Consider the following 230,158-nt stretch of genomic DNA (forward strand, 5'->3'; position numbering starts at 1 on the left):
GCAGCACCAGAGCGATACCTCCGGCACCTCCTCGACTGACGTCGCCATCGACGCCCGCAAAAGGACCCACCATCGTGCAGCCGAACCTCAACGTCGGAGCGGGTCCTTCGACCTTCCTGCCCTAGCATTCAGAAATGGTTCACGCGCGGTTGCGGTTCGCCCTCGAACAATTAGGCAGTGGAGACTGGCAACTCTTTGAGCGCTTTTGCTCGGAGTTCCTTATCCCGGACTTCCCAGCGCTGAGGACCACAGCGACGCCCTCGGGGGATAAGGGCCGCGACGGCGAGCTCTTCGCGCTCTCCGGGGTAGCCCGCACCGGCTTCCAATACTCGGTCACGGCATCATGGAAGTCGAAGATCCGAGACACGGTAAAAACGGCCGAGTCCAACGGACTCGGTTACTCGCGACTCATCTACTGCACGAGCCAGGCGATCGGCGCCCAGGCGGACGATCTCGTGGCCGAGCTGTGGGACGACCATGGCATTGTCCTCGATATCCGGGACCGCGAGTGGTTCTGTGAACGCGAGACTTCTGCGCCCGAACGCGCAGTGGCCGCGGAGGAGCTCTGCGCTCAGATCGTCGACCCCATCGTTTCATCGCGCGGAATCGCGACGGCGACCGGGGCCGCCTTGTCCTCGGAGGATGCACGCGTCGCAATGGTGCAGCTCGCCCTGAACGAATCGGACCGCTTCGGCGACAAGAACCTTACGAAGACATCGTTTGACGCGTTGGTCCAGTCTGTGCTGGTAGGTACCAGCCAGGACGACACGCTCGACGAAGCGAAGATCGTCGCTCGCATGTGCGAACTGGTGCCGCACGGAGCATCGAACCAGGTTGCTGAACTCACGCGCTCTTCACTGACCCGGCTGTCTCGGAAACACGGTCCGGTGAAGCACAGAACCTCGGAGGGAAAGTACCACCTCGCGTTCGAAGCGTCAGAGCGCTGGAAGGACGCCGCCGCATCGTACTTGCTCGATCAGGAGGCGTTGGAGGCGGATCTTGCCGCGGCGGCCTATGGGTTCGACGCGGCGCTCGACGGCGACTTTGATCAGCTGAAGGCGGAGGCGCGAAAGCTACGTGTCGCACTCGAGCGCATCATGCTTGTGAGCGGTGAGCGATTCGCTGCCGCCGTGGATGGGGCGCAAGCCAGTTTCTTGTCCGCCGACGAGATATCCGAACAGTTCTCAGGCATGGACATCGACTTTCGGTTGCACCCGAAGCAGGCCGCAGCAGCGGTGCTAGAGGTGATCGCCTCACCCTCCGAGCAAACGCACCGCCACCTCGTGCGCGTTCTCGACGCGTACACGTTAATGGCCTTTCTCCACCAGACACCTGACGTACAGAAAGCGCTCGCCCGTGTCTTCGACAACGCGAAAGTGTGGCTCGACACCTCCGCGTTGCTGCCTCTCGTCGCGGAGAGGCTCATCGATGATCCCACGGAGCGATCCCAGACCAACCTCCTCGCCGCAGCGGTGGCCTCGGGTGTTTCTCTGTTCGTCACCGATGGCGTGATCGAAGAGCTGAGGTTCCACGTCGAGCGATGCATCGCGTACATCAACCGCAACGGGCGCTGGAACGGCGGACTGCCCTTCCTTTACAGCGCGTACATGCTGTCGGGGCGGGACGAGAGCGAGTTCTCGAACTGGGCGACTGATATTCGTGGTCCGGTACATCCTGAGCACGACATCGAGGAGTTTCTGGAAGAAGAGTTCGGCATCCGCCGCTATGACTTGCGAGATGTCGCTGACAAAGCTGACGTCGCACTGAGAGGAGCTACAGACGAGCTCTTTCGACGCAAGCACACTCGATACGACCGCGGGCAATCCAGCAACGTAGTCGACCGCCTCGCCGCACATGACGTCGAGAACGCGGTGGGAGTCATTGAGCTGCGACGTGGGACCCGGCCGGCGCTCGGACATGAGATCTGGTGGCTCACGCTCGACAAGACGGCGTTCAAGTTGAGCACATGGCTCAAGGACGCACTGGGAAGAGATGCGCCGGACACTCCCGCCCTCAGCCCCGACTATTTGTCTCAGTTGCTGCGGCTGGGGCCACTACGCAGGAACGTGGGCGCTGAAGCTGAACACTTGCCCCTTGTAGTGGACGTGACACGGCTTGAGTCCGTCCCGCTTGAGCTGATCGAAGTAGCGAGGAAGACCCGCGAATCTATGCAGGGCATGGATGAACGCAGAATTCGGCGCGAGGTTCGTGACGCGGTTTTTAAGGCCAAGACGGCCATGAAGGCGCGCCATGATTATGCCGAAGATGCGCACTCCAAGGTCCTGGATGGGATCACGGGGAGCGGCAAGCATCGCTAGCCGAATCGATGAGCTTGCTTTCTCGCAAGCCCAGCCCCGAGGCGCGCCGCTTGTCGGCCGTGACGACAGCCCATCTATCGAAATGCGCTCTGTCATGATCTGGCCGCGGTGAGGCGATTCGTGTCCTACGCCCGTACGTACACCTACTCGCGGCGTCAGCGTCACCTCGCTGGTTTCGATGTCCGACCCTCCCATTACCGTGAGAGATCATCGACATCTGGGGGTCGCCGTTATGGGTCAGGTACCAATTGCAGTTTCGCGGCTCGGCGAGGGCGACTCGCGCGAAGCACAGAACGCTCGCGCAGTGAAGTGGCTTCTGGCCCAGAGCGGAGGAACGGTAGTCGTTGTGACACCGCGGCGCGACGTCGAGAGCGCAAGCATCAAGCGCCTGATTGCGCAGCCGGGAGCGCACCATCACGCATGGCGCGGATTTCACGGTGGGCAGTTCGACGGGCAACGAGTGCTCTACGCCTGGCCTGACCGCCAGCGTCTCAACGATCTTTGGAATGCCGACGCCGACGCAATCGTCATCATCGAGTGGGGAGTCGACGAGACGGCCGAGTGGATTGAGGACGTGAATCCGATTCAGTTGCTACCGGGCGCGACGATAGACCCGGCGCCACGCAAGACGGCGACGCCGGAACCGCTGGCGAATGGTGTCGACGGGATCCTCGAGTACGTCGCCGGGATGGCTGCCGGCTACTCCTCGGGCCTGAAGTGGAACGAAGAAGACATGCTCAAGGCAGACATGATGAACCGCCCCGATCGCTGGGCGTCCATCACCGTCGACCAACTGCGAGCGAAGTGCCGGGCCCTGGGCATGCGCGGAGCTGACGTCGACACGATCGCAGGCTTCCTGCAGCGCCGAAAGGAAGGCCGACGGTTCAACGTCCGCTCGTCCTATCGCACGTTCCAGTTCAAGTGAACGAGCGCGCGACCGTCATTGTCGCGCGGCGGAGCAACCGAACGGCCGGGCGATTGCACGGATGCCCCGCCTATCGGGCAATGCCCGGATGGGGATCACCACCGGTCGCTGCTCCCGCTACAGCCCCTGCCAGTCCGGCTTGTTGGCGAAGGTGTACCGGTAGTAGTCGGCGAAGCGCAGCTGCGCGGCGGCGGCCTCGTCGACGACGACCGTGACGTGCGGATGCAGCTGGATGGCCGAACCGGGCAGCGACGCGGTGACCGGCCCCTCGACGGCTCCGGCGACCGCAGCCGCCTTGCCGGATCCGAACGCGAGCAGCACGAGGTGGCGCGCGCGCAGGATGGTGCCGAGCCCCTGCGTGATGCAGTGGCGGGGCACGTCGTCGACCGAATCGAAGAACCGCGCGTTGTCTTCGCGCGTCTGCTCGGTGAGCGTCTTCACGCGGGTGAGCGAGCCGAAGGACGACCCGGGCTCGTTGAAGCCGATGTGCCCGTCAGTGCCCACGCCGAGGATCTGCAGGTCGACGCCGCCGGCGGCCTCGATCGCCCGCTCGTAGTCGTCTCCCGCGTGCTCGATGCCGTCGAGTGAGCCGTCGGGCACGCGCACGAGCGCCGGATCGAGGCCGAGCGGCTCGACGACCTCGCGGTGGATCACCGAGCGATAGCTCTCGGGATGGTCGGCCGCGATGCCGACGTACTCGTCGAGGGCGAAGCCGCGCACGCGCGACACGTCGATGCCGGCCAGCCGCGGGCGCAGCGCCTCGTACACCGGCAGCGGGGTCGACCCGGTCGCAAGGCCGAGCACGGCGTCGGGACGCGCGCGCACGAGTCGGACGATCTCGTCGGCGACGAGGCCGCCCGCCGTCGCGGCATCCGGCACGATGACGATCTCAGCCACGGGCGAGCACCTCCTGGGGGTCGCGGGCCACGCCGACCAGCGCCGCACCGACGGCCGCGGCGGGCGATCCCGCCGGCAGCAGCTGCACGCGCTCGTCCAGGCGCAGCGAGCGCATGAACGCGGATGCCTCGGCGCTGGCGGCCAGCTCTGCCGCCACGTCGCCGGTGAGGCGGTCGCCGAGATTCGTGAGTCCGCCGCCGAGCACCACCCGGTCGACGTCGGCGGTCAGAACGAGCACGCGCACCGCCGCGGCGACGCCGTGCGCCACGCCCGCGCGCAGCTCCATCGCGAGCGGATCGCCGATGTCGGCGGCGTCGTACACGTCGGCCACCGGGTGCAGCCCGGGGCGTCCCCAGCGCTGCGCGACGGCGCCGCCGCCGGCGAACGCCTCGATGCAGCCGTGCTGGCCGCACCGGCAGAGGGGGCCCGCCGGATCGACGCCCAGGTGACCGATCTCGCCGGCGGTTCCGCGGTCACCACGCCAGACGGCGCCCGCGACGACGATGCCGGCTGCGATGCCCGTTCCGAGGTTCAGGTAGGCCATCGAGCCGGTCGCCGCCGCGTGCAGCGCGTAGGCGCCGAGCGCGGCCGCCTTCACATCGTTCTCGACGCGCACCGGCACACCGAGCAGCGGCGTGACCGCCGCCGCGAGATCGACCTCGTCGACGCCCAGGTTCACGGCGTGCACGACCCGCCCCGTGGCATCCACCTGACCGGGGATGCCGATGCCGACCGATGCGACGTCCTCCTGGGCGATGCCGGCCTCGCCGCGCACGGCGTCGACCGCGTCGACGACGGTCTGCACGACGGCATCCGCGCCCCACCCCGTCGATCGCCTCACACGGGCGATGACGTCTCCTGCGGCGTCCACCGCGACCGCGTCGGTCTTGGTGCCTCCGACGTCCAGCCCGATCCTCATCGGCCGTCCTCCCCGCGGGAGGCGGCGGCGTTCTGCGCGCGCATCAGCCCTTGACCGCCCCGGCCACGAGGCCTCCGGTCATGCGGCCCTGGACGATGAGGAAGAAGATGATCACCGGCAGGGCGATCAGGGTCGAGCCGGCCATGACCGCTCCCCAGTTCACGGCGCCGCCGACCGACGACGACTGGAAGGCGTTCAGCCACGGCATGAGGGTGAGGTTGTACCCGTTCATGAGCAGAAGCGCCATGGTGAACTCGTTCCACGCCTGGATGAAGGCGAAGATGCCCGTGGCGACCAGGCCGGGTGCCAGCAGCGGGAAGGTGACGCGCCAGAACGCCTGCGACTTGGTGCAGCCGTCGATCATCGCCGCTTCCTCGAGATCGGCGGGAACGCCCGCGACGAACCCACGCAGGGTCCAGATCGTGAACGGGATGACCGTGGCGGTGTAGACGATCCCGAGGCCCAGCAGGGTGTTGATGAGGCGCCAGTCGTCCAGCATCCCGTAGATCGTGAACATCATCGCCTCGCCCGGGATCATCTGCACGACGAGCACCGCCACGATGAAGGCACGGCGGCCCTTGAAGCGGAATCGCGCGACGGCGACAGAGGCGAGGAAGGCGAACAGCAGCGTCGCCACGAGCACTCCGGCCGTGACTGTCACCGTCGTCCCGAGGGCGTGGGGGAAGTCCGTCTGGCCGGGGGCCGCTTCGCGCGTCCACGCGGTGATGTAGTTCGAGAACGTCAGGTCCAGCGGCAGAAAGCTCGGCGTGCGGCTGACGATGTCGCTGTTGGGGGTGAACGACATGTTCACCATCCAGTACACCGGGAAGACGCTCATCGCGAAGACGATCGCCGCGGCGATGTTCAGCAGCGTGCGGACGGCCACCTTTCGCGGCGACGGCCGGCGGGCGCTGATGCTGCCCTTGCGCGGCGTGTTGGGGCGACCGCCCTCGCCGAGGACCTCCTCGACGCCGAGCGTGCCGAGTTCGGTGGCTGCGTTGACCTGGGTGCTCACAGCTCCTCCTCCTTGAGTGTGGTGCGGACGTATCCCCACGAGAGGATCAGCAGCAGGACGACCATGGTGACTCCGATGGCCGCGGTGGCGCCGAACTCTCCGACGCCCTGGCGGAACAGATACGTGCCGAGCACGTTCGTCTCGGATGCCAGGCCACCGCGGCTCTGCAGCGCATAGACCTGGGTGAAGATGCGCAGATTCCAGATGATCTGCAGCACCAGGACGACGGTCAGCACACTGCGCAGGTAGGGCATGACCACGAGCCGGAAGCGCTGGATGCCCGTGGCGCCGTCGAGCGACGCCGCCTCGAGCACCTCACCGGGCACCTGGCCGAGCGCCGCGTAGGTGGTGAAGGCGACGAAGGGCACCGACTGCCACACGATGATGATGGTGAGCACGAAGTAGAACGACCACGGGTTCAAAAGCCACGAGTGGTTGGTCCAGTCGCTGGTGCCGGTGATCGTGTTGAGCGCCCAGTTGACGACCCCGTACTCGGTGTCGAAGATCCAGCCCCACACGACGGTGGCCGTCAGCGGCGGCATGGCCCAGGCCAGCAAGAGCCCCACCGACACGACGATCCGCCACGCGCGGCCGAGCCGCGTCATGAGCACCGCCACCAGCATGCCGAACGACATGTTCAGCACCGTGAGCACGACCATCAGGCCGAGGCTGCGCATCAGCACCGCCGGGAAGTCCGACTGGGTGAACAGGTCGATGTAGTTCTCGAAGCCGATGAACTCGGGCCAGGTGCCCTGAACCTTGTTCTTCACCGTGTAGTCGGTGAAGGACTGGATCACCATCAGCACGGCCGGATAGCCGACCATGACGCCGAGGATGATCAGCGACGGGGCCAGCAGGCCCGCTGCGCCGCGGGCCTCGCGCCGCGCGCGGCGCTGCTCGCGGGTCGGGCCGGTCGGGACGGCGGTCTCGACGGGGGTCGCGGTGACGGTCATGTCAACTCCTCTCGGAGGAAGGCGGGCGCGCGCACGCGCACCGCGGGGTGGGAGTTCGGTGACGACGGACCGGTCGCCGGGTCAGGCGCAGGTGATCTCTGTCCTGAGTCTGGCCGAGGGATCGGTCCCGGGCGAGGGGTTCCGGGGCGAGCCGGAACCCCTCGCGGGGGGGGTGTCAGCTGTTGAGGATCGCTTCGATCTGCTCGTCCAGCTGGGTGGCGATCTGCTCGACGTCGCCGCCCTCGGCGATCTTCACGAGCGCGTCGGGGATGATCTGAGCCGCCTCGACCTCTGCCCAGTTCGGGCTGGTCGGGGTGAACTTCGAGTTCGCCAGCGCCTCGGCCTGGGCCTTGGCGACCGGGGTGTCGGGCAGGTACTGCGCGGCCGACACGATGCCGGGGGTCAGACCCTGCTCGGCGAGCAGCTTCTGGTAGCCCTCCGACAGCATGATCGTCAGCGCGGCCTTGGCCTTCTCGGGGGCCTCGCTCTTGGTGGCGACGGCCACGTTCGAGCCGCCCGCGAAGATCGGAGCCGTCTCACCGGCGCTCAGGCCCGGCAGCGCGAACGCACCGAGGTCCTTGGCGTAGGTGTCGGGGCAGCCTTCGGACACCTCTTCGCCCGCGTCCGCGTCGCCCCACGGCCATGCGCCCGTCAGGTTGCCCGCGGCCCACGCAGGGCTCGAGATGAAGCCGGCCTCGCCGGCGCAGAACGCGATGTTGGCCTGCAGTTCGTTGCCGTCGGCGGGAGCGATCGTGGCGTTCTCGTAGACGTCCTGCAGCTGCTCGAGGCCCGCGAGGCTCTCGGGGCTGGAGAACTGCGCGTCCCACGTGTCGCCGTCCTGAACGGCGATCTCGCCGCCGTGCGCCCAGACGTAGGGAAGCGCGTTGTACCAGTCCTTGCCCGGGGCGTAGATGCCCGAGACGGTGTCGGTGGTCATCGCGATGCCCTCGGCGACGTAGTCGTCGAGCGTGGCGGGCAGCTCGTCGACCATCATCGGGCTGTAGAACACGACACGGCCGCCGGCGTAGTACGGCGCGGCGTACAGCGATCCGTCGTACGTGCCGGCCTCGACGAGCCCGCCGAGCAGGTCGTCGCCACCGAGCTCGCCCTCGATGTCGCTGATGTCGAGGAACAGTCCGGCGTCGGCGAAGCCGAGCGCCTGGGTGTTGCCGACCTCGACGACGTCGGGCGAGTCGTTCGACGAGAGCGCCGCGGTGTACGTGTCGGACACGTCCGCCCAGGTCTTCTCCTCGATCGTGAGGGTCCAGCCCTCGTTCTCGTCCTCGAACGTTTCCTTCAGGTAGTCGCGCGCGGTCTGCGGGGTGTCGGCGCCGACCAGCCACACCGTCAGGTCGCCGGTCTCCGGCTCGACGGGGGCCGCGCTGCCGCCACCGGCGCATCCTGCAAGCGCCACTGCGGACGCACCGAGCAGAGCGACTGCTCCGAGCTTCTTGTTCATGGTGCCTTCCTTGTTGTTTCTCTTGGTGTTCCGATGGGCCGGGTGACCCATCCAGGGGGGGTTTGGCGGGTGCGCTACGACACCCCGAGTTGTCCGGACAGGACCATGACGGCCGCGCCGCGCAGGACGATGTCCTGGCCTTGCTCCGTCATCCGCACGCGCACGCCGTCGTGGAACTGTGCGAGCGTGCGTGTGCGCAGGGTCTCGACGGTCTGCTCCGCGAGCGGGCCGTCGAGAAGTTCGGTAGGGCCGGAGAGCACGATCTCCGACAGGTCGAGCACGCCCACGACCGGAGCGAGGGCGATGCCGAGGCGCTCCCCCGCATCGCGCAGGATGCTGTCGCGGTCGGCGGCGGGTGCGTGCGCGAGGCGTTCGGTCAGCGCCGGCACGGCGAGCCACGCCTCGAGGCATCCGATCTTGCCGCACGCGCAGAGCGGGCCGCCGTCGGTGCCGACGCTGACGTGGCCGATCTCACCTGCGGCGAAGCGCCCGCCGCGCAGCGGCTGGCCTGCGGCGAGCAGGCCGGAGCCGACACCGCGGCCGACCTTGACCAGCAGCACGTCGTCTCCCGAACCGCCGAAGGTGTACTCGGCGAGGACGGCGGCGTTCGCGTCGTTCGCGACGAGGACCGGCAGGTCGAGCGCGGCCTGCAGGGCCGTCTCGAGGTCGAAGCCCGCCCAGCCGAAATTGGGGGCGGTGAGGATCACACCGTGGTCGTCGACGACGCCGGGGGTGCCCACGCCGATGCCGAGGACGGGCGCGTGGGCATCGGCGACGAGGGCACGGGCGAGTTCGACGACGGTTGCGACCACCTGGTCGGCCTCGGGCAGCGCGACCTCGCGCCGGGCCACGATGTCGCCGTCGAGGGTGAGCACCGCGCCGATGAAGGCGTCACTTCCCGACAGGTCGATGCCGACGATGCGGTGGCCGTCGCGGTCGAGGTCCACGAGGATCGCGGGCTTGCCCGGTCGTGCCGACTCGCGCAGTCCCTTCTCGATGACGAAGCCGTCGGCGATGAGGTCGGCGACGAGGTCCGAGATCGTGACGCGCGTCAGACCCGTCTCGCGCGAGAGGTCGGCACGGCTCATCGCGCCCCGGTGGAACAGGGTCTGCAGCACGAGCGAGCGGTTGTGCGCACGGGCATGCTCGGGAAGCACCTTGACGCCGGGGCGACGGCTGCGGCCGTTCGCGCCGGGACGACCGTCGGGGGTGTGCGGCGGCTCGAGAGTGGAAGAGCCCCGCTGCGCTTCCTGTGCAGGCATGTTTGTTAGTAGACCTTACGAACAAACATCACGCAAGTCGTCGGAGGTAATTTGAACGGGGTGTTTACAAAACCGTTACATTCACCAACGGTTCACGTCGGCACCGCACCCGCGCGCATATGCGCACGCGAGCACACCCGTCCTTTACCATGGAACGACGAGGACCGATTGCCAGGGGGTGTGGCGGCGTGACCGATCTTGCGACCAAGCCGAGTGTCGACGACGACGTCGTCGACGACGCCGCCTCGGCGACTCCCCCCACGCAGAGCACGGGAGCTTCCCCCTCCGACACCGGGCCCGGTGAGCCCGCCTACCAGTGGGCACCGGCGGAACCTGCGCGGCGCAAGCGGCGCACCGGCCTGTGGATCGGGCTCGGCGCCGGCGCCGCCGCGACCGCGCTGGTCGCATCCTCGCTCGTCCTCATCGCCCCCGGCACCAGCGTCGCCGGCGTGGGCGTCGGCTTGCTCACGCAGGGCGCGGCCGTCGAGGCCATCGAGTCCCGGCTGGCCGACACGACGATCATCCTCGTCGGTGCAGGCGGAGACGCCGAGGTCACCGGAGCCGATCTCGGAGCATCCGTCGACTCCGCGGCGCTGGCCGACGAGGCGTTCGCGACGCATCCGATGTGGAACGTGACCCAGTGGTTCCCGCCGTCGGTCGCCGTCGACGTCGCCGTCGATTCCGAGACCGCGGCGGCCGCACTGCGCGACGCCGCACCGGCGATGTACGTCGACCCGGTCGATGCGACCATCGCCTTCGACGACGCCACCGAGTCGTACGTCGTCACCGACGGCGTCGACGGCCAGGGCATCGACGTCGAGGCCGTACGCACGGCACTGCAGTCCGCGTTCATCGCGGGCGAGAGCACCGTGACACTCGACCCGGTCACCGCCGCAGTCGCGCCGGAGACCCAGACCTACGTCGCCGACGCGACCGCCGAGCGGCTCAACCGCGCCCTCGACACGGTCGGCTTCTACGTCGGGTCGGAGCGGGTCGTTCCCGTCGACCGCGCGGTCGCGGCATCCTGGATCACGCTCGGAGACGGACCCCGCGGCACCTTCTCGATCGACGTCGACAGCGCGGCGATCCAGTCGGTCGTCGACGGCCTGCCCGACGCCGTCAACCGCGACGCGGTCAACGCCTCGGTGATCACCGACAGCGACGGCGGGGTGCTGCAGACCCTCACCGCCGGAATCGAGGGCCGCGAGCTCGGTGACACCAGCGGCATCGCCGACGCGTTCGCCGCACAGCTCGCGTCGGCCGACGCCGTCTACGAGCTGCCGGTGACCAGCACCGAGTTCACGACGAGCGCGACCGCCCGACGCCTCGAGGTCGATCTCGGTGAGCAGCGCGTGTACTTCTTCGAGAACGGCAAGCTCGTCAGCTCCTCCCTCGTCGCATCGGGGCTTCCCGACACCCCCACCGCGACGGGGTCCTTCCGCATCTTCGCCAAGGTGCCGATGCAGGACATGGGATGCTTCCCCGGTGCGCCGTACTGCGCGAAGGACATCCCGTGGGTCTCGTACTTCCACGGTGACATCGCCTTCCACGGCGCGGACTACCTCGACAGCTTCGGGGCCCCGCGCAGCCACGGCTGCGTGAACCTTCCCGTCAGCGTCGCCAAGCAGATCTACGACTGGGCGCCGATCGGCACCGAGGTGTGGGTCCACAACTGACGCCCCCGGTTCGCCGGTAGCCTGTGGGCGTGCCGCGCTTCGACCTGAGCCTCTCCGACCTGCAGTCCTACCGCCCCGACGTCGCCGAGCCCGACGACTTCGATGCGTTCTGGGCCGCGACGATCGCCGAGGCGAGGGCCGTCGGCGGGGGCATGACCGTCGAAGCGGTCGACACCCCGCTGCGGACCGTCGACGTGTTCGACGTCACCTTCCCCGGGTTCGCCGGCGATCCGGTGCGGGGGTGGCTGTCCGTCCCCCACGCAGCGGATGCCCCACGACCGGCCGTCGTCGAATACGTCGGCTATGGCGGCGGCCGCGGCCTGCCCCACGAACGACTGTCGTGGGTGTCGGCCGGCTACGTGCATCTGCTGATGGACACGCGCGGACAGGGGTCGCGCTGGGGTGCCGGCGGTCAAACGCCCGATCCGCACGGCGCGGGACCCGCCTCACCCGGCTTCATGACGCGCGGCATCGACGATCCCGCGGACTACTACTATCGCCGCGTCTTCACCGACGCGGTGCGCGCGGTCGACGCCGTGCGCGCACTCCCCCAGGTCGACGCCGCGCGCGTCGCCGTCGCGGGAGGCAGCCAGGGCGGCGGGATCGCACTCGCGGCCGGCGCCTTGTGCGACGACCTCGTCGCGGTGATGCCCGATGTGCCGTTCCTGTGCCACTTCGAACGCGCCGTCGGGTTGACCGATCGCGATCCGTACCAGGAGCTCGTCACCTATCTGTCGGTCCACCGCGCCGCGCCCGAGCGCGTCTTCGAGACGCTGTCGTACTTCGACGGCGTCAACATGGCCAAGCGCGCCACGGCACCCGGCCTGTTCTCGGTCGCGCTCATGGACTTCACCTGTCCGCCCTCGACGGTGTACGCGGCGTACAACCACTACGCAGCCGAGCGCGACATCCGCGTGTACTCGTTCAACGACCACGAAGGCGGCGCGGCGCATCAGTGGCCCGAGCAGGCCGCCTTCCTCGGCGCCCGGGTCTGAGGCATCCGTCGTGGCGCGTCAGCGCTGCGCGCTGCCCACGAGCACCCGCAGCGCGTGGCCGGTGCCGAGTCCGGGCAGCAGTGCCGCCCCGTCGACGCCCGATCCTCGCGCGGTCGCGATCTCCGCATCCGGCCGGAGGTCGCGCATCCGCTCCTCGAACCGTGCACGGACGACGACCGAACCGAACACACCACCGATCGCGCCGACGTGCGGCGGATCCGCGTCGTCCGGCTCGGCGACGGCATCGAGCGCCGTGACCACCGAGTGCGCGAGTTCGTCGGCCGCCCGCCGGCAGATGCCCGCGGCGACCGGATCGTCTGCGGCGAGGTCGGCCACCGATCGCGCGAAGGCGGCGACCGCGTGCACCCGCCCCGGATCGGACTGCAGGTGGATGTACGCCCCGGTGGGGTCCGGCCAGCGGTCGCGTAGGCGGTCGAGCAACGGCGTGGCCGGGCCGCGACCGTCGTAGGCCCGCATCGCGGCATCCAGTCCCTCGCGGCCGATCCAATATCCGCTGCCCGCATCGCCCATGATGTGACCCCAGCCGTCGACGCGCGCGGTGCGCCGTGTGCCGACCCCCAGGGTCACGACACCCGTCCCGGAGGCCACCACGGCACCCCTGCGGTCGCCGAGGGTCCCCAGGAACGAGGTGACCGAATCGTGCGCGAGCACGACCCGCTCCACGCCCGCCGGCCCGACGAGATCGAGCAGCGCCGCGGCGTCGGCCGCGGCGTCGGTCAGTCCGGAAACGCCGGCGGCGACCACCGACACCGGCTGCCCGGACTCGAGCGCGATCTCGCCGACGACGGTCGCGAGCTGCGGGACGAGCGGGGCGTCGGTGCGCACGCCAGGGAGCACCGCCTCGTGCACGCCGCCGTCAGGGCGCGTGCGACGCACCTTGATGCCGGTCTGGCCGGCGTCGATCGCCAGCACGGCCGGGTCGTGCTCCATCAGCGAACTCGGCCCGGCGTCTCAGCCGAGGTCGTCGATGATGGCATTGAACGTCGGCGACGGGCGCATGACGGATGCCACCAGCTCGTCATCGGGACGGTAGTAGCCGCCGATCTCGACCGGCGACCCCTGAACGGCGTTGAGCTCGGCCACGATGGCCTCCTCGTTCGACGCCAGCGTCTCGGCGATCGGCGCGAACACGGCCGCGAGCTCGGCGTCGTCGGTCTGCGCCGCCAGCGCCTGCATCCAGTACAGGGCGAGGTAGAAGTGGCTGCCGCGGTTGTCGATCGTGCCGAGGGCGCGCCCCGGGGACTTGTCGTTCTCGAGGAACATGCCCGTCGCGGCATCCAGCGTGTCGGCGAGGATCTTCGCCCGCGCGTTGCCGGTCACCTCGCCCAGGTGCTCGAGAGACGCCGCAAGGGCGAAGAACTCGCCGAGCGAGTCCCAGCGCAGGTAGTTCTCCTCGAGCAGCTGCTGGACATGCTTGGGGGCCGAGCCGCCGGCACCCGTCTCGAACAGGCCTCCACCGGCGAGCAGCGGCACGATCGAGAGCATCTTCGCCGACGTGCCGACCTCGAGGATCGGGAACAGGTCGGTGAGGTAGTCGCGCAGCACGTTCCCGGTGACCGAGATGGTGTCCTTGCCGTGACGCATACGGGCGAGGGTGTAGCGAGTCGCCTCTTCGGGCGCCAGGATCGTGATCTGCACGTCGCTCGTGTCGAGCGTCGCGAGGGCCTGGTGCACCTTGGCGATGAGCTGCGCGTCGTGCGAGCGGTTGAGGTCGAGCCAGAACACCGCGGGGGCGCCGGTCGCGCGCGCACGCCCCACGGCGAGACGCACCCAGTCGATCACCGGGATGTGCTTGGTCTGAGTCGCACGCCAGATGTCGCCGGCGCCGACGTGGTGCTCGATGAGCACCTCGCCCGACGAGTCGAGGATCTGCACCACGCCGGGGGCCTCGATCTCGAAGGTCTTGTCGTGGCTGCCGTACTCCTCGGCGGCCTGCGCCATGAGCCCGACGTTCGGCACGGTGCCGATCGTGGCCGGGTCGAGCGGGCCGTTGGCGATGACGTCGTCGATCACGGCCTGGTACACGCCGGCGTACGACGAGTCGGGGATGACGGCGAGCGTCTCGTCCTCGCCGCCGTCGACTCCCCACAGCTTTCCGCCGTTGCGGATGAGGGCCGGCATCGAGGCATCCACGATGACGTCCGACGGGACATGCAGGTTGGTGATGCCCTTGTCGGAGTTGACGTACGACAGGCGGGGACCGCGCTCGAGGTCGGCGGTGATCGCCTGCGCGATCACGTCGCCGCCCTCGACCGAGCCGAGACCCGCCAGGATCGAGCCGAGGCCGTTGTTCGGGGTGAGTCCGGCCGCTTCCAGAGCGGTGCCGTAGCGCTCGAAGACATCGGCGAAGTAGGTCTTGACGACGTGGCCGAAGATGATCGGGTCACTGACCTTCATCATCGTCGCCTTGAGGTGCACCGAATACAGCACGTCGTCGCTCTTCGCGGTCTCGAGCGTCTCGGCGAGGAACGCGTCGAGGGCGGATGCCGACAGGAAGGTGGCGTCGACGATCTCACGCGGCAGCACCTTGAGGTCCTTCTTGAGGATCGTCTCGGTGCCGTCCTCAGCGAGGTGGCGGATGGTCAGCACATCGTCGTGAGCGGCGATCCACGACTTCTCGTTGGAGCGGAAGTCGTCGTGCCCCATCGTGGCGACGCGCGTCTTCGAGCCGGCAGCGAACGGCTTGTTGCGGTGCGGGTGCGACCGCGCGTAGTTCTTCACGGACTGCGGCGCGCGACGGTCGCTGTTGCCCTCGCGCAGGACGGGGTTCACCGCCGATCCCTTGATGCGGTCGTAGCGCGCGCGCACGTCCTTCTCTTCGATCGAGGCCGGCTCGTCCGGATAGTCGGGGATGTCGTACCCCTGCGCCTGCAGTTCGGCGATGGCCGCCTTCAGCTGCGGGATCGACGCCGAGATGTTCGGCAGCTTGATGATGTTCGCCTCGGGCGTGGTCGCGAGGCCTCCGAGTTCGGCGAGCGCGTCGCCGACCTGCGCCTCGGGCGGGAGCTTCTGCGGGAACGCCGCCAGGATGCGGCCCGACAGCGAGATGTCGCGGGTCTCCACCTCCACTCCGGCCCGGCCGACGACGGCCTGGATGATGGGCAGGAACGAGGCGGTCGCCAGAGCGGGAGCCTCGTCGGTGTAGGTGTAGATGATGGTCGAGTCGGTCACCGTTCCTCTTTCCTCGCGTCGACGTCACAGCCTAGCGCACCGGAGCGAAAGTATCTCGACATCAAGATATCTCCGGATGACCTCGTGGACACGCGGCGCGCATTTGCGGCTAGCCTGTGCGTATGGCTGAGCTGCGACTGGTCGAACTCTCCGCCTCCACGATCGTGGCGGTGAACAACATGTCGCTCAAGCCCGGCCAGGAGCAGTTCCTGGCGCCGGTGAGCTACGGTGTCGCCGCGACGGTCGTGAACCCGCAGACGACATGGCAGCGGGTGGTGATGGACGGCGACGAGGTGGTCGGCTTCGTCAGCGCGAACTTCGATCCCGACGAGCCCGAGGAGCACTTCCGCTCGGTGCTGTGGCGCATCAACGTCGACGCCGACGACCAGGGCCGCGGTGTCGGCCGCTTTGCCGTGCAGAAGCTCGTCGAAGAGGCGCGCGAGCGCGGCATGGAACACGTCTACGTCATCTACGAGGCGGGTGAGGGCGGCCCCGAGGCGTTCTTCAGCCGGGTGGGCTTCACCCCGGTCGACGAGACCGAGTACGGCGAGGTAGTCGCCGAGATCCGCCTGTAGTCCCGGCATCCCGCCCCCCGCCGTCGGCGCGCGAGAATCACCGTGCCGGGTGGGAATCAGCGGCGTGACGCCGATTCCCACCCGGGATGACGATTCTCAGCGACGGCGCCCACCGGATGCCGCGGGTCACACCAGCGAGTCGCGCCAGGCGGCGTGCAGTTGGGCGAACTTGCCCGTACCGCCGATGAGCACCTCCGGTGCGTCGTCCTCGATGATCTGACCGTGCTCCATCACCAGCACGCGGTCGGCGATCGCGACGGTCGACAGTCGATGCGCGATGATGAGCGCCGTGCGGTCGGCCAGCAGCGTCTGCAGCGCGTCCTGGATCTGCCGCTCGCTGGGGATGTCGAGCGACGCAGTGGCCTCGTCGAGGATCAGCACCGCCGGGTCGGCGAGGAACGCCCGCGCGAACGAGATCAGCTGCCGCTGCCCGGCCGACACGCGGCCGCCGCGCTTGTTGACGTCGGTCGCGTAACCGTCGGGCAGCGCCGAGATGAACGCGTGGGCGCCGACGGCGCGCGCCGCATCCTGGATCTCGTCCAGCGTCGCGTCCGGTTTGCCCAGGGCGATGTTGTCGGCGACCGTTCCGCTGAACAGGTACGCCTCCTGCGTGACCATGACGATCGCGCGGCGCAGGTCCTTGGGGTGCATCCGCCGCAGGTCGACGCCGTCGAGCGTGACACTCCCCTGCGTCGGGTCGTAGAACCGCGACACGAGCTTGGCGAGCGTCGACTTGCCGGCACCCGTCGTCCCCACCAGGGCGATGGTCTGTCCCGTGGGGATGTCGAGCGAGAAGTCGGGAAGGATGACGCGGTCGCGGTCGTATCCGAACCGCACGTCGTCGAAGCGCACGTGGCCGCGCGCCGTCCACAGGTCGACGGGATCGACGGGATCGGGCACGGTCGGCTCCTCCTCGAGCACTCCCGACACCTTCTCGAGCGCGGCTGTCGCCGACTGGTACGAGTTCAGGAAGAACGCGACCTCCTGCAGCGGCGAGAAGAAGTTGCGCACGTACAGCACGGCCGACAGCAGGAAGCCGATCTCCATCGCACCGTCCACGACGCGGATGCCGCCCCACGCGATCACCATCGCGAGCGTGAAGGATGCCACGGCCATCAGGCCCGGCTCGAACGTGCCGAACAGGCGGATCGAGCGCATGTTGACGTCGCGGTAGTCGCTGGCGAGGCCGCCGAACTCGTCGTCGTTGCGGGGCTCCTTGCGGAAGGCCTTGACCGCGCGGATGCCGGTCATGGTCTCGACGAACTTCACGATCACCTTCGCGCTGATGACGCGCGATTCGCGGTAGACCAGCTGCGAGCGGGTGTAGAACCAGCGCATCAGCAGGAACAGCGGGATGCCCATCACCGTGAGGATCACGCCCGACTGCCAATCCACGAGGAACAGCGCGACGAGCGTGAAGGCGCCGTACAGGATGCCCGACACCAGCTCGTTGAGCCCACCGTCGAGCAGCTCGCGGATCGAGTCGAGGTCGCTCGTCTGACGCGAGATGATGCGGCCCGACGTGTACGACTCGTGGAACTCGAGGCTCAGCTTCTGCGTGTGCAGGAAGATGCGCTTGCGCAGGTCGAGCATGATCGCCTGCGTGAGGCGCGCCGCCACGACGACGTACCACCCGATGAGCGCGGCGCCCCCGATCGCAGAGACGAGGTAGACGGCCACGACCAGGATCGTCGGCATCCAGTCGGCGTCGTCCAACACCGCCGGCAGCGCGTTGTTGATGCCGAGGCCGATGAGCCACGGCCCCGCCACGCGCAGCGCCGTCGAGATCACCAGCACGGCGCCGGCGAGGACGAGCTGCCAGCGCACCGGCTGCACGAGCGAGCCGAGCAGGCGCAGCGAGCGGCGCCGGATCGCCCGGCTCTCTTCGCGCGTGTAGTCCGAGCGGTCCTCACCGCTCGTACCGGTCACGGTCGTGCTCACAGGATCACCTCCGCCGACTCCTGACCTCGTCGGATGCCGCGCATCCGCTCCTCTTCGATCTCGAGGCTCGAGATCACATGACGGTAGTGGGCGCTGGTGCGCAGCAGGTCGGAGTGCACGCCGACGGCGGTGACGCGGCCCGCTTCGAGCAGCGCGACGCGGTCGGCGAGGGTCACCGTCGACGGACGGTGTGCGACGACGAGCGCTGTGGTCTCGTGCAGCACGTCGCGCAGCGCGTCCTCGACGAGCGCCTCGGTGTCGACGTCGAGCGCCGACAGCGGGTCGTCGAGCACGAGCACGGCCGGGCGCGCGGCGACCGCGCGCGCGAGCGCGAGCCGCTGGCGCTGGCCGCCCGACAGCGACAGGCCCTCTTCGCCGATCACGGTGTCCAGGCCTGCGGGCAGCTCGTACACGAACCCCGCCTGTGCGACCTGGAGCGCCTCGCGCAGCACGGCCTCGGCCTCGGCCGAACCGGGCACGAGGTCTTCGCGACCGAGCAGCACGTTCTCGCGCACGGTCTGCGAGAACAGCGTCGCGTCCTCGAAGGCCATGCCGATATGGCGGCGCAGTTCGACGAGCGTGAGGTCGCGCACGTCGACCCCGTCGAGGGTGACCCGGCCGCCCGTGACGTCGTAGAGGCGCGTCGGCAGCGTCGTCAGCGTCGTCTTGCCCGACCCGGTGAGACCGACCAGCGCCATGGTCTCGCCCGGTCGCAGGCGCAGGTCGACGCCGTCGAGCAGGTCGCGCTCACCGGCCGCGGCATCCTGATACCGGAAGTGCACGCCCTCGAACGCCAGTTCGCCTCGCGGTCGCTCGAGCGTCGACGGATGCTCGGGGTCGACGATGGCGTTGTGCTCGTCGAACACCTCGAAGATGCGGTCGGTGGCCGTGCGGGCATCGAGCGTGAACGAGAAGAGGAAGCCGATCGACTCCATCGGCCAGCGCAGCACGGTGCCCATCGCGAAGAACGCGATGAGCTCGGCGGTCTGCAGCTGCCCGAGCTGCACCAGGTAGATGCCGGCTCCCAGGCACAGCGCGAACGCGATGTCGGGCAGCAGCACGAGCCAGAACCAGATCCAGCCGACCGCGCGCGCCTTGCTCAGCTCGGTCTCGCGCAGCGTCTCGGCTTGCCGTGTGAACTTGCGCAGCGCATGCGTGCCGCGGCCGAAGGCCTTGAGGACGCGGATGCCGTGCACACTCTCCTCGACCGAGGTGGCGAGGTCGCCGGCCTGGTCCTGAGACTGGCGCGCGAGCACGCCGTACGTCTTCTCGAAGCGGTAGCCCGCGTACCAGAGGGGGGCCGACGTCACCAGGAAGATCGTGCCCAGCAGCCAGTGCCACCGGAACAGCAGCACGGTTCCGACCAGGATCGTGAGCACGTTCACGACGAGCAGCACGAGGCCGAAGGCCATCCAGCGCCGCAGCATGCTGATGTCCTGCATCATGCGGCTGAGCAGCTGACCCGACTGCCACCGATCGTGGAAGGCGACGGGCAGCCGCTGCAGGCGCGCATAGAACGTCTGGCGGATCTCGTACTCCACACCCGTCGCGGGTCCGAGCACGAACCAGCGCCGCAACCACACCATCAGGGCTTCGGCCAGGCCGAGGCCGAGGATCGCGGCAGCACCCCACGCGAGCTGCACCGGATCGCCCGAGGTGATGGGCCCGGCGACGACGGCTTCGAGCACGAGCGGGATCATGAGCGCGAGCAGGCTCGCCAGCAGGGCGCTGGCGGCGCCGAGGGTCAGGCGCGGCAGCACCGGGCGTGCGAACGTCAGCAGGCGCGCCAGCGCACGCGGGGTGGAGAGGGTGGACCGGGGCGGGTCGACGGTGGTGGTCATGATCCTTGTGGGGACGGTGGAGCGGGTGGTCCGTGTGGGACCGGAGTGCGCAGAGCGCGGGCGGAGGCGGACTCTCCTGACGAGGGCAACGCTGCGAAGGGCTGCGATATGCCGGAAGACGGATGCGCGACGCGCAGGCGTCGCGTCGGGCGGCGACTACCCCCGGAAGCGAATGCGCCCGAAGCCTGCCGGACCGCCGATGGCGGGGGTGGGGAGGACGACGGTCTTCGCGGTGACGGCGACCTGGTACATGGCATCCTCCTCAGGGCTGGGCGGGGTGTCGCGAACGCGACAGCCGTTCAGGATATCGCCCGTGTTTCGTCGAGCGCAACAACGAATTTCCGCGGCATCGGTGACAGCCAGTGCCGAAGCTGCGGCGCCGGAAACCTGTCCCGGCGCCCGAAACCTGTGGCGCCGTTTCAGGAAACAGGCGCCACAGGGCCGCGTCAGGCGGCGGCCTCGCGCGCGAGCAGGCTCTGCTTCACATCGAGTCCCCACGCGAAGCCGCCCAGGGTGCCGTCGGCGCGCAGCACCCGGTGGCACGGCACGAACAGGGCCGGCGCGTTGCGCGCGCACACGGACGCCGCGGCCCGCACCGCGCGCGGCTGCCCCAGGCGCGCGGCGAGCTCGGTGTACGTGAGCGGGCTGCCGGCGGGGATCTCGCGCAGCGCGTGCCAGCCGTCCTGCTGCATCGCCGTGCCGCGCTGCACGACGGGGACGGCGTCGACGGCGTGCACATCGCCGCCGTAGTAGGCGGCGACGGCGGATGCGGCATCCGTCTCGCCCTCGACGACATCGGCGGGCCGGTCGCCGGCGCGCAGGCGCCGCAGGATCGCCTCGCGGTCGGCCGTCCAGCCCGACGCCAGCACGCGGCCCGCGTCGTCGGCGAGGATCGTGAAGGCGCCGTCCGGGGTGTCGACGGTCTGGATTGTCGCGGTGGTCATGTCGTCTCCTCAGTCGGTCGGGATGCCGCGCGCCACAGGTGCGCGGTGAGGTAGCTGCGCCACGGGGCGACGCGCTCGGCCCACGCCGCGAGCGGGCGCGGCTCGGCGGGGATGCCGAGCGCCGCCGCGCCGGTGCGGACGGCGACGTCGCCGGGCAGGACCACGTCCGGATCGCCGAGCACGCGCATCCGCACGTAGTCGGCCGTCCAGGGGCCGATGCCCGGCATCGCGAGCAGGGCGGCGCGCTGCTCGTCGCCGTCATCGCCGGGAGTCAGGGTGAGCGCGCCGTCGGCGAGCGCCGCGGCGGCACCGGTGACCGCGCGGATGCGCGCGCCGGGACCGCGGAGCACGTCGGCCCCGCCCTCGGCGATGGCGGTCATCGTCGGAAAGAGCAGGGCACCGTCGGCGGTGCGCTCCCCCAACGCCTCGGTGAGAGACGTGAGCGCCGTGCGGGCGGCGGCGACCGTGATCTGCTGGCCGACCATGGCCCGGATGAGCATCTCGTGCGGGTCGGCGGCACCGGGCACCCGGATGCCGGGCACGGCGGCGACGCTGCCCGCGAGCTGCGGATGCCGTGCCAGCGCCTCGTCGACGGCGGCGGGATCGGCGTCGAGATCGAACAGGCGCCGCGCCCGGGTGACCAGCGGCGCGAGGTCGCTCAGGCGCGACAGCCGGGCACGAAGACGTACGCGGCCGGCGGCGTCCCGGCGCAGTTCGAACCATGCGGGGCCGCCGGCCAGGCGCAGGGTGCGGGCGAAGGCGTCGTCGCCGGCCGTCTCGACTCCCGGGATCGCGCGGACCGCCATCCAGGCGAACAGGCCGTCGACGTCGAGGGGCTCGCGGTGCGGCAGGATCAGGTCGATCGTGCCGACCGCCTCCTGGGCATGACCGCGGCGTCGTGCGCGCAGCGCGAGCGGCGGCATCCCGAACACCTCGCGCACGGTGTCGTTGAACTGTCGGATGCTGGTGAAACCGGCCGAGAAGGCGATGTCGGCGGCCGGCAGGTCGGTGCCGACGAGCAGCATCCGGGCCGTGTGCGCGCGGTGCGCGCGGCTGAGGGCGAGCGGCCCCGCGCCGAGTTCGGCGGTGAGCAGCCTCGTGAGGTGTCGGGGCGAGTAGCCGAGGCGGCGAGCCAGGCCCGGAACGCCCTCGCGCTCGACCACGCCATCGGCGATGAGGCGCATCGTGCGGGCTGTGACGTCGCCGCGCAGGTTCCACTCGGGCGACCCGGGCGCCGCTTCGGGCAGGCATCGCTTGCAGGCGCGGTAGCCGGCCTCGTGCGCGGCGGCCGACGTCGCATAGAAGGTCACATTCGCCGCTTTGGGGGTGCGCGCGGGACAGCTGGGCCGACAGTAGATGCCCGTCGATCGCACCGCGGTGACGAACTGGCCGTCGAAGCGCACGTCGCGCGCGTGGATGGCGCGGTACCGCTCGTCGAAGGTCATCGCCATGCTCATGGGTCAAGCCTGACACGGCGCGATGATGGCGGCTAGCGGAAATCGGACACGGCGGTGCCCCGCGCGCTCAGCGCTGTTCGGTCGCGGATGCCGCCCGCTCGAGACCGTCGAGCAGCAGGTCGAGGCCGTACCCGAACGAGTCGCCGAAACGGTAGTCGGGCTTCATGGCGTGCTCGACGGTGAAGCGCACGAGGTAGGGGTAGGTCTCGGGCCTGAAGGCGGCCGAGATCTCAGCCGCCACCTCGTTGGACTCCTCGCCGCCCTGCACGGGCAGGTTCGCCTCCTGGATCGCGAAGCCGTACACGTAGCTGTCGAGCACGGCGTAGGCGTGCGCTGTCAGCGGTATCGAGAGGCCGCCCTCGATGAGGCACTCCAGCATCGCGTTGTGGTGGCGCAGCGTCTCGGGCCCGGGGGAACGACGCGACTCGAGCAGGGGCACCGACCACGGATGCCGCGCGAGCACCTCCCGTGTCGATTCGCACCGGGCGCGCACGGCCTCGCGCCACGGCAGCGACGGATCCGGCAGCGCCATCTGCGCGAAGACGAGATCGACCATGCCGTCGAGCACGTCCTCCTTGCCGTCGACGTAGTGGTAGAGCGTCATCGGGCCGACAGCCATGTCGGTGGCGAGCGCGCGGATCGTGAGGGCCTCGAGGCCTTCGCGGTCGGCGAGGGCGACGGCGGCGCTCATGATGCGCTCCCTGGTCGGCTTCTCTCGCCGGCGGCTTTGCTGCGGCATCCGTTCTCCTTTCGGTGTTGACACATCGTACTAAGTACGGATACGGTAGCACCAATTCTCGTACTTAGTACCAATCATCGATCCAGGAGAAACCGTGTCCCTCACCGCAACCGCCCCGATCCCCACCACCCACATCACGACCACCGGCACGATGCGTGCCGTGTCGCAGAGCCGCTACGGCTCGGCCGACGCGCTCGACGTCACCACGCGTGAGATCCCCACCCCCGCGGCCGGGCAGGTGCTCGTCCGCGTCCGCGCCGCCGGCGTCGATCGGGGCGTCTGGCACCTGATGACGGGCCGCCCCTACCTGATCCGCGTCCTCGGATTCGGCTTCCGTCGGCCGAAGCAGCCGGTGCGCGGCAGCGACGTCGCCGGCACCGTCGTCGCCGTCGGCCCCGATGTCGACCGCTTCACCGTCGGCGACGAGGTCTTCGGCACCGCCGACGGCTCGTTCGCCGAGTACGCCGTCGCGCGGGCCGACCGCCTCGCCTCGGCTCCCCAGAGTGTCAGCGCAGCCGAGGCGGCGGTGCTCGCGGTCTCGGGCACCACCGCCCAGCACGCCGTCGAAGACGTCGCCGATGTGCAGCCCGGCCAGCACGTGCTGGTGCTCGGCGCCTCCGGCGGGGTCGGCTCGTACGCCGTGCAGCTCGCGGCCTCGCGCGGCGCGACCGTCACCGGAGTCGCCAGCGGCGCCAAGGCCGACCACGTGCGCTCGATGGGCGCCGAGCGCGTCGTCGACTACCGCACCACCGACATCGCGGCGTCGGGCGAGCTGTTCGACGTCATCATCGACACCGGCGGCAACACGCCGCTGCGCCGGCTGCGCCGCATCCTCTCCCCCGAGGGCACACTCGCGATCGTCGGCGGCGAGGACGGCGGCTCGCTCACCGGCGGAATCGGCCGCCAGCTCACCGCTGCGCTCCTGTCGAACTTCACCAGCCAGACGCTCGCGTTCTTCATCACCCCCGAGCACTTCGCGCCGCTCGAGCGCCTCGCCGCGCACGTCGAGGCCGGCCACGTGCGCGCCCCCCTCACGCGCCGCTACCCGCTCGCCGCAGCGCCGGACGCGATCGACGACCTCGTCGGCGGCCGCATCGCCGGCAAGGCCGCCGTCATCGTCGAGGAGGCGTGATGTCGCCGTCCACCTCTCACACGCCATCCCCCACCGAGCCGACCGCCCTGCACCGAGGAACCACGATGACCACCGCCACTGCCACCACCGCCGCGATCCGCGGCACCGACACCCCCTCCGCGACCGCCGCCCTGTGGGCCGGCATCGGCTACGCGATCCTGTTCGTCGCGGCGATCGCCGCCAACTTCGGGGTCGTGACCTCGATCACCGCTGCCGGCGACCCGACGGCGATGGTCGACGCGATCGCCGCCGACCCCACCGCGTTCCGCTTCACGGTGCTCGCGTTCGGCGTGATCTTCGTCCTCGACGTCGTGATCGCGTGGGGTCTGCACGTGCTGCTGCGTCCGACCGGTGAGATGCGCTCGCTGCTGGCGGCCTGGATGCGGCTCGCCTACACCGTGCTGCTGGGGGTCGCGGTGGGCCTCATGCACCTCGCGGGCCAGGTCGCCACCGGAGCCCTGCCCGTGACGGATGCCACGGGCACGACCGCGCTGCTCATGGCCGGCTTCGACATCACCTGGATCGTCGGTCTCGCCGCATTCGGCGTGCATCTGCTGGTGATCGGCTGGATCCTCGTCCGGTCGCGCGTGGCCCCGCGCATCCTCGGCATCGGGCTCATGATCGCCGGTGCCGCGTACATCGCCGACACGGTCGCGCACCTGCTGGTCGCCGACTACACCGCGATCGCCGACGTCATGCTCGCCATCGTCGCCGTGCCCTCGATGCTCGCCGAGCTGGGCCTCACGGTGTGGCTCTTCCTCGCCGCGCGCCGCGTGCGCACCGGCCGCCCCCTCGGGCGGGCTTATATCGTGGCGGCATGAGCGCACGAGAATATGACGTCATCGTGATCGGTGCGGGGGCCGTCGGCGAGAACGTCGCCGACTACGCACACAAGGGCGGCCTGTCGGCGGTCATCGTCGAGGCCGAACTGGTCGGCGGTGAGTGCTCGTACTGGGCGTGCATGCCATCGAAGGCGCTGCTGCGCAGCGACGCCGCCCTGCGCGCCGCGCGCGCCGTCGACGGAGCGAAGCAGGCCGTCGCCGGCGCCGTCGACGTCGCGGGAACGCTCCGCCGCCGCGACCGGATCGCCCACGAGTGGAACGACCAGTCGCAGGTCGACTGGCTGGACGGCGCCGGCATCGACCTGGTGCGCGGCCACGGTCGCCTCACGGGCCGCAACGCGGTCACCGTCGACACCCCCGACGGCCTGGTCGAGCTGACCGCACGCCACGCCGTCGTGGTCTCGACCGGGTCGGCCGCGCTGCTGCCCGACATCCCCGGCCTGCGAGACGTCTCACCCTGGACGAGCCGCGACGCCACGAGCGCGAAGAGCGCCCCGCAGAGCCTGGCGATCATCGGGGGCGGCGTGGTCGGGGCCGAGATGGCGACCGCCTATGCGAGCTTCGGCACCGCCGTGACGGTGATCGCCCGCTCTGCCCTGCTCGGCGGCCTCGAGCCGTTCGCGGGCGACGCCGTGCGGGCATCGCTCGAGGAGTCGGGCGCGACCGTGCTCATGGGAGTCGAGACGCTCGCCGCGCGACGCGTCGACGGCGCCGTCGAACTCGACCTGTCGGACGGCCGCACCGTCACCGCCGACGAAGTGCTCGTCGCGACCGGACGCACGCCGCGCACCGGCGACGTCGGACTCGAGACCGTCGGGCTGACGCCGGGCGACTGGCTCGACGTCGACGACAGCCTCCTCGTGCGCGGCACCGACTGGCTGTATGCGACGGGCGACGTCAACCACCGCGCCCTGCTGACCCACCAGGGCAAGTACCAGGCGCGCGCGGCCGGCACCGCGATCGCCGCGCGGGCGGCGGGCCGCGCCGTCGACGATGCGCCGTGGGGTGCCGCCGTCGCGACCGCCGATCATGCTCACGTGCCCCAGGTGACGTTCACCGATCCCGAGGTCGCCTCGGTCGGACTGACCGAAGCGGCAGCGCGCCGGGCGGGGCGCAGCATCCGGGTACTCGACTACGACCTGTCGTGGATCGCCGGCGCGACCACCCTCGCCGACGACTACACCGGGCGTGCGCGGGCGATCGTCGACACCGACCGCGACGTGCTCATCGGCGCGACGTTCGTCGGGGCGGGCGTCGGCGAGCTGCTGCACGCGGCGACGATCGCGATCGTCGGCGAGGTCCCGCTGGATCGGCTGTGGCACGCCGTGCCGTCGTACCCGACGCTCAGCGAGGTGTGGCTGCGCTGGCTCGAGGACTACCGCGGCTGACCGCGGCCGCGCGAACGCTTCAGCGACTGCCACACGACGCGCAACGGCCTCGTGAGCCGCCAGCTCTCCGAGTCGACCAGCGCGGCCAACTGCCCCGGCACGGCGTCCAGCAGCACGCGCTCGGTGACCGCCGCGCCGAGCCGCTCGTAGTCGGCCCGGATGCGGTCGGCCGTCGCATCGTCCGCGTCGAAGAGCGCCCGCAGCCGCGGATCGGCCACCTCGCCGACGGCGAGCACGCCCAGCCCGTAGGAGTGGCGGAACGAGAACGTCGGATGCTGCTGCGAGAGCTCGTCCCACACGCGCCAGACACCGAACCCGCGCTCGGTGACAGCGATGTCGTGGAACAGGATCACGCCGCCGTCGCGCACCGATGAGCGCCACATCGTCACGTCCTCGAGCACGTCCTCGTAGAAGTGACGCCCGTCGATGTGCAGCAGGTCGGTCGAGGCATCCGGCACCTGCGGGCGCACGTCGGCGAAGTACCCGCGGCGCAGCCGCACCGTGTCGGGATAGTCGGCGGCCGCGATCTCGGCGACCGCGCGATACACCTCGTCACCGTAGAAGCCGATGTGCTCGTCACCCTCCCAGCTGTCGACGGCGTCGATCGTCGTGTCCAGGCCGAGCCGCTTCGCGGCCTCGGCGAACACGAACGTCGAGAAGCCGTTGTGCGTGCCCAGTTCGACGACCGAGCGCGGCGCCAGCACGTCCATGAGCCAGAAGGCGAACGGAGCGTGGCCGCCCCACGCGGTGTCGGGGAAGTGCGCCGGCTGCCAGTACGACAGCGGCGACATCCAGAACGGCCACTCGCGTGCGGCCATCAGTGGAAGAAGTGCCTCTCGCCGGTGAAGAACATCGTCACGCCCGCCTCGCGCGCCGCATCGACGACCTCGTCGTCGCGGACCGATCCGCCGGGCTGGATGATGGTCGAGATCCCCGCGTCGATGAGCACCTGCGGTCCGTCGGCGAACGGGAAGAACGCATCGGATGCCGCGACCGACCCCGCGGCACGATTGCCCGCGCGCTCGACGGCGAGGCGGCACGAGTCGACGCGGTTGACCTGGCCCATCCCGATGCCGACGGTCGCCGACGCCTGCGACAGCACGATCGCGTTCGACTTGACGGCGCGGCACGCCTTCCACGCGAAGATGAGGTTCGTCATGTCCTCGGGCTCGGGGCGCTGCCCCGACACGAGCTGCCAATCGGTGGCGACCGATTCGATGTCGTCCGGGAACCGGTCGGCGTCCTGCAGGAGCAGGCCGCCCGAGACCAGGCGCACGTCCATGCGCTCCTGCTGCCAGTCGTCGGGCAGCTTCATGACGCGCAGGTTGCGCTTGAGCTTGAAGACCTCGAGGGCCTCGGGCTCGAAATCGGGCGCGACGATCACCTCGGTGAAGATGTCGCGCAGGTTCTCGGCCATCTTCAGCGTCACCGTGCGGTTGGCGGCGATCACGCCGCCGAACGCCGACACCGGGTCGCATTCGTGAGCGCGCAGATGGGCGCTGGCGATGGGGTCGAGCGCGCTCGGTGCGGCCACGGCGATGCCGCACGGGTTCGCGTGCTTGATGATGGCGACGGCGGGCTTGACCATGTCGAAGGCCGCACGCACGGCCGCATCCGAGTCGACGTAGTTGTTGTACGACATGTCGCGACCCTGCAGCTGGGTCGCCTGGGCGATGCCGTGACCGCCCACGGTGGTGTAGATCGCGGCGCGCTGGTGGGAGTTCTCGCCGTAGCGCAGGGTCGCCAGCCGTTCGGCCTTGATCGTGAGGTGTTCGGGCAGGTCCTGTTCCGACAGGCTCTCCTCCGAGAACCAGGTCGCCACCGCGCGATCGTACGCGGCGGTGTGGGCGAAGGCACGCGCGGCGAGCTCGCGGCGCTGCGTCAGGGTGGTGCCGCCGGAGCCCAGCGACTCGATGACCGCCGGGTACGACTCGGGCGAGACGACGATCGCGACGTTGGCGAAGTTCTTCGCCGACGCGCGCACCATCGCCGGTCCGCCGATGTCGATCTGTTCGACCACGGCGTCGCCGACCGCTCCCGAGGCGACGGTCTCGACGAACGGGTAGAGGTTGACCACGACGAGCTCGAACGGCTGGATGCCCAGCTCGGCGAGCTGAAGCTCGTGGTCCTCGAGACGAAGATCGGCGAGCAGGCCCGCGTGCACGCTCGGGTGCAGGGTCTTGACGCGGCCGCCCAGGGATTCGGGGAACCCGGTCACCGTCGCGACGTCGGTGACGTCGAAGCCGGCGTCGCGGATGCGCGCGGCCGTCGATCCCGTCGACACGATCTCGACCCCCGCACCGGCGAGCGCGGCGGCCAGGGTCAGCAGCTCGGTCTTGTCGCTCACCGACACGAGCGCCCGACGCACGGGGACGACGTCTCGGTGGCGGTACTGGGCGGTATCGGGCGTGGGGCCGGCCATGCAGGACTCCTCGGGTCAGGGTGCGGGGGGTGCGTGGGACGCCGCGACGGCGTCGAGATCGAGGTCGCCGTCGGCGATGCGGCGCACGACGTCGATCAGCAGGCGACGCTCGACGGGCTTGATGCGGGCGTGCAGGGTGTGCTCGTCGTCATCGGGCAGCACCGGGACGCGCTCCTGGGCGAGGATCGGCCCGGTGTCGACGCCGTCGTCGACGAGGATGACGCTCGCCCCGGTGCGGGTGGCCTGCGCCGCGAGCGCGTCGCGCACGGCATGCGCGCCCGGGAACTCGGGCAGGTGGGCGGGGTGGGTGTTGACGATGCGCGGCGACCAGTCCGCGACGACCGCGTGCGGCAGCAGGCGCATGAGGCCCGACAGCACGACGAGGTCGGGCCGCCAGACCGACAGCTGGGAGCTCAGCTCGGCACCCCACCGCTCGCGCGAGTCGAACGCGTCGAACGGCACCATGAAGCTCGGGATGCCGAACTCCTCGGCGTGGGCGAAGCCGTCGGCCTCCCGGTCGGCGCCGACCACGACGATCTCGGCGGGATACTGCGGATCGGCGGCCGCCTCGAGCAGAGCCCTGAGATTGGACCCCGCGCCCGAGATGAGAACGGCGACCGTGAGCACGCGGCTAGTCTACGACGGCCGCCGCGAGGTCCCCGGTCGAGCAGAGCCATCGGCGGAGTGGCGGCGCGGCGACAGGATGAGGATGCCCGCGCCCACGAGGGTCTCGAGGCCGACGGCGAGCGCGACGGGACCGGCCGACGGGCCGAACTCGGCCATCGCGTCGGGTCCGAGCGCCCCCGAGGCTGCGAAGGCGAGCAGCGCGGCGGCTCCGGCTGCCAGCAGCGCCATGCCCACGACGATGACCAGCCGCGGCAGCACGGGGTCGTCGGCGGACGAGTCCACCTCGGCGACGTCGACGTCTGCGGCGTCGTCTGGCTCGGGCTCGACGATCGGCGCCGTCGCCAGCAAGCCCTGCAGGGCCGCGGTGCGCGACGGATCGCGCGGTGCGGCGCCGTCGACGATGCGAGCCGCGGCGACGTCACGCACGGCGGCGTCACGCACGGCGGCGCCCGCCGGCATCCCGTGCGCGACGAGTCTCGAGCGCACGACCCAGCCCGCGAAGGCCGCCAGCGCGACGGGCACGAGGACGACGAGCATGAGCCAGGGACTCGTCGACTCGGGCACGATGCCCAGCAGCGGGATGCCGGGCAGGACACCCGCCGATGTGCCTGCCGGCGACACGGCCGTGCCCACGCCGACGGCGAAACCCGGTCCGGCGAGGAACGCCATCCCCCACAGGGCGATGGTCGGCAGATAGGCCAGCTGGCCGAGCGTGACGATGATCGCACCGAGCACGTCCACATGCGCCGTCTCGTAGAGCGCGATGACCTCGCCACCGCGCAGCACGAGGGCGACGGCCGAGAGCAGCGAGCCCAGACCGACCAGACCGACGACGACGATCGTCGCCCCGCGGAAGGCGAGGCCGACCACCGGCCCCCATGCGACGTCGGCTTCGAGGCTGTCGCGCACGCGCGCGACGATGCCGGTCTCGGCCTCGATCCACTCGGTCGCCACTGCTGCTGCGACCAGCGGGACGGCGAACACCGCGGTCGGGATCACGACGGCCTGCCACAGCTCGACCGCGCCGATGTCGTTGCGCCCCGTGAGCGCGATGCCGGCCGCGAGGGCCGCGAAGACGAGGATGCCGGAGATGCACCCCGTGATCCACGTCTCGGCGCGTGACGCGCGCACGCCCGATCGGGCGGCGAACACCGCGGTGAAACCCGCGAACGCGAGGGGCGCGAGAGTCAGCGCGAACGTCTCGGCGGCGGGGGCGATCCCGGCCGCCGAGATGTAGCCGGCGGGCAGGGTGACCTCGAGCGGCACGAGGTTGCCGAACTGCCAGACGGTCGCGGATGCCGGCCACAGGGCCGCCCAGTCGGGCGGGGAGGTGAACCCGAACACCCACAGCACGGTCAGCGGCGCGAGGATCGCCGCGAGACCGACGGCGACCGCGATGGCGGCGTCGACGGCTGCAAGGAGGGAGACGACGAGGCGATTCATGCCGTGTCGACCCTACCTATGAGAGGGGCGTGCGTCCGGCGCGCACGCCGGACGAAGCGGCGATGATCAGTCGTCGTGCGGCTCGAGCACGAACACCGCGATGCGCCGGTCGGTGCGCGTCTGGTACTGCGCGTAGTCGGGCCACACCTCGACCGCGCGGTCCCACCACAGCGCCCGCTCGTCGTCGTCGAGTTCCCGCGCCGTGTAGTCGCGCTTGACCGCGCCGTCCTGCAGCTCCACGTGCGGGTGGCGGCGCATGTTCTCGGCCCAGCGGGGTTCGTCGGGCGCACCGCCCTTCGACGCCACCACCGCGTAGCGACCGTCGTGCTCGACCCGCATGAGCGCGGTCTTGCGCAGTGCGCCGCTCTTCCAGCCGACGGTGGTGAGCACGATGATCGGCACCCCGCGCAGAGTGTCGGCTTCGGATCCCCCGGATGCCTCGAAGTTCTCGGCCTGGGTGCGGGCCCATTCCGATGTGGACGGTTTGTATTCTCCGGTCAGCGGCATGTGGCCAGCCTAACCGCGCGGGTCTAGCATGTGGCGCACGCGAGGAGTCGAGCACACGGGGGCCGCGATGACCGATCCGACGGCGAGAGACATCGGCACCGCCGAGCCCGAACCGCCCCCACACGTGCTCGAACTGCGCGTGCACGGAGTCAACAACACCACGCCCGCCGCCCTGCTCGATCTGCCCCCCGAGGGCGTGCGCACGGTCACCGGCGACAAGCTCGGCTCTTTCTGGGAGCCCACCGCCGAAGCGCTCGCGGCGGCGGACGGCGGCCGCGGTCATGTGCCTCCCGGCATACGCCGGGAGGCCTACTCCTGGGGCGGGATGGTGCGCACGACCCCCGAGGTCGGTGGCACGGGGGCCGTCGGCAAGGTGCTCGCCGCGGCTGCCCGCGTGTTCTACGCGATCCTGCTGCCGTTCAGCATCGGCAACGCGGTGCAGTGGTCGCGCCGGCTCGAGGGCGACGCCGCGGGCGTCTGGGCGAGCTGCACCGCCGGCGCGACGCGCCTGTTCGGCCTGGTCCTCACGCTGCTGTTCACCTCGACGGCCGCCTCGATCGCGCTCGACATCGGTGCCGCCCAGTGCGGGGCGCAGCCCGCGCTGTGCGGCCCGCTCGAGGGCCTCCTCGCCCCGGTCGAGGCCTGGAGCCCCGGCCTGCGTCTCGCGTTCTTCTCGCTGCTGCCCGTCCTGGCCGTCACGGTGCTGTGGATCGTGTCGGCCGTGTCGCAGGTGCGCTACGACGTCCTGCCCGGCATGAAGGGGGGCACCGCCGCCCACGCGACCGAGAGCCCTGCCTCGGCGGTGCTGTCGCAGCCGGGATTCTGGTCGAACCGCCTCACGCGGCACCTCGCCCGCACCCACCTGGCCGCGGCGATCAGCCTCACGACGATGTTCATCGGCTTGCAGGCATCCCTCGGCTGGGGCACCCGCTGCCGCGGACTCGTGCTCATGGGGTGCTGGGATGCCGGCGCCGTCGGGTGGCGCTTCTGGCTGGGGATCGCGGTCGCCGCCATCGGCCTGCTCGGGGTGGTCGCGGCGGCCGTGCTGGTGTGCACATTGCCGACGATGCGCATCCAGACCGAGGACGAGGTGGAAGGCGCCGCGCCCAACCGCGCGAGTCAGTGGCTGCTGCTGCTGTCGGCGGTCGTCTTCGGGGGCGTCGTGCTGGCGCTGGCGCTCGTGCCGACCGCCGACGTGGGCCCGATGCGGCAGTACGGCGCAGGGATGGCTCCGCTGCTGCTGGTGGCAGCCGGCACGGTGCTGGTGGTGCTCGGCTTCTGGTTCCGCCCCGCATCCGCACGCGGATCGGCCGTCGCGTGGGCGGGACGGGCGCCCGCGGTCTTCATGACGATGTCGCTCGCCGTGTCGGCGGCGGTCAGCTCGCTGGTCGCGGTGTCGGTCGGCGACGTGCTCAATGGATCCCGCGGACCGACCGAGCTGATCCGACAGGACGAAGCGGTCGCGCCGAGCGGCGGACGCGTGAGCGTCGTCTGGACCGACGCCCGCACCGGCGAGACCGGCGTCGTCGAGGTCGGCGGGCCGCTCGAGGTCCTGCCCAGCATCGAGATCTCGCGGTCGTACGTCGCGATCGGCACTCTCGTGCTCGTCGCGCTCGTGCTCGCCCTGATCTGGATCCTCATCCGCGTCTTCGCGGGACGCCGCTCGCTCATCGCGCGCGCCGACGCGTGGCGTTCGGCGCCGACCGCGGTGCCCCAGCCCGACGGCGGCGAGATGCCGCCGTCCACGCCAGAGCACATCATCGTTCCCGAGGGCGGCGTGCTGCCGCCTTCGGCGAAGAACCTGTTCGGGCGCATCTCGGACAAGCGCCGGTCGGCCGCGCGACTGCACCTCATGGAGCCGGCGGTGGGTGCGCTCGCGATCTGGCTGTTCGCCGCGCTGGTGTGCGGAATCGGCTGGACGGTGTGGGCGTTCGCGACCGGTGGCGAGCTGTGGGGCGACCTCACCGGCTTCTGGCGCGACGTCGTGATCTCGCTGATCGACGTCGGCATGGTCGTGCTCGCGTGGGTCGGGGTGCTGCTGGTCGGTCTGCTCGCAGCCGGTGCGGCCGGAGGGGGCACGCGCCCCCTGGGCATCGTGTGGGACATCGCGTGCTACCTTCCGCGCACCGGGCATCCGTTCGGGCCACCCTGCTACGCCGAGCGCGCCGTCCCCGAGATCGCCGGGCGGCTGAACCGCTGGCTGCGGCAGGACGACTCGCGCCGCGCGATCCTCGCCGCCCACAGCATGGGGGCCGTGCTCGCGGTGTCGGCGCTCGGGCTGCTGGCGAGCTCGCCCTCGACACGACCCGCGCTGTCGCGCATCGCCCTGCTGACGTTCGGCGTGCAGCTGCGGCCGTTCTTCGGGCGGATGCTGCCCGAACTGCTCGGACCCGACGTGCTCGGCGCCCATCCGTCGCTGCCGCCGCGCTTCGGCGACGCCGATCCGTGGCGAGCCGACTTCGACGCCCAGCAGGCCTCGACCGCGCGGCATCCGACCGCTGCTCCCGACGGCGACGGACCGCCGGTCGGGTGGGTCGCGGGCACCCTGCTGCCACGGCTCGTCGACGACCCCGCCTCACCCGCCGTCCGTGTGCGCTGGATCAGTCTGTGGCGTCTCACCGATTACCTGGGGTTCCCTGCCGTCAGCACCGCACCGCGGGGCGTCGATTGGGACAACATCGTCGACCGGTACGCGAGCGAGCTGGATGCCTCGGGGTACATGGTCGAGGTGGGCACCCACGGCGAGTACTACCGCGTCGCCGAGTACGACGAGTCGGTCATGCAGCTGCGCGACCGGCTCATCGCCGACCCCGACTGATCCTCCGCTCGGCCGTCAGGGTGCCCGGCGCCACGCGCCCGACGTGGGCAGGCTTCCGTCGAACAGCTGAGAGACGGTCACCAGGGTGAAGCCGCGGTCGAGCAGACCGTCGATGATCCGCGGTGTGGCCACCGCCGTGCTCTCGTGGATGTCGTGGACGAGCACGATCGAACCGGGCCGGGGTGGGTCGACCGCGCGGGCCACGAGCACGTCCGCGGACGGATGCTGGTAGTCGCTGGTGTCGACGTCCCACAGGATCGCGGCCATCCCCGCGGCGGCGAGCGTCGAGGCGTCGAACTCCCCGTAGGGCGGGCGGAACACCCGCACGGCCTGCCCGGATGCCGCCTCCAGCGCCACCGTCGTGCTGTCGATCTGCGACGCGACCTGCTCCGCCGTCAGATCGGTCAGGTTCGGATGGTTCCAGGTGTGGTTCTCGACCTCGTGGCCTTCGGCGGTCATGCGGCGGAGCGTGTCGCGACCGCCCGCGGCGTACTGGCCGAGCGCGAAGAAGGTCGCCACGGCGCCGCGCGCGTTCAGTTCGTCGAGGATCCCCGGCGTGAAGCGCGACGGCCCGTCGTCGTACGTCACTGCGACGCACGGCGTGAGCGAGCAGTCGGTCCATCCCGCCCCGACGCGAGCCGGCACCGCATACGCACGCGCACCGGCCTCGAGCATCCGCGCGCCGAAGGGCGAGACCAGCTCGGCCGCGACGGCAGCGGGCACCTCGACGGTGAGGGGCACGGTCGTCGCGACGACGCCGAGGGCGGTCAGCTCGGGCGCCGAGAAGCCGGGCGCGATCGTGAACGCGAGCCCGGCGGCTGTTGGAACGGTGGTCGTCAGCGCCGCACGGATCGCCTCGAGTTGCGCGTCGTCTCCGGCGGAGGGCGGCGCCAGGCTCAGTGCCCCGGCATCGCGGCGCACGGCGTCGACGATGTCGGCGCTGAGCGTGTCGGCCGCACCCTCGGCCCACAGCCCGGCCGCCGACACGGCCTCTCCGGTCGCGGCGTCGCCGTACGTGATCACGGCGATGTCGGATGCCACCTCCTCGGCGGATCCGCTGACGATCCGCACCCGCAGCCCGAGGAACGTGTCGGCAGCGGCGACCACGTCGCACACCAGCGCCGTGCCCGCTCCACCGGCCGGGCCGAGCGCCGGGTCGGTCAGCACGTCGGCGGCGGGGAGCCCGGTCGATCCCGCGACGCACAGCCGGTCGCCGAGTCCGGCGCCACGGGGGAAGACGGTCGGCGTGTAGCGCGTGCCGGATGCCTGTGCCGCGCCGTGCAGCCCCTCGCGGAGCTGATCCTCGACGGCCGCGTTGAACGCGCCGACGCCCGGCAGGAACAGCGTGCGCGCCTGCACGCGAGCGCTGTCGTCGCGCAGCCGGACCGGGGTGACGGATGCCGCGACGACGGGCGCGTGCGCGAGATCGACGGGAGCCGGAGGCTCGACCACGCGCACGTCGGCCACCACGGGCCACGGCGGCGGCATCCATCCCGGATCCGTGATGGGCGCGCACGCCGTCGACGCCGCGACGGTCGCCGCCGCGACCAGCGCGGCGATCACCCGACGGCGCGCCGGTCTCATGGCAGGATCCCGTCGAGCACCTGTGCGAACGCGGGGCGGTAGGCGTTCGGGTCGACGTCGCCGGCAGGCGGGATCAGCTCGGACTGCACGCGAACGACCCCGCCGGGCACCGCGACAGCGGCGACGATGCCGGCGTCGTCGAGGTCGGAGTGGACCACCGCGAGTCCCGATGCGAGGGTTTCGCTGCGAGGCTCCCCCGCGCGGTCGTCGGTCGCGATCACGACATCGAGGGGTGTGCCGTCGGTCAGCGTCATCCGCACGCGCAGCACGCCGTCGGGCGAGAGCACGACCAGTCCGTCCTCGCCGGCGCGGGTGACGAGCCATCCTTCCGGCACCACGACGCCCGCGGTGGCGGCAGGGGTCTCGAGGGTGATCGGCTCGTCGCCCTGCGACACGGTGCTCGCCAGGTTCGCGACCGTCGGTGGCACGGCGACGAGCACCGCCGCCGCGACGAAGAGGGCCACCAGCGCCGCACCGACGACCGCGAGCACGGTGGCCCAGCGCTGCGAGGGCGCGAGCCGGTCGCGCGAAGACCCGGACACTCCACGAACCCCCGGTCGACAGTGATCCTGGTGCGGTCGCCGAATCCCGGCGCCGCATGCCCAGTCTCCTACACGTCGCGGCTGGGCGACACGGCGACGCGCTCGGAGGAGCGGTGTCCGTCGAGTGGGATCAGAGCGACTCGATGACCTCGCGCATGAGGGCGGCCGTCTCGGACGGCGTCTTGCCGACCTTGACCCCCGCCGCCTCGAGGGCTTCCTTCTTGGCCTGCGCCGTGCCTGCCGAGCCCGAGACGATCGCGCCGGCGTGGCCCATCGTCTTGCCCTCGGGAGCGGTGAAGCCCGCGACGTAGCCGACGACCGGCTTGGTGACGTTCGCCTTGATGAACTCCGCGGCGCGCTCCTCGGCGTCGCCGCCGATCTCACCGATCATCACGATGGCCTTCGTGTCGGGGTCGGCCTCGAACGCCTCGAGCGCGTCGATGTGCGTGGTGCCGATGACCGGGTCTCCGCCGATGCCGATGGCGGTCGAGAAGCCGATGTCGCGCAGCTCGAACATCATCTGGTACGTCAGGGTTCCCGACTTCGAGACGAGGCCGATCGGGCCGGTGCCGGTGATGTTCGCCGGTGTGATGCCCACGAGCGCCTCGTCGGGAGTGATGATGCCGGGGCAGTTCGGCCCGATGATGCGCGTCGTGCCGCCCTTGCTCTTCGCGTAGGCCCACGCCTCGGCGGTGTCGCCGACGGGCACGCCCTCGGTGATGACCACGAGCAGCGGGATCTCGGCGTCGATGGCCTCGACCATCGCGGCCTTGGTGAAGGCGGCCGGGACGAACGCGATCGACACGTCGGCGCCCGTCTTCTCCATGGCTTCGGCCACCGTGCCGAACACGGGCAGCTCGATGTCGGCGCCGTCCTTGTCCTTGTGCAGCACCGTCGTGCCGGCCTTGCGGGCGTTCACGCCGCCGACGACCTGCGTGCCGGCCTTGAGCATGAGCGCGGTGTGCTTGGTGCCTTCGCCGCCGGTGATGCCCTGGACGATGACCTTGGAGTCCTTGGTGAGGAAGATCGACATTGTTGGTGTCCTTTTCGGGAGTCGCGGGGTCAGGCGTTGGCGAGCTCGGCGGCCTTGTCGGCGCCTTCGTCCATGGTCGAGGCGAGGGTGACGAGCGGGTGGTTCGCTTCCTCGAGGATGCGCCGCCCCTCCTCCACGCGGTTGCCGTCGATACGCACGACGAGCGGCTTGGTCGCCGTCGAGCCGAGCTCGGCGAGCGCACCGACGATGCCCTTGGCGACGGCGTCGCACGCGGTGATGCCGCCGAAGACGTTGACGAAGACGCTCTTGACCTGCGGGTCGCCCAGAATGACGTCGAGGCCCGCGGCCATGACCTCGGCCGAGGCGCCGCCGCCGATGTCGAGGAAGTTCGCGGGCTTCACGCCGCCGTGGCGCTCACCGGCGTACGCGACGACGTCGAGCGTCGACATGACCAGGCCCGCGCCGTTGCCGATGACCCCGACCTCGCCGTCGAGCTTGACGTAGTTGAGGTCGTTCTCCTTGGCCTTCGCCTCGAGCGGATCGGCCGCGGCCTTGTCTTCGAGCAGGGCGTGCGAGGCGTGGCGGAACTCGGCGTTCTCGTCGATCGACACCTTGCCGTCGAGGGCGATGATGTCGCCCTCTTCGGTCTTCACGAGCGGGTTGACCTCGACCAGCGTGGCATCCTCGCCCTTGTAGACGTCGAACAGCTTGACGAAGACCTCGGCCACCTTGGGGGCGAGCTCGTCGTCGAAGTTCGCGGCCCGGGCGATCTCGAGCGCCTTCTCGGGGGTGATGCCGACGAGCGGGTCGACCTCGACGCGGGCGAGCGCCTCGGGCTTCTCGACGGCGAGCTGCTCGATCTCCATGCCGCCCTCGACCGAGCAGAGGCTGAGGTACGAGCGGTTGGCGCGGTCGAGCAGCACCGAGAAGTAGTACTCCTCGGCGATGCGGGCACCCGCGGCGATCATCACGCGCTTGACGACGTGGCCCTTGATGTCCAGGCCCAGGATCGCCTGTGCGGCCTCGAACGCCTCCTCGGGGTTCTTGGCGACCTTGACGCCGCCGGCCTTGCCGCGGCCACCGGTCTTCACCTGCGCCTTGACGACCACGACCCCGCCCAGCTTCTCGGCGGCGGCCCTCGCCTCCTCGGGGGTGTCGGCGATGATGCCCGGCAGCACCGGCACCTCGTACTTCTCGAACAGATCGCGTGCCTGGTACTCGTATAGATCCACGGGAGTCCTTCGCTGGGGCGAACGTGACGGCGCATCAGCGGCGCCGGGTTTCTTGATGTCGAGATATCGACCGATTCCCCAGCCTACTACCGCCGCGCGAGGGCTTCCCGCTCTCGCCGGCACCGAGGTGGTCGGCGCCGCGCCGTCGGCAATAGTCTGGGGCGCACGACGAAGGGGATGCCGGTGACCATCGATGCGCCAGTGACCGAAGCCGAGCCCGCCACGCCGTGGTGGTCGCTCGCACCGACCGCGGCGGTGACCGAGGTCGGCAGCGATGCCGAACGCGGCCTGTCCGCGGCCGAGGCCGCGCAGCGCCTTGAGCGCTACGGGCCCAACGCCCTCAAGAGCACGCCACCGCCGAGCTGGCTGAAGATCGCCCTCGGGCAGCTGCTCGAGCTCATGACGCTCATGCTGATCGCCGTCGCGGTGGTCTCGCTGCTGATCGGACAGGTCAGCACCGCGATCGTCGTCGCGATCCTCGTCGCGTTCAACGTGCTGCAGGGCACGCGGCAGGAGCTCAAGGCCCGGCGCAGCGTCGACGCCCTCGCCAAGATGCAGACCCCGCAGGCACGGGTCGTGCGCGACGGCATCCTCGTGCAGATCGCCGCCACCGAGCTCGTGCCCGGCGACATCGTCGACGTCGAGGCCGGCGACCTCGTCCCCGCCGACGGGCGCATCCTGCGCTCGGCCACGCTCGAGACCCAGGAGTCTGCACTGACCGGCGAATCGCTGCCGATCGAGAAGGGTCCCTCGGCCAACGGCGAGGGCGCCGCGCTCGCGGATCGCACCGCGATGCTCTTCCAGAACACGTCGGTCACCCGAGGCACCGCGCGCATGGTCGTCGTCGCGACCGGGATGCGCACCGAGGTGGGCAAGATCGCGACGCTGCTGTCGTCGGTCAAGAACGCGCGCTCTCCGCTGCAGCGTGAGCTCGACGGCCTGACCAAGGTGATCGGCATCGTCGCGTGGGTGGCGGTCGCCGTCATCATCGCGATCGGCGCGATGCGCGGACAGTCGGTCGACGAGCTGCTGTTCCTGGGCACCGCGGTCGCGATCTCGGCCATCCCGACCGGCCTTCCCACCTTCGTGCAGAGCCTGCTCTCGTGGGGCGCGACGCACCTGGCCAAAGAGAAGGCGATCGTCGCGAGCCTCGCCGACGTCGAGACGCTCGGCGCGACCAGCGCGATCTGCTCCGACAAGACCGGCACGCTGACCCTCAACGAGATGACGGTGCGGCAGGTGTGGATGGGCGGGTCGTCGTTCCAGGTCACCGGCGGCGGCTATTCGTTCGACGGCCACGTGCTGCGCCCCGCCGGCGAGCAGGTCGAAGCCGCGCAGGTGGGGCTGGCGGTGTCCCTTCCCAACGACGCGACGGTCTCGGCCGACGGCACGGTCGTCGGCGACCCGACCGAGGCCGCGCTCATCGTGCTCGCCGCGAAGCTCGGCGTCGACGCGGATGCCACCCGCCGCGAGCATCCGCGCATCGTCGAGGTGCCGTTCGACTCCGAGTACAAGTACATGGCGACCTTCCACCGCCTCACGGTCGAAGGCACGCAGCGGCTGGTCGAATTCGTCAAGGGCGCTCCCGACGTCGTGCTCGGCCGGTGCACGACGATGTACGCCGAAGACCGCTCGCGCGTGCCGATCGATCCCGCGAAGGTGACCGAGCAGCTGGAGTCGATGTCGTCGACCGGCCTGCGCACGCTCGCGTTCGCCGCGCGGTTCCTCGACACCGCCGACGAGCCCGGTGTGATCGCCGACCCGCAGTCGTATGTGAACGATCTCGATCTCATCGGCCTCGTCGGAATCGTCGACCCGTTGCGTCCCACGTCGAAGATCGCCGTCGACGTCGCCCACGAGGCGGGCATCGAGGTGCGGATGATCACCGGCGACCACGCGGTGACCGCGGGCGCCATCGGCGCCGAGCTCGGTCTCGGCACGGGGGCCATCAGCGGCGCTCAGCTGCGCGAGCTCAGCGACGAGGAACTGCTCGCGCGCCTGCCCGACCTGCACGTGTTCGGCCGTGTGACCCCGCAGGACAAGCTGCGGCTGGTCACCCTGCTGCAGTCGCAGGGCGAGATCGTCGCGATGACCGGCGACGCCGTCAACGATGCGGCCGCGATCAAGCAGGCCGACGTCGGCGTCGCGATGGGGTCGGGCGCCGAGGTGACCAAGCAGGCCGCGAAGCTCGTGCTGACCGACGACAACTTCTCGACCCTCGTGCGCGCGGTCGAGCTCGGCCGCGTGGTCTACGACAAGATCACCGCGTACCTGCGGTTCCAGATGTCGCAGCTGATCTCGCTGCTGCTGCTGTTCCTGGCGGCGAGCGCGTTCGCGGTCGCCGACGGCGTCGCGCTGTTCCCCGCGATGGTGCTCTGGTTGAACTTCATCGTCACCCTCTTCGCGGTGCTGGCGATCGCCGCGGACGCCTCACCCCCGGGCATCATGAGTCGCCCGCCGCGCAACCCGAAGCTCGGCGTCGCCCACCCCGGCGCGCTGGCCGAGTGGGGGCTCTACGGCTTCGCCGTCTTCCTCGCATCGTGGGTGCCGCTGGTGTGGGGTCCGGACGAGCCGAGCCCGACCTCGCCGACGCACTCGATGACCATGGCGTACGTCATCGTGGGCTTGGGCACCGTGCTCAGCGCAGTGATGATGCGCCGCTCGCCCGAGACCGGGTTCGCCGCGCCCATCGCCGCCGTGGCGAAGCTGCTGGTGTGGCCGACGCTGCTCATCGTGCTGTCGACCGAGATCGGCTTCCTGCAGGACATCGTGGGAGCGACCTCGCTGACCGGCGCCGAGTGGCTGACGTGCCTCGGTCTACTCGTGTTCATCGCGATCGTGGTCGAAGGCCACAAGTGGATCCTGCGCCGGGTCGGCCGACGGCGTTAGCGGCGCGGGCGTCCGGGCTGCGTACCGAACGCGAGTCGTGACGTTGCGCGCGGGTCGACACGGTGCGGGTGCTCGCAACGTCGCGACCCGCGCGCGAGGTGTCGACCCGACGCCGACGCTCTAGGCTCGGTGGCACCATGAGCGACCCCGCAACCCCGGCCTCCGCCCGCACCGCCGTCGTCGCCGCGGCGATCGATCTGTTCGCGCGGCAGGGCTTCGACGCCACGACGGTCGAGCAGATCGCGCGCGCGGCGGGCGTGTCGAGGTCGACGTTCTTCCGGCAGTTCGGCGGCAAGGACGACGTGGTCTTCGCCGACCACGAGCTGCTGCTCGAGCAGCTGCGCACCTTCCTCGACGGCGGCCACGACGACCCGTGGCAGGCGGTGTGCGAGGCATCCGTCATCGTCTTCACGCACTTCGCCGCCGACCCCGACCTGGCGCGCCACCGCTACGCCGTCGTGCGGCAGGTGCCGGCGCTGCGGGAACGCGAGATCCTCACCGTCTTCCGCTACGAGCGCCTGTTCGACGACTACCTGCGCCGTGCGCTGCCGGGGGTCGACCCCCTCGACGCCGTCGGGTTCGCCGCGCTGGTCACCGCGGTGCACAACCACGTGCTGCGGCGGCTGCTGCGCGGCGCTCGCGTGCCGGTGTCGACCCTGCGGCGTGCGCTCGACGATGCGCTCGCCCGGTTCGGTGTCGCCGGCGACGGCGCCGACGTCGGCCACGACGACGACGTGGTCGTGGCGGTCTTCCCGCGGCGGATGCCGGCTGCCGAGATCGCGCGCCGCCTCACCGACGAGCTGGGCTGACCGCGCACGCCCCCGTGTATCACCGGCCGCGCGTCGGACTCCTCCATGCCAGGGAAACCCCGACAGAGGAGATCGACATGCTCACCGTGTACTGGTCGCACATCGTCGACGAGCAGCGCGCCGCCCACGAGCGCGCCCGCCGGGCATCGCTGCGCAAGGCCCGCATTCAGAAGGATGCCGTCGTGAAGCGCCGCGGCATTCTCAGCCGGATGCACCTCGGCCGGCTCCGCGTCCCGCGCCACGCGCCGGTCGCGCACTGAGCCCGCACGCACGCACCGCCGTCACTCCGATCGCGCGTCGGCCGTGCGCGGCAGCCGTGCGAGGTCGCACAGGGCGGGGCCCTCGATGCGTCGCCCGTCGGCGGTGAACCGTGAGGCGTGGAGCGGGCAGTCCCACGTGCGTTCGGCGTCGTTCCACGACAGCACGCCGCCGAGGTGCGGGCAGACGGCGCTGACGGCCCGCGTGGTGCCGTCGACGGTGGCGATGCCGACCGGCTGGCCGCCACGGCTGGCGACCACGCCCTCGCCCTCGGCGGGAGCCGGCACGGGAACCGGTCGATTCAACGCCGAGATCCAGCCCGAGGCCGCCTCCCACCCCACGCGCAGGTTCTCCACCCCGCCGCGGCCGAGGTCGGCGGGCACGGTGAAGCGCGTGGCGATCGTGTTCATCCATGACGGGCGGTCCCTGCGCGGGACGCGCAGGATCTCGGCGGTGATCCGCTGGGCCGCGGCCGGCCCGTTCGACAGTCCCCACTTGCCGAAGCCGGTCGCGAAGCGCACGTGCCCGAGTCCGCGGGGCATGGCACCGACGAACGGGATGAGGTCGTGCGATTCGTAGTCCTGCGCCGACCAGTCGGCGACCGGTTCGGCGCCGGGGAACCACTCCCGCGTCCACGCGACGAGGTCGTCCACGCACCACTGCTCCGATTCGGCGCGCCCCACCGGATGCCCGTTCCCGCCCACGATCAGCCGTGCGCGTGCGGACGGCCCGTCGCCGGCGGTGACCGAGCGGATCGAGCGGGTCGGGCCGTCGACCGAGAGGAACAGCCCCGCCGGCATGTCGCCGTCGACGTCGAACGCGACGCAATACGACCGCAGACCGCGCGTCTTGGCGAAGTACAGCCCGCGGTCGGTGATGGGGGCCCCGGTGGCGAGCACGACGACGTCGGCGGAGGCTCCGCCGGCGTCCGTTTCGACGCGCGCCGGCGGAATGGCGTGCACGCGTGTCACACGCACGCCGGTGTGCAGTGTGCCGCCTGCCGCGAGGAACGCGGTGGCCAGCGCGACGAGCACGCGCTGCGGGTCGATCGCGACCTGCTCGTCGAGGGCGACGCCGTCGACGAACGGGAACGGCGCCGTGTCGCTCGTGGGAAGCACGCGGTGCACGTCGAGCCCCGCTTCATGGGCTGCCGCGAGCTCCTCTCCGACGCACTCGGCGCCCGCAGCGGTCTGGGCGTACGAGTACGCGGTGCGCAGGGTGTACGGCACACCGGCATCCTGCGCGAACGCGGTGAGCCAGTCGGCGCCGTCGCGGTTGGCGTCGACGTAGGCACGCACGAGCGAGGCAGGATGATGGCGCCGCAGCGTCGACAGCACCGATCCCTGCAGCAGCGAGAGCTTGCCGGTGTTCGCGCCGCTCGCGAGCTCGCCCACGCCGCCCGCCTCGATCACCGCCACATCGCGTCCTGCGCGGGCCAGCATGAGGGCGGTGCAGAGTCCGGTGATGCCCGCGCCCACCACGATCACGTCGTGGCGCGATCCGGGCACCAGCGGCGAGCCCGCGACGTGGTCGGCATCCGTCTTCCACAGTGAGGTCATCCGCTCAGTCAACGCCACGGGCACGCGCCCGTCGACGGGGTTGACATCACGCGCCCACCGCTCGCTACCGTCGGAGCATGGGTCTGTTCCGCCGTTCCCCCGTCCACGTGTCCGCCGAGGTGTCGCCCGATCCGGATGCCTCGCCCTGGCGGCTGTGGGCCGACACCTTCGGCAAGCTCGCCACCCGTGGCCTGCAGATCATCATCGTTCTCGCCGTCGCGGCCGGGATCATCTGGCTCATCCAGTCACTCACCCTGGTCACGATCCCGCTCGTGGTCGCGCTGATCCTGGCCTCGGCGTTCGCCCCGGCGATGACGTGGATGCGGTCCGCGGGCGTGCCGCCGCTCGTGGCGACGCTCATCTGCCTGTTGGGCGCCGTCGCGATCCTCACCGGTGTGGGGTGGCTGATCACCATCGCGGTGCGCAACCAGTGGAGCGACCTGAGCGAGCAGGCGACGACGGGCTTCCGCGAACTGCTGACGTGGGTCGAGTCGCTGCCCTTCGCGCCGACCGACGCGCAACTGCAGGAGTGGGGCGATCAGCTGATCGACTTCGTCACCAGCGCGCAGTTCGGCTCGAACGCCCTGGCCGGGGTCGGCGCGGTCGCGTCGTTCGTGACCGGGCTCGTGCTCATGATCGTGATCCTCTTCTTCTTCCTGAAGGACGGACCGCAGATGTGGGAGTTCGTGCTGCGGCCGTTCCGCGGATCGCACGAGGTGCGGGCCCGCCGCATCGGCGACAAGACGGTGGTGACGCTCGGCTCGTACATCCGGGGCACGGCCCTCGTCGCGCTCGTCGACGCGGTCGGCATCCTCATCGGCCTGCTCATCCTTCAGGTTCCGCTCGCGATTCCGCTCGCCGTGCTGGTGTTCCTGCTCGCCTTCATCCCGATCGTGGGTGCGACGCTCGCCGGCGCCCTCGCGGCGCTGGTCGCGCTCGTGGCGAACGGCTGGTTCAACGCGCTGCTCGTCGTCGGCGTGATCGTGCTGGTGCAGCAGCTCGAGGGCAACTTCCTGCAGCCGGTGCTCATGTCGCGCACGATGAAGCTGCACGCCTTCGTCGTGCTGGTCGCCCTCGCCGCCGGCACCGCGATCGGCGGCATCCTCGGCGCGGTGCTCGCCGTGCCGATCACCGCCGTCGCGTGGGGGATCGTGCAGGTGTGGCACGGCCCGGATTCGCCGGCCAAGTGGGCGCGGTCCAAGAAGCAGCGCGCGGCCGAGCCCGCGCTCGAGTAGCACCCTGCTGGCCGCTGTCGGTCGCGGGCGGCAGGATGGGGGCATGCCGCACGAGATCCCCGCGCCGATGCTCGCGAAGTCGGTCCGCGACGTGCCCGACCCCGCGAAGCATCCACCCGGGCTCAGCTTCGAGCCGAAGTGGGACGGCTTCCGGGCGCTGGTGTCGTGGGACGGCGAGCACGTCGAGATCGGCAGTCGCGGCGCCAAGCCGCTCACCCGCTATTTCCCCGAGCTCGTCGAGGCGTTCACCCGACTGCTGCCCGAGCCGTGCCTCATCGACGGCGAGATCGTGGTGCCGACCGGCGACGCGGGCGCGCAGCGGCTCGACTGGGAGGCGCTCGCGCAGCGCATCCATCCGGCCGCTTCCCGCGTGAACATGCTCGCCGAGAAGACCCCGGCGATGCTCATCGCGTTCGACCTGCTGCAGCGCGGCGACCGCGATCTGACGGACGAGCCGTTCTCGGTGCGCCGGGCCGAACTCGTCGATCTGCTCGGCCACGTGCCGCATCCCGTGCACGTGACGCGCACCACCGGCGATCCCGACACGGCCCGCCGCTGGCTCGACGAGTTCGAGGGCGCCGGACTCGACGGCGTCGTCGCCAAGCCGCTCGCCGCGCCGTACGCGCCCGGCAAGCGCACGATGTTCAAGATCAAGCACGCCCGCACCGCCGATGTGGTCGCCCTCGGCTATCGCATCCACAAGTCGGGGCAGGGCGTGGGGTCGCTGCTGGTCGGGCTGTACTCCGACGACGGCACGCTGTACCCGGTCGGCGGCGTCGCGGCGTGGACCGACAAGCGCCGTCTCGAGCTGATCGACGAGCTCGCCCCACTCGTCGAGCGTGACGAGAACGGCGACCCGGTCACCGGCGAGGGCGAGAAGTCGCGTTTCTCGGCGGCCGGCCGCGACTCGTCGTTCGTCCATCTGCGCCCCGAACGCGTGCTCGAAGTGCGCTACGACCAGCTCGAAGGGTGGCGATTCCGCCACACCGTGCAGTTCGAGCGCTGGCGCCCCGACCGCGACCCGACCTCGTGCACGTACGACCAGCTCGAGACGGTGTCGGCCTACGACCTCGGCGACGTGCTGGACTGACCCGGGTTCCGGAGTGTCGCTCCCGGGTTTGGGGCGCATTCCCGGGTTTGGGGCGCAGTTCTCCTGCCCCGAACGCAGGGAACCCGCCCCAAACCCGTGCAGCCGGCAGGGAACCCGCCCCAAACCCGAGCGGACCTCGGGCAACGCCCCGAAGCCGGATGCCTCAGGCCGGCGGGCCGAACTCGATCACGGGGATGACGGCGTCGCCGCCGGCGGCGTAGTCCATCGCCGACTTCAGGTGCCTCCAGGCATCGGGATACTCGGCGGCGTAGTGCTCGAGCGCCTGCGCGGCCTCGTCCGTCGGCAGGATCCGCACGCTCGCCCGTGCGCGGCGCGCGTGGCCGGTGCTGAGGTAGGCGACGCCGTTCGCGCGCAGGTTGCGGTACCACTGCGACTTCGTGCCGAGCCCGGATGCCACACGGATGAAGTTCGGCCCGCGCCCCATCACCTCGACCACCGCGAAGCGCCGCTCGCCCGACGTGCGACCGAGGTGCTCGATCATGACGAACCGGCTGCCGAGCATCCACCCGAGCCCCGCGCGGTACATCGGGATCGGCAGCCGCATGAGCCACGGCGTCTCGAGCGCCTTCGCCATGAGCCGGTCGGCGAGAGGCGTCGTGGTGTCAGGCATCCGTCTCCTTCGGCCAGTTGTCGGGGTTGATGCGGCTGGGCTGCACACGCGGAGGCTCGCCCGGCATCTTGGGGAAGTCGGGCGGGAAGTTCAGCTCGCCGAGCCCGTCGTCGAGGTCGCGCTGCCACCACTCCAACAGCGTGTCGATCCGGCCCGGCCGCGCGAGCAGGTCGGCCCACGGATCGCCGACGTCGGCGAGCCGGTCGGGGATCGAGCGGACGGTGAACGATTCCGGGTCGACGCCGGCCTCGAGCTCGTCCCAGGTGATCGGGGTCGACACCGTGGCACCGGGCAGCGCGCGCGGCGAGTAGGCGCCGGCCATGGTGCGGTCGCGGTTGGCCTGGTTGAAGTCGACGAAGATGCGCTCGCCGCGCTCCTCTTTCCACCAGTTCGTCGTGACCTTGTCGGGCATCCGCCGTTCGAGTTCGCGCCCGGCGGCGATCACGGCGTGCCGCACATCGAGGAACTCCCACTCGGGCTCGATGGGGCAGAACACGTGGATGCCGCGGTTGCCGCTGGTCTTGAGGAAAGCCGTCAGGCCCGCTTCGGCGAGCACGTCGCGCAGCGCGGGGGCGACGGCAGCGGCATCGGCGAAGCCGGTGCCCGGCTGAGGGTCGAGGTCGATCCGCAGCTCGACCGGGTTGTCGGTGTTCGCCGTCAACGACGCCCACGGATGGAAGACGACGGTGTTCATCTGCGCGGCCCAGACCACCGCCGCGGGCTCGGTGAGAACGATCTGGGGATGCCGGCGGCCGCTGTTGTAACGCACCGTGACCGTCTCGACGAAGGCGGGGGCCCCCTTCGGCGGGTTCTTCGAGTAGAACCGCTCGCCGTCGACGCCCCCGGGGAAGCGCTCGAGCGACACCGGCCGGTCGCCGTTGGCGGCGAGGAAGGGCGCGGCGACCGTGATCACGTACTCGGCGAGCTCGCGCTTGGTGATGCCGAGCTCGGGCCACAGCACGCGGTTCGGACTGGACAGGCCGACCTCGCGGTCGCCGTCGGGTCCGGCGACGGTCAGCGTGATGCGCTCGGAGGCCATGATCCGACCCTACGGCGCGACGGCGACGTCGCGACCGCCGTCGGTCGGCTCGGGCAGGAAGTGCGGCGGCACATCGAAGAACCGCTCGTCGCGCTGATACGCACGGAAGAAGGTGAGGATGAACCCCATCCGGTCGTCGTAGTCCTCCCACACGAGGGCATTGGATGCGGCGACATCGAGCCCGGTCGACTGTCCGAAGCGCGCGCACTCGGCGCACAGGTCGGCGTTGGTCAGCTCGGTGAGCACCGGGGGGAACGGTGCGAGGACGTCGCGGCACACATCGACGGGGCCGTCCGGGGTCTCGATGCGGACGAAGCGCGTGGTCACGAGGCCGAAGATCCCGCCGAGCGGCATGGCCGCGTCGATGAAGTCGTCGACGACCTCCTGCTCGTGCGCGCCGAGCAGCAGATTGCCCAGCAGCATGAGTTCGGCGACCTGTTTGTCGGCGTCCTCGTCGAGGTCGTCCGCGCCGGCGGCGGCGAGCAGTGTGGCGGCGTGGTACGCGCGGATCGCCGCCGCCAGCCGAGGCGCACCTGTGAGGCGCGGATCAGCCAGGGTGCGCTCGAGGGCGGCATCCGTGGGCCCGCCGTCGAGCTCGACTTCGCGCAGCCACCGGATGAACGGCGGGGCCACGTCGCGGATGATGGCGAGGTTGCCGGCGGCGACGTTGCGGCTCGTGCCGAAGTCGAGCGGCAGTCCCTCACCGCGGATCGCGGCGCCCGCGGTGCCGCTGGCCCACGCGCCGAACACGAACCAGCTCAGATCGCGCCGGCCGAGGACGGTGGCCATCTGCTCGGCGAGGTCGCGGTAGCACTGGGTGATGAGCCGGTTGCGGACGACGGGGTCGTCGTGCTCGAGGATCCGCTCGAGCAGCCGGCTGATGCTGTCGATCATCGGATCCCCTCCCCCGCCGACGGTAGCGCGATCACGCCGTCGGCGGGAAGTCGTGCGGATCAGGCGGCGTCGATGAGGGGCGCGAGGTCGTCGCGCGAGAGCCGGATCCACGGCCCGCGGGCGTCGATCACGACGCCGCCGAGCTGCTCGTCGCCGCGCAGCGCCTTCGCGAGCTGGGCCGCGGTCATCGGCGCCGGGCGGTCCTTCCGGCCGGCGGCGGCGACCTCCACGGGGTGCGAGAACAGCTCGAGCAGACGGACGCCATCGGACGTGCGGCCCTCGGCGACGCCGAGGCGGCCGTCGGGGCCCTCATTGACGGCGACCCAGAACGGCGCACGGCTCAGCGCGTCGACGACGGCCGCAGCGGTGGCGGGGGTGCGCTCACCGGCGAGCAGGCTCTTGATCGTCAGCTCGGGGTCGGCCTGGTCCATGAGGCTCTGCAGCACTTCGCGCGGCACGATCGCCGAGGCGGGGCGCGAGGAGGCATCCAGCATCAGCCCGTCGAAGTCGCCCGTGAGGGCGTGCCGGATGACGGTCTGGACGGGCTGGGCCATCGCCGACGTGGCGGTGTCGCCGTCCTCGCGGACGGCGTCCTTGAGCGCGGCGCCGCCGCTGAACGCGAGCGCGTACGACTTGCCGTTGACCGACCCGGTCGCGAGCGGAAGCGGCTTGCCTTCGCTGAGCAGGCTGCGCGCGTCGCCCTTCACCCGCAGGAAGAGGTGTCCCTGCAGCAGCTGGCGCACGACGGCCAGCACGTCGGCGGCCTCGGGCTTGGCGGGCATCGCGGCGAGCGCGTCGCGCACGTACACGTTGTCGCGAAGGCCCGGGATCGCCTCGGCGGGTGCCGCGGGCGACTCGGACCCGGATGCGTCACCGGCGGCTGCGGCCCCCGCGGATGCCGCGGGTCGGGGGGCCGCCGTCTGCGCCGGAGGGGGTGCGGCGGGGCCGGGGGCGTGTGCGGCACCGAGGCCGCGGAACGACGAGACCGAGATGTCGACCGACGCGGTCTGCGCCTCCGGGGTCTCGTCTGACGTGTCGGGTGCCTCGGGTGCCTCGGGTGCGGCTGAGGCGGCAGCTGCGGGTGATGCGGCATCCGCGGGTGCGGCATCCGTCGTCGCTGCCTGCGCCTCGGACTCGGGCTGGGGGTCGGGCTTCGGGTCGCGGGGGGTGCGGCGTGAGAACAGGGCCATCGTTCGAGGGTAACGGGGCCACCTGCGAGCCCCCGCACAAGGTCGCTACAGCTTGGCGATCGGGGCGATCTTGACGAGCAGCTTCTTCGTGCCTCCGGCGTCGAACCGCACGTGCGCGACGCGCTTGGCGCCCTCGCCGGTGACGGCGTCGACCCGGCCCTCGCCGAAGTCGTCGTGACGGATGCGGTCACCCGGTGCGAGCTGCATGTCACCGTTGTCGCGCACCTTGGCGGGGATGCGGTTGGCGAAGCGCTCCATCGACGTCGACTTCGGTACGAGGTCGTCGCCGTACCGGCGTCCCGAGCCGCCGAAGCCGGAACCACGGGCGTTCAGGGCTCGAGACCGCGTGCCTCCGCGCGAGTTCACGTCGCCCGGCGACTGCCGCCACGAGAGCAGCTCGGCAGGGATCTCCTGCAGGAAGCGGCTCGGCATCGCGACCGACACTTCGCCGAACTGGGCGCGCGTCATCGCGAGCGACAGGTACAGACGCTTGCGGGCGCGCGTGATGCCGACGTAGAAGAGGCGGCGCTCCTCCTGCGGACCCCCGGGCTCGCCGGCCGAGATCCGGTGCGGGATCAGGTCTTCTTCGACGCCGGTGACGAAGACGGCGTCGTACTCGAGGCCCTTCGCGGTGTGCAGCGTCATGAGTGAGACCACCCCCGAGGCATCCTCGAGGTCGTCGGCGTCCGACACCAGGGCGACCTCGGCGAGGAAGTCGATCAGCGTGCCGTCGGGGTTGTTGCGTGCGAACTCGCGCGTGACCGCGACCAGCTCGTCGAGGTTCTCGAGGCGCGCTTCGTCCTGCGGGTCCTTGCTCGCCCGCAGGGCGTCGCTGTAGCCGCTCTTGCTCAGCAGCAGCTGCAGTCCGTCGGCGACGGCGGTCGACGGCGCCAGCTCGCCGGTCGCGGGCAGCATGAGCTCGGAGGCCTCGGCGAGCACCGCGTCGAGCTGCACGATCGCGGCCTGGATCTTGGGTCCGACGCCGAGCGCCGAGGCGTTGGCGAGCGCGTCGCGGAACGTGATCTGCTCGTCAGCGGCGTAGCGGGCGATCGCGGTCTCGGTCACGTCGCCGATGCCGCGGCGCGGCTTGTTCAGGATGCGGCGCAACGCCATCTCATCGGCCGGGTTCGCGACCGCGATCAGGTAGGCGAGCGCGTCCTTGATCTCGGCGCGCTCGTAGAACTTCGTGCCGCCCATGATCTTGTAGGGAACGGCCGAACGGATGAAGATCTCCTCCAGCGCACGCGACTGCGAGTTGGTGCGGTAGAAGACGGCCATCTGCGCATAGTCGACGCCTGCCTTGCGCAGCACCTCGACCTCGTCGGCGACGAACTGGGCCTCGTCGTGCTGCGAGTAGCCGGTGAAGCCGACGATCTGCTCCCCCGCGCCGACGTCGGTCCACAGCTTCTTGTCCTTGCGGTCGAAGTTGTTGCTGATCACCGCGTTCGCCGCGCTCAGGATGTTCTGCGTCGACCGGTAGTTCTGCTCGAGCAGCACGACCTTGGCGCCGGGGAAGTCCTTCTCGAACTCGCTGATGTTGCGGATGTCGGCACCGCGGAACGCGTAGATCGACTGGTCCGAGTCGCCGACGACGGTGAGGGATGCCGGCGCATTCGCAGGGTCGTCCTCGGCGGGCGCGTCGAAGATCATCATTCCGCCCGCGGCCGCGAAGGGCTCGGCATCCGACCCGATGGGCTTGGTGAGCTCGCGGATCAGGGCGTACTGCGAGTGGTTGGTGTCCTGGTACTCGTCGACGAGGATGTGGCGGAACCGCCGCCGGTACACGTCGGCGACCTTCGGGAACGCACGGAACAGGTACACCGTCTGCGCGATGAGGTCGTCGAAGTCGAACGCGTTCGCGCGCTGCAGCGCGCGCTGGTAGTCGGCGAACAGGTCGACGAAGACGCGCTCGACAGGGTCGTTCATGTTGGCCGTGCGCGCGTACGACTCGGCGTCGGCGAGCTCGTTCTTCAGGCGCGAGATCTTCGACATCACCGCGGCGGGCGTCAGACCGAAGGCATCCGCTTCGTGCTCTTTGACGAGGCGCTTGATGAGCGCGCGGGAATCGCCCGAGTCGTAGATGGTGAACGAGCTGGTGAACCCGAACTGCTCGGCCTCGCGGCGCAGGATGCGCACGCACGCCGAGTGGAACGTCGAGATCCACATGCCGCGCGCCGAGTCGCCGACCAGCGCCTCGACGCGCTCGCGCATCTCACCCGCGGCCTTGTTCGTGAAGGTGATCGCGAGGATCTGGCTGGGCCACGCCTCGCGGCCGCGCAGCAGGCTCGCGATGCGGCGGGTGAGCACGCTCGTCTTGCCCGAGCCGGCTCCGGCGACGATCAGCAGCGCCGAGCCGCGGTAGGTGACGGCGTCGCGCTGCGGCGGGTTGAGACCTTCGAGCAGGTCTTCGTCGGGGCGCTCGCCGGCTGCGCGGGGCCCGGCGCCCCCGCCGACGATGAGAGTCCCCGCACTCTCTCCACGCATCGCTGACGTGCTGCGCGGAGCCTCGGAGCGCGTGGGCCCAGTGGGGTCTGTCATGGCCCGTCAAGTCTAGGCGCGCCCGCCGACCTCGACGGTTGCGGCGAGCCCGACCGCCCGCCCCTCATGCCGAGCGGACAGGAATGCACGCATGGTGCGCCGAAACGCGTGCATACCTGTCCGCTCGACTACGGGGTGGATGCCGTGCGCCGCCCGGGCAGGGCCAGCAGCGCGCCGATCGCGACCAGCAGCGCGCCGACGCCCGCCGCCACCCACGGCGTCTCGGCGGGGATCTCGAGGTAGGTCGTGAGCCCGAGGATGCGCGCGAGGCCCCACGGCAGCAGCCCGAGCTCGTCGTTCCACAGGCTGAGGGCGGGCTCGAGGCCGATCGCGCCGATGATGACGGCCGGCACCAGCAGCCCCGCCCCCACCGACGCCACCACGGCGCCGATCGCGCGCCGCGCACCGAGCTGGGTCGCCAGCGCCCACGCGGCCGCGATGAACGCCCACAGGAACAGCGCGAACGCGATCGCGATGTAGACCGTGCGCACGGTGGGCTGTGTCCAGAACGCGAACCAGTACCCGCCGGGTCCGGTGAACGCCAGCGCCACGAGCGTCACCGCGCAGCGCAGCACGATCACGCCGCCGACCGCGGCGATCACCGGCCACGGCGAATGACGCCGCAGGATGAGCCGCAGCACGACCGCGAACACCAGCCACGCGCCGAGCACGACGGCGAGGTGCGTCCACGACAGGAACGACGTCTGCACCGCCCTGGTCGCGACCAGCAGCGCCGCCGGCACGCCGAGCAGCAGCCACCGGTCGGTACGCAGCATCCCGTACGTCGCCGCCCGCGCGCGCCACGGCCGGGTCGACGCGACGATCGAGGCGGCGGCGGCGACGGCCCCGGGCCGCCGCACCAGCCGCGTGCGCGCCGCGAGCACGCCGATCACGATCCATGCCAGCGTCGGAATGAGCAGGAAGCGCGCCATCCACGACATCGTGAGGTCGCGTTCGGCGCGGTCGACGCCCTGCTGCGCGGCGGTGAGATTGAAGGCGGGGTGCGCGAGGTCGCCCTCGTAGCGCTCGAGATGCTCGGCGGCGGATGCCTCGAACGACGCCTTCGCGGCCTCCCACGCGGCGTACGCCTCGGCCGACCGGGTGTCGTGCCACCGCGCCTGCTGCAGGATCATCGTGCGGTAGTCGCCGAGCATCTGCAGCGTGTCGACCTCGTAGGCGATCGCGCCGAGCAGCGCCTCGCGGATCTGCGGCGTGTGCCACGTGGCGGCATCCGTCGCGGCGACGAGCTGCTGCATCCGCTCGGCCGCGTCTATCGCGCGCTCGCCGCCGGCGATCGCGGCATCGATGCCGCCGTTGTCGCGCACGACCATGTACATCGCATCGAGCACGGCGGAATCACCGGTGAGGATGTCCCACTCGAAGATCCACATCATGGGCGGTGGCTCGAGACCGAGCGCGAAGACCCGCTGGTCGGCGAACTGCTCGAGGTAGAGCCCCTGTGCGATCGCCTCGCGCGAGGAGCCCATCGCGTCGACGATCGCGGCGACGGTCGCGGGGTCGTCCGAGAACCACTCGCGCGCCCAGTCGGCGGTCACCTGCGCGGGGTCCGCCGCCGGGTCGACCGAGAGCGCCGCGGCGACCTGGGTGTTGAGCTCGTACAGCTGCCAGAAACCGGCCTTCAAGTACAGGGTCATGGGCCCGGCGCGCCACGGCCCGCCGTCCTGCGTCCACACCCACGCGCCTTCGATCAGCGGGTTCGCGGCGAGCAGACGCTGCAGCGCCCACTGGTACTCGGCGCCGAGGTCGTTGGGGAACGCGCCGTAGTTCTCGAACTCGCGTCGCGACTGGAACTCGACGATGCGCCGCTGCGTGCCCTGCTCGAGGGTGTCGTTGAGGGGCAGCCAGGTGTAATAGTCGCCGAGCGTGTACTTGGTCGAGACGATCAGCGCGGGCGAGTCGATGCCCCCGAGCACGGCCTGGTACGACTCGACGTTCGTGTGCATGTCGCCGACGGCGCCGACGCCCACCGACCACGTGCGGAAGATCACCTCTCGATCGGATGCCTCCGCCTGTCCCGTGAACGCCTCGAGCATGGCGCGCACGCCGTCGACGGTGGTGACCGCGAGCGCCGAGTACACATCCCACCCGGCGACGTCGTACACGTCACCGGCTTCGCCGATGCGGATGAGCACGCCGTCGAGCACGGGCTCCGCGGCGTACAGCTCGTCGAGACCCGCCGTGTAGGTCTGCCAGAACTCGGGGTCCTCGGTGTCGAGCGAGCCGAACTCGGCCTCGAGGTGCTGATGCAGCGGAATCGTGAGCGCCAGCATGTCGGTGCGCAGGAACACCTTCACCCCGAGCTCGTCGGCGCGCTCCCACATCGGCGCGAACGCCTCGCGGAGGGCGATCGCCTTGTCTCGGTGGTCGTCGTCCTCGGCGTAGACGGGCCCGCCGGGGGCGTCGTCGAAGGTGACGTATTCGACGAACCCGGGGAACGCCACCGCGGTGAAGCCGTTGGCGAGCGAGTGCCTCAGGAACTCCTCGAAGTCGTCGTAGGCGGCTTCCAGTGCGCGCTCGTCGACGTAGGGCGCCTCGGGCAGGATGACGTCGGCGAAGGCGCGCGACGCGTGCGAGTAGTCGGTGCCCGCCTCGTAGACCGCCGGGTCGGGCGTCACGGCGACGGCGCCGAGATCGGTCATACGCAGCGCCAGAGCCGATGCCTCGTGCGCGCCGAGCAGCTCGTCGATCGACCGCGCGGCCCGGATCTGCCGCGCGAGGTCGTACAGGCCGCGCGTCGCGCCCGCCTCGGTCGCCGCCTCGAGGCGCAGGTCTGCGGAGGTGCCGGTCAGTCGGTAGGCGTCGCCGTCGGCGCCCGAGCCGGTGATCTCGACGGTGAGCGCGGCGTCGCCGTCGGTTCCGGATGCCGCCGACGTGGCATCGGCCACGGCGTCGAGGGCGACCTCGATGGCGGGCGAGTCGGGGGCGGTGACCTCGGTGAACGCCGGCGGCAGGACCGGCTCGCCGATCTCGGGCGCGACGACCGGAGCGGACTGCATCGGGTCGGCGGGGGAACATCGCATGCCCAGCGCGTCTTCAACGACGACGCCGACGCCCGCTCCGATCCCCAGCAGCAGGAGGGCCGTGACGACAGCGGCGATTCCCCGCCGTGTCACCTTCGCCATGGACATACGCTACCGGCCGCGCGGCGGTGCTCCCGACCACGCGGACCCCGCCCCTGTGCGCTCGCGCGGACAGGGACGTGAGCCCGCCGGTGCCTCAGCTGCTCTTGCGCATCGCGCGGATGCCGGCCCACAGGCCGAGGGCGGCCAGCACGAGCGCAGCGACCCAGCCCCACAGCACCTCGACGGCGCCGAGGTCACCGGCCAGCAGCGCCCGCTCGGCCTGCACGACCCAGTTCACGGGGTTGACGGTCGAGACCGCCTGCATCCAGGCCGGCCCCTGGTTCAGCGGCAGCAGCATCCCCGACAGGATCAGCAGCGGGAAGATCAGGGTCTGCTGCACGCCCCAGAACAGCCATTCGCGGTCTTTGGTCTTCAGCGCGAGCGTGTACGAGAGCGAGCCGAGCCCGACGCCGAACACGGCGAGCAGCGCGAGGCCGATCACGAGCCCGGGGACGTTGATCGTGAACCCGAACGGCCACGCGATCAGCACGATGATGCACGCCTGCACCACGATCGGCGCGATCTCCTTGAGCGCACGGCCGACCAGCAGCGACGATCGCGCGAGCGGGGCGACCAGGGTGCGTTCGTGCGAGCCGGTCATCATCTCGTATTGCAGGTTCGATCCGGTCGCACCGGTGCCGAACAGCACGATCATCACGAGCACGCCCGGCACGAACCACTGCAGGGTCTCGCCCACCGGCGCGCCCGACGAGCCCACGAGCAGCGGCGCGAACAGCCCGAGGAACACCAGCGGCTGCACCAGCGAGAAGATCAGCGTGAACGGGTCGCGCACGACGGGCTTGAGTTCGCGGGTCAGCACGTTCCACGTGTCGCGCCCGGCGGTCGGGCGCACAGCGGTGTCGCGGGTTTCGGTCATCGGTTCACTCCTGTCGTCTCGGTCTCGGCGCCGTCGGTGACGGATGCCTCTTGCGGCATGTCCTCGCTCGGCTGCTCGTCGCCCGCCCCCTCGGCCGCCTGATCGGCGTCGCGCAGGCTGCGCCCGGTGAGCGCGAGGAACACGTCGTCGAGCGTCGGCGGCACGCCTGTGGCGGTGCGCACCCGGATGCCGGCGGCATCCAGCGCCCGCACCGCGTCGGGCAGCAGCGCGTCGCCGTCGGGCGCGGTCACGGTGACGGATGCCTCGCCGGCGCGCGTCACCTCGCGGTCGGTCAAGCCGCCGACCACCGCGAGCGCCCGCTCTGCGTCGGACGCCGAGCCGAAGCCGAACGTGACGACGTCTCCGGCCAGCTCGGCCTTCAACCGGGAAGCGGTGTCGTCGGCGATCACGCGGCCCTGATCCATCACCATGACCCGCTCGGCGTAGCGGTCGGCCTCTTCGAGGTAGTGCGTGGTGAGGAAGACCGTCGTGCCGTGCTCGCGGCGCAGGTCGAGGATGTGCTGCCACAGGTTCGCACGGCTCTGCGGGTCGAGCCCGGTCGACGGCTCGTCGAGGAACAGCAGAGGCGGGGCGTGCATGAGTCCGAGTGCGATGTCGAGCCGACGCTTCTGCCCGCCCGACAGCTGCTGCACCGAACGGGTCGCGAAGCCGGCGAGGTCGAGGGATTCGATGAGCTCGTCGGCGCGAGCACGGGCGGCGGCCTTCGTCATCCCGTAGAAGGCTCCCTGCGCGAGCAGCTCGTCTCGCGCGCGCTGCGAGAAGCTGCCGCTGGTGAGCTGCCCGACGTAGCCGATGCGCGATCGCACCTCGGCGGGCTCCTTCAGGATGTCGTGCCCGACCACCCGGGCCGTGCCCGAGGTCGGCGGGATGAGGGTGGTGAGCATGCGCAGGCTCGTCGATTTGCCCGCGCCGTTGGGTCCCAGGAACGCGACGAGCTCGCCGCGCGCGACCTGGAAGGTGAGATCGGTGACCGCCTCGACGGTCTTCTTCTTGACGGTGAAGCGCTTGGTGAGACCGTGCGCTTCGATGATCGGTTCCATCGGCATGCAGCCAGGCTAGGAGGCATCGCGGTCAGATCCTGTCCGCGATCTCGGCGAGAGTGTGATCATGCCGGACACCACCACCCGAGCCCTCTCGCTGCTCAACCTGCTACAGGCCCACCGACATTGGTCGGGCGCCGAGCTCGCAGCCCGCCTGAGCGTGACCGAGCGCACGGTACGCCGCGACGTCGAGCGCCTGCGCGAGCTCGGCTACCGGATCGAGTCGTCGCCGGGTGCGGCGGGCGGCTACCGCCTCGAGGCCGGCAGCGCGGTGCCGCCCCTGCTGCTCACCGACGAAGAGGCGGTCGCGATGGCGATCGGCCTGCGGCTCGCGGCATCCCAACGTCTGGTGACCGGCCCCGAGACCACGATCACCGCGCTCGCGAAGCTCGAGCAGGTGCTGCCGGCGCCGCTGCGTCGGCGGGTGAACGCGCTCGCCGAGACCGTGCAGCCGGCGGGGCTCAACGCGGGCGCAGCCGTATCGACCGAGGTGCTCGGCGAACTGGCGCTGGCCTGCCGTGACCACGAGCGCATCCGCTTCGCGTACACCTCCGCGACAGGCCAGACCACGCGGCGCCGGGTCGAACCGCACGCGCTCTCGCCCGCCGACCGGCACTGGTACCTGCTGTGCTGGGATCTCGACAAGGACGACTGGCGCACCTTCCGCGTCGACCGGCTCGCCGACGTCGAACACACGCGCGTCCTGTTCGAGCCGCGCCCGCTCACGTCCGACGAGATCGAGGAGTTCATCCTGGTCGCCCGCTCGTGGGTGCGCCAGCCGGTCGAGGCCGATGCCGTCATGGCGCTGCCGCTCGACCGGATGCAGGCCCTCTTCGGCCAGTGGGCGCAGGGCGCCACCGCCGAAGACGACGGGCATACGCGCTGGCCGGTGGGCGGGGCCGACTTCCGCGAGACGATGTACGGCCTGTCGTGGATCCCCGAGGGTGTCGCGTACACGACCGACCTCGCCGAGCCCGCGCGGTCCGAGCTGCGCGAGTGCGTCGAGCGGATGCTGCGCGCCCTGGACGCCGCTCCCCCGGCGCCGCGGCGCGCCGAGTCGTGTCCGCCCCTGTGAGTCGCCCCTGCTCACGGCGCAGACGCGTCGAACGGGCGTACGCTGGAAGTGGATGGCCGAGACCCCGTCGTCCGGCGCGACACGCTTCGTGCGCGCTGTCGATGACAGGAGGTCTCGAGATGACCGTCATTCCTTCCGGGCAGATCCGGTCGACGGTTCGCTCGACGACGCCCAAGACGCCCAACAGGTACACCGAGCTGTCGCGGCAGGTCATGGCGAGCGGGCTCATGCGCCGCCGGTACGGCTACTACTGGGCGAAGCTGATCGCCGCGCCGCTGGTGATCGCGGCGCTTCTGGCCGCCTTCGTCGTCGTCGGTGATTCGTGGTGGCAGCTGGTGACCGCCGCGGTGCTCGCCGTGGTGCTGACGCAGGTCGCGATGCTCGGCCACGATGCCGCGCATCGGCAGATCTTCCGCTCGGGACGGTGGAACGACTGGACCACCCTCGTGATCGGCAATCTGCTCGTCGGGATGAGCTACGGCTGGTGGCAGCACAAGCACACGCGACACCACGCCAATCCGAACAAGATCGGCAGCGACCCCGACATCGACCTGCCCGTGATCGCCTTCACACCCGAACAGGCTGATCGTCGGCGCGCCGGCCGCAGCGGTCCGCTGCGGTGGCTCATCGCCCATCAGGGTGTGCTGTTCTTCCCCATCCTGCTGCTCGAGGGCCTGTCGTTGCACGCGTCGAGCGTACGGCGGGTGTTCTCGCGCGAGCCGCTGCGGCGGCGTCCGGTCGAGATCGTGTTCCTCTCGGTCAGGATCGTCGGCTACCTCGCGTTCGTGTTCCTCGTGCTCTCACCCGGAATCGCCTTCGCGTTCCTCGGGGTGCAGCTCGGGCTGTTCGGTGTGTACATGGGCATGGCGTTCGCGCCGAATCACAAGGGGATGCCGCTCGTGCCGGCCGATGTGAAGGTCGACTTCCTCCGCCGTCAGGTGTTGATGAGCCGGAACATCCGGGGCAGCCGGCTGCTGGACACCGCCATGGGCGGGCTCAACTATCAGATCGAGCATCATCTGTTCCCGTCGATGCCGCGCCCGCACCTGCGCGAGGCATCCGGGATGATCTCGGCGTTCTGCCGCGAGCACGGGGTGGCCTATACCGAGACGGGGCTGTGGCAGTCGTACGGGATCGTGGTGCGCTACATCAACAGGGTCGGCCTGGGCGAGCGGGATCCGTTCGAGTGTCCGCTCCTCGTTCAGCGGGCAACCGTGTAGCACAGGCTTCGGCGTCCGCGGCGGCAGGGGTCACAGCTCGAGGCGGCCCGAGATGATGTCGGCCGCGACGTCGCTGATGCGCGTCTCGGTCGACCGCGCGCGCGTGCGGATGCGGGTGAAGGCCTCGTCCATGTCGATGTTCGAACGCTGCGCGAGATAGCCCTTCGCCTGTTCGATCACCACCCGGCTGTCGAGCGCGCGCTGCAGCTGAGCCTGGGCGAGTTCGGCCTCCTCGACCGAGCGCTGCTGCAGGATGCTGATGGTGGCGATGTCGGCGAGCGCCTGCGCCGCCGCGGCATCGGCCGCGTTGAGCGCCCCGGGTTCGTCGCGCAGCAGGTTCAGCGAGCCGAGCGTCGAGTCGCGCAGCCGCAGCGGGATCGCGTGGATCGACGAGAATCCCGATGCCCGGGCATCCGCGGCGAACGCCGGCCAGCGGTCGGCGATCTGGTCGATGTCGTCCACCGACACGACCTCGCCGGTCATCGCCGCTTCGACGCAGGGTCCGGCACCGACCCTCAGCTGCATGAGTTCGACCAGTTCGCTGCGCTCACTCGTCGAGACGATCACCTCGAGCTGACGGGTGGGGCTCAGCAGCAGGATCCCCGCCGCGGAGGCGTCGAACAGCACGATGCACTCGTCGACGAGCCGCTGGAGCACATCGACGACGTCGAAGTCGTCGACCAGTGAATCCGCGAGGGCCACGAAGGTCCCCAGCAGCTGATGTTCGCGGGAGGGCGCCATCATGCCGTCATCCTAGAGCCTCGCGTCGAGCCGTCGGGCGACGACGTCGGCGGCCACCTCGCGCACCGGCCGGCCCGATGCGTAGGCGTGGCCGCGCAGCAGAAGGAGCGCCTCATCGACGCCGATCCCGTTCCCGGCGGCGACCATTCCGGTGGCCTGGTGCACCTCGCGACGCGAGTATCGTCCCTCGTCCACCGCGCCGTCGGCGTCGTCGAGATCCCGCAGCGCCCGGCGCAGCAGGGTGCCCGAGACGAGCGACGCCAGCCTGCTGAGCCCCGCGGTGTCGGAGTCGGACAGTTCCCGCGCGGCCGGCGAGTACAGCGCGACGGATCCGATGCCGAGCGGTCCGACGAACAGGGGGAAGGCGTGCAGCGACCCCAGGTCGAGCTCTCGCAGGGCCTCCCACGCCGTCGGCCAGTGTGCCCCGTCGCCGACCTGCAGATCGGCGACGGCGACCGGCTGTCGGGTGCGCAGGGCCTCCCACGACGGGCCCTCTCCCAGATCGATCTGGATCTCGTCGATGCGCGCACCGAGCGTCGTGCTGGCGCAGACGGTCTGCGACCCCATCGGCGATCCGAGGGTGGAGATCACCGCCCCCGCCATCGCGACGGCGGCCCGCACCGGTGAGCACAGGTCGTCGCTTCCGCCGTGGACAAGCGCGGCAGCGGCGATCGAGAAGGCATCCCGGGGCGGATCACCACCGGCTGTCGTCCGCATCGGTCCCCCGCCGTTCACATCGGAATGGAGGGGCGCTGGGTCCGGGTGCCCTCAGCGCGAGCGTACACCCGGGGCGCGTCGACGGATCCTGCGTGAGCGGGATGCCGCTGCCCGTGCGCCGTGAGCGCCGGTCACCGCCGAACACCGGCTCGTCGACACTCCGGGGATTCAGCCCAGTCGCTCGCGGGCGAACTCCCCGAACTCCGCGAGCGCGGCGCGCGCAGACGGCAGCACGGCGCTCCACAGCGGGAACGCGTGGATCATGTGCGGGTAGACGTGCAGACGCACGTCGGCCTCGGCGACGGCAGCGGCGCGCACGAATCGCACCGAGTCGTCGAGCAGCGTCTCGTCGGAGCCGACCTGCACGAGCGTCGGCGGCAGGCCGGTGAGATCCGCGAACAGCGGCGACACCCGGGGATCGTCGCGCGCGATGTCGGCGGGCACGTACGCGGCCGCCAGCTCTTCGAGGTAGGCGCGGTGCAGCAGCGGATCGATCGCATCGTTGTCGTCCATCGATGCCCCCGACAGCGTCAGGTCGGTCCACGGCGAGGCGAGCCACAGCGCCGCAGGCTCGGGGCGACCCGCGCGGTGCAGCTCACGCCACAGCTCGAGCGACAGGTTCCCGCCTGCACTGTCGCCGCCTACGACGACCTGGTCGGCCGCGAACCCCTGGGACTCGAGCCAGTCCCACGCGGCCCGTGCGTCTTCGAGCGCCGCCGGGTACGGATGCTCGGGTGCCAGCCGATACTCGAGCGCCAGAGTCCGGATGCCGGCGGCACGGCCGGCCTCGGTGGCCATCGTGCGATGGCTGGCGATCGACCCCGAGCAGTAGCCGCCGCCGTGCAGGAACAGCAGCACCTGCGACGTGTCCGCGCCGGGCGCCCGCGACCACTCGGCGGGAACACCGCCGGTATCCACGGCCTCGACGGCGATGTCGTCGGCCACCGGCCAGGCGCCGCCGACCTCGACGATCCGTGCCCGCCGCTCGGCCCAGCCCACCGGACGCGGCTTCGACCCCAGCAGCCGGCGGACGATCTGGATGTCCGCAGACGCGCTCACGCCGCCAGAGTAGCGCGCCCGCGTGGTTTCGGCCCTGGTGGTCGCATGCCCGGTTCGCATCCGGTCGGAATCACCGCTTCGTGGGCCGGATGCGGCATCCTCGGCACGATTTCCCGGCTACGGGTCCTTTCTCCGGTCGTGGGCACGTGGGGCGATGTGCTCGCAGGCTACGCGGGCCCCGACACGACGACGCAGCGCCCGGGCGCATCAGCTCCCGCGCCGAGGCGGTCGATTGCCGTGTCCGGCAGGCCTCCGCCACACTGTCCTCGTGGATCCAGGTGCTCAGCATCCTCGGCCGCCGGCGCAGCGCGCACGTCCGCACCGGCGAGGAGTGACGGATGCCTGACGCCGACGCCGCGCCCGAGGTGCCGCTGCTGGCGACGAAGCTGCATCCGCCGCGGCGCCGCTCCGGTACGGTCCCGCGCCCACGACTCATCGAGCGACTCGACGCGCGACCCGACGCGCGCCTGGTGCTCGTCACCGCGCCCCCCGGATTCGGCAAGACGACCGCCGTCGCCGAGTGGCTCGACGCGCAGCATCCGGCATCCACTGTCGCGTGGGTCTCGCTCGACGACCGCGACGACGTGCCGCGCACGTTCTGGCGGTATGTGCTGGCAGCGCTCGCCGCGACGACCGCCCTCCCCCGGGCCGGCGCGGCGATCGCGCGCACGGACACGCCGATCGAGGACGTGCTGACCGTGCTGTGCAACGAAATAGCGGCTGCCCCGCGGCCGACCGTGCTCGTGCTCGACGATTTCCACGTGGTCGACGAGCGCAGCATCCTGGCGGGCATCGCGTTCCTGATCGACAGCGCGCCCCCGAACCTGCGGGTCGTCATCGCGAGCCGTTCCGACCCGGCGCTTCCCCTCGCCCGGCTGCGCGTCGCCGGCGACCTCGTCGAACTGCGCGCGGCCGATCTGCGGTTCGACCGCGATGAGGCCGCCGCGTACCTCGACGCCGAGACGGGCACGGCGCTCACCGACGCCGACGCCGGGGCCCTCTGGCAGCGCACCGAGGGGTGGATCGCCGCGATCCAGCTCGCCGCGATCTCGTTGCGCGGCCGCGACGACCCGACGGCGTTCGTCGCCGCCTTCGCGGGAGACGACCGGTATGTCGTCGACTACCTGGTCGAAGAGGTGCTGCGCGGCCAGCCCGAGGATCTGCGCACCGTGCTGCTCGAGACGTCGATCCTGTCGCGCTTCACCGCCGATCTCGTGCAGGCGGTCACCGGCATCGCCGACGGCGGAGCGGTGCTCGCGCGCCTGGATCGCGCGAACCTCTTCCTGGTGCCGCTCGACGACCAGCGGCGCTGGTACCGCTATCACCACCTGTTCGGCCAGATGCTGCGGGCGCGACTCGGTGTCGAGCAGCCCGAGCACCTCAGCGAGTTGCACACACGGGCGAGCGACTGGTTCGCGCACGCCGGATTCGCCGATGACGCGATTGCGCACGCCCTCGAGGCGGGGCTCACCGACCGCGCGGCCGCTCTTGTCCTCGCCGAGACACCGATCCTCAAGCGGCGACGTGACGAGGCGGTCCTGCTGCGCTGGCTCGAGCAGCTGCCCGCGCAGACCGTGAGAGCGGATGCCGCGCTCAGCCTCGAACTGGCCGGCGCCCGTCTCGCAGCGGGGCGCACCGACGGCGTCGACGAGCTGCTCGCGATCGCGGCGGCCGGTGCTCCCGCTGACGAGGTGCGGCGGATCGAAGGCGGCGTCGCCCTTTACCGAGCCGCGCGGGCGCTGACCGAACGCGACCTCGCTCGGGTCGAATCCCACGCGCGCCGCGCCGCTGCGAGCGCGGTCGACGACGACCTGCTGCGGGGCTCGGCGACCGGACTCCTCGCGCTCGCCGAGTGGAACCGCGGCGACCTCGCCGCCGCGACCACGTCCTGGACCTCCGCCATCGCCGACCTGCGCCGCGCGGGCCACGACGCCGACGCCCGCGGCGGAGCCATCGCCCTCACCGATCTGCTGGTCGCACAGGGGCGTCTCGGCGAAGCATCCACCGTCGCGCACGACGAGGGCCGCGCCGCGCTCGCGACCGATCCGCCCGGGCGGGGCGCCGCCGACATGCTCGTCGCGCTCACCTCGGTGCACCTCGAGCGCCACGAACCGGATGCCGCCCGGCGGCGCCTCGACGAGGCATCCGCCCTCGGGCCCGGCAACGGCCTGCCGCAGAACGCGCACCGGCTGCTCGTCGCGCGGGCGCGCCTGCATGCGGCCGAGCACGACCTCGACGCCGCACTCGAGCGGTGGGATGCCGCCGAGGCGGCCTTCACCGCCGACTTCTTCCCCGACCACCACCCGATCGCCGCGCAGCGGGCCCGGGCGCTCGTGCTCGCGGGACGGGTGCGGGATGCCGCCGACTGGGCCCGCGGCCGCGGCCTCACCGCCGACGCGGCCGACCTCGACTACCTCCACGAGTACGAGCACCTCGTGCTCGCCCGCATCCAGCTGGCCGAAGCCGACGCCGCCCGCGCCACCGGTGCAGCCGACGCTCCCGACGCCGTCGCGCACACCACACAGCTGCTCGAGCGCATCCGGGCTGACGCCGACACCGGCGGGCGCACCGGCACCGCGATCGAGGTGCGCATCCTGCTTGCCCGCGCCGCGCTGCTCGCCGGGCGCAGCGACGATGCCCTGACCGCGCTTCGCGAAGCCGTCGACGCCGCCGAACCCGGAGGGTTCGTGCAGGTCTTCGCCGACGAGGGCGCCACCCTCGCCAGGCCGCTCTCGGCGCTGGCCAAGCGGCAGCCCGGACGCGCGTTCCTGCGGCTGCTCGCCGACGCGGTCACAACCGCGCCCTCGGCCGCGGGCGGCGATGCCCTCGCGTCACCCCTGAGCGACCGCGAGCGCGACGTGCTGCGGCTGCTGCGCTCCGACCTCGGCGGCCCCGAGATCGCCCGGCACCTGTCGGTGTCGCTGAACACGGTCCGCAGCCACACCAAGAGCATCTACGCGAAGCTCGGCGTCACCTCGCGCCGCGCAGCCGTGACACGGGCCACCGAACTGGGGCTGCTCGCGCCGTGATTCACCACATGTGGTGATGTGCGCTCACCACACCGGTTTCTACCGTGCCGGTGTGAGATCAGCCGACGAACCCGCCACCCGGTACGCCATCCGCGTCGCCGCACGCCTCGACGACCACTGGGCGGAGTGGCTCGGCGGCCTGACCCTCACCGCCGAGAGCGGGGGAACCACGCTGCTGGTCGGCGCCCTTCCCGATCAGGCTGCCCTCCACGGCGTCCTGAGCCGACTCCGAGACAGCGGCATCCCGCTGATCTCGGTGACCACCGAAGACACAAGGAGCACATCATGACCCTCACCGCCCGCACCGGGGCATCCGTCACCCCGGGCACCACGCCGCGCCGCATCGCGGCCCTCGCCGGCGCGCTGTACCTCGTCACGTTCGTCAGTTCGATCCCGGCGTACGTGCTGATCCTGCCGATCCTCACCGATCCGAGCTACATCGTCAGCGGCGGCGCCGACGGCCAGGTGCTGTACGGCAGCGTGCTCGACCTGGTGAACGCACTGGCCTGCATCGGCACGGCCGTCGCGCTGTTCCCGCTGCTGCGGCACGTGCACGCATCCGCTGCGCTCGGGTTCGTCACGACGCGCCTGTTCGAGGCCGCGATCATCATCGTCGGCGTCTTGTCGCTGTTCACCGTCGTCTCGATGCGTCAGCCGGATGCCACAGGTGCCGAAGCCGAGACCCTCACCCTCATCGGAACCGCCCTGGTGACCCTGCGTGACTGGACGTTCGTGTTCGGCCCCGGCCTGATGCCCGCCTTCAACGCGCTGCTGCTCGGATTCCTGCTCTACCGCTCACGCCTGGTGCCCCGCATCATCCCGCTCGTGGGCCTGATCGGCGCCCCGCTGCTCGCCTCGTCGACCGTCGGCATCATGCTCGGCATCAACCACGAGGGCTCGATCTGGCAGACGGTCGCGACCGTGCCGATCTTCCTGTGGGAGCTGTCGGTCGGCCTGTGGATGCTGGTCAAGGGCTTCGACCGCCGCGCTGTGGCGGCGATCACCGAGAGCGCGGCGTGACCACACTCTCACGCACGCTCGTGACCGAGCGGCTGACGCTGCGACCGGGTACGGCGGCCGACGCCGACACCACCTGGGGCTATCGCCGGCTCGACTCGGTCAACGAGTGGCTCAGCGGCCCGCCCGCCGACCTCGACGGGTACCGCGAGACGTTCCGCGAGCCGACCCGGCTGGCCGAGACCGTCGTCGTCGAGCTCCTCCCCGAGCTCGGCGGCGGCCTCGTCGGCGACCTCATGCTGCGGGTCGGCGACGCGTGGGCGCAGACCCTGGTCGTCGAGCAGGCTCGAGGCCGCCAGGTCGAGCTCGGCTGGGCGCTCGATCCCGCCCACACCGGGCACGGATACGCCAGCGAGGCGGTGGCCGCGCTCATCGACTACTGCTTCGACGAGCTGGCCGTGCACCGGATCGTCGCCGAGTGCTTCCTCGCCAACGAGAGCTCGTGGCGGCTGATGGAACGGGTCGGGATGCGGCGCGAATCGCACACCCGCGACGACGCCCTGCACCGCTCGGGCCGCTGGCTCGACTCGGTCGGCTACGCCGTGCTGCGCCGTGAGCATCGCGCGCGGTGAGCGGCCGGTCCACACACAGCGGGCTCCCCCTGTGGCGGCAATCTTTTCCCACACGCCACTCCCGAACTCGGGACCTGTGTCCCGTGACACCGGGACACCTGTGCTGAGACGATGTGCGGATGACCCGAGTCGCCGCGAGCGCGGCACCCCGCGTCGCCACGAGCCGCGCTGCGACGATCGTCGCGATCACGGTCTCGGCCATCGCCGCCGTGGGTGCACTCGCCCTCGATCTGGCGGTGCTGCCGACGCACCCCGATCCGCCGGTGTCGTCGGGATGGTCGGGGGTGCTGCCGGGCGTCGCGATGCTGATCCCCGGATGCCTTCTGCTGTGGCGGCTGCCGTGGCATCCGATCGCCCTCGTGCTGACCGTGTTCGGCACGTTCTGGGTCGTCGACGGGCTCGCCGCGGCATCCGTGAACTACGCGTGGTTCCACGACCGAGACGCGTGGTGGGCGGTGCCGGCGTTCTGGTTCTTCAGCCGCTTCGGGTCGGTGCTGATCCTGCCGATCGTGCTGCTTCTGCTGCTGTTCCCCGACGGGCGGCTGCGCGGGGGCGTCTGGCGGTGGGTGTCGATCGTCGCGATCGCGCTCGGCCTCGTCATGCCGTTCGCGTTCCTGTTCGCGCCGAGCGCGGCGTTGAGCCTCGACAACGACGAGCGCACCGACCTCATGGGCGCGTTCGAACCGGGACTGGCGACGCTGCCGCTCCCCCTCGACGTGTGGGTCGGGCTGCTGCGTGCCGGCATCCCGTGTCTCGGGCTCGCCCTGCTGTTGGCCCTCGTCGTCTGCGTCAGCCGCCGTTTCGGCGCGTCGCCCGTCGAGCGGGCGCAGCTGCGCTGGCTGGTGTGGTCGGGGCTCATCTTCACCGCGACGCTGCTGTTCGTCTTCCCCGTCGTGCCGACGGCGGTGGTCGACCTGCTGCTCGCGCTCACGATCGGGCTGGTCAGCGCGTCGATCGTCATCGCCGTCACCCGCTACCGGCTGTACGCGATCGACCGGCTGCTGTCGTGGACGCTCGTGTACGCGCTGCTGATCGCCGGCATCGTGCTCGTCGACGTGCTCATCATCGTCGCCGTCGGCAGCGCGATCGACGACCGGGTCGCGATGCTGCTCGCCGTCGTCGCGGTCACGGTCGCCTACGCCCCGGTGCGCGGCAAGCTGTTCGCCGTCGCGAGTCGCCTCGTCAGCGGGCGCCGCGGCGACCCGTACGCGGTGGTGTCGTCACTCGGCGACCGTCTCGACCGCGCACCCGACGCGCAGGCGCAGCTCGACGAGGTCGCCGCCGCGATCGCCGAGGCGTTCGGTTCGCGCAGCGTGCGCGTCGAGCTCGACCGGCCGAGCGGCGAGCCCATGGTCGCCGTGCACGGCACTCCGATGTCGGATGCCGCAGAGGTGCCGATCGACCACAGCGGCGAGGTCATCGGCCGCATCTTCATCGAGGCCGGGCGGCGACCGCTCGTGTCGACGCGCGACCAGCGGCTGCTGAGCGATCTGGTGCGGCTGGCCGCGGCATCCCTGCGCAGCGCCGAGCTGGGGCGCGAGCTGCAGGCGATCCGCGAGCGCCTCGTGCTCGCGCGCGAAGAGGAGCGGTCGCGCCTGCGCCGCGAGCTGCACGACGGACTCGGCCCGCTGCTGGCCGGAGTGAAGCTGCGGCTCGAGACCGCGCGCAACCTCGCCGAGCGCGACCCCGCCCGCTCGCTCGCCCTCGTCGACGCGGCGATCGCCGACCAGTCCGAGGTGATCGACGAGATCCGCCGCATCGTGCACGACCTGCGCCCGCCCGCCCTCGACGACCTCGGACTGCGCGGCGCGCTCGAGCAGCAGGCCGCGCGGCTGACCGGCGGCGGACTCACCGTCACTGTCACGGCCGAGGTGCCGCCCGACCTGCCACCCGCCGTCGAGGTCGCCGCCTTTCGCATCGCGTCGGAGGCACTCACCAACGCGCACCGCCACTCCGGCGCACGCCGCGTCGCCGTCGACGTCGGCTGCGACGAGCGGATGCTGCGCCTCGAGGTGCGCGACGACGGCACCGGGGTCGACCCCGCCGCCACGCCTGGCGTCGGGCTGCGCTCGCAGCGTGAGCGGGCCGCCGAACTCGGCGGCACCCTCGAGGTCGTGGCGGCCGAGGGCGGTGGCACCATCGTGCGGGCCGCGTTGCCGTTCGCCCGCACCCCGTCTGCAGAAAGCCGTGAAGGCCGCGAAGCCGAGGAGGTCGCCGTCGATGTCGGATGAACCGATCCGGGTGGTGCTCGTCGACGACCACCCCGTCTACCGCGACGGCCTGTCGATGCTGCTGGATTCCATGGACGGCGTCGAGGTCGTCGCGACCGCCGCCGACGGCGCCGAGGCGATCGAGGTCGTCGAGGGGGCCGATGCCGAGGTCGTCGTGATGGACGTGCAGATGCCGCGACTCGACGGCCTCGCCGCCACGCGCGAGCTCGTGGCGCGGCATCCGCATCTCGCCGTCGTGATCCTGACGATGTCGGAGGACGACGAGACCGTCTTCGCCGCGATGCGCGCCGGAGCCCGCGGATACCTCGTGAAGGGCGCGAGCCAGCACCAGATCCGGGCGGCGATCACCGCTGTCGCGGGGGGCGAGCTGGTCTTCGGCGCGGCGATCGCGCGTCGGGTGGCCGAGTTCTTCGCCGCCGGGCCGGCGACCGCGCCCGCCGCCGAGGTGTTCCCGCAGCTGACGGCTCGCGAGCGCGAGATCCTCGATCTGCTGGCCGCCGGAAGGCCGAACCCGCAGATCGCGCAGGCGCTGTTCCTGTCGCCCAAGACGGTGCGCAACAACGTGTCGAACATCTTCGCCAAGCTGCAGGTCGCCGACCGCGCCGAGGCGATCGTGCGCGCCCGCGACGCCGGGCTCGGGCGGGCCTGAGAGTCCCGAGGCCGGACGGGACGCACGACGGGACAACCACGGGACTCCGCTCCCTGGGGGCCCGGGTCGCCCGGCCGGGAATCTGGGATCACCAACCCAGACCGCCCCGAAAGGCACTCTCATGGATCTCTTCGTTCCCACCGCCGCCGTGGCCGAGGCCGCCGAGAACGCGTCCGCGCGTTCGTCGCGCACGCTCGACCTCGGCCCGGTCCGCCCCAACCGCCTGCAGCGCATCGGCGGCGTCGCGCTTCTCGCGGCCCCGCTGCTGTTCACCGGCGGAATGCTCACCTCGCCCGAGCAGACGTCGCCCGGCGACGCCGGCTACATCGAGTCGCTCGCCGCCGACCCGGCGCTGAGCCTCGTCTCCGCCAACCTGCTGCACTACGGCTGGGTCGCCCTCGCGTTCGGCGCGATCGCGACGCTCGGCCTGCTGCGCGGCACGCGCGGCCGGGTGTTCCTGCCGATCGCCGCGATGATCCTCGCGTTCGGCGCCGTGCAGATGTCGGGTCTGCTGCTGTCGGACTGGTTCCTCGTGAGCGCCGGCAACACGCTCACGATCGACCAGGCGGTGGCGATGGATGCCGCGGCCAAAGAGTGGTCGGTCGCGATCTGGCAGTACTCCGGCATGGTCGGCGGCATCCTGGGCATCGGGCTCGTCTCGCTCGCCCTGGCTCGCGCGAAGGCCATCTCGTGGTGGATCGCCCCGTTGGGCTTCCTGCCCTGGATCGTGCCGGCCTTCGGCCTCGGCCCCGTCGGCGCTCTGCTCGGCCTCGTCTGCTACGCCCCGCTCCTCGTGGCGGGGGTGCGGCTGGTGTCGTCTCGCTGAGCGGATGCTTGGAGCCGCTGTGCGGCCCCGCGACTTCGGTCGCGGGGCCGCTTCCGCGTTGGCTCGCCGGTGACCTTCTGGTGATCGAGTAGGTCGCGCAGCCCCCTGCGCGCGATCGAGTAGGTCGCCCAGCGACCCCTACGGGTGATCGAGTAGCTCGCGACGCGACCCCCTCGCGGGCGATCGAGTAGGTCGCGAAGCGACCGTATCGAGATCCCCCACGCCGTCACACGCCGTCTCACAGCGACTCCGTCGGTCACGCACGGCGTGTCCGTCGGAGGGTCGGGTTAGCGTGTTCTCATCGCGGCGATCCGGGCGGTCCCGGGCTCCGGCTCATATCCGGCAGCGTTGCGGGTTCGACTCCCGCCGTCGCGTCCACCTCGCCTCAGCCCTGGCCGTTCCCATCGACGTCACCCCGGAGTCGCGGAAGCAGACGCACCAGGTGCCCGCCGTCGGTGTGCTCGATCTCGGCGAGATCGGAGTGATCCTCCACGAAGCCCGAGAACCGCGCGTCAGCGGGACGCGGCCGGGCTCCGCGACGATGTCGTCGCCTTCGGGTTCCGCAGGCGACGCGACCGTCGTGGATGCCTTCGTGCGATCATCCTCGATCTCTTCGTGCTCGGCCGGGCCGGGCACCGACACCCGGGTGGAACTCTCGCACGCTCGCGGCAGATAGATGCTCGTGGGCCCGCCCGTCCCGATCCCGATCACGTGCTTGCCGAGTCGTCGGCAGCGCCGCGCGAGGGGTGCGAAGTCAGAGTCGGCCGACACGAAGACCACGTGCGTGAGGTGGGCCTGGCTGACGACGTCTTCGACGGCGTCGATCGCGAGGCGGATGTCGGCGGCGTTCTTGCGGTTCGTCACACGGACCATCTGGACCAGCTCGACCGCGTGGAGCCCGAGCTCCTGCCCGTAGCCCGACGTGAACGGTGATGTCCAGTCGGCGTAAGCGCGCTTGAGGGTGACGGTGCCGAACGACGTGGCGAAGTCGACGAACGGCGTGACGGCGACGCGCGCGCGAGCGATGCGTTCGACAACCTCGGGATCCGGGGTTCGGCCGTCCTTCGTGGCATCCCAGTCGCGGGTCGTCTGCGCCTGACCGAAGATCTTGCGGTATTGGCTGGACATCTGGGTGGAGGACGAGGAGCAACCCGATGGCAACCGTTAACTGCGATGGCGTGGCTAGGTTGTGAGCGCTGCAGGCTAGGGATCGGAGCCACATCCGGCGGACGGACGCCGGCCCCCATGTTGCACCCGGCAGCCTTGAAACTGCTCGGCGCGACAGTACGTGTCAGCTCGGATCGTCGACGGGTGCGCTCGCGCGCCGCCGTCGAGCCTCTCGGTGGAGGTTCACCGGTGTCGCGTCGAGTACACGTTCCGTCATCACTGCCAGGAAACGCTCCGGCTTGAGGTGCGCTGGCATTGCACCGACTCGGATGCGCACGGCGGGGAGCTGTGCAAGCGTGCGCTCAAGGTCCGGTTCCGAGACGGCGAGCGGTTCGGCGACTTCCTGCTCGGACTCCAGCCCTGCAGCAACGAGTCGATCCTCGGGGTCTTCGCCGCTATCGGTGGTGACGGCCACGGCATCGTCGTAGTCGATCATGACGAGGCAGGTTGCGTGATAGGCGTCGTCTTCGCGGCCGAGCTTGCCGAGCAGGTCGACGAGCCACTCAGCGGTGTCAGGCTCCTTGTGGAGGATGTCGGAGCGGAGTCCAAAGACGAAGCCGAGCGCGGCGAGTGGGTGACGCAGACGCAAGTTCTTGGCGTCCCCGTAGGACTCTTCGACTCGATTGGCGGCGTTCTTCCCGTACGACGAGTCCATCCGCTTTGTGGAGATGAGTAGCTCTGGGCCCGTGTGCCAGTCGGTCATGATGACGTCGACTTGTTTGAGGTAGTTCTTGCCGAGAATGTTGGCGCTGGCGGAGGTTACTCCAGGCACAGCACCGGTCTTCGTGAGGCGCGCTTCAAGACCGCTGCGCTCCTTGACCGGCAGGGTCTTCAACAAGTTCGCGACGGACGCAGGGAGGATGCGGGGATGGGTGGCCCGCGGCCACGTCGCGTCGGAATCGAATCCTGCGCGGCGCAGCTCATAGCTGATCCATACGTCGAGCGCGAGGGCAGGCACCCCGGTCCGAGTGTCGGCATCCAAATGCAGGGGCACACCGAGGAGCTTTACGAGGGTGTCGTAGTCCGGCGAGTACCGGAGCTGACCGTTCGCGTCCTTCACCCACGGGTTGGTGTGTTCGCCGTCCGGTGCGGCGTCTGCGACGATGCGGTCGAAGAGGACCCACGCCTTCTCTTTCGCGCTGGGTTCAGCGGCCACTCGCGCCCCTCACTGTGCGGCGGCGGGCAAGCTCGGCGCGCGCCTGACGGACATGTTCGATCTGGTTCGCGGACACGTGCCCTGTGCCGGTCAAGAGAACCCGGTCGACGAGCGCGACCGCGTCAAGCAGGCGACCAGCCTGCAAGAGGCGAGCCACGTTGCTCTTGATTTCCCGGAGCGCGGGCGCGTTCTCCTCGATCAGCGTCGCGGAAGGCATGGCCCACTGGTCGGCTTCTTTGGGTTCGATCTTGAGGATGCCGCCGCCGTAGGCGCGTCCGACCATTTCGGCGTTCAGCAGGGTGACGGAGTTCAGGCTGGCGAGCGGGAGGAGTTCGTTACCGAGGTCGCGTCGGTGCTCCTTGAGGTAGACGCCGTGGACTGAGTTGAGGTGGTGTGCGCGGGCCGTGTTCGTCGTCAGCCTCGGAGTGTCTGCGTTCATGCACGTCAGCAGCAGGTCTGCCGGAGGGATGATTGGGACTCGGTACCAGGTCTTCCGGACTCGGCATTTGTACGCCTCGTCAACACCGGTGCGGTGACCGTCGGCTACGTAGTCGCGTGCTTCCTTGGATAGTTTCTCGCCCGGGTAGAACAGGTAGGTAGCCTTCCCGTCAGCCCCAAGGCGGGTGAGCATGTCGTCGGATAGATGCAGTCCGCGCAGGTGAGAGCTGCCGGGGGGCGAGAGTCGGAGTAGTTCGTTGCGGTGCAGCCCGAGTTCCTTGACACGCTTCGGTGAGAGCGTGAAGTAGGCGTTGTTTCCCGTCACGATCCCGAGGGTGGTGTCTCCCCACTCCTCGAGCAATGTGAACTTGCCGTCGCGGAGCAACGTCCGCAGCGGTTCGACGGCGTTCGGGGCGACGAGGCTGCCTGTCCACTTGCCAGCGGGATCAGTCGGGATCCAAAGTTGGCCGGCATCGAGTGAGGCCAACCCTGTTGCGTTCTTGGCCTGACGGATCGTCGCCCCGGTGGTGGGGCCTTGGCCGTATCCGTCGGCGAGCAGCAGGACGACGTCCGCTTCGGCGTCGGGGAAGACTTGTTCGTCGAAGAGGACAAGTTCAACTGTGCGGAAACTGTCGAACAGGAAGCGGCGCACTGGGGCCGCGTAGTTCACCGAAAGGAGTTCAGCCGGCAGCACGAGCCCGAGTCGTCCGCCCTTCCGGAGGAACAGAGCCGACTGAACCGTGAAGGCAGCCCAGCTCGATGCAAGCCCCGTGAGAGCTACCCCTGCGGCGAGCGCGGCCTTGCGCGCGCGCGTGCGCGCTTCGCCTGTGAAGTCCTGGTAGCGGATATAGGGCGGGTTGCCGATGACCGCGTCGTAGCTCGGAGCAGGTTCGAGGAGGAAGAAGTCGCTGTGACGGATGCGGGCTTCGCCGCCAGCTTCAGCGACCCTCTGGGTGCCGACCGCTGCACTGTGCTCGTGAAGCTCTACACCGTCGACGACCGGGTGTGCGCTCTCGTCACGCCCGAGTTCGCGGAGCCGGTCGACCGCGGAGACCAGGAACGCCGCATCACCTGCCGACGGCTCGAGTACGCGGTCAGTGACATCGCGGATCGCCCATGCGGAAATGAAGGCGGTGATGACATCTGGGGTGAAGAACGCGCCGCGTGCCTTGCGCAGCGTGGGCGTGTCAGCCGGGTGGATGGCAGGCACGACAGTCACCTTCCTATTGTCGATCATTCGGGCGCATATCGAGGAAGCGACAATCGTTCCGCGCGCGTTTCTGCACCCTTCTCTGGCGTGAGTAGCTGGATGGGCATACGGCGATGGTTTCAGCCGCCACCGACATCGGACGGCGCCGCGCCTCCTCCCCAAACGCTCGCGGGAGCGAGGAATCCACATCGCAGCGGCTACCTGCTTATTCGCAGGCACGTCGCGAGGAGACTCGCGCAATGGGAATCTGCTACGAACTGCGATCCGTGCAAACCGAGGCCTTGCGCTCGGAGGGCGCGGCAATTTCCGCAAGTCCTGCCAACACGTCGAGTGACAATATTCAGGACTATCTCCAGCTCGGGGCTTGCTGGCGATGCTTGCAACAGGCGCTCGACGTCGACGGCGTCAACGCGGGGCCGGCGGCCAGGCTAGTGCGAACTCCGCCCCACCACCCTGGTCAGCCCTGGGTCGCGGTGAGCGGGACTCTCACCGCCGCGGAAGTCAAGGAGATTGCTCAGCACCTCACGGAGATACTGGACGCCAGAGGTAGTGCTCGGTCCGAGGATTGGTGCTCCTCGGCGTACGCCAACACTCTGAACTGCGAGGCGCTCGCCCGTTGCCTCCGATTCACCATCGGGCTGCGCGAGGCTGGGCTCGGCCTGGAATGGCGAATTGGGTAGCGCCAGCGAGTACCGGCGGAGCTACCAACCAGCGAGAGCGATCAAGACGCCCGACGAGGCCCCTCATGCGGGCGATGCCCGTAGAGGGATCCAGCCCGACGACGGCCACTCCTCGTCTCGCAAACGCATGGTCGCGCGAGCAAGCAGGCTGATCACGTTGCTTTTCACGGTGCGTCCAGACTTTCGCGATCGCGTCGGGACTGTGGATGCCACCGACCCGCGGGATGAGCGTCAACCGGCACGGATGGATCCTGGGCGCGTCCGTCGCGTCTGCTTGAAACGTGGTAGTCGATGCGGTCAACTGAGACTCGTCCCTGTCGCGTCCCGCGATGGAACCTCGCGAGAGCGTTGGAGTGCTGAGAATGGCGAAGACCTTGCCCCATGACGCAGACACGGTTGCCCTCGCGCTACCGTCCCGCCCCGAAGCGGACATGGCCATCGCGCGGCAGGTCGCTCAGATATTCGACCACATGCTTGGCGATGGTCGGTCAGTCATCGACCCAGCAGTAAACGTTTGGACAGCTACCGCTGCGGAAGACCTGCGCAGGCGGATCGAAGACAATCCGCTCATCGGCACGGAGGCCGGGCAGTGGGACAAGCTCGAGATCCAACTCGCGGGCGCGTCGCGCGATGTCGTACTGATGGCTGCTGAGTTGGTCTTCTTGCGCGAGCAGCCGGTTTCGAACGCCTCACCCGCAACTCGCCGACAGCATCTCACTCGTGTCCTAAGACTGGTGGAGCAGGTCCCCGACATTCCGGAGTGGATGAACGACGCGCTGGACCGACCCACTGGCGATGGAGGCTTTGCGAGCAATCAGGGTTTCAACGGTCGGCTTTGGCTTCACCTGATCTGGGCAGCGACGTTTGTGCGCGAGTGGCGCGGCTTGTCAGACGGGGAGCGAAGCGCCGCGAAGGATCACCCGTGGCAGGTCCAGCGCATCATGCTTGATATCGGCGACGGAACCCCTGACATGCGCAATGCGATGCTCTTTCTCGCGTTTCCAGACGTGTTTGAGCCAATCTCGTCGGTGAACATGAAGACGCAGATCCGGTCCGGACTCGCTGACCGGATCGGTGGCATAAGTGGGGTCGACGCGCAGTCGCTGGATCGCGATCTACTTGCCATCCGGGCGTCGTTGGCGGCCGAGACTTCGGAGCCATTCCACTTCTGGACTCCGAACGTCCGCGGCATGTGGGACACCGCCAAGCCCCCGAAGGTCGTCGATGACGAGCCTCGACCACGGCACCACTGGCTCTACTCACCTGGGGCGCAAGCCTCAGAGTGGGGTACCTTTCACGCCGAGGGGATCATGGCGCTCGGCTGGGATGGAATTGGCGATCTCGCCGGATATCCAGACCGCGAATCGATCCGAGTCGATCTGGCAGCAGCATCGGGTTCGACGTCGTCGTTGAAGAATGACGTGCTCTGCTTGTGGCAGTTCCAGAACGAGATCGCGGTGGGCGACGTCGTTTACGCCAAACGCGGAAGGCGGGAACTCGTCGGTCGAGGGGAGGTGATCTCTGCAGCCAGGTTTGAGCCTGAGCGCGGCAAGTTCCGTCACGTTCGCTCGGTGAACTGGACTCACGTTGGGTCGTGGGAGCATCCCGGAGACGCCGCCGTGAAGACCCTGACCGACATCACCTCGTACCCGGACTATGTCGGAAACCTTGAGTATCTCTTCGCGAGTGAGGAGGACGACGAACACGAGGAAGTCGAACTTGTTACCCCTCCGCCGCCATACAGCCGGGAAGCATTTCTTGACGAGGTCTATCTCGCGGAGGAGGCATACGAGCGGCTCCGTGGGCTCTTGCTGCGGAAGAAGAACGTAATCCTTGCGGGCCCGCCGGGAGTCGGAAAAACGTTCGCAGCCCGGCGCCTAGCGTTTTCAATCATGGGCGCGAAGGATCTTCCTCGGGTGCAGATGGTTCAGTTCCATCAGAGCTACTCATACGAAGACTTCATGATGGGCTACCGCCCGACCGAGTCTGGCGGATTCACGCTGACCGAGGGCCCGTTCTACCGCTTCTGTGAAGAAGCACGGAAGGACGACGTCCACCGCCCGTACTTCTTCATCATCGACGAGATCAACCGAGGGAACATCTCCAAAATCCTCGGGGAACTCCTGATGCTGATCGAGGCAGACAAGCGCGGCCAGGAGTTGCGCCTCCTCTACAAGAACGAGAAGTTCTCCGTCCCACCGAACGTCCACATCATCGGGATGATGAACACCGCCGACCGTAGTCTCGCTGTCCTCGACTATGCGCTACGCAGACGCTTCGGCTTCTTTCATATGGCGCCCGGCTTCGACTCGAACGGGTTCACGTCCTGGCAACAGTCGATGCAGAGCCCTGCGCTCGATGCACTGATTGGCGTCTTCCTCGACCTCAACCGTGCGATCACGGCGGATCCGGCGCTCGGCCCGGGCTTTGCCGTCGGCCACAGCTATCTGAGCGCACCGCCGGACGACGACCTGGCCGACGAATGGCTCTACTCCGTCGTGGAAGATGAACTCGTTCCCCTCCTCGACGAGTACTGGTTCGATGAGCCCGACGTGGCCCGACAGTGGGCAACCAGGTTGCGGGGCGCTATCGCGTGATCGACCGCAGCATCGTCATCCGGAACGTGTACGTCATGCTCGCGTACGCGTTCAGGACCATGCGAACCGAAGGCGCCGACCGCTTCGCGACCGAGAAGTTCGATCACTTGCACGATCTCCTTGCTGAGATCCTTGCCCTCGGCGTCGGCACACAGGTCAAGCGTGGCCTTCATCGCGACTACCTCGCGATGAGCGAAGAACTGGCCACTGTGCGGGGTCGCATCAACGTTGGACGTACGGCTAGCGCTCGCTCGATCACCCGAGGACGCGTTGTGTGCGAGTTCGACGAGTACGAGATCGACACGCCCCACAATCAAGCACTCAAGGCGGCAATCACCTTACTCATCCGGCACGGCGAGGTATCCACGCCGCGGAAGGACGCGCTCCGCCGCGTGCTCCCCTACCTCGATACGGTGACTTCAGTTGCGCCGACCTCGATCCGCTGGGAGTCGCTCACCTACCACCGATCGAACGCGTCCTATCGGCTCCTACTCGGGGTTTGCGAGCTCACCATCCGCGGGCTACTCCCCACCGAGTCGGCCGGCACTGCGCGACTCGCGAGCTGGCTCCCTGACGAGAAAATGAACGTGCTGTTCGAACGGTTTCTCCGCGAGTACTACGCCTTCCACCACCCTGAGCTCTCACCGGGAGCGCGCATCATTCCGTGGGATCTCGATCAGCCGAGTATCTTCGGCGGACAGCTACCCGAGATGCGCACCGACGTCACCCTGCGGTCTGCGAACCGAACCATCATTATCGACGCCAAGTATTACGGGAACACCCTCCAGCAGGGTCTGAGCGGGAAGGAGACCGTTCACTCTGGCAACTTGTATCAGGTCCTTGCGTACGTCAAGAACGAGGATCGGAAGCGCACCGGCGCGGTGAGCGGCCTACTGCTCTACGCACAGACCGAGGCAATCGCTCAGCCGGACTTGGACGTGATCGTCCAGGGAAACAGAATTGGCGCTCAGACACTCGACCTGAATCAATCTTGGGAGTCGATCGCTGCACGACTTGAAAGCGTGCTCGACTGGCTCGCACCGGAGGGCTCATGAGCATTCACCTCTGATCAGCTCCGTTAGCGTATGGAGCCACTGAGACGGACAAGTGTTAGGAGCAGCATGGCGGAGCCTTCAGAGTTGCACGCGGGCCTCTACGAGTCCCTCGTGACCTCTGGGCTTCAGAGCCGCCTTGGCGCATTGTCAGGCCTAGATCCGAGCTTCGAAGCGGTCGACGAGGCAGACCAACCGCACGTTCTCGCTCGCCGAGTGTACGAGGAGACTGTGCGTCAACTGTCCTCAATTGGCACCGAGGCCGCGCGCCTCGAGCTAGCCAACAGACTGCTGCGCGAGATCTCGAACTCGCCCGACGCCATTGCCGCGCCTGTTGAGTATCTTCAACGCCTTTCGCCGCACCTTGTCCCAGGCACGATTGGCTACGAGGACGTCCGTCCGGCCACTCCGCTCAGCGAATCCGCACTGCTCACGAACTCGCGCGGTGAACCGAATCTGAACTCGGAGTTAAAGGCCGAGATCGATACAGCGGATCAAGTCGACCTGCTCTGCGCATTCGTTAAGTGGCACGGCGTGAGACTTCTCGAGGCAGAACTTCAACGACTCCGGCGCCGCGGCGCATCGTTCCGCATCATTACTACTACCTACCTGGGCGCCACCGAACGCGCCGCCATCGATCGCCTCGCTCGCGAGTTCGGCGCCCAGATCAAGGTGCAGTATGACTCGCTGCGCACTCGCTTGCACGCCAAGGCATGGCTGTTCCGCCGACGCAGTGGCTTCGACACGTCGTACGTCGGCTCGTCGAACCTCTCGCGGGCGGCACTGCTCGACGGAGTCGAGTGGAACGTCCGACTTTCGAGAATCGGGACACCGGCACTGCTGGAGAAGTTCCAGGCAACGTTCGACACGTACTGGAACGACACGAGCTACGAAGTGTACGACCCTGATCATGACCGCGACCGCCTTGATGACGCCCTTGCTGAGGCATCGGGCGCTGGCCGCCATGGTCGTGAGACGGTCTCACTCTCCGGGCTGGAGGTGCGACCGTACCCGTATCAATTGGAGATGCTGGATGCGCTCGCAGCGGAACGAGGGGTGCACGGCCGTCATCGGAATCTGGTCGTCGCCGCGACTGGGACGGGAAAGACGGTACTTGCAGCACTTGACTATCGCCGGCTCGGAGGGTCCGCGCGGTCACTCCTGTTCGTCGCCCACCGGAAGGAGATCCTCACCCAAGCCCAACGCACGTATCGCGAAGTGCTGACGGATCCCAACTTCGGTGAGATCTACGTCGCGGGCAGCCGGCCGGAACGGTGGGAACATGTCTTCGCGAGCGTTCAGTCATTGACGTCCTATGGCGTCGAGAACATACCTCCTGACGCCTTCAATGTTGTCGTCATCGATGAGTTCCACCATGCGAGCGCCGCGACATACCGCCGACTCCTCGATCATCTCCGCCCCAAGGAGTTGCTTGGATTGACGGCGACCCCCGAGCGCGCTGACGGCAACGATGTACTGGGCTACTTCGATGGTCGTATTGCCGCGGAGCTACGACTATGGGACGCGCTCGGTCAAGAGCTTCTGTCGCCATTTCACTACTTCGCCATCGCTGACGGAACCGACTTGTCTCGCGTTGCATGGGTGCGCGGTGGATACGACACCGCTCAACTCTCGGAGCTATTCACCGGCAACGACGCTCGCGCGCGAATCGTCGTCAAGGAGCTCGTCGACAAGGTCATCGACACCTCCGGCATGCGAGCGCTGGGCTTCTGCGTTGATGTCTCGCACGCGGACTACATGACACGGGTCTTCAACGCCGCCAACATCCCCGCCTTGATGGTGAGCGGCGATGGGCGCACCGGCGCGCCTCGCGACGAGGCGCTGCGGAAGCTCCGAAACCGCGAAGTAAACGTCCTCTTCTCTGCAGAGCTCTTCAACGAGGGGCTCGATGTACCCGACGTTGACACGGTGCTGTTCCTTCGCCCGACGGAGAGCGCAACGATATTCCTCCAGCAGCTTGGTCGCGGATTGCGTCGCACCCCTGAGAAGGCGGTCCTCACAGCTCTCGACTTCGTGGGGCACCAACGCAAACAGTTTCGGTGGGATCGGAAGCTGCGTGCTCTCACGGGCATGACCCGACAGGCGCTCACTCGCCAGGTGGAGCACGGGTTTCCGTTCCTTCCCTCGGGGTCGCAGATCGTACTCGACCGACAGGCGCAGGGCGCGATTCTCGAGAACCTGAAAGGACAAGTCGCTAACCGGTGGAGTCAGCTTGCTGCCGAGCTGCGTTCCTATGGCGATCTAACGCTGGAAGCCTTCCTGAGGGAGGCCGGGGTGGAACTCGCGGACGTCCTGAAGCGAGGGCAGTCCGGGCGCTCTTGGACCCATCTTCGGAGAGAAGCAGGACTGCCCACGGCTAGCGGTGCTGAGCACGAGAGCTACCTGTTGAAACGTGTCCGCGCCCTAGTCCACGTTGACGATCGAGAACGGGTGCAGGAGTATCTCGCCTTGCTTGCTGACGATGCACCGGCCTTTTCAGACTTGTCCGCGCGAAGCAAGCTGTTCGCCGAGATGCTGTTCTTCTCCCTGTGGCCGGACGGGGGTGGACTCGATTCGGTCGATAACGGGTTGCGAATTCTCAGGAGTGAGCGAGCCGTACGCGACGAGCTAGCGGCTGCGATCAAGCTCTCGTTCGACACTGCCCGACACGTGCCCTCCCCGGTACTGGGCCGTCTCGCTTGGATGCCACTGCGCGTCCATGCCCGGTACCAGCGTGAGGAAGTCCTCGCAGGCCTCCGGTACGCAAGTCTCCAGCGGCGACCGAACTCGTTCCGAGAAGGCGTGCTCTACGTCGCCGACGAGAACATCGACGCTCTCTTTGTCACGCTGAAGAAGTCCACAGCCGCATTCTCTCCGAGCACGATGTATCGCGACTACCCCATTAGCGAAAGACTCTTCCATTGGGAGAGTCAGTCCGTGACGACAGTGGCCTCACCAACCGGCCAACGGTATCTCGCCGGATCGAGCGACGTCCTCCTGTTCGTGCGTGAACAGAAGGAGAACGAACTCGGGACCTCGCCCTACCTATTCCTTGGCAATGCCAAGTACGTACAGCACGTCGGTGAACGGCCAATCGCCATCACATGGAAGCTCGATCGCCCAATGCCGTCCGACTTCTTCCAGCGCGCGGCTGTGGCAGCGCAGTGAGCATTGTGGTTGGCGCGGTTATCGTGCGCGACGGGATGGTGCTTGCGGCGCGACGCCTTCGGCCGGTTGAGCTCGCTGGCAAGTGGGAATTCCCAGGAGGCAAGGTCGAGGACGGCGAGGACCTCACTGCGACTCTTGTGCGTGAGATTGACGAAGAGTTGAACTCACGGATCAGTGTGATCGAGGAGATCGCTGATGAAGGTTCGCCGTGGCGCATAAGCGACAAGCATGCTCTTCGCCTGTTCCTGGCGACCGTTGGCCCGGAGGCACCGTTGCTCAGCGTTGACCACGACGAAGTCCGCTGGCTACCTCCTGACAGGCTGAGCGAGGTTGACTGGCTCACGTCGGATCGCCTTGCGTTGTCAGCTGTGCGTCGTGCGGTGGAACGATTCCAGCCGCCGACCAGTGGAATGGAATGCGGCTCGGTCGATAGCGACAGCAAAGCGTAGGTGACCGTAGACATACCGCGTCTCAATGTAGGTGGGCGCTGACCTCCGGGCGATTCCTGTCCCCCAAAATCCCGACAGCGCAGACACCCTCCGCACCGCTAGCGTCGCTCATATGCGGCATCCGGCATCGATCCCCCACGTCCCCAGGGCGCAGAGCGGATAGACCACGGACCATGTCTCCCCTCGCCCTCGCCCTGATCCTCGCCATGCTGTTCGCCGGCGCGGTGCTCATCACGCTCGGCGTGCACACGTTCCGCTACCGCCCCCAGTACGAAGCAGGCGAGGCGAGCGCCGTCGGATGGTGCGGACTCCTCAGTTCCATGGTCGCCCTGCCCGGCGTCATGCTCGTCGGCGGAGCCGTGCTCGTCGCGGCACTCCAGATGCCTGCTGCGTGATCACCCGGCGACGACGCCGCTCACCACGGCTCCCCGCGATCCGTCCCCGGTTTCAGAATCAGCCGCTCATCCTGCTCCCGCCGCCGGCACGACTCCGCGAACGCTCTGGCAAGACCGGCATCCGCCAGGAGTGCGTCGTACTCCGCCTCGGTCAGCGCGTAGTACTCCTCGTAGTCGGTGAGCGTGTTCGACACCGGAATCGACAGGTAGGCCGTCGCCGATTCCTGCTCGACACCGAGCGCATACCCCGCCTCGCGGTCGACGAACGAGCTCACGAACCTCACGGCGCCACGGTACCGCCGGGCGGCATCCGGCCGACGGTGCACCGGCCCTGACCAACGCGCGGCCGCCGGCGCGCTGCGCTGCCGTTTCCTGCGACTGCGCCGTCGGGCGACGCAGCGTTCGCAGGAAACTGCCGCAATCGAACGGCGGCTGCCCGACTCAGCCAGTCGCCTCGCTCAGCCGCTCCCACACGCGGTGCGCCGCGAGCAGCCCGAGCATCTCGCGAACGACAGCGGATGCCGACCCCACGACGACACCGGGCTCGCCGGCATCCGCATCGAGCCGCTCGAGCACCGACGACGCCGCATCCGCGACGCCGATCGCCTTGGCGTGTCGGTACACCTCGTCGAGCAGACGCAGCACGCGCGGGTCGTCCGACTTCGCGAGCACAAGCACAGCGTCGAGCTCGACGCTCGCGGCGGTGTCGGGCGTGCGCTGCACGGGGATGTCGCCGAGCAGGCCGCCGTGCGGAGCGATGACGAGCGGGACGACGGATGCCTCATCGAGGGCCGTGCGCACGGCCGCGAGCTCTGCGGCATCCGTCTGGTCGTCGGCGATGATGCCCACCATGCGCCCGTCGATCGGCCACTGGTCGCCGACCATCCGCAGCGCCGGACTCGGCTCGGGCTCGCCCACCTCGATCGATGCGTCGGGCACGGGCAGCCCGAGCGAAGCGGCGACGCTCGCGCAGAGGTCGGCGTCGATGTTCGCGAGCGCCGCCAGCTGACGCTCCTTGATCGTCTGCTCGAAGCACTTGCCGAGCTCGAAGGCGTACGCGTCGGCGACGTGCTGCTGCTCGACCGGCGTCAGCGACAGGTAGAACAGCCGCGCCTGCGAGAAGTGGTCGTCGAAGCTCGCGGGCTGACGGCGCTCCTTGACCGACTCTTCGACCCGCGCGGGAACCTCGATGAACGCCCCCGCATCCGCACCGGCATGGAACGGGCATCCGCCGTCGAGCGAGTTGGGGTGGTACGGCGCGACGCCTGCGTGCACGGCGGTCTGATGCATCCCGTCACGGAGCATGTCGTTGACATCGGTGTGCGGACGATTGATTGGCAGCTGCGCGAAGTTGGGTCCGCCCAGGCGCGTGATCTGCGTGTCGAGGTACGAGAAGAGTCGCCCCTGCAGCAGCGGGTCGTTGGTGACGTCGATGCCCGGCACGAGGTGGCCGGGATGGAAGGCCACCTGCTCGGTCTCGGCGAAGTAGTTGGTCGGATTCGCGTCGAGCGTCATCGTGCCGATCACCTGCAGCGGGGCGAGCTCTTCGGGCACGATCTTCGTCGGATCGAGCAGGTCGATGCCCTCGAACGTCTCGTCCGGCGTGTCGGGCATGACCTGCAAGGCGAGCTCCCACTGGGGGAAAGCCCCGGCCTCGATGGCGTCGGCGAGGTCGCGACGATGGAAGTCGGGGTCCTTCCCCGCGAGAAGCTGCGCCTCCTCCCACATCAGGCCGTGGGTGCCGAGCGTGGGTCGCCAGTGGAACTTCACCAGGCTCGTCTCGCCGGCCTCGTTCTCGAGCCGGAAGGTGTGGATGCCGAAACCCTGCATCATGCGATACGAGCGCGGCAGCGCGCGGTCGGACATGTTCCAGATGGTGTGGTGCTGCGCCTCGGTGTGCAGCGAGACGAAGTCCCAGAAGGTGTCATGCGCCGACTGCGCCTGCGGGATCTCGCGATCGGGATGCGGCTTGCCGGCGTGGATGACGTCGGGGAACTTGATGGCGTCCTGGATGAAGAAGACCGGGATGTTGTTGCCGACCAGGTCGTACACGCCCTCTTCGGTGTAGAACTTCGTGGCGAAGCCCCGGGTGTCTCGCACGGTGTCGGCGGAACCCCGCGAGCCGAGCACCGTCGAGAACCGCACGAACACCTTCGTGCGAGCGCCCGCCCGCAGGAACGCGGCCTTGGTCACGCCCTCGGCCGCGCCGTTCGCCTCGAAGACCCCGTGCGCGGCCGCACCGCGGGCGTGGACCGCGCGCTCGGGGATCCGCTCATGGTCGAAGTGCATGATCTTCTCGCGCAGGTGGTGGTCCTGCAGCAGGACGGGCCCGCGCGGCCCCGCCTTGAGAGAGTGATCGGTGTCGGGCAGCCGGGTGCCCTGCGCGGTGGTGAGGTGGGCGCCCTGCTGCGCGACCGCCTCGGCGGGCAGATCGGTGGCTGCTCCCGTGGGCGTCCGCGTCTCGGGACCACGCTGATCGGCCTTCGGCGGCAGCGGCTCGCGGGGCGTTGTCGGCTCGTCGAAGCTGGGCGGCTCGGGCGCCGGTGCGCCGGGAATGGTGGGCTGGTCGTGCGTGCTCACGTGGCGTCCTCCTCGGGGGTCGTGTCGGGAGGATAGGCACGCGAACCCCGCCGCCGGCACGGGGTTGACACGGCGCGCTCGCAGTGAGATTCTCCGCCGGTTTGCTCGGCGCGCTCGCGTGACGAGGACCGAACTCACCCAGCAGACGGCGCGCGTGCTCGCGCGGGTCGCCGACGGCAACCCTTCGTGAAGTTCGGAGTCGGCCAGATGCGGCCGACATTCGAACGAATGTCCGAGCTCCCTGTCATGATGAAACCATGACGACGACGGCCACCGCTCCCGCCGGGATCGCGGCCGCGCGACTGGCGCCGATGGTCGACGAGATCGTCGATATCCGCCGGCAGATGGCCGCGCTTCAGGCGCGCGAAGCGCGGGTGCTGGCCGCGGCGGGCGCGATCGCCGACGAGTGGGCCGATGCCGAGCCCACCCGGTCCGACGCGGAAGTGGCCCGCCGCTCGGTCGCGGCCGAACTGGCGGCGGCACTGCGCGTGTCCGACCGCACGGTGCAGCGCCAGCTCGCCGAGGCCGAGCGGCTGGTGGGCTCGTTCACCGAGACCCTCACCTCGCTGCAGAAGGGCCGCATCTCGCTCGCGCACGCGCGGATCATCGTCGAGGCGGGCGATCGCATCACCCACCCCGAGCTCATCGCCGACTACGAAGCGAGCGTGCTCGCCTATGCCGAGGCCGAGTCGGCCTCACGGCTGCGGCCGATCGCGAAGCGGCGCGCGGAGTGGTACCTCGACGAGACGATCCGCGAGCGCCACGCCGCCGCCGCGCGCACCCGCGCCGTGCAGGTGTACGACGTCGACGACGGCATGGCCGAGATGCTGCTGACCGGTCCGGCCGTGATCGTCTACGGCATCCACGACCGCCTCACCCGCATGGCGCGCGAGGTGACGGATGCCGACGCCCAGGCGATCCGCGAGGCGCGCGAGGCGCTGAAGGCGGCCGAGCGCGCCGCGAGAGCGGCCGCGGGTGACGCGAACGCCACCCCGGCGGCCATAGACGAACTGGCGGATGCCGCCGAGCGCGCCCGCACCGGCCTCGACGACCTTGTCGCAGCCCGGCGGTCGCTCGACGAGATCCGCGCCGACCTCGTCGCCGACCTGCTGCTCGCCGCGGACCCCGTCGCCCACGTCGGATCCGTCGACACTGGCCTCGCCGCCATCCGCGCGACGGTCCAGGTGACCGTTCCGGTGCTCACGCTGCTCGACTCGCCCGTCGACGATCCCTTCGACGCCGTCACGCTCGCCGGGCACGGCCCGATCGACCCCGACACGGCGCGCGAACTCGCCCGCACCGCCCCCGGATGGGACCGCATCCTCACGCATCCGATCTCGGGGACGGTCCTCGCCGTCGACCGGTACCAACCCAGCAAGAAAATGCGCCGGCTGCTCGCGGTGCGCGACCGACATTGCCGATTCCCCGGATGCCGCCAGTCCACCGCCCGCAGCGACATCGACCACACCGTCGCGTGGGTCGACGGCGGCACGACCGCCGTCGAGAATCTCAGCCATCTCTGCCGTCGACATCACACGCTGAAACACCACACGCCGTGGTCGGTCGTGCACAAGCCCGGTGGCGTGCTCGAGTGGACGAGCCCCGGCGGCAGGGTCTACCCCGACCACCCGTCATCGGGAGTGCACTTCACCACGGACGCCGAGTTCGATCCGGCCCCGTTCTGAAGCCCGCCGCGCGGGATGCCGTCACTCCGCGTCCGCTGTATCGCGTCCTGCGGCCGGTCGTCAATCCCACACCGACCGCCGCGACGTGTCATACGGTCGGGACATGCCCGCGACCGACCCCGCCACGGCCGCCACCCCGACCCGCGCCGCCTCCACCCCCGTCCCGCGACGATCGGACGCGCCCTGAACCCTCGACATCCTGCCCCGATGCTGTCGGTCGTCATCCCGGTCAAGGACGACGCGCCGGCCCTCCGGCGGTGCCTCGAAGCGCTCAGCCGCCAGACGCGGCATCCCGATGAGATCGTCGTGGTCGACAACGCCTCCACCGACGCCTCGGCCGACGTCGCCGCGCAAGGGGGCGCACGCGTGATCCCCTGCGCGACGCCCGGGATCGCCGCGGCCTCGGCCTGTGGCTACAACGCGGCACGCGGAGACGTCATCCTTCGCCTCGATGCCGACTGCATCCCCGCGCCCGACTGGATCGAGACCGTCGTCGCCGCGTTCGTCCGCCGACCGACGGCGTCGGTGGTCACCGGCGGAGCGGTGTTCACCGACGGACCGCCGCGGCTTCGCCGCCCTCTCGCGGCGCTCTACCTCGGCGCGTACGTGACCGTCGGATTCGTCACCCTCGGGCACGCGCCGCTGTTCGGCTCGAACCTGGCGTTCACCCGGCGTGCGTGGCTGCGGGTGCGCGACCACGTGCACCGCAGCGACCCCGAACTGCACGACGACCTCGACCTGTCGTTCCACCTCGGCGAATACCACCGTGTGCGACTGATCCCGGCGCGCACGATGGGCATCTCGATGCGCCCGTTCGACGACCCGCAGGCGTTCGCGCGGCGGATCGCGCGGGGCTTCCGCACCGTCATCACGCACTGGCCCTACGACCTGCCGCCGCTGCGGTGGGACCGCCGCCTGCTGCGACGCACCCTCGCCGCCGCGCGTCGCCGCGATCGGCCGGCATCCCGAGGCCACGCATGAGCTCGCGCGTGCTCGGCATGATCGACGAGGCCTCGCTGCACGTGATGACCTTCAACGTGCGCCGGCCGCTGGGGCGGTTCGCCCTGCGCCGCGCCGACCGGTGGGCCGAGCGCCGCGAGCCCCTGTTCCGGATGCTGCGCACCGAGCGGCCGGCGATCCTCGGCTGCCAGGAGGTCATGCCCGAGCAGCTCCCCACCCTCACCGAGGCGCTCGGCGACGGCTACGCGTTCGTGGGGCACGGACGCTCGAAGCGAGGCGACGGGGAGTCGTGCCCGCTCTTCTTCGACGAGCATCGACTCGAGCTGCGGGAGTGGAGCCAGACCGCGCTGTCGGACCGGCCCCACGAGCCCGGGTCACGGTCGTGGGGCAACCTGATCCCGCGCGTTCTCGTCACCGGCGTCTTCCTCGACCGACGCTCGGGCGGGCACCTGTGCGTCATGAACACCCACCTCGACCCGTTCTCGTCGCGGTCGCGGGTGCGCGCCGCCGAGGCGATCCGCATCGACGCTCGCGCCCGCGGCATCCCGACCGTCATCGTCGGCGACGCCAACGCCTCGCCCGGCTCGCGCACCGCGCGCGCCCTGCTCGGTCGCGGCGAACTGCGCGACGCCTGGCTCGCCGCCGACGCACGCACGACGCCCGAGTGGGGCACCCTCGCCGGCTACCGCCCGCCGCGCCCCGGCGCGCGCATCGACTGGATCGTCACCACACCCGACGTCGGCGTGCGCACCATCGGCATCGGCGGGCAGCCGACATCGGGCGGTTGGCCGTCGGATCACCTTCCGGTGCATGCTGAGGTGCACGTCGACGCGAAGGAGGCGACATGATCGACAACCTGCTGCGTCCGCCGCGCACGCCCGCCGAGTTCGTCGCCGACGCCCTGCGGGTGGTCGGCCTGCTCGGCATCGTCGTCGCCGCGCTCGTCTTCGAGCCGACGGATGCCGGCATCCTGGCGGCGGCGCTGCCGTTCCTGCTCGTCCCCCGCCTGCTGGGAACCACGGCCTGGTTCGACATCGTCAGCACCACCGTCATCCTCGTCGCCGCGTGGAGCAACGTGATCGACCTGTACACGACCCTCGTGGGGTGGGATCTCATCGTCCACTTCGTGTGCACCGGCGTGCTGACCGCACTGACCTACCTCGCCCTGGTGCGCGCCGAGGTCGTGCCCGGTCGCGGGGATCCCGGCTTCCGGACGCGCATCCCCATGACGCTGTCCCCCGCGATCGGCCTGGCGCTGTCGGCGCTGTGGGAGATGGTGGAGTGGTTCGGCCACGCCGTCATCACCCCCACGATCTCGGTCGGCTACGACGACACCATCGGCGACATGGCGGCCGGGGGCCTGGGCGCCCTGGTCGCCGGCGCCCTCGTCGCGAGCGTCGCCCTCGAACGCACCGACACCACGATCGCCGCCCCGGCGCGGCCCGGCCGGTGACGCGGCGGCGAGGCTCCCGCGACGTCGCTCAGGGCGCCGGGTGCAGGTTCGACATGACCCAGCGCAGGTCGCGGCGCCGCCCCGCCTCGACGGCGGCCTGCCACTGCTCGGCGGTCAGCGCCTGACGCGCGCGCTCGCGCGCATCCGCGGTGAGCGTACCGCCCGAGCCCCCGTGATGAGGGGTGTATCGCTCGCCCAGCGCGTCGACCGCACCGAACAGCTCTGCCGCGCGCGTCGGCCGGTCGAGCTGCACGAGTGCGGCGGCGAAGACGTCGACGGCGGCGAGTGCGCCGGCGGCGTCCTCGATCTCGAGCGACGAGATCGCCCCCGTGCGCAGCACCGGCAGTGCATCGGCGGGCCGGCGCACCGAGATGAGCGTGCGGCCCGTGACATAGCAGGCGCCGCGCAGCGCCCACGCGTCACCGGCCTCAGTGGCCAGCCGGTAGCACTCCCCGAGCGCGTCGAGCGCCTGGGCCGGCCGACCGAGCTGCCGCAGCGCGTCGCCCCGGACGAGCAGATAGTCGGCGACCGCCCAGCGCGCGGCATCCCCCACCTGTTCGCGGTGGTCGGCCGCCGTCCGAAGCGCCTCGTCGACGGTGTCCTCGTCGCCGACCGATGAGGCGACGTGCGCGCGCATCGCCCCCGCGAGCATCGGATGCAGCGGGTCGGCGGCGCGCGCGGCGGCTTCGCCGAGCCGCGCGACGTACCGGCGCACTTCCCCGGCTTCCAGACCTGCCGACGCGATGAACGTCGCGGCGCGCAGGGCGTTCGCCTCGGCATCGGGAAGCGGATCGCCCGGCAGCGCGAGTGCGCGTTCGATCAGCGAGATCGTGTCCGCCCCCGCCCCGCGCTCGTGCCAGTACCATGCGAGGGCCCCCACCAGACGCACCGCGATCGCCCGCTCGCCCGCGTCGATCGCCCACGCGATCGCGGCGTCGAGATCGGGGCGCGCCGCCGCGATCGCCCCGCGCGTCGCCTTCGCCTGCGCCGTGCGAAGTCGGGGCGCCAGGCGCTCGGCGTAGCCGGCGAGCCACGCGGCATGCCGTCGCGACCAGGCAGCCTCATCGTCGAGCGGCAGGGTCGCCCGCACGTAGTGACGCACCGACTCGAGCATCCGGAACCGCCGTTCACGCGCACCGCTGACGGTGCTGATGAGCGACTTGCGCGCGAGCGAGACGGCGATCTCGCGCGCGTCGGCGTCGCCGGCGTCGCAGATGCCGGCGACCATCTCGAGGGTGAACGTGCCCGCGAACGCGGCCAGCTGCGACAGCATCCGGGTCTCGTCGGCGCTCGTGAGCCGGACGCTCCACGCGATCGCCGACTCGATCGAGTCGTGACGCCCCGCGGTCGAGACCGCGCCCGGCCGCGCGAGCGAGTCGGCCAGCTCGGCGAGCGTGAGCACGTCGAGCCGGGAGGCCGCCAGCTCGATCGCCAGCGGAAGCCCGTCGAGTCGCGCGCACAGGGCGCGCACCGACGCACGCTGCGCGTCGTCCCACTCGACGACCCCGCTGCTGTCGGTCGCCCGCTGCAGGAACAGGTCGACGGCCTCGTCGACCTGACCGCCGAGCAGCGGTTCGATGACGAGCACGCGCTCACCCGCCATGCGCATCGACTCGCGGCTCGTCACGATCACGTTCAGCCCCGCACAGCGCTCGAGCAGAGCGCTGCACACGGCGGCGACCGCGCCCAACACATGCTCGGCGTTGTCGAGGATCAGCAGTCCGCGGCGACCCGCGATGATCTGCACCACGGCGTCGACGGTGGGCTCGGCGGCGCCGGTCACCTCGGCGAGCGCGGGCACCACGTCATCCGGCTCGACCACGGCGGCGAGGTCGACCAGCCATTGCGCCTCGTCTTCGGAGTGACCGGCGCGGCGGGCGACCTCGACGGCCAGGCGGGTCTTGCCCACGCCCGCGGCGCCGGTGAGCGTCACCAGTCGTGAGTCGGCGCGCCCCCGTCGCACCGATTCGAGCTCGCGGCTGCGGCCGACGAAGCGCGTGAGCGGGATCGGGATGCCGGCACGTTCGACCGTCGGCTCGGCGCCGGCCGGTGCGATCCCCAACACGACCGGGTCCTGCCGCACGATCGACTGCCGCAGTTCATCGAGTCCGCGAGCGTGGTCGGCGTCTGCGGCTCGCGCGAAGGCATCGAGTGCGGCGATCGCATCGGAGGTGCGTCCTGATCGCGCAAGCGCCGTCGCGAGCAGCGCCACCACGTCCTCGTCGTCCGGTGCGGACGCAGCCTGCTCGGCGAGCGCCTCGACGACACCGACCGGGTCACCCGCGTGCATGCGCAGCGTCGCCAGCTCGATCCTCGCCGCCCGGCGAGCCGCTTCGAGGCGGCGCACCACCCCGGCCGTGAACGGGAACTCCCCCGCCCAGGCCAGCGGCGCACCCCGCCACAGCGCATCGGCGGCGGCGAGCACCTCGGCGCGCTCACCCGGCACCGCACCGGCGATGAGACGCTCGTACTCGAGCACATCGACCCGCTCGGGGGCGAGAGCGAGTGCGTACCCGTCGCGGCCGCCGTGCAGCACGTCACCCCACCCGCGGGCGCGCAGCCGCGAGATGTGGGCGCGCAGACTCGACAGCACGGCATCGGTGGGCGTCTGCCACAGGTCGCCGATGAGGGCATCGGCGCTCATCGGCCCGCCGGCGAGCGCGAGCCGCGCGAGGATCGCCTGCGGGATCGCACCGCGAACCGCCGGCGGCGCGCCTTCGCCCACCACGGCGAACGGCCCGAACAGCAGCAGGCGCGCGTCCACGTCAGTCGACGATCAGCGCGGTCGCCGGCGTCTGGGGCAGATGGGCGATCGCCGTCATGACGTCATCCCACCCCCATCGCCGTCCGGTGCGGTACTCGCGTTCGAACTCACCGGGAGCCAGCCCGGCCGCGATCGCCCGGCGCAGCCGTGCGGCATCCTCCCCCTCGGCGGTCGCGGTGGAGTAATCGTAGCCAATCCCGATCTCGTCGACCGCGCCGAGAAGACGCGCCCCGACGTCATGCCGTTCCACGTACGCGCAGGCGCCTGCGATGGCGTGGACGACGGCGAGCGCGCCGGCCGGCTCCAACGCCCGCGCGCCGGCGACGCCCGAGGCCGCGAGGCCGATCGCTTCGCGCGGTCTTCGCGCGTCGACGAGGGTCTTGGCCATGACGTAGATCGACGAGGTGATCATCCACACGTAGCCGATCGAAGCGGCGATGCGGTGCGATTCGGTGAGCGCCTCGAGCGCCTCGTCGAGCCGCTTCTCACCGCGCAGCAGCTGCCCGTAGGCCATCGCGACCTCGCTGCGCGCCCACGGCTCGGCCTCGGGCGCGAGCCGGCGCGCGGCTTCGAGCAGTCGCCCGCCTTCGGCGACGTCGCCGAACAGCGAGCGCCCGTACCCGGCACGCGCCAGGGCGACCGCGGCGACATCGACATCACCCGCCCGCTCGCCCAGTTCGTGCGCACGGGCGATGGCGGCGAACGCCGCCGGCGCGTCGCCGGTCTGGTAGGCCAGATTGCTGAGCTCGAGCCACGCGATGGGTTCGGCCTCGACGACGTCGCCGGGCACCGCGAGCGCGCGGTCGATGCGCTCACGGCCCGCGCGCAGCAGACCGCGCAGGTACCAGTACGGGGCCTGACCGGCGACCAGCCGCACGGCCGCGTCGCGGTCGCCCGCCGCGATCGCCTGCTCGAGCGCCGCGTCGAGGTCGGAGCGGAATCCGTCGAGCACCGCGACCGTGTCGGCCGCCGCGAACGCGCGCAGACTCGGTGCCAGTCGCCAGGCGAGATCGGCGAACCACGCACGATGGCGCGCCCGCCACGCCGTGAGATCGGCCTCGGTGTCGTGGGTGGCGACGAACTCCTTCGTCGACTCCAGGACGCGCAGCCGACGCCGCCCCGACGCGCTGTGGTCGACCGACACCAGCGACTTCCCGACGAGTTGGGCGATCCTGCGGCTGGTGTCGGCGGCCGGTCCCGCCGACACGCCCGACGCGGCCTCGATGGTGAAGGGCCCGGCGAACCGTGCGACCGCGATCAGGTCGGCGCGCAGGTCGTCGTCGAGCAGCTCGTAGGTCCAGGCGATCGCCGTGCGCAGACTGTCGTGACGTCCGCCGGTGGTGCGGGCCCCGATGCCCTCTCTCACCTGCGCGATGTCGAGCAGGTCGAGCCGCGCCGCTGCGAGCTCCAGCGCCAGCGGGATGCCGTCGAGATCGGCGCACAGCGCGCGCGCCGCGTCGATCTCGTCGGCTGCGAAAGGCTCGCCGCCGCGCGCGTCGAGCGCGCGATCCGAGAACAGGCGCCAGGCATCCTCGGCCTGGGCGTCGGTGAGCGGACGCAGCACGAACTCGAACTCGCCGGGCAGGCGCAACGGCTCGCGGCTGGTGACGAGGAACCGCAGGTCGGCGGTGCGGGCCAGCAGGGCGTCGACGGCGATCGCGACCGCCCCGAGCACGTGGTCGGCGTTGTCGAGGATGAGCAGCACACGGCCGCGGGTGAGTCGACGGGCGATCGCGTCGACCGTGAGTTCGGTCGCCCGCACCACCGACGCGATCAGCGGCACGACCGCCTCGGGGTCGGTGACGTCGGCGAGGTCGATCATGTACTGCTCGTCGTCGAGCGCGGTGGTGGCCTCGCGGGCGAGTTCGACCGCGAGGCGGGTCTTGCCCACGCCGGCCGGGCCGACGATGGTGATCAGCCGCTCGCGGTGCCGGCCCGCGCGCAGGGTGCGCAGCTCGGCCGAACGGCCCACGAACCGCGTAAGCGCGATGGCGACCCCGACGCGCTGCACGGTCTCGGCCGGTCCCCTCGTCGGCTCGACGACGGCGGGGTCGAGCCGCACGATCGACGCGCGCAGGGCGTCGAGTCGGGGCGAGGGGTCCATGCCGTCGCTGTCGCGCATCCGCTCGGCGAAGGCGTCGATCGCGTCGACGGCCTCGGAGCGGCGGGCGGCCCTGGCCAGTGCCGTGGCGAGCAGCTGCACGGGTCGTTCGTGCAGCGGATGCCGCTCGACGGTCTCGGCGATCACGGCGACCGCGAGACTGTGGTCGCCGAGTTCGAGGGCGAGCTCGGCGAGGTCCTCTTCGAGTCGGCGACGCTGCTCGACCACGGCGGCGCGCGCCGGGGTCACGAACGGGAAGGCGTCGAGACCGTCGAGCAGGCTGGACCCGGCGAGCGACGACAGCTCGAACAGGTCGGAGAGCTGTTCGTCGCGCGGGCGCGACGGATCGAGGGCGGCGACCGCATCCTCGAAGCGTGCGTGGTCGACCGCGGTCCGCGGCACGTCGAGCAGATACCCGTTGCGTGTGCCGGCCAGCGCGGTGCCGAGGCCCGCAGTGCGCAGACGCGAGACGTGGGAACGGAGGGTCGACAGCACACTGTCGGGCGGAGTCGCCCAGACCGCGGCGATGAGCTCGTCGGTGGGCACGGCCTCGCCCGGGGCGAGCGCCAGACGCGCGACCAGAGCGCGGGGCACATCGCCGCCGATGTCGAGGGGACGGCCGTCGCGGCGCACCTGCGGCGTGCCGAAGACATCGACCTGCACATCCAACGCGACCACTCCCTCCGACGGCGGGCGAGAGCCCCGCCAGCCTCGATGGTAGGAATCGCGAGCCGCCCGCGGGGACGACGACATCGCCGTGCAATCTTCGTGCAATCCCCACGACGCAGCGCCCCGACCGAGGCCGAGAGCGCTGCGCCGTGAAGGGTGCGGGTCAGAACTGGGCGATGAAGCTGCCCAGCACCCGGTCGATGATGGGCAGGTCGCCCTCGTCGAGCGCGGTGACCGACAGTGCGACCACGTAGCTGCCGTCGGCGGAGTAGGCCGAGAGCATCAGGTAGTCGGCGCCGGTCTCGCCGCATCCGGTCCAATAGTCGAAGACGCCTTCGTGGTAGCCGTCGGCGTACACATCGCTCACCGAGAGCGAGCATCCCGACTGCTGCAGGTACGGCGTCACCAGCTCGAGCCACTCCTCGGGTGTGGTCTGGGCCGTGTCGGTCGGCGCGGCCAGCACCGAGATGCCCGGCACCGACCAGCCGGCCGCGTAGGCGGCCAGATCGGTGCTCGCCTCGATGCTCGCCCAGGTCACCCCGCGCGGATCGGTGAACGGCGTGGCATCCACCGCCCACCCCGCCGGCACATCGACCGCGACGCTCTGGGTGTCGTCCACGACCGTCGTGAAGTCGGTCGGGTCGGATCCGCCGCCGCCGCCCGACGGCGTGCCGCCCAGGTCGTCGACCACCGAGACCGCCGAGACCGCGGTGCCGTTGAACTGACCGGTGTAGTACCGGCCGTCCGCGGGCCGGTACAGCTCGACCGAGAGAGTGGCGTCGTGCCCGTGCGTGCGCAGCACGTCGCAGTAGTCGGCCATCGTGCCGTCGGTGCCCACCGAGACGCCCTCCATCTTCGTGATGAGGTCGCCCGGCTTCACGCCGGCCGCGTCGGCGGACGACCCCGACGCGATGGAGTTGACCCAGATGCCCAGACCTTCGCCCTCTGCGGTGTACGCGGTGCCGTTGATGCCGAGGCTCAGCACGCCTTCGCCCGAGGCGAGCGTGTCGACGACGGCGCGCACCTCGTCGCGATGGATCGCGAGGTTCTGGTCGTGCTGGTCGTTGCCGGCGTAGTTGACCCCGACGATGCGCCCGTCGGCGTCGACCAGCGGGCCGCCGGAGTTGCCGCCGCGGATGCGCGCGTCGTGCTCGATCACGTGGTCGAGCGACGCCCACGGCGTGTCCATGGCGGTGTCGGCCTTCGAGACGATCCCGCGCGTCATCGTGAAGGTCGGATCCCCCAGTGGGAAGCCGGCCGCATACACGTCGGTGGCGGTGGGGATCTCGCCCTCGCGCCACGTCAGGAAGGGGTAGTCGTCGTCCTGCAGCTGGATCACCGCGAGGTCGAGGCACTCCGACGACCCGAGCACCTTCGCGTTGAGGGTGCGGCTCGTGTCGCCGCCGAGCCAGACCTTGAGGGTGCCGGCGCCGACGACGACGTGGTTGTTGGTGACGGCCAGGCCGTCGGACGAGATCAGGAAGCCCGACCCGCGACCTGCGGCCTCGTAGCCTCCGTCGGGCGAGACGAACGTGCCGACGGCTTCGATCTGGACGGTGGCCGACTGGATGCCGTCGAAGCCGACGCCCTGCGGTGTGGGAGCGGCTGCGGGAAACGTCGCACAGCCGGTGAGGGCGAGCGCGGCCGCAGCCGGGAGGGCAAGGCCGGACGCGAGGTTCCGGCGACGAGAGGTGGTGTGCGTGTTCATGCCAAGGACGCTAGGGACGCGACCGCACACGGCGTCAGAGCTTCCGGCGACTGCAATCCGCGTGCAATCCAGGCCGCGATGTCAGGGCCGCAGCAGCGTCACGCGAGCGCTGCAACGCGCACGGTCGACGCTCCACACGTGGCCGCGACCGTGCACGCTCGCGGTCAGCCCGTCCACGACGTAGGCGGTGTGCTCGTCGATCGCGACGCCACGTGGCACGAGGTCGGCCTCGACCGCCGCGACCAGCCTCGACAGGGTGCCCCACTGCGCCGCGTGCACCTCGACCGTCGCCCGGACCAGCCCCAGCCCGTCACGCACCTCGAGTTGCTCGAGCTCCTCTGCGGCATCCGCCGGTGCGACATCCCGCTCGTCGAGCCGGTGTCCTCCGACGAGCGCGTGCGCGGCGGCGATGACCGCCCCGGCCGAGAAACCGGCGTACGGTGCGCCCGCCGCGACGCGCCCGCGGATGGGCTCGGCGATGTCGGTCAGCGCCTGGTGATAGGCGGGGGTGAGACCGCCGCCGACGAAGATGCCGTGCACCCCGCTCACGACGGATGCCGCGAACCGCTCCCCCTCGCGGATCGCGTGCACCCGGATGCCGGATGCCGGTGCCCCGGCGGCTTCGAGTGCCGTGCGGAACCGGGACTCCGCGGTGCGGTCGTCCGGTTCGAGCACCAGCAGGAGCGCGATGACCGGGTCACCGGAAGAGGCGGCGCGCGCCTCATCGACGAACGGGGCGAGCACGGCGGCCGTCAGCGACGCATCGCGACCGCCGCCGATGAGGTGCACGCTCATCCGTGCGTCGCCGGGGCGGTGGGGGGCAGCGCGTGGGCCACGGTGTCTCCTCGGGTCGAGCGGTAGGGCCACCGTAGGTGGTGGCCGGCCGCGACCTGAGTGCGCGCGCGAACCTGCAACGCGCGTGCAATCCGGGCGGGACCGCCGCGCCGCCCCGCCGGTCAGCCCAGCGTCACGTCGTCGATGTCGATCGAGACGATGAGCGGCTCGCGCACCGCCCGGCCCTGGTCGTCGCGCACGTAGATCTCGCGGTGCACCGGCAGCAGCAGCCCGTCGAACCAGGTCTGGCCCGTCATGTATTCGACGGACGGTGAGCCCCCCGCGATGTCGACCGAGTAGTCGCGGCGGCGCAGCACCCCGTCGGAGTCGGCGTACAGCGTCTGCACGGGGGTGTGGGTCGCGATCGACGCCGGGTACGTGACCCGAAGGCGGTCCCAGACCTCACCGTCCTCCTCGGTCCACGGGCCGATCTCCTCGGTGACGACGCCGGGCAGGGTGAACGACTGCGGCTCGGTGTTGTAGGTCCACATCGCATACCCCGTGAAGTAGGCGAGGTGCAGCTGGTTCCACGGCGTGGTCAGCTCGTGCCCGGCGAACGAGGCGCGCGGGTCGGTCAGCTCCGCGGCGACGGTCCCGTCGGCACGCACGATCGTGACGCGATGGGGGGTGAAGTCGCTGTGCAGGCCGGGGTCGCCGAAGTCGTCCAGCCGACTGTGCTCCGTGCGCAGATCGACGGTGAACCGGCCCTCGCCGGCGACGCCGTCCACTCTCTTCAGGCCCCAGAAGGCGCCCCCGAAGTGTCGGACGGCCGAGATGCTGTCGACCTCGCGCCAGCGGCTCCCGCCGTGCGCGTCGATGATCTTCTCGAGCAGTGTTGCCATGGTGTTCTCCTTGTTCTCGGTGACGGTCGTGGATGCGATGACGTCGAAGTGCGATGTCTGCGTCGTGTCCGCTCGCGGCTCCCCGCACGAAGCTCAGGCGGGGTGCGAGTCGAGCAGCGCGATCTCGTCGGCGGTCAGCGCGATGCCCCCCGCGGCGATGTTGTCGCGCAGGTGCTCGGGACTGCTCGTGCCGGGGATCGGCAGCATCGTGGTCGTACGGTGCAGCAGCCACGCGAGGGCGATCTGCGACGGCGTGGCCCCGGTGCGCGCCGCGACCGAGCCCAGCGCTCCCCGGCCGTCGACGAGGCCGCCCGTCGCGAGCGGGAACCACGGGATGAATCCGATCCCGGTTTCGGCGGCGACGCGCACGAGGTCCTCCGCGCTGCGGTCCGCGAGGTTGTAGAGGTTCTGCACGGTCGCGATCGGCGTCACGGCGGCGGCCGCCCGCAACTGGTCGACCGACACCTGGCTGAGCCCGATGTGGCGGATCTTCCCCTGCGTGCGCAGGTCGTCGAGGGTTCCGACCTGGTCCTCGATCGGCACGCGCGCGTCGACCCGATGCAGCTGATAGAGGTCGATCGTCTCGACCCGCAGACGCCGCAGGCTCCCCTCGAGCGCAACCCGCAGATGCTCCGGCCGGGCGTCGACGATCCACTCCGCGCGAGGGCCGCGGACGAAGCCGCCCTTCGACGCGATCACGAGGTCATCGGGATACGGGTGCAGCGCTTCGGCGATCAGGGTCTCGACCGTTTCCGGGCCGTACGCGTCGGCGGTGTCGATCAGGTTCACACCGAGATCGACCGCGTCCCGCAGCACCCGGCGCGCGCGATCGGCGTCGGGCGGCGGCCCGAACGCGTGCGGTCCGGTGAGCTGCATCGACCCGAAGCCGAGCCGGGCGACCGGCAGCTCGCCGCCGATGAGAAAGGTGCCGGCTGCCTGCGCGCGCACCGTCCGACCGCTCATCGCGCCAGCACCGATCGCTCGGCCGGCTCGAGGCGCAGCGCCGCCGCACGCGCCGGCGCGCCGACCAGCCGGGGCAGGAAGGAGTGTCGATACGCCGCGTACTTGTCCCGGTAGGCCTCGTCGAGGGCGTCGTCGAGGTCGGCGACCTCGACGAGGTCGACGACACGCGATTCGGCCCACGTCGTCACCCGGGCACGGTGGCGGGTGAGCGCACCACGGAACCAGCCCGAGTCGCGGCCGTGCGACGACCGCACGTACACGTCTCCATCGACGACGACCACCCAGATCGGCACCGGCGGTCGGAACGAGCCGTCGGCGCGCATCGTCTCGATCGTGATCTCCTCGGATGCCGCGAACACCGCGGCGTCATGTTCATCCCACGACATGATCTGTTCCCTTTCTTCCGTCGCATCCATCTGTCATCGCACCGCCAGCACGTCGGGCACCGGACGCCGGATGCCTCGCCGAACGACGAGCGCCGACGCGCCGACCGTCGCGATCAGCACCCCGCCGGTCGCGACGACGAGGGCCGCCGGCCCGACACCGGCCACCGCGGATCCCAGCGCCACGCTCTCGGCGACGGCGGCGACCACGAGCACGAGGCCGACGGCCGCGGCCGCGGTCACGCCGTGCACGGCTGTCTCGATCGCGGCGGCGGCGAGCGTCGTGCGCTCGTCGGCTCCGGCCGCACGCACCGCGGCCTGTTCGCGCCCTCGAGCGGCCGCTCCCATCGCGGCGGCGACCGCGGCGGCCGCAGCGGCGAGCACGGTCGGCCCGCCGACCAGCAGCGCGACCGCAGGTGCCGTGCCGGCCGCAGATCCACCCGACAGCGCGCTGAGCGTGTGGGCGCCCGCAAGCAATCCCGTCGGCAGCCCGATCGCCACGACAGCCGCTGAGACGGTCGCGTCGTCGCGACGAGGGCCGAACACGGCGGATGCCCGACCGAGCGCGGCCGCGGCCGTCCACCGCGTCAGCGGCCGTGACCACGCGCGCTCGAACGGCGCGACGATGACCGGTCCGGCGGCCGCGACGGCCCCGGCCAGCAGCGGACCGATCAGCAGCAGCTGACTGCCCGCCTGTCGATCCCGCAGCGCCGCGATCATCGACGCGACCAGGGCAACCAGGGCCAGAGCGGTGGCCGGTCGCCGCCATCCGGCGCGCGGCGGTGGCTCGGTATCGCGGCGGATCGCGATCAACGGCGACAAGCGCGCCGCTCGGCGGCCCGCCGCGATCGCGCACGGCACGCAGATGAGCACCACCGCGAGCGCGCTCCACCCTGCCGTGACGGCATCCGCCCGTGGCTCGACCGGCGTGAGGCCCACCGTGCCGGTGAGCCCGTATGCCACGAAGCCCGGAGCGACGACGACCCCGACGAGCGCCCCCGCGACGGCGCCGAGCACGCTGACCGCGAGCACCTCGGTCGCGATGACCGCCCGCACGGCTGCCGGCGACAACCCGATCGCCGCCCACAGCGAGATCGCCGCGGCGCGCACCGTGACCGTCAACCGCAGCACGGTGGTCAGCACGGCCAGCGCTGCGACAGCGGTGAGCGCGACGGTGAAGCCGGCCAGTGAGAACAGTGCGAGCCCCCCGCGATCGGGCGACCTCTCGGCCGAGGCCAGCAGCACCGCGGGCACCGACACCGCCACCGCCGCGACCGCGGCGACCGCGAAGGCGGCCAGCCACACGAATCGCGCGTCCCGCAGATCGGCGCAGATCAGTCTGAGCATGGGATCACCGCCTGCTCGGGCTCGCGACGAGGCCGAACAACTCGGCCGCGGTCGGCCGGTCGACGTCGGCGACGACGTGCCCGTCGCGCAGCACGATGACGCGGTCGGCCGTCGCGGCGGCATCCAGATCGTGGGTGACGAGCACGACCGCCGACCGCTCATCGGGAATGTCGCCCAGCATGCGGAGTACGTGCTCGCCCGCCTCCGAGTCCAGCGCCCCCGTCGGCTCGTCGGCGAAGATCAGTCGCGGCCTCGTCGCCAGCACGCGCGCGATGGCGACCCGCTGCTGCTGGCCGCCCGAGAGCTGCGACGGCAGGGCATCCCGGCGATCGTCGAGCCCGACGTCTGCCAGCGCTGCCCGCGCCTCGACGCGTTCGCCCGCGAGTCGCGCGGGCAGCGCGACGTTCTCGAGAGCCGTCAGGTAGGGCACCAGGTTGTACGTCTGGAAGACGAAGCCCACGTTGCGCCGCCGCCACGCGGCCAGCCCGCGCCGACCCAGCCGATGCAGGTCGGCGCCGGCGGCGCGCACGATCCCCTCGCTGAGGGTCTGCAGGCCCGACAGCGCGTAGAGCAGCGTCGACTTGCCCGAGCCGCTCGCTCCGACCACGGCCACCAGCTGCCCCGGCTCGACCGTGAGCGTCACCTCGCGCACCGCCCACGTGCGACCGCGGCCGCGACCGAACGCGACGCCGACTCCGCGCGCATCGACGAGGGTCATCGCGACTCACCGCCCGGGGCCCCGACTCCGCCGGTCCGTGCCGGTTCATCGTCCTCTCGGGCGACGATCGCCTCGGCCCCCACGCCGCCGGGTGCCGTGCCGAGCGACGCGAGGCTGCGCACCGCGATCGCGACCACGAAGAGGGTGATCGCCGCCGCGAGCACGACCGCGAGCACAGCGGATGCCGCACCCGCCGCACCCGGCGCCTCCGCTGCCGCGCTGAGCCACACGATCGCGTACGTGACGGCGGCGGCATACGGAAACGTGAACGACCAGAAGCCGAGCGTGAACGCCGTCCGGCGATAGAGCGGGACGAGCGCGACCTGCACCGCGACCATCACGGCGAACACCCCGGCCAGCGCCCACTGCAGGTCGTCGATGCGCCCGTCGGTGACGGCGAACCACGCGAGTCCGCCCACGGCCGGCGGCGCGACGATGATGGCGAGTGTCGGAACGAGCACGTCGGGCAGAGGTGGGCGCACAGCCAGCCGCGCGACGACGACCGCCAGCGTCGCGACCCACGCCAGGGTGGCGAAGGCGACGCATCCGATGGCGATCCCACGCCAGCCCGCCTGAGCGAGCCCGTACGCGCAGATGTACCCGGCGGCGACCGTGGGCAGGAAGTACCCGCCGTGCACGGCGTCTGCCGGCACACCGCCCGCGATGAGCCGCCCGATGAACCACGCCGAGAACAGCAGCGTCGCCACGACGGTGACCGCCACCGCACCCCGCGCCGGATCGGGCCACACCCGCAGTGCTGCAGCCGACAGCAGCACCGGCACGACCAGGGCGAGCACCGCGATCGGGCCCTGCACCGGGTGCCGCAGCTGCGCTGCCAGGGGCAGTCCCGTCACGATCCCCCGCCGCACATGCGCGACGATCATCGCCGCCCACACGACGGCGGCGGCGCCCCACGCGACCGCGACGACCGCTCGCGACCAGTCGAGGGCGTCGGCGACCGCCGTCCACACCTCGGCCAGTCCGGCGGTCCCGAACGGGATCGCCAGCGTGTTGAGCGGGATCCGCTCGCGGATCGGCATCCTGTCGGTCATGACATTCCCGCCTCTCGGAGAAGACCGAGCGGGGGCGGCCCCGGCCGTGAGGCGGGGCCGCCCGTCGCTCACTTCTGGATGAACTCGAGGATGTCGGCGAGCAGCTTGTCCTGGTACTCGCCGAAGATGCCGTGCGAGTAGCCCTCGTACACCTTGAGGGTGCCGTCCTTGACGAGCTCGATGCTCTTCATCGCGGCGGCGCCGATCGGCACGATCTGGTCGTCGGTGGCGTGCGCGATCATGATCGGCACGTCGAGGGCCTTCAGGTCCTCGGTCTGGTCGGTCTCGCTGAACGCCTTGATGCAGTCGTATGCGGCGGGCAGGTCGCACAGCATCCCCTGACGCCAGAAGTCGAACTTCGCGCCCTGCGAGACCTTCGAGCCCTCGCGGTTGGCGCTGAAGAACGTCTCGGACAGGTCGAGCCAGAACTGCGAAGCGTCGGCCAGCACACCGGCGCGGATGCCGTCGAAGACCTCGATCGGAGTGCCCTCCGGGTTCGACTCGGACTTCACCATGATCGGCGGGATCGCGCCGGCGGTGACGACCTTGGCGACGCGGCCGGCGCCATGCTGGGCGGCGTAGCGGACGACCTCGCCGCCGCCGGTGGAGTGCCCGACGACCACGAGGTCGTGCAGGTCGAGGTGCTCGACCAGCTGCGCGAGGTCGCTCGCATACGTGGTCAGGTCGTTGCCGGTATAGGTGCGCGACGAGCGGCCGTGGCCACGACGATCGTGCGCGATGACGCGGAAGCCGCGGTCGGCGAAGAACTTCATCGCGACCTGCCACGCGTCACCGCTGAGCGGCCAGCCGTGGGCGAAGACGATCGGCTGGCCCGATCCCTGGTCTTTGTAGTACATCTCGGTGCCGTCGGAGAGGGTCAGGTAGGGCATGGCTTCCTCATTTCGCTGTGCCGTCGGTGACGGCTGGTCGGGTGGGACTCGATCGAGCCCGAGCACGACGTTAGAAAGGCGTGGGAGCGGCTGTCGTGGCCCTCGCGCTGACACCCAGCCGGGGCCCCTCGACGGTGTTCCTGCGAGGGCCACGACCGGCCCGTGCGGCCTGCGTAGGTTCGGGTCGATCCCTCACCCGGAAGGACTCCGACATGCCCGACATGACCGTCTTCTCCCGCCCGGTGCGCACCGTCTCGGTCGCGCTCCCCGGCACCTTCGACGAGGCGGTCGCCGCCTTCGAGCGGGCGGCACCGCACCTCGACCCCGACGCGTTCGCCCATGAGGTGCGCACCGCCGGCGACTGGGAAGAGATCGCGGAGTGGACCGCGCAGCACGCGCCGCACGGCTTCCTCGTCTACGTGAAGAACGACGTACGCCCCCTCATGGGTCGCGCCGGCGACCCGGCACGCGCGATCGCGTATCTGCTGGGCAACCACGTCACCGCCGAGAAGATGTTCCGACTCGACCCGCGCGTCATGATCTATGCTCCGCTGCGGGTTGCGCTCACCCATGTGGACGGCGAACCCGTGCTGTTCACCGCCGACGTGCCCAGCGACCTGTTCGGCGGCTACGGCGTCGAGGCGATCACCGACGTCGCCCGCGGGCTCGACCGCTCGCTGGCCGCGCTGCTCGAGCTGCTGGGCGCCGAGGTGCCCGCCGAGCTCGTGTGGTCGGCGGTCAGCGCGTAGCCACCGACGGGGGTCGCGAGCCCACGATGAACCGGCGAAGCGCCAGTGACGCCGGCGAGAGAGAGTCGCCACGCCTCCACGCCACGGCGATGCGACGCTGCGCATCGGGAGTGCCGAACGGGATGACGACGAGACCCGCCGTGCCGGTGACCGCGAGCGCCAGCTCGTTGACGATCGACACCGCGACGCCGCGCCGCACGAGTGCGACGAGCGTGTGCGGCGAGGCGACCCGCCGCGTGGCCTCGGGCCGCAGTCCCTCTCGCGCGAAGAACGGCCTCACCTCGGGAGAGAGCCCGCTCATGCCCTCGCCGCTGCCCGAGGTCACCAGGAACTCGTCGGCGAGCTCGCGCGGCGACAGCGAGCGCCGGGTCGCGAGCCGGTGCGCGTCTGAGACGACGACCACCAGCTTCTCGGTCCACAGCGGCAGGGATTCGATCTCGGGGATGCCGTCGAGATAGGCCACCGGAACGAGCGCGAGATCCGCGCGCCGTTCGACGATGGCGGGCGGCACCGCCGATGTCGCCATCTCCTGCAGGCGCACGACCACGGACGGCTCGGTGCGCGCGAAGCGGTCGACGAGCGACGGCGCGTAGGCGCCCGCGATGCTCGGGATGCAGGCGAGCCGTACCGTGCCGTGCTCGTGGCCGCCCAAGTGCGCCAGCTCGTCGTCGGCGGTCGCGAGCGTGCGCAGCACGGCCCGCGCATGCGGCAGGAACGTGTGGCCGGCGGTGGTGAGATCGAGGGGACGCCGGCTGCGGTCGATGAGCACGACACCGAGCTCGGACTCGAGCTGCGACACGTACGAGCTCACGCGCGATTGCGGGCGGCCGAGAGCTGTCGCGGCCGCCACGACGGTGCCGTGGTCGACGACGGCGGTGAAAGCCCGGAGCCAGGCGATCTGCATTCCGAAATCGTATCCGGAAAGTGGAATCCGGGATTCCGGAATCTGTCCACCCATGTCGCGTTGAAGCTGACTAGCTTCTCAGATGGATCCCGCCCGATGGAACCCGTACGACCCTCGAACCCCATGACCGACACCTCTCCCGACCCGACGGACGCTCTCGTCGGCCGCGATACCGAGCTCGCGCTGCTGCTCGACGCACTCTCCGACGCCGACCACGCGACCGGCGCCGCCCATCTGCTGCTCGGCGACGCCGGAATCGGCAAGACCGCGATGCTCGACGCCGTCACCGAGGCGGCACACGGCCGCGGGGCGCTGGTGCTGTCGTGCCGCGGCATGCGTATGCGCTCGTCGGTGGGCTTCGCAGGCCTGCACGAGCTGCTGCTGCCGGTGCTCGACCTGCTCCCCGCCCTCCCCCAGCGACAGCGCGCCGCGATCGAGATCGCGTTCGGCATCGCCGACGGCACCGCCGCCGACCGGCTCGTGACGAGCATCGCCACCCTCTCGCTCATCGAAGAGGCCGCGTCGACCCGCACCGTGCTCATCGTGGTCGACGACCTGCAGTGGGTCGACCCGTCCACCGCCGACATCGTGCTGTTCCTGGCGAGCCGCCTGGCCGGCACCCGCGCGCTGCTGCTGGCGACCGCGCGGCCGGAGACGGGCGAACCCGACGTCGAGGCATCCTTCACCCGCGTCACCGCCCTCACCCCGCTCGGCACCGACGATGCCGGCGCGCTCCTCGCGCGCCGCGCACCCGAGCTGTCACCGACCGCGCGCGCCCGGGTGATGGCGCAGTCGCAGGGCAATCCGCTGGCCCTCGGCGAGCTCGCCGCCGCGGCGGGCGACGAACCCCGCGCCGACGGACTCACCGCGCGCACTCCGCTCACCCGCCGCCTCGAGCGCGCGTTCCTCACCGAGACGCTCGCGCTGCCGGATGCCACCCAGCGTGCGCTGCTCGTCGCCTCGATCGGCGAGGACGCGCCCGCGTTCGAGGTGCTCGCCGCCGCCGCGCGACTGGGTCTCGGATCCGAGAGCTTCGGCCCCGCCGAACGTGCGGGGTTGGTGCGCACCAGCGGCGGACGGATCCGGTTCCGGCATCCGCTCATCAGTTCGTCGGTGCACAGCGCCGCCGATCCCGAGCTGATTCACGAGGTCAACGCCGCCCTGGCCGCCGCGACCGCCGACGATCTGCGGCGGGCCCGCTATCGGGCGGCATCCGGCCTCGGGGCCGATGAGACACTCGCCCGCGAACTCGAAGACGTCGCTGCCGCCTCGTCGCGGCGCGGCGCCACGTCCGAGTCGGCAGCACTGTGGCGGACGGCCGCCACCCACAGCCCCGGAACCGCGGATCGTGCCCGGCGACTCGCCTACGCCGGCGAGATGTCGCGCCAGGCCGGCGCCTCCGCCTCGGCGGGCGAGCTGACCGCCGAGGCGGAGGCCCTGTCGGACGACGCCGGCGTGCGCCTGCAGACCGCGCGAACCGAGTGGATGCTCGCGCTCACCGTGGGCACCCCCGCGCGGTCGGCCGCCGAACTGCTGGATCTGGCGCACACCCTCGGCGCGACGTCGGCGTCGGCGTCGCGCGTCGAGGTGCTGGTGTGGGCGGCGGTGCGGTGCTATCTGCGCGTCGACGACTCGCCGCAGGTGCACGACGCCGTCCGTGCGGCGCTCGAGGCATCGCAGACCGCCGAGGGGACACGGGCCGACGTGGTGCGCCGGATCGGCCTGGCGCTCATGGGGGGCCGTCCGCTGGACGATGTCGGCCGCGCGATCGAGGTGCTGCGCCGCGACCTGGGCGAGACCGATCCGACCCTGCTGAACTGCCTCGCCTTCGCCGTCGAAGACACCACCGATCTCGAGGCGGCGATCGGGGTGTGGAGCGCCGAGATCGACCTGTTCCACGCGACCGGTCGCGCCGGCGACGAGACCGTGGGGCTGGCCGGCCGCAGTGTCGCGCATGTGACCGCGAACTGCCTCGCCGAGGGCCTCGCCGACGCCGAGCGCGCACTGCACATCAGCGCCGACCTCGGCCTCGCCGTCGTCGGCGCGCTCGCCGCGGCGAACGCCGCGCGGGTGCACGCCGCGCGCGGCGACGACGTCCGTGCCCGCGAGGCACTGGCGTCCTCGCAGGCCTTGGGCGGCGACCACCCGGTGCCGCGGGTCGTCGCGCTCGCCGAGTGGGCGCAGGCGACGCTCGCGCTGGGCGACCGGCGCCCCGAAGACGCGCTCGCACACCTGGCGCGCACTGAGATCAATCCGCCGATCGCACTGTGGGCCGGCGCCGACCTCGCCGAGGCCGCCGTACGTGTCGGGCGCACCGAGCCCGTGGAGCGATGGCTCGAAGTCGCCGCGGCGGTGCCCGATCCGTCGGCCCACCTGCGCATGCTCATCGAACGCTCCCGCGCGCTGCTCGCCGCCGACGACGCCGTTGCCGCACACTTCACCGCCGCGATCGACCACGGTGCACGCAGCCGCGCAGGATACGACCTCGCCAGAACCCACCTGCTCTACGGCGAGTGGCTGCGCCGTCACCGCCGCATCGTCGACGCCCGTGAGCACCTGTTCGCCGCGCTGCGCGGTTTCGAGGCGCACGGCGCGACACGCTGGGCCGAGCGGGCAGCGGCCGAGCTTCGCGCAGCGGGCACGGTCGACACGCGCGTGCGCGGCGACGTCGCCGACCGCCGAGCTGCGCTGACTCCGCAGGAGGAACTCGTCGCCGATCTGGTCACGCGCGGACTCACGAACAAGGAGATCGCCGACCAGCTCTACCTCTCGCACCGCACGGTCGGCGCGCACTTGCGCAGCGTCTTCACGAAGGTCGGAGCCACCCGGCGCGGTCAGCTGGTGGAACTGCTCGGCAGCGGCGCACCGGCGCCCTGACCGTGGCGCGCGATGCCGTCGCGCGCGACGTCAGCCCGCGAGGCGCCGCGGCTGCACGACGGAATGCTGCCGCGCCTCGCGCTCGGACCCACTGCGGCGCGCGTCCTTCGCCGACACGAGGGGCAGCCCTCGCACCACGAGCACGTGCAGCCCCGAGGGGCCGTCGATCCGCAGTCCCTGCGCCTGCACGTCCACCGCTCCGAAGCCGGCGAGCGATTCGCGCACCCGCACGAACGAGAATGTGCGCGCCTCGTACCGCGCCCACATGGCCGGGAAGTCGTCGGGGGCCAGCTGCTCGAGCGACCGGACGATCTCGGCGAATCGGCCATCGGCGGCATCCGCGTAGTAGCGCAGGGCGGCCAGCGACCAATCTGCGATGACCTCCCACTCGGTCATCGCGTGCCGGAACTCCGGGCTGAAGATCTGCTCGGCGAGGTTGTCGCCCGCACGCAGCAGCCCGCGCCCGGCGATGCGGGCCATCGTGTTGACGGCGAGGACATCCTGATTGCGGTCGACGACGAACGCCGGCACGCCGACCAGATCGCCCATGAGGCCCTCGAGCGAGGCGCGCTCGGCGGCGCCGACGCCGGTGGCGCGGCGATCGCGCACCGGCTCGCCGGCATCCTCACGGGCCAGCAGGTACAGGTACGCCGTCGCATCGGCGTCGAGGTCGAGGGCCGACGCGAGGGCCCGCAGCACCTGGTGCGAGGGCTGGATGCCGCGTCCCTGCTCGATCCGCACGTAGTACTCGGGACTCACCCCGGCGCGCAGCGCCACCTCTTCGCGACGCAGGCCCTGCACACGCCGTCGGCCGATCCCCTCGGCCAGCCCGACGCTGTCGGGAGTGACGACCGCGCGCCGCGCCCGCAGATACTCCGCAACCCGTGCACCCATGATCTCCGCCTTCCGGCCCGCCGACACCCTGTCGACCATCCGCCTGTGACGATGCTCGCGTTCGACGCGGGGCCGCGGCATCGGCAGAACGACCGCATTCCCGGGCGGGCGCCGGGCGGCACCCGAGGCATCGGTCCGCCTCTGGTCGCCCGTGCCGGCGGGCTCGGGATGCCGGATGACCTAGGTCATCCGAGCAGGCGCCGCGCGACGTGGGTGCTGACCAGGTCGAGAAGCTCGTCGCCGCGCCCGGCCAGGATGGTTCGTATCGCGTAGAGCGAGAGCCCCTTCGCCTGGGCGGCGGCGATCGCAGGCGGGATCGCCGGCTCCTGACGTGCGGTGATGACCTCGAGGAGTGCCGGTCCGTCGCGGCCGAGCAGCTCGGTCGCGGCATCGCGCAGGTCGTCGACGTGCGTGACGCGGCGGCTCGGCATGCCCATCGCTGCGGCGACGTCCGCGAAGTGCGGGGTGTCGTCGTTGAACACGACGACCTTGACGTCGAGCTGCAGCTGCACGAGCGTCCGCAGCTCGCCCAGCAGCAGCGACAGCCCGCCGTCGCCTGCCATCGCCACCACCTGCCGCCCGCTCGATGCCGCCTTCGCACCGATCCCGTTCGGCAGCGCGGTGGCCATCGAGCCGTGGTTGAACGACCCGAGCAGACGTCGCTTCCCGTTCATGCGCAGCGACCGCGCGGCCCACACCATGGGCGAGCCGGCGTCCACCGTGAAAACGGCGTCGTCGGCGGCGACCGCGCTGAGCGTGCGTGCGACCAGCTCGGGGTGGACGGGGACGCGATCGGCGACGGCGCGGTCGTCGAGGTGGTCTCGCGCACGCCGGTAATGCGCGCACGCCGCGTCGAGGTGGCCGCTGGTGCGCTCGGCACGCAGCAGCGGCCGAAGCCCCGCCACCGTGTCACGCACCGTGCCGACCAGGGCGAGCGTGAGGTCGGCGCGCCGACCGAGCCTCTCGCCGCGCACATCCACCTGGATGTACGTGCGCTTCGGCAGGAACTGCCGGTACGGGAAGTCGGTACCCAGCATCAGGATCGTGTCGGCGTCGCGGATCGCCTTGTAGCCCGACGCGAAGCCGAGCAGGCCCGTCATCCCGACGTCGTACGGATTGTCGAACTCGAGGATCTCCTTGCCGCGCAGCGTGTGCACGATGGGAGCCTGGAGCGCGGCCGCGAGTGCGAGCACCTCGTCGCGCGCACCCGCACACCCGGCGCCCGCGAGGATCGTCACGCGCGACGACGAGTCGAGGATGCCGGCGGCTGTGCGCAGTTCGGCGTCGGAGGGCCGCACCACCGGCGACGTCGCCTGCACCCCGACCGGCAGCGACGGCGGGTCGGCCGGCGCGAGGAACACCTCGCCGGGCACGACCACGACAGCCACACCCCGACGCTCGACCGCCGCGCGGATCGCCATGCCGAAGATGTGCTCGGCGTGCTCGGGGTGCGAGATCACGGCCGAGTAGACCGAGCACTCCTCGAAGCTCTCCTCGGGGTGGGTCTCCTGGAAGTACTCGCCCCCGATCTCGGCCCCCGGCACCTGCGCCGCGATCGCGAGCAGGGGAACGCCGTTGCGCTGTGCGTCGTACAGGCCGTTGATCAGGTGCGTGCTGCCGGGCCCGCAGCCGCCCACGCACACGGCGAGCCGACCGGTGAGCGCGGCATCCGCCCCTGCCGCCAGCGCTGCCGCCTCTTCGTGCCGCACAGGGATCCATTCGATCCCGGCGCTGCGTCGCAGCGCGTCGACCAGTCCGTTCAGACTGTCGCCGGGCACGCCGTAGAGGCGGCGCACACCCGACTCGCGCAGCACGGCGACCATGTTGTCGGCGACGGTCATGCGTGTCACCTCGCCTCATCGGCTGCGCGCGTCACGCTCGGATCGCCTCGACGGCGGCGTGGGCGACGCGGTGGTCCTGCTCGGGCGAACCGCCGGCCGCACCGAACCCGCCGATCACGACGCCGTCCGCATCGGTGATCGGCACCCCGCCCGCGACGAAGGCCAGCGGCACCGAGGTCGCGGTCTGGATCGTGGCCAGCGGCGAACCGTCGGCCACGGCCCCTGCCAGGTCGGCCGTCGCGGCCCCGAAGAAGACGGCGGTGCGCGCCTTGGCGAGCGAGGTGTCGATCGATCCGATGACCGCCCCGTCGAGCCGGGTGACGTGCACGAGCTGCCCCGCCCCGTCCACCACGCTGAGCGTGTACGGGATGCCGACCTCCTCGACCGCGACGATCGCCGCCGCGGTCGCGGTCCGCGCGGTGTCGAGGCTCAGGATGACCGGCGAGAGCTGCGGCAAGTCCATCGGGTGTCCCTTCCTCAGTGACACCCTGACGCTACGAACCCGCGCCGCCCGCCGCGTGGCCCTGTGAAGACCACGCAGCGCGGTCGGCGGTCACGACTTACGTCCGAGAACCACGCTCCGGTCGGACGATCGCGCGGGATTCCTCCGGCCGGGGCACCGTGCTCCGACGCAACGCGCCGCCGAGCGCGCCGGCGGCGACGAGCGTCGCCGGCGCAAGACCCGGCTGCAGCACGGTGGCGACCGCCATGCCGCCGAGCGCGACCGCCACGAGCAGCCGCGCGGTTCGCCCGCCGAACACCAGCGCAGTGATCGCCGACCCGATGGCGGCGGATGCCACGAGTGCCGCGGGTCCGACGGCAGCGACCCAGAAGTCGGTGCCGGCCACCCCGGGTGGCGTCTGCCAGACCAGGTGCGACGATCCGTACCAGGTCCACCCCAGCATCCACCCCACCGAGAACGCCGCGAGCAGCGTGAGCAGGACCGCAGCGACGCGATCGTTGCGCACGAGGTACGCGACCAGCGCGCCGACGACGGCGATCCCGACCGCTGCGCCCCCGAGCAGGATCGCCGCCCAGAGGTAGCTGATGCCATCCGCGCAGATCCACCCGCCTCCCGCCTCGGTGCCCGGCGCCCCCCTGCCGCAGTTGACGTGCAGCACCTCGCGCAGCAGCCAGAGGGTCGCGGGCCCCATGACGACGGATGCCACGCCCCCGGCGAGCGGCCAGAGCCCGGCATCCGCGGGAATGTGATCGCGCGGCTGCGGTCGGCGCGCATGCGGCGCGCGCCGCTCGGCCGTGAACGCGAGGCCGGCGCCGACGGCTGCGGCGAACAACCCGGTCGGAAGGGCCACCCACGCGGCGATCGGCGGGGAGAGGACCGATGCCGTCCAGCTCGAAGCGAGCGCGACGACGACGGCCGGGGCCGCCGCCGCGACCGCGAGACGCAGACTCATCGACGACGATTCGTAGGCCCGCAGCATCGCCAGCACGAGCAGCACAACTCCCGCCGCGCCGATCGCCGACACGGCCCCGATCACCGCGTAGACGACGGCCACCGCCGCCGGCGCCGACGAACCTCCGACGACGCCGAGCACGAACCCGCCGACCGCGCTCGCGATCCCGCCCACCGCAAGCGCGGCCCACGACATGCGGCTGTAAGCCGAGCGCAGTCGCGCCGGGTCGGTATCCGCCATGTCGACCTCCCGTGGCCACCGTGCTCGTGACAACGAGACTACGACTGCGAGGCGCTTCGCACTTTTCTGAACACGTTCAGCTTTGTAGTACCCTCGGGGCATGCCCCCGTCCCCACGCCGCGTCGCGGTGATCGCCGGCGCCTCCGGCTTCGTCGGCCGCGCCGTCGCCGACGCCTTCCGCACCGACGGGTACGACCTGCAGTTGGTCGGCCGCAGCGGCCCCACCACGTGGGACGACCCGGCCGCGCTCGCACGCGCCGTCGACGGCGCTGACGTCGTCGTCAACCTCGCGGGCACATCGGTGAACTGCCGGTACACCGACCGCAACCGCGACGAGATCCTCGACTCCCGCGTACGCACGACGCGTGCGCTCCACCGCGCGATCGCCGGGGCGCAGCATCCGCCCCGCGTCTGGCTCAACGCCTCGACCGCCACCATCTACCGCCACGCCACGGACCGCCCGCAGACCGAGTCGACCGGTGAGCGCGGCGAGGGCTTCTCGGTCGACGTCGCGACCGCGTGGGAGCGCGAGCTGTTCGCGGGCGAGCTGCCCGGCACCCGGCGCGTCGCGCTGCGGATGGCGATCGTCATCGGCGACGGACCGGCGACCCGGATGCTGCTCACCCTGGCGCGTCTCGGACTCGCCGGCTCCCAGCACGACGGCTGGGCTCCGCCGCACCGCCGCTACCGCGGCATCGGCGAGCATCCGACCGGACCCGATCGAGCACCCTGGTACCGCACGCGCGGAGGCCAGAAGGTCAGCTGGATCGACCTCGACGACGCCGTGCGCGCGATCCGCTTCCTGCGGGACGATGATCAGCTGGCGGGTCCGGTCAACCTCGCGTCGCCGCATCCGACCGACAACCGCACGCTCATGCGCACGCTGCGCCGCGTCGTCGGCGCGCCGATCGGACTGCCCTCGGCACGCTGGATGCTCGAGCCCGCGATGTGGCTGCTGCGCACCGAGCCCGAACTCGTGCTCAAGAGCCGATGGGTGATGCCGGAGCGGTTGACGGACGCGGGCTTCGCCTTCTCGCACCCCGACCTCGAGGGCGCTCTTCGCGGCGCCGTCGACGCCCACGCCGTCGGCGCCGACCGCACCGAGAGGACACCCCACCATGCCGAAGCCGCGTGAGACCAAGGGCGAGCGCACGCGTCAGCGCATCCGAGCGGCGGCGCTGCACTCGTTCCGCGAGAACGGGTACGACGCCACGACCATCCGCGCGATCGCGGACGAGCTCGGGCTGTCGGTGGGCGTCACGAACTACCACTTCGCGTCGAAGAACCACCTCGTGCAGGAGCTCTACCTCGACGTGCAAGAGGCGCACCGCGCGGCCGCTGATCCCCAGCTGGCCGGCGAGACGCGCCTGATCGAGCGGCTGCGCATCGTGTACTCGGCCGGCCTCGACCAGCTCGAGCCGTACCATGCCCACGCCGGCGAGTTCCTCTCGGCGGCGGTGTCGCCCCGGTCACCCCTCAACCCGCTGTCGGCCGAGTCGGCCCCGGCGATGGCGATCACCCTCGGTCTGTTCACCGAGGCGGTCGAAGGGGCTGCGGCATCCGGAGTTCCCGACGACATCCGCCGGCTGCTCCCCCGCGCCCTCGTGGTGAGCTACCTGCTGCTCGCGCTGTTCTGGGTCTACGACCCGTCGGATGACCGGCGCCGCACGCGCCGACTGCTCGACCGCGGGCTGAAGCTGCTCGGCGGAGTGCTGCCGCTGGCCCGACTGCCGCTGCTGCGCGGCACCCTGCGCGACCTGCTGTCGCTGGTCGACGAGGTGCGCACATGACCCTGATGGCGACTCGGCCGCGCCCCACGCGCCTCGACCTCTACGACGCCGACGCGGTGCGAAGCCTGTTCGATCGCATGTCGGGCTCGTACGACCGCATGAACGTCGTGCTCTCGCTCGGATTCTCGGCGCGATGGCGACGACAGCTGGTCGAACTCGTCGACGACGCAGCGCCCGCCGAGACCGTCGACGGAGCCGCCGCATCGGCTGCTGCGGCTCGGCTACGCCCTCTACCTGCGGTGCGTGGTGCCGGTCGCCGGCACCCTGCTCGCGGCCGACCCGACCGAGTACCGGATGCTGCACCGCTACCTCGCCGCGTACCGAGACGGCCGCCGCTCGACCGAGGCCTTCGCGCGGCATCCGCAGCTCGAGGTCGGCACCCGCAGCCACTTCTTCGGCTGCGCGACCAGCGTGTCCGGGACGCGGCGACGCTGACCCGATGCGCTGCGCTCAGCCGTCCGCGCCGGGCTTCAGCACCACCTTGACGCAGCCGTCCTGCTTCTGCTGGAAGGTCTCGTACATCTCGGGCGCCGCGCCGAGGGGCACCCGGTGCGTGGTGAGGTCCATGACGCCGAGCGGATCTGCGTCGTCTTCCACGCGGGGCAGGATGTCGTCGATCCAGCGCTTGACGTTGCACTGCCCCATCCGCAGGGTGACCTGCTTGTCGAACAGGGTCTTCATGGGCAGCATGTCGGCGTCGCCCGCATAGACCCCGCTGAGCGAGACCGTGCCACCCCGGCGCACCACGTCGATCGACTGGTACAGAGCGGCGAGCCGGTCGATGCCCGCCGTCTCCATCAGGGGTCGAGCGGCCGCATCCGGCAGCACGCCGAGCGCCGACTGGGCCGCCTTGATGGCGGGGTTGCCGTGCGCCTCGAGACCCACGGCGTCGACGACGGCATCCGCGCCTCGCCCGTCGGTGAGGTCGCGCAGCTCGTCGACGATGCCGTCGGTGAGGTCGAAGGCATCGACGCCGTGCCGCTCCGCCATCTCGCGACGGACCGCCTCGGGGTCGACCGCGAATACGCGCAGGCCGCGGTCGACGCCGATCCGCGCCGCGAACTGGCCGACGGGGCCGAGGCCCATTACGACGAGCGTTCCGCCGTCGGGCACGTTCGCGTACTCGACCCCCTGCCACGCCGTCGGCAGGATGTCGCTGAGGAACAGGTACCGATCGTCGGGCAGGTCGTCGCCGACGCGGATGTGGTTGTAGTCGGCCAGCGGCACCCGCAGGTACTCGGCCTGCCCTCCCGGCACCTGGCCGTAGAGCTTCGTATAGCCGAACAGCGCGGCGCCGCTGCCGTACTCGGGCACCTGCGTGGTCTCGCACTGGGACTGCAGTCCGCGCCGGCACATGAAGCAGTGGCCGCACGCGATGGTGAACGGCACGACCACCCGATCTCCGACGGCGAGGCTGGTGACGTCGCTGCCGACCTCGACGACCACGCCCATCGGCTCGTGCCCGAGGATGTCACCGGCATCCAGGAACGGCCCCAGCAGTTCGTACAGATGCAGGTCGGAGCCGCAGATGGCCGTCGACGTCACGCGGATGATCGCGTCGGTCTGCTCGACGATGAACGGATCCGGAACCGTCTCCACGGTGACGTTCCGCTTCCCCTGCCAGGTCAATGCCTTCATCGTGTCCGCTCGCTTCCTGTCGGTCGGTGTCGCGTAGCGCCAAGCTAGGCGCGCGGGACGGGCACCGCGCGGGGGTGGCCATCGCCCCGGACTGCGCGTATCCTGCGGCATCCGCATCGACCGCTGTCAACCCCCTCGCACCGCGAGACGGCGCCCGGCAGGCTTGCACGAGCGGGCGATCCTCGCCCGAGATCGGAGAAGCACGATGGACCGCGACGACATCACGACGGATGCCGCAAGCGACGGCTACGACGCCGGCACCGGCGACCCGGGCGATGACCGCACGCATCTCCAGCACCAGGCACCCGCGCAGCTGGACGACGCGGCGATCGCCGAGCACGCCGACGAGACGGACGACGACGAACGCCCGGCAGGTCAGCAGGCTTAAGCGAGGTCGCGCACACGCAGCGCGGCCGCCGACAGGGCCCGGTCAGCGGGACGACACCAGCGCGCCGAGCGCGGAACCGTCGCCCATCGCATCCCGGCCGATCACGCTGATGCGACCGTTGCTCTCCAGGACGACAGCCGCCACATCGCTGAGATCGCCGCGACCGCTCTGACGGACGGCCTGCTCGACATCGGCGCGCGCGACCCGGTGCCGATGGAGGGCGCTCTCATCCATCCGTCCGTCCCGCAGGAGCAGTGACGGCTCAGCGGTCGTGGCCTTCCGCATCCACCGCCAGAGGGCACCGGCGAGCGCGACGACCACCTGCAGCACGATGAGAAGCGTCAGCGCGGCCGCACCCTCGACGAACGACACGTCCGAACTCAGGAGGATCGTCGCGAGCGTCGAACCGAGCGCGACCGTCACGATGAGGTCGAACGCGTTGAGCTGCGCGAGGGTGCGTTTGCCCGACACCCTCACCGCCGTCACCAGGAACACGTAGGACGCCACTCCCACCAGCAGAACGCGAAGGACATCGGACCAGCTGTCGAACCACATGCCGCGACCGTACGTCGTGCACCGCCGTCGTGAAACGGGGTTGCGCCCGGGCTGGCGGACGCTCCTGGCTGGACCCTCGCGGGCGTCGGGCCCGGCGACGGCTTACACCACTGGTCTTGTACCGGGCCGCCGACGGGTCTATCGTGTGGCCCGCGAGCGACCGTAAGTTGCGCTACCGCCGGGGGACGCTGCCGGGCGTACGGGTCGCAGATGGGACCTGGGGGGTCATGTCCATACGTACTCGCGCTGTTTCGCCTGCTCTCGGAGCCGCACTCGCGGCTTCACTCGCGCTGTGGGGTCTGGCCCCACCCGCGCTCGCCCAGACCGAGGATCCGCCGCCGAACCCGGCCGATCCGACGACCGGACGGGTCGTCGCCGACCCGATGGCCGGCCCGCTCACCGAGCCGGCGAAGGGCGCACCCGCCGACATCGCCGTCGACTACCTCGGCGCCTACACGGGGGCCGTCGGCCTGAGACAAGCCCAGGTGAGCGAACTCTTCGTCGAGAAGACGCTGGCTCTCACCTCGGGTGCATCCGCGGTACACGTCGGCCAGAAGGTCGACGGCATCCGCGTGAAGGACGCGGTCATGACGGTCGTCGTCGCCGAAGACGGCAGTGTGGCATCGGTCGCCGGCTTTCTGGTCTCGGCCGCGGGCGGCGACGCTTCCGCCGAGTTGACCGCGCATGAGGCACTGGATGCCGCCGCCGAAGCCCAAGACGCCGAGCCGAGCCGCGAGCTCATCGAGGCCGACACGACGGCCGCCGAAGAGCGCTCGTACGAGAACGTGTACGCCGAGAACCTCACCGAGGCCAACGACGTCACCGCCGAACTGGTGTGGTTCCCGCGCGACGGCGGCAAGAGCCTGCAGCTGGCATGGCTGACCGACATCGAATCGTCGGGCACCGCGTGGTTCGAGACCGTCGTCGACGCCGAGACGGGCGCGATCATCCAGCAGCAGAGCCGCTACGCGCATGCCGGCCCCGAAGGCAACGTGATCCAGGAGGAGCATCCCGAAGCGGCCGGCGCAGCCCAGCAGATCACGCCGTTCACCGGGCTCGACGGCTCATGGGTCGATGACCGCACGACCAGCGGCAACAACGTCAACGCGTACCTCGACCGCAACGACGACGACGCGAACAACGAGTACCAGCCGCAGACGCCGGCAGGCGGCGATCCCGAGTACCAGCACTTCGACTACACGTTCACGGATGCCTGGCGCACGACCGCCGACGTGACCTCGGTCGCGGCGCTGGACGCCGATCGCGACGCGATCATCACCCAGCTGTTCTACTACACGAACGTCATGCACGACTGGCTGTACGGCCACGGGTTCGATGAGGCGAGCGGCAATTTCCAAGTCGACAACTTCGGTCGCGGCGGCAGCGGGGGCGACCCGGTGCTCGCCGAGGCGCAGGACGGCTGGGACTTCGGCTGCGTCGACGACAAGGACACGCCCGATCCGGGTGACGACGAGGCGATCCGGTGCCTCAACAACGCGAACTTCGGCACACCCGCCGACGGCGCGAGCCCGCGCATGCAGATGTACATGTGGGCGCCGACCCGTCCGTTCCGCGACGGCAGCATGGACGGCGACGTCATCGCCCACGAGTACGGCCACGGCGTGTCGAGCCGCCTCGTCGGCGGCGGCAACCTCGGCTACAACGGCGGCGATCAGCGCGGCGCCCTCGGCGAGGGCTGGAGCGACGTGATCTCGTTCCTGAAGTGGGACGACGCGGTGGTCGGCGAGTACGTCACCGGCGACCAGGTCAACGGCATCCGGTCGGTGGGATACGACATCTCGACCCGTTCGTACCAGTCGTACAACACGAACTCGGGCAGCGGTCACGGCAACGGAGAGATCTGGGCCGCGACGATCTACGACATCCGCACCCAGTTCCCCGGCGGCGCCGAGGCGCTGGCGACGCTCGTGCTCGACGGCATGAAGGCGACACCGGCGAACCCGACCTACATCGATGCGCGGAACGCCCTGCTCACCGCCGACGGCGGCGACAACGCGTGCCTCATCTGGTCGGCCTTCGCCGGACGCGACCTGGGCACCGGCTCGACGGGCGGCCTCGACACGGTTCCGACGGCGAGCGAGGACGTGCCGCCGGAGTGCGTGCCCACGGCCGACGCGAACGGCCCCTACAGCACCGACGAGGGCGTCGACGTCGCGCTCGACGGCAGCGGCAGCGTCACAGGCACCGACCCGAGCGCGGGAGCGATCGTCTCACTCGAGTGGGACCTCGACGACGACGGCCAGTACGACGACGCCACCGGCGTGACGCCGATGTTCACGACGGTCGGGCAGGACGGCGTCTACCCGATCGGGCTGCGCGTGACCGACGAGTTCGGGCAGGTCTCGACCGACAACTCGACCGTCACCGTCGCCAACGTGGCACCGGTCGTCACGATCGACGCGATCACGCCGGTCGACGAGTTCGGCACCGTCACCGTCAGCGGAGTGGTCACCGATCCCGGCTGGCTCGACCCGCTGACGGCGACGATCGACTTCGACGACGGCGCGGGTGCGGTCGCGCTCGGCGGCACGCTCGAGAACGTGCGCCCGAACGCGACGCTCAGTTTCTCGGTCGACCACCAGTACGGCGACGACGGCACGTTCACCGTCGAGGTGTGCGCCGCCGACGACGACACGACCGACAACTGCTCCACGTCGCCGGCGGTGGTCGCCAACGTCGACCCGACGGCGACGATCGACACGTCGGCCGAAGAGGTCTACGACGGCGTGAGCGCGTTCATCCTCGAGGCGGGAGAGGAGCTCTCGGTGCCGGCCAACGCGACCGATCCGGGCAGCGACGACCTCACGATCGAGTGGGACTGGGGTGACGGCACCACCTCGTCCGAGACCTCGCTGGTGAATCCTCCGGCGGCCGATCCGCTGAAGTCGCCGAGCGTGCAGCCGCGTGACGTCGACCTCGAGTCGGCCCACACCTACGCGGATGCCTGCCTCTACGAGCTGGGTGTCACGACGACCGACGACGACGGCGGGGTCTCCGACACCGACACGGCGGCGGTCGTGGTCACCGGCAACGCGACGGTGTCGAAGGGCCACGGCTGGTGGAAGAACCAGTACCGCGACAAGAAGCCGAACGACTTCACGCCCGCCGAGCTGCAGTGCTACCTGGACATCGTGGGCTACTTCAGCCTGGTGTTCGACGAGCACAAGGATGCCTCGACACGCGCGGCCGCGACCCTCGTGTTGCAGAACCCGGCCAAGTCGCCCGCCGACGTGATCTTCGATCAGCACCTGCTCGGTGCGTGGTTGAACTTCGCGAACGGCTCGGTGAGCCTGTCGACCCCGGTCGACAGCGACGGCAACGGGTCGCTCGACAGCACCTTCGGCGCCGTGATGCTGGCCGCCGAGCTGGTGCGGGTCAACCCCGCCTCGACGTCGGCGCAGATCAAGGCGCAGAAGGACATCATCGAGACCATCGCCACCCAGAGTGGGGACTGAGGGGGGTGGATGCCGGTGCGACGGGTGGCTGTGATCCTCAGCCTCGCCGTCGTGCTGGCGGGCTGCTCGTCCGGCGGCGGGGTATCGCCGTCGGACGAGAGCAGCCCGAGTGAGACCGTCGTCGCGGCCGAGCCCATCCCGAGGCGGGTCGGCCCCGCCGACGACGGGGCGCTGTTCACAATGGAGATCGACGAAACGACCACGCTGCGACTGCCGGCATCCGACACCTCCGAACCTCAGCTCGAGGGCACCTCGGCGCTTCTCATCGAGCAGGTGAATGTGGATGCCGCCGACGGCCGCGAGTGGGAGGTGCGGGCCGTCGAACCCGGCCGCTCGGTCATCCGCGGCGACGAGTGGGAGATCACCCTCGAGGTCGAGGCAGCCGGCTGACGGCGAGCACTACCGACGCAGCAGCTCGCGCATCTCGGCGATCGTCTCCTCCGAGCGTGCCAGCAGCTCGCGCAGGCGCGCCTCACGCGCGGCCGCCTCGGCGACCGCGTCTTCGAGTTCGTCCTCGGCTGCGGCATCCGCCGCCTCCCTCGCCCCGCGTGCCACGGCACCGGATGCCGCACCGGCGGCGACGCCGCGGCTGGCCGGGTGGGGCTTGTCTTCGACCTCCGCGCGCTGCTCGGCGGACGGCGCCCCCGGCTCGCCGTCCGAAGCGGCGTCATCGTCCTTGCGGGGGCCGAGGAACACGTTCGCGAGGTAGCCGGTGAAGGTACCGAAGATGCCGACGCCGATGACGATGATGAGCACGCCGATGAGCCGGCCCACCTGGCTCACCGGGTACTGATCGCCGTAGCCGACCGTCGAGATCGTGACGACCGTGTACCAGAGGGCGTCCGATGCGGTCGTGATGTTCGAACCTTCGGCGTCCTTCTCGACCGCGAGCACGGCGAGGCTGCCGAACTGCAGCACGAGCACACCCATCAGCAGCAGACTCATCAGCGCACTGTCGGCGCGGTCGCGAACCAGACGCTGCGCCACGGTGCGCGGACCGAGTTCGCGCAGCAGGCGGTATACGCGCAGCAGACGGAAGATGCGCAGGATCTTCAGCTGCGGCAGGGGCAGGCTCGCCAGCAGATCGGCCCAGCCCCACAGGCGGAAGAAGTAGCGCGACGCCTTCTCGGCCGTCACCATGCGGAAGATGAAGTCGCCGAGGAAGATGAGGCTGAACAGGCCGTTCATCACCTGCAGCACCGTCTGCATCGACGGATCGTCGTAGAACACGTAGATCAGCACGATGTTCACGATCGACAGCAGCGACAGCACACCGATGAAGATCTCGTACGCCGGATCCTTCAGCTCCGACCGTGCTTCCGCGCGTCGTTCGACGCGTTCTTCCTTGCGCTCGGTCCGGTCCATGGCGCCTCCCTCATCGCGCGCGGCGCATCGGATCGCCGCGGTGACATTGTGTCAGCGCGAGGCCGGCTGCGTGCGCCGATCCCGGGGAACGCGTCCGCGCGGGCCGGGCGACGGCGGGCGCCCGAGGGCGGCACGGCGAGGTCGACGGTGTCGATCGCGCCCTGGTCACCGATCTCTCCTCACGCCAGCGCCAGTGCGCGATGGACGGATGCCACGGCACTGGACCCCTCGCCCACGGCGGCGGCGACGCGCTTCATGGAGCCTCGTCGCACGTCACCGGCGGCGAAGATGCGCGGGGTCGAGGTCTCGAACGGGAACGGCTCGCGGCCCAGCCCCTGCCAGCGGTCGAGCGACTGCATCGTGATGTCGGTGCCGGTGCGGATGAAGCCGTCGGCGTCACGGTCGAGGCCCTGCAGCCAGCCGGTCGCAGGCTCCGCGCCGATGAAGCAGAACAGCGCGCGAGCCTCGACCTCGCCGGCGGTGTCGAGGCGCACCGACTCGAGCGCGCCGCCGCCATCGAGCGCCACGACGTTGGCGCCGGTGTGCAGGTGGATGCGGGGGTCCTCGACGATCCGGTCGACGAGGTACGACGACATGCGGTCGCCGACTCTGCGTCCGCGCACGACGAGGGTGACGTCGCAGCCGTTCGCGGCGAGGTACAACGCCGCCTGACCGGCCGAGTTCGCGCCGCCGACCACGACGACCGGTGCCCCGGCGACCTGCCGCAGCTCGAGCGGCGTCGCCGCGTAGTAGATCCCCGCGCGCTCGAACTCGTCCCACCGCTCGAGCGCGAGCCGCCGGTACGCGGCCCCCGACGTCACGATCGCGGCGCGCGTCGGCACGACCCGCCCGTCTGCAAGGGCCACGGCGAGTCCCCCGTCGACGGTCTCGAGCGCGACCGCCTCGCACGGCGCGTGCACGCGCACACCGAACTTCAGCGCCTGCAGCGACGCCTGACCGATGAGGTCGCCGCCGCTCACCCCGAACGGGAAACCCAGGAAGTTCTCGATGCGCGACGTCGCCGCGGCTTGACCGCCGGGAGCGATCGCATCGAGCAGGACGGTCTCGAGCCCCTCGGATGCGCCGTAGATCGCGGCCGCGAGTCCTGCCGGTCCGCCCCCGATGACGACGAGGTCGACCATCTCATCCGACTCCGACTCATAGCTCAGCCCCAGCTGCTCGGCGACGATCCCCGGCGTCGCCCGCGGGATCGGCTCGCCCTGGATGAACGCGACCGGCAGGTCGTCGCGGGTCAGTTCGTGACCGAGCATGCGCCCCTCGTCGGCCGGCAGCAGCGCATGCGCGACGTGGACGAGATCGAGGCGCTCGGCGAACCGCCGCAGTGCGAGGAAGTCGCTCTCGCCGCTCTGGCCGACGAACTTGAGGGTCATGGCCGCCGGCCCGGCGCGCAGCGTGTCCCGCCGCGCCCACAGCGCATGCAGGATGATGTCGCAGAGCTCGTCGTCCTCGTTCATGATGCGGCGCAGCGCGGCGCGGGTGAGCCGTCTGATGGCGCCCGCCTTCGTCACGCGTGCCGACAGGAAGGCGCCCTGACCGTTCAGGATGCCGAGCTCGCCGGCGAACGAGCGCGGACCCATTGTCGTGATCACGACCTCGTCCGCCCACTTCAGCGCGTCGCGGACGATCTCGACCTCGGCTGTCTCGACGAGGATCAGATCGTATCGGCGGTCACCCGACCGGAACGCGTAATCGCCGACGGCGACCTCTTCGACGGGAGCGTGCGCCGTCAATCGCGCCCATTGGGCATCGGTGAGTTCCGGAGCGATGAGGTGTTGCTTCGCGGCGTCCACGACGACACGCTAGCCCCCGGTGGCCGGGCACGGGGCAACCTGGCAACGGCAGGGTCAGGCTCGCGGCGGCCTGATCAGCCCGCGCCGAAGAACGCGACCCCGAGGTCGGCGTGATCGACGAAGACGCCGTCGACGCCCGCATCGCGGATCACCCCCCACTCCCCCTGCCAGTCGCCGAGGGCGGCGTCCCCCGCCTTCGAACGGAACTGGCCGGCGAGGAACGCGTTCTCGGGGCGGCACGTCCAGGTGAAGACCCGCAGCCCGCGCGCGTGCGCGTCGGTGACGATGGGGCTCGGACCGGTGACGCGCCCGAGCCGATCGGGGGCGAGGATCACCTTCTTGTCGACGCTGATGCCGTCCACGAGGCCCGCGATCTCGTCGAGCCCCTCAGGTGACGCGGTGCGCTTGTACGTCGGCGCCGATGCCTTGCCGAGCGCGGCGACGAGGTCGAAGGGCCGACCGGATGCCTCGAGCAGGTAGATCCAGGTGCCGACGACGCCGTGCTCGCGCACCCGCAGCAGCACGGTCGACTCGAACGACTCGATCGTCAGCGGCAGCGCGCCGTCGGCCCACCCCGCTGCGGCGAGTTCGGCGGCCACGATCGCCGGAACGTCGAATCCGAGCGAGTGGAAATAGGTCGCGTGCTTGATCTCGAGGACGACGCCGATCTCGCGACCCTGTTCGAGCGATGCGACGCGCACGAGGTCGAGCACGTCCCGCAGGCGCAGCACCGGCTGTGCGTCGTCGAAGCTGGCGCTCGTCGCCCGCAGGTGAGGAAGCCGCTCGCGGCACCGCAGCGTCGACAGCTCGGCCCAGCTGAAGTCCTCGGTGAACCAGCCGACGTGCTCTGTGCCGTCGATCGTCTTCGACGTGCGGCGGTCGGCGAACTCGGGGCGATGGGCGACATCCGTCGTGCCCGAGATCTCGTTCTCGTGCCGCACGACCAGCACGCCGTCGCGGGTGAGCACGACGTCGGGCTCGACGGCATCGACCCCCATGGCGAGGGCGAGCGCGTACGACGAGCGCGAGTGCTCGGGGCGATAGCCGGGCGCACCCCGGTGTCCGATCACGAGCGGGGTCCGACGCGGCACCCGCCCAGGCTACCCGCGGCTCCCGCCGACCCGTCCGTTCATGGAATGCTCACAGCCCCCTGCTGACGGTTGGGGGCGAGGTTCGGATATCGTTGAGCGACAGCACATTCCTGCTGCCCGACGTGACTTTGGAGTGTGAGAGCAGTGGCCCTCAACAACCCCGCATTCAACAATCCGGCCTTCCAGGACGAGAAGGCCGTTCGCAGCTACCCCGGCGGCGCCCAGGCCGCCGGTCTCGGCGCGCCCACGCAGGCCGCGACGACGTCGCACATGGCGACGGATGCGGCAGCGCAGGCGCAGCTCGAGGGCATGTACGCCGCCCCCGCAGCCGGCGCCGTCGAGACCGACCGCATGACGGTCGAGGACACCGTCTGGAAGACGGTGGGCCTCTTCGCGATCCTGCTCGTGACCGCCGCCGTCGGCTGGGTGTGGACGATGTCGACCGTCTCACCGACGACCGGCCCGAACATCCTGCCGTGGATCATCGGCATGATCGGCGGCTTCGTGCTCTCGCTCGTGGTGATCTTCACCTCGCGCAAGAAGATCCGCCCGGGCCTCATCTTCGGCTACGCGGCGTTCGAGGGTCTGTTCGTCGGCGGCATCTCGGCCTTCTTCGAGATGATCTGGCCCGGCATCGTCCTCCAGGCGACGCTCGCGACGCTCGCCGTCGTCGGCGTGACCCTCGCGCTCTTCGCCAGCGGCAAGGTGCGCGCGTCCAAGCGTGCGACCAAGGTGTTCATGGTCGCGATGATCGGCTACCTGGTCTTCTCGCTGATCAACCTCGGCCTGATGTTCTTCACGCCGGTCGGCGACAACGCGTTCGGCCTGCTCAGCGAGCCGAGCTTCCTGTTCGGCATCCCGTGGGGCGTCCTCATCGGCATCTTCGTCGTGATCATGGCCGCCTACTCGCTCGTGCTCGACTTCGACTCGATCCAGCGCGGTGTGCGCAACGGCGCCCCGCGACAGTACGGCTGGCTCGGCGGTTTCGGCATCATGGTGACCGTCGTCTGGCTGTACATCGAGATCCTGCGCATCCTCGCGATCCTCCGCGGATCGAATTGACGCGGTCTCGAGACACCGCCGCTGCGCGGCGGCACTCGACCACCGGATGAGTGTCAAGGGGGTCGCCCGTTCGGGCGGCCCCCTTCGTCGTCAGCGGGGATCGAGTGCGCGAAGCGCGTATCGAGATCGCTGCCTCTCACGTTCCGTATAGTTTCGAGGGTGACTCATCGCCGCACGCTCCGCCCGATCGTGCGCGCGGCGATGGCCGCGCTCCTCGTCGCCGCCGGCACGGTGGCGGTCGTCCCGGAGGTCGCAGCGGTCGGATCGATCGCCCCGATCTCGGCCGACGCGCCCGACACCACCGAGCGTGCCGAGTGCCCCGTCGAGGTGCCCGCGGCATCGCGCGACCGCGTGACGTGCGGCATCCTGACCGTTCCCGAGCGTCGCAGCGACGACGCCGACCCCGAGCGCGTCATCCAGCTGCCGTACGCGGTCATCGCCGCCTCCTCCGTCGCGCCGCGCGAAGACCCCCTCATCGTTCCCTTCTTCGACGTCGACACCCTCGCGCACTTCCTCGAGTCGGGTGATTGGGCCTCCGACGAGCGCGACGTCATCCTGCTCGCCCGCCGCGGTGACGATCTGTCCGAGCCGACCCTCGCGTGCCCCGAGACCGGCCTGTCGTCGTTCGTCGCCGACGGCGTCTTCGACCTCGACCCCGAGCGGTGGCTGACCCAGGTCGGGGCGTGCCGCGAGCGCCTGATCGCCGACGGCATCGACCTCGCCGCCTACGGCGACGGCGCCGCCGCGGCCGACGTCGCCGCGCTGCGCTCGGCGCTCGAGATCGGCACCTGGAACCTCTACGGCGCCTTCGACGCATCGCGACTCGCGATGCGCATCATGCGCGGAGCACCCGACGATCTGCGATCGGTGGTGCTCGACGGCGCGAGCGCGCCGCAGCTCCCCCGCTACGAGCTGGTGCCCGCCGACTTCTCCACCGCGCTCGCCCACCTCTTCGCAGACTGCGCCGCCGACGACGACTGCGACGAGCGCCACCCCGACCTCGACCGCACCCTGGCCGACGTGCTCGACTCCGCGGCATCCGACCCCTTCGATGTCGCCGCCGCCGACCCGACGACGGGCGCACCGCTGACCGTTCGCGTCGACGACACCGTCCTGTCATGGGTGCTGCGCGACGCGCTCGCATCGGCTGAGCTCGTCGCCGCGCTGCCGTTCGCGATCGACCAGATCGCCGAGGGCAACACGAATGCCTTCGCGCCGATCCTGCAGCCGACCCTCGACCGGTTCGGGTACGGCGCCGTCGGCCTGCGGCTGTCGGTGGACTGCGCCGAGGAGGTGCCGTTCAACGATCCCGCGCTCGTGGCCGAGGCCTTCGCGGCAGACCCGTTCGCGCGCCACCTCGAAGGTGCGGTCGACCCGTTCGCGGAGTGCGCCACCTGGGACGTGCCACCCGCCGGGGAGGGAGTCAACGCCGTCGTCACCAGCGACGTGCCCACGCTGATCACCGTCGGCGGCTTCGACCCGATCGACCCGCTGCCGTGGGCCGAGGCCGCAGCCGAGGGTCTGACCGACCCGAGCGTGCTGACCTTCCCGCGCGCCGGCAATGCCGCGGTGTGGTCCACCGACGTCAGCCGCTGCGCAGCGGCGGTCGCCCGCCAGTTCATCCGCGAGCCCGGTTTCGCCCCGTCGGCGTCGTGCCTGACCCGCCCTGTGCAGATCGATTACCTCACGACCGCCGACGTCGACCCGAACCCGGCGGTCAGCAGCCTGAGCCGCGATGTGCGCAACCCGGTCACCGCCGTCCTGCTCGCGCTGACGCTGCTGGCGCTCGCGGCGACGGTGGTGTACGCCGTCGTGATCGGAGTACGCCGACGGATGCGCCGCGGTGGCGAGGTTCCCGCCGGCATCGTCCTCGCCGCGCTCGCCGCGACCTTCAACCTGGCGTATGCGATCGGCATCGCGCTGGTGCTGGCGACCGCCGACCCGCTCGTCCTCGCGTTCGGACTGCCGCCGGGCGTGTGGCCGCTGCTCGTGCTGCCGTTCGCAGGAGTGGTGACCTCGATCCTGCTGGTGGCCGTGCTGGTGCGGGAGTGGATCATCGACGATGGCGTACTCGTGCATCGCGTGCTGCTGTCGATCTCGGCGCTGATCTCCCTCGGCTTCGCGATCTGGCTGCTGGCACGGGGGCTTCTCTCCCTGTGAGTCTGGTCGTGGCATCCGTCGGCGGTTAGCGTCGGATCATGGCGACCGAAGAGGAGTTCCTCGACATCGGCGGGCACGAGGTGCGCATCTCCAGCCCGAGCAAGCCGGTCTTCCCCGAGGCGGGACTGACCAAGCTCGACGTGGTGCGCTACTACCTGTCGGTCGCCGACGGCGCCCTGCGGGGCGCAGGCGGCCGGCCGATGGTGCTCAAGCGCTTCCCGAAGGGCATCGACCACGAGCCGTTCTTCCAGAAGCGGGTGCCGGCGAACCACCCCGACTTCATCCAGACCGCGACGCTGCACTACGCACGCGGAACCTCGGCCGAAGAAGCGGTCATCCGGGATGCCGCGGGCCTCGCGTGGGTGGTGAACCTCGGATGCCTCGACCTCAACCCCCACCCGGTGCGAGCGGAGGACCTCGACCATCCCGACGAGTTGCGCATCGACCTCGACCCGATGCCGGGCGTCGAGTGGTCGCAGATCGTCGACACCGCCTTCGTCGCCCGCGAGGTGCTCGACGACACCGGCCTGGTCGGCTGGCCCAAGACGAGCGGCTCGCGCGGCCTGCACATCCTGTCGCGCATCGCGCCGTCGTGGGACTATCGCGCGGTGCGACTGGCGGCCGAGACGCTCGCGCGCGAAGTCGAGCGCCGCGCGCCCGGGCTGGCGACGGCGCGGTGGTGGAAGGAGGAGCGCGGCGAGAGCGTCTTCGTCGACTTCAACCAGAACGCGAAGGACCGCACCGTCGCGTCCGCGTACTCGATCCGTCCTCTGCCGGACGCCCGGGTGTCGACGCCGATGTCATGGGACGAAGTGCGCGACCGCCGCCCCGAGGAGTTCACGGCGCTGACGGTGCCCGAGCGGTTCGCCGCGCTCGGCGACCCGCACGCCGGGATCGACGACGCGGTCGGATCGCTCGCCGGGCTGCTGGCGTTGGCCGATGAGCTCGGCCCGGCCGAGAAGCCGCCTCGGGGCGGCGCCGGCGGCGATTCCGGCGACGGCTCGGGTCGGCGCCGGTCGACGATGCCCCTCATCGAGGTCGCACGCACCAAGACCAAGCCCGAGGCCGAGGACGCCCTCGCGGTGTGGCGGGGTCGACACCCCGCGGTGGCCGGGATGCTGCATCCCGCCGACGTGCTCGTCGACGGCATGCGCGGCTCGAGCTCGCTGTGGTACCGCGTGCGCATCAACCTGCAGCACGTCCCCGAGGACCGGCGACCTGCGCAGGAGGCGCTCGTCGCCGACTACGACCCGTGGGCGGGCCGCACCTGGCCCGCCTGACGGGCGCCCGGGAATCCGCCCAGAGCCGGCCCTCGACCCGGTCGGCGCGGACTAGGGTCAACGCATGCGTGCGGTCGTGGTGGGGGGTGGCTTCGGCGGTCTCGCCGCGGCGATCCGGCTGGCCGCCGCCGGCGACGACGTCACCCTGATCGAGAAGCGCGAACGCGTCGGCGGTCGCGCCTACCTCTACGAGATCGACGGTTTCCGCTTCGACGGCGGGCCGACCGTCCTCACCGCCCCGTTCATGTTCGACGAGCTGTTCGCACTGGCGGGTGAACGACTGGAGGATCACGTCGAGCTGATGCCGCTCGATCCCTTCTACCGCGCCTTCGACCGTGACGGCACCCCGTTCGACATCCATGCCGACGCCTCACGCCTGAAGGCCGAGGTCGCCGCCCGCAGCCCCGACGACGCGGCGGGCTTCGAACGGCTGTCGCAACGCATCAGTCTCATCTTCGACGCCTTCTACCCGTACACCGAGCGACCGATGATGCGGCTGCACGTGATGATGCGCATGCTGCCCTTCCTGCTGCGCCACCGCGCCGCCAGCAGCGTGCAGCGACTGGTGGACGGCTGCATCGGCGACCCGTTCCTGCGACGCGTGCTGGCCTTCCATCCGCTGCTGATCGGGGGCCATCCTTCCCGAACTCCGGCGCTGTACTCGCTCATCGTCGAGTTCGAGCGCCGGTGGGGCGTGCACTACGCCGTCGGCGGAACGAACACCCTCGTCGAGGCGCTGGGCTCGCTGCTGGTCCGCCTGGGCGGCCGGATCGAGTGCGGCACCGCTGTGGAGCGGGTGCTCGTCGACGGGAGGCGGGCGGTCGGCGTGCGTCTCGAGGACGGCAGCGTGCGCGTCGCCGACGTCGTCGTCTCGAACGCCGATCCCGGCTTCACGTACGGGCGCCTGCTCGGCGAGCGGACGGCGTCGGCGTCGGCGCTGCGGCGGCGGGGGACGCCGAGCATGTCGCTGCACGTGCTGTACCTCGGCGCCGACCGCACGTGGCCCGACTCTCCGCTCGCACACCACAACCTGCTGCTCGGCGGCGACTCGCGCCGCGTGCTCGACCGGGTGTTCCGCCCGCGTGCCCGCGACCACACCTCGGAGCAGCTCACGGCGGACGACCTGTTCCTCTACGTGCACGTGCCCACCCGCACCGACCCGTCCGTCGCTCCCGAGGACTGCGAGGCGCTGTACGTGCTCGTCGCCGCGCCGGCGCTGAGGCCGGGCGAGGACCCGCCGGCCGATGAACACCGCCGCGTGCGCGAACTCGTGCTCGAAGTGCTCGATCGACGCTACCTGCCGGGACTGCCCGAGCACCTGGTCGCCGAGCACTCCATCGGGCCCGAGCACTTCCGCGATGTGCTGAACACGCCGCGCGGCGCCGCGTTCTCGCTGCAGCCGACCCTGTTCCAGTCGGGCTGGTTCCGTCCGCACAACCGCTCGGCGCGCATCGACGGGCTCTACCTCGTGGGAGCGGGCACGCACCCGGGCGCGGGGATTCCCGCGGTGCTGGCCTCGGGCAAGATCGCTGCGGCCCTCATCGCGAAGGATGCCGCGACCCGGCGCGCACCCGCGGGGCGGCAGCCCGCCGGTGCGGGAGCGCCCTCATGACGGGGGCGCGTCGATGAACGCCGTCTCGACGGCGGCGGGCTTCGGCGAGAGCCCCGAGACGACCCTCGACGACGTTCCGGTCATCGGGACCCTTCCGCCGTGGCTCGAGGGCTCGCTGCTGCGCAACGGTCCGGGCACGTTCCAGGTCGGCGAGAGGCGCTACCGCCATTGGTTCGACGGCCTGGCGATGCTGCACCGCTTCACCATCTCGGGCGGCCGGGTCTCGTACGCCAACCGCTTCCTCGAGACCGAGGCGTACCGGGCGGCGCGCGACGAGCAGCGCATCGCCTTCCCGGAGTTCGCCACCGATCCGTGCCGATCGCTGTTCGCCCGCGCGATGGCCGTGTTCGATCCCGAAGTGACCGACAGCGCCAAGGTGAACATCGCCCGCATCGCCGAGCGGTTCCTCGCACTGGCCGAGACACCCGTACAGGTCGAGTTCGACCCCGAGACGCTGCGCACCGTCGGGGTGACCGGCTGGGACCGCTCGACGTTCGGGCGGATGACCACCGTGCATCCGCAGATCGACGCCGCGCGTCACGAAGCCATCAACCTCGTCACTCGCTACGGTGCCGTGAGCACGTACGTGTTCCGGCGGGTCGACACCCGCTCGCCGGGTCAGATCGCCGGCGGCTCGACGCTCGCCGGCCGCGCCGTGCGCGAACCCGGCTACATCCATTCCTTCGGCATGTCCGAGCGGCACCTCGTCCTCGCCGAGTTCCCGCTCGTGGTCAATCCCGTGTCGCTGCTGCTGTGGCTGCGTCCGTACATCGAGAACTTCCGATGGAAGCCGGCGCGGGGAACGCGCATCCACATCTTCGACCGCGACACCGGCGCGCATGTGACATCGGCCACCGCCGACCCGTTCTTCGCCTTCCACCACGTCAACGCGTACGACGACGCCGACGGCTCGGTCGTCGTCGACCTGGTCGGCTACGACGACGCGTCGGTGATCGAGTCGTTCTACCTGCACCGCCTGGAAGAGCCCGACGTGCGGATTCCGCCCGGGACGCTTCGACGCGTGCGGGTGCCGCTGTCGGGCACCGCGGGGCGATTGCCGGTCGAGACGCTGTCACCGACGGCGATCGAGCTGCCGAGCATCGATTACGCCCGGCACAACACCGATCCGGACCTGCACTTCGTCTACGGCGTGGGCCTGGGCACGGGGATCGGATTCTACGACCAGCTCGTCAAGATCGACGTGCGCACCGGCGCTGCGCAGCGCTGGCGATCGGCCGGCTGCTACCCCGGCGAGGGGGTCTTCGTCGGTCGACCCGGCCGGCAGGCCGAAGACGACGGCGTCGTGCTGTCGGTCGTGCTCGACGCCGCCCGCGGCACGTCCTTCCTGCTGGTGCTCGACGCGGCGGAGTTCACCGAGATCGCCCGCGCGGAACTGCCCCACCCCGTGCTGTTCGGATACCACGGGCAGTTCTATGGCGACATCCGCCCGGCACCCGCCGACGCGGCCGGCTGACACCGCGCGTTCAGCCACCGCGGCGGGGCGGCCGGGCGAGAACGTCCGTCGCGGCCTGCGCGAGTGCCGCCATGGCGTGCTCGGGGTCGACCGCGCGCGCCGATCGCACGGCCTCGACCGACAGCCGGTGGTGCAGCTCGGGATCGCCGAGCACCCGCTCGAGCGCGTCGGTCAGCGCGCCCTCGTCGCCGTCGGCGACCAGGATGCCGCCGCCTCGACCGAGCAGCTCGCGCGGCCCGTACGGGGCGGCGTAGGCCACGACGGGGCATCCGTCGGCGAGTGCTTCGACGATCGACAGCCCCTGCCCTTCGTACGCCGAGGTCGACAGGAAGGCGGACGCCTCGCGCAGCACTCGGGCGGGGTCGGACGTCGCGCCGCGCAGCACGATGTGCGCCTCCATCCCGGCGGCGTCGATCAGACCCTGCAGCCCCGCGCGCTCGGGACCGTCTCCGTAGATGTCGAGCGTCGCGTGCGGCACGCGCTCCACCAGCGCCGAGAACGCCCGCACCGCGTGATCGATGCGCTTGCCGGGCGCGAGCCGATTGAGCATGACCACGCGCCCGGCCACCCGATCGCCGTCGCCGGGAACGGATGCGGCGGACGGCACGCCGTGCGGCACGACCACGTGGATGTCCGAGTCGCCGAACCGCTCGGTGACATCGGCCCGCTGCGCGGCGGTCGGCCACAGCACGGCGTCGAACTGCTCGGCGACCGTGAACCACCGGGTCCACAGCGGGTTGAGTGCGGAGTCGGGGGTGTAGGGCGGTTCGAGGTGCACGGTGTGGATCGCGTGGACCAGCCGCACGCCGGGGTCGTCCCATCCGACCAGCAGCTCGCCGAGCTGCCGCGACTCGCAGATGACGACCACCGGACGCTCCGATCCGTCCGACCGCAACCCGGCGACCACATGGGCGAGCCATGCGCGGTACAGCGCGCCGAACCCGTCGAGCACGCCGGCGATGCCGCCGTGCGCGTCGTACACCGCGACGGGCGCGTCGCTGATGTGCCAGTCGGGGTCGCCCGCGATCACCGGCAGCGCGACGGCCGGTCCGCCGACGGCATCCCGCACCTCGCGGTATTCGAGTGCGGGATCGCGATCGCCCGGATGCGCCGCGTCGCGCAGCCACCTCGCGGCTCCGCCGTGCGGGTGGGTCGCCTCATCGAAGAGATTGCGCATGCGGGCCGGATCGACCACGAGGTCGCGCCCCGCGAAGGCGGCGCGGTGCCGCGCGTGATCGACGGGCGAGCCCGGATCCACCGTCAGCAGAAGCGGTCCGGCGCCGTCGTGCACTCCCGCGGCCGCCATCTGGCGCGCCCGCGCAAGGGTCGCCAGCGTGTACCCGCCGTCGTGGTCCGGGATCAGCCGACTCGACACGACCAGGTACTCGGCGTCGGGGAACTCTGTCATGCTCCCATCCTGCCCTCGCCCGCGGTTCCCCGGTCGAGCGGACGAGCGTGCACGGGTATCGGCGTTTCGGCGTGCATTCCCGTCCGCTCGACGTCCATGCACGCCCGTTCTGCTCTGAGCGGAACGGCCTGGGCGACGACGGATGCCCGGATCTAAGGTTGCGCCATGGCCGAGATCATCCCACTCCCCTCGACTCCCGCCCCGACGCCCGAACCGCTGTGGCGCGACCTGCTCGGCAGGCGCCTGCGGAGCCTGCGGCAGGAACGCGGCGAGCGGCTGTTCGACACCGCGCGGCGGGCCGGCGTCTCACCGCAGTACCTGTCCGAGATCGAGCGCGGCCTCAAGGAGCCCTCGAGCGAGATGATCGCGGCCGTCGCAGGCGCGCTCGGAACCACGCTCCTCGACCTCACCGCGGCCGTCGCCGACGACCTGCGTCCGACGGCGGCGTCGGCACCGGCATCCGTCCGCAGCGGCGCGTTCGCCCTCGCGGCCTGAGCGGCGGCGTCGGCACCGGCATCCGGCAGCGGCGCGTTCGCCCTCGCGGCCTGAGCGGCGGCGTCACCCGCGCCGCCCGCTCACCGCTCGTCGAGCACCCGGTCGGCCAGGCCGTACGCGACCGCATCGGCGGCAGTGAAGACCCGGTCACGGTCGGTGTCGCGCCGCAGCTGTGCGGCATCCTTCCCGGTGTGGCGCGTGAGCACCGCCTCGACGTCGCCGCGGATGCGCACGAGCTCCTCGGCCTGCAGGATGAGGTCGGGGATCGCGCCCCGCCCCTGTCCCGCCGGCTGGTGCAGCACGACCCGTGCGTGGGGCAGCACGGCACGCTTGCCCGCCGCGCCCGCGGCGAGCATGACGGCGCCGACGCCGATCGCCTGGCCGACGACGGTCGTGGCCACGTCGGGCCGCACGTGCTGCATCGTGTCGTAGACGGCCAGCATCGCGGCCGGATCGCCGCCCTCGCAGTTGATGTAGAGCTGGATGTCGCGCTCGGGGCTGTCGGCGTCGAGATGCAGCAGCTGGGCGATCAGCGCGTTCGCGACGCCGGAGTCGATCCCGGTGCCGAGGTAGACCACGCGCTCGGCGAGCAGGTGCGAGTAGACGTCCATGATGCGGTCACCCCGCGGATGCGTCGCGACGACGTTGGGGATCGTGTACGAGCTCATGCCGCCACCCCGCTCGTGCTCTCGGCGGGAACGCCGAGTCCGGCGGCGCGGCGCCGGCGCGGCACGACCTGGGCGAAGTCGTCGACGATGCCGTCGATGAACCCGTAGTCGCGCGCCTGCTCGGCGGTGTACCAGCGATCGTGCAGCGAGTCCTCGAAGACGCGCTCGAGGGGCTGCCCGGTGTCGGCTGCGATGAGGGCGAGCACCGTGTCGCGGGTGTGACGCAGGTCGTCGGCCTGCACCTCGACCTCGACGGCGCTGCCGCCGATGCCGGCCGAGCCCTGGTGCATCAGGATGCGGGCGTGCGGCAGCGCCCGGCGCTTGCCCGGGGTGCCGGCCGAGAGCAGGAACTGCCCGGCGCTGCACGCGAGGCCGAGGGCCAGGGTGGCGACGTCGTTGGGGATCAGCCGCATGACGTCGCGGATGGCGAGCATCGACGGCACCGAGCCGCCGGGCGAGTGGATCCACAGGGCGATGTCGGCGACGTCGTCCTCGGCGGCGAGTGAGAGCAGCTGCGTCGTCAGCAGGGTGCCGTTGTCGTCGTCGAGGGCTCCGTCCAGCACGAGCACGCGCTGGTGGAAGAGCTCGCGGCGGGCCTCGGCACCGAAGCGGATGGGAGTGGGGTCATCGGTCATGCACCCAGCCTGCGCCGGTCACCGCCGGCAGCGCGCGCTGTTCCGCCGTCAGCGGCTCTGCCGGGAGCAGAAGTCTGCGGTCACGACCCGACGTCCACGGTCGAGCGGACGAGATTGCCCGCCCGGACGGCCATAAAGCGTACTTTCCTGTCCGCTCGACGGGCGGGGCCCCGTGTCTACTCCCACTCGATGGTGCCGGGGGGCTTCGAGGTGACGTCGAGTACGACGCGGTTGACCTCGCGCACCTCGTTGGTGATGCGGTTCGAGATGCGGGCGAGCACGTCGTAGGGCAGGCGTGTCCAATCGGCGGTCATCGCGTCCTCGCTCGAGACGGGGCGAAGGACGATCGGATGCCCGTACGTGCGACCGTCGCCCTGCACTCCGACCGAACGGACGTCGGCGAGCAGCACCACCGGGCACTGCCAGATCTCGCTGTCGAGGCCGGCGGCGGTCAGCTCGGCGCGGGCGATCGCATCGGCGTCGCGCAGGATGTCGAGCCTCTCGCCGGTGACCTCGCCGACGATGCGGATGCCGAGGCCCGGACCCGGGAACGGCTGCCGTCCGACGATGACCTCGGGCAGTCCCAGCTCGCGGCCGATCGCGCGCACCTCGTCCTTGAACAGGGTGCGCAGCGGCTCGACGAGCTCGAACTGCAGGTCTTCGGGAAGCCCGCCGACGTTGTGGTGGCTCTTGATGTTGGCTGCGCCCGAGCCGCCGCCCGACTCGACGACGTCGGGATAGAGCGTGCCCTGCACGAGGAAGCGGATGGGCTCGCCCTCTTCGGCGGCCTCGGCGATGAGGTCCGCCTCGGCCTGCTCGAAGACGCGGATGAACTCGCGTCCGATGATCTTGCGCTTCTGCTCGGGGTCGCTGACCCCGGCGAGCGCGGTGAGGAAGCGCTCGCGCGCGTCGACGGTCACCAGCCGCACCCCGGTCGAGGCGACGAAGTCGTTCTCGACCTGCTCGCGCTCGCCTTTGCGCAGCAGCCCGTGGTCGACGAAGATGCACACCAGCTGGTCGCCGACGGCCTTGTGCACCAGCGCCGCGGCCACGGCCGAGTCGACGCCACCGGACAGCCCGCAGATCACACGGCCGGTGCCGATCTGTCCGCGGATGCGCTCGACCTGCTCGGCGATGACGTTGCCGCTGTTCCAGTCGGCGGGCAGACCCGCGGCACGGTGGAGGAAGTTCTCGAGCACACGCTGGCCGAAGTCGGAGTGCTTGACCTCAGGATGCCACTGCACGCCGTACAGCCGACGCGAGTCGCTGCCGAAGGCGGCGACCGGGGTGGCACCGGTGCGGGCGAGCACGTCGAACCCGTCGGGTGCGCGCGAGACCTGGTCGCCGTGGCTCATCCAGACGTTCTGGGCGACGGGCTGGCCGTCGAAGAGAACGCTCTCGTCGTGCACGATGCTCGCATCGGTCGCGCCGTACTCGCGCAGGCCCGTGTTGGCGACCTCGCCGCCGAGGGCGCGCGCCATCACCTGGAAGCCGTAACAGATGCCGAGGGTCGGCACCCCCAGATCGAACACGCCCTCGTCGAGAGCGGGCGCCCCCGGCTCGTACACCGACGACGGGCCGCCCGAGAGGATGACGGCGACCGGATCGCGCTCGGCGATCTCGGCCGCGGACGCGGTGTGCGGCACGATCTCGCTGTAGACCCCGGCTTCGCGGACGCGGCGGGCGATCAGCTGGGCGTACTGGGCACCGAAGTCGACCACGAGGACGGGGCGCTGCGCGGTCTCGGTCTGCTCGGTCAACGCAGGTTCTCCGTGGGGATCGAGTGGGTCAGCGAGGAACGGTCGGCGCGCGTGTGCATCTCGTCCGCCTCGCGCTGCGCCAGGTAGGCGCGCACGTCGCGGGCGACCCGCACCTCGAGGAAGAACGAGAGCAGCGGGATGATGCCACCCGAGGCCAGAAGCAGGAAGCGCCAGAAGTTCCAGCGCATCAGGCTCCACACACGGAAGCACGCGAACAGGTAGACGACGTAGAACCAGCCGTGGGCGATGAGGATGCCCAGCGACAGGTTGAGTCCGTCACCGGTCGACTCGTGCCCCTCGGGGCCCTCGACGACGGGCGCCCACCACAGGAAGCCGCCCGAACCTCCGAGGTACAACTCGAGGCCGAACGCATACTTCATGACCATCTCGCCGACCAGCAGCAGCAGCATCGTGCCGGTGATCACCGAGCAGATCTGGTAGAACCGCAGCGCTCCGCGGATCGCCGGGAAGGACGAGAGCTTGGGGGCGGCGGGCATGCGCCTATCCTACCCGGGGTCGAGCGGGGCTCCGGGGGGATGCCGCCGGTCAGGATGCCGCGGCATCCTCGAGCTCTTCGACTTCCTTCTCCCACGCGTCACGGGCCAGTCGGTACCAGATGTAGAACGCGAAGCCCGCGAACACGGCCCACTCCGCGGCGTAGAAGAGGTTGAGCCAGTTCACCGCCGATCCGGCCGCCGGTGGAGGCGACGAGATGTCGGCCAGGCCGGCATCGGCGGAGTCGGAGACCAGATAGGGCCGGTAGACGTCGAGCCCCTCGACATCGTGCCAGCGGCCCAGCAGGGCGGCCGGCGACATCCTGATCATCTCCTGCGGGTCCGCGCCCGGCGGCGGCGGCAGCGGTCCCTCGTCCGAGACGAGCCGACCGGTCAGCGTCACCGTCGTGCCGACGGTGCCTTCGAGCTGGGCCGCCGCAGCGAGCGCGTCGTCCTCGGTGGCGGCGAAGCCGATCGCGACCGCGAGCGAGGTGGGTTCGGATGCCTCGGTCAGCCGCAGCTGCCCGGTCACCCAGTACCCCTCGACGCCGTCGTTGTAGCGACCCGTGACCGGCAGGAAGTCGGCGCCGATCCACGTGCCGGACACCTCGACCCGCTGGCCGACGAACGGCTCGGGCAGGTACTCCCCCGGCTGCACGATCTCGGAGATCGGCCGCACCTGCTCGGTCTCACCCTCGGCGACCTGGGCCTCGGTGATCGCTCGGCCCAGCTGCCACTGGCCCAGCCACGCGAACACACCGGCGACGACGAGGCACAGCAGCAGCATCCCGATCCACCACGGGCGCAGCATGACCTCGCGCAGGGTGGGCGGGAAGACCTCGGTGGGGGCGGTCATCCCGAGCCGTACGGGGCGACGACGACCTCGACGCGCTGGAACTCCTTCAGGTCGGAGTACCCGGTCGTCGCCATCGACTTGCGCAGCGCCCCGATGAGATTCGCGGTGCCGTCCGCGACCGGTGCGGGACCGTAGAGCAAGGCGTTCAGGTCGCACACCTGCTCGACGGCGACGCGGCGGCCGCGGGGAAGCTCTGCATGGACGGCCTCGGAACCCCAGTGGAAGCCCCGGCCGGGGGCATCCGTCGTCCGCGACAGGGCGACGCCCAGCATGACGGCGTCGGCGCCCATCGCGAGCGCCTTGACGATGTCGCCCGATGTGCCCACCCCGCCGTCCGCGATGACGTGCACATAGCGGCCACCCGACTCGTCGAGGTAGTCGCGGCGGGCGCCGGCGACGTCGGCGACCGCGGTCGCCATGGGCGCGTGGATGCCGAGGGTCGCGCGCGTGGTGGATGCCGCGCCGCCCCCGAAGCCCACGAGCACACCGGCCGCGCCCGTGCGCATGAGGTGCAGCGCTGCGGTGTAGGTCGCGGCGCCGCCGACGATGACGGGCACGTCGAGGTCGTAGATGAACTTCTTGAGGTTCAGCGGCTGGTCGACGCTGGACACGTGCTCGGCGGACACCGTGGTGCCGCGAATGACGAACAGGTCGACGCCCGCGGCGACGACGGTCTCGTACAGATCCTGCGTGCGCTGCGGCGTCAGGGCGCCGGCGACGGTGACGCCCGCGGCGCGGATCTCGGCGAGGCGGTCACGCACGAGCTCGGGCTTGATGGGCTCGCTGTAGAGCTCCTGCATCCGGCGTGTGGCGTCGGCGTCGTCGAGCGACGAGATCTCGACCAGGTGAGGCTCGGGGTCGTCGTAGCGGGTCCACAGCCCCTCGAGGTCGAGGACGCCGAGTCCGCCGAGCTTGCCGATCGCGATCGCCGTCTTCGGGCTCACGACCGAGTCCATCGGTGCGGCCAGCACGGGGATCTCGAACGGGAACGCGTCGATGGTCCATGCCGTCGACACGTCTTCGGGGTTGCGGGTGCGCCGCGACGGGACGACCGCGATGTCGTCGAACGTGTAGGCGCGGCGTGCGCGCTTGGCCCGGCCGAGTTCGATCTCCATGGTCACGGGCCCAGCCTACCTGCCGGGCGTCGGTCGTCCTCGGCTCAGCGTCGGCGCACGACGCGGCCTTCGTCCCACACCGCCGTGTCGCTCTCGGTCACCGTTCCATCGGCGCCGAAGACGAGGAACCGGTCGAACGAGCGGGCGAACCAGCGGTCGTGGGTGACGGCGAGCACGGTGCCGTCGAAGCGACGCAGCGCGTCCTCGAGCGCCTCGGCCGAGACGAGGTCGAGGTTGTCGGTCGGCTCGTCCAGCAGCAGCAGTGTCGCCCCCGACAGCTCGAGCAGCAGGATCTGGAATCGCGCCTGCTGCCCGCCCGAGAGGGTGTCGAAGGTCTGCTCGGCCTGAGCGACGAGACCGTAGCGGTCCAGCGCGCCGCTGGCGGCGTCTCGGGGCATGCCCTTCCGGGCATCCTCACCGCGATGAAGGATGTCCAGCAGCGAACGTCCGGCGAACTCGGGATGCCGGTGGGTCTGCGCGAACCATCCCGGGACCACTCGTGCACCCAGCACGGCGCGGCCGGTGTGGGCGACGGGATCGAGGCCGGCGCCGACGGCGGTGACGTGGCCGAGGCGTCCGTCGGGATCGGTGCCGCCTCGGGCGAGCAGCCGCAGGAAGTGCGACTTGCCCGACCCGTTCGACCCGAGCACGGCGATGCGGTCGCCGTACCAGATCTCGGCGTCGAACGGCTTCATGAGCCCGGTCAGCTCGAGCCGCTCGGCGACGATGGCGCGGCGCCCGGTGCGCGCTCCGCGCAGGCGCAGGTCGAGCTGCTGCTCGGGCGGGCGCTCCTGCGGCGGACCGGCCTCCTCGAACCAGCGCAGCCGGGTCTGCGCCGCACGGTAGCGCGACGCGAAGCCGTCGTCGGCGGTCGCCTTGACCTTCAAGGCCGCGACCAGCTTCTTGAGCTTCGCGTGCTGCTCGTCCCACCGGCGGCGCAGCTCGTCGAGGCGATCCATCCTCTCCTCACGAGCTCGGTGGTAGGTGCCGAAGCCGCCGCCGTGCACCCACGCGGTGCTGCCCGCGCCGCCGGGCTCGAGCGTCACGATCCGGTCGGCGGCGCGCGCCAGCAGCTCGCGGTCGTGCGAGACGAGCAGCACGGTCTTGGACGTCTCGCGCAACCTGCCCTCGAGCCATCGCTTGCCCGGCACGTCCAGGTAGTTGTCGGGCTCATCCAGCAGCAGCACGTCGTCGGCGCCGCGCAGCAGCGCCTCCAGCGCGAGGCGCTTCTGCTCGCCCCCCGACAAGGTCGTGAGATCGCGGTAGCGGGCGCGCGCGAACTCGATTCCGAGCGCGGCGACCGTGCAGGCGTCCCACATGGTCTCGTAGTCGTACCCGCCCGCCTCGGCGTAGTCGGCGAGCGCGCCGGCGTAACGCATCTGGGTGTCGGTGTCGTCGTGCTCGATGATCGCGACCTCGGATGCCGCCAGCTCGAGCGCCGCGCGCCGAACCCGGTCGGGTGCGACCGAGACGAGCAGGTCCTCGACGGTGGCGCCCTCCTCACCGTGTCCGACGAACTGGTCCATCACCCCCAGCGCACCGCCGATGCCGATCGACCCGGCCCGGGGCGCGACCTCGCCGCGGATCATCCGCAGCAGTGTCGTCTTGCCCGCACCGTTCGGGCCGATGAGCGCCGTCGTCGCGCCGTCGGTGACCCGGAACGAGAGCTCGTCGAGCAGCGGCCGGCCGTCGGGCAGCGCGAACGAGACGCCGTTGACGTCGATGTGGCCCATGGCGCTCCCCTCGCTCCAGTGCGATCGGACGCGAGGGAGCCGATCAGTTTATCCGGCCGGGATGCGCGCCGTCATCACGCGGCGGCGTACCGTCCCGACTTGATCGCGCGCTCGCGCGCCTTCGCGGCCTCTTCCTCGCGGTTCTTCGGCGGAGCCGAGGTGACGAGGTCGTCCAGCAGGTGCTGAGTGGCGTGCTCGATCGCGGCGACCGCGCGGTCGAAGGCCTCCTGGTTCGCCTTCGACGGCTTGGTGGTGCCGGCGATCTTGCGCACGTACTGCAGCGCGGCGGCGTGCACCTCATCCGAGGTCGCGGCCGGCTCGAAGTTGTGAAGGGTGTGGATGCTGCGGCACATGGCGACGACGATACGCCGGGCCGCGGCATCCGTCACCCGTGTTCGGTCACGGCACCCCGCCGCGCGAGAACACGCGTGAGCAGCGGGTCGAGGGCGAAGATGAGGAAGCCGATCGAGCCGATGAACGGGGCGAGCACGACCACCGCCGCGCTGAGGATCAGCGCGCTGAACGCGGCCCGACCCGCCCGTGCCGCGCTCTCGGGGGTCAGGTCGGGCATCAGCTCGGCGCGGTGGCGGCGGGCCCACTCCCCTTGGAGCGCGCCGAACAGGATCGCGCCGAAGAAGGTGAGGGGCATCGCGAGGCGCCCCGCCAGGAAGTCCGAGTAGTCGGTGGTGAGGGTGGTCGCGAACGGCACGAGCACGATGAACAGCAGCCGGAAGTTGTTGAGCCACACGATCACCGAGTCCACGCGTTGGATGTGCTCGAACTGCTGCACGTGGGTCATCCACAGTAGACACAGCAGCAGGAAGCTCAACGCGAAGGTGGCGAACAGCGGCCACATGCCGACGAGGGCGGCCCACAGCGCGGCATCCGTCGTCACCTCGCCGAACGTGTGCGTCGTGAGGTCGAGCACGAGCAGCGTCGCGGCGATCGCGAACACGCCGTCGGTGAACGCCTCCAGGCGCGTCGCCCCCTGCGTGGCCGCCGGATGCCTGCGCTGCCGGATCATGGCGACAGCTTAAGGCCGCGCCCGCCGGCCCCGCCGCGGCACCCCCTGCACCGAGTTCGGAGAGTCTGACGAACCTCGGAGCCGATCGCGGATTCGAGTCCGAGGTTGTTGAGATTCTCCGGAGTTCATGCCGCGGGCGAGGGTCACGCGAGGTGCAGGCCCGCGGCGACAGCGCGGCGGATGACACGCTCCACTCCCGGGCGATCGCGCACGACCTGGTGATAGCTGAAGCGCAGCACCGTGTAGCCGCGCAGACGCAACTCCGCGTCGTGCGCGATGTCCGCGCCGCGCTGCGCGGAGGACGAGTGGAACTCGTACGCGACCGCCGGCTTCGGCGGCCGCCACAAGATCCGCCGGAGCCTGCGGCAGCGTGATCCATGCGCGCCGGATCATTCGGGCCGCCCCCGCGCGGACGAACGCGCGGACGCCGGCGGCCGGGAACCCCGCCCGCAGCGCTTCGTGGCGGTGCGCGATCCCTTCGCGCTGCATCAGCCAGGCTTCGAGCATCCCCACACGATGGCCCGCGTCACGGTGGCCGCGTGCGTGGGAACGTCAGTCTGTGGACGCCTCGCGCTCGATCCGCGGCTGGGGACGAGCCGAAGTTCGTGCCGGCGCCCGGCGCCGGGCGGGCTACCGCTTGTAGTTGGGCGCCTCGACCACGATCTGCACGTCGTGCGGGTGCGATTCCTTGAGGCCCGCCGACGTGATGCGCACGAACTTGCCCTTGGCCTTCAATTCGTCCACCGTGCGCGCTCCGACGTAGAACATCGACTGCCGCAGGCCCCCGACCAGCTGGTAGGCGACCGCCGAGACCGGGCCCCGGTACGCGACCTGACCCTCGATGCCCTCGGGGATGAGCTTGTCGTCGCTGGGGACGTCGGCCTGGAAGTAGCGGTCCTTCGAGTACGAGGTCTTCTTGCCGCGCGTCTGCAGTGCACCGAGCGAGCCCATGCCGCGGTAGAGCTTGAACTGCTTGCCGCCCTGGAAGACGACCTCGCCGGGCGACTCGTCGGTGCCCGCCAGCAGCGATCCGATCATCACCGTGTCGGCGCCCGCGACGAGGGCCTTGGCGATGTCACCCGAGTACTGCAGACCGCCGTCGGCGATGACCGGGATGCCGGCCTCGCGCGCCGCGAGGGATGCCTCGTAGATCGCCGTGACCTGCGGCACCCCGACACCGGCGACGATGCGCGTCGTGCAGATCGAGCCGGGTCCGACCCCCACCTTGACGGCGTCCACGCCGGCGTCGATGAGGGCCTGGGCGCCCTCGCGGGTCGCCACGTTGCCGCCGATGACGTCGATGTGGGCGAACGAGGGGTCTGCCTTGATGCGGCGCACCATGTCGATCACGCCGGCGGACTGCCCGTTGGCGGTGTCGACGACCACGACGTCGACACCGGCGTCGCGCAGGGCCACCGCGCGGTCCCACGCGTCGCCGAAGAAGCCGATCGCCGCGCCCACCCGCAGGCGGCCGTGCTCGTCCTTGGTCGCCAGCGGATACTTCTCGCTCTTGTCGAAGTCCTTGATGGTGATCAAGCCGGCGAGCTTGCCGTCGCCGTCGATCAGCGGCAGCTTCTCGACACGGTGCTCGGCGAACAGCGCGATCACTTCGTTCGCGCCGATCCCCACCATGCCCGTGACCAGGCCCTCGCTCGTCATGACGTCCTTGACGAGGGTCGTCTGCCGCTCGAAGCCAGAGACGAAGCGCATGTCGCGATTGGTCACGATCCCGACCAGACGCCCCTCGTGGTCGACGACCGGCAGACCCGAGATGCGGTACTGCGCGCACAGCGCGTCGACCTCGTCGATCGTCGCGTCGGGCGTGGTGGTGATCGGGTCGGTGATCATCCCCGACTCGCTGCGCTTGACGCGGTCGACCATCGCAGCCTGGTCGGCGATCGAGAGATTGCGGTGGATGATCCCTATGCCGCCCTCACGCGCGATCGCGATCGCAAGACGCGTCTCGGTCACGGTGTCCATCGCCGCCGACAGCAGCGGCGTCGCCACGGTGATGCGCCGCGTGACGCGGCTCGAGGTGTCGGCCTCGCTGGGGATCACATCGGTGTGACCTGGCAGCAAGAGGACGTCGTCGTAGGTCAGTCCGACGAAGCCGAAGGGGTCCTGGTGCTCCATGAATTCTCCTGCGCGCGCGGCGCGTTGCTCGAGGTGGACGACGACGGCCGAGCGCGCGTGCGCTCATACACGATTCTAAGCGCGGCGGCAACGCATGCATTCCCCTTTGCGTCCGAATGCCGCCGGGTCGCGATTCGGTCACGTATCGCGCGCGAAACACCGCCGACACACTATGGTCGTAACGTCGTTCATCACGGCGGATGCGACCCGACTCCTGGGTGTCCGTCGTGCCGCACTGGGAGGTTTCGTTGGGTCCTACGACTGAATCGGCGTTGAATCGCGGGCGCGCGAGAACCGTCGCCGCACTCGTCGCCTTGTTCCTGCTCGTGGTGGGGTTCTTCCTCACCTCCACTCCCGCATCGGCGGCCGACGACGAGAACCCGTACCGCATCAGCGGCAACGTGCAGCTCGACGGCGAGCCGCTCGCGGGAGTCGTGCTCACCGTCGACGGCCCCGGAGGGCTGCAGGAGGTCGAGACCGATGAGAACGGGCAGTGGCGCATCGGCGTGCCCGAACGGGGCGAGGTCTACATCGTCACGCTCGACGAGAACACCCTGCCCGAGGGCATCGCGGTGGTCGACGAGGCGTCCGAGCAGCCCAATGTCCGCGAGGTGGAGATGGGGCAGGGCGGCAGAGCGACCGTCAACTTCTTCATCGGCGAGGGCGAACGCAACGTCACGAGCTTCTTCGACCAGTTCGTCCAGCGCATCGTGCAGGGCGTCAGCTTCGGCCTGATGCTCGCACTCGCTGCCGTCGGGCTCACGCTCGTGTACGGCACGACGGGTATCTCGAACTTCGCACACGGCGAGATGGTGACCTTCGGCGCCGTCGCCGCGCTCATGCTCGTCGGCCCCGCCAGTCTCGCGTTGCCCGTGTGGCTGGGGTATCCGCTGGCGGTCCTCCTCAGCGCCGGCCTCGGCCTGGTGCTGGACGCCATTCTGTGGAGACCATTGCGAAGACGAAGGGTCGGCGTCGTCCAGCTGATGATCGTGAGCATCGGTCTGTCGCTGGCGATGCGCTACCTGTACCAGTTCTTCATCGGCGGTGGCACCGAGCAGCTGCCGGGGGCCTCGGCCGAGAAGATCCCCCTGTTCGGGGCGGTCCAGCTGAGCGTCATCGACCTGGTCTCGCTGGGGATCTCCATCATCGTCATCATCGCGTTCGCGCTCTGGCTGACACGCTCCCGCATCGGAAAGGCGACGCGGGCGATCTCGGACAACCCGTCGCTGGCGGCGGCATCCGGCATCGACGTGGACTTCGTGGTCCGCGTCGTGTGGATCGTCGCCGGCGCGCTCGCGGGTCTCGCCGGCATCCTGTACGCCTACTACCGCCCCGGCATCCGCTGGGACATGGGAGCGCAGATCCTGCTCCTGATGTTCGCGGCGGTCGTGCTCGGCGGTCTGGGAACCGCGTACGGCGCGCTCGTGGGTGCACTGATCGTCGGCATCCTGGTCGAAGCATCGAGCCTGTGGATCCCCGCCGACCTCAAGTACGCGAGCGCCCTGTTCATCCTCATCGTGATCCTGCTGTTCCGGCCACAGGGAATCCTCGGCCGACGCGAGAGAATAGGTTAAGGCGCACTCATGAACTGGTTGCAGATTCTCTCCAACTCGGCTTCGTCCATCCTCAGCCCGGCGACGATCGGCTACGCCCTCGCCGCCCTCGCGCTGGCCATCCACTTCGGCTTCGCGGGACTGATCAACATGGGCATCGCGGGCTTCATGGCCATCGGCGCCTACGGCTACGCGATCTCGATCCTCACGTTCGGCCTTCCCTGGTGGGTCGCGGCGCTGATCGGACTCATCGGAGCGGCGATCTTCGCCCTCATCCTCGGCATCCCGACGCTGCGGCTGCGCGGCGACTATCTCGCGATCGTGACGATCGCGGCCGCCGAGGTGGTGCGCCTGCTGTTCCTCACGACGGCGTTCGACGACATCACCGGCTCGGCCGACGGCCTGAGCGGGTACCACTCGAGCTTCCGCTCGGCGAACCCGATCCCGCCCGGTGTGTACGGCTTCGGACCGTGGACGTACAACGAGACCCAGTGGTGGGTGCGCATCGTGGGCCTGATCACGCTCGCGGTCGCCGTCCTCGTCGTCTGGCTCGTCACCCGCAGCCCTTGGGGCCGCGCACTCAAGGGCATCCGTGAAGACGAGGACGCCGTGCGCTCGCTCGGCAAGAACGTCTTCGCCTACAAGATGCAGGCGCTCGTGCTCGGTGGCGTCATCGCCGCCGCCGGTGGCATCGTGTACGCGCTGCCGTCGGCCATCAGCCCCGGTGTCTACGTCACCTCGCTCACGTTCTTCATCTGGACGGCGCTGCTGCTCGGCGGCGCGGCGACGGTCTTCGGCCCGCTGCTGGGCTCGCTGATCTTCTGGGTGCTGCAGACGTTCCTCTCGAACGTGCTGCCGGCCATGGCGGCGGCGGGCCTGCTGTTCGGCATGTCGGCGATCCAGGCGGCGACGCTGCGGTTCATCCTCGTGGGCGTCGCACTGATGCTCCTCGTGATCTTCATGCCGCAGGGCCTCCTCGGCAACAAGAAGGAGCTGACCTTTGTCAAGTGACATGACACCCAGCGAAGACGCCGTCGCGGCCGAGTCCGCCGACGAGTCGACGATGACGTCGCCGACACCGCGTCCGAAGACGACCGGCCTGCACGTGGGCGACCCCGCACCGGGCGTCGCCAAGGTCGACCCGATCATCGTCGCCGACAACGTGCGCCGCTCGTTCGGCGGCGTCCACGCCGTCGACGTCGACCACCTCGAGATCCCCCGCGGCGCGATCACGGCGCTCATCGGCCCGAACGGCGCCGGCAAGACGACTCTGTTCAACCTGCTCACCGGCTTCGACAAGCCCAATGAGGGCACGTGGAGCTTCGACGGCCACTCCCTCTCGGGTGTGGCGGCCTACAAGGTCTCGCGGATGGGTCTGGTGCGCACGTTCCAGCTCACCAAGGCCCTCGGCCTGCTCACGGTGATGGAGAACATGAAGCTCGGCGCGAAGAACCAGCGCGGCGAGAAGTTCTGGTCGAGCCTGATCCCGCCGCTGTGGCGGTCGCAGGACGACGAACTCGAAGACCGCGCGATGGAGCTGCTCAAGCGCTTCAAGCTCGACACCAAGGCGGACGACTTCGCCGCGAGCCTCTCGGGCGGGCAGCGGAAGCTGCTCGAGATGGCGCGGTCGCTCATGACCGAGCCGACCCTCGTCATGCTCGACGAGCCGATGGCCGGTGTGAACCCGGCGTTGACGCAGTCGCTGCTCGATCACATCCTCAACCTGAAGGACGAGGGCATGACGGTGCTGTTCGTCGAGCACGACATGCACATGGTCCGCCACATCGCGGACTGGGTCGTCGTGATGGCCGAGGGCAAGATCGTCGCCGAAGGCGACCCGCACGAGGTCATGCGCGACCCCGCTGTCATCGACGCCTACCTCGGGGCGCACCAGGATGTCGACCTCGGTCATGTCACCGGCCGGATCCCGACGGTCGGAGGCGACGCGCCGTCGTCGATGACCGCGGACGAGATCGTCGCCGAGGCCGAGGCCGAAGAGGAAGCCGTCCGCAAGTCGCAGGAGAAGCACAAGTGAGCGCCGTCAGCACCGACACCCCCGTGGTCCTCATCGAGGACGTCCATGCCGGCTATCTTCCGGGCGTCAACATCCTCAACGGCTGCAACATGATCGTCCATCAGGGCGAACTCGTGGGCATCATCGGCCCCAACGGTGCAGGGAAGTCGACGCTGCTCAAGGCGATCTTCGGTCAGGTCAACGTCCGCAGCGGCTCGATCACGCTCGAGGGCGATGACATCACCGGCCTGAGGGCGAACAAGCTCGTCGCCCGCGGCGTGGGCTTCATTCCTCAGACCAACAACGTGTTCCCGAGCCTCACGATCGAGGAGAACCTGCAGATGGGGCTCTACCAGGCCCCGGGCAAGTACAAGGAGCGCCTGGAGTTCGTGACGGGCATCTTCTCGGAGCTGGGCGGACGTCTCAAGCAGCGTGCCGGCTCGCTCTCGGGCGGTGAGCGCCAGATGGTCGCGATGAGCCGTGCGCTCATGATGGACCCGAAGGTGCTGCTGCTCGACGAGCCGTCGGCCGGACTGTCTCCGGTGCGCCAGGACGAGGCGTTCATCCGCGTCTCCGAGATCAACAAGGCAGGAGTGACCTGCATCATGGTCGAGCAGAACGCCCGTCGTTGCCTGCAGATCTGCGACCGCGGCTACGTGCTCGACCAGGGCCGCGACGCCTACACCGGCAGCGGACGCGACCTGCTGAACGACCCCAAGGTCACCGAGCTGTACCTCGGCACCCTCGGCGCCTGACACGCACCCGACGAAAGGGGGCGGATGCTGCGGCATCCGCCCCCTTCTCGTTGCGCCGCGAGGTCGCTCACAGCACCAACGCGAAGGGCCCCGGTCCGAAGACCGGGGCCCCTGCGTGGTGATGTGGATCAGCCGGCGTAGGCCGCGTAGGTGTTGTCGTCACCGTACTCGTAGATACCGATCGACGCCTCGGTCGGGTCGCCGACCTCGTCGAAGGTGATCGGGCCGGAGATGCCGTCGTAGTCGGCGACACCGCCACCGACGATGATGTCGGCGCACTCGGCGTAGTTCGAGCACTTCTCGCCGTCACCGGAACCACCGGAGACCTCGATCAGCTTCTCGGCGATGGCCGACGCGTCGGTCGAACCGGCAGCCAGGCTGGCCAGCGCGAGCAGCACGACCGCGTCGAACGACTCGGCGGCGTAGCTGTACTCCTCGAGCGGGTCCATGCCCTCGGCTGCGACGAACTCGTCGAGTCCGCCGGTGAAGTCGGCGATCGAGTCGATCGTCAGACCGGGCAGCGTGCCCTTCGAGCCGGTGAGCGAGCCCTCGGGGAACTCGTCGCCGAAGTTCGACAGGTTGCCGTCGACGAAGTACATCTTGTCGGCGGGGAACTGACCGAACAGGCTCGGCAGGATCGTCGTGATCTCCTCGAACGTGATCAGGGCGATCGCGTCGGGGTCGGCCGCGAGGACCTCGCTGATCTGCGCGTCGAAGCTCGTGTCACCCGTGTTGTAGGTGGGAGCGGCGACGACCTCGCCACCGGCGGCCTCGAAGGCCTCGGTGACGTACTTGGCGAGTCCGGTGCCGTACGAGTCGTTCAGCACGATCATGCCGAGCGTCTGGTTGCCGTCCTCGGCGATCAGGTTGCCGAGCACCTCACCCTGCAGGACGTCGGACGGAGCGGTACGGAAGTACAGCCCGTTGTCGTCGTAGGTGGTGAAGGCATCCGAGGTGTTGGCGGGCGAGAACTGGATCACGCCGGCGCCGGTCACCTGGTCGATGAACTGCAGCGAGACACCCGACGAGGCCGCACCGATGATGGCCGAGACATCCTCGCCCAGCAGGCGCGGGATCTCGGTCTCGTAGGCCTTGTTGTCGGTGTCGCCCGAGTCGCCGTAGACGACGTCGATGGTGAGACCGGTCTCCTCCGAGACCTCGTTGATCTGCGACGCGGCGTAGGCGACGCCCGCCTCTTCCGGCGGGCCGAGGAAGGCCAGGTTGCCGGTCTGGGGCAGAGCCGTGCCGACCTTGAGGGTCAGCTCATCCATCGGCTCCGACGGCTCGCTGGTGGACTCGCCACCGCCGCCGCCGGCGCAGCCGGCCAGAATAAGCGCGCTGGCTCCGGCCACGGCGATACCGCCGAAGACCTTGCCTGCACGCGAACGTGTGAAGACGCTCATGTTGCTCCTTGCTGTGTATGAACGCGGGTGAGGCCCCGGGCGGCCTCCCCAGTTCGTCTAACCTATCGGCGCACTCGTCTCACGTGTGTTGCCTTTCGTTAACGATGTGTAACGGACCCGAATCGTTATCAAACGCAATGCGAGAGGGCGAATTCACCCTCCCACCTCGGGAATACCCCTGGAGGGTATCGTGTTGTCGACGGGGATGCCACAGACCGGCATCGGCCCGAACGAGCATCGATGAGGAGACATGATGACCGAGACGCGTGAGTACCGCGTGACAGGAATGACGTGCGGACACTGCGAGCGCGCCGTCCGCTCCGAGGTGTCCGATCTCGCCGGCGTCGACTCCGTCGCCGTCGACGCCGAGACCGGGATGCTGCGGCTGGTCGCTGCCCCGCCGGTGACGGATGCCGCGGTGCTGGCCGCCGTCGACGAGGCCGGCTATCGCGCGGAGCGCGTCTGATGTCGTCCGCCCTGCCGCGGGCGCAGGGCGAGCGGGTCGAACTCGAGATCGGGGGCATGACCTGCGCGTCGTGCGCCGCACGCATCGAGAAGCGGCTCAACCGCATCGACGGCGTGGTCGCGTCGGTGAACTACGCCACCGAGAGGGCCGTCGTGCTGGGGCCCGCAGGGCTCGACGCGACCACCCTCATCCACGAGGTCGAGAAGACGGGCTACACGGCGGCCGAGCCGCGGCCCGACGCCGCGCCGGCGACCGATCGCGAGCTGTCGGGGCTGCGCGCGCGCCTCATCGGCTCGGCAGTGCTGGCGGTGCCGATCATCCTGCTCGCGATGATCCCGCCCCTGCAGTTCCCGGGATGGCAGTGGGCGTCGCTCGTTCTCGCCGCTCCGGTGGTGACGTGGGGTGCGTGGCCGTTCCACCGCGCCGCGTGGGTCAACCTGCGCCACGGCGCCGCGACCATGGACACCCTGATCTCGATCGGCGTGAGCGCGGCGTTCCTGTGGTCGCTGTACGCCCTCTTCTTCGGCGGGGCCGGTGAGATCGGCATGACCCACGGCTTCGAATGGGTCATCACCCCCGGAGCCGGTGCGGACGCCGTCTACTTCGAGGTCGCCGCGGGGGTCACTGCGTTCGTGCTCGCGGGACGATTCATCGAGGTGCGCTCGAAGCGCCGGGCGGGCGCGGCGATGCGCGCCCTGCTCGAACTCGGCGCGAAGGACGTCACGATCGTGCGCGACGGCGTCGAGCTGCGGATGCCGGTGGAGGCGCTGCGCGTCGGAGACCTCTTCGCCGTCCGCCCCGGCGAGCGGATCGCCACCGACGGCATCGTCGTCTCAGGGATCTCGGCGGTCGACGCGAGCATGGTCACGGGCGAGTCGATGCCGGTCGAGGTGGGGCCGGACTCGAGCGTGATCGGTGCGACGGTCAACGCCGACGGCCGGATCCTCGTGCGTGCCACGCGCGTCGGCGCCGACACCCAGCTCGCGCAGATGGCGCAGCTCGTCGAGCAGGCGCAGTCGGGCAAGGCGCACGTCCAGCGTCTCGCCGACCGCATCTCGGCGGTCTTCGTCCCCATCGTGCTGGCGCTCGCCGTCGTGACCGCGGCGGTGTGGCTGCTGCTGGGCGCACCGGTCGAGTCGGCGCTGACGGCGTCCGTCGCGGTGCTCATCATCGCGTGCCCGTGCGCACTGGGTCTGGCGACGCCGACCGCGCTGCTGGTCGGAACGGGTCGCGGCGCTCAGCTGGGCGTCCTGATCCGCGGCCCCGAGGTGCTGGAGTCCACACGGCGCGTCGACACGATCGTGCTCGACAAGACCGGCACCGTCACAGCGGGACGTATGTCGCTGGTCGCGGTGAGCGCGCACGGCGCGACCGAGAGCGCCGTGCTGCGGGTCGCCGGGGCGCTCGAGCAGGCATCCGAGCATCCGATCGCCGCGGCGATCGCCGACGCCGCGCGACGCTGCGGTCCGCTCGCCGAGCCCGGCGGCTTCCGCAGCCGGACCGGACTCGGCGTGGTCGGCGTGGTGGACGGCCTCGACGCGATGGTCGGCAGCCCGCGTCTGTTCGCCGAAGCGGGATGGACCATCGATGCCGCAGCCGTCGAAGCCCGTACCGACGCCGAACGCGCGGGCGCGACCGCGGTGCTGGTCGGATGGGACGGCGCCGTGCGGGGCGTGCTCGCCGTGGCCGACGAGCTCAAGCCGACGAGCGCCGACGCGGTCGCAGGGCTGCGCGCCCTGCACCTCGAACCGCGCCTGCTCACCGGCGACAACGCCGACACCGCGCGCGCGGTCGCCGATCAGGTCGGGATCACCGAGGTGACCGCCGGGGTGCTCCCGCACGAGAAGGTCGCGGTGATCGAACAGTTGCAGGCACGGGGGAAGGTGGTCGCGATGGTCGGCGACGGCGTCAACGACGCCGCAGCCCTTGCTCAGGCCGACCTCGGCATCGCCATGGGCACCGGGACGGATGCCGCGATCGAGGCGTCCGACATCACCCTGGTGCGCGGCGATCTGCGCAGCGCCGTCGACGCGATCCGTCTCGCGCGCGCGACGTTGCGGACCATCCGTACGAACCTGTTCTGGGCGTTCGCATACAACGTGGCCGCGATCCCGCTCGCCGCGCTGGGTCTGCTAAATCCCATGATCGCCGGCGCGGCGATGGCCGCCTCGAGCGTGTTCGTCGTGGGCAACAGCCTGCGTCTGCGATCGTTCCGCAGCGAAGAGGTCGCGCGATGAGCGATCACACCCACCACGACATGGCCGGCGACCACGTCGGGCAGTTCCGGCGGCTGTTCTGGATCATGCTCGTGCTGGCCGTGCCGGTCGTGGTCTTCTCGGGCGGCTTCTCGATGATCCTCGGCTATGCGCTTCCCGACTCCGGGATCGTGCCGTGGATCTCACCCGTGCTCGGCACCGTGATGTATGCGTGGGGCGGGCGTCCGTTCCTGACCGGCGCCGTGTCCGAGCTGCGCTCGCGGACCCCGGGCATGATGCTGCTCATCGGGCTCGCCATCACGGTGGCCTTCCTCGCCTCCTGGGGCGCATTCCTCGGGCTGCTCGACCACCACCTCGACTTCTGGTGGGAACTCGCGCTGCTGATCGTGATCATGCTGCTCGGCCATTGGATCGAGATGCGCTCGCTCGCCCAGACGATGTCGGCGCTCGACTCGCTCGCCGCGCTGCTGCCCGACGAAGCCGAGCGGGTCGAGGGCGACAGCGTGGTGACGGTCTCCCCCGCCCAGCTGCGCGTCGGCGACGTCGTGGTCGTGCGACCCGGCGGTGCCATCCCCGCCGACGGCACGGTCGTCGACGGACGTGCCGATGTCGACGAGTCCATGATCACCGGCGAGTCCCGCCCGGTCGAACGCGGCCGCGGTGATGCGGTCACGGCCGGGACGGTCGCCACCGACTCGGGACTGCGTGTGCAGATCACCGCCGTCGGCGACGACACCGCGCTCGCCGGCATCCAGAGACTGGTCTCCGAGGCGCAGAGCTCGAGCTCGCGTGCGCAGCTGCTCGCCGATCGGGCGGCGGGTTGGCTGTTCTGGTTCGCACTCGGCGCTGCGGTGCTGACCGCGATCGTCTGGTCGGCGATCGGGATGCCCGACGAGGCGGTCGTCCGCACGATCACCGTGCTGGTGATCGCGTGCCCCCACGCCCTCGGACTGGCGATCCCCCTCGTCGTGGCGATCGCGACCGAGCGGGCGGCCCGTGCCGGTGTGCTGGTGAAGGACCGCCGGGCACTCGAGTCGATGCGTCTGGTCGACACCGTGCTGTTCGACAAGACCGGCACCCTGACGAAGGGCCGTCCGACGGTCGTCGAGGTCAGCGGCGGCGAAGGACGCGATGCCGTACTGCGGCTCGCCGCGGCAGCCGAGGGCGACAGCGAGCATCCGCTGGCCCGGGCGATCGTTCGCGCCGCCGGGGGCCTGGACGTGCCGCGTGCGACCGACTTCGCCTCGTCTCCCGCTGTCGGCGTCTCAGCGCAGGTCGACGGCGAGACGATCCGCGTGGGCGGGCCGCGCCTGCTGGACGAGCGCGGGCTCAGCGCGACCGCGCAGGCCCAGGGCCGGCAGGCCGAAGGCCGCACGGTGCTGCACGTGCTGCGCGGCGATGAGATCGTCGGCGCCATCGCGCTCGGCGACGAAGTGCGGGAGGAGTCGCGGGAGGCCGTCGCGGCGCTGCGCGCCCGCGGCGTCGAGGTGGTCATGATCACCGGCGACGCCGAGCCGGTCGCCGCGGCGGTCGCCGACGAGCTCGGCATCACCCGGTTCTACGCCGGGGTGCGCCCCGAGGACAAGGCGTCGACCGTCGCCGAGCTGCAGGGCGAAGGGCGCTCGGTCGCCATGGTCGGCGACGGGGTGAACGACGCTCCCGCGCTCGCGCAGGCCGACGTCGGCATCGCGATCGGTGCGGGCACCGACGTCGCGATCGCGTCGGCGGGTGTCATCCTCGCCGGTGACGATCCCCGCGCCGTGCTGTCCATCATCGAGCTGTCGGGTGCGAGCTATCGCAAGATGCGACAGAACCTGTGGTGGGCCGCCGGCTACAACCTGCTGTCGGTGCCGCTCGCCGCCGGAGTACTGGCGCCGATCGGCTTCGTGCTGCCGATGTCGGTCGGTGCGATCCTCATGTCGCTGTCGACCGTGGTCGTCGCCCTCAACGCGCAGCTGCTGCGCCGCATCGACCTCGATCCCGCGCACGTCGCCGGCGCCGCGCGGAACCACGCCCCGGAAGGAGCACCCGCATGACCGAGACGGCCGCCGCCGAGCACACGCACGGCTACATCACCGACAAGGACCGCTACCTCAACCGCCTCAAGCGCATCGAGGGACAGGTGCGCGGCATCCACCGCATGGTCGACGACGAGAAGTACTGCATCGACATCCTGACGCAGATCAGCGCGCTCACCAGCGCCCTGGAGGCGGTCGCGGTCGGCCTGCTCGACGACCATCTGCGGCACTGCGTCGTCGATGCGGCGCGCGCGGGCGGCAACGAGGCGGACGAGAAGATCACCGAGGCCACGCAGGCCATCGCGCGGCTGGTGCGCTGAGCCCGCGCATCAGCCCACGCGTGCGGTGCGGCGCGCGTGGCGCAGCGAGTCGACGGTCAGCACGATGAGCGCCAGCCACACGAGCCCGAACCCGATCCAGCGCTCGACGGGCATCGGCTCGTCCAGCACCCAGACTCCGATGGCGAACTGGAGGATCGGCGCGACGAACTGCAGAAGGCCGATGACGGTGAGGGGCGCGCGGCGGGCGCCCGCCGCGAAGAACAGCAGCGGCACCGCCGTCACCACGCCGGCGAGGCTCAGCAGCACGGCGTGACCGACACCCGCCGAGCCGAAAGCGATCCCACCGGTGGCCGCGACGAACACCAGGATCCCGATGGCGACCGGCGAGAGCCACATCGACTCGAGCGTCAGCCCGCTGACGGCGTCGACGGCCGGCCCGATGCGCTTCTTGACCAGACCGTACACGCCGAACGAGCCGGCGAGCACCAGCGCGATCCAGGGAACCGATCCGTAGGCGACGACGATGACGCCCACGGCGACCAGCGAGATGCCGATCGCGACCCACTGCGTCACGCGCAGCCGTTCACGCAGCACGAGCACGCCGAGCAGGACGGTGACGATGGGATTGATGAAGTAGCCCAGGCTCGCTTCGATGACGTGGTCTGACAGCGCGGCGCCGACGTACACCATCCAGTTGACGAAGATGAGCCCGCCCGCCAGTGCCGTCAACGCCATCAATCGCGGTCGGCGCATGACCCGGGTCAGCCGCCGCCACGTGCGCGTCACGGTCAGCAGCAGCGCGCAGAACACGAGCGAGAGCAGGATGCGCCACGCCACGATCTCAGCGGGCCCGGCCGGCGCGAGCAGCAGGAAGTAGAGCGGCAGCAGCCCCCACAGCACGTACGCGGTCAGCGCGTACACGCCGCCCCGCAGCTGCTCGCGCGCAGGGTCGGGCTGTGCGGGAACCGGGACACCGGCGGTGGCGAGAGCGGACTCGCCGAGATCGGGGGCCTCTGCCGGACCGTCGGGTTCGGCGTCGGCGGGGGTGCGGCTCACCGCCTCAGCCTAGGGCGGCAGGAACAGCACGAGGGTCGGATGCCGAAGCATCCGACCCTCGTGTTCGCGTTGCGAAGGATCAGCGGACGACGACCGCGAGCACATCGCGGGCCGAGAGCACCAGGTACTCGTCGGCGCCGAACTTGACCTCGGTGCCGCCGTACTTGCTGTAGATCACGCGGTCGCCGACGGCGACGTCGAGCGGCACGCGGTTGCCGTTGTCGTCGATACGGCCCGGGCCCACGGCCACGACCTCGCCCTCCTGGGGCTTCTCCTTGGCGGTGTCGGGGATGACGAGACCACTCGACGTGGTCTGCTCGGCCTCGACCTGCTGGATGACGATGCGGTCCTCGAGCGGCTTGATGGAAACCGACACGGTCTACCTCTTCTTTCCTTAGAGACTGAAGACTCGTTAGCACTCTGATGGTGAGAGTGCTGATGGCAAGTCTAGGGGCGTGTTGGCACTCTCGCAACGTGAGTGCCAATGCGCACGGACGGGCGCGCGATCGGCGCGAGGTGATCGCGATGTATCAGCGCCGATCGTCTCCACTCTGGATGAACGGGCCCGTCATCTGCCGACGCCGGTCTTACAAAATGTCGGACGCGGTGGTAGACAGATGCCGGGGGATTCCTCGTCTCGTTCTTGGGGGAACAAGAGACATGAGAACACATCACCAATACTGGCTCGCCGTCGATCTGGGGACGACACGGACGGCGGCGGCGACCGCGTGCGTCGCCGCCGACCGCAGCTTCACCGCATCGGCGTTCCCGCTCGGAAGGAAGTCGGACACGGCACCGAGCGTCGTCTTCGCGAGCGATGACGAGCTGCTCTTCGGCGAGTCCGCCGAGCGGCGCGGACTGGCGCAGCCCGATCGACTCATCCGCGAGTTCAAGCGCCGCGTCGGCGATGACGTGCCGATCGTCGCGGGTCGGCAGCAGTTCACCCCTGAAGAGCTGTACGCGCAGATGGTCGGCTGGGTCGTCCGGTCGGTGACCGAGCGCGAGGGCGGCCGTCCGGAGTCGGTCGCGGTCACGGTTCCCGTCACGTGGGAGGGCCATCGACGCGGACTGCTCGCGGCCGCCCTGTCGAGGCACATCTCCCATCCCGTCGAGCTGATCTGCGAGCCGGAGGCCGCCGCGCGGCACTACGCGGCCACGCGCGCCGTCGAAGCCGACCGTGCGCTCGCGGTGTACGACCTCGGCGGCGGCACCTTCGACGGCGCCGTCCTGCGTCGGGACAGCGACGGCGCACTGCATCTGCTCGGGGCACCGATCGGCATCGCCGACTTCGGCGGCGCCGACTTCGACGACCTCGTCCTGCGCCACGCCCTCGACACCGCCGGCCTCTCCATCGCGGAGCTGTCCGCCGATCCGAACGCCCGCGTCGCGCTCGCCGCGCTGCGGCGGGAGTGCACCGAGGCGAAGGAAGCGCTCTCGTTCGACTCGGATGTCGTCATCCCCGTGCTCCTCGACGGAGCGCCCTCGACGGTGCGCCTGACCCGCTTCGAGTTCGAGACCATGATCCAGCCGGGCGTGGAGCGTACGATCGACGCTCTCGACCACGCTCTCGAGATGAGTGCGGTGGCGCCCGACGACCTGCAGGCGATCGTGCTCACGGGCGGCTCGTCCCGCATCCCGCGCATCGCCGAGATGCTCTCCGAACGTTTCGACCGCCCCATCGCCGTGGACACCGATCCGAAAGCGGTGGTCGCGCTGGGTGCCGCGCGCGCGATCGCCGAGGCGGCCGGGGCAATGCCGATCCCGCTCGTCACCGACACGGCTTCGGCGTCCGCCGCCGAGGCGCCGGCGGTCTTCCCGGTGCCGGACGAGACGTCGGTCCCGCCCCGCAAGAGCTGGGCGCGCCGCGGTGCGTCGTATGCCGCCATGAGCGCAGGCGTCCTCGCCCTGACCAGCGGAATCGTCCTGGCCAGCGCGACCGGCGTCGGATCGGGTGTGGCCACCGAGGCGGAGGACGACACCCCCTCGCTCGCGGTCTGGCTGGGCCTGGACCTGCTCGGTGCGAGCTCGGCGATCGCCGATGAGCACGACGCCGTCGATCCGACGGCGTCGCCGGCCGCCGACGACGAGGATGCCGATCAGCCCGATTCCGCGGCACCCGCACCCGCCCCGGTGCTCGGGCCGGTCAACAAGGTCACGAACCCGCGCTCGCAGAACGTGCCTCAGCGCAGCTCGTCGTCGCCGAGGCCGTCACGGTCGAGTTCGAGCCCGTCCTCTGCGAGCTCGTCTTCCGGATCGAGCGGCGGAAGCTCGGGTGGATCGTCGCCGGCGGACTCGGCGACGCCGCCCACCTCGTCGCAGCCGACGTCGACTCCGACGCCCACACCCACACCGACGCCGACGCCGACTCCCGCGCCGCCCGCACCGGATCCGACACCGGACCCGCCCGCGCCCGACCCGACACCGGACCCGCCCGCACCCGACCCGACACCGGACCCGCCCGCACCCGACCCGACACCGGACCCGCCCGCACCCGACCCGACACCGGACCCGCCCGCACCCGACCCGACACCGGACCCGCCCGCACCCGACCCGTCGCCGTCGCCGACCGATCCGACCTGAGCCGACGCCATGACGATCACCGAGATGGCGGGAGCGCAGACGCTCCCCCACGACGCACTCGGCCTCTGGTGCCGCCAGGCGCTGCCTGTGATGACCGCGATCGCCGCCGGTGACCGCGCCACCCGCGCGGTCGTGGTCGGCGCAGCGGGCTCGGGCAAGTCGAGCATGCTGCGCGAGCTGCATCGGATGCTCGACGACGGGCCTGCGACGGACTGCGTGTTCGGAGACGAGATCGACATCGACCGCGTTCCCCCGGAGCACGTCCTGCTCGTGGACGACCTCCACCTGCTCGACCCGGGCCGCGTGGAGCAGATCGAGCGGCGGGCGACCGACCCGCGATCGTCGCTCGTGGTCGCGAGCAGACCGTGGGTGCGGATGCCGCGGCTCACTCGGATCTCGCGGACGCTGGAGCGCGATCGCCCGGCCATCGTGCTCGGCCACCTCTCGCGCTCGGATGTGCTCTCCTACCTCGACGACGTCGACCAGGTGATCTCCGACCGGTGCGTCGACGACCTCCTTGCCGCCACCGGCGGCGTGACCTGGCTCGTCGCCGAGACGCTGCTGCTGCACGACGAGCGCGATTGCGCCGGTGAACGCGGCCATGACGCCCTGCTGCGCGCCGTCGAAGACCGCGTCGCGCATCGACTCGACACGGTTCCGGACGATGTGCGCCGACGCATCGAGGCGCTCGCCGCCGACGACGACGCTCCGTGCGCCGCGTCCGACGACCCGGTGATCGCCCGCGGGTACGCCGAGGGGCTGCTCACGCGGCAGGGGGCACTCGTCCCGGTGGTGCGGTCCGCCGCACGCGTACCTACACGCATCGCCCGTGCGCTCGTGCACAGGGGGGACGACCTCGTCGCGCAGCATCCGGATCGAGCGATCGACCTGTACGCCCAGGCGGGTCGGCACGGCATGGAACCCGCGCTGCTCGGCGGCCGTCGCGCACGCGCCGCCTGGGCGACCGGCGACCTCGCGGCAGTGGGGGCGATCGTCGACGAGCAGCACGCGCACGACGACCCCGCAGAAGTCGACCGGCTCTCGGATGCCGCGGCCGCGCTGTGGTCGACTCGCGGCATGCTCGCGACGGGCGCGACCGTGTACCGTTGCGCCGAGCCGCGCTCCTGCGCCACGCAGGCGCGGGCGACCATCGCCGCGATCGGCTCCGGCGGCCCCGTGCCGACCGGCGAGGGCCCGCGGCCGTCGACGGCCACACTCGACGTCGCGCTGGACCTCGCGGCCGGCGGGCTGCGGTCCACTGTCGCCGCGTCACCTGCGCAGGCCCCCCTCGCCGACCTCGTGCGGGCATCGCAGCTGTACACGGCCGCCTCGAGCTCCGAACCCGTCCCCGAACTGCCCGCGGTGATCGCCGTCGCCGCCGCGATGAGCATCGGAGACCTGCCCACCGCGCACACCGTCGTCGACGACGCGGTGGCCGGTGCGCAGGGCGGAGCGTGGGCGATGCCGCGGCTGCTGCTGTGGAGCGCGTTCCTCGCCGTGCACCGATCGCGGCCGGCCGAGGCGCGCGACGCGCTCGAGCGGGCGACCGACCTGGCACCGACGCTGTGCGTGCGTGACCGCCTCCTCGCCCAGGCCGTGCGGGTGGCCATCGCCCAGAGGTTCGAGGACTCGGCCGTGCTGACCGCGCTGTGGGATGACGCTCGCGGCGTGCTGAACCTCGTCGAGCCCGACCTGTTCCTGCTGCTCCCGCTCGGCGAGCTGTTCAGCGCCGCGGCACGCATGCGCGACACCGAGCGGACGCGCATCCTCCACGCGCAGGCCATCGATCTCGTCGAACGACTGGGCTCGCCTCCGATGTGGGCGTCTCCGCTGCACTGGTCCGGCATCCAGCAGGGCATCCTGCTGAACCGGCCGGACGAGTTGCGTCCGCATGCCCGCGCTCTCGTGGCCGCGTCGTCCCGCAGCCCGATCGCCGGAGTGATGGCACAGGCGGGCCGGGTGTGGACGGCCGCGCTCGCCGGATCGGTGGACGCCGACGCGATCGACCGCGCCGCCCACGGACTGGCCTCGGCGGGCCTCGCGTGGGACGGTGCGCGCCTGGCAGGACACGGCGCCAGTCGCACATCGGATCGGCGCGCCTCGGCGCGGCTGCTCGCGTGCGCGCGCGATCTGCACCCGATCGAGGGACTGCGCCGTCACGCACGCAACAGCGACGACGCCGACGAGCGGCCCGCCGCCGGCGACGGATCGGCAGCCGTCTCACTGAGCGAACGCGAGACCGACGTCGCCCGGCTCGTGCTGCAGGGCAAGACGTACGCCGAGATCGGCGGGCTGATCTTCATCTCGCCGCGCACGGTCGAGCATCACGTCGCCCACATCAAACGTCGCCTCGGGGCGACGTCGCGGTCCGACCTTCTCGCCAAGCTGCGGGTCGTCGTCGACGAGGCCCACACCGTCGGCCGGCCCGACGCGGACGCATCGACGGGTGAGCCCCTATGAGCTCTCCGAGCAGTATCGGGGCCATCCCCGATTCCGCGTCCACCGCAACTCAATACCCTGAAATCCAGGATCGATCGATTCTGGGTGCATCATGCCCGAAGACCACGAGGAGTCAACGATGATCTCACCGGTATCCACGATCGCCGACGCGCTGATCGCGTTCATTCTGAGCCTCCTGCGTGACCCCGCGACGGCTGAGGAGTTCGCGGCCGCACCGACGCAGACCATGGCCGACAACGGCTTGGAGGGCGCGTGTCTGGCCGACGTCCAGGCCGTCAAGCCCGTCATCATCGATCACCACAGCGTCACTCCCAAGCCACCGACGCCCCCGCCGCCGAACCCGCCCGAGCCGCCGAACGAGGTCGTGCGCGAGATCAACCGCATCATCAACCAGTTCACCTCGGTGGACGCCCGCACCACGATCGTCGACCAGTCGGTCAACCAGAACATCTGGACCGAAGGCGGCGATGTCACGCAGATCTTCGATCAGGAAGCCGTCGTCGCCTCCGGCGACAACGCGGTCGCCGCGGGCGATGACGCCACCATCGTGGACTCGGACGTCGACGTCACCGTCGGCGACGTGTCGATCGGCAACACCTCGAACGACGAGAGCTTCAACTCGACCGTATCGGCCGGCGACGCATCGACGACCACGACCGAGGCCGCGAGCACGAGTGCCGAAGAGCCCGCTGCCGATGCCGATGCCGCGACGGCCGCCGCGGCGGTGACCGACGCGGTCGACACCGCGGTCGACGCCACCGTCGAGGCCGTCGGCTCCACGCCGGCGGCACCGGCCGCGGCCGAGCCGGAACCGCTGTCGACCGACCTGACCGCCGAGGAGACCTACGTCGACACGGAGGAGTCGGCCGCCCCGGTCGAGGAGCCGTACTACGAAGAACCCACCGAAGAGCAGTGACCGAACAGCGCAGCGCATCGCCCCAGCCCGCTGCGGCGACAGGCCTCGCGCGTCGGACCCCGACGCGCGAGGCGCCGCCGCGACCGCCGACGTCGAGTCCCAACGCGCCGCCTGTGCTCGTGAAGCTCACACCGCCGTTCGCGATCCGCCTGAGCCAGGTCTTCTGGATCCTGAGCTTCGCGATCGGCGGGTTCACGCTGGTGTACTACTTCGTCATCCGGCAGGAACTGCTCCCCCTGATCTCCGGAGTCGTCGAAGAGGTCACCGCCGGGCGCAGCGAGGACACGTATACGACCGCCGCCGACATCGTCTTCTGGACCGTCTTCAGCATGATGGTGGTGGTGCTCGGGTCCCAGGTGACGATGCTGGTGTCGTTCATGGCACGCAAGCCGAAGGTGCGGTGGTGGCAGCTCGCGTCCTTCGGGCTGCAGGTCGTCCTGGTGCTGCTGTCAACCGAGTGGGTGGCGCTTGGCGACCGACGCCAGTCGCTTCTTCTTCTTCTTGCCGCCCAGGCGGGGCTCGTCCTCCTGGCGCTGCTGAGCAGCGTCCTCCCCGGCGGCATCGCCTGGTCCGCGCGGCGCATCGACGTCCGCCGCGGACACGAGGGAGTCGTCGGCGGCGACGACCTCTGACCTCGGCGTCGGCGGGGCGGCGGCGGGGGTGTCGGCCGCGGGCGACGGCACGGCCCCGGACGTCGCGATGGCGTCGAGGCTGCGCAGCACGACCTGTCCGACGCCGATCGCGCCGCGCTGCGTCAACGGCGACTCGACGAGGGTCCGCCAGCGCGCGAGTGCCGCGTCCAGGCTCACCCGCACCTCGTCGTCGCGCGCCTGCTCCGTCAGACCGAGCCGTGCGGTCGCCGTGGTCCCGTCGCCGCCGAGGATCCTGCGGGCGTCGGCGGCATCGGCCTCGGCCAGCGAGAAGTCGTCGGCGCGCAGCGTCGCGAGAGTGTCGAGTTCCCGCAGCTCGTGCGCGGTCGTGGTGAGCCTCTCCAAGCCCGCACGGATGTCTTCGACGCCATCGCGCGGATGGTCGCCGAGGAGCTTCTCGAGTGCGAGCAGCACACCCCGCACCTTGAGCGCCACCGACCGCGATCGGAACTGCGTCGTCACGAACTGGCGCAGTTCGACCAGACCGCTCTGCTGCACCATGGCATCCGCCAGTTCCGACGAGTCGCCGACGCCGCCGCGGATCAGGGCCGTCGCCAGTCGCACTCCGAAGATGCCGAAGCGAGCCAGCAGCGCCGCTCGCTCCGCCGTGCTGACGGTCGTCGCGTCCGTCTGAGCCACGAAGCGGTCAGCCGACAGCAGGAGGGCCTCGCGGTCGGCGCGGTCGAGTCGCGCGAGCCGGCGGAAGGTGTCGTATTCGTCCTCCCGGAGGGTGCGGGCGCCTTCGGCGACGAGGCCTGCGACCGGAATGATGCCGAGCACGAGCGCGGCGAGCTCGCCGTCGGTCTCGTAGCGACGGGCGACCTTCGCCGCCGACAGCAGCGCGTCGATCCGGCCCGCGCCGATCTCGTCCGATCGCGAGAGCACCCCCACCGCACAGACGGTGCGTGCGGATCCGACCGCCGTGTCCCTGAACGACTCGAGGAAGCGGACGTCCGAGGCGTGGAGATGCCGCATCAGATAGACGACCGCATCCGCCGACGGGGTGTCCGATTCCGGCGTGAGGAAGCGCGTCGCACGGGCCGACGTGTCGGCCGACAGCGACGCGATGCCGGGTGTGTCGATGAGGATCATCGACTTGAGCACCTCGAGCGGCCAGCCCACCTCGATCCAGTCGATGTCCTCGGCGGGCACGCCGCCGAGGTCCATCAGCAGGCGCCCCTCCTCGCGACGGACCGGCATGCGCCGCGGCTCTCCGGCGTGCGGGTGCAAGGTCACGGTGGGCGTCGCGCAGTAGCGGTACCACGTGATGAGGCGGGTGCACTCCCCGGCATCCGTCGGCGCGATCCGCTCACCCAGCAGAGCATTGAGCAACGTCGACTTGCCTGCCTTGACCATGCCGGCGATCGCGAGCCGAAGCGGCTCCCGCAAGCGGTCGTCGAGCTCGTCGAGGGATTCCAGGACAGCGGGATCGTCGGCGTACACCGCGCTCGCGGTGCGGATCAGCGCCTCGGCGTCCGCCTCGAGCGATCCGATCACCGCTTCAGCGCTTTCTGCCGCTCGGCCGGCCGCGCGGGCAGCGCGGGCAGCGCCGGCATCTCCAGCTGAAGTGCTTCGAGCCGCTTCAGCTGCCCCTGCAGCTCTTTGAGCCGTTCCTCGCGCCGCGCCGTGAAGACCCCGGCCGAGCGCTTGGCCCCGTCGATCGCGTCGGACAGCGACTTGTGCAGCTCTTCGGCCATCGAGCCGAAGTGGTCGCGCGCCGACCGCTGCACGAGGCGGAGTCGGTCACGCAGCTGCTTGCCCACTTGGAAGATGACCTCGTCGATGTAGCGGCGCACCAGCTGCTTGGCCTCGTGCTGGCGGCGTGACAGGCGTGCCGTCATGTCCTCGCGGAAGGCACGACGGCCGACGAGCACCCCGGCCAGGAGCGACAGCGGGTTGATCAGCGAGAGCCCGATGAGGCCCGTGGCCAGTCCGACCATCAGGACGCCGCCGTAGGAGCCTTTGACGCCGATGTAGATCTTCTCTCCCGCTCCCAGATGCCCGGGGTCGAGCCCGGCGATCTGCTCGACGGGGTCGAGCACTCCGTCGGTGTCGCCCACCCGGATGGCCGGCAGCGCCGACTCGCCCTCGCTGAACAGGTCCGACACCTCTTCGGACAGCCAGCGCGACCGTTCGTCGGTCCAGACGAAGGTCTCCGAGACCGCGGCCGCCACCCGCTGGTCGAGCCATTCGGTGATCTGATCCCAGATCGGACCCGGATCGCCTTCGTCGATGGAGCTCTCGGCCTCGCGCTGCACCTTGCGCAGGCGGTCGCGCAGGTCGTGCTCCATGTCGGCGATGAGGTCGGCGATGCCGTCGGTCAGCGTCACCTGCCACCGCGCCGAGCGACTGCGGAACTCGTCGGCCCGTTCCTTCGCGGCCTCGAGGTCCGCGATCATGCGCGGGGTGTCCTCGGGGTGCAGGATCGCGTTGAGCTCGGTGCGCAGCGAGATGGCGAGCTGATCGGCGACAGAGGCCAGGTCGTGGATCGCGCTGCGCTCGTGGATGAGTTCGGCGCGCTCGAGCACCTCGCGGCGCAGATGCGCCACCAGGGCCGGGAAGCCCGACTCCTCATTGAGCTCGCGGTCCCGCAGCTCAGCAGCCAGCAGCCGCAGATCGCTCGACACCGAGAAGATCGGCACGTCGCCGGCCACCTCGAGATGGCGACGGTCGATCTGCTCGATCTGCCGCCACTGCGGGTAGAGGTCGGTCTTCGCGAGGACGGCGGCGACGTTCGGCGAGACCCGCATCGCGTGCTTGAGGAATTGCACCTCGGGCTCGGTGTACTCCTGGGAGGCATCCGATACGAGCAGCACCGCGTGGGCGGATGACAGCGCCGAGAGCGTGGCGACGGCGTTCGACGAGTCCAGCCCGCCGACACCGGGCGAGTCGATCAGACGCAGGCCGCCCCGGAGGATCTCGCGCGGAAGAAGCACTTCGGCCGACACGATCTTGCGCTCGTTGCCGGGGTTGCCGCGCTCGGAGACGTATTGAGGCAGGTCGGGCAGCGGAATCTGACGGCGCTCGGCACTGCCGGCCTGCGCGTGCTCGGCCTCGCCCACGAGGATCCACGCGGACGCCTCTTCCGCGTACGCGACAGAGGTGGGAACGCTCGTGGCGACGTCATCGTCGACGGGGCAGGCGGGCGCATTGACGAGCGCATTGATGAGCTTGCTCTTGCCCTGTTTGAACTCGCCGACGACGATCACGCGGACGTCCGGGTCGATCAGCCGTTCACTGGCCTGATCGAGGCGCGCTGCCAGATCCGAGCGTCCGTTGTCGGCCGCGAGTTCACCGAGGCGGCGGGCGATTCCCGTCAACTCGGTCGTCGCGAGATCGGTCGATGACGATTCCGTCCCGTCCACGTCGATCGTCGTCGACTCCTGCATGCCGCCCTCCCCTGCGCGCGCCGGCCCGCTCGGGTCGTCCCCGACGCGGCTCAAAGACCGAAGTCCAGTCCGGTCGCGCCGCCGTCGGCGGCAGGGGCATCGCCCCACAGGTCGGCCACGTCCCAGTCGGCCCCATCGACGTCCTGGATCTCGGCCGAGAAGAGGTTCGTCGGGTCCGCACCCTCGTCGAGTGACGCGCCCCACGCGTCACTCGTGAACGCCGGGCCGGTCGCGCTCGTCGGCTCCGGCCCGTCGGCCGGCGTGCCGTCAGCGCGCCACTGGGATCCGTCACCGGACATGCTCGGTCACCTTCGCTCGATGGTTCGACTCTAGACCGCACCGCTGCGGCGGTGCGAATGCCCGGCGACCCCGAAGGACCGCCGGGCAACTCGCGTGTCGACTCAGAAGTCGAACTCGTTCGCGTCGCCGAAGGGGCTGCCCACGTTCGAGTTCTCGACGTCCACGTCCACGTCGATCCCGTTGTCGACGCTGTTGTCCTGGAACGAGTCGTTCACCGACCAGTTGTCCGAGAAGTCCAGATCGTCGTTGAACGAGTTCGTGTTCCACGTGTTGCCGATCGAGATGTCGCCCACCTCGATGTCGGTGGCGATGTTGTCGATGTCGACGTCGTCGCCCGCGGCCACCGAGTTGTCACCCGAGGCCGTGACCGAGTTCTGTCCGAAGAACTGGGTGACGTTGCCGCCCATCGCGGACCCGCCGATCGCACCGGTGTCACCGGTCGAACCACCGTTGGCAGCACCGCCCGCGGCTCCTGCGGCACCTGCGCCGCCGTCGCCGTCCGCGCTTCCCGCGCCGCCGGTACCGGCCGCACCGGTGCCCGCCCCGCCGCTTCCGCCGGAGCCGAGACCACCCAGGCCGCCGTCGCCGCCGGTGCCGCTTCCGCCGGTGCCCGCACCGCCGGTGCCCAGCCCGAGGTTGGAGGCTCCCGATCCGCCGTTGCCGCCGTTGCCGCCCATACCGCCGTCGGCGTCGCCGCCGACCGCGATGGCCGCGCCGCCGCTGCCCGACGAGGTCGAGATGTTCTGGTTCACCGACTGGTCGTTCGTGGTGGTGCGCGCATCGATTTCGAGCTCGAAGTCGCTGCCGCCCCATCCGCCGCCGCCGCCGGCGCCGCCGGCGAAGAGGTTGAGGTCGTTGAAGCCGGCGTTGTACTGGCGGATGCCCGCGTTGATCGAGTTGTCGTTCGCCGAGTCGTGGACGGAGTTGTCCTGGAACGAGTCGTTCACCTGGAACGAGTCGTTGATCGAGTCGTCCTGGTTGTAGGAGCCGTTCGTCGAGTGATCGTCGTTGAACGAGTCGTCCAGCTCGACCTCGACCTCGACGTCGGTGTCGACCGAGTTGTCGGAGTTGTCCGAGTTGTCGGAGTTGTCCGAGTTGTCGGAGTTGTCGGAGTTGTCGGAGTTGTCGGTGTTCCCCGAGAACAGGGCGTTGGCGGAGTTGTCCGAGTTGTCGGAGTTGTCGGTGTTCCCCGAGAGGAGGTTGTTGTTCGACAGCAGGTCGGTGTTGGTCTGGAACCCGAGGAGGTTCGCGTTGTTGTCGGCCATGACGGACTTCTTTCTGTGAGAGGGTCAGCGGCTCGTACGACACAGTCTGGAACCGGGCCGCTCCTCCCGGCATCGGGGGTCCCCCCGTGCCCTATAGGGGCTCACTAGGGGATCACCGGGGCGCGACTCGGGCGCCGTCGGGCCCCCGTAGGCTGACCGGATGGAGATGGCCGAGCTCAGCGCGCTGCTCACACCCGGCGGATTGCGCCTGCTCGACTCGCTCGGCGACATCGCCTCGACCGGCGACGTCGCCGCCGCCGTCACGCGGCTGCGGCGCGACGGGCACTCCCCCGACCTGGTCTCGGCCGCGGTGGGCCAGGCCCGGCTGCGCGCGAGAGCCCGCGCGAAGTTCGGCGGGCATGCCGAGCGGATGCTGTTCACCCGGGCCGGCCTCGAGCAGTCGACGCGTCTGTCACTGGCCGCGCACCATGCGGGTCGTTTCCGCGCAGCCGGTCTGCAGCGCGTCGCCGACCTCGGATGCGGCATCGGGGGTGATGCGCTCGCGCTCGCCGCCCTGGGTCTGCGCGTCGATGCGGTCGATTCCGACGAGGTCACCTCGGCGATCGCCGCGTACAACCTCGCCGTCTTCGGCGACGCGGTCACCGTGCGCTGCACCCGCGCCGAGGACGCCGACCTCACCGACGTCGACGCGGTGTGGCTCGACCCCGCGCGTCGCACCGCGGGCCACGGCGCGACGGTCCGCACCCGCCCCGAGGACTGGTCGCCGTCGCTCGACTGGGTGCTCGACCTGCTGACGCGCCGGCCCGGCGGGGTGAAGCTGGGGCCGGGCCTGGATCGTGCTCTCATCCCTGACCACGTCGAGGCGCAGTGGGTGAGCGCCGACGGCTCGACCGTCGAGCTCGTCCTCTGGTCCGGCGCGGTGGCGCGCCCGGGGGTGCGCCGGGCCGCGCTCGTCACTCGGGGCGAGCGGGCCTGGGAGCTCACGGCCGCGGCCGACGCGGAGGACGCGCCGGTGCGGGACCTCGGGGCGTTCGTCCACGAGCCCGAGGGGGCGGTGATCCGCTCCCGCCTGATCGGCGATGTGGCGCGCTCGCTCGAGGCGGGCATGCTCGATCGGCGGATCGCCTATCTGACCGGGGATGCCGCCTCGACGAGCCCGTTCGTCTCGACGTTCCGTGTGCGCGAGACGCTGCCGGTGAGCACCGCGGCACTGTCGAAGGCGCTGCGCGCCCGCGGGATCGGCACGCTCGAGATCAAGAAGCGCGGCGTCGACGTCGACCCGGCGGCGCTTCGGACCAAGCTCACGCTGCGGGGGGACGACGCCGCGACGCTGCTGCTCACCCGGCTCGGCGACCGCCGGGTCGCGATCCTCGCCGACCGGGTCGAGGCGGCCGGCTGACTGGAGGTCAGCCCGTCAGTCCCTCGGGCCGCGTGGCGGCCCACACGAGCCAGCCGGCGCTGTACAGCAGCGACACCCCACCGAGGACGAGGGCCCAGACCGCGACGGCGCGGCTCTCGAGCGGCCGCCGCAGCGCGATCACTGCCGTCACGATGGCGACGAGCCCGATCGGGAAGCCCCATCCCACGAACATCGAGACGAGGAGCCCGACGATAGAGAAGCCGAGCGCCCAGCCGGCCATGCCGCGTGAGGGCGGAGGCGCCGGCTCGGCCCAGCGCACGTCGGGCGCACCCTCGAGGTCGTCGTTGCGCTGGGTGAGCGGCACCGGGGCGGTCGGCAGCCGCGAGAAACCGCCGCGATGCGAGCCCGGCAGCTGCGAAGCGTCGGCGGTGACATCGACGTCGGGGGTCGGGGGGACGACCTCGGGTTCGCGGGGCCGCGGAGTGTCGGCGTCGCTCATGCCGGGCCCTCCGCGACCTGGATGTCGGTGACGGGCAGCGTCGAGTCCGCACCGAACGCGAACGTCGAGGGCGCGCGGCCCGCCATGATGAGCTCGGCCGCGAGCGCCGCGATCATCGCGCCGTTGTCGGTGCACAGCGACAGCGGAGGGATGCGCACCTCGACCCCCGCCTCGGCCGCGCGTGCGATCGCGACATCGCGCAGGCGGCGATTGGCGATCACGCCGCCTCCCAGCAGCAGCCGCGGGACGTCGTGATCGCGGCACGCCGCGATCGCCTTGGTGACGAGCACATCGACGACGGCCTCACGGAAGCTCGCTGCGACGTCGGGGATCGGAATCGGCTCGCCGGCGGCCTCGCGCTGCTCGACCCAGCGAGCCACCGCGGTCTTCAGGCCCGAGAACGAGAAGTCGTACCGGTGCTTCGCCATGTCGGACGCCCGAGACAGACCTCGGGGGAACGCGATCGCCGCGGGGTCGCCGGCCGCCGCGGCCCGGTCAATCTCGGGTCCGCCCGGGTACGGCAGCCCGAGCAGACGGGCGACCTTGTCGAAGGCCTCGCCGGCTGCGTCGTCCATCGTCTCGCCGAGCAGCTCGACGTCGCCGGTGAGATCGCGCACGAGCAGCAGTGCCGTGTGTCCGCCGCTGACCAGCAGCGCCACCGTCGGGTATTCCAGCTTCCCCTGCGGGCGATCGGGCGACAGTGACGCGTGTGCGTCCAGATCCAGGACATCCGCCGCGATGTGCCCGACGAGGTGGTTCACCGCGTAGAGGGGGCGCTCGAGCGAGACCGCCAGGGCCTTGGCCGCACCCACCCCGACCATGAGCGCGCCGGCCAGGCCCGGCCCGCTCGTGACCGCCACGGCGTCGAGGTCGGCGAGGGCGACACCCGACTCGGCGAGCGCCGCGTCGATCGCCGGCTGCAATGCCTCGAGATGTGCGCGGGCGGCGACCTCGGGCACGACGCCGCCGTAGCGGGCGTGCTCCTCCATACTGCTGGCGATCGTGTTCGACAGCAGGGTGCGCCCGCGCACGATGCCGATCCCGGTCTCATCGCAGCTGGTCTCGATGCCGAGCACGAGCGGTTCGGTGCGGTTCACGTGCACACCCCCGCGTCGTCCGGTGACGGCTGCCGCGCCTCGGCCCATGCGCGCAGGTCGAGCCGCATGACGACGCCGTCGACACCGTCCGCCGCGTAGTAGTTCGCACGGCGTGCGATCTCGCGGAAGCCCTCGGAGCGGTAGAGGCCCTGGGCGATCGGGTTGTCGGCCCGCACATCGAGGAAGACCTCGCGCACGCGGCGGTCGGCGGCGAACTCGAGAAGCGCGCGCAGCAGCGCCCGACCGGTTCCCCGTCCGCGGCGGGCGGCGTCGAGTGCGATCGTCTGCACATCTCCATCGGATGCTCCGACCGGCGCGCGCAGCCCTGCGTACCCCACCACGACGCCGGCCTCGTGCGCGACGATGTAGTGGTTGTGCGGCGAGGCGAGCTCGGCGCGCATCATCGCCTCACTCCAGGCATCCGTCGGGAACGAGGCGCGCTCGATCGCCATGATCGCGTCCAGGTCGTCGCCGGTCGCCGGCCGCAGCGTCACGAGGTCACCCGCTTGGGACCGGCCGACACCGTGACGTCGGGCGGGCGCAGGTACAGCGCCTCATCGTCGGCGATCGCGCGGCCCGCGGCGACGGCGCGTGCCGCGGCGAGGGCGATCATCGCCGCGGGGACGCGGTCGGCGTCGGCCCGTTCGACGCCGACCCCTGCGAGCGCGGCGTCCGCCTCGTCGCGCGGCACCAGCGCCGGATCGGCCGACCGGACGGGAAGTCCGTCGTCGTCGACGCCCCGGTACGGCGTCCACGCGACCTCGCGGCGACGCGCATCGGTCACGACGGCGAACGGGGCGGGTTCATCGTCGCCGAGGAGCGCGGCGCGCAGCGACCGCTCGAGCGCGACGGCATCGTGACTCACGACCGGGACGACCGGGATGCCGCGCCCGAGGGCGAACGCACGCGCCGCGGCGATGCCGACGCGCAGACCCGTGAACGGTCCGGGACCCATTCCTGCGGCGACATGCGTGATGTCGCCGGATCCGACGGATGCCTCCGCGAGCGCGCGCTCGATGAGCGTGCCGATCACCTCGGCGTGGCCGCGGGGATCGGGGCTGTCGAGCTGCGAGAGCACCACGCCATCGTGCTCGACGACGGCCACCGAGGTGCCCGCCGAGGTGTCGATGCCGAGGATCACGTCGTCCAGCGTAATCGCGGCGGGCTCGGGCGGTCGCTATGGTCGACGCGAGACGGTCACCAGACGCGGGGCGTCGGCGTCGAGGTCGGCCTCGCGCGCGGTCGTGCCGCACGCGTCGTCGACGCCGTGGCCGTGCCATTCGCGATCCAGCTCGACCTCCCACCACGTGTCCTGCAGCTGATCGGCCAGCCCTCTGCCCCACTCGATGATGACGACCGATCGGTCGAGGTCGAGGTCGAGATCGTCGAGCTCGACCGCCGAGCCCAGCCGGTACGCGTCGACGTGCACGAGCGGCGCGCCGCCGACGAGCGAGGGGTGCGTGCGCGCGATCACGAACGTCGGGCTCTGCACCGGTCCCCGCACACCGAGGCCGGCGGCGATCCCGCGCGTGAGAGTGGTCTTGCCGGCGCCGAGCGGGCCGGTGAGCACGACGACGTCGCCGGCGCGCAGCATGCGCCCCATCTGCTCGCCCAGCGCCTCCATCTGCTCCGGCGACGACACCTCGCGGCGGCCGATGAGCGCGTCGAGGCCGCTCACGATGACACCTCGCGCCGAACCACGCGGGGCCCGATCCGGGTGACGATCTCGTAGTTGATCGTGGCTGCGGCGTCCGCCCACTCGTCGGCAGCGGGACTGCCCAGCGTCGGGTCGCCGAACAGCACGGCCTCGTCGCCGACCGACACCGGGTGATCGCCCATGTCGACGACGAACTGGTCCATCGCGATCCGGCCGGCCACGCGCACCCGGGCTCCGCCGACGCGCACGGGACCGGTCCCGGATGCCTGACGGGGAACGCCGTCGGCGTAGCCGAGGGGGATGAGCGCCAGCGTGGTGTCGTGTCCGGCCCGGTAGTCGTAGCCGTACGACACGCCCTGACCCGCGCCCACTCGGCGCACGGCCGCGACGCGCGCGGTGAGGGTCATCGCCGGCTGCAGGCCGAGGTCGGCCGAGGTGCGATCGGCGAACGGCGACAGTCCGTAGATCCCGACACCGACCCGAACGCAGCCGAGGCGGCTCTCGGGCAGCGCGATCGCGGCGTGCGTCGCGGCGATGTGCCGCAACGCAGGCGCGAGCCCCGCCGCGGATGCCGCAGCGACCGCGTCCCGGAATCGCCGCAGCGCGGCGCGGTCGTCGTCGGCCGACGCGTTGGAGAGGTGGCTGAACAGGCCGATCACCCGCACCTTGCCGATGCGCTCGAGCCGCGCGGCCTCGGCGAAGATCAGGGGTGCGTCCTCGGGGGCGATGCCGTTGCGGCCGAGCCCGGTCTCGAGCTTGAGGTGCACACCGACGGCACGGTCCGCGGATGCCGCGGCGGCGGCCTGCAGCAGCTGGTCGAAGCTCGACACTCCCAGCTCGATCCCCGCGCGGGCGGATTCGGCGAAGGATGCACCGGGCGCATGCAGCCACGCCACGATCGGAGCGTCGACACCGGCGCGGCGCAGCGCGAGCGCCTCGTCGATGTCCGCGACGCCGAGCCGGGACGCGCCACCGGCGAGGGCTGCGACCGCCGCGCGCACGGCGCCGTGGCCGTAGCCGTCCGCCTTGACGACGGCGATCAGTTCGGAGTCGGTCAGTCGCCGCAGGTGGCGCACGTTCGCCGAGATCGCGCCGGTGTCGATCCTCGCCTCGCGCATCGCGTTCATCCCGCGCCCTCCGCCTCGGCGACCACGTACGCGATCGCGAGTCCGGCATCGTGCGACAGCGACAAATGCAGGCTCGTGATCCCCTTGTCGGCGACGGCTCGCGCCGTCGTGCCGTCGAGGGTGAACCATGGCCGGCCCGACTCCTCGGGTGTGATCTCGATCTCGGTCCAGTGCACGCCGTCCGAGCCTCCGAGCGCCTTGATGAGGGCCTCTTTGGCGGCATAGCGCGCGGCGAGGGAGCGGGGCTTGAGTTCGCGCTCCGTCGGCGAGAACAGACGCTCGGCGAGCCGCGGGGTCCGCTCGAGCGTGCGCTCGAATCGCGCGATGTCGACGAGGTCGACTCCGATCCCGACGATCATCAGGCCAGACTACCGATCGCCCGTCGACGCGCGACGGTCACTCGACCGTGACGGACTTCGCGAGGTTGCGGGGCTGGTCGACGTCGAGGCCCTTCGCCGTGGCTAGACCCATCGCGAAGATGTGCAGCGGCACGACCGCCAGCAGCGGCTCGAACAGCGGTCCGGCCAGCGGGATGCGCAGCACCTCGTCGGCGAACGGCAGCACGGCGACGTCGCCCTCCTCGGCGACGACGATCACGCGAGCCCCCCGCGCGCGGATCTCCTGGATGTTCGAGACGACCTTCGAGTGCAGCGTCGCCGATTCGCGCGGTGACGGCACGATCACGAACACCGGCTGGCCGGGTTCGATCAAGGCGATCGGGCCGTGCTTGAGCTCGCCGGCGGCGAAGCCCTCGGCGTGGATGTACGAGATCTCCTTGAGTTTGAGGGCCCCCTCGAGGGCGATGGGGTAGCCGACGTGGCGGCCCAGGAAGAGCACCGAGCGCGTGTCGGCCATCCAGTGCGCGAACTGCTCGATGCGGCCCTGCTCGCGGTCGAGGATCAGCTGGATCTTCTCGGGGACCGACTCCAGCTCGAGCACGTGCTGCGCGGCCTCGGTCCGGCTCAGCACGCCGCGGATGCGACCGATGTGCAGGGCGAGCAGCAGCAGCGCGGTGATCTGTGCGACGAACGCCTTGGTCGACGCGACGGCGACCTCGGGCCCCGCGTGCGTGTAGACGATCGCGTCAGATTCGCGCGGGATCGTCGCCCCCTGGGTGTTGCAGATCGACAGCGTCTTCGCGCCCGCCTCGCGCGCGTACTTGACCGCCATGAGCGTGTCCATGGTCTCGCCCGACTGGCTGATCGACACGACGAGGGTGTCGGGCCCGATCACGGGGTCGCGGTAGCGGAACTCGTGTGCCAGCTCGACGTCGACAGGCACGCGCGCCCACTGCTCCAGCGCGTACTTGCCGACCATGCCCGCGTATGCCGCCGTGCCGCACGCGATGACGATGATGCGGGTGATGTCGCCGAACAGCTCGTCGAGCCCGTCGAGCTCGGGGATGGCGACCGCGCCGTCGCGGATGCGGCCACGCAGCGTGTTCGCCACCGCCTCGGGCTCTTCGGAGACTTCTTTGGCCATGAAGCTGGACCATCCGCCCTTGTCGGCTGCCGAGGCATCCCACATCACCTCGAACGGCTCGACCTCGACGTCGTTGCCGTCGAAGTCGGTGACGGTGACGGCGTCGGGGGTGATGGCGACGATCTCGTCCTGCCCGATGGCCAGCGCGCGGCGCGTGTGCTCGACGAACGCCGCGACGTCGGACGCGAGGAAATTCTCGCCGTCGCCGATGCCGATCACCAGCGGGGAGTTGCGGCGGGCGCCGACGACGAGCCCGGGCTGGTCCTCGTGCATCGCGAGCAGCGTGAACGCACCGTCGAGCCGCCGGGCGACCGCACGGAACGCCGCAACCAGGTCGCCGCCCTGAGCTCGGTACTCGCGACCGAGCAGCACCGCGGCGACCTCGGTGTCGGTCTCGCTCGCGAAGACGCTGCCGTCCGCCTCGAGCTCGGCCTTGATCTCGGCGAAGTTCTCGATGATCCCGTTGTGGATGACCGCGAGACGGTCGTCATCGGCCAGATGCGGGTGGGCGTTCACGTCGGTCGGTCCGCCGTGGGTCGCCCACCGGGTGTGACCGATGCCGGTCGTGCCGTCGGCGAGCGGATGCGCCGTCAGGTCGTCGCGCAGCACGCCCAGCTTGCCGGCGCGCTTGCGCATGCCGAGATCGCCGGCGGCGTCGATGACGGCGATCCCCGCCGAGTCGTACCCGCGGTATTCGAGCCGCGAGAGACCCGACAGCAGAATGGCCTGGCTCTGCCGGGGGCCGACGTATCCAACGATGCCGCACATGCCGTCAATCGTAGGCGGGCGGGTATGCAAGGAGCCTGAACGAATACGTCGGCCGCCGGCCGCCTACTGGTCGGACGAGCCGTCGGACGTGAGGAAGCTCGGCGCGCCCGTCGAGATCCGGTGCCGCTGCGGTGCCGCCATCGCGCGGGCTGCGCGCTGGGTGCCGCCGGGCAGGCAGGCCAGGTAGCTCAGGTCGCCGACGCCGATGTGCTGATTGTCGGAGTCGCCGGTGATGCCCGCGATGTAGCGAAGGGTCACCACCTGCACCGGCCCCGGCCAGGTGAGCCGCACGTCGCCCAGTCCGCTCGAGATCGGGGTGTCACCCGGGAGGATCGGACGGAATCGGTTGCCGGCGGTGCCGTTGCCCTGCACGTTGCCGCCGTTGACCGACGTATAGCCGGTGGTGAGGATCTCCACCGTGTCCTGCCACTGCCCGCCGACCGAGTCGATGTCGTGCAGGACGAACGAGAGTCCCTCGACCGGCTCGGACAGCGTGATGGTCAGCTGCACCCAGCTGCCCTGGCTGAGGTTCTCGGTCATCTCCAGTTCGATGTAATTCCACGAGGGGTTCGTGCTGGTGGCGGCGACCTCGCCCGTCGCCCCGGTGCCCCCGGTCGGGGTGCTGTCGCTGTAGGCCAGCGCGGCGACCACGCCGGAAGGCTGGAAGACGATCTGACTGGGTTCGGTTCCCGGCCGGAGCGTGTCCAGCGCCGTGGTCGGCGTGCATTCGGATGCTGCGTAGACCGGCACGGGCGCAGCGAGCGCGATGACGGGCACCGCCCACGCGGCCCCCTTCACGAGCGTCCGGCGACTGACCGAGCCGGTGGCGCGGTCCTCTCCGTTCGGTTCGACGGCAGGCAGGATCGACTGACTCATGGCTTCCCCCAAAGAAGCGTGTGATGGTCGCCGCCTCGGGTTGGCAACGACTCCCCAGAGAGATGAGAACTCTCTCATCTTTTTTATCACGACTCGAGGGTCGCTCTGCGACGGCGATCCGCGGGACGGTCAGAGCTTGCGGAGGAGGACCCTCTCGACAGTGTGGTCGACGTCCTTCTCGAGCACGAGCGTGGCGCGGTGCTTGGTCGGCAGCACGTTCTCTTCGAGGTTCGGGAGGTTGATCGTGCGCCAGTACCCGAGTGCGGTCTGGACCGCCTCATCGTCGCTGAGGTGAGCGAAGTTGTTGAAGAACGACGCCGGATTGGCGAACGCGCCCCGCTTGAGCGCGAGAAATCGGTCGATGAACCACTGCTCGATGTGATCGGGCTGCGCGTCGACGTAGATCGAGAAGTCGAAGAGGTCGCTGACCGCCACGTCGTGCGGTGCCGGCGGCGGGGCGAGCACGTTCAGCCCCTCGACGATGACGACGTCGGGTCTGCGAACGGTGACATGCGCGTCCGCGACGATGTCGTACCGCATGTGCGAGTAGAAGGGAGCGCGTGCCTCCGGGGCGCCGCTTTTGACGTCGGTGAGGAACTGCACGAGGCCGCGGCGGTCGTAGGACTCGGGGAAGCCCTTCCGGTCCATGATCCCGCGTCGCTCGAGTTCCGCGTTCGGATACAGGAAGCCGTCGGTCGTGACGAGCTCGACACGCGGCGTCCCCGGCCAGCGGCTCATCAGCTCGCGGAGCAACCTCGCGATGGTCGACTTCCCGACGGCCACCGATCCTGCGACCGCGACGACGAACGGCGTCGTGGTGTCGGGTTCCTGGAGGAAGCCGCTCGTCTCGGCGCCGAGCCGTTTCGTCGTCTCTGCGTACAGCGACAGCAGGCGGCTCAACGGCAGGTAGACCTCGGACACCTCCGCGAGGTCGAGCCTGTCGCCGAGCCCGCGGATCTGCACCACCTCGGTCTCGGACAGCGGCTGCGCCATGCCGGCCGCCAGGCGCGCCCACTCATCCCGGTCGATCTCGCGATACAGCGAGTGCGCGGCGGCGGAGGTCGTCACTTCGGCGGACATCGGGGCCATCGTATCGGGCGGGCGCGGTCCGCACGCCGCCGGACGTCATGGATGACGGCTACGATCGGCGTGCGAGCGGCAGGAGGACCGGATGACGCGCACGCGGCGCCGTGCCCTCGCCTGGCTCGGCGCAGCGCTGACCGCGATCGCGGTCTTCGTGATCGCAGGGCTCCCCCTGTACGTGTTCCCCGCCCCGTCGGACCCGCATCGGGCCGACGTGGTGCAGGTGCTCGGGCCGGCGACCGACGAGCGAGTGGACGCCGCACTGCGCCTCATCGATGACGGCCTGGCGTCCGCGCTGCTGGTGTCGGTGGCGGCACCCGGTGAACCGGCATCCGACCTCGAACTCTGCGACCGGGAATTCGTGACCTGCGCCACACCCGACCCGTACACGACCGACGGCGAGACGCTGCTGCTCGAAGAGTACGCCCTGAGCCACGACGTGCACAGCGCCGTCGTGCTCACGGCGACCGGACACGTCTCGCGCGCCCGATTCGTCTACGCGAAGTGCTACCCCGGCGCGGCGACGGTGGTGGGAGTATCCACGCCTTCGAGCCTGCTCGATTGGGCAGGGGTCTACGTCTACCAGACGGCCGCCTTCGTCAAGGCGCTGGTCACCCCGTGCGCGCACCCGCACGACGCCCGCTAACCTGAGATCCGTGCGCCTCGGAGTCCTCGACATCGGCTCGAACACCGTCAACCTTCTCGTCGCCGACGCGAGACCGGGGGTGCGACCCGCGACGTCGACCGCTCACCGCAGCGTGCTGCGGCTCATGCGCTTCCTCGAACCCGACGGCTCGATCGGCGAGACCGGCGTCGCCCGTCTCGTCGACGAGGCGCGCGATGCGCGTCGGATCGCCGAGGAGCACGGCGTCGAGCAGCTGCTCACGATCGCGACGTCGTCGTTGCGCGAAGCGACCAACGGCGCCGACGCGATCGCCCGTGTCGAAGAGGTGACCGGCGTCCCGCTTCAGGTGCTCGACGGCCCGGGCGAGGCCCGATACACGTTCCTGGCGATCCGCCGCTGGTTCGGCTGGTCGGCGGGGCGGCTGCTCATGCTCGACATCGGGGGCGGCTCGCTCGAGATCGCGTCGGGGGCCGACGAGCTTCCCGACATCGCGCTGTCGCTCCCGCTGGGCGCAGGCCGCGTGACCGTGGGGTTCCTTCCCGACGACCCGCCGACGCCCGAGCAGGTCTCGGCACTGCGCGACCACGTGAAGGACGAACTGACGACCGTCGTCGAGGCCATGGCCGATCAGCCCGCACCCAACCGGGTCGTCGGTTCGTCGAAGACGATCCGCTCACTGGCTCGCCTCGCCGGCGCGGCGCTGCCCGGCGCCGGCGGAGAGGACCGCGTGATCCTGACCAGGTCGGGCCTGAAGGGCTGGATTCCGCGCATGGCGGCGATGCCTGCCGAGGCGCGTCAGCAGCTGCCCGGCATCACGCCCGAGCGTACGTTCCAGATCGTCGGCGGAGCCGTCGTGCTGCACGCGGCGATGAAGATGCTGGACATCGATGAGCTCGAGGTGAGTCCGTGGGCCCTTCGCGAAGGCGTGCTGCTGCGCTACCTCGAGACGGTGGACTGACCGCCTCGGCTCGGCCGCCGCGTCGCGCGCCCCGCTGTTCAGCTCAGCTCAGCTGAGCGCGAGCCTGTCACGGACGACGTCGGCGAGATGCGATGCGGACTGCTGGGCGACATCGGCATCCGCCGCCTCGACCATGACGCGTACCAGCGGCTCGGTGCCCGACGCGCGCAGCAGCACGCGTCCCGAGTCGCCCAGCGCCGCCTGCACCTCGGCCACGGCCGAGGCGATGACCGGGTCGGCGACGCGCGTGCGGTCCACGTCGCGCACGTTCTCGAGCACCTGCGGGTAGACCGTCATGACCGATGCCAACTCGGCGAGGGTCGTCGTGCGTCGTGCCATCTCGGCGACGAGGTGCAGCCCCGTCAGCAGACCGTCGCCCGTGGTGGCGAACTCGCTCATGATGACGTGCCCCGACTGCTCGCCGCCGAGTGAGAAGCCCCCCTCGTTCATCTTCTCGAGGACGTAGCGGTCACCGACGGCGGTGGTCTCGACGCGGATGCCGTGGTCGGCCATCGCCCGATGCAGCCCGAGGTTGCTCATCACGGTCGTCACGAGCGTGTCGCCGACGAGGCGGCCGCGCTCCTTCATCGACACCGCGAGGATCGCCATGATCTGGTCGCCGTCGACCACCCGCCCCTGCGCATCCACCGCCAGGCAGCGGTCGGCGTCGCCGTCGTGGGCGATACCGACGTCGGCGCCGTGGGCGAGGACGGCCTCGGCCAGACGATCCAGGTGGGTGGAGCCCACGCCGTCGTTGATGTTGAGGCCGTCGGGGTCGGCGCCGATGACGGTGACGCGCGCACCGGCGTCGCGGAAGGTCTCGGGCGACACGCCCGAGGCCGCACCGTGCGCGCAGTCCAGCACGACGTGAATGCCGTCGAGGCGGTGGGGCAACGACGCGAGCAGGTGGACGACGTAGCGGTCCTCGGCGTCGGCGAAGCGGCGGATGCGGCCGACGTCGGCGCCCGTGGGCTGCAGCTTCTGGCCGGTCATCGCATGCTCGATGCGCTCCTCGACGACGTCGGGGAGCTTCACCCCGCCGCGCGCGAAGATCTTGATGCCGTTGTCGGGAGCCGGGTTGTGCGACGCCGAGACCATGACCCCGAAGTCGGCGTCGATGTCGGCGATGAGGAACGCGGCCGCCGGCGTGGGGAGCACCCCCGCGTCGTAGACATCGACGCCCGATGAGGCGAGACCCGCCTCGACGGCCGCGGACAGGAACTCCCCCGACACGCGCGGGTCGCGGGCGACGACGGCGGTGATCCGTCGGCCCGCGGCGCGGCGTGCGTCAGCGGTACGACCCTGACCCAGGACGACGGCGGTCGCCTGGGCCAGGGTGAGAGCGAGATCGGCGGTGAGGGGGCCGTTGGCCAGTCCCCGCACCCCGTCCGTGCCGAACAGCGGCATCGGAGTGGGGTCGCCTTAGCGCTTCGAGTACTGGGGCGCCTTGCGGGCCTTCTTGAGACCGGCCTTCTTGCGCTCCTTCACGCGGGCATCGCGCGAGAGGAAGCCGGCCTTCTTCAGAGCCGGGCGGTTGTTCTCGGCGTCGACCTCGTTGAGCGCGCGGGCGATGCCCAGGCGCAGTGCACCGGCCTGACCCGAGGGGCCGCCACCCGAGATGCGGGCGACGACGTCGTACGCGTCGGTGAGGCCGAGCACGGTGAACGGATCGGTGATCAGCTGCTGGTGGAGCTTGTTCGGGAAGTAGTCCTCGAACGAGCGGCCGTTGATGGTGATGGTTCCCGAGCCGGGGGTGATGCGCACACGTGCGATCGCCTCCTTGCGGCGGCCGACGGCCGCACCGGGCACCGAGAGCACGGGGCGCTCGGCCGCGACGGCGGCCTCGTCGGTCGGAGTCTCGGTCGAGAACTCGGTCGGGGAGTCGGTGGTGTCCTGGATCTTCGCCACGAGTGTGTCCTTATCCTGTACGGCGCTTACTGGGCGACCTGGTCGAAGGTGTACGGCTTGGGCTGCTGCGCCGCGTGCGGGTGCTCGGCGCCGGCGTAGACCTTGAGCTTCGAGAGCTGCTGACGGCCCAGCGTGTTCTTGGGGAGCATGCCGCGCACCGCCTTCTCGACCGCGCGGACGGGGTTCTTCGCGAGGAGCTCCTCGTACGAGACCGCCTTGAGGCCACCCGGGTAGCCCGAGTGACGGTAGGCCATCTTCTTCTGGAGCTTCTGCCCGGTGAGGGCGACCTTGTCGGCGTTGACGATGACGACGAAGTCGCCGGTGTCGACGTGGTTCGCGAAGGTCGGCTTGTGCTTGCCGCGGAGAAGGGCGGCCGCGTGCGAGGCGAGACGGCCGAGGACGACGTCGGTCGCGTCGATGACCAGCCACTCGCGCTGGACTTCGCCAGCCTTGGGTGTGTACGTGCGCGTCACAGTAGTGCTGCTTTCTTGAATCGAACGGAGAGGTTCGTGAATCCCGCTCCGGGGCGGTTCCGATGCCGAGGGCGATCGAACTCACCGGTGGAGGGCTCACGTTCGCGGTGCCGGGCGCAGGGGCCGCGCGCACCAAAGGGCTATGCTACGCCATCCGGCCGCGTCGGACAAACCGGCGCCGATGCCGGTTCGCCTGGGCCCACGCAGTGCATCGGGGCTCGCTCACCCCCGTAGAGTTGACCCCAGCGAGAGGGGGCTCACATGCGGATGTCTGTGATCGGCTGCGGGTATCTGGGCGCGGTCCATGCGGCGGCGATGGCGTCGATCGGGCACGACGTCGTCGGCATCGATGTCGACGCCACCAAGATCGCGTCGCTGTCGGTCGGTGACGCGCCGTTCTTCGAACCCGGCCTGCAGGAGATCCTCACCGAGGGCATCCGCAGCGGCCGACTGCGCTTCACCACCGACATGGCCGCCGCGCACGGCGCCGCCGTCCACTTCATCGGCGTGGGCACTCCGCAGCTGAAGGGCGGCGACGCCGCCGACCTGACGTACGTCGATGCCGCCGTCGCGGCGTTGCTGCCTCACCTGTCGCCGGGCGACCTGGTCGCCGGCAAGTCGACGGTACCCGTCGGCACCGCCACCCGCCTCGCGCCATCCGTCGCCGAACGCGGCGCGACCCTGGTGTGGAACCCCGAGTTCCTCCGCGAGGGCTGGGCGGTGCAGGACACGATCGATCCCGACCGGCTCGTGGCGGGCGTGCCCAGCGCCGACGGCGAACCGACCGAGGAGGGCGCCCGCGCTGCGGCGATCCTCCGCGAGGTGTACCACACGGCCGTCGCGAAGGACACGCCGTTCCTGGTGACCGACTATGCGACCGCCGAGCTGGTCAAGGTGGCCGCGAATGCCTTCCTCGCGACCAAGATCTCGTTCATCAACGCCATGGCCGAGATCGCCGAGGTCACCGGCGCCGACGTCACCCAGCTCGCCGACGCGATCGGGCACGACGCGCGCATCGGTCGCCGGTTCCTGGGTGCGGGGATCGGATTCGGCGGCGGATGCCTCCCGAAAGACATCCGCGCGTTCTCGGCGCGCGCCGAAGAGCTGGGCCGTGGTGAGTCGGTCGGCTTCCTCAGGGAGGTCGACGCGATCAACCTGCGCCGACGCAGCCGCGCGGTGGAGCTCGTCGTCGACGCCCTCGGCGGCACCGTGCACGGCAAGAAGATCACGGTGCTCGGAGCCTCGTTCAAGCCCCACAGCGATGACATCCGCGACTCCCCCGCTCTGGACGTCGCCGTGCGCCTGCACGGGCTCGGCGGCGACGTCGTCGTGACCGATCCCGCGGCGCTCGCCAACGCGCGCCGCGCGCATCCGCAGCTGACCTACGTGGACGAGCGCGACGAGGCCCTCGGCGATGCCGATGCGGTCATCGTCGTCACCGAATGGGACCAGTGGCGGCGCGAGCTCGATCCCGCACACGCCGCCACCCTCGTGCGCGGCCGCGTCGTCATCGACGGCCGCAACTGCCTCGACGCGGCAGCATGGCGGGCCGCCGGGTGGCAGTACTTCGGCATGGGTCGCCCCTGAGTCTCGCGCGATCTTGTCCACAGACGAACACGCGCCCCGCCCGCTGTGGCGTCGCGTCACCGGCAGCTTCTGGTTCCAGCTCGCCGCCGCGTTCGTCGCCACCGGCCTCGTGCTCTCGTTCGTCGCCAAGCCCTACTGGGTCCCGTCGGGGTCGATGGAGCAGACGTTGCAACCGGGCGACCGCATCCTCGTCAACCGGCTCGCCTACGTCGGATCCACGCCGACGACCGGCGATGTGATCGTCTTCGACGCGGATGCCGCATGGGGCCTGCCCGCGCCCGACTCCGACGATCCGGTGCGCACGGCACTGCGTTGGCTCGGCGAGGTGACCGGTTTCGGGCCGTCGGGTCCGCACACCCTCGTCAAGCGCGTCATCGCCGGGCCGGGGCAGACGGCGCAGTGCTGCGACGAGCAGGGCCGCGTGACCGTCGACGGCGTCGGCCTCGACGAGCCCTACGTCACGAACGACTTCGCGTTCGAGCCCGGCACGATCGACTGCGAGTCCGAGCCGCGCTCCGGTCGCTGTTTCGGACCGGTCGTCGTGCCCGACCAGTCGTACCTGGTCCTCGGCGACAATCGGACGGGATCCGCCGACTCCGCCCACCGCTGTCGGGCCGCCGAAGTCTCGCCGTCGTGCTGGAGGTGGGCCGGGAACGTGGTCGGCAAGTCGGTCGCGGTCATCTGGCCGATCGGACGCTGGTCGGGGCTGTGACCGTCGGCCCCGCGACCGGAACCGGGTCGGTGATGCGCGCGGTCACGAGGATCGGCAGGTGGTCGCTGCGGCCCTGCGGCAGCGTGCGGACGCGATCGATGTCGAACCCAACCGACGTCGCGAAGTCGTAGTGTCCGCGGAAGAACCGGTACCGCGTGTAGGTGCGCGCATCGCTGAGATTGAGCTCGTACCCCTGCTCGCGCACCTTCTGCCCGAGGTTCTCCTTGAACACCGGGTAGTTGTAATCCCCGACCATCAGCACGGGCAATCCGTCGCCCAGCTGCCCCAGCTCCTGCAGCGCCGTGCGGATCTGATGCCGACGCAGCGAATTGAGCGCGGTGAGCGGCGCGGCGTGGAACGAGCACACGACGAAGTCGCGGTTCTCATCGATGTCGTGCAGCCTCACGGCGAGCATGCGCTCTTCGGCCGGTTTGAGCACCCGGTCGTGCAGCGACTTCTTCAGGCCCATCGAACGGACCTCGACGGCACGGTAGGTGTTCTCGCGGTAGTACACGGCGAGGCCGAGGCGATTGCGACTGGTCGCGTCGGCGAGGTGCAGTCCCCCGATCTGATCGGGGATGCTGCGCGTGTCGGCCTCCTGCAGGCACAGCACGTCGACGGCATACCGATCGACGAGCCCGGTGAGCTCGCCCGCGGCCCGGTGCTTGCGCAGGTTGTAGGAGATGACCTTCATACCCCTGCCAGCCTAAGCGGCCGCGTGTGCCCGCGCACGACGGAACCGGCCGCTACGGTGGACGCGTGCCCGCCCGCGCCGTGACCTCGCCGCAGCGGACCTATCGCTATCTGCGGATCGCCGCAGCGCTCACCGTTCCCACGATCCTCGTCGCCGTCGCCGCGGCGATCCCCGTCGTGGGGGTGCTGCCGAGCATCAGCCACTACTTCTACTCGCCCGCGCGCACCGCGTTCACCGCCGCGCTGATCGCGGCATCCGTCTGCCTGCTGGCCCTGTCCGGTCGGGGCGCGGGTCGTGCGCTGCTCGACGCCGCAGCGCTGTTCCCGCCGCTGGTCGCGGTGATCCCGGTCGCGGTCGCCCCGGATTCGGTGCCCGACGTGCCGGTCGACGTCGACTCCGATTGCGGCGTGTGCGTGCCGGCGGCGTTCATCCCCGGCGTCGACAACGGCATGATCGTCTATCTCGCCGTCGGCGCTCTGGCGGTCGCGATCGGCGCGGTGCTCGCGGCCCGCGGCGAGGTCGCGCGCGACGGAGCCGTCTCGCTCGCGGTGGCCGGTGCGGTCATCGCCACCGCAGGTCTGGTGTGGTGGCTCGCGCACCCCGCGCTGCTGCGCTGGGGGCACGCGGTCGCGGCCGCGCTGTTCTTCGCCCTCATCGCCGTCACAGCCCTCGTCGAGGCGCTGCGCGCACCCGCCGGGATGCCCCGTTGGCTGCGGACGTCGTACCTCGTGCTCGCCATCGCACTCGCGGTCGTGCTGATCTGCACGATCGCCCTGGGCGACGAGCGTTTCGCCGACGGCCGGCCGGTGCTGATCGGCGAGGCGATCGCGCTCGTGCTCTTCGCCGCCTTCTGGGTGCTGCAGTCGGCGCAGCACTGGCGCGATCCCGATCCCGCGCTGCGCGCGCCCTGACGCAGCGGGTCGCCTCAGTCGATCTGCTCGCCGCCGCGTCGCGCACGCGTCTGGTCGGCCCGAGCGGCGAGCTGGTCGTCTTCGGGATAGCCGACTTCGGTGAGCGTGAGACCTCTGGCAGCGAGCACCTTCACCTCCGGAACCCGCTCACCGCGGTCACGGATCGCCGCGAGATCGTCGACCGCGAGGCGCCCCTCGCCGACCGCGACGCATCCGCCCACGAGCGCGCGCACCATGCTGTGGCAGAACGCGTCGGCGCGCACCGCGGCGACCAGGACCCCGTCGTCGTCGCGATGCCACGCGAAGTCGAGCAGCGTGCGGATCGTCGTCGCCTCGGGGCGCGGCTTGCAGTACGCCGCGAAGTCGTGCAGTCCGCGCAGCGAGCGCGCCGCGGCATCCATCACGGCGGCATCCAGATCGGCGCGCACCGTCGTGGTGTCGTGACGGCGCAGCGGATCGTAGCCGGAGCGCCGGTCGGCCACGCGGTACTCGTAGCGCCGCCACACCGCCGAGAACCGCGCATCGAAGCCGTCGGGGGCGACGGAGGACGCCCTCACCGCGACATCGGAATACGCGCCGAGGGCCCCGCCGACGCGTCGGGCGAGCGCCGGCACCGGGGCGTCCGTCCCCCTGCGCGAGCCCAGCAGACGGGTGCGCTGCGCATCGTCGAGGTCGAGGTGGGCGACCTGGCCGACGGCATGGACTCCGGCATCCGTGCGCCCGGCGACCACCAGACGCGGCCGGCCACCCAGGATCCGCCCCAGGGCGTCCTCGAGCGTCCCCTGGACGGTGCGCAGGCCCGGCTGACGCGCCCAGCCACGGAAGTGCGTGCCGTCGTAGGCGATGTCGAGGCGGATGCGCACGACCACAGGCTAACCGGCCGGACGCACAGGTTCTTCGCCGATCCGAAACATGGTGTACATCGAACGCCGTTAGCGTCGACGCATGACGACACGCACGATGAAAGCGGTCATCCCCGCCGCCGGTCTCGGAACCCGCTTCCTCCCCGCGACCAAGGCGATGCCCAAGGAGATGCTCCCCGTCGTCGACAAGCCCGCGATCCAGTACGTGGTCGAAGAGGCGGTGGCGGCGGGCATCGACGACATCCTCATGATCATCGGCCGCAACAAGAACGCGCTCGCCAATCACTTCGACCGCGTGACCGAGCTCGAAGACACCCTGCATCGCAAGGGGGACCTCACCAAGCTCGAGCGCATCATGCAATCCAGCGCGATGGCCGACATCCACTTCGTCCGGCAGGGGGATCCCCGCGGCCTCGGGCACGCGGTGCTGCGCGCACGCAAGCACGTCGGAGGCGAGAGCTTCGCGGTGATGCTGGGCGACGACCTCATCGATGCCCGCGACGACCTGCTGACGACGATGATCGAGGTGTCCGACCGACGGCAGGCATCCGTCGTCGCCCTCATGGAGGTCGACCCCGAGTCGATCCACCTCTACGGCTGCGCCGCCGTCCAGCCGACCGACGATGCCGGCGTCGTCCGCATCACCTCCCTCGTCGAGAAGCCCTCTGCCGCCGATGCACCGAGCAACCTCGCCGTCATCGGACGCTACGTGCTGCGTCCGCAGATCTTCGACGTCCTCGAGAAGACGCCTCCGGGCAAGGGCGGAGAGATCCAGCTCACCGATGCCCTGCAGGTGCTGGCCGCCGATGAAGAGATCGCGGGGCCTGTGCTGGGTGTGGTCTTCGCCGGTCGCCGCTACGACACGGGCGATCGGCTGGACTACCTCAAGTCGACCGTGACCCTCGCCCTCGAGCGCGAGGACCTCGGTCCGGACTTCGCCGCGTGGCTGCGCACCCTTGCCGCCACGCTCTGACGGCGGAGGTCGCCGCACCGCACTGGTCGCATACCTGTGCGCGCTCGCACTGATCGCGCTGTGGCCGGCCCGGGTGGATCAGGGCGCCGACGCCCTGATCGCCGCCGTCACCGACGCGGTTCCCGCCCTCACCTACGACGTCGTCGAAATCGGCGCCAACGTGCTGCTGTTCGTGCCGTTCGGAGCGCTCGGAGCGACACTCGTGCGCAGTCGGCTCCTCGTCGTGCTGCTCGCCCTCGCGGCCTCGGTGGCGATGGAGGTGGTTCAGGCGCTCGCCCTGGAGGAGCGGACCGCCAGTGCGCACGACGTCCTGGCCAACGTGACCGGCGCATGCCTCGGACTCGTTCTCGCCGAAGCGATCGCCGACGCGCGCACCCGATCACGGCGATCAGCAGATCGGAGGCCCGTTCAGCGGGAGACGCGGTAGACTGTCGCGAATGACCGTGCGCCGATGCAGGTCATGCCGGCCGACGGATTCCCGACCGACTCGACCGAATCGACAGCGAGGAGTCTCGTGAGCGCGCACACCGCCTTCGACGGCATCGTCGTCGCACACGACTACCTCACTCAACACGGCGGGGCCGAGCGCGTCGCCCTGCAGCTCGCCGGTCAGCTCGATGCGACGACCATCCTCACCTCGGTCTTCCGTCCCGACCAGACCTTCACGCAGGCCGCGGACTTCGACGTCCGCGAGATCGAGTCCGCCCTGCTGCGACCGTTCGCCTCCGACCCGCGCAAAGCGCTGCCGTTCCTCGCACACGCCTGGTCGCACGTGCCGCCGGTGGAGGCCGACGCGGTCGTGTGCAGCAGCTCCGGATGGGCGCACGGACTGCCGGTCGCCGAGGGGACCTTCAAGGTCGTGTACTGCCACAATCCCGCCCGCTGGCTCTACCAGCGCGAGGACTACACGCGTGGCGCGTCCCTCGCGGTGCGCACCGCCCTCGCGGCGCTCTCTCCGAGCCTGCGCCGATGGGACGCGACCGCCGCGCTCAGTGCCGACGCATACCTGGCGAATTCGAGCGTGGTCGCCGACCGCATCCGTCGCGTGTACGGAATCGAGGCCCAGGTCGTCCATCCTCCGGTCTCGATCGACGCGGACGGCCCCCAGGAGGCGGTGGACGGTCTCGATGACGGGTTCTTCCTCACCGTCGCCCGACCTCGAGGCTACAAGGGCACCGAAGTGCTGCGCGAGGCCTTCCGGCGCATGCCCGATGAGCAGCTGGTCGTCGTCGGCGCCGCCGACCGCGACGGCCCCCCGAACGTGCGCGGCCTCGGCGAGGTCAGCGAATCCCAGCTGCGCTGGCTGTACGCGCATGCGCGGGCGCTCACATCCGTCTCGCATGAGGACTTCGGTCTGACCCCGCTGGAGGCCAACGCGTTCGGCACGCCGTCGCTCGTGCTGCGGGCCGGCGGATTCCTGGATTCGACCGACGAAGGCGTGTCGGGATCGTTCATCGCGGCCGATACGGTGACCGCCGTGGTCGACGCGGTGCGTGCGTTCCCGGTCTCGTGGAACCGTGACACCGTGAAGCGGCACGCCGGCCGGTTCTCGGCCGACGCCTTCGGCCGCCGGATGCGCGAGGTCATCGACCGACGCGGTCGCGTGGCCGGCGGCACCCGGGCGCTCCGGCGACGCGCCGTCGCCTGAGGTCAGCCGAGCACACGGCGGCCGTAGGGCAGCCGCGAGCCGATCGCGGACATCGCGAGACGCGCCTGCTCCACACGGTTCTCGCTCTCGCGCACGATCTCGCGCGCGACGACCGGATGCCCGCGCACGATCTCGTCGAGCACCGACACCGGCAGCACGACGACGTCGACCTCGCTCGCCGCGACGGCCTTGGAGATGGTCTGCGTGCGCGAGATCGCGGTGATCCCCACCGGGTCGTGGCGCCCGAGATCGGCGACATGGACGAACCCGTGGTCGTCGGTCGGGATGCCGAGGGTGACCGTGCCCGTCAGGATGAAGCGCGTCTCGCCGGGTACCATCCCCGGTCGCAGGATCGATTCGCCGGCGCAGTACCGTTCGAGCCACGCGTCACTGGCGAGCTGCTCGGCCTCGACCGGGTTCACGCTCAGGATGGGCGCGATCTGGCGCAGCGCATCCTGTAGTCGCCCGGCCGTGCGCCAGTCGTCGGTCGCGTCGCCGTCGAGGTGCAGCTCAGCACGGCGGGCGGCGTACCAGATGCGGGTCAGGAACGTGTCGACCGCCATGTCGTGGTCGGCCGGGCTGTGGAGCGGGATCGACACGCGGTACCGTGAGCCGCCGACGCTCGACGCCGTCGGCTCGCGCTTGCGCGAGATGAGCGGGATGTCGCGGGCGACGGTGACCATGAGCTCGCGCACGCGGCCCGGCGGGTCATCGGAGCCGAATCCGACCTCGGCGGTGGCCGCGTAGGGCTCGGGGTCGCGCGAGAGATTGACGAACTCGCCCCCTGCGAGCTGCGCCGTGGGCATCACGACGATGCCGCTGCCGGTGTCGAGGTGGATGGCCCGCCAGTTGACCTCGATGATCTGTCCGCGCGTGCCGCCGGTCTCGATCCAGTCGCCCAACTCGAACGGCGACTCGAAGATCAGGAACAGACCCGAGACCACCGACCCGACGGCGTTCTGAAGTGCCAGGCCCACGACGATCGATGTGACGCCCAGCGCGGCGAACACGCCGGCGACGTCGGCGCCCCACACCCAGTAGAACAGGAACGCGATCCCCATGATGATGAAGACGAACCGGATGAGGTCGCTGAAGATCGTGGGGAACCGGTCACGCCACGACCCCTTCTCGGCGCGGTGGAACACCAGGTGGTTGACGGCGTTGATCGTGACCACGATCACCAGCAGCCCGAAGATCGTCCAGATCACGCGGGGCCACGTGCCGCCGCCCTCCCATGCGCCCGGCTGGCTGATGAGCACGAGAACGCCGGCGACGGGCACGAGGTAGTTGCGCACCATCGCGACGATCGGGGCAGCACGACTGCCGCGGCGCACGAGCATGTTCGACAGCTCGGTGAGCCCGATCAGCACGAGCGGAAGTCCGATCGAGACGATCACGGCGGGCCAGAACCACGGCTGTGCGGCGAGATCGGCCATGGTTCACACCTCCCCGACGGTCGCCGCGGTCGCCACCCGCCACACGCGCTGCGGACCGCTCTGCGTCTCGAGGTCGCCCGCCGGCGCGACCGGCAGCGACTCGGGCAGGCGATCGGCGACCCGCTGCGTCAGGTAGATGCCCGGCTCGTGCGAGTCGCCCTGCACGCGGAACGCGAGGTTGACCGCGTCGCCCCACATGTCGTACACGACACGCGCGCGGCCGATGAGGCCGCTGGTCACCCGGCCCGAGTCGAGTCCGGCGCGGACGCTGAGATCGACGCCCTGCTGGGCCGAGTAGCGCTCGACGATCTCGTCGAGCTCGATCGCGAACTCGACGGCCCGGCGGGCGTTGTCGACGCGGGGTGTCACGAGTCCGCACGAGGCGAGATAGCTCTGCCTCGTGGAGCGCACCCGCTCGACACCGTGACGCTCCGCGGCCTCGTCGAAGCTGCGGATGAGGTCGTTGAGGCGCGCGAGGGCGTCGTCCGAGGTGAGCGACATCGCGAGCTCCTCGAAGCCGACGATGTCGGCGAAGACGACGGTGACGTCCTCGGCATCCTGCGTGATGGTGTCGTCGCCCTGCCGATAGCGATTGGCCATGCCCTCGGGCATGAAGGACAGGATGAGCTCCTCGTTCGCCCGCTCCTGCTCGGCGATCAGCTGCGACTTGGCCTGCAGGCTGCGGCTCATGTCGTTGAACGCGACGGCGACATCGGCGAGCTCGTCACTGGATCCGGCGTCCACCTGCACGCCCTCTTCGCCCGCGCCGATGCGCTGAGCCGCCGACTTGAGCCGGCGCAGGGGGCGGATGAACACCTGGGCGAGAACGAGCGAGAGCAGGCAGACGAAGATGATCATGCCCGCGGTCGACAGGATGAGGTTGCGCGTGAACTCCTCGACGGGGGTCAGCGCCTCGGCCGAGGTCTCCTGCGCGATGATCACCCAGTCGAGCCCGTCGACGCCGAGCGGCGCGTAGGCGGTCAGGCTGTCGCGGCCGAGGTAGTCTCGCGCGAGCATCGTGCCGTCCTCACCCGAGAGGGCGCGCGTCACGGCCTCCGAGGCGATGGCCTGCTGCAGCAGGGTGTCTCCGTTGCGCACGCTCAGCGCGGCGGACGCCGGCGAGAGCCCGGCCGCGACCGCCGCGCGCTCGTAGGCCTCGGGGTCGTCGATCAGGCCGCGCGAGATCGAACGCATCAGGCCGTCCGTGCCGACGAGGTAGGTCTCGCCGGTACTGCCGAGCCCATTCAGCTCCCACTCGCCGCCGACCGTCATGACCGCGTTGATGCGATCGATCGGAAGCTCGATCGCCAGCGCACCGATCACTTCGCCGCCATCGGCGATGAGCGTCACGGCCCACCCTGCGGGCGTGCCCAGGCTCGGGCTGTACGCGTCGAAGTCGGCGATCACGACGTCGCCGACGATGTTGCGGTCCATCGCCTCGCGGTACGCGCCCGCGAGATTCGACAGCCGGTACGGCCCGTCGAACAGGTTCGTGCCCAGGTCGACGCCTTTGAAGGCCGTGTACACGACGTTGCCGTCGGTGTCGAGCATGAGGATGTCCTCGAAGTCGGACACCTCGGTCAGCGTGCGGAAGTACGGGTGGTAGAGCGCGTGCGCGCGCGACCAGCCGCTGCCGTCGCCGGCATCCTCGTTCGCGATCGCCTGCTCCCAGTCGTCGTAGGGGAGCACGTAGTTGTACTGCAGATAGGCCTGCGCGGGATCGCGCGGCGCGAACGCGGCGCCCTCGACGTCCTCGCCGGTCGCCTCCGACAGAGCGACGGCGAAGTCGGTGCGGTAGTAGTCGTCGAGCGCGGCGGCGGTCTGCGCATCGACCGGCTGCGCCCCGAGTTCCTCGAAGCCGGCCGTGAAGGCGCGGGCCGCCTGCTTGCTCGTCTCGTTGATGGCCCCCAGCCGCACCGAGTTCTCGATCGTGCGGAACAGCTGCGCCATCTCGCGCGCGCGGTTCTCGCGGATCTCGGTGAGCTTCTCCTCGGCGATGATCTGCAGCGCCTGCGACCCGTTCAGGTAGCCGATGATCCCGACGACGATGCTCGAGAGAACGCTGACCGACAGCAGCATGATGAGAAGGATCGAGTAGATCGACAGCCCCGGACGCTGACGCGGCTGCGGCGTGCCCACCCAGGCCGACGCGGCTGCGGGCGTGGGCACCGCCGGCGTCGGCGACTCGGACACGCACTCCCCCTCCGTCGGCACGAACCGTGCGGGCACCCCAGAGACCCGGCGCTGCGCCGAGTTGGGGCAACAATAGCGCCGCGCCCGTCAGGGGGATAGAGCTTCCGAATGCCCGACAGATACACCCGCCCTCGGGAAGGCGATCGATGCCGACGTAGACTGTGCTGTCGCCCCGAGGGCGAACACGATGATGACCGCCACCTCCCTCTCAGCACCCACGGCCCCGGCCGCTCGCGATGCGCGGATGCCGGGCCTCGACGGACTGCGCGCGGTCGCGGTTCTCGTCGTTATCGTCTACCACGTGCTCCCCGGCGTCGGACTGTCGGGCGGGTTCATCGGCGTCGACGTGTTCTTCGTCATCAGCGGGTTCCTCATCACGACCCTGCTGATCCGCGAGCACGACCGCACGGGCCGGATCGGTCTGGTGGGGTTCTGGCGACGCCGCGCGCGCCGCCTGCTCCCCGCCCTGGTGCTGCTGATCACCGTGTGCGCGACGGCCGCGTGGCTGATCGGCGGCGACGTGCTCGTCGGGATCGGCCGTCAGGTGCTCGGCGCGGCGACCTTCAGCTACAACTGGGTGGCGATCGCCTCGGGGACCTCCTATTTCTCGGCGACCGAGTCCGAGCTGTTCCGCAACCTGTGGTCGCTCGCCGTGGAGGAGCAGTTCTACCTGCTGTGGCCCCTGCTCATCCCGTTGCTCTTCCTCGTCCCGCGCGCGTGGGCGCGCGTGGTCGTCGCCGCGTCCGCCGCCGCCGTGTCGGCAGGGTGGATGGCGGTGGTCGCGGCCGACGGCGACCCCACCCGGGCCTACTACGGAACGGGCACGCATGCGTTCGCGCTGCTCATCGGCGTCGCGCTCGCCTTCGGCGCCCGGCGGGTCCTCGAGGGCGGCGTGCTGCGCGGGCGGCGCACGGTCGGGATCCTCGGGTGGGCGGCGGTCGTCGGCATCCTGGTCATCGCCACGATCCCTCCCGGTGACACCGTGGCGACCTTCCCCGGCGCGATGCTCGCGGCGAGCCTCCTCACGGCCGTCGCGATCCTGGCCGGCATCTGGCCGGAGTCTTCGTTCGGCCGGCAGCTCGATCGCCCGCTGCGGTGGATCGGCGAGCGGTCGTACGGCCTGTACCTGTGGCATTGGCCGTTGCTCGTGCTGCTGGTCGCGGCGTTCGAGGGCACCACCCCCGAGTCGGGCGTCCCCGTGTGGACGGGCGTGCTCGTGCTCGCGCTCACCACGGCGGCGGCCACGGTGTCGTATCGCTACGTCGAGACCCCCATCCGGCGTGACGGCTTCCGCGCCACGGCACGACGGCTGCGCGATGGGCTCGCCGGCGGCTCGCGCACACGCGTGCGGACCCTGGGCGTGGCCGCGGCGACGGCCCTGCTGCTGGGCGGCACGTCGGCGGCGATCGCCCACGCGCCCATGCGCACCGACGCCGAGACGGTCGTTTCCGCGGGTGAGCGCGCGCTGCAGGATGCCGCCACGTCGACCGCGACCCCCGCGCCGTCGTCGTCCTCATCCGTGACGCCGTCACCCGCCGCCACCGCCACCGCGGCGCCCGGCCCTGCGCCGGGACCGGTGACGAACAAGACACGCCCGTCGCCCACCCCGACCACGGTGGCGGCCGACGGACGCTCGGTCAGCGCCGTCGGCGACTCGGTGATGCTCGCGGCGGTGCCCGCGCTGCTCGAGCGTCTTCCCGGCATCCGCATCGATGCGGCCGTGTCGCGGTCGACCTGGGCCGGTCCGCGGGTGCTCGAGGCGTTCCGGGCCGAGGGCGACCTGCGCCGCTTCGTCGTGATCGCGCTGGGTACCAACGGCCCCGTCGATCGCGGATCACTCGAGCGCATGGCGGCGATCGCCGGGCCCACGCGCGAGGTGATCCTCGTCAACGCCTACGCGCCGCGCGACTGGATCGCCGGTGTCAACGCCGATCTCGTGGCGTTCGCGCGCGAGCACGATCACGTGACCGTCGCGGACTGGTCCGGCGCCATCGCAGCTCGGCCCGAGCTGCTCGCCGCCGACCGCGTGCATCCCGGTGACGAAGCGGCACGGATCTTCGCCGACACCATCGCGGCGACCGTGCAGCAGATCGACCAACGCGCCGCGACCGAGCGCTACGAGCGAGAGCTCCGGGTGTACGAGGCGATCCAGGCCCACCCGCAGCCGATCGGCGAGTGACGCGCGGGAATCGTCACACGCGCGCGACCAGCGCCATCGCGCGCTCGGTCGCCTCGAATCCGAGACGACCGTAGAGACTGTTGGCACCCGTCGGGCTCTCGGTGTCGACGTCGAGCACCGCCTTGTCGAGTCCCGCGTCGCGCGCCGCGCGCAGCAGCGCGGTGATGACCGCGGGCGCGAGGCGCATGCCCCGGTGGTCGCGCACGACGCCGATCAGCTCGATGTACACGCTGGAGTAGCCCTGCATCTCCCAGTCGTCCTCGTTCACCGAGCCGAGGGCGAGCGCGACCACACGGTCACCGTCCACCGCGACGAAGGAGAGGTCGTCGCGGTGATGCGGGCCCTCGATCATCTTCGTCCAGCGGTCGGCGGGCGTCTCGAGACTGCCCCAGTGGTCGCGGAAGGCGTCGTTGCGGGCGAGCCGGGTCGACTCGCTCCATCGTCGCTCGAACGCGACGACGTCGATGCCGTCGGGAACGTCGATGCTCGGCGCCTCGAGTGCGAGATCGCGGACCATGCTCGAGAACCATCGTTCGAGTGCGAAACCCCGCCGCTCGGCGAGGCGCCGCCCCGCGGTATCGACCTCGTCGATGTAGACGAAGATCCCCGCGGGCACCGAGGCATCCATCGACGCGAGCCGCGACAGCGCGCTCTCGTGCTCCCAGCGCAGCACGTCTCGACCGATGCCGAGCCCGCGGACGTCGGGATGGACGCGACCCATCAGGTAGGTGTTGACATGCACGTCGCGCGACGGATGGATCATGACCACCCCGAGCGCGATCGCACGCCCGTCGCCGTCGAAGCCGACCCGCAGATCGCGCGCGGGGTCGATGTGCGCGGCATCGAAGAGATCCTCGATCTCGTCGCGGGGGGTCGCCCACGTGGGGTGGTCGACGGTGTCGGCCGCCACGATGAGCGCGTGGATCGCGTCGACGTCGTCGGCGGTCGGAGATCGCCAGGTCGCGACATCGGGATGCCGCGGCTCGGCCACGCTCGCGGGGGCGGTCACACGCTGCGACAGGGGCTGCTCGGTCACCCGACCAGCCTACGACCAGACCCGCGACGAGCGAGACCCCGCGGGTCCTCATCGGACACCGCGGGGTCTCGCTGGTGCAGGGGTGGCCGGTCGCCCGGCCGGACCGATTACTCGGCCTTCTCCTCCGCCTCGTCGGCGGAAGCATCCTCGGTCGCGTCCGCCTCGTCGGCGACGGCGTCCTCGGCCGCGGCCTCGGCGGCGGCGCCCTCCTCGGGCGACTCGGCGCCGGCGTCGACGGTCTCGTCGGTCGACTCCTCGGCGGGGGTCTCCTCGGCGGCGGGCTCGTCAGCGACGGGCGCCGCGGCGGTCTTCTTCGCCGACTTCGCCTTCGGGGTCACCGGCTCGAGCACGAGCTCGATCACGGCCATCGGGGCGTTGTCGCCCTTGCGGTTGCCGATCTTGGTGATGCGGGTGTAGCCGCCCTCACGCTCGGCGACCAGCGGTGCGATCTCGGTGAACAGGATGTGCACGACCTCCTTGTCGCCGATCACCGACTGCACGCGACGGCGGGCGTGCAGGTCTCCGCGCTTGGCGAAGGTGATGAGGCGCTCGGCGAGCGGACGCAGGCGCTTGGCCTTGGTCTCGGTCGTCTGGATCGACTTGTGCGTGAACAGCGCTGCGGCGAGGTTCGCGAGCAGCAGGCGTTCGTGGGCGGGGCCGCCTCCGAGGCGGGGACCCTTCGTGGGCTTGGGCATTGTCAGTTACTCCAGTGGGGGAAGTCGGTCGGGGCTCAGGCGTTCTCGTCGTCGTAGCCGCCGTAGAAGTGGGCGCCGTCGAAACCGGGCACCGAGTCCTTCAGCGACAGCCCGAGCGAGGTGAGCTTGTCGCGCACCTCGTCGACCGACTTCTGACCGAAGTTGCGGATGTTCATCAGCTGCGTCTCCGACAGGGCCACCAGCTCCGAAACGGTGTTGATGCCCTCGCGCTTGAGGCAGTTGTACGAGCGGACCGACAGGTCGAGGTCCTCGATCGGCATCGACAGCTCGTTCGACAGGACGGTCTCGACCGGCGCGGGGCCGATCTCGATGCCCTCGGCCTCGACGTTCAGCTCGCGGGCGAGGCCGAACAGCTCGGTGAGGGTGCGACCGGCCGACGCCACGGCGTCGCGCGGGTCGATCGAGGGCTTGGTCTCGACGTCCAGCACGAGCTTGTCGAAGTCGGTGCGCTCACCGGCGCGCGTCGCGTCCACGCGGTAGCTGACCTTGAGCACTGGCGAGTAGATCGAGTCGATCGGGATCTGGCCGGCCTCGGCGTACTCGTTGCGGTTCTGCGTCGCCGACACGTAGCCGCGACCGCGCTCGATGGTGAGCTCGAGTTCGAACTTCGCCTTGTCGTTGAGCGTCGCGATGACGAGGTCGGGGTTGTGCACCTCGACGCCGGCGGGCGCCGAGATGTCGGCCGCGGTGACCTCACCGGCGCCGGTCTTGCGCAGGTAGGCCGTGATCGGCTCGTCGCGCTCGCTCGAGACGACGAGCTGCTTGATGTTGAGGATGATCTCGGTGACATCCTCCTTCACGCCCTCGATCGTGCTGAACTCGTGCAGCACGTTCTCGATGCGGATGCTGGTCACTGCCGCGCCGGGGATCGACGACAGCAGGCTGCGACGCAGCGCGTTGCCGATCGTGTAGCCGAAGCCGGGCTCCAGCGGTTCGATGATGAACCGGCTGCGGAACTCCGAGATCTTCTCCTCGGTCAGAGTGGGACGCTGTGCGATGAGCACTATGTGTTCCTTTCGGTCACGTGCCCGCTATATGACACGTGCGGTGAGTGAAGGGTGTTGAGTTTTCGTCGGGGACGCCTCGGCGAGGCATCCGTCGTCGGATCTGTGGCCCGCTCGCGGGCGGCGGGATCCGCGGCCGGGTGCGCGGGGCACCCGGCGAGGCGGATCAGACGCGGCGGCGCTTCGGGGGGCGGCAGCCGTTGTGCGCCTGCGGGGTCACGTCCTGGATCGAACCCACCTCGAGGCCGGCGGCCTGCAGCGAGCGGATCGCCGTCTCGCGGCCCGAACCGGGGCCCTTCACGAAGACGTCGACCTTCTTGACGCCGTGCTCCTGCGCCTGGCGGGCGGCCGACTCGGCCGCCATGCCCGCGGCGTAGGGGGTCGACTTGCGCGAGCCCTTGAAGCCCACGCCACCCGACGATGCCCAGCTGATGACGGCGCCCGAGGGGTCGGTGATCGAGACGATCGTGTTGTTGAACGTCGACTTGATGTGGGCGTGGCCCAGCGCGATGTTCTTCTTCTCCTTGCGGCGGGGCTTGCGCGCCGCGGTCTTGGCCTGTGCCATGAGTGTTCTCCTCTAAACCTTCGGCGGCGCGATCAGCGCGCCTTCTTCTTGCCGGCCACGGTGCGCTTCGGGCCCTTGCGGGTGCGCGCGTTGGTCTTGGTGCGCTGACCGCGCACGGGAAGACCGCGGCGGTGGCGAAGGCCCTCGTAGGAGCCGATCTCGACCTTGCGGCGGATGTCGGCGGCCACCTCGCGGCGCAGGTCGCCCTCCACCTTGTAGGTCGCCTCGATGTTGTCGCGGAGTGCGATCAGCTGGTCGTCGCTGAGGTCCTTCACGCGGATGTTCTCGTCGATCCCGGTCGCGGCCAGGATCTCGGTCGAGCGGGTACGGCCGATGCCGTAGATGTAGGTCAGGGCGATGACCACGCGCTTGTCGCGCGGGATGTCGACGCCGGCGAGACGTGCCATGCGGCTCTCCTAGGAGTGTCGTGGAGGTGTGGAGCAGAATCGGTGCCCGGGCCTCCGACCCGAGGTGTCCCCCGCGTGAGCGGGTTCTGATCCTGCCGTTGTGTGATGTTGAGTTGTGGAGTCGGGTGCTGCCGGTCTCAGCCCTGGCGCTGCTTGTGGCGCGGGTTGGACTTGCAGATGACCATCACGCGACCGTTGCGGCGGATGACCTTGCAGTGGTCGCAGATGGGCTTGACGCTGGGGTTGACCTTCATGATGTTTCTCTCGCTGTCTTCGCCGGGCATCCGTTCTCGACTCACCGCGCACGTCGCGCGGCCTTCGATCACCGGATGGGGCGTTACTTCTCGACCGGTCTAGCGGTAGCGGTAGACGATGCGGCCACGGGTGAGGTCGTAGGGGCTGAGCTCCACGACCACGCGGTCCTCCGGGATGATGCGGATGTAGTTCTGCCGCATCTTGCCCGAGATCGTGGCGAGCACCTTGTGTCCGTTGGTGAGCTCAACACGGAACATCGCGTTGGGCAGCGCCTCGGAGATCACGCCTTCGATCTCGATGACCCCGTCTTTCTTCGCCATATACTCGCTATCGCTCGTGCAGACCGGTCGGTCTGCGGTGGATGGGATTCGGTGCCCGGACACGCCGATGCAGGCGCAAGGCACCAAAGATCAATGATACGTGATCGCGGACGTCCCGGCAACTCGCCCCTTCCGCGCTGTGGCGACTCCCCCACCGGGGCATCCTGCGGTGAGTGGTGCCGCGGATCCAGTCCTCCCTCTGCACGAGGCACCGATCGGCCTCGACCACCTCGATGCGGTGGCGCGCGACGGTGTGAAACACCGCGACCCGCGGAAGACGGCGGCGCGGCGCGTCACTCCCCGCCGAACAGCGACGCCAGGTCGGCCGGGTCGGGCAGCTCGGAGTTCGAGATCGCCTCGCCGTTGATCGCGATCGTCGGCGTCGCGATGCCGTCCAGGTCGGGCTGGATCGGGGTGTTCTCGGTCATGGCCTGCGCGAACTTGATGTAGGTGCCGTCGTTGATGCACCCGTCCACACCGGTCACACCGACGCTGCCGGCGATCTCGATGATCTGCTCGTCCGTGAGGCCGGTCGAGCCCTCGGCAGGCTGGTTGGCGAACATCGCCTGCATGAACGGAAGGGCTGCGTCGCCGTCCGCGGCCGCGACGCAGTACATGGCGCCCGCGGCGCGCGACGAGAACTCGGTGCCCTGCGACAGTCTGTCGAGGATCGAGATCGGGTGGATGCCGAGGGTGATGGTGCCGTCGTCGACGAGCTCTTCGATCGAGGCGCCGTAGATCTGCTCGAACTGGTTGCAGATGGGGCACATGAAGTCGATGTAGGTGTCCATCGACTGGTCGCCGTCGCCGACGAGGATCGCGCCCGTCTCGGTGTCGATGTTCGCTGCCTGGGGAGCATCGCCCGGACCGGTCGACGTGTCGTTCATCCACACCACGAGCGCGGCGACCAGCACGAGGGCGACCACGACCCCCACGCTGATCCAGATCGCGAACCAGTTCGTCTTGCGTCCCGAAGCCATCTCTCTCCCCTATCGCATCCGCACCGGCGTGACGCCGAAGGGCTCCAAGCCCGCGGCGCCGCCGTCGGGTGCGGTCAGCACCCAGATCCCGTCATCGTGCACGGCGACGCTGTGCTCCCAATGGGAGCCGGCTGTGCCATCGACCGTCGACACCGTCCAGCCGTCGTCCTCGACGAAGGTCGCGTCCGACCCCGCGACGACCATCGGCTCGATCGCGACGACCAGCCCGGGGCGCACCTCGGCGCCCCGATCGGGCGTGCGGTAGTTGAAGACGGACGGTGATTCGTGCATCTTGCGCCCGATCCCGTGCCCGACGTACTCGCGCAGGATGCCGTACCCACCCTCGGGCGCGTTCGCCTCGACGTGCTCCTGCACCGCCGCGCCGACCTCGCCCAGATGGGTCGCTCGGGACAGCGCGGCGATGCCGGCCCACAGCGACCCCTCGGTGACCTGCGAGAGACGTTCGCGCTCGGCGACGATCTCGGGTCGATCGGGATCGGGAAGCACGACCGAGAAGGCCGAGTCGCCGTTCCATCCGCGGTACTGTGCCCCGGCGTCGACCGAGATGATGTCGCCCGGCTGCAGCACGCGCTCACTCGGGATGCCGTGGACGACCTGCTCGTTCACCGACGCGCAGATGGTGTGGCGATACCCGCGCACCAGTTGGAAGTTGCTGACGGCGCCGCGTGCGGTGATGACCTCAGAGGCCACACGGTCGAGCTCGTCCGTCGCCACGCCGGGCGCGATGTGCTCACGCACGGCGGCGAGAGCGGCCGCGGTGATCAGACCGGGCTCCATCATCGCCCGCAGCTGTGCGGGCGACTTGTAGATCGAGCGGCGCAGACCCACCACGGGTCAGGCTGCGTCGGAGCCGCGCAGGCCGCGCGCCTCGAGGGCGGCGAAGATCTGCGCGGTGATCTCGTCGAGCGAGCCGACGCCGTCGATGCGGTCGACGATCCCCCGTGCGCGGTAGACGTCGAGGATCGGCGCGGTCTCGCGCTCGTAGATCGCCAGACGGTTCGCGATCACCTCTTCGGTGTCGTCGGAACGTCCCTGCTCCTTCGCCCGCAGCGTGATGCGCTCGATGCTCTCCTCGCGGGGCACGTCGAGTTCGATCACGGCGTCCAACTCGTCGCCGCGCGACGAGAGGAACTCATCGAGGTCGGAGACCTGGCCGAGGTTGCGCGGGTAGCCGTCGAGCAGGAAACCCTCGCGCGCGTCGTCCTGCGACAGCCGGTCGCGCACGACCTCGCCCGTCAGCGAGTCGGGCACGAGGTCGCCGGCGTCGATGATCGCCTTGACGCGCTGGCCGAGCGGCGTGCCGCCCTTCACGTTCTCGCGGAAGACGTCTCCGGTGGAGACGACCGGGATGCCGAGGTCCTCGGCGATGCGCACGCCCTGCGTGCCCTTGCCGGAGCCCTGCGGCCCCACGATCAGAAGCTTGGCGGAGTTCATCGAAGCAGCCCTTCGTAGTGGCGCTGCTGCAACTGCGCGTCGATCTGCTTCACGGTCTCGAGACCGACACCGACGATGATGAGGATCGACGCACCGCCGAACGGGAAGTTCTGGTTGGCGCCGACCGTGGCCAGCGCGATGAGCGGCAGCAGGGCGATGAGGCCCAGGTAGATCGACCCGGGCAGGGTGATGCGGGTGAGCACGTAGTCGAGGTACTCGGCGGTCGGCCGACCCGCACGGATGCCGGGGATGAAGCCACCGTACTTCTTCATGTTGTCGGCGACCTCGACGGGGTTGAACGTGATCGCGACGTAGAAGTAGGTGAACCCGACGATGAGAAGGAAGTACAGCGCCATGTAGAACGGGTGGTCCCCGCGCACCAGGTACTGCTGGATCCACGCGACCCACGCCGGTACTTCCTCGCCGGGCTGCGGCTGGTTGAACTGTGCGATGAGCGCCGGGATGTACAGCAGCGACGAGGCGAAGATGACGGGCACGACGCCGGCCATGTTGACCTTGATCGGGATGTAGGTGTTGGTTCCGCCGTACGTGCGTCGACCGACCATGCGCTTGGCGTACTGCACCGGGATCCGCCGTTGCGACTGTTCGACGAACACGACCAGCGCGACGACCACGATGCCCACCGCGAGCACGAGCAGGAAGGTCTCGAAGCCGCGCGACTGCCAGATCGCCCACATCGAGGCGGGGAACGCGGCGGCGATCGACACGAAGATCAGCAGCGACATGCCGTTGCCGATACCGCGCTCGGTGACCAGCTCGGCGAACCACATGATGAGGCCGGTACCGGCGGTCATCGTGACGATCATGAGCAGCTGCGCCCACCACACGTCGTTGGTCAGCAGGTTCTCGCACTCGGGAATGCCGGTGACGCCGAACAGCTGGCCGCTGCGGGCCACGGTGACCAGCGTGGTCGACTGCAGCAGGGCGAGCGCGATGGTGAGGTAGCGCGTGTACTGGGTCAGCTTGGACTGGCCCGCCTGGCCCTCCTTGTAGAGGGCCTCGAAGTGCGGGATGACCACGCGCAGCAGCTGGGTGATGATCGTCGCCGTGATGTACGGCATGACGCCCAGCGCGAAGATCGAGAGCTGGAGGAGCGCGCCACCCGAGAAGAGGTTGACCAGCGAGAGCAGGCCCTCGGTGCCGGCTGACTGGCGCAGACACGACTGCACGTTCGGGAAGTCGACGAACGGCGCCGGGATGTGGGCGCCCAGACGGTAGATGGCGATGATCGCCAGGGTGAACGCGATCTTCCGCCGCAGATCGGGTGTGCGGAAGACGCGTGCGATGGCGCTGAACAAGAGCTTTCCTCCAGGGGGGATGCCGGTGCGACGGGCGCACCGTCCACCAGCGTAGCCCAGCGGGGGCCGGAGAGATCTCCGGCCCCCGCTGATGCCACTACTTGACGGTGCCGCCTGCGGCGACGATCTTCTGCTCGGCGGAGCCCGAGACCTTGTCGACCGCCACGTTGAGCTTGACCGAGATGTCGCCGGTGCCGAGCACCTTGACCTTCTCGTTCTTGCGCACGGCACCCTTGGCGACCAGGTCGCTCACGGTGACGTCGCCGCCCTTCGGGTACAGCTCCGCGAGCTTGTCCAGGTTCACGACCTGGTACTCCACGCGGAACGGGTTCTTGAACCCGCGCAGCTTCGGGGTGCGCATGTGCAGCGGCATCTGCCCGCCCTCGAAGCCGGGGCGCACCTGGTAGCGCGCCTTGGTCCCCTTGGTGCCGCGGCCGGCGGTCTTGCCCTTGGAGCCCTCACCGCGACCCACGCGGGTCTTGGGGGTGTGGGCGCCGGGAACCGGACGCAGGTGGTGCACCTTGAGCACACCGGGGCGCGCAGCGTCGTCGGCCGGAGCCTTCTTCGCAGGGGCCTTCTTGGCGGGGGCCTTCTTGGCGGGGGCCTTCTTGGCCTCGCCCTCGGCGGGCTTGTCGGCCTTCGCCGCGGTCGCCTTCTTGGCCGGAGCCTTCTTCTCGGCGGTCGCCTTGGCGGCGGGTGCCTTCTTCTTGGGGGCCTCGGCCTCAGCCGCGGCGTCCTTCTTCTCAGCCTTGTCGGCCATCAGTCGATCTCCTCAACCTTCACGAGGTGGGCGACGGTGTTGACGTAGCCGCGCGTCTGCGCGTCGTCGGGGCGGACGACGGAGTCGCCGATCCGCTTCAGACCGAGCGAACGCAGCGTGTCGCGCTGGTTCTGCTTCTCGCTCACCTTGGACTTGACCTGGGTCACCTTCAGACGCGCGGCCATCACGCACCCACCTTCTGGGCAGCGGCGGCCTCGGCCTCGGCGCGCACCAGACGCGCGGGGGCCACCTGGTCGAACTCGAGACCGCGACGCGCGGCCACCGAGCGGGGCTCCTCGAGCTGCTTGAGCGCAGCGACGGTCGCGTGCACGATGTTGATCGTGTTCGACGAGCCGAGCGACTTCGACAGCACGTCGTGGATGCCGGCGCACTCGAGCACGGCGCGGACCGGACCACCCGCGATGACACCGGTACCGGCGGCGGCGGGACGCAGCAGCACGACGCCGGCGGCGGCCTCACCCTGCACGGGGTGCGGGATGGTCGAGCCCGAGCGCGGCACACGGAAGAAGTTGCGCTTGGCCTCTTCGACGCCCTTCGAGATCGCCAGCGGCACCTCGCGGGCCTTGCCGTAGCCGACACCGACCACGCCGTTGCCGTCACCCACGACCACGAGGGCCGTGAAGCTGAACCGGCGGCCGCCCTTGACGACCTTCGACACGCGGTTGATCGTCACGACGCGCTCGAGGAACTGGCTCTCGCTGCGGTCGCGACCGCCGCGGTCGTTGCGCTGGTTGCGCTCACGGCCACCGCGACGCGCCTCGCGCGGCTCGCGCTCGTTCTGCGCCTCGGCGGGAGCGTTCTGCGCCGCGGGAGCGGACTGCTCGGTGGTCACTTCGTTCTCCTTGTTCTCGGTCACAGGTTCAGACCCCCTTCGCGAGCGCCGTCGGCGATCGCAGCGACGCGGCCCGCGTAGCGGTTGCCGCCGCGGTCGAACACGGCGTCGGAGACGCCGGCGGCCTTCGCGCGCTCGGCGACGAGTTCGCCGACCTTGCGGGCCTTGGCGGTCTTGTCACCGTCGAGCGAACGCAGGTCGACCTCGAGGGTCGACGCGGATGCCACGGTGTGGCCCTTGCTGTCGTCGACCAGCTGCACGAACACGTGACGCGACGAGCGGGTCACGACCAGGCGCGGACGGTCGGTGGTGCCGACGACCTTCTTGCGAAGGCGGGCGTGGCGACGCGCACGGGCGTCGGACTTCGTCTTCACGGCCATGGTTACTTACCAGCCTTTCCGGCCTTGCGCCGCACGATCTCGCCGGCGTAGCGGACACCCTTGCCCTTGTAGGGCTCGGGCTTGCGGATCTTGCGGATGTTCGCAGCCGCCTCGCCGACGGCCTGCTTGTCGATGCCGCTCACGGTGACCTTGTTGTTGCCCTCGACCGTGAAGGTGATGCCGGCCGGCGGGTCGACGAGCACCGGGTGCGAGAAGCCGAGGGCGAACTCGACCGAGCTGCCCTTCTGCTGCACGCGGTAGCCCGTGCCGACGACCTCGAGGCCCTTGGAGTAGCCCTGGGTGACACCGATGATGTTGTTGTTGATGAGCGAGCGGGTCAGGCCGTGGAGCGACCGCGACTCGCGCTCGTCGTCAGGACGGGAGACCATGACCTGGCCCTCCTCGACCTTGACCTCGATGGGGCGCGCCACGGTGAGCGAAAGCTCACCCTTGGGGCCCTTGACGGCGACCGCCTGGCCGTCGACCGTGACGGTCACGCCGGCGGGGATGTCGATGGGAAGTCGTCCGATTCGCGACATGTCAGATCACCACACGTAGGCGAGGACTTCCCCACCCACGCCCTTCTGCTCGGCCTGACGGTCGGTGAGAAGACCGGAGGAGGTGGACAGGATGGCGACGCCGAGGCCACCGAGGACGGTGGGGATCTCGGTCGAGCGCGCGTAGACGCGCAGGCCGGGCTTGGAGACCCGCTTGATGCCGGCGATCGAGCGCTCGCGGTTCGGGCCGTACTTGAGCGTCAGCGTGAGCGTCTGGCCCACGCGGGCATCGGCAACCGACCAGTCGGCGATGTAGCCCTCCTGCTTGAGGATCTCGGCGATGTGCGTCTTCAGCTTCGAGCTCGGCAGCGACACCTGATCGTGGTGCGCCGAGTTCGCGTTGCGCAGACGGGTCAGCATGTCTGCGACCGGGTCTGTCATTGTCATGTGTGTGTTTCCTTCGTTCACCAGGTTTCGTACGTCGTTACACGACGGCCGACCTGTGGTGGTCCGATCGCGGCGCGATCGGGGTGTATCGGGTCAGGCCTGAGCGTCCACGCTGCGGAACGGGAAGCCGAGCGCGCGCAGCAGGGCGCGACCCTCGTCGTCCGTGTCGGCCGACGTCACGATGGTGATGTCGAACCCGCGCACGCGGTCGATCTTGTCCTGGTCGATCTCGTGGAACACGGACTGCTCCTGGAGACCGAACGTGTAGTTGCCGTGGCCGTCGAACTGCTTCGGCGACAGACCGCGGAAGTCGCGGATGCGCGGCAGCGCCAGGTTGATGAGACGGTCGAGGAATTCCCACGCGCGGTCGCCACGCAGGGTGACGTGCGCGCCGATCGCCTGTCCTTCGCGCAGCTTGAACTGCGCGATGGACTTGCGGGCCTTGGTGACGACCGGCTTCTGGCCGGTGATGCGGGTGAGGTCGTCGACCGCACCATCGATCACCTTGCTGTCGCGAGCAGCCTCGCCGACGCCGGTGTTGACCACGACCTTCACCAGGCCGGGGATCTGCATGACGTTGGTGTAGCCGAACTCGTCCTGCAGCTTCTGCTGGATCTCGCTCTTGTACTTCTGCTTCAGGCGGGGCTGGATCTTGCCAGCCTCCGCGGCAGTAACGGTGCTCATTCTCAGAGGTCCTTGCCTGACTTCTTGGCGTAGCGCACACGGACGGTGCGCTTCTCGCCGTCCTTGACCTGCTCCTCGACGCGATGGCCGACGCGGGTCGGCTTCTTGCTCGAGGGGTCGACCAGGGCGACGTTGGAGATGTGGATCGGGGCTTCCATCGTCTCGATGCCGCCCGTCTTGGTGCCGCGCTGGGACTGGCCCACGCGGTTGTGCTTGGTGACGTAGTTCACGCCCTCGACGATGACGCGGTTCTGCTCGGTAAGGACTTCGAGGACCTTGCCCTGCTTGCCGCGGTCGCCGCCGCGCTCGGGCTTGGGGCCCGAGATGACCTGAACCAGGTCGCCCTTCTTGATCTTGGCCATGGGGTCAGATCACCTCCGGTGCGAGCGAGACGATCTTCATGAACTTCTTGTCGCGAAGCTCACGGCCGACCGGTCCGAAGATACGGGTGCCGCGGGGCTCCCCGTCGCTCTTGAGGATCACGGCGGCGTTCTCGTCGAACTTGATGTACGAACCGTCGGGACGACGGGTCTGCTTGACGGTGCGGACGATGACGGCCTTGACCACATCGCCCTTCTTGACGTTGCCGCCGGGGATCGCGTCCTTGACCGTGGCCACGATGGTGTCGCCCAGGCCCGCATAGCGGCGGTGCGAACCGCCGAGCACGCGGATGGTGAGCAGCTCCTTCGCGCCGGTGTTGTCGGCGACCTTGAGGCGGGACTCCTGCTGGATCACTTGGCCTTCTCCAGAATCTCCACCAGACGCCAGCGCTTGGTGGCGCTCAGCGGCCGGGTCTCGTTGATGACGACGAGGTCGCCGATGCCGGCGGTGTTGCCCTCATCGTGGGCCTTGACCTTCGAGGTGCGGCGGATGACCTTGCCGTACAGCGGGTGCTTCACGCGGTCTTCGACCTCGACGACGATCGTCTTGTCCATCTTGTCGCTGACGACGTAGCCGCGGCGTGCCTTGCGGTAACCGCGGGCGTCGGCGTCGCGCACGTCGTGCTCGGCGTGCTCGTGGCCGGGGACGACGGGGGTCGTCTCGGCGGCGTCGGCCTTCTTGGTGGTGGCCATCACTCAGCCTCTTCCTTCACGGCGTCGTCGGCGGCATCCGCCTTCTTCGCCTTGCTCTTCTTGGCCTTCGTCGACGTCTCCATCGGGGCGGGCGTGGCACGGATGCCGAGCTCGCGCTCACGGATGACGGTGTAGAGCCGCGCGATGTCGCGCTTGACGGCGCGGATGCGGCCGTGGCTCTCGAGCTGGCCGGTGGCCGACTGGAAGCGCAGGTTGAACAGCTCTTCCTTGGCCTTGCGCAGCTCCTCGACGAGGCGCTGGTCTTCGAACGTGTCGAGCTCGCTGGGTGCGAGCGTCTTGGTGCCGATCGCCATTACGCGTCGCCCTCCTCGCGCTTGATGATGCGTGCCTTGAGAGGCAGCTTGTGGATGGCACGGGTCAGGGCCTCACGAGCGAGTTCCTCGTTGACGCCTGCGACCTCGAAGAGGACGCGACCCGGCTTGACGTTGGCGACCCACCACTCCGGCGAGCCCTTACCCGAACCCATGCGGGTCTCGGCGGGCTTCTTGGTGAGCGGTCGGTCGGGGTAGATGTTGATCCACACCTTGCCGCCGCGCTTGATGTGACGGGTCATCGCGATACGAGCGGACTCGATCTGACGGTTGGTCACGTAGGCGGGCGTGAGTGCCTGGATGCCGAACTCGCCGAAGGAGACCTTCGTGCCGCCGGTGGCCTGGCCATCGCGCTTGGGGTGGTGCTGCTTGCGGTACTTGACCTTGCGGGGGATAAGCATCAGGCGGACGCTCCTTCTGCGACGGGGGCCTCGTTGCGGGGGCCACGACGACGGTCGCCGCGCTCGCGCGACGGCTTCTGGTTCGCCTGCTCGCGGGCGAGCTCCTTGTTGGTGAGATCGCCCTTGTAGATCCAGACCTTCACACCGATGCGGCCGAAGGTGGTCTTGGCCTCGTAGAAGCCGTAGTCGATGTTCGCGCGCAGCGTGTGCAGCGGCACACGACCCTCGCGGTAGAACTCCGACCGGCTCATCTCAGCGCCGCCGAGGCGGCCCGACACCTGCACGCGCACGCCCTTGGCGCCGGCGCGCTGGGCACCCTGCAGGCCCTTGCGCATCGCGCGGCGGAAAGCCACACGGGCGGAGAGCTGCTCGGCGATGCCCTGTGCGACCAGCTGAGCGTCGGCCTCGGGGTTCTTCACCTCGAGGATGTTCAGCTGGATCTGCTTGCCGGTGAGCTTCTCGAGGTCGGCGCGGATGCGCTCGGCCTCGGCGCCGCGGCGGCCGATGACGATGCCCGGACGGGCGGTGTGGATGTCGACGCGGACGCGGTCGCGCGTGCGCTCGATCTCGATGTTGCTCACGCCGGCGCGGTCGAGCTGCGTCTGCAGGAGCTTGCGGATCTTGATGTCCTCGGCGACGTAGTCGGCGTAGCGCTGGCCCGGCTTGGTCGAGTCCGAGAACCACCGCGACACGTGGTCGGTGGTGATGCCGAGGCGGAAGCCGTAGGGGTTGACCTTCTGTCCCATTACTTGCTCGCCTTCTTCGTGGTCTGTGACGGAACGGCGTCCGCGACCTCGGGGGTCGCCAGGATCACCGTGATGTGGCTCGTGCGCTTCTTGATCTGGAAAGCACGGCCCTGGGCGCGGGGCTGGAAGCGCTTGAGCGTCGTGCCCTCGTCGACGTACGCGTTCTTCACGTACAGGTCCTGCTCGTCCAGGTACTCGCCGGCGGCGTCGGCCTTCACGCGGGCGTTGGCGATCGCCGACGCGACCAGCTTGCCGATGGGCTCGCTGGCGCTCTGCGACGCGAACGACAGGATCGCGAGGGCCTCCTCGGCCTGCTTCCCCTTGATGAGCGCGACGACACGACGGGCCTTCTGCGGGGTGACGCGGATGTGCTTCACACGTGCGATGGACTCGACCATTAGCGGCGCCGTCCCTTCTTGTCGTCCTTCTCGTGACCGCGGAAGGTGCGGGTGGGCGCGAACTCGCCCAGCTTGTGGCCGACCATGGTCTCGGTCACGAACACGGGGATGTGCTTGCGACCGTCGTGCACGGCGATCGTGTGGCCGAGCATGGCCGGCACGATCATCGAGCGACGCGACCAGGTCTTGATGACGTTCTTGGTTCCCGCATCGTTCTGCGACGACACCTTGCGAAGCAGGTGCTCGTCGACGAAGGGGCCCTTCTTGAGACTGCGTGGCATCTTCTGTTCCTACCTACTTGCGCTTCTTGCCGGCGGTGCGACGACGGACGATGTACTTGTCGCTTTCCTTGTTCGCGTGACGCGTGCGGCCTTCCTTCTGGCCCCACGGCGAGACCGGGTGGCGACCACCCGAGGTCTTGCCCTCGCCACCACCGTGCGGGTGGTCGACGGGGTTCATCGCGACACCGCGGACGGTCGGGCGCACGCCCTTCCAGCGCTTGCGGCCCGCCTTGCCCCAGTTGATGTTCGACTGCTCGGCGTTGCCGACCTCGCCGATCGTGGCGCGGCAGCGCACGTCGACGTTGCGGATCTCACCCGAGGGCAGACGCAGCTGCGCGTACGGACCGTCCTTCGCCACCAGGCGAACCGACGCACCGGCCGAGCGGGCCAGCTTCGCGCCGCCGCCGGGGCGGAGCTCGATCGCGTGGATCACGGTACCGGTGGGGATGTTGCGCAGCGGCAGGTTGTTGCCGGGCTTGATGTCGGCCGAGGCACCCGACTCGACCACGTCGCCCTGCTGCAGCTTGTTCGGCGCGAGGATGTAGCGCTTCTCGCCGTCCTTGTAGTGCAGCAGCGCGATGCGCGCGGTGCGGTTGGGGTCGTACTCGATGTGCGCGACCTTCGCGTCGATGCCGTCCTTGTCGTTGCGACGGAAGTCGATCACGCGGTACTGGCGCTTGTGCCCACCGCCGATGTGGCGGGTGGTGATGCGGCCCTGGTTGTTGCGGCCACCGGTCTTGGCGAGCGGGCGGAGGAGCGACTTCTCGGGCGTCGATCGGGTGATCTCGGCGAAGTCGGCCACCGACGAGCCGCGGCGACCGGGGGTCGTGGGCTTGTACTTGCGAATAGCCATTTCTCTGGTTCCTCTATCCCGACCGTCAGCCGACTGCCGTGAAGATGTCGATGGTGCCCGACTTCAGCGTCACGATGGCGCGCTTGGTGTCCTTGCGCTTGCCGGTGCCGAAGCGGGTGCGCCGGGCCTTGCCGACGCGATTGATCGTGTTGACCGCGGCGACCTTGACGCCGAAGATCTTCTCGATCGCGAGCTTGATCTCGGTCTTGGTGGCACGCGGGTCGACGAGGAAGGTGTACTTGCCCTCGTCGATGAGCCCGTAGCTCTTCTCGGAGACGACCGGCTTCAGGATGATGTCGCGCGGGTCCTTGTTCACGGCGCTCATGCCGAGACCTCCTCGGTCACCGTCTTCGACGCGACGAACGCGTCGTAGGCGGGCTTGGTGAAGACGATGTCGTCCGAGACGAGCACGTCGTAGGCGTTCAGCTGGTCGGAGTACAGCACGTGCACGTACGCGAGGTTGCGCACGCTCAGCGCGCCGAGCTCGTCGTCGCGGTCGAGGACGATCAGCACGTTCTTGACGGCGCCGAGAGCCTTCAGGACTTCGACGGCCGCCTTCGTCGACGGGGCGCCCTCGATGCCGAAGGACTCGACGATGTGGAGGCGCTCGCCACGGGCCCGGTCGCTGAGCGCGCCGAGCAGTGCCGCCGCGATCATCTTCTTGGGGGTGCGCTGCGCGTAGTCGCGCGGCTTCGGGCCGTGGACGATGCCACCGCCGGTCATGTGCGGCGCGCGGATCGAACCCTGACGGGCGTTGCCCGTGCCCTTCTGACGGAAGGGCTTGCGGCCGGCGCCGGAGACCTCACCGCGACGCTTGGTCGAGTGGGTGCCCTGGCGGGCGGCGGCGCGCTGGGCGACGACGACCTGGTGGATCAGCGGGATGTTCGTCTTGACGTCGAACAGCGATGCCGGCAGGTCGACGGAACCAGCCGCCGTGCCGTCTGCCTTCACGACGTCGAGCGCGAGAGTCGAGTCAGCCATGTGCTCAGGCCCCCTTCACTGCGTTGCGGACGTAGACGATGCGGCCGCGCGCACCGGGGACGGCGCCCTTGACGAGCAGCAGACCCTTCTCGGCGTCGACGGCGTGCACCGTGAGGTTGAGGACGGTCACGCGCTCGCCGCCCATGCGGCCGGCCATGCGCATGCCCTTGAAGACACGGCTCGGAGTCGACGATGCGCCGATCGAACCGGGCTTGCGGTGGTTGCGGTGCGCACCGTGCGAGGCGGAGACGCCCTTGAAGTTGTGGCGCTTCATGACGCCCGCGGTGCCCTTGCCCTTGCTGGTGCCGACGACGTCGACCAGCTGGCCCGCCTCGAACACGCCGTCCACGGTGAGCTCCTGACCGAGTGAGTAGTCAGCAGCATCCGCGGTGCGGATCTCGGTGAGGTGGCGGCGGGGGGTCACGCCGGCAGCGTCGAAGTGCGCGGTCAGCGGCTTGTTCACCTTGCGGGGGTCGATCTGGCCGTAGCCGATCTGAACCGCGTTGTAGCCGTCCTTCTCGGTGGAGCGAACCTGGGTCACCACGTTCGGGGCCACCTCGATGACGGTGACGGGGACGAGCTTGCCGCTTTCGTCCCACACCTGGGTCATGCCGAGCTTCGTGCCCAGCAGTCCCTTGGAAACCTTCTCGTTGATGTGTGCCATGGTCGTCGTCCTCAGAGCTTGATCTCGATGTTGACGTCGGCCGGCAGGTCGAGGCGCATCAGGGAGTCGACGGCCTTCGGCGTCGGGTCGATGATGTCGATCAGACGCTTGTGGGTGCGCATCTCGAAGTGCTCGCGGCTGTCCTTGTACTTGTGGGGCGACCGGATGACGCACACGACGTTCTTCTCGGTCGGAAGGGGCACGGGGCCCACCACTGTCGCGCCCGCTCGGGTCACGGTGTCGACGATCTTGCGGGCCGAGGAGTCCAGGCCGGCGTGATCGTACGACTTCAGGCGAATGCGGATCTTCTGTCCCGCCATTGTCTGCTCACTCTCTTTCTCGCGTCTTACCGTCCCGGGGTCCGGGAGGCATCGGACGCACGGTGACGCACGAGGCGCCATCGGCACGTCAACCGGCGTTCGGCCGGTGATGCTGCACCGCTGTTCTGCTGTCAATCCGGATGCCGGGGGCATCCGGAATCCCATCCGCTCCGCACGCACGCGTGCGGATCCCGGATTCCCGGGTGATCGGATCGGAGTCGGTGTTCTGCTGCCCGCGGCCTAGGACCCTGCGCGTGTGCGCCGCCTATGCACTGCCCTGGCAGTGATCCGTGCGCGCCGGAAGGCGCACAGGAATGTGGAACCTGATAATTCTGCCAGACGCCCGGGCGTGTCGCAAACCCGGACGGACCCTGCACAGCATCCTCACAACGACGCGACCCCCCGCCGGGACGGACGGGGGGTCGCGGAGAGCGGGCCCTGGGAGTTTCCCGCTCTCTGTGCGCTCAGCGACGCGGCGTCGCCGACCCGAGACGAGGGAGCACGGGCCGGCGGCGCGCTCACAGGCGCAGCTTGGGCAGTCGGCGTACTCGACTCGAGAAGATGACGTTCATGGTCCCCAGCCCTTGAGAGGTCGGCAAAAAAGGGGCCACCACGTTTTGGAGCCCCCAGGGTTTCGTGTGCTTGCCGGTCCCCACCGCTTGGGCACACGATGCTCCACTGGGGACGCTATCGGCCCGTCGCGTGTCGGGTCAAGCCCGCCTGCGAGGTCGACCACCGCGTCCGCGGCCTCTCCGCGCTGGAGCAGGCGCGTCACGACACCATCACGATGACGGCGACGGCGGACGCGCGCGGTCGACAGTGGCACAATGGCAGAATCCGTGTTCCGTCCCTGGGAACGGGGGCCGTCGGCCTCCGTGGTCGGCGCGAAGGGGGAGATGTGGCGTCCGAAATCCTCGGCGCAGCGTCGTCGCCTCTCGACCCTGATGAGTCGAAGGCGACCGCCTCGGCACGCCCGGTGGCGGATCGGAGCACTCCCGACTGGCGGAGGCGCTACGCCCGGATGCTGTGGACCAGCGACGCCCTGGTGCTGCTCATCGTCGTGTTCGGCACGCAGATCGCCTGGTTCGGCCTCGGCAACGCCGACGTCTCGATCCGCGAGGACTCGCGACTGAGCACGATCTCGTACTGGGGGTTCTCGACTGCGCTCGTCGTCGTGTGGATGTGGTCTCTCAGCCTGATCGACTCGCGCAGCGACCGGATCGTCGGCGCGGGCTCGGCGGAGTACATCCGCATCGTCTCGGTCAGCACGCGGGTCTTCGGCATCATCGCGATCCTCGCGTTCCTGCTACGCGTCGACGTCGCGCGCGGCTACCTGCTCATCTCGTTCCCGCTCGGCGTCGCCGCGCTGCTGCTCGAACGGTGGCTGTGGCGCCGCTGGCTCATCGCCAAGCGGGCGGCCGGCGAGTTCACGGCGCGCGTGGTGCTCGTCGGGTCGGCGGCCTCGGTCGCGCAGATCGCGGCATCGTTGCGCCGCAGCACGAGCGCCGGCTACCGCGTGGTCGGTGCGTGCGTTCCCGGCGGTCGACCCGGGACGACGGTCGAGTCGACCGACATCCCGATCTTCGGCGACGTCACGGACGTGGCGTCCGCTCTGACCGTCGCCGACGCCGATACGGTCGCCATCACCAGCACCGACGAGCTGCCGCCCTCGGGGGTCAAGCGCATCTCGTGGGGGCTCGAGGCCGGCCGCCAGCATCTCGTCCTCGCACCGGGGATCATCGACGTCGCGGGGCCGCGCATCCAGACGCGACCCGTCGCCGGTCTCCCCCTCATCCACGTCGAGACTCCGCGCTACAGCCTGGGTCAGCGCATCGTCAAGCGGACGATGGACATCGTCCTGAGCCTCATCGGCATCGTCGTGCTCGGCCCGCTCATGGTCGCCGTCGCGATCGCGATCCGATCGACCTCCGGCGGGCCCGCGATCTTCGGGCAGGTGCGGATCGGCTACGACGGGCGCGCGTTCCGCATGCTCAAGTTCCGCACGATGGTCGAAGACGCCGAGGACCGCCTCGCCGCGCTCGTCCCCGAGCGGGATGCCGGCAACGAGGTGCTCTTCAAGATGTCGCGCGACCCGCGGGTCACGCCGATCGGCCGCTTCCTGCGCCGGTTCAGCCTCGACGAGCTGCCCCAGCTGTTCAACGTGCTCGGCGGGTCGATGTCGCTGGTCGGCCCGCGCCCGCCGCTGCCCCGCGAAGTCGCCCGCTACGACGATCACGTGCACCGGCGCTTCCTCGTCAAGCCCGGGATCACCGGCATGTGGCAGATCAGCGGACGCTCGTCGCTGTCGTGGGACGAGTCGGTGCGGCTCGACCTCTCCTACGTCGAGAACTGGACGCTCATCGGCGACGCCGTGATCCTGTTCAAGACGCTGCGCGCCGCGCTCGCGCCCGGCGACACCGCGTACTGAGCACGGCCGGCGGGGGTCAGTTGCGCACAGTCACCAGGATCGCCGCGCTCGACCCGATGTTGCCGGCCGCGTCCGCGGCACGCGCGACCACGGGGTAGGTGCCATTGGGGTACGCGCGCGTGTTGAAGCTGCCGCTCCATGACCCGTCGGTCTGCCGCGTCGTCGTGCCCAGCCGCGTCGCGCCCGAGTAGAGCGTGACGGAGGTCACACCGACGTCGTCGGTCGCCGACACGCGCACCGTGGCCGTTCCGCTCACGGCGGACCCGGAGGCCGGCGACAGGATCGTCGCCGTGGGCGCCGTCGTGTCGGGTGTCGGCGTCGGCGTCGGGGTCGGCGTCGGCGTCGGGGTCGGGGTCGGCGTCGGGGTCGGCGTCGGAGTCGGAGTCGGGGTCGGCGTCGGGGTCGGGGTCGGCGTCGGCGTCGGCGTCGGGGTGGGCACCGGGCCGACGGGCACGGTCGACGCCAGGTAGCCGAAGTGGCGTCCGGCGGTCGGCTGCGTGGTCGGGTCGCCGAAGAACGAGTGACCGCGCGCGTCGGCCGCCTGCGCCTGGGCGATCACCTGCGCGCGCACCTGAGCGGGCGCCCCCGAGCACGACCCTGAAGCCAGGCAGTTCAACACGACCCCCGACAGGGCCGCGGCCGACATGCTCGTGCCCGACTGGATGTAGCCGTAGCGGTCGCCCTTGAGCGTCGTGTACGGGCACATCCCGGGTGCGGCGAGCGTATGAGCGGCATCCGCAGGCGAAACGGCGAAGTTCGAGTTCAGGGCAGGGCGGTCGTCGGGCGTGGACACGCCGCAGGGCGCCGACCCGAGCCCCCCGGGCCGCCCGTCGTAGTCGGCGACATTGGTCGCGGTGAGCACCTCGTCGTAGGCACCGGGGACCCACCCCGCCACATCCGCCGTGCTGTTGCCGGCCGACGCGACCACCGTCAGCCCGCGAGCGGTCAGGTCGCAGATCCCCTGGTGGAGCGGATCGTTGTTGGAGTATCCGCAGTCGCCGTCGTCCGAACCCTGCGTCGCCAGGCTCATGTTGACGACGCCGATGCCGTAGGTCGCCGCGTTCCGCGCGATCCACTCCATCCCGCACAGGATCGACGACAGCGTCCCCCGGTTGCGCGAGTCCATCACGCGCACGGAGTAGATCGGCGCGCCGGGGGCGACGCCGACCGTGCCGACGTCGTTGTCGTAGGCGGCCATGTAGCCGGCCACCCCGGTGCCGTGCCCGTTGCCGTCGCCGGCATCCGCACCCGGGACGCACGAGACAGCGCCGGCGAGATCGTAGTCGGGGTGGGGGTTGACGCCCGAGTCGACGATCGCGACCGCCGGACCGGACCATGCCGCCTGCACGCCGTCGCCGGCGAACACGGGCGCTTGGTCGGCTTCGACCGTCTTGACGCTGGTCGGGGACGCCTGGGCGGCGCCCTCGAAGACGGTGTCGGGAACCATCGCGGCGACTCGGGGATCGCTCGCCAGCGCCGTCGCCTGCCGGGACGTCAACTGCGCAGACATGCCGGACACGACCGCGGAGAACGTCCGGTCGGGTGTGAATCCCCAGGCAGCGGCGAGTGCGGTCACGTCGGCACCGGCCGTCACGGACACGACATACCGCCCTGCCGGGAGCGCCGCGGCGCCCGCGGGGGCGCTTCCGCCGATGAGGCAGGCCCCGATCAGCGCGCACGCGGCGAGTGCACCGAGAACCCCGCCGAGGCGCTGCGACATCGCTCTGGCCATCTCGAATCCCCCATCCGAGCGCCGTATCCCCCCGGCGTTGGCCTCACCTTATCCGCGCTGTGTTACGACGGCGTGACCGCTCATGAAAATCCCGGTACGCGCGCACGGTCGACTCGGCGATCACGTCCCAGTCGAGCGCATGCAGATCGGCCCGCTCGGGGCGGTCGGGAGCCGTCGCCCACGCCAGGGCGTCCGCGAGCCCATCCGGGTCGAGACTTCCCGCGTACAGGCGCACCCATGCATCGCCGACGGTCGTCTGCAGCTCGGCGAGGGCGCCCATGTCGGGCACGAGCACGGGCCGGTCCGCCGACAATGCGAGCACAGCGGACCCGGAGTTCTGGATGCGCGCGTACGGGATCACGACGAGGTCGGCCGCGGCGAACAGAACGGGCAGCTCGTCGTCGGGGATGAACCGCAGATCCAGCCTCAGCCGCGCATCCGCCGCGGCCCGCTCCTCGATCTCGGCGCGCAGCGCAGGCGGCGACACCTGTCCGGCGATCAGCAGGGTCGCGTCGACCGCCGTCTGCGCGAAGACGTCTATCAGTCGGGGGATGTCCTTGTACGGACGTATCTGACCGATCGAGGCGATCACGGGGCGTCCGGGTGGGATGTCCAGCCGTCGGCGAGCCTCGTCGCGACCGACACCGAAGCGATACACGTCGCGGTAGTGACCGTGCGGGGTCACCGCGGCGGGCACGGCCGCCAACGCCGGGTACGCGCTGCGCGCGTCTTCGAGACCGCGCCGGCTCAGCGCGATGATGCCGTCGACGTTGGAGAGCAGCAGGCGTTCGGCGATCCCTCGCAGCAGCGGCGAGGATCGAGCCTCGTGCGCGCTGACGTTGTGCACCGTCCACACCAGCACCGTGCCGCGCGCTCGCGCGAGGGCGAGCGTCCCGTAGAACAGCGACAGGCGGAGAATGTGACGGTACCGACGCGGTCCCGCGAGGAACGACAGATCGGGCCAGTGCAGGTGGACGACGTGCGTGCGCTCGAGCAGCAGCCGAGGATGATCCAGATCCCGCACTCTGACGCCGCGCCGCTGCAGGGCGCGCGAGAGTTCGGCGTTGTAGGGATTGGCCGCCTCGGTCCGGAAGGCGGGCTCGGCTTGCACGGCGAGGTCCTCGCGCGCGGGCGGCGTCCGCCCGAACAGGGTGCGTTCGGCGCTCGGATACCCGCGACGCCACGCGCGGCGATGCGCCCACACCTGGCGCCACGTCGCCCGTTCGGTGCGCGTGAGGACCTCGAGCGCGGCGCGCGTGGCGGCACCCGCCTGCAGCAGCAGCACCCCGACGAGCGCGAGCGGGGGCCACCACAGGCTCCACAGGTAGGTCACCTTGCCCGCGAGCACCATCGCCATCTTGCGCCCCGTCGAACTCGTCGATCCGCCGACGTCGTGCTGGATGACCGCCTCCGGCACGATGACCGGTCGCAGACCCCGCCGCCGTGCGCGCATCGAGAACTCGGCGTCCTCGCCGTAGAGGAAGAAGCGTTCGTCCATGCCGCCCAGTCGCACCCAGTCCGCACGACGGATCAGCAGCAGGCATCCGGTCACGATGTCGACCTCGCGCACACTGTCGCGCTGCCAGCGACCGAGAGACTCCGGATCGAACAGCCGCGATCGGCGGAAGGCGGTCGACAGACCCGCCGCGAAGCTCAGCAGCGACCACAGCGTCGGCGCACCCCAGCACGACGAGGGGTCGAGCGCGCCGTCGGGGCGGACGGTGCGGCCTCCGTAGACGCCATGCTCGGGGTGGCGCTGCGCGAACCCCACGAGCGCTTCGATCGAGCCGGGGAAGACGGTGGCGTCGGGATTGAGCAGGAGGATGAACTCGGCGTCGGACTCGGCCACGCCCCGGTTGACCCCGCGGGCGAAGCCCAGATTCTCGCCGGCCGCGATGACCATGGCATCCGGATGAGCGGCACGGATCGCAGCGGGGGATCCGTCGCGCGACCCGTTGTCGACCACGATCACGCGCAGTCCCTCGATGCGCTGCCGCGCGACCGAGTCGAGGCACTCGATCGTACGATCGCGCGTGTTGTAGTTCACAACGACGATGTCGATGCGCGCGGGGCTCATCCGTGCGACTCCGCATCGGCAACCGGTGCGCCCGGCCGCGATCCGATGACACGCGCGGGCACACCCCCGACGATCGCGTTCTCGGGGACGTCTCGCGTGACGACGGCGCCCGCGGCGACGATCGCACCGTCGCCGATGGTCACGCCCGCCACCACCACGACACCTGCGCCGAGCCACGTGCCCGCGCCGATGTGCACATCGCGTTCGACCTTGGGCTGGTCCATCGGCGGTGTCCCCGCCGCCATGCCGTAATCCGAGGCGGTGATCGTCACGCGCGGGGCGAGGAGGGCCTTCTCGCCGAGCACGATCCGGCCGGTGGAGTTGCCCGCCCAGATCATCGAGTACTCGCCGATGTGGCTTCCGGCGCCGATGACGATCCGCTCCGCGTTGCGGAACGACACGTTCGGGGCGAAGCTCACGTCGGCGCCGCGGGTGAGCAGGCCGACCTGGCGCACGTGCGCGTATCCGTAGAAGTGCAGCAGCCTCAGCGCATGCAGGTACACACGCGGGTCGAGGACGGACGCGAGGGCGCCGAGGGCGCGGCGACGGGTCATGGCAGCTCCTGTGCTCCGGCGAGGATCGCGCGCATGCGCTCGGTCCTGCGCTGCGTGTCCAGCTCGGCGCGTGTGGTCACCGTGACGGCGAGACTGCCGTCGTAGATCGTGCCGAACACCGAGAACTCGTCCGTCGGATCGCCGCCGGGCAGCACGGCGATCGCACGGATGCGCGCACCGGCGAACCACCGCGGATGATCCGCCCACGGCAGCGACGTGGCGTAGCCGATCAGGCGTCCTCGCGGCGTCGGCGCAACGTGCTCATCCCGTGCGAATGCGCGCACCTGGGCCCGCACCTCGGCGACGAGCTCGGCGAGGCCGATGTCCGGCGGCGCGTGCACCCGCACGATCGCGATGTGATTGCGCACCGCGCTGTCGGCACGGGACCGTCGCGACACGGGGACCAGCACGTCGACGCCGAGATCGTCGTCGGCGACCGAACGCATCGCCGCCGCCACGAGCAGGTCGTTGAGCGACCCGCGCAGGCCCGCGGCGCGCCGCACGGACTCTGCGGCGTCCAGCTCGAAGGTCGCACTCGCCGTCGGAGGCAGGTGCACGTCCCTCAGCCCCCGCCGACGGATCTCGAACTCGCGGATCGGAGCGAGGTTGCGCCCGACGAGCCTCTTCGCACGCTTGACGACGGGCTTGCGCCAGTACTCATGCCACGCCGCCGACGCCGAGGGCTGCGCACGCGCCCACGAACGAGCAGCCAGGACCGGGATGAGCAGACGCGACCGGGGCGGACGGGCCGCACGGACGGGCGTCTCGGGCGGGGGCGGCTCGGCCGTGGCGTCCGTGATCGCCGTCAGCGTCGCGAACGCCCACATCGCATCGCCGTTGGCGTGATGCAGGCGCGCGCCCATCGCGACGTCGCCGTCGCTGAGCCGGGTGAACGTCACGTCCCACAGCGGCCGGTCCATCGGCAGCGGTCCGCGGCCGCCGTCCATCAGCCGGCGCAGCGGAACGTCGTCGAACGCGACGGGGCGGTCGTCGAAGAACACGTGCTCGCGGGGATCGAACCCGATCGCCGGCACCCACGCCGGGGCGCTGAGCCCGGCGGGGCTGCGCTCGATCCGCAGCGCGAGCTCGGGCACGCGCGCCACCGCGCGCGTGATCGCAGCGTGCAGCGCGTCGCGATCGAGTGCGCCGTCTGCGCCGGTGAGCCGCTCGCCGTCCAGCCGGATGACGGCGCCGACGTGCATGGCCTCGAACTGCAGACTGTTGGCCACGTGCGTCTCATCGAGGATGCGCAGCAGCTCGACGGACACGGGTTCACGCGGCCGGGCGGCCGACGCCGCCGGTGAGGGCGGTGCGAAGCGCTCCCCCACGATGGGCACCCGCCACGTGCGGCGCACCCCCTCCAGAGCGCCGGCCAGCAGCGCCTCATCGTGCGCGCTGTCCCCCCCTCGCGCACGTGCGCGCACGATGCGTGCGGCGGAGCGGCCGTAGATGCGCCACGCGACGCGCGCTCCGAACCACGGATCGATGCGCAGCCACTTGCCGATGAGCGCGCCCAGACCCAGCCCGTACCCCCGGTGCAGGCGAACGTACTCGTCGCCGACACGAGTGTTGGCATGTCGGACGATGCATCGCTGATCGTGGACGACGCGTGAGCCCGCGCGGATGATCCGCACGAAGATGTCGAGGTCCTCCGCGCCGGCCAGCGGCTGCCCGGCGCCCATCGTCTCGTCGAAGCCGCCCAGGCGCAGCACCAGTTCACGGCGGAAGGCCATGACCGCCCCGTGTCCGGCGTCCAGGCCCGACAGCGGCCGCGCGTACCGGGCGCGGCGTTCGTAGGGCTCATCCTCGTCGGAGGTGTGGTCGAGCATCCGCCCCGTCACCGCTCCGGTACGCAGGTCGCCGAAGCCCGACACCGCGCGCTCGATCCATCCGGACGTCGGGAGGCAGTCGTCGTCGGTGAACATCACGAGCGGTCGCGCGCTCGCGGCGAGCCCGGCGTTGCGCGCGATCGACAGGCCCCGTTCGGAGCGCACATACGTCGCTCCCCCGCGCTGCGCGATGACGCGGGTCCGGTCATCGTCGGAGCCGCTGTCGACGACGATGACCTCGGTCTCCGACGGAGTGGCCGCCGAGATCGCCCGCAGTGCGTTGTCGAGGTACTCGGGCCGGTTCCGAGTGCAGACGATGACCGACACGTCAGACGGCGACGGCACGATCGGTCTCCTCCGGGTCGAACACGTCGTGCGGGGCGGACCCGCCCGCGGCGAGCACGACGGCCCGCTCGTAGCAGTCCTCGAGTGCGGCCGCCGCGGCGTCCCACGTCAGCGACGGAGCATGGCGCAGACAGGCCTCGCTCATGCGCGCGAGCTGACCGCGATCCCCTGCGAGCAGGTCCAACTGGTCCCGGAGCACGGCGACGTCTCCGGGATCGTGGACGTATCCCTCGACCCCGTGGTCGAGGACGGCCCCGGCGGCCGCGGACACGAGCGGAACACAGCCCGCACCCTGCGCTTCGTACGTCACCAACGCGCTTCCCTCCTCGATGGTGGGCAGCACCAGCACGTCCGCCGCGGCGAGCACGGCGTCGACCGCGCTGCTGAAGCCGACGACGCGCACGCTGGGGTGGTCGAGCCGATCCGCGAGATGGGCCCGGTACGGCTCGAGCAGGCGACCGACCACCGTGAACGTTCCGGTGAGCGACGCCTCGGACCCGAGCCAGGCGTCGAGCGCGTGGTGCAGGCCCTTGCGCGGCTCTCCCAGGCCGACGTACACGGCGCGCAGCCCGCCGGGGTCCGCGACCGCGCGAGGGTGCATCCGGCGCGTGCCGGGCCGATAGCCGTATCGGTGCCGCAGCAGCCGCCGACGGTCGAACCCCGCCGCGGCGAAGCTCTCCGCGACAGCGTCGGAGGGCACCAGGATCCCGGTCGCGGCCTCCCACTCGGCCTCCTCCATCGCCAGATGCACCGGATCCGCCGTGTGCGCCGTCGTGATCTCACCGAGCCCGAGGCGATCCACCTCGGCGCCCACCACCCGCCACGCATGAGCGGTATGCGTGTTGGGCGCCTCCCGCAGGGCGGGGATGCCACGGGTCGACGCCTCGCGGGCCGTCGCGCCGGTTCCGAGTGGCCAGAGGTGGACGAGGTCGTAGTCGCCCCGCCGCAGGAGGGCCCGCGCGGCGAGGTCGTGTACGCGGAAGGCGCGATCCCGGCCGATCGCCCGATGCGGGATCCGGACGCGACCGGCGGCCAGCGTGGTGGTCACCCGAGCGCCGGGCACGGGGCGGGCGAGGCTCGCTGCGACGACGTGCACCTCGTGACCGCGCCGGACCAGCCCGTCCACCTGATTCCACGCGGACCATCCGATCCCCGACGCGCCGATGGCGTGCGGAAACGAGAACAGCACCCGCATGCGGCCCCCCATCGCTCGCGATCCGGTCGCTGCGGCGATCCGGATGGTCCCACTGTGGAGTTGTCGGCGGCGACGGTGCAAGCCGCGCGAAGGCAGGCCACGCAATCTTCGACGAGACGTAACATCCCGGCAACACGTCCGGGCGCGATCGGCCCCACGATGGATGTGGGGGCCGGTCCACGTCATGGGATCGACAGCATGATCCTGGGGACCACTTCCTCCGCGCCACCGGCGGCACGCGAATCGACGACGCCCGGATCGGGCGGCTGGAGGGTCAACACATGGAAGTACCCAGGTATCTGCAGGTCCTGTGGGCCAGCAAATGGCTGCTGCTGGTCGGCGTCGTGGTCGCCGCAGCGGCCGCGTTCCTCGCAGGCTTCAAGTTCGTGGACGGAGAGGTCGTGCCGCGGGCGGACCAGCAGTACACCGCGAGCACGACGATCCTCGTGAGCAGCCAGACCCAGCCGCTGTACCAGGCGGTCCTGCCGGGTCAGGAACTCGTCGAGGGCGAGACCCCTCCCGAAGACGTCGACCTGACCAGCAAGGCCATCCTCTACGCGTACCTGATCAGCGGCACTGACATGCGCGACCAGGTCGAGGCGATCGTGGGCGAACTCGACGACACCGAGGGCCTCACCGCCCTCCGCCGCACCACACAGCCCGGCGGGGACGAGGCGTTCCCCGGGCGCTACGTGCTGCCCATCCTCGATGTGGTCGGCGGCTCCGACGACCCGGAGCGTGCCGAGGAGATCTCGCGCACCGCCGCGACGCTGTTCCAGGAGCAGGCGCTCGCCGATCAGGAGGCGGTCGAGATGCCGGAGTCCGAGAGGGTGACCTTCGAGATGCTCGATCAGTCGGACGCCGTCGCCGATGAGGGCTCGAATCCCGCGATCCCGATCGTGGTGGCCTTCCTCGGCGTCTTCCTGCTGTTCGTCGCGGCCGCGTTCATCGTCGCCGGGGCCAAGAGCAGTCGCGCCCGCAAGCGCGCCGCGCGCGAGGCGGCCGCCGCAGCGGGCGCCGCGGGCGAACCGGGTGACGGACCCGCCGCAGCCGACGTGGACCGCCGCAGCCGGCGCCGACGTGAGGACACGGCGGCGCCCACCGATCCGGCAGACCACGAGTTCGAGCCCGCGCCGGAGTCCGCCGACGAGTCCGAGCGCGTGCCCACCCCGTAGTGGACACGGGAACCACCCGAGACGCGACGACCATGCAGCAGGTCACGACGCCGCGGCACGATGCGGCCGCCGAGGCGGAGCCCGCGGCGCCGCCCGTCGCCGACGGCTCCACCGTCGGAGCGGCCCGGATGGCGATCGCGAGCGTGATCCTGGCGTTCGTCTCGATCACCGCGATCCTCTTTCTGCCGCCGCTCGCCGCCGGCGGCGTGCTGCTGTTCGTCGCGGTGCTCTACCTCGCCCGGCGTGCGGTGTTCTCATGGGTCGGGGCGCTGGGCATCCTCGTCGCCGTCGTGATGTTCATCCCGGTGCGTCGGTACGCGCTGCCGATCCCCCTGCCGTTCGAGCTGGAGCCGTACCGGGTGGTGCTGGTCCTGCTCCTTGGCGCGACGGCGGCGGCTCTGCTGCTGGACCGCTCCCGCCCGTGGCGGCCCGTGGCGTTCGGATGGCCGATCGGCATCTTCGCGGCCGCGATGCTGGTGTCGATTCCGATCAACGGCACGGCGCTCGTCGAGCAGAGCCTGGGGGGCACGGCCGTCGGAGCGGTCGTGAACTGGGTGCTGGTGCTCTCGGTGTTCTACATCACCCGGCAGATCCTGAGCACCGAGCGGATCGTGATGGGCCTGTTGGCGGGTCTGGTGTGGTGCGGCACCATCGTCGCGCTGCTGGCGATCGCCGAGCGCGTCACGCGCGTCAACATCTTCTGGCGGCTCAACTCCTTCCTGCCGCTGGAGGTCATCGCCGACGAGAGCGAGGCCTACCGGGCCGGCGGGTTCCGTTCGTTCGGTTCGTCGCAGCATCCGATCGCCCTGTCGGTCATGCTGTGCCTGCTGATCGCCGTCGCGATCTACCTCGCCGCATACGGCGGCCGCCCGCACAACCCGATCAACAGGCGCATCGTGTACGGCATCGCCGTCGTCATCCTGATCGGCGGCGTCCTCTCAGCCGTCTCGCGCACCGCGATCGTCGTGCTCGCGATGATGTTCCTGCTCACCCTGCTGCTGCGCCCGTGGCTCGGCATCACGCTGTTCGCACTCGGGCTGCCGGCACTCGCGATCGGCACCGCCGTGCTCCCGAAGGTGTTCGACACGCTCATCGGCTCGTTCTTCGACTTCGACGCGCTGATCGCCTCGCAGTACACGTCTGCGGGCTTCCGCGGCGCCGGGCGCCTCGCCGATCTGGAGCCGGCGCTCGCCCAAGCCGCGGCGTATCCGTTCTTCGGCACCGGTCTGGGCAGCCGGATCGTGACCGGCGAGAGCCAGAACGCGTTCATCCTCGACAACCAGGTGCTGGGCACCCTGCTCGAGGCCGGCGCGGTCGGCGTCGTCGGGCTGGCCGCCTTCATCCTCGCCCCCGCGATCATGATGCTCGTCTGGGCGTACACCTCGGCCCGCTACCAGCCTCGCTACGCGCTGCTCGCACTGACACTGGTCATCGTGTCGGGCGGCTACGCGACGGCGCTGTTCTTCTTCGACGCCTTCGGGTTCTATCAGACGTTCTTCGTCTACCTCATGCTGCTCGCCGTCGGCGCGTGGCTGCTGACGGCCAGCCCACCCGCTCTCGCGGCGGAGGCGGCCGGTCGCGGGCGATACGAGATGGCGGAGCCCCCCGCCCAGGCCCCTGCGCTCCGGGAGTCCGCGTGAGCGCGCGGCTGAGCATCGTGGTGCCCGCGCACAACGAGGGTCCCCTCGTTCGCCGTTCCCTGACGGGCATGCTGCGCGACGCCGAACCCGGCGAGTTCGAGGTCATCGTGGTCGCCAACGGCTGCGACGACGACACCGCCGCACAGGCAGGCGGCGTCCCGGGGGTGATCGTCACCGAGATCGCCGAGGCCTCGAAGATCGCCGCCCTCAACCGCGGTGACGAGCTGGCCACCGTCTACCCTCGCGCCTACGTGGACGCCGACGTCGACATCGACACGGCCGCGCTGCGCCGACTCGCCGCCCTGCTCATGCGCGCGGAGCACCCCGTCGTCGCGGCACCGACCCTGCGCGTCGACGCGGCCGCCAGCACGCCCGCCGTGCGTGCGCACACCCGGGTCTGGGAGCTGTCGGAGTACCGCCAGGCGGGCCACGTCGGCTCGGGTGTGTACGCCGTCAACGAGCTCGGCCGCATGCGATGGGGGCGATTCCCCCCGGTGATCGCCGACGACCGTTTCGTGCAGCTCCGCTTCGCCGCCGAGGAACGGGTGACCGACCCCGACGCGACCTTCACCGTGCGCGCGCCGCGCGACATGACCGCCCTGGTGCGCCGCGGCATCCGCATCGAGCGCGGAAACCGCGAACTCGATGCCGAGGCCGGCCCCGGCGGCGGCGGGTCGCGACGCGCCCTCGTCGCGCGGGTCGCACGGTCGCCGCGCCTGTGGGCGTCATTCCCGTTCTACGTGTACGGCTACGCGGCCCCCAAGATCCGCGTGCGCATGGGGTCGCCGCGCGGGCCCGTGAGCTGGGGCCGCGACGAATCGGCACGAGAGGCGGCCCGCGTATGAGCGCGCCCGGCGACCTCAAGCACCGCGCATCGCGCGGTGCCGCGGTGACCGCGGGAGGGCTGTGGACGAAGACGCTGATCCAGCTGCTGTCGACGATGGTGCTGGCACGGATGCTGGAGCCCGCCGACTTCGGTCTGGTCGCGATGGTCATGGCGATCGTGGGCGTGGCCGACCTGGTGCGCGACTTCGGCCTCACCGGCGCGATCCTGCAGGCGAAGAAGCTCACCGCCGCTCAGTGGCAGTCGCTGCTGTGGTTCTCGGCAGGGCTCGGCACCGTGCTGATGGTGCTCGTGGCCGCGTCGGCGCCGCTGATCGCGCTGCTCTACGGTGAACGGCAACTGGTGGTGCTGACCCTCGCGGTCGCTCCCACGCTCCTGCTGAACGGCCTCGCGATGCCGCTGCAAGCCGCGGTCCAGCGTGATCTGAGGTTCGGCACGCTCGCCATGATCGACATCGTGGCGATGGCGGTCGGGGTCGTGCTGTCGGTCGCAGCCGCTTGGATGGGCTGGGGCGTGTGGTCGTTGGTCGTGCTCGCCGGCGCCGGTCAGGTCTACCGCCTGATCGCCTTGTGGGTGGCGGCCAAGCCCCGGTGGGGGCGGCCTCGCCTCGGGCGCGACATCCGCCCGTTCGTGGCCACCGGCGGCAGCATCTTCGGGGTGCAGCTGCTGAACTACGTCTCACGCAACATCGACAACGTGATCATCGGCCAGCAGCTCGGATCGGCGGCGCTCGGACAGTACTCGCGGGCGTACGCGCTGTTCCTGCTTCCGCAGCAGCAGCTGACGGCACCGCTCGGCCGCGTCGCGTTGCCCGTGCTCAGCCGCCTGCAGGACGACGGCGAGCGCTACCGCCGCTATGTGCGCGGCGCACTCGTCGTGATCGGCTATCTGTCGCTGCCCACCTATGCGATCGCCGCGGCTGTCGCGCAGCCCCTGCTGCTGATCCTGCTCGGACCCGGCTGGGATGCCGCGGCACAGGTCTTCGCGATCCTCGCGATCGCCGGGGTCGCGCAGGCTGTCGGGAACGTGCAGGGCTGGATCTACATCAGTCTCGGCCGCGCGCACCGGCAGCTCGTCTACTACCTGATCACGCGTCCCATCGTGATCGCCGCGTTCTTCGTCGGCATCTGGTGGGCCGGGATGAACGGCCTCGCCCTGCTGTACGGCGTCGTCACCCTCGCGCTGCTCGTGCCCGGCTTCGCGGTCGCGATCCACGGCACCTTCCTGCGGGGATGGAGCGACATCGCCGCACCGCTGGTGCGACCGGCCATCGTCGCCGCGCTGGCTTTCGGGGCGTCGTGGGCCGCCGGCCTCGGCGTCGCGACGCTGCCGGCGTGGCTGGGCCTGCTGGTGGGCGGCTTCGCCGGCGTCGCCGTGCTCGCCGCCGCATGGCTGGTGCCCGCCTACCGCCGCGACTACCGGATGCTGCTCGACTTCGTCCGGAACGCACGACGGCCGACGGCCACGCAGGCGCCGCCGGAGGACCCCGCCGAGCGCACCGCCGAGATCATCGGCACGGATGCGACCGCCGCGGACGCCCTCGAGGTGGAGCTGGCCGTCACCGACACGCGGCGCGAGAGCGGACAGGGCGGGCGCGCGTGAAGCGGGGCATGCGGAAACGTGCGTGGGCGGCCGCCGCCCTCGGCTCGGCGGTTGCGGTGCTGACGGCCTGCGGCGCACCCTCCGCCACGACGACGTCGGCACAGCCGCCGCAGGCGGTGCCGGGCGCGGTCGTCGAGACCCTCGCCGTGGTCGGCGACTCGATCTCTCTCGGCGTGAACGCGTGCGGCAGCGTCTCGGCGTGCCCGGAGGTGTCGTGGGCGACCGGGTCCTCGCCCGGCGTCTCCTCGATCGCACAGCGACTGGAATCCGCCACCGGAACCCGGCCGGAGACGGTGGTCGCCGCGCAGCCGGGCGCCGACGTCGGCGACGTCGCCGCCGCCGCCGCGACGGTCGCAGCGGCAGCGCCCGATCTCGTGCTCGTGCTGATCGGAGCCAACGACGCCTGCCGGCCCTCCGCCGATCGGGTGACGCCCGCCGCCGAGTTCGAAGACGCATACGCGCGAATGCTCGACGGGATCCATGCCGCCGCACCCGACGTCCGTGTCGTCGCCTACTCGGTGCCGGACCTCGAACAGCTCTGGCAGCTCGGCCGTGACGATCCGCGTGCGGTCGCACTGTGGAACTCGAGCCCGTCCTGCGGCTCACTCCTCGGCGACGCCGACTCGACCGATGCCGCCGACGTGGCCCGCCGCGCCCGCGTGGTCGAGTCGGTCGATGCCTACAACGTCGCCATCCGCCTCGCGTGCGACGCCCGTCCGTGGTGCACCTCCGATGACGGAGCCGTGCACGCCACGTCGTTCGCCCGGGCGGACGTGTCGGAGGTCGACTTCTTCCACCCCTCGACGCAGGGACAGGCGACCCTCGCGGCGCGCGCGTGGCCCGCCGTCGAGCGGGCACTCCCGTCCGCCACAGGGTGAGTCGCCCGGACCCGTCCGCTCGAGGCGGACGGGCGGTCGTCAGGCGGCGAGCTGCATCGGCGGTGCATCCACCGTCCGCACGGACCGCTGCGCGGCCTTCAGCAGCGTGGCGTGGTCCAACTCGCCGGGGGTGCGCAGGAAGGCGAGCCGACGGCGCTGCATCTCCTTGGCGATCTGCACCTGATGGTCGTCGACGTGCTCACCGTGCCGCGCGCTGCGGGGGGCGAGCACGGGGAACTTGCCCTGCTGGAACGCCGTGATGGCCGACCCGGTGCCGGAGTGCGCGATCACGACATCGGCCTCGGCCACCGCCTGGTTGAGTTCGTCGTGCGGCACACGATCTCGGCCTTCGATCCCCCAGCGACTGACGTCCTGCCCGCCGGTCTGCCACAGCACGTCGTCACAGTCCTCGAGCAGCGGCACGAGCGCGTCGATGAGTCGCTCGAACGGATAGCCCTCCTGCGTGCCCAGGGTGACGACCGCCTTGCGCAGACGGCGCGGGGCGGGCGCCTCCTCCCCCGGAGCGAAGCCGTCGTAGATCGACCCCG

At 70.5% G+C, this 230,158-nt stretch carries 206 protein-coding genes, 1 tRNA gene and 1 pseudogene (1 of these 208 cut by a window edge); 75 read left to right on the top strand and 133 right to left on the bottom strand.

Annotated elements, in window-relative coordinates; genetic code table 11:
* Window positions 1-134: 134 nt before the first annotated feature.
* Window positions 135-2,318, top strand: coding sequence for a hypothetical protein (locus tag ABD663_RS06890; RefSeq protein WP_344737232.1), 2,184 nt, complete (start codon window positions 135-137; stop codon window positions 2,316-2,318).
* A gap of 304 nt (window positions 2,319-2,622) precedes the next feature.
* Window positions 2,623-3,243 carry a hypothetical protein gene (locus ABD663_RS06895; RefSeq protein WP_344737233.1) on the top strand — a complete coding sequence of 207 codons (621 nt, stop codon included), beginning with the start codon at window positions 2,623-2,625 and terminating at the stop codon, window positions 3,241-3,243.
* Between the two features lie 117 nt (window positions 3,244-3,360).
* Here the strand turns inward: ABD663_RS06895 and ABD663_RS06900 are convergent, their stop codons facing one another.
* From ABD663_RS06900 to ABD663_RS06925, 6 genes are all read right to left on the bottom strand, one after another.
* The gene (locus ABD663_RS06900; protein WP_344737234.1) at window positions 3,361-4,140 is read right to left on the bottom strand and encodes a glucosamine-6-phosphate deaminase; all 780 of its coding nucleotides are present in this window, start codon (window positions 4,138-4,140) and stop codon (window positions 3,361-3,363) included.
* Window positions 4,133-5,059: an ROK family protein gene (locus ABD663_RS06905; protein ID WP_344737235.1), complete on the bottom strand. Its 927-nt coding sequence runs from the start codon at window positions 5,057-5,059 to the stop codon at window positions 4,133-4,135. The genes ABD663_RS06900 and ABD663_RS06905 overlap by 8 nt, the downstream gene beginning before the upstream one ends.
* A 43-nt stretch (window positions 5,060-5,102) precedes the next feature.
* Entirely contained in the window at window positions 5,103-6,074 is a 972-nt protein-coding gene (locus ABD663_RS06910; RefSeq protein WP_344737236.1) for a carbohydrate ABC transporter permease, read from the bottom strand.
* The gene (locus tag ABD663_RS06915; protein ID WP_344737237.1) at window positions 6,071-7,027 is read right to left on the bottom strand and encodes a carbohydrate ABC transporter permease; all 957 of its coding nucleotides are present in this window, start codon (window positions 7,025-7,027) and stop codon (window positions 6,071-6,073) included. Before ABD663_RS06915 ends, ABD663_RS06910 begins: the two co-directional genes overlap by 4 nt.
* 175 nt (window positions 7,028-7,202) lie before the next feature.
* Window positions 7,203-8,486, bottom strand: a complete 1,284-nt coding sequence (locus ABD663_RS06920; RefSeq protein ID WP_344737238.1) for an extracellular solute-binding protein — start codon at window positions 8,484-8,486, stop codon at window positions 7,203-7,205.
* Window positions 8,487-8,560: 74 nt separating this feature from the next.
* Window positions 8,561-9,748, bottom strand: coding sequence for an ROK family transcriptional regulator (locus tag ABD663_RS06925; protein WP_344737239.1), 1,188 nt, complete (start codon window positions 9,746-9,748; stop codon window positions 8,561-8,563).
* A gap of 188 nt (window positions 9,749-9,936) precedes the next feature.
* On the opposite strand from ABD663_RS06925, the gene ABD663_RS06930 reads away from it, so the two are divergent.
* Entirely contained in the window at window positions 9,937-11,424 is a 1,488-nt protein-coding gene (locus ABD663_RS06930; RefSeq protein ID WP_344737240.1) for a L,D-transpeptidase family protein, read from the top strand.
* 29 nt (window positions 11,425-11,453) lie between these two features.
* The gene (locus ABD663_RS06935; protein WP_344737241.1) at window positions 11,454-12,419 is read left to right on the top strand and encodes an acetylxylan esterase; all 966 of its coding nucleotides are present in this window, start codon (window positions 11,454-11,456) and stop codon (window positions 12,417-12,419) included.
* Between the two features lie 18 nt (window positions 12,420-12,437).
* On the opposite strand, the gene ABD663_RS06940 is transcribed toward ABD663_RS06935, so the two are convergent.
* Window positions 12,438-13,370 (bottom strand): N-acetylglucosamine kinase, encoded by a 933-nt coding sequence (locus tag ABD663_RS06940; protein ID WP_344737242.1) that lies wholly within the window; start codon window positions 13,368-13,370, stop codon window positions 12,438-12,440.
* 21 nt (window positions 13,371-13,391) lie between these two features.
* Window positions 13,392-15,611: an NADP-dependent isocitrate dehydrogenase gene (locus tag ABD663_RS06945; RefSeq protein WP_344737243.1), complete on the bottom strand. Its 2,220-nt coding sequence runs from the start codon at window positions 15,609-15,611 to the stop codon at window positions 13,392-13,394.
* 122 nt (window positions 15,612-15,733) lie between these two features.
* Between ABD663_RS06945 and ABD663_RS06950 the strand changes: the two genes are divergently transcribed.
* Window positions 15,734-16,186: a GNAT family N-acetyltransferase gene (locus ABD663_RS06950; RefSeq protein WP_344737244.1), complete on the top strand. Its 453-nt coding sequence runs from the start codon at window positions 15,734-15,736 to the stop codon at window positions 16,184-16,186.
* 126 nt (window positions 16,187-16,312) lie between these two features.
* Here ABD663_RS06950 and ABD663_RS06955 read toward each other — a convergent pair whose 3' ends face one another.
* From ABD663_RS06955 to ABD663_RS06975, 5 genes are all read right to left on the bottom strand, one after another.
* Window positions 16,313-18,127: an ABC transporter ATP-binding protein gene (locus tag ABD663_RS06955; protein ID WP_344737245.1), complete on the bottom strand. Its 1,815-nt coding sequence runs from the start codon at window positions 18,125-18,127 to the stop codon at window positions 16,313-16,315.
* The gene (locus tag ABD663_RS06960) at window positions 18,124-19,968 is read right to left on the bottom strand and encodes an ABC transporter ATP-binding protein (protein ID WP_344737246.1); all 1,845 of its coding nucleotides are present in this window, start codon (window positions 19,966-19,968) and stop codon (window positions 18,124-18,126) included. Before ABD663_RS06960 ends, ABD663_RS06955 begins: the two co-directional genes overlap by 4 nt.
* A gap of 446 nt (window positions 19,969-20,414) precedes the next feature.
* A complete protein-coding gene (locus ABD663_RS06965) occupies window positions 20,415-20,912 on the bottom strand; it encodes a methylated-DNA--[protein]-cysteine S-methyltransferase (RefSeq protein WP_344737247.1) in 498 nt (165 codons plus the stop codon).
* Window positions 20,909-22,369: a DNA-3-methyladenine glycosylase 2 family protein gene (locus ABD663_RS06970; protein WP_344737248.1), complete on the bottom strand. Its 1,461-nt coding sequence runs from the start codon at window positions 22,367-22,369 to the stop codon at window positions 20,909-20,911. Before ABD663_RS06970 ends, ABD663_RS06965 begins: the two co-directional genes overlap by 4 nt.
* A gap of 67 nt (window positions 22,370-22,436) precedes the next feature.
* Window positions 22,437-23,060, bottom strand: a complete 624-nt coding sequence (locus ABD663_RS06975; protein WP_344737249.1) for a TetR/AcrR family transcriptional regulator C-terminal domain-containing protein — start codon at window positions 23,058-23,060, stop codon at window positions 22,437-22,439.
* Between the two features lie 142 nt (window positions 23,061-23,202).
* Between ABD663_RS06975 and ABD663_RS06980 the strand changes: the two genes are divergently transcribed.
* The 3 genes from ABD663_RS06980 to ABD663_RS06990 all read left to right on the top strand — a co-directional run bounded on the left by ABD663_RS06980 (window position 23,203) and on the right by ABD663_RS06990 (window position 26,470).
* Window positions 23,203-24,240 (top strand): NAD(P)-dependent alcohol dehydrogenase, encoded by a 1,038-nt coding sequence (locus ABD663_RS06980; protein WP_344737250.1) that lies wholly within the window; start codon window positions 23,203-23,205, stop codon window positions 24,238-24,240.
* 65 nt (window positions 24,241-24,305) lie between these two features.
* On the top strand, window positions 24,306-25,061 hold the full coding sequence (locus tag ABD663_RS06985) for a DUF4386 domain-containing protein (protein WP_344737251.1): 756 nt from the start codon (window positions 24,306-24,308) through the stop codon (window positions 25,059-25,061).
* Window positions 25,058-26,470, top strand: a complete 1,413-nt coding sequence (locus ABD663_RS06990) for a dihydrolipoyl dehydrogenase family protein (protein WP_344737252.1) — start codon at window positions 25,058-25,060, stop codon at window positions 26,468-26,470. The genes ABD663_RS06985 and ABD663_RS06990 overlap by 4 nt, the downstream gene beginning before the upstream one ends.
* On the opposite strand, the gene ABD663_RS06995 is transcribed toward ABD663_RS06990, so the two are convergent.
* The 5 genes from ABD663_RS06995 to ABD663_RS07015 all read right to left on the bottom strand — a co-directional run bounded on the left by ABD663_RS06995 (window position 26,458) and on the right by ABD663_RS07015 (window position 31,469).
* Window positions 26,458-27,288, bottom strand: a complete 831-nt coding sequence (locus ABD663_RS06995; protein WP_344737253.1) for a class I SAM-dependent methyltransferase — start codon at window positions 27,286-27,288, stop codon at window positions 26,458-26,460. The two genes, ABD663_RS06990 and ABD663_RS06995, sit on opposite strands and share 13 nt — an antisense overlap.
* Window positions 27,288-28,892 carry a bifunctional phosphoribosylaminoimidazolecarboxamide formyltransferase/IMP cyclohydrolase gene (gene purH / locus ABD663_RS07000; RefSeq protein WP_344737254.1) on the bottom strand — a complete coding sequence of 535 codons (1,605 nt, stop codon included), beginning with the start codon at window positions 28,890-28,892 and terminating at the stop codon, window positions 27,288-27,290. The genes ABD663_RS06995 and purH overlap by 1 nt, the downstream gene beginning before the upstream one ends.
* Before the next feature lie 15 nt (window positions 28,893-28,907).
* Window positions 28,908-29,519 carry a phosphoribosylglycinamide formyltransferase gene (gene purN / locus ABD663_RS07005; RefSeq protein ID WP_344737255.1) on the bottom strand — a complete coding sequence of 204 codons (612 nt, stop codon included), beginning with the start codon at window positions 29,517-29,519 and terminating at the stop codon, window positions 28,908-28,910.
* Window positions 29,520-29,528: 9 nt separating this feature from the next.
* Entirely contained in the window at window positions 29,529-30,962 is a 1,434-nt protein-coding gene (locus ABD663_RS07010) for a cell division protein PerM (protein ID WP_344737256.1), read from the bottom strand.
* Window positions 30,963-31,028: 66 nt separating this feature from the next.
* The gene (locus ABD663_RS07015) at window positions 31,029-31,469 is read right to left on the bottom strand and encodes a nitroreductase family deazaflavin-dependent oxidoreductase (RefSeq protein ID WP_344737257.1); all 441 of its coding nucleotides are present in this window, start codon (window positions 31,467-31,469) and stop codon (window positions 31,029-31,031) included.
* Window positions 31,470-31,536: 67 nt separating this feature from the next.
* On the opposite strand from ABD663_RS07015, the gene ABD663_RS07020 reads away from it, so the two are divergent.
* On the top strand, window positions 31,537-34,287 hold the full coding sequence (locus ABD663_RS07020) for a hypothetical protein (RefSeq protein ID WP_344737258.1): 2,751 nt from the start codon (window positions 31,537-31,539) through the stop codon (window positions 34,285-34,287).
* A 15-nt stretch (window positions 34,288-34,302) separates the two neighbouring features.
* On the opposite strand, the gene ABD663_RS07025 is transcribed toward ABD663_RS07020, so the two are convergent.
* The 4 genes from ABD663_RS07025 to sucC form a co-directional block, all read right to left on the bottom strand.
* Entirely contained in the window at window positions 34,303-35,871 is a 1,569-nt protein-coding gene (locus tag ABD663_RS07025) for a polysaccharide deacetylase family protein (protein ID WP_344737259.1), read from the bottom strand.
* Entirely contained in the window at window positions 35,868-36,413 is a 546-nt protein-coding gene (locus tag ABD663_RS07030) for a hypothetical protein (RefSeq protein ID WP_344737260.1), read from the bottom strand. The genes ABD663_RS07025 and ABD663_RS07030 overlap by 4 nt, the downstream gene beginning before the upstream one ends.
* Window positions 36,414-36,543: 130 nt before the next feature.
* Window positions 36,544-37,446 carry a succinate--CoA ligase subunit alpha gene (gene sucD / locus ABD663_RS07035; RefSeq protein WP_344737261.1) on the bottom strand — a complete coding sequence of 301 codons (903 nt, stop codon included), beginning with the start codon at window positions 37,444-37,446 and terminating at the stop codon, window positions 36,544-36,546.
* Between the two features lie 29 nt (window positions 37,447-37,475).
* Entirely contained in the window at window positions 37,476-38,639 is a 1,164-nt protein-coding gene (sucC, locus tag ABD663_RS07040) for an ADP-forming succinate--CoA ligase subunit beta (RefSeq protein WP_344737262.1), read from the bottom strand.
* Window positions 38,640-38,822: 183 nt separating this feature from the next.
* Between sucC and ABD663_RS07045 the strand changes: the two genes are divergently transcribed.
* The 3 genes from ABD663_RS07045 to ABD663_RS07055 all read left to right on the top strand — a co-directional run bounded on the left by ABD663_RS07045 (window position 38,823) and on the right by ABD663_RS07055 (window position 42,597).
* The gene (locus tag ABD663_RS07045; RefSeq protein ID WP_344737263.1) at window positions 38,823-41,528 is read left to right on the top strand and encodes a cation-translocating P-type ATPase; all 2,706 of its coding nucleotides are present in this window, start codon (window positions 38,823-38,825) and stop codon (window positions 41,526-41,528) included.
* A gap of 137 nt (window positions 41,529-41,665) precedes the next feature.
* A complete protein-coding gene (locus ABD663_RS07050) occupies window positions 41,666-42,337 on the top strand; it encodes a TetR family transcriptional regulator (RefSeq protein WP_344737264.1) in 672 nt (223 codons plus the stop codon).
* A gap of 77 nt (window positions 42,338-42,414) precedes the next feature.
* Window positions 42,415-42,597 (top strand): hypothetical protein, encoded by a 183-nt coding sequence (locus tag ABD663_RS07055; protein ID WP_344737265.1) that lies wholly within the window; start codon window positions 42,415-42,417, stop codon window positions 42,595-42,597.
* A 21-nt stretch (window positions 42,598-42,618) separates the two neighbouring features.
* On the opposite strand, the gene ABD663_RS07060 is transcribed toward ABD663_RS07055, so the two are convergent.
* Window positions 42,619-44,154: an FAD-dependent oxidoreductase gene (locus tag ABD663_RS07060; protein WP_344737266.1), complete on the bottom strand. Its 1,536-nt coding sequence runs from the start codon at window positions 44,152-44,154 to the stop codon at window positions 42,619-42,621.
* A gap of 77 nt (window positions 44,155-44,231) precedes the next feature.
* On the opposite strand from ABD663_RS07060, the gene ABD663_RS07065 reads away from it, so the two are divergent.
* Both ABD663_RS07065 and ABD663_RS07070 read left to right on the top strand, forming a co-directional pair.
* Entirely contained in the window at window positions 44,232-45,389 is a 1,158-nt protein-coding gene (locus tag ABD663_RS07065; protein ID WP_344737267.1) for an AI-2E family transporter, read from the top strand.
* Between the two features lie 43 nt (window positions 45,390-45,432).
* Window positions 45,433-46,479 carry an ATP-dependent DNA ligase gene (locus ABD663_RS07070; RefSeq protein WP_344737268.1) on the top strand — a complete coding sequence of 349 codons (1,047 nt, stop codon included), beginning with the start codon at window positions 45,433-45,435 and terminating at the stop codon, window positions 46,477-46,479.
* Between the two features lie 163 nt (window positions 46,480-46,642).
* Here ABD663_RS07070 and ABD663_RS07075 read toward each other — a convergent pair whose 3' ends face one another.
* From ABD663_RS07075 to ABD663_RS07110, 8 genes are all read right to left on the bottom strand, one after another.
* A complete protein-coding gene (locus ABD663_RS07075) occupies window positions 46,643-47,110 on the bottom strand; it encodes a nitroreductase family deazaflavin-dependent oxidoreductase (protein WP_344737269.1) in 468 nt (155 codons plus the stop codon).
* Window positions 47,103-48,149 carry a non-homologous end-joining DNA ligase gene (ligD, locus tag ABD663_RS07080; protein ID WP_344737270.1) on the bottom strand — a complete coding sequence of 349 codons (1,047 nt, stop codon included), beginning with the start codon at window positions 48,147-48,149 and terminating at the stop codon, window positions 47,103-47,105. The genes ABD663_RS07075 and ligD (ABD663_RS07080) overlap by 8 nt, the downstream gene beginning before the upstream one ends.
* A 9-nt stretch (window positions 48,150-48,158) precedes the next feature.
* Entirely contained in the window at window positions 48,159-49,043 is an 885-nt protein-coding gene (locus ABD663_RS07085) for a hypothetical protein (RefSeq protein WP_344737271.1), read from the bottom strand.
* Between the two features lie 59 nt (window positions 49,044-49,102).
* Window positions 49,103-50,233 (bottom strand): SseB family protein, encoded by a 1,131-nt coding sequence (locus ABD663_RS07090; protein ID WP_344737272.1) that lies wholly within the window; start codon window positions 50,231-50,233, stop codon window positions 49,103-49,105.
* A 45-nt stretch (window positions 50,234-50,278) separates the two neighbouring features.
* Window positions 50,279-52,717: an ATP-dependent helicase gene (locus ABD663_RS07095; RefSeq protein ID WP_344740180.1), complete on the bottom strand. Its 2,439-nt coding sequence runs from the start codon at window positions 52,715-52,717 to the stop codon at window positions 50,279-50,281.
* Between the two features lie 182 nt (window positions 52,718-52,899).
* Entirely contained in the window at window positions 52,900-55,914 is a 3,015-nt protein-coding gene (locus ABD663_RS07100) for a hypothetical protein (protein WP_344737273.1), read from the bottom strand.
* 94 nt (window positions 55,915-56,008) lie between these two features.
* A complete protein-coding gene (locus ABD663_RS07105; RefSeq protein WP_344737274.1) occupies window positions 56,009-56,791 on the bottom strand; it encodes an ABC transporter permease in 783 nt (260 codons plus the stop codon).
* On the bottom strand, window positions 56,788-57,858 hold the full coding sequence (locus ABD663_RS07110) for an ATP-binding cassette domain-containing protein (RefSeq protein WP_344737275.1): 1,071 nt from the start codon (window positions 57,856-57,858) through the stop codon (window positions 56,788-56,790). Before ABD663_RS07110 ends, ABD663_RS07105 begins: the two co-directional genes overlap by 4 nt.
* 61 nt (window positions 57,859-57,919) lie before the next feature.
* Here ABD663_RS07110 and ABD663_RS07115 point away from each other — a divergent pair, with 61 nt between their 5' ends.
* Window positions 57,920-58,927: a helix-turn-helix transcriptional regulator gene (locus ABD663_RS07115; protein WP_344737276.1), complete on the top strand. Its 1,008-nt coding sequence runs from the start codon at window positions 57,920-57,922 to the stop codon at window positions 58,925-58,927.
* 119 nt (window positions 58,928-59,046) lie between these two features.
* The gene (locus ABD663_RS07120) at window positions 59,047-60,147 is read left to right on the top strand and encodes a fatty acid desaturase family protein (protein WP_344737277.1); all 1,101 of its coding nucleotides are present in this window, start codon (window positions 59,047-59,049) and stop codon (window positions 60,145-60,147) included.
* 30 nt (window positions 60,148-60,177) lie between these two features.
* Here ABD663_RS07120 and ABD663_RS07125 read toward each other — a convergent pair whose 3' ends face one another.
* The 3 genes from ABD663_RS07125 to ABD663_RS07135 all read right to left on the bottom strand — a co-directional run bounded on the left by ABD663_RS07125 (window position 60,178) and on the right by ABD663_RS07135 (window position 62,664).
* Window positions 60,178-60,891, bottom strand: coding sequence for a GAF and ANTAR domain-containing protein (locus tag ABD663_RS07125; protein WP_344737278.1), 714 nt, complete (start codon window positions 60,889-60,891; stop codon window positions 60,178-60,180).
* A gap of 9 nt (window positions 60,892-60,900) precedes the next feature.
* Window positions 60,901-61,605 carry a GAF and ANTAR domain-containing protein gene (locus ABD663_RS07130; RefSeq protein ID WP_344737279.1) on the bottom strand — a complete coding sequence of 235 codons (705 nt, stop codon included), beginning with the start codon at window positions 61,603-61,605 and terminating at the stop codon, window positions 60,901-60,903.
* 168 nt (window positions 61,606-61,773) lie between these two features.
* Window positions 61,774-62,664, bottom strand: coding sequence for an alpha/beta hydrolase (locus ABD663_RS07135; protein ID WP_344737280.1), 891 nt, complete (start codon window positions 62,662-62,664; stop codon window positions 61,774-61,776).
* A 338-nt stretch (window positions 62,665-63,002) separates the two neighbouring features.
* On the opposite strand from ABD663_RS07135, the gene ABD663_RS07140 reads away from it, so the two are divergent.
* The 8 genes from ABD663_RS07140 to ABD663_RS07175 all read left to right on the top strand — a co-directional run bounded on the left by ABD663_RS07140 (window position 63,003) and on the right by ABD663_RS07175 (window position 71,366).
* Window positions 63,003-65,693: a winged helix-turn-helix domain-containing protein gene (locus tag ABD663_RS07140; protein WP_344737281.1), complete on the top strand. Its 2,691-nt coding sequence runs from the start codon at window positions 63,003-63,005 to the stop codon at window positions 65,691-65,693.
* A gap of 52 nt (window positions 65,694-65,745) precedes the next feature.
* Window positions 65,746-65,982 carry a hypothetical protein gene (locus ABD663_RS07145; protein ID WP_344737282.1) on the top strand — a complete coding sequence of 79 codons (237 nt, stop codon included), beginning with the start codon at window positions 65,746-65,748 and terminating at the stop codon, window positions 65,980-65,982.
* Window positions 65,979-66,713: a DUF4386 domain-containing protein gene (locus ABD663_RS07150; RefSeq protein WP_344737283.1), complete on the top strand. Its 735-nt coding sequence runs from the start codon at window positions 65,979-65,981 to the stop codon at window positions 66,711-66,713. Before ABD663_RS07145 ends, ABD663_RS07150 begins: the two co-directional genes overlap by 4 nt.
* Window positions 66,710-67,282, top strand: a complete 573-nt coding sequence (locus ABD663_RS07155) for a GNAT family N-acetyltransferase (RefSeq protein ID WP_344737284.1) — start codon at window positions 66,710-66,712, stop codon at window positions 67,280-67,282. The genes ABD663_RS07150 and ABD663_RS07155 overlap by 4 nt, the downstream gene beginning before the upstream one ends.
* 119 nt (window positions 67,283-67,401) lie before the next feature.
* On the top strand, window positions 67,402-69,513 hold the full coding sequence (locus ABD663_RS07160; RefSeq protein ID WP_344737285.1) for a sensor histidine kinase: 2,112 nt from the start codon (window positions 67,402-67,404) through the stop codon (window positions 69,511-69,513).
* A complete protein-coding gene (locus ABD663_RS07165) occupies window positions 69,503-70,162 on the top strand; it encodes a response regulator transcription factor (RefSeq protein WP_344737286.1) in 660 nt (219 codons plus the stop codon). The genes ABD663_RS07160 and ABD663_RS07165 overlap by 11 nt, the downstream gene beginning before the upstream one ends.
* A 121-nt stretch (window positions 70,163-70,283) precedes the next feature.
* Complete coding sequence (locus tag ABD663_RS07170) at window positions 70,284-70,988, top strand: hypothetical protein (protein WP_344737287.1); 705 nt, start codon at window positions 70,284-70,286, stop codon at window positions 70,986-70,988.
* Window positions 70,989-71,290: 302 nt separating this feature from the next.
* Window positions 71,291-71,366: transfer RNA gene (locus tag ABD663_RS07175), tRNA-Met, on the top strand.
* Here ABD663_RS07175 and ABD663_RS15620 read toward each other — a convergent pair.
* The 3 genes from ABD663_RS15620 to ABD663_RS07185 all read right to left on the bottom strand — a co-directional run bounded on the left by ABD663_RS15620 (window position 71,322) and on the right by ABD663_RS07185 (window position 74,959).
* Window positions 71,322-72,116 carry an NYN domain-containing protein gene (locus ABD663_RS15620; protein WP_425561791.1) on the bottom strand — a complete coding sequence of 265 codons (795 nt, stop codon included), beginning with the start codon at window positions 72,114-72,116 and terminating at the stop codon, window positions 71,322-71,324. The two genes, ABD663_RS07175 and ABD663_RS15620, sit on opposite strands and share 45 nt — an antisense overlap.
* A gap of 163 nt (window positions 72,117-72,279) precedes the next feature.
* Window positions 72,280-73,311, bottom strand: a complete 1,032-nt coding sequence (locus ABD663_RS07180) for a hypothetical protein (RefSeq protein WP_344737288.1) — start codon at window positions 73,309-73,311, stop codon at window positions 72,280-72,282.
* On the bottom strand, window positions 73,301-74,959 hold the full coding sequence (locus tag ABD663_RS07185) for an Eco57I restriction-modification methylase domain-containing protein (protein ID WP_344737289.1): 1,659 nt from the start codon (window positions 74,957-74,959) through the stop codon (window positions 73,301-73,303). The genes ABD663_RS07180 and ABD663_RS07185 overlap by 11 nt, the downstream gene beginning before the upstream one ends.
* A 1,042-nt stretch (window positions 74,960-76,001) precedes the next feature.
* Between ABD663_RS07185 and ABD663_RS07190 the strand changes: the two genes are divergently transcribed.
* The 5 genes from ABD663_RS07190 to ABD663_RS07210 all read left to right on the top strand — a co-directional run bounded on the left by ABD663_RS07190 (window position 76,002) and on the right by ABD663_RS07210 (window position 83,300).
* On the top strand, window positions 76,002-78,236 hold the full coding sequence (locus ABD663_RS07190) for an AAA family ATPase (RefSeq protein WP_344737290.1): 2,235 nt from the start codon (window positions 76,002-76,004) through the stop codon (window positions 78,234-78,236).
* Window positions 78,233-79,291, top strand: a complete 1,059-nt coding sequence (mcrC, locus tag ABD663_RS07195) for a 5-methylcytosine-specific restriction endonuclease system specificity protein McrC (protein WP_344737291.1) — start codon at window positions 78,233-78,235, stop codon at window positions 79,289-79,291. The genes ABD663_RS07190 and mcrC overlap by 4 nt, the downstream gene beginning before the upstream one ends.
* A gap of 66 nt (window positions 79,292-79,357) precedes the next feature.
* Complete coding sequence (locus ABD663_RS07200) at window positions 79,358-82,456, top strand: DEAD/DEAH box helicase (RefSeq protein ID WP_344737292.1); 3,099 nt, start codon at window positions 79,358-79,360, stop codon at window positions 82,454-82,456.
* Window positions 82,453-82,905 (top strand): (deoxy)nucleoside triphosphate pyrophosphohydrolase, encoded by a 453-nt coding sequence (locus ABD663_RS07205; RefSeq protein ID WP_344737293.1) that lies wholly within the window; start codon window positions 82,453-82,455, stop codon window positions 82,903-82,905. Before ABD663_RS07200 ends, ABD663_RS07205 begins: the two co-directional genes overlap by 4 nt.
* A gap of 173 nt (window positions 82,906-83,078) precedes the next feature.
* A complete protein-coding gene (locus tag ABD663_RS07210) occupies window positions 83,079-83,300 on the top strand; it encodes a hypothetical protein (protein WP_344737294.1) in 222 nt (73 codons plus the stop codon).
* Between the two features lie 20 nt (window positions 83,301-83,320).
* Here ABD663_RS07210 and ABD663_RS07215 read toward each other — a convergent pair whose 3' ends face one another.
* Complete coding sequence (locus ABD663_RS07215; RefSeq protein WP_344737295.1) at window positions 83,321-83,584, bottom strand: hypothetical protein; 264 nt, start codon at window positions 83,582-83,584, stop codon at window positions 83,321-83,323.
* 157 nt (window positions 83,585-83,741) lie between these two features.
* Entirely contained in the window at window positions 83,742-85,880 is a 2,139-nt protein-coding gene (locus ABD663_RS07220) for a catalase (RefSeq protein WP_344737296.1), read from the bottom strand.
* Window positions 85,881-86,137: 257 nt separating this feature from the next.
* Here ABD663_RS07220 and ABD663_RS07225 point away from each other — a divergent pair, with 257 nt between their 5' ends.
* From ABD663_RS07225 to ABD663_RS07240, 4 genes are all read left to right on the top strand, one after another.
* The gene (locus tag ABD663_RS07225; protein ID WP_344737297.1) at window positions 86,138-87,565 is read left to right on the top strand and encodes an HNH endonuclease signature motif containing protein; all 1,428 of its coding nucleotides are present in this window, start codon (window positions 86,138-86,140) and stop codon (window positions 87,563-87,565) included.
* Between the two features lie 207 nt (window positions 87,566-87,772).
* Entirely contained in the window at window positions 87,773-88,546 is a 774-nt protein-coding gene (locus ABD663_RS07230) for a glycosyltransferase family A protein (protein WP_344737298.1), read from the top strand.
* Complete coding sequence (locus tag ABD663_RS07235) at window positions 88,543-89,373, top strand: endonuclease/exonuclease/phosphatase family protein (RefSeq protein WP_344737299.1); 831 nt, start codon at window positions 88,543-88,545, stop codon at window positions 89,371-89,373. The genes ABD663_RS07230 and ABD663_RS07235 overlap by 4 nt, the downstream gene beginning before the upstream one ends.
* On the top strand, window positions 89,370-89,978 hold the full coding sequence (locus ABD663_RS07240; RefSeq protein ID WP_344737300.1) for a DUF2238 domain-containing protein: 609 nt from the start codon (window positions 89,370-89,372) through the stop codon (window positions 89,976-89,978). Before ABD663_RS07235 ends, ABD663_RS07240 begins: the two co-directional genes overlap by 4 nt.
* A gap of 28 nt (window positions 89,979-90,006) precedes the next feature.
* On the opposite strand, the gene ABD663_RS07245 is transcribed toward ABD663_RS07240, so the two are convergent.
* The 11 genes from ABD663_RS07245 to ABD663_RS07295 all read right to left on the bottom strand — a co-directional run bounded on the left by ABD663_RS07245 (window position 90,007) and on the right by ABD663_RS07295 (window position 104,249).
* Window positions 90,007-92,742 (bottom strand): ATP-binding protein, encoded by a 2,736-nt coding sequence (locus tag ABD663_RS07245; protein ID WP_344737301.1) that lies wholly within the window; start codon window positions 92,740-92,742, stop codon window positions 90,007-90,009.
* Between the two features lies 1 nt (window position 92,743).
* Complete coding sequence (locus ABD663_RS07250; RefSeq protein ID WP_344740182.1) at window positions 92,744-95,506, bottom strand: AfsR/SARP family transcriptional regulator; 2,763 nt, start codon at window positions 95,504-95,506, stop codon at window positions 92,744-92,746.
* A gap of 169 nt (window positions 95,507-95,675) precedes the next feature.
* Window positions 95,676-97,220 carry a S1C family serine protease gene (locus tag ABD663_RS07255; RefSeq protein ID WP_344737302.1) on the bottom strand — a complete coding sequence of 515 codons (1,545 nt, stop codon included), beginning with the start codon at window positions 97,218-97,220 and terminating at the stop codon, window positions 95,676-95,678.
* Between the two features lie 81 nt (window positions 97,221-97,301).
* A complete protein-coding gene (locus tag ABD663_RS07260; RefSeq protein ID WP_344737303.1) occupies window positions 97,302-98,015 on the bottom strand; it encodes a Type 1 glutamine amidotransferase-like domain-containing protein in 714 nt (237 codons plus the stop codon).
* A gap of 161 nt (window positions 98,016-98,176) precedes the next feature.
* Window positions 98,177-98,896, bottom strand: a complete 720-nt coding sequence (locus tag ABD663_RS07265) for a hypothetical protein (protein ID WP_344737304.1) — start codon at window positions 98,894-98,896, stop codon at window positions 98,177-98,179.
* A 93-nt stretch (window positions 98,897-98,989) separates the two neighbouring features.
* Window positions 98,990-99,859: an aldo/keto reductase gene (locus ABD663_RS07270; protein ID WP_344737305.1), complete on the bottom strand. Its 870-nt coding sequence runs from the start codon at window positions 99,857-99,859 to the stop codon at window positions 98,990-98,992.
* Window positions 99,856-100,245 carry a DUF2255 family protein gene (locus ABD663_RS07275; protein ID WP_344737306.1) on the bottom strand — a complete coding sequence of 130 codons (390 nt, stop codon included), beginning with the start codon at window positions 100,243-100,245 and terminating at the stop codon, window positions 99,856-99,858. The genes ABD663_RS07270 and ABD663_RS07275 overlap by 4 nt, the downstream gene beginning before the upstream one ends.
* Window positions 100,246-100,278: 33 nt before the next feature.
* Window positions 100,279-101,589 (bottom strand): FtsX-like permease family protein, encoded by a 1,311-nt coding sequence (locus ABD663_RS07280; RefSeq protein ID WP_344737307.1) that lies wholly within the window; start codon window positions 101,587-101,589, stop codon window positions 100,279-100,281.
* A 4-nt stretch (window positions 101,590-101,593) separates the two neighbouring features.
* Window positions 101,594-102,307 carry an ABC transporter ATP-binding protein gene (locus ABD663_RS07285; protein WP_344737308.1) on the bottom strand — a complete coding sequence of 238 codons (714 nt, stop codon included), beginning with the start codon at window positions 102,305-102,307 and terminating at the stop codon, window positions 101,594-101,596.
* Window positions 102,304-103,359, bottom strand: a complete 1,056-nt coding sequence (locus ABD663_RS07290; RefSeq protein WP_344737309.1) for an SLAC1 family transporter — start codon at window positions 103,357-103,359, stop codon at window positions 102,304-102,306. The genes ABD663_RS07285 and ABD663_RS07290 overlap by 4 nt, the downstream gene beginning before the upstream one ends.
* Window positions 103,360-103,427: 68 nt before the next feature.
* On the bottom strand, window positions 103,428-104,249 hold the full coding sequence (locus ABD663_RS07295; protein WP_344737310.1) for an alpha/beta fold hydrolase: 822 nt from the start codon (window positions 104,247-104,249) through the stop codon (window positions 103,428-103,430).
* A gap of 212 nt (window positions 104,250-104,461) precedes the next feature.
* On the opposite strand from ABD663_RS07295, the gene ABD663_RS07300 reads away from it, so the two are divergent.
* On the top strand, window positions 104,462-104,998 hold the full coding sequence (locus ABD663_RS07300) for a DUF302 domain-containing protein (protein ID WP_344737311.1): 537 nt from the start codon (window positions 104,462-104,464) through the stop codon (window positions 104,996-104,998).
* Here the strand turns inward: ABD663_RS07300 and ABD663_RS07305 are convergent.
* Entirely contained in the window at window positions 104,988-105,902 is a 915-nt protein-coding gene (locus ABD663_RS07305; RefSeq protein WP_344737312.1) for a LysR family transcriptional regulator, read from the bottom strand. The genes ABD663_RS07300 and ABD663_RS07305 overlap by 11 nt on opposite strands.
* 123 nt (window positions 105,903-106,025) lie before the next feature.
* On the opposite strand from ABD663_RS07305, the gene ABD663_RS07310 reads away from it, so the two are divergent.
* On the top strand, window positions 106,026-108,779 hold the full coding sequence (locus tag ABD663_RS07310) for an AAA family ATPase (protein ID WP_344737313.1): 2,754 nt from the start codon (window positions 106,026-106,028) through the stop codon (window positions 108,777-108,779).
* 30 nt (window positions 108,780-108,809) lie between these two features.
* Here the strand turns inward: ABD663_RS07310 and ABD663_RS07315 are convergent, their stop codons facing one another.
* The 4 genes from ABD663_RS07315 to ABD663_RS07330 form a co-directional block, all read right to left on the bottom strand.
* Window positions 108,810-109,673: a helix-turn-helix domain-containing protein gene (locus tag ABD663_RS07315; RefSeq protein ID WP_344737314.1), complete on the bottom strand. Its 864-nt coding sequence runs from the start codon at window positions 109,671-109,673 to the stop codon at window positions 108,810-108,812.
* Window positions 109,674-109,858: 185 nt separating this feature from the next.
* Window positions 109,859-111,514 carry a thiamine pyrophosphate-binding protein gene (locus tag ABD663_RS07320; RefSeq protein WP_344737315.1) on the bottom strand — a complete coding sequence of 552 codons (1,656 nt, stop codon included), beginning with the start codon at window positions 111,512-111,514 and terminating at the stop codon, window positions 109,859-109,861.
* Window positions 111,515-111,545: 31 nt separating this feature from the next.
* Window positions 111,546-111,977 carry a GlcG/HbpS family heme-binding protein gene (locus tag ABD663_RS07325; RefSeq protein WP_344737316.1) on the bottom strand — a complete coding sequence of 144 codons (432 nt, stop codon included), beginning with the start codon at window positions 111,975-111,977 and terminating at the stop codon, window positions 111,546-111,548.
* Window positions 111,978-112,074: 97 nt separating this feature from the next.
* Window positions 112,075-113,169, bottom strand: a complete 1,095-nt coding sequence (locus ABD663_RS07330) for a hypothetical protein (RefSeq protein ID WP_344737318.1) — start codon at window positions 113,167-113,169, stop codon at window positions 112,075-112,077.
* 100 nt (window positions 113,170-113,269) lie between these two features.
* On the opposite strand from ABD663_RS07330, the gene ABD663_RS07335 reads away from it, so the two are divergent.
* From ABD663_RS07335 to ABD663_RS07345, 4 genes and pseudogenes are all read left to right on the top strand, one after another.
* Window positions 113,270-114,304, top strand: coding sequence for an epimerase (locus ABD663_RS07335; RefSeq protein WP_344737319.1), 1,035 nt, complete (start codon window positions 113,270-113,272; stop codon window positions 114,302-114,304).
* On the top strand, window positions 114,288-114,959 hold the full coding sequence (locus ABD663_RS07340) for a TetR/AcrR family transcriptional regulator (RefSeq protein ID WP_344737320.1): 672 nt from the start codon (window positions 114,288-114,290) through the stop codon (window positions 114,957-114,959). The genes ABD663_RS07335 and ABD663_RS07340 overlap by 17 nt, the downstream gene beginning before the upstream one ends.
* Before the next feature lie 5 nt (window positions 114,960-114,964).
* Window positions 114,965-115,156: pseudogene (locus tag ABD663_RS15625) on the top strand (class I SAM-dependent methyltransferase); the annotation flags it as partial.
* Window positions 115,157-115,202: 46 nt separating this feature from the next.
* Window positions 115,203-115,394 (top strand): hypothetical protein, encoded by a 192-nt coding sequence (locus ABD663_RS07345; protein ID WP_344737321.1) that lies wholly within the window; start codon window positions 115,203-115,205, stop codon window positions 115,392-115,394.
* A 15-nt stretch (window positions 115,395-115,409) separates the two neighbouring features.
* On the opposite strand, the gene ABD663_RS07350 is transcribed toward ABD663_RS07345, so the two are convergent.
* The gene (locus ABD663_RS07350; protein WP_344737323.1) at window positions 115,410-116,597 is read right to left on the bottom strand and encodes a zinc-dependent alcohol dehydrogenase; all 1,188 of its coding nucleotides are present in this window, start codon (window positions 116,595-116,597) and stop codon (window positions 115,410-115,412) included.
* Between the two features lie 205 nt (window positions 116,598-116,802).
* On the opposite strand from ABD663_RS07350, the gene ABD663_RS07355 reads away from it, so the two are divergent.
* The gene (locus tag ABD663_RS07355) at window positions 116,803-116,985 is read left to right on the top strand and encodes a hypothetical protein (protein WP_344737324.1); all 183 of its coding nucleotides are present in this window, start codon (window positions 116,803-116,805) and stop codon (window positions 116,983-116,985) included.
* A gap of 42 nt (window positions 116,986-117,027) precedes the next feature.
* On the opposite strand, the gene ABD663_RS07360 is transcribed toward ABD663_RS07355, so the two are convergent.
* Window positions 117,028-117,540, bottom strand: a complete 513-nt coding sequence (locus ABD663_RS07360; RefSeq protein ID WP_344737325.1) for a DUF421 domain-containing protein — start codon at window positions 117,538-117,540, stop codon at window positions 117,028-117,030.
* Between the two features lie 227 nt (window positions 117,541-117,767).
* On the opposite strand from ABD663_RS07360, the gene ABD663_RS07365 reads away from it, so the two are divergent.
* Window positions 117,768-121,016, top strand: coding sequence for a M36 family metallopeptidase (locus ABD663_RS07365; protein WP_344737326.1), 3,249 nt, complete (start codon window positions 117,768-117,770; stop codon window positions 121,014-121,016).
* Between the two features lie 9 nt (window positions 121,017-121,025).
* Window positions 121,026-121,406, top strand: coding sequence for a hypothetical protein (locus tag ABD663_RS07370; RefSeq protein ID WP_344737327.1), 381 nt, complete (start codon window positions 121,026-121,028; stop codon window positions 121,404-121,406).
* Window positions 121,407-121,415: 9 nt separating this feature from the next.
* Here ABD663_RS07370 and ABD663_RS07375 read toward each other — a convergent pair whose 3' ends face one another.
* From ABD663_RS07375 to ABD663_RS07385, 3 genes are all read right to left on the bottom strand, one after another.
* The gene (locus ABD663_RS07375) at window positions 121,416-122,381 is read right to left on the bottom strand and encodes a potassium channel family protein (RefSeq protein WP_344737328.1); all 966 of its coding nucleotides are present in this window, start codon (window positions 122,379-122,381) and stop codon (window positions 121,416-121,418) included.
* A 179-nt stretch (window positions 122,382-122,560) separates the two neighbouring features.
* Window positions 122,561-124,192 carry an FAD-dependent oxidoreductase gene (locus tag ABD663_RS07380; RefSeq protein WP_344737330.1) on the bottom strand — a complete coding sequence of 544 codons (1,632 nt, stop codon included), beginning with the start codon at window positions 124,190-124,192 and terminating at the stop codon, window positions 122,561-122,563.
* A gap of 74 nt (window positions 124,193-124,266) precedes the next feature.
* Window positions 124,267-125,283: a glycerophosphodiester phosphodiesterase family protein gene (locus tag ABD663_RS07385; protein WP_344737331.1), complete on the bottom strand. Its 1,017-nt coding sequence runs from the start codon at window positions 125,281-125,283 to the stop codon at window positions 124,267-124,269.
* Window positions 125,284-125,427: 144 nt separating this feature from the next.
* On the opposite strand from ABD663_RS07385, the gene ABD663_RS07390 reads away from it, so the two are divergent.
* The 5 genes from ABD663_RS07390 (at window position 125,428) to ABD663_RS07410 (ending at window position 132,871) form a co-directional block, all read left to right on the top strand.
* On the top strand, window positions 125,428-126,345 hold the full coding sequence (locus ABD663_RS07390; protein WP_344740185.1) for a Bax inhibitor-1/YccA family protein: 918 nt from the start codon (window positions 125,428-125,430) through the stop codon (window positions 126,343-126,345).
* Window positions 126,346-126,504: 159 nt separating this feature from the next.
* Window positions 126,505-128,505, top strand: a complete 2,001-nt coding sequence (locus ABD663_RS07395) for an alpha/beta hydrolase (protein WP_344737332.1) — start codon at window positions 126,505-126,507, stop codon at window positions 128,503-128,505.
* Window positions 128,506-128,543: 38 nt separating this feature from the next.
* Window positions 128,544-129,785 (top strand): non-homologous end-joining DNA ligase, encoded by a 1,242-nt coding sequence (ligD, locus tag ABD663_RS07400; RefSeq protein WP_344737333.1) that lies wholly within the window; start codon window positions 128,544-128,546, stop codon window positions 129,783-129,785.
* A 64-nt stretch (window positions 129,786-129,849) separates the two neighbouring features.
* On the top strand, window positions 129,850-131,397 hold the full coding sequence (gene crtI, locus ABD663_RS07405; protein WP_344737334.1) for a phytoene desaturase family protein: 1,548 nt from the start codon (window positions 129,850-129,852) through the stop codon (window positions 131,395-131,397).
* Window positions 131,398-131,410: 13 nt separating this feature from the next.
* Window positions 131,411-132,871, top strand: a complete 1,461-nt coding sequence (locus tag ABD663_RS07410) for a carotenoid oxygenase family protein (protein ID WP_344737335.1) — start codon at window positions 131,411-131,413, stop codon at window positions 132,869-132,871.
* A gap of 10 nt (window positions 132,872-132,881) precedes the next feature.
* Here the strand turns inward: ABD663_RS07410 and ABD663_RS07415 are convergent, their stop codons facing one another.
* On the bottom strand, window positions 132,882-134,279 hold the full coding sequence (locus tag ABD663_RS07415) for a glycosyltransferase (protein ID WP_344737336.1): 1,398 nt from the start codon (window positions 134,277-134,279) through the stop codon (window positions 132,882-132,884).
* A gap of 165 nt (window positions 134,280-134,444) precedes the next feature.
* Here ABD663_RS07415 and ABD663_RS07420 point away from each other — a divergent pair, with 165 nt between their 5' ends.
* On the top strand, window positions 134,445-134,774 hold the full coding sequence (locus tag ABD663_RS07420) for a helix-turn-helix domain-containing protein (protein WP_344737337.1): 330 nt from the start codon (window positions 134,445-134,447) through the stop codon (window positions 134,772-134,774).
* A gap of 80 nt (window positions 134,775-134,854) precedes the next feature.
* On the opposite strand, the gene ABD663_RS07425 is transcribed toward ABD663_RS07420, so the two are convergent.
* The 11 genes from ABD663_RS07425 to guaB all read right to left on the bottom strand — a co-directional run bounded on the left by ABD663_RS07425 (window position 134,855) and on the right by guaB (window position 145,192).
* Window positions 134,855-135,442: a ClpP family protease gene (locus ABD663_RS07425; RefSeq protein ID WP_344737338.1), complete on the bottom strand. Its 588-nt coding sequence runs from the start codon at window positions 135,440-135,442 to the stop codon at window positions 134,855-134,857.
* Window positions 135,439-136,077 carry a ClpP family protease gene (locus ABD663_RS07430; RefSeq protein ID WP_344737339.1) on the bottom strand — a complete coding sequence of 213 codons (639 nt, stop codon included), beginning with the start codon at window positions 136,075-136,077 and terminating at the stop codon, window positions 135,439-135,441. The genes ABD663_RS07425 and ABD663_RS07430 overlap by 4 nt, the downstream gene beginning before the upstream one ends.
* Before the next feature lie 176 nt (window positions 136,078-136,253).
* Window positions 136,254-137,837, bottom strand: coding sequence for a glutamine-hydrolyzing GMP synthase (gene guaA, locus ABD663_RS07435; protein WP_344737340.1), 1,584 nt, complete (start codon window positions 137,835-137,837; stop codon window positions 136,254-136,256).
* Window positions 137,834-138,334 (bottom strand): DUF3817 domain-containing protein, encoded by a 501-nt coding sequence (locus ABD663_RS07440; RefSeq protein WP_344737341.1) that lies wholly within the window; start codon window positions 138,332-138,334, stop codon window positions 137,834-137,836. Before ABD663_RS07440 ends, guaA begins: the two co-directional genes overlap by 4 nt.
* Before the next feature lie 49 nt (window positions 138,335-138,383).
* Window positions 138,384-139,187 carry an SURF1 family cytochrome oxidase biogenesis protein gene (locus ABD663_RS07445; RefSeq protein WP_344737342.1) on the bottom strand — a complete coding sequence of 268 codons (804 nt, stop codon included), beginning with the start codon at window positions 139,185-139,187 and terminating at the stop codon, window positions 138,384-138,386.
* Window positions 139,184-140,302 carry a GuaB3 family IMP dehydrogenase-related protein gene (locus ABD663_RS07450; RefSeq protein ID WP_344740188.1) on the bottom strand — a complete coding sequence of 373 codons (1,119 nt, stop codon included), beginning with the start codon at window positions 140,300-140,302 and terminating at the stop codon, window positions 139,184-139,186. The genes ABD663_RS07445 and ABD663_RS07450 overlap by 4 nt, the downstream gene beginning before the upstream one ends.
* A 44-nt stretch (window positions 140,303-140,346) precedes the next feature.
* On the bottom strand, window positions 140,347-142,035 hold the full coding sequence (locus ABD663_RS07455; RefSeq protein WP_344737343.1) for an ABC-F family ATP-binding cassette domain-containing protein: 1,689 nt from the start codon (window positions 142,033-142,035) through the stop codon (window positions 140,347-140,349).
* 74 nt (window positions 142,036-142,109) lie between these two features.
* The gene (locus tag ABD663_RS07460) at window positions 142,110-142,388 is read right to left on the bottom strand and encodes a DUF2277 domain-containing protein (protein WP_344737344.1); all 279 of its coding nucleotides are present in this window, start codon (window positions 142,386-142,388) and stop codon (window positions 142,110-142,112) included.
* A 32-nt stretch (window positions 142,389-142,420) separates the two neighbouring features.
* Entirely contained in the window at window positions 142,421-143,059 is a 639-nt protein-coding gene (locus tag ABD663_RS07465) for a TMEM175 family protein (RefSeq protein ID WP_344737345.1), read from the bottom strand.
* 143 nt (window positions 143,060-143,202) lie between these two features.
* Window positions 143,203-143,406 (bottom strand): DUF559 domain-containing protein, encoded by a 204-nt coding sequence (locus ABD663_RS07470; protein ID WP_344737346.1) that lies wholly within the window; start codon window positions 143,404-143,406, stop codon window positions 143,203-143,205.
* Window positions 143,407-143,689: 283 nt separating this feature from the next.
* Window positions 143,690-145,192: an IMP dehydrogenase gene (guaB, locus tag ABD663_RS07475; RefSeq protein ID WP_344737347.1), complete on the bottom strand. Its 1,503-nt coding sequence runs from the start codon at window positions 145,190-145,192 to the stop codon at window positions 143,690-143,692.
* A gap of 272 nt (window positions 145,193-145,464) precedes the next feature.
* Here guaB and ABD663_RS07480 point away from each other — a divergent pair, with 272 nt between their 5' ends.
* From ABD663_RS07480 to ABD663_RS07495, 4 genes are read left to right on the top strand one after another with little or no spacing between them, the layout of a single operon-like run.
* On the top strand, window positions 145,465-146,766 hold the full coding sequence (locus tag ABD663_RS07480) for an ABC transporter permease subunit (protein WP_344737348.1): 1,302 nt from the start codon (window positions 145,465-145,467) through the stop codon (window positions 146,764-146,766).
* Window positions 146,767-146,775: 9 nt separating this feature from the next.
* A complete protein-coding gene (locus ABD663_RS07485; RefSeq protein ID WP_344737350.1) occupies window positions 146,776-147,756 on the top strand; it encodes a branched-chain amino acid ABC transporter permease in 981 nt (326 codons plus the stop codon).
* Between the two features lie 52 nt (window positions 147,757-147,808).
* Window positions 147,809-148,780 carry an ABC transporter ATP-binding protein gene (locus ABD663_RS07490; RefSeq protein ID WP_344740190.1) on the top strand — a complete coding sequence of 324 codons (972 nt, stop codon included), beginning with the start codon at window positions 147,809-147,811 and terminating at the stop codon, window positions 148,778-148,780.
* Window positions 148,777-149,514, top strand: coding sequence for an ABC transporter ATP-binding protein (locus tag ABD663_RS07495; protein WP_344737351.1), 738 nt, complete (start codon window positions 148,777-148,779; stop codon window positions 149,512-149,514). Before ABD663_RS07490 ends, ABD663_RS07495 begins: the two co-directional genes overlap by 4 nt.
* A 128-nt stretch (window positions 149,515-149,642) precedes the next feature.
* Here the strand turns inward: ABD663_RS07495 and ABD663_RS07500 are convergent, their stop codons facing one another.
* The gene (locus ABD663_RS07500; RefSeq protein ID WP_344737352.1) at window positions 149,643-150,917 is read right to left on the bottom strand and encodes an ABC transporter substrate-binding protein; all 1,275 of its coding nucleotides are present in this window, start codon (window positions 150,915-150,917) and stop codon (window positions 149,643-149,645) included.
* 253 nt (window positions 150,918-151,170) lie between these two features.
* On the opposite strand from ABD663_RS07500, the gene ABD663_RS07505 reads away from it, so the two are divergent.
* From ABD663_RS07505 to ABD663_RS07520, 4 genes are read left to right on the top strand one after another with little or no spacing between them, the layout of a single operon-like run.
* Window positions 151,171-151,383 (top strand): heavy-metal-associated domain-containing protein, encoded by a 213-nt coding sequence (locus ABD663_RS07505; RefSeq protein WP_344737354.1) that lies wholly within the window; start codon window positions 151,171-151,173, stop codon window positions 151,381-151,383.
* Entirely contained in the window at window positions 151,383-153,620 is a 2,238-nt protein-coding gene (locus ABD663_RS07510) for a heavy metal translocating P-type ATPase (RefSeq protein WP_344737356.1), read from the top strand. The genes ABD663_RS07505 and ABD663_RS07510 overlap by 1 nt, the downstream gene beginning before the upstream one ends.
* On the top strand, window positions 153,617-155,635 hold the full coding sequence (locus tag ABD663_RS07515) for a copper-translocating P-type ATPase (RefSeq protein WP_344737357.1): 2,019 nt from the start codon (window positions 153,617-153,619) through the stop codon (window positions 155,633-155,635). Before ABD663_RS07510 ends, ABD663_RS07515 begins: the two co-directional genes overlap by 4 nt.
* Complete coding sequence (locus ABD663_RS07520; RefSeq protein ID WP_344737359.1) at window positions 155,632-155,937, top strand: metal-sensitive transcriptional regulator; 306 nt, start codon at window positions 155,632-155,634, stop codon at window positions 155,935-155,937. Before ABD663_RS07515 ends, ABD663_RS07520 begins: the two co-directional genes overlap by 4 nt.
* Before the next feature lie 9 nt (window positions 155,938-155,946).
* Here ABD663_RS07520 and rarD read toward each other — a convergent pair whose 3' ends face one another.
* Window positions 155,947-156,831, bottom strand: coding sequence for an EamA family transporter RarD (gene rarD / locus ABD663_RS07525; protein ID WP_344740193.1), 885 nt, complete (start codon window positions 156,829-156,831; stop codon window positions 155,947-155,949).
* A gap of 202 nt (window positions 156,832-157,033) precedes the next feature.
* Window positions 157,034-157,330 carry a co-chaperone GroES gene (gene groES, locus ABD663_RS07530; RefSeq protein WP_135063578.1) on the bottom strand — a complete coding sequence of 99 codons (297 nt, stop codon included), beginning with the start codon at window positions 157,328-157,330 and terminating at the stop codon, window positions 157,034-157,036.
* Window positions 157,331-157,614: 284 nt separating this feature from the next.
* On the opposite strand from groES, the gene ABD663_RS07535 reads away from it, so the two are divergent.
* From ABD663_RS07535 to ABD663_RS07545, 3 genes are all read left to right on the top strand, one after another.
* Entirely contained in the window at window positions 157,615-159,534 is a 1,920-nt protein-coding gene (locus ABD663_RS07535) for an Hsp70 family protein (protein ID WP_344737363.1), read from the top strand.
* Window positions 159,535-159,543: 9 nt separating this feature from the next.
* Window positions 159,544-161,994 (top strand): LuxR C-terminal-related transcriptional regulator, encoded by a 2,451-nt coding sequence (locus tag ABD663_RS07540; RefSeq protein ID WP_344737364.1) that lies wholly within the window; start codon window positions 159,544-159,546, stop codon window positions 161,992-161,994.
* Window positions 161,995-162,112: 118 nt separating this feature from the next.
* Window positions 162,113-162,910 carry an IniB N-terminal domain-containing protein gene (locus ABD663_RS07545; protein WP_344737365.1) on the top strand — a complete coding sequence of 266 codons (798 nt, stop codon included), beginning with the start codon at window positions 162,113-162,115 and terminating at the stop codon, window positions 162,908-162,910.
* A 449-nt stretch (window positions 162,911-163,359) separates the two neighbouring features.
* On the opposite strand, the gene ABD663_RS07550 is transcribed toward ABD663_RS07545, so the two are convergent.
* The 4 genes from ABD663_RS07550 to ABD663_RS07565 form a co-directional block, all read right to left on the bottom strand.
* Entirely contained in the window at window positions 163,360-165,057 is a 1,698-nt protein-coding gene (locus tag ABD663_RS07550) for a dynamin family protein (RefSeq protein WP_344737366.1), read from the bottom strand.
* Entirely contained in the window at window positions 165,054-166,949 is a 1,896-nt protein-coding gene (locus tag ABD663_RS07555) for a dynamin family protein (RefSeq protein WP_344737367.1), read from the bottom strand. The genes ABD663_RS07550 and ABD663_RS07555 overlap by 4 nt, the downstream gene beginning before the upstream one ends.
* A gap of 50 nt (window positions 166,950-166,999) precedes the next feature.
* Window positions 167,000-167,248, bottom strand: a complete 249-nt coding sequence (locus ABD663_RS07560; RefSeq protein ID WP_344737368.1) for a hypothetical protein — start codon at window positions 167,246-167,248, stop codon at window positions 167,000-167,002.
* 102 nt (window positions 167,249-167,350) lie between these two features.
* Window positions 167,351-168,514 (bottom strand): hypothetical protein, encoded by a 1,164-nt coding sequence (locus ABD663_RS07565; protein WP_344737369.1) that lies wholly within the window; start codon window positions 168,512-168,514, stop codon window positions 167,351-167,353.
* A 160-nt stretch (window positions 168,515-168,674) separates the two neighbouring features.
* Here ABD663_RS07565 and ABD663_RS07570 point away from each other — a divergent pair, with 160 nt between their 5' ends.
* Window positions 168,675-169,874 carry a class I SAM-dependent methyltransferase gene (locus tag ABD663_RS07570; RefSeq protein ID WP_344737370.1) on the top strand — a complete coding sequence of 400 codons (1,200 nt, stop codon included), beginning with the start codon at window positions 168,675-168,677 and terminating at the stop codon, window positions 169,872-169,874.
* Window positions 169,875-169,881: 7 nt separating this feature from the next.
* Here the strand turns inward: ABD663_RS07570 and ABD663_RS07575 are convergent, their stop codons facing one another.
* The 10 genes from ABD663_RS07575 to coaA form a co-directional block, all read right to left on the bottom strand.
* Window positions 169,882-170,334: a hypothetical protein gene (locus ABD663_RS07575; protein ID WP_344737371.1), complete on the bottom strand. Its 453-nt coding sequence runs from the start codon at window positions 170,332-170,334 to the stop codon at window positions 169,882-169,884.
* Complete coding sequence (gene tsaD, locus ABD663_RS07580) at window positions 170,331-171,479, bottom strand: tRNA (adenosine(37)-N6)-threonylcarbamoyltransferase complex transferase subunit TsaD (protein WP_344737372.1); 1,149 nt, start codon at window positions 171,477-171,479, stop codon at window positions 170,331-170,333. The genes ABD663_RS07575 and tsaD overlap by 4 nt, the downstream gene beginning before the upstream one ends.
* Complete coding sequence (rimI, locus tag ABD663_RS07585; protein ID WP_344737373.1) at window positions 171,428-171,925, bottom strand: ribosomal protein S18-alanine N-acetyltransferase; 498 nt, start codon at window positions 171,923-171,925, stop codon at window positions 171,428-171,430. Before rimI ends, tsaD begins: the two co-directional genes overlap by 52 nt.
* Window positions 171,922-172,572, bottom strand: coding sequence for a tRNA (adenosine(37)-N6)-threonylcarbamoyltransferase complex dimerization subunit type 1 TsaB (gene tsaB / locus ABD663_RS07590; protein WP_344737374.1), 651 nt, complete (start codon window positions 172,570-172,572; stop codon window positions 171,922-171,924). Before tsaB ends, rimI begins: the two co-directional genes overlap by 4 nt.
* A 36-nt stretch (window positions 172,573-172,608) precedes the next feature.
* On the bottom strand, window positions 172,609-173,109 hold the full coding sequence (gene tsaE, locus ABD663_RS07595) for a tRNA (adenosine(37)-N6)-threonylcarbamoyltransferase complex ATPase subunit type 1 TsaE (protein ID WP_344737375.1): 501 nt from the start codon (window positions 173,107-173,109) through the stop codon (window positions 172,609-172,611).
* On the bottom strand, window positions 173,106-174,215 hold the full coding sequence (gene alr / locus ABD663_RS07600) for an alanine racemase (protein ID WP_344737376.1): 1,110 nt from the start codon (window positions 174,213-174,215) through the stop codon (window positions 173,106-173,108). Before alr ends, tsaE begins: the two co-directional genes overlap by 4 nt.
* A complete protein-coding gene (locus ABD663_RS07605) occupies window positions 174,212-174,574 on the bottom strand; it encodes a holo-ACP synthase (protein ID WP_344737377.1) in 363 nt (120 codons plus the stop codon). The genes alr and ABD663_RS07605 overlap by 4 nt, the downstream gene beginning before the upstream one ends.
* Before the next feature lie 37 nt (window positions 174,575-174,611).
* Window positions 174,612-176,465, bottom strand: a complete 1,854-nt coding sequence (gene glmS, locus ABD663_RS07610; protein WP_344737378.1) for a glutamine--fructose-6-phosphate transaminase (isomerizing) — start codon at window positions 176,463-176,465, stop codon at window positions 174,612-174,614.
* Window positions 176,466-176,528: 63 nt separating this feature from the next.
* A complete protein-coding gene (locus ABD663_RS07615; protein WP_344737379.1) occupies window positions 176,529-177,341 on the bottom strand; it encodes a hypothetical protein in 813 nt (270 codons plus the stop codon).
* Between the two features lie 129 nt (window positions 177,342-177,470).
* Entirely contained in the window at window positions 177,471-178,421 is a 951-nt protein-coding gene (gene coaA / locus ABD663_RS07620) for a type I pantothenate kinase (RefSeq protein ID WP_344737380.1), read from the bottom strand.
* Window positions 178,422-178,512: 91 nt separating this feature from the next.
* Between coaA and ABD663_RS07625 the strand changes: the two genes are divergently transcribed.
* Together ABD663_RS07625 and ABD663_RS07630 are read left to right on the top strand one after the other, a co-directional pair.
* On the top strand, window positions 178,513-179,070 hold the full coding sequence (locus tag ABD663_RS07625; protein ID WP_344737381.1) for a YdcF family protein: 558 nt from the start codon (window positions 178,513-178,515) through the stop codon (window positions 179,068-179,070).
* 10 nt (window positions 179,071-179,080) lie between these two features.
* Window positions 179,081-180,007, top strand: coding sequence for a Ppx/GppA family phosphatase (locus ABD663_RS07630; protein ID WP_344737382.1), 927 nt, complete (start codon window positions 179,081-179,083; stop codon window positions 180,005-180,007).
* 48 nt (window positions 180,008-180,055) lie between these two features.
* On the opposite strand, the gene glmM is transcribed toward ABD663_RS07630, so the two are convergent.
* The 3 genes from glmM to rplM are packed head-to-tail and all read right to left on the bottom strand — an operon-like array spanning window position 180,056 to window position 182,388.
* Window positions 180,056-181,414 (bottom strand): phosphoglucosamine mutase, encoded by a 1,359-nt coding sequence (glmM, locus tag ABD663_RS07635; protein ID WP_344737383.1) that lies wholly within the window; start codon window positions 181,412-181,414, stop codon window positions 180,056-180,058.
* A gap of 15 nt (window positions 181,415-181,429) precedes the next feature.
* On the bottom strand, window positions 181,430-181,915 hold the full coding sequence (gene rpsI / locus ABD663_RS07640; RefSeq protein WP_344737384.1) for a 30S ribosomal protein S9: 486 nt from the start codon (window positions 181,913-181,915) through the stop codon (window positions 181,430-181,432).
* A gap of 26 nt (window positions 181,916-181,941) precedes the next feature.
* Window positions 181,942-182,388, bottom strand: a complete 447-nt coding sequence (gene rplM / locus ABD663_RS07645) for a 50S ribosomal protein L13 (protein WP_344737385.1) — start codon at window positions 182,386-182,388, stop codon at window positions 181,942-181,944.
* A 261-nt stretch (window positions 182,389-182,649) separates the two neighbouring features.
* Here rplM and ABD663_RS07650 point away from each other — a divergent pair, with 261 nt between their 5' ends.
* Together ABD663_RS07650 and lepB are read left to right on the top strand one after the other, a co-directional pair.
* The gene (locus tag ABD663_RS07650; RefSeq protein ID WP_344737386.1) at window positions 182,650-183,975 is read left to right on the top strand and encodes a UDP-glucose dehydrogenase family protein; all 1,326 of its coding nucleotides are present in this window, start codon (window positions 182,650-182,652) and stop codon (window positions 183,973-183,975) included.
* Window positions 183,976-183,988: 13 nt separating this feature from the next.
* Window positions 183,989-184,687: a signal peptidase I gene (gene lepB, locus ABD663_RS07655; RefSeq protein ID WP_344737387.1), complete on the top strand. Its 699-nt coding sequence runs from the start codon at window positions 183,989-183,991 to the stop codon at window positions 184,685-184,687.
* On the opposite strand, the gene ABD663_RS07660 is transcribed toward lepB, so the two are convergent.
* Window positions 184,653-185,381 (bottom strand): endonuclease/exonuclease/phosphatase family protein, encoded by a 729-nt coding sequence (locus ABD663_RS07660; protein WP_344737388.1) that lies wholly within the window; start codon window positions 185,379-185,381, stop codon window positions 184,653-184,655. The genes lepB and ABD663_RS07660 overlap by 35 nt on opposite strands.
* Window positions 185,382-185,446: 65 nt before the next feature.
* Here ABD663_RS07660 and ABD663_RS07665 point away from each other — a divergent pair, with 65 nt between their 5' ends.
* Window positions 185,447-186,292, top strand: a complete 846-nt coding sequence (locus ABD663_RS07665) for a hypothetical protein (protein WP_344737389.1) — start codon at window positions 185,447-185,449, stop codon at window positions 186,290-186,292.
* A gap of 14 nt (window positions 186,293-186,306) precedes the next feature.
* On the opposite strand, the gene truA is transcribed toward ABD663_RS07665, so the two are convergent.
* On the bottom strand, window positions 186,307-187,155 hold the full coding sequence (gene truA, locus ABD663_RS07670) for a tRNA pseudouridine(38-40) synthase TruA (protein ID WP_344737390.1): 849 nt from the start codon (window positions 187,153-187,155) through the stop codon (window positions 186,307-186,309).
* A gap of 82 nt (window positions 187,156-187,237) precedes the next feature.
* On the opposite strand from truA, the gene galU reads away from it, so the two are divergent.
* The 3 genes from galU (at window position 187,238) to ABD663_RS07685 (ending at window position 189,776) form a co-directional block, all read left to right on the top strand.
* Window positions 187,238-188,128: a UTP--glucose-1-phosphate uridylyltransferase GalU gene (gene galU / locus ABD663_RS07675; protein WP_344737391.1), complete on the top strand. Its 891-nt coding sequence runs from the start codon at window positions 187,238-187,240 to the stop codon at window positions 188,126-188,128.
* On the top strand, window positions 188,112-188,555 hold the full coding sequence (locus tag ABD663_RS07680) for a VanZ family protein (RefSeq protein ID WP_344737392.1): 444 nt from the start codon (window positions 188,112-188,114) through the stop codon (window positions 188,553-188,555). The genes galU and ABD663_RS07680 overlap by 17 nt, the downstream gene beginning before the upstream one ends.
* A gap of 87 nt (window positions 188,556-188,642) precedes the next feature.
* Window positions 188,643-189,776, top strand: coding sequence for a glycosyltransferase (locus tag ABD663_RS07685; protein WP_344737393.1), 1,134 nt, complete (start codon window positions 188,643-188,645; stop codon window positions 189,774-189,776).
* Between the two features lie 2 nt (window positions 189,777-189,778).
* Here ABD663_RS07685 and ABD663_RS07690 read toward each other — a convergent pair whose 3' ends face one another.
* Both ABD663_RS07690 and ABD663_RS07695 read right to left on the bottom strand, forming a co-directional pair.
* Window positions 189,779-191,212 carry a mechanosensitive ion channel domain-containing protein gene (locus ABD663_RS07690; protein WP_344737394.1) on the bottom strand — a complete coding sequence of 478 codons (1,434 nt, stop codon included), beginning with the start codon at window positions 191,210-191,212 and terminating at the stop codon, window positions 189,779-189,781.
* Between the two features lie 3 nt (window positions 191,213-191,215).
* Window positions 191,216-193,405, bottom strand: coding sequence for an adenylate/guanylate cyclase domain-containing protein (locus ABD663_RS07695; protein ID WP_344737395.1), 2,190 nt, complete (start codon window positions 193,403-193,405; stop codon window positions 191,216-191,218).
* A 190-nt stretch (window positions 193,406-193,595) separates the two neighbouring features.
* On the opposite strand from ABD663_RS07695, the gene ABD663_RS07700 reads away from it, so the two are divergent.
* Window positions 193,596-195,584, top strand: a complete 1,989-nt coding sequence (locus ABD663_RS07700; protein ID WP_344737396.1) for an acyltransferase family protein — start codon at window positions 193,596-193,598, stop codon at window positions 195,582-195,584.
* 13 nt (window positions 195,585-195,597) lie between these two features.
* On the opposite strand, the gene ABD663_RS07705 is transcribed toward ABD663_RS07700, so the two are convergent.
* From ABD663_RS07705 to rpsJ, 31 genes are all read right to left on the bottom strand, one after another.
* Complete coding sequence (locus ABD663_RS07705) at window positions 195,598-196,620, bottom strand: GNAT family N-acetyltransferase (RefSeq protein ID WP_344737397.1); 1,023 nt, start codon at window positions 196,618-196,620, stop codon at window positions 195,598-195,600.
* 107 nt (window positions 196,621-196,727) lie between these two features.
* Entirely contained in the window at window positions 196,728-197,315 is a 588-nt protein-coding gene (gene rplQ, locus ABD663_RS07710; RefSeq protein ID WP_344737398.1) for a 50S ribosomal protein L17, read from the bottom strand.
* Between the two features lie 35 nt (window positions 197,316-197,350).
* A complete protein-coding gene (locus tag ABD663_RS07715; RefSeq protein ID WP_344737399.1) occupies window positions 197,351-198,340 on the bottom strand; it encodes a DNA-directed RNA polymerase subunit alpha in 990 nt (329 codons plus the stop codon).
* Between the two features lie 166 nt (window positions 198,341-198,506).
* Window positions 198,507-198,905 (bottom strand): 30S ribosomal protein S11, encoded by a 399-nt coding sequence (gene rpsK / locus ABD663_RS07720; protein WP_076682961.1) that lies wholly within the window; start codon window positions 198,903-198,905, stop codon window positions 198,507-198,509.
* 32 nt (window positions 198,906-198,937) lie between these two features.
* Window positions 198,938-199,312 (bottom strand): 30S ribosomal protein S13, encoded by a 375-nt coding sequence (gene rpsM, locus ABD663_RS07725; protein ID WP_344737400.1) that lies wholly within the window; start codon window positions 199,310-199,312, stop codon window positions 198,938-198,940.
* Between the two features lie 137 nt (window positions 199,313-199,449).
* On the bottom strand, window positions 199,450-199,566 hold the full coding sequence (gene rpmJ / locus ABD663_RS07730; RefSeq protein WP_055821300.1) for a 50S ribosomal protein L36: 117 nt from the start codon (window positions 199,564-199,566) through the stop codon (window positions 199,450-199,452).
* 99 nt (window positions 199,567-199,665) lie between these two features.
* A complete protein-coding gene (gene infA, locus ABD663_RS07735; protein WP_028496510.1) occupies window positions 199,666-199,887 on the bottom strand; it encodes a translation initiation factor IF-1 in 222 nt (73 codons plus the stop codon).
* 293 nt (window positions 199,888-200,180) lie between these two features.
* Window positions 200,181-200,867, bottom strand: coding sequence for a DsbA family protein (locus ABD663_RS07740; RefSeq protein WP_344737401.1), 687 nt, complete (start codon window positions 200,865-200,867; stop codon window positions 200,181-200,183).
* 9 nt (window positions 200,868-200,876) lie between these two features.
* A complete protein-coding gene (gene map / locus ABD663_RS07745; protein ID WP_344737402.1) occupies window positions 200,877-201,716 on the bottom strand; it encodes a type I methionyl aminopeptidase in 840 nt (279 codons plus the stop codon).
* Between the two features lie 6 nt (window positions 201,717-201,722).
* Entirely contained in the window at window positions 201,723-202,322 is a 600-nt protein-coding gene (locus tag ABD663_RS07750) for an adenylate kinase (protein WP_344737403.1), read from the bottom strand.
* A complete protein-coding gene (gene secY / locus ABD663_RS07755; protein ID WP_344737404.1) occupies window positions 202,319-203,641 on the bottom strand; it encodes a preprotein translocase subunit SecY in 1,323 nt (440 codons plus the stop codon). The genes ABD663_RS07750 and secY overlap by 4 nt, the downstream gene beginning before the upstream one ends.
* Before the next feature lie 97 nt (window positions 203,642-203,738).
* Window positions 203,739-204,401, bottom strand: a complete 663-nt coding sequence (gene rplO / locus ABD663_RS07760; RefSeq protein WP_344737405.1) for a 50S ribosomal protein L15 — start codon at window positions 204,399-204,401, stop codon at window positions 203,739-203,741.
* Window positions 204,401-204,586, bottom strand: a complete 186-nt coding sequence (rpmD, locus tag ABD663_RS07765; protein WP_344737406.1) for a 50S ribosomal protein L30 — start codon at window positions 204,584-204,586, stop codon at window positions 204,401-204,403. The genes rplO and rpmD overlap by 1 nt, the downstream gene beginning before the upstream one ends.
* On the bottom strand, window positions 204,586-205,278 hold the full coding sequence (gene rpsE, locus ABD663_RS07770; protein WP_344737407.1) for a 30S ribosomal protein S5: 693 nt from the start codon (window positions 205,276-205,278) through the stop codon (window positions 204,586-204,588). Before rpsE ends, rpmD begins: the two co-directional genes overlap by 1 nt.
* The gene (gene rplR / locus ABD663_RS07775; RefSeq protein WP_344737408.1) at window positions 205,275-205,634 is read right to left on the bottom strand and encodes a 50S ribosomal protein L18; all 360 of its coding nucleotides are present in this window, start codon (window positions 205,632-205,634) and stop codon (window positions 205,275-205,277) included. The genes rpsE and rplR overlap by 4 nt, the downstream gene beginning before the upstream one ends.
* Window positions 205,635-205,636: 2 nt before the next feature.
* Window positions 205,637-206,173, bottom strand: coding sequence for a 50S ribosomal protein L6 (rplF, locus tag ABD663_RS07780; RefSeq protein ID WP_344737409.1), 537 nt, complete (start codon window positions 206,171-206,173; stop codon window positions 205,637-205,639).
* Window positions 206,174-206,179: 6 nt separating this feature from the next.
* Entirely contained in the window at window positions 206,180-206,578 is a 399-nt protein-coding gene (gene rpsH, locus ABD663_RS07785; protein ID WP_344737410.1) for a 30S ribosomal protein S8, read from the bottom strand.
* A 93-nt stretch (window positions 206,579-206,671) separates the two neighbouring features.
* A complete protein-coding gene (gene rplE / locus ABD663_RS07790) occupies window positions 206,672-207,262 on the bottom strand; it encodes a 50S ribosomal protein L5 (protein WP_344737411.1) in 591 nt (196 codons plus the stop codon).
* A gap of 2 nt (window positions 207,263-207,264) precedes the next feature.
* Complete coding sequence (gene rplX, locus ABD663_RS07795) at window positions 207,265-207,624, bottom strand: 50S ribosomal protein L24 (RefSeq protein ID WP_344737412.1); 360 nt, start codon at window positions 207,622-207,624, stop codon at window positions 207,265-207,267.
* A 4-nt stretch (window positions 207,625-207,628) separates the two neighbouring features.
* Entirely contained in the window at window positions 207,629-207,997 is a 369-nt protein-coding gene (rplN, locus tag ABD663_RS07800; RefSeq protein WP_344737413.1) for a 50S ribosomal protein L14, read from the bottom strand.
* Window positions 207,994-208,335, bottom strand: a complete 342-nt coding sequence (gene rpsQ / locus ABD663_RS07805) for a 30S ribosomal protein S17 (protein ID WP_344737414.1) — start codon at window positions 208,333-208,335, stop codon at window positions 207,994-207,996. Before rpsQ ends, rplN begins: the two co-directional genes overlap by 4 nt.
* Window positions 208,335-208,649: a 50S ribosomal protein L29 gene (gene rpmC, locus ABD663_RS07810; protein ID WP_344737415.1), complete on the bottom strand. Its 315-nt coding sequence runs from the start codon at window positions 208,647-208,649 to the stop codon at window positions 208,335-208,337. Before rpmC ends, rpsQ begins: the two co-directional genes overlap by 1 nt.
* Window positions 208,649-209,068 (bottom strand): 50S ribosomal protein L16, encoded by a 420-nt coding sequence (gene rplP, locus ABD663_RS07815; RefSeq protein WP_045275476.1) that lies wholly within the window; start codon window positions 209,066-209,068, stop codon window positions 208,649-208,651. The genes rpmC and rplP overlap by 1 nt, the downstream gene beginning before the upstream one ends.
* Window positions 209,068-209,814 (bottom strand): 30S ribosomal protein S3, encoded by a 747-nt coding sequence (rpsC, locus tag ABD663_RS07820; protein WP_344737416.1) that lies wholly within the window; start codon window positions 209,812-209,814, stop codon window positions 209,068-209,070. The genes rplP and rpsC overlap by 1 nt, the downstream gene beginning before the upstream one ends.
* On the bottom strand, window positions 209,814-210,212 hold the full coding sequence (gene rplV / locus ABD663_RS07825; protein ID WP_344737417.1) for a 50S ribosomal protein L22: 399 nt from the start codon (window positions 210,210-210,212) through the stop codon (window positions 209,814-209,816). Before rplV ends, rpsC begins: the two co-directional genes overlap by 1 nt.
* Complete coding sequence (gene rpsS, locus ABD663_RS07830; protein WP_344737418.1) at window positions 210,212-210,493, bottom strand: 30S ribosomal protein S19; 282 nt, start codon at window positions 210,491-210,493, stop codon at window positions 210,212-210,214. The genes rplV and rpsS overlap by 1 nt, the downstream gene beginning before the upstream one ends.
* A gap of 13 nt (window positions 210,494-210,506) precedes the next feature.
* Complete coding sequence (gene rplB / locus ABD663_RS07835; RefSeq protein WP_344737419.1) at window positions 210,507-211,346, bottom strand: 50S ribosomal protein L2; 840 nt, start codon at window positions 211,344-211,346, stop codon at window positions 210,507-210,509.
* Between the two features lie 25 nt (window positions 211,347-211,371).
* Entirely contained in the window at window positions 211,372-211,671 is a 300-nt protein-coding gene (gene rplW / locus ABD663_RS07840; protein WP_276176179.1) for a 50S ribosomal protein L23, read from the bottom strand.
* Window positions 211,668-212,327, bottom strand: coding sequence for a 50S ribosomal protein L4 (gene rplD, locus ABD663_RS07845; RefSeq protein WP_344737420.1), 660 nt, complete (start codon window positions 212,325-212,327; stop codon window positions 211,668-211,670). The genes rplW and rplD overlap by 4 nt, the downstream gene beginning before the upstream one ends.
* Before the next feature lie 4 nt (window positions 212,328-212,331).
* Window positions 212,332-212,991 carry a 50S ribosomal protein L3 gene (rplC, locus tag ABD663_RS07850; RefSeq protein WP_344737421.1) on the bottom strand — a complete coding sequence of 220 codons (660 nt, stop codon included), beginning with the start codon at window positions 212,989-212,991 and terminating at the stop codon, window positions 212,332-212,334.
* Window positions 212,992-213,002: 11 nt separating this feature from the next.
* Complete coding sequence (rpsJ, locus tag ABD663_RS07855) at window positions 213,003-213,311, bottom strand: 30S ribosomal protein S10 (protein WP_013584016.1); 309 nt, start codon at window positions 213,309-213,311, stop codon at window positions 213,003-213,005.
* An 898-nt stretch (window positions 213,312-214,209) separates the two neighbouring features.
* Between rpsJ and ABD663_RS07860 the strand changes: the two genes are divergently transcribed.
* A complete protein-coding gene (locus ABD663_RS07860; RefSeq protein WP_344737422.1) occupies window positions 214,210-215,739 on the top strand; it encodes a sugar transferase in 1,530 nt (509 codons plus the stop codon).
* Between the two features lie 16 nt (window positions 215,740-215,755).
* Here the strand turns inward: ABD663_RS07860 and ABD663_RS07865 are convergent, their stop codons facing one another.
* From ABD663_RS07865 to ABD663_RS07885, 5 genes are read right to left on the bottom strand one after another with little or no spacing between them, the layout of a single operon-like run.
* The gene (locus ABD663_RS07865) at window positions 215,756-217,471 is read right to left on the bottom strand and encodes a S8 family serine peptidase (RefSeq protein WP_344737423.1); all 1,716 of its coding nucleotides are present in this window, start codon (window positions 217,469-217,471) and stop codon (window positions 215,756-215,758) included.
* Window positions 217,472-217,514: 43 nt separating this feature from the next.
* Complete coding sequence (locus ABD663_RS07870; protein ID WP_344737424.1) at window positions 217,515-219,548, bottom strand: glycosyltransferase; 2,034 nt, start codon at window positions 219,546-219,548, stop codon at window positions 217,515-217,517.
* Entirely contained in the window at window positions 219,545-220,102 is a 558-nt protein-coding gene (locus tag ABD663_RS07875) for an acyltransferase (protein WP_344737425.1), read from the bottom strand. The genes ABD663_RS07870 and ABD663_RS07875 overlap by 4 nt, the downstream gene beginning before the upstream one ends.
* Entirely contained in the window at window positions 220,099-222,276 is a 2,178-nt protein-coding gene (locus ABD663_RS07880) for a glycosyltransferase (RefSeq protein WP_344737426.1), read from the bottom strand. The genes ABD663_RS07875 and ABD663_RS07880 overlap by 4 nt, the downstream gene beginning before the upstream one ends.
* Window positions 222,260-223,471, bottom strand: coding sequence for a glycosyltransferase family 4 protein (locus ABD663_RS07885; RefSeq protein WP_344737427.1), 1,212 nt, complete (start codon window positions 223,469-223,471; stop codon window positions 222,260-222,262). Before ABD663_RS07885 ends, ABD663_RS07880 begins: the two co-directional genes overlap by 17 nt.
* A gap of 281 nt (window positions 223,472-223,752) precedes the next feature.
* On the opposite strand from ABD663_RS07885, the gene ABD663_RS07890 reads away from it, so the two are divergent.
* From ABD663_RS07890 to ABD663_RS07910, 5 genes are read left to right on the top strand one after another with little or no spacing between them, the layout of a single operon-like run.
* The gene (locus tag ABD663_RS07890) at window positions 223,753-224,646 is read left to right on the top strand and encodes a hypothetical protein (protein WP_344737428.1); all 894 of its coding nucleotides are present in this window, start codon (window positions 223,753-223,755) and stop codon (window positions 224,644-224,646) included.
* 32 nt (window positions 224,647-224,678) lie between these two features.
* Window positions 224,679-226,286 carry a hypothetical protein gene (locus ABD663_RS07895; protein WP_344737429.1) on the top strand — a complete coding sequence of 536 codons (1,608 nt, stop codon included), beginning with the start codon at window positions 224,679-224,681 and terminating at the stop codon, window positions 226,284-226,286.
* Window positions 226,283-227,131 (top strand): glycosyltransferase family 2 protein, encoded by an 849-nt coding sequence (locus tag ABD663_RS07900; RefSeq protein ID WP_344737430.1) that lies wholly within the window; start codon window positions 226,283-226,285, stop codon window positions 227,129-227,131. Before ABD663_RS07895 ends, ABD663_RS07900 begins: the two co-directional genes overlap by 4 nt.
* Window positions 227,128-228,732, top strand: coding sequence for a lipopolysaccharide biosynthesis protein (locus ABD663_RS07905; protein WP_344737431.1), 1,605 nt, complete (start codon window positions 227,128-227,130; stop codon window positions 228,730-228,732). The genes ABD663_RS07900 and ABD663_RS07905 overlap by 4 nt, the downstream gene beginning before the upstream one ends.
* A gap of 8 nt (window positions 228,733-228,740) precedes the next feature.
* Window positions 228,741-229,610, top strand: coding sequence for a GDSL-type esterase/lipase family protein (locus ABD663_RS07910; protein ID WP_344737432.1), 870 nt, complete (start codon window positions 228,741-228,743; stop codon window positions 229,608-229,610).
* 39 nt (window positions 229,611-229,649) lie between these two features.
* Here the strand turns inward: ABD663_RS07910 and ABD663_RS07915 are convergent, their stop codons facing one another.
* Window positions 229,650-230,158: the 3' portion of a glycosyltransferase gene (locus ABD663_RS07915; protein ID WP_344737433.1), read on the bottom strand. Its footprint extends 439 nt past the window's final position; only the last 509 of its 948 coding nucleotides appear in the window; the start codon falls outside the window, past its right edge; the stop codon is at window positions 229,650-229,652.

The sequence above is a fragment of the Microbacterium awajiense genome (assembly GCF_039536545.1).
GTDB lineage: Bacteria > Actinomycetota > Actinomycetes > Actinomycetales > Microbacteriaceae > Microbacterium > Microbacterium awajiense.

Bases quoted from the DNA above. Each gene is read 5' to 3' on its own strand.
- ABD663_RS07115 (WP_344737276.1), top strand. From the start codon at position 57,920: ATGCCGGACACCACCACCCGAGCCCTCTCGCTGCTCAACCTGCTACAG.
- ABD663_RS07075 (WP_344737269.1), bottom strand. From the start codon at position 47,110: ATGCCTGACACCACGACGCCTCTCGCCGACCGGCTCATGGCGAAGGCG.
- ABD663_RS07545 (WP_344737365.1), top strand. From the start codon at position 162,113: ATGATCTCACCGGTATCCACGATCGCCGACGCGCTGATCGCGTTCATT.
- ABD663_RS07140 (WP_344737281.1), top strand. From the start codon at position 63,003: ATGCCTGACGCCGACGCCGCGCCCGAGGTGCCGCTGCTGGCGACGAAG.
- ABD663_RS07615 (WP_344737379.1), bottom strand. From the start codon at position 177,341: ATGAGTCAGTCGATCCTGCCTGCCGTCGAACCGAACGGAGAGGACCGC.
- ABD663_RS07485 (WP_344737350.1), top strand. From the start codon at position 146,776: ATGAACTGGTTGCAGATTCTCTCCAACTCGGCTTCGTCCATCCTCAGC.
- ABD663_RS07360 (WP_344737325.1), bottom strand. From the start codon at position 117,540: ATGTGGTTCGACAGCTGGTCCGATGTCCTTCGCGTTCTGCTGGTGGGA.
- ABD663_RS07300 (WP_344737311.1), top strand. From the start codon at position 104,462: ATGCCCGACATGACCGTCTTCTCCCGCCCGGTGCGCACCGTCTCGGTC.
- rpmD (WP_344737406.1), bottom strand. From the start codon at position 204,586: ATGGCCGCGCGTCTGAAGGTGACCCAGGTCAAGTCCAAGGTGAGCGAG.
- tsaD (WP_344737372.1), bottom strand. From the start codon at position 171,479: ATGGGCCGAGGCGCGGCAGCCGTCACCGGACGACGCGGGGGTGTGCAC.
- ABD663_RS07370 (WP_344737327.1), top strand. From the start codon at position 121,026: ATGCCGGTGCGACGGGTGGCTGTGATCCTCAGCCTCGCCGTCGTGCTG.
- ABD663_RS07025 (WP_344737259.1), bottom strand. From the start codon at position 35,871: ATGAGACCGGCGCGCCGTCGGGTGATCGCCGCGCTGGTCGCGGCGGCG.
- ABD663_RS07440 (WP_344737341.1), bottom strand. From the start codon at position 138,334: ATGCCCGCCGCCCCCAAGCTCTCGTCCTTCCCGGCGATCCGCGGAGCG.
- ABD663_RS06925 (WP_344737239.1), bottom strand. From the start codon at position 9,748: ATGCCTGCACAGGAAGCGCAGCGGGGCTCTTCCACTCTCGAGCCGCCG.
- ABD663_RS07150 (WP_344737283.1), top strand. From the start codon at position 65,979: ATGACCCTCACCGCCCGCACCGGGGCATCCGTCACCCCGGGCACCACG.
- alr (WP_344737376.1), bottom strand. From the start codon at position 174,215: ATGAACGCGATGCGCGAGGCGAGGATCGACACCGGCGCGATCTCGGCG.
- ABD663_RS07090 (WP_344737272.1), bottom strand. From the start codon at position 50,233: ATGGCCCTGTTCTCACGCCGCACCCCCCGCGACCCGAAGCCCGACCCC.
- ABD663_RS06985 (WP_344737251.1), top strand. From the start codon at position 24,306: ATGACCACCGCCACTGCCACCACCGCCGCGATCCGCGGCACCGACACC.
- ABD663_RS07510 (WP_344737356.1), top strand. From the start codon at position 151,383: ATGTCGTCCGCCCTGCCGCGGGCGCAGGGCGAGCGGGTCGAACTCGAG.
- ABD663_RS07110 (WP_344737275.1), bottom strand. From the start codon at position 57,858: ATGCCGATGGAACCGATCATCGAAGCGCACGGTCTCACCAAGCGCTTC.
- ABD663_RS07130 (WP_344737279.1), bottom strand. From the start codon at position 61,605: ATGCGGACGACAGCCGGTGGTGATCCGCCCCGGGATGCCTTCTCGATC.
- coaA (WP_344737380.1), bottom strand. From the start codon at position 178,421: ATGTCCGCCGAAGTGACGACCTCCGCCGCCGCGCACTCGCTGTATCGC.
- ABD663_RS07095 (WP_344740180.1), bottom strand. From the start codon at position 52,717: ATGCGTGGAGAGAGTGCGGGGACTCTCATCGTCGGCGGGGGCGCCGGG.
- ABD663_RS06965 (WP_344737247.1), bottom strand. From the start codon at position 20,912: ATGACCACCGCGACAATCCAGACCGTCGACACCCCGGACGGCGCCTTC.
- ABD663_RS07315 (WP_344737314.1), bottom strand. From the start codon at position 109,673: ATGGGTGCACGGGTTGCGGAGTATCTGCGGGCGCGGCGCGCGGTCGTC.
- ABD663_RS07355 (WP_344737324.1), top strand. From the start codon at position 116,803: ATGGACCGCGACGACATCACGACGGATGCCGCAAGCGACGGCTACGAC.
- ABD663_RS07535 (WP_344737363.1), top strand. From the start codon at position 157,615: ATGAGAACACATCACCAATACTGGCTCGCCGTCGATCTGGGGACGACA.
- ABD663_RS07905 (WP_344737431.1), top strand. From the start codon at position 227,128: ATGAGCGCGCCCGGCGACCTCAAGCACCGCGCATCGCGCGGTGCCGCG.
- ABD663_RS07295 (WP_344737310.1), bottom strand. From the start codon at position 104,249: ATGCCCTACCTGACCCTCTCCGACGGCACCGAGATGTACTACAAAGAC.
- ABD663_RS07105 (WP_344737274.1), bottom strand. From the start codon at position 56,791: ATGACCGAAACCCGCGACACCGCTGTGCGCCCGACCGCCGGGCGCGAC.
- ABD663_RS07890 (WP_344737428.1), top strand. From the start codon at position 223,753: ATGGAAGTACCCAGGTATCTGCAGGTCCTGTGGGCCAGCAAATGGCTG.
- ABD663_RS07700 (WP_344737396.1), top strand. From the start codon at position 193,596: ATGACCGCCACCTCCCTCTCAGCACCCACGGCCCCGGCCGCTCGCGAT.
- ABD663_RS07165 (WP_344737286.1), top strand. From the start codon at position 69,503: ATGTCGGATGAACCGATCCGGGTGGTGCTCGTCGACGACCACCCCGTC.
- ABD663_RS07280 (WP_344737307.1), bottom strand. From the start codon at position 101,589: ATGCTCAGACTGATCTGCGCCGATCTGCGGGACGCGCGATTCGTGTGG.
- ABD663_RS07690 (WP_344737394.1), bottom strand. From the start codon at position 191,212: ATGGCCGATCTCGCCGCACAGCCGTGGTTCTGGCCCGCCGTGATCGTC.
- rpsS (WP_344737418.1), bottom strand. From the start codon at position 210,493: ATGCCACGCAGTCTCAAGAAGGGCCCCTTCGTCGACGAGCACCTGCTT.
- ABD663_RS07520 (WP_344737359.1), top strand. From the start codon at position 155,632: ATGACCGAGACGGCCGCCGCCGAGCACACGCACGGCTACATCACCGAC.
- ABD663_RS07895 (WP_344737429.1), top strand. From the start codon at position 224,679: ATGCAGCAGGTCACGACGCCGCGGCACGATGCGGCCGCCGAGGCGGAG.
- ABD663_RS07415 (WP_344737336.1), bottom strand. From the start codon at position 134,279: ATGACAGAGTTCCCCGACGCCGAGTACCTGGTCGTGTCGAGTCGGCTG.
- ABD663_RS07270 (WP_344737305.1), bottom strand. From the start codon at position 99,859: ATGAGCGGTCGGACGGTGCGCGCGCAGGCAGCCGGCACCTTTCTCATC.
- rplV (WP_344737417.1), bottom strand. From the start codon at position 210,212: ATGGTCGAGTCCATCGCACGTGTGAAGCACATCCGCGTCACCCCGCAG.
- rpsK (WP_076682961.1), bottom strand. From the start codon at position 198,905: ATGGCACAGGCCAAGACCGCGGCGCGCAAGCCCCGCCGCAAGGAGAAG.
- ABD663_RS07350 (WP_344737323.1), bottom strand. From the start codon at position 116,597: ATGAAGGCATTGACCTGGCAGGGGAAGCGGAACGTCACCGTGGAGACG.
- ABD663_RS07060 (WP_344737266.1), bottom strand. From the start codon at position 44,154: ATGACCTCACTGTGGAAGACGGATGCCGACCACGTCGCGGGCTCGCCG.
- ABD663_RS07320 (WP_344737315.1), bottom strand. From the start codon at position 111,514: ATGACCGTCGCCGACAACATGGTCGCCGTGCTGCGCGAGTCGGGTGTG.
- ABD663_RS07555 (WP_344737367.1), bottom strand. From the start codon at position 166,949: ATGCAGGAGTCGACGACGATCGACGTGGACGGGACGGAATCGTCATCG.
- rplD (WP_344737420.1), bottom strand. From the start codon at position 212,327: ATGGCTGACTCGACTCTCGCGCTCGACGTCGTGAAGGCAGACGGCACG.
- ABD663_RS07260 (WP_344737303.1), bottom strand. From the start codon at position 98,015: ATGAGCGTGCACCTCATCGGCGGCGGTCGCGATGCGTCGCTGACGGCC.
- rplO (WP_344737405.1), bottom strand. From the start codon at position 204,401: ATGGCCGACAAGGCTGAGAAGAAGGACGCCGCGGCTGAGGCCGAGGCC.
- ABD663_RS07505 (WP_344737354.1), top strand. From the start codon at position 151,171: ATGACCGAGACGCGTGAGTACCGCGTGACAGGAATGACGTGCGGACAC.
- sucD (WP_344737261.1), bottom strand. From the start codon at position 37,446: ATGTCGATCTTCCTCACCAAGGACTCCAAGGTCATCGTCCAGGGCATC.
- ligD (WP_344737270.1), bottom strand. From the start codon at position 48,149: ATGGCCTCCGAGCGCATCACGCTGACCGTCGCCGGACCCGACGGCGAC.
- ABD663_RS07070 (WP_344737268.1), top strand. From the start codon at position 45,433: ATGCCGCACGAGATCCCCGCGCCGATGCTCGCGAAGTCGGTCCGCGAC.
- ABD663_RS07160 (WP_344737285.1), top strand. From the start codon at position 67,402: ATGACCCGAGTCGCCGCGAGCGCGGCACCCCGCGTCGCCACGAGCCGC.
- ABD663_RS07570 (WP_344737370.1), top strand. From the start codon at position 168,675: ATGGAGATGGCCGAGCTCAGCGCGCTGCTCACACCCGGCGGATTGCGC.
- rplB (WP_344737419.1), bottom strand. From the start codon at position 211,346: ATGGCTATTCGCAAGTACAAGCCCACGACCCCCGGTCGCCGCGGCTCG.
- ABD663_RS06905 (WP_344737235.1), bottom strand. From the start codon at position 5,059: ATGAGGATCGGGCTGGACGTCGGAGGCACCAAGACCGACGCGGTCGCG.
- ABD663_RS07170 (WP_344737287.1), top strand. From the start codon at position 70,284: ATGGATCTCTTCGTTCCCACCGCCGCCGTGGCCGAGGCCGCCGAGAAC.
- ABD663_RS07015 (WP_344737257.1), bottom strand. From the start codon at position 31,469: ATGCCGCTGACCGGAGAATACAAACCGTCCACATCGGAATGGGCCCGC.
- rpsJ (WP_013584016.1), bottom strand. From the start codon at position 213,311: ATGGCGGGACAGAAGATCCGCATTCGCCTGAAGTCGTACGATCACGCC.
- glmM (WP_344737383.1), bottom strand. From the start codon at position 181,414: ATGCCGCTGTTCGGCACGGACGGGGTGCGGGGACTGGCCAACGGCCCC.
- ABD663_RS07225 (WP_344737297.1), top strand. From the start codon at position 86,138: ATGACGACGACGGCCACCGCTCCCGCCGGGATCGCGGCCGCGCGACTG.
- ABD663_RS07605 (WP_344737377.1), bottom strand. From the start codon at position 174,574: ATGATCGTCGGGATCGGAGTCGACCTCGTCGACATCGCGCGATTCGAG.
- ABD663_RS06960 (WP_344737246.1), bottom strand. From the start codon at position 19,968: ATGACCACCACCGTCGACCCGCCCCGGTCCACCCTCTCCACCCCGCGT.
- ABD663_RS06970 (WP_344737248.1), bottom strand. From the start codon at position 22,369: ATGAGCATGGCGATGACCTTCGACGAGCGGTACCGCGCCATCCACGCG.
- ABD663_RS07290 (WP_344737309.1), bottom strand. From the start codon at position 103,359: ATGACCGACAGGATGCCGATCCGCGAGCGGATCCCGCTCAACACGCTG.
- ABD663_RS07450 (WP_344740188.1), bottom strand. From the start codon at position 140,302: ATGGAGATCGAACTCGGCCGGGCCAAGCGCGCACGCCGCGCCTACACG.
- ABD663_RS07265 (WP_344737304.1), bottom strand. From the start codon at position 98,896: ATGGCAACACTGCTCGAGAAGATCATCGACGCGCACGGCGGGAGCCGC.
- rplX (WP_344737412.1), bottom strand. From the start codon at position 207,624: ATGGCCAAGATCAAGAAGGGCGACCTGGTTCAGGTCATCTCGGGCCCC.
- ABD663_RS07430 (WP_344737339.1), bottom strand. From the start codon at position 136,077: ATGACCGATGACCCCACTCCCATCCGCTTCGGTGCCGAGGCCCGCCGC.
- rplR (WP_344737408.1), bottom strand. From the start codon at position 205,634: ATGGCCGTGAAGACGAAGTCCGACGCCCGTGCGCGTCGCCACGCCCGC.
- purH (WP_344737254.1), bottom strand. From the start codon at position 28,892: ATGGCCGGCCCCACGCCCGATACCGCCCAGTACCGCCACCGAGACGTC.
- ABD663_RS07335 (WP_344737319.1), top strand. From the start codon at position 113,270: ATGCCCCCGTCCCCACGCCGCGTCGCGGTGATCGCCGGCGCCTCCGGC.
- glmS (WP_344737378.1), bottom strand. From the start codon at position 176,465: ATGTGCGGCATCGTTGGATACGTCGGCCCCCGGCAGAGCCAGGCCATT.
- ABD663_RS07455 (WP_344737343.1), bottom strand. From the start codon at position 142,035: ATGGGCCACATCGACGTCAACGGCGTCTCGTTCGCGCTGCCCGACGGC.
- ABD663_RS07460 (WP_344737344.1), bottom strand. From the start codon at position 142,388: ATGTGCCGCAGCATCCACACCCTTCACAACTTCGAGCCGGCCGCGACC.
- ABD663_RS07230 (WP_344737298.1), top strand. From the start codon at position 87,773: ATGCTGTCGGTCGTCATCCCGGTCAAGGACGACGCGCCGGCCCTCCGG.
- rpsM (WP_344737400.1), bottom strand. From the start codon at position 199,312: ATGGCACGTCTCGCCGGCGTCGACATCCCGCGCGACAAGCGCGTGGTC.
- ABD663_RS07660 (WP_344737388.1), bottom strand. From the start codon at position 185,381: ATGAAGGTCATCTCCTACAACCTGCGCAAGCACCGGGCCGCGGGCGAG.
- ABD663_RS07870 (WP_344737424.1), bottom strand. From the start codon at position 219,548: ATGAGCCCCGCGCGCATCGACATCGTCGTTGTGAACTACAACACGCGC.
- infA (WP_028496510.1), bottom strand. From the start codon at position 199,887: ATGGCGAAGAAAGACGGGGTCATCGAGATCGAAGGCGTGATCTCCGAG.
- rplF (WP_344737409.1), bottom strand. From the start codon at position 206,173: ATGTCGCGAATCGGACGACTTCCCATCGACATCCCCGCCGGCGTGACC.
- ABD663_RS07910 (WP_344737432.1), top strand. From the start codon at position 228,741: ATGCGGAAACGTGCGTGGGCGGCCGCCGCCCTCGGCTCGGCGGTTGCG.
- rpsH (WP_344737410.1), bottom strand. From the start codon at position 206,578: ATGACAATGACAGACCCGGTCGCAGACATGCTGACCCGTCTGCGCAAC.
- ABD663_RS07865 (WP_344737423.1), bottom strand. From the start codon at position 217,471: ATGGCCAGAGCGATGTCGCAGCGCCTCGGCGGGGTTCTCGGTGCACTC.
- ABD663_RS07305 (WP_344737312.1), bottom strand. From the start codon at position 105,902: ATGCAGATCGCCTGGCTCCGGGCTTTCACCGCCGTCGTCGACCACGGC.
- ABD663_RS07560 (WP_344737368.1), bottom strand. From the start codon at position 167,248: ATGTCCGGTGACGGATCCCAGTGGCGCGCTGACGGCACGCCGGCCGAC.
- ABD663_RS07445 (WP_344737342.1), bottom strand. From the start codon at position 139,187: ATGACCGCCCCCACCGAGGTCTTCCCGCCCACCCTGCGCGAGGTCATG.
- ABD663_RS07285 (WP_344737308.1), bottom strand. From the start codon at position 102,307: ATGACCCTCGTCGATGCGCGCGGAGTCGGCGTCGCGTTCGGTCGCGGC.
- ABD663_RS07375 (WP_344737328.1), bottom strand. From the start codon at position 122,381: ATGGACCGGACCGAGCGCAAGGAAGAACGCGTCGAACGACGCGCGGAA.
- ABD663_RS07340 (WP_344737320.1), top strand. From the start codon at position 114,288: ATGCCGAAGCCGCGTGAGACCAAGGGCGAGCGCACGCGTCAGCGCATC.
- ABD663_RS07540 (WP_344737364.1), top strand. From the start codon at position 159,544: ATGACGATCACCGAGATGGCGGGAGCGCAGACGCTCCCCCACGACGCA.
- ABD663_RS07625 (WP_344737381.1), top strand. From the start codon at position 178,513: ATGACGCGCACGCGGCGCCGTGCCCTCGCCTGGCTCGGCGCAGCGCTG.
- ABD663_RS07210 (WP_344737294.1), top strand. From the start codon at position 83,079: ATGTCTCCCCTCGCCCTCGCCCTGATCCTCGCCATGCTGTTCGCCGGC.
- ABD663_RS07020 (WP_344737258.1), top strand. From the start codon at position 31,537: ATGACCGATCCGACGGCGAGAGACATCGGCACCGCCGAGCCCGAACCG.
- rplQ (WP_344737398.1), bottom strand. From the start codon at position 197,315: ATGCCCAAGCCCACGAAGGGTCCCCGCCTCGGAGGCGGCCCCGCCCAC.
- ABD663_RS07410 (WP_344737335.1), top strand. From the start codon at position 131,411: ATGAACGCCGTCTCGACGGCGGCGGGCTTCGGCGAGAGCCCCGAGACG.
- crtI (WP_344737334.1), top strand. From the start codon at position 129,850: ATGCGTGCGGTCGTGGTGGGGGGTGGCTTCGGCGGTCTCGCCGCGGCG.
- rpsQ (WP_344737414.1), bottom strand. From the start codon at position 208,335: ATGGCCACCACCAAGAAGGCCGACGCCGCCGAGACGACCCCCGTCGTC.
- ABD663_RS06940 (WP_344737242.1), bottom strand. From the start codon at position 13,370: ATGGAGCACGACCCGGCCGTGCTGGCGATCGACGCCGGCCAGACCGGC.
- ABD663_RS07515 (WP_344737357.1), top strand. From the start codon at position 153,617: ATGAGCGATCACACCCACCACGACATGGCCGGCGACCACGTCGGGCAG.
- ABD663_RS07190 (WP_344737290.1), top strand. From the start codon at position 76,002: ATGGCGAAGACCTTGCCCCATGACGCAGACACGGTTGCCCTCGCGCTA.
- ABD663_RS07565 (WP_344737369.1), bottom strand. From the start codon at position 168,514: ATGGCCGACAACAACGCGAACCTCCTCGGGTTCCAGACCAACACCGAC.
- ABD663_RS07325 (WP_344737316.1), bottom strand. From the start codon at position 111,977: ATGGACTTGCCGCAGCTCTCGCCGGTCATCCTGAGCCTCGACACCGCG.
- rpmJ (WP_055821300.1), bottom strand. From the start codon at position 199,566: ATGAAGGTCAACCCCAGCGTCAAGCCCATCTGCGACCACTGCAAGGTC.
- rplP (WP_045275476.1), bottom strand. From the start codon at position 209,068: ATGCTTATCCCCCGCAAGGTCAAGTACCGCAAGCAGCACCACCCCAAG.
- ABD663_RS07100 (WP_344737273.1), bottom strand. From the start codon at position 55,914: ATGGCGAAGGTGACACGGCGGGGAATCGCCGCTGTCGTCACGGCCCTC.
- ABD663_RS07330 (WP_344737318.1), bottom strand. From the start codon at position 113,169: ATGGCGGATACCGACCCGGCGCGACTGCGCTCGGCTTACAGCCGCATG.
- ABD663_RS06890 (WP_344737232.1), top strand. From the start codon at position 135: ATGGTTCACGCGCGGTTGCGGTTCGCCCTCGAACAATTAGGCAGTGGA.
- ABD663_RS07365 (WP_344737326.1), top strand. From the start codon at position 117,768: ATGTCCATACGTACTCGCGCTGTTTCGCCTGCTCTCGGAGCCGCACTC.
- rpsC (WP_344737416.1), bottom strand. From the start codon at position 209,814: ATGGGACAGAAGGTCAACCCCTACGGCTTCCGCCTCGGCATCACCACC.
- guaB (WP_344737347.1), bottom strand. From the start codon at position 145,192: ATGGAGCACCAGGACCCCTTCGGCTTCGTCGGACTGACCTACGACGAC.
- ABD663_RS07120 (WP_344737277.1), top strand. From the start codon at position 59,047: ATGACCGTCATTCCTTCCGGGCAGATCCGGTCGACGGTTCGCTCGACG.
- ABD663_RS06920 (WP_344737238.1), bottom strand. From the start codon at position 8,486: ATGAACAAGAAGCTCGGAGCAGTCGCTCTGCTCGGTGCGTCCGCAGTG.
- rplE (WP_344737411.1), bottom strand. From the start codon at position 207,262: ATGAGCACCGTTACTGCCGCGGAGGCTGGCAAGATCCAGCCCCGCCTG.
- ABD663_RS07650 (WP_344737386.1), top strand. From the start codon at position 182,650: ATGCGGATGTCTGTGATCGGCTGCGGGTATCTGGGCGCGGTCCATGCG.
- ABD663_RS15620 (WP_425561791.1), bottom strand. From the start codon at position 72,116: ATGTCCAGCCAATACCGCAAGATCTTCGGTCAGGCGCAGACGACCCGC.
- ABD663_RS07050 (WP_344737264.1), top strand. From the start codon at position 41,666: ATGAGCGACCCCGCAACCCCGGCCTCCGCCCGCACCGCCGTCGTCGCC.
- ABD663_RS06915 (WP_344737237.1), bottom strand. From the start codon at position 7,027: ATGACCGTCACCGCGACCCCCGTCGAGACCGCCGTCCCGACCGGCCCG.
- ABD663_RS06975 (WP_344737249.1), bottom strand. From the start codon at position 23,060: ATGAGCGCCGCCGTCGCCCTCGCCGACCGCGAAGGCCTCGAGGCCCTC.
- ABD663_RS07235 (WP_344737299.1), top strand. From the start codon at position 88,543: ATGAGCTCGCGCGTGCTCGGCATGATCGACGAGGCCTCGCTGCACGTG.
- ABD663_RS07275 (WP_344737306.1), bottom strand. From the start codon at position 100,245: ATGTCGTGGGATGAACATGACGCCGCGGTGTTCGCGGCATCCGAGGAG.
- rpmC (WP_344737415.1), bottom strand. From the start codon at position 208,649: ATGGCGATCGGCACCAAGACGCTCGCACCCAGCGAGCTCGACACGTTC.
- rplC (WP_344737421.1), bottom strand. From the start codon at position 212,991: ATGGCACACATCAACGAGAAGGTTTCCAAGGGACTGCTGGGCACGAAG.
- ABD663_RS07065 (WP_344737267.1), top strand. From the start codon at position 44,232: ATGGGTCTGTTCCGCCGTTCCCCCGTCCACGTGTCCGCCGAGGTGTCG.
- ABD663_RS07055 (WP_344737265.1), top strand. From the start codon at position 42,415: ATGCTCACCGTGTACTGGTCGCACATCGTCGACGAGCAGCGCGCCGCC.
- ABD663_RS07885 (WP_344737427.1), bottom strand. From the start codon at position 223,471: ATGCGGGTGCTGTTCTCGTTTCCGCACGCCATCGGCGCGTCGGGGATC.
- rplW (WP_276176179.1), bottom strand. From the start codon at position 211,671: ATGAGCGCCGTGAACAAGGACCCGCGCGACATCATCCTGAAGCCGGTC.
- ABD663_RS06990 (WP_344737252.1), top strand. From the start codon at position 25,058: ATGAGCGCACGAGAATATGACGTCATCGTGATCGGTGCGGGGGCCGTC.
- ligD (WP_344737333.1), top strand. From the start codon at position 128,544: ATGGCGACCGAAGAGGAGTTCCTCGACATCGGCGGGCACGAGGTGCGC.
- ABD663_RS07010 (WP_344737256.1), bottom strand. From the start codon at position 30,962: ATGAATCGCCTCGTCGTCTCCCTCCTTGCAGCCGTCGACGCCGCCATC.
- ABD663_RS07125 (WP_344737278.1), bottom strand. From the start codon at position 60,891: ATGATGGCGCCCTCCCGCGAACATCAGCTGCTGGGGACCTTCGTGGCC.
- ABD663_RS07740 (WP_344737401.1), bottom strand. From the start codon at position 200,867: ATGGCTTCGGGACGCAAGACGAACTGGTTCGCGATCTGGATCAGCGTG.
- ABD663_RS07420 (WP_344737337.1), top strand. From the start codon at position 134,445: ATGGCCGAGATCATCCCACTCCCCTCGACTCCCGCCCCGACGCCCGAA.
- ABD663_RS07200 (WP_344737292.1), top strand. From the start codon at position 79,358: ATGGCGGAGCCTTCAGAGTTGCACGCGGGCCTCTACGAGTCCCTCGTG.
- ABD663_RS07575 (WP_344737371.1), bottom strand. From the start codon at position 170,334: ATGAGCGACGCCGACACTCCGCGGCCCCGCGAACCCGAGGTCGTCCCC.
- galU (WP_344737391.1), top strand. From the start codon at position 187,238: ATGACGACACGCACGATGAAAGCGGTCATCCCCGCCGCCGGTCTCGGA.
- ABD663_RS07750 (WP_344737403.1), bottom strand. From the start codon at position 202,322: ATGAACTCCGCCAAGCTTCTGATCGTGGGGCCGCAGGGCTCCGGCAAG.
- ABD663_RS07255 (WP_344737302.1), bottom strand. From the start codon at position 97,220: ATGAACACGCACACCACCTCTCGTCGCCGGAACCTCGCGTCCGGCCTT.
- ABD663_RS07310 (WP_344737313.1), top strand. From the start codon at position 106,026: ATGACCGACACCTCTCCCGACCCGACGGACGCTCTCGTCGGCCGCGAT.
- ABD663_RS07240 (WP_344737300.1), top strand. From the start codon at position 89,370: ATGATCGACAACCTGCTGCGTCCGCCGCGCACGCCCGCCGAGTTCGTC.
- ABD663_RS06995 (WP_344737253.1), bottom strand. From the start codon at position 27,288: ATGGCCGCACGCGAGTGGCCGTTCTGGATGTCGCCGCTGTCGTACTGG.
- ABD663_RS07500 (WP_344737352.1), bottom strand. From the start codon at position 150,917: ATGAGCGTCTTCACACGTTCGCGTGCAGGCAAGGTCTTCGGCGGTATC.
- ABD663_RS07425 (WP_344737338.1), bottom strand. From the start codon at position 135,442: ATGAGCTCGTACACGATCCCCAACGTCGTCGCGACGCATCCGCGGGGT.
- ABD663_RS06950 (WP_344737244.1), top strand. From the start codon at position 15,734: ATGGCTGAGCTGCGACTGGTCGAACTCTCCGCCTCCACGATCGTGGCG.
- ABD663_RS07490 (WP_344740190.1), top strand. From the start codon at position 147,809: ATGACGTCGCCGACACCGCGTCCGAAGACGACCGGCCTGCACGTGGGC.
- ABD663_RS07085 (WP_344737271.1), bottom strand. From the start codon at position 49,043: ATGATCGACAGCATCAGCCGGCTGCTCGAGCGGATCCTCGAGCACGAC.
- ABD663_RS07465 (WP_344737345.1), bottom strand. From the start codon at position 143,059: ATGATCCGGCAGCGCAGGCATCCGGCGGCCACGCAGGGGGCGACGCGC.
- ABD663_RS07875 (WP_344737425.1), bottom strand. From the start codon at position 220,102: ATGACCCGTCGCCGCGCCCTCGGCGCCCTCGCGTCCGTCCTCGACCCG.